Source organism: Pontibacter roseus DSM 17521, assembly GCF_000373265.1.
GTDB classification, from domain to species: domain Bacteria; phylum Bacteroidota; class Bacteroidia; order Cytophagales; family Hymenobacteraceae; genus Pontibacter; species Pontibacter roseus.
Window position 1 is genome coordinate 403,701 of the sequence record NZ_KB890765.1, and the last position, 223,203, is coordinate 626,903.

General features: G+C 53.5%; 206 protein-coding genes (1 of these 206 cut by a window edge). 101 read left to right on the plus strand and 105 right to left on the minus strand.

The window, feature by feature from the left end; genetic code table 11:
* On the minus strand, window positions 1-1,422 hold the 5' portion of the coding sequence (locus B051_RS0113250) for a S41 family peptidase (protein ID WP_018478690.1). Its footprint begins 1,857 nt before the window's first position; the window shows 1,422 of its 3,279 coding nt (coding positions 1-1,422); its start codon is at window positions 1,420-1,422; the stop codon falls past the left edge of the window.
* Between the two features lie 928 nt (window positions 1,423-2,350).
* Entirely contained in the window at window positions 2,351-3,661 is a 1,311-nt protein-coding gene (locus B051_RS0113255) for an NCS2 family permease (RefSeq protein ID WP_018478691.1), read from the minus strand.
* 355 nt (window positions 3,662-4,016) lie between these two features.
* Here B051_RS0113255 and B051_RS21300 point away from each other — a divergent pair, with 355 nt between their 5' ends.
* Both B051_RS21300 and B051_RS0113265 read left to right on the plus strand, forming a co-directional pair.
* Entirely contained in the window at window positions 4,017-6,494 is a 2,478-nt protein-coding gene (locus B051_RS21300) for an outer membrane beta-barrel family protein (RefSeq protein ID WP_071594887.1), read from the plus strand.
* A gap of 112 nt (window positions 6,495-6,606) precedes the next feature.
* Window positions 6,607-7,338 (plus strand): Mut7-C RNAse domain-containing protein, encoded by a 732-nt coding sequence (locus tag B051_RS0113265; RefSeq protein ID WP_018478693.1) that lies wholly within the window; start codon window positions 6,607-6,609, stop codon window positions 7,336-7,338.
* A 2-nt stretch (window positions 7,339-7,340) separates the two neighbouring features.
* Here B051_RS0113265 and B051_RS0113270 read toward each other — a convergent pair whose 3' ends face one another.
* Window positions 7,341-8,414 (minus strand): 3-oxoacyl-ACP synthase III family protein, encoded by a 1,074-nt coding sequence (locus tag B051_RS0113270; protein WP_018478694.1) that lies wholly within the window; start codon window positions 8,412-8,414, stop codon window positions 7,341-7,343.
* 319 nt (window positions 8,415-8,733) lie between these two features.
* A complete protein-coding gene (locus B051_RS0113275; protein ID WP_018478695.1) occupies window positions 8,734-9,384 on the minus strand; it encodes a CatA-like O-acetyltransferase in 651 nt (216 codons plus the stop codon).
* 271 nt (window positions 9,385-9,655) lie between these two features.
* Here B051_RS0113275 and B051_RS0113280 point away from each other — a divergent pair, with 271 nt between their 5' ends.
* A complete protein-coding gene (locus tag B051_RS0113280; RefSeq protein WP_018478696.1) occupies window positions 9,656-10,495 on the plus strand; it encodes an MBL fold metallo-hydrolase in 840 nt (279 codons plus the stop codon).
* Window positions 10,496-11,257: 762 nt separating this feature from the next.
* Here the strand turns inward: B051_RS0113280 and hflC are convergent.
* A complete protein-coding gene (gene hflC, locus B051_RS0113285; protein ID WP_018478697.1) occupies window positions 11,258-12,196 on the minus strand; it encodes a protease modulator HflC in 939 nt (312 codons plus the stop codon).
* A 2-nt stretch (window positions 12,197-12,198) separates the two neighbouring features.
* Window positions 12,199-13,170, minus strand: coding sequence for an FtsH protease activity modulator HflK (gene hflK, locus B051_RS0113290; RefSeq protein WP_018478698.1), 972 nt, complete (start codon window positions 13,168-13,170; stop codon window positions 12,199-12,201).
* 219 nt (window positions 13,171-13,389) lie between these two features.
* On the opposite strand from hflK, the gene B051_RS0113295 reads away from it, so the two are divergent.
* Window positions 13,390-14,004, plus strand: coding sequence for a hypothetical protein (locus tag B051_RS0113295; RefSeq protein WP_018478699.1), 615 nt, complete (start codon window positions 13,390-13,392; stop codon window positions 14,002-14,004).
* 96 nt (window positions 14,005-14,100) lie between these two features.
* Here the strand turns inward: B051_RS0113295 and B051_RS0113300 are convergent, their stop codons facing one another.
* The 3 genes from B051_RS0113300 to B051_RS0113310 form a co-directional block, all read right to left on the minus strand.
* Window positions 14,101-15,126: an LLM class flavin-dependent oxidoreductase gene (locus B051_RS0113300; RefSeq protein WP_018478700.1), complete on the minus strand. Its 1,026-nt coding sequence runs from the start codon at window positions 15,124-15,126 to the stop codon at window positions 14,101-14,103.
* A gap of 51 nt (window positions 15,127-15,177) precedes the next feature.
* Window positions 15,178-15,879, minus strand: a complete 702-nt coding sequence (locus tag B051_RS0113305) for a DsbA family oxidoreductase (RefSeq protein WP_018478701.1) — start codon at window positions 15,877-15,879, stop codon at window positions 15,178-15,180.
* Between the two features lie 79 nt (window positions 15,880-15,958).
* Window positions 15,959-16,588 carry a nitroreductase family protein gene (locus tag B051_RS0113310; RefSeq protein ID WP_018478702.1) on the minus strand — a complete coding sequence of 210 codons (630 nt, stop codon included), beginning with the start codon at window positions 16,586-16,588 and terminating at the stop codon, window positions 15,959-15,961.
* A 116-nt stretch (window positions 16,589-16,704) separates the two neighbouring features.
* Between B051_RS0113310 and B051_RS0113315 the strand changes: the two genes are divergently transcribed.
* Window positions 16,705-17,139, plus strand: coding sequence for a winged helix-turn-helix transcriptional regulator (locus tag B051_RS0113315; protein WP_026236389.1), 435 nt, complete (start codon window positions 16,705-16,707; stop codon window positions 17,137-17,139).
* A gap of 51 nt (window positions 17,140-17,190) precedes the next feature.
* On the opposite strand, the gene B051_RS0113320 is transcribed toward B051_RS0113315, so the two are convergent.
* The 5 genes from B051_RS0113320 to B051_RS0113340 all read right to left on the minus strand — a co-directional run bounded on the left by B051_RS0113320 (window position 17,191) and on the right by B051_RS0113340 (window position 22,353).
* Entirely contained in the window at window positions 17,191-17,664 is a 474-nt protein-coding gene (locus B051_RS0113320) for a 3'-5' exonuclease (RefSeq protein WP_018478704.1), read from the minus strand.
* 65 nt (window positions 17,665-17,729) lie between these two features.
* Complete coding sequence (locus tag B051_RS21305) at window positions 17,730-18,623, minus strand: phosphodiester glycosidase family protein (RefSeq protein WP_018478705.1); 894 nt, start codon at window positions 18,621-18,623, stop codon at window positions 17,730-17,732.
* 282 nt (window positions 18,624-18,905) lie between these two features.
* Window positions 18,906-19,820, minus strand: a complete 915-nt coding sequence (locus tag B051_RS0113330) for a universal stress protein (protein WP_018478706.1) — start codon at window positions 19,818-19,820, stop codon at window positions 18,906-18,908.
* 185 nt (window positions 19,821-20,005) lie between these two features.
* Complete coding sequence (locus B051_RS0113335; protein ID WP_018478707.1) at window positions 20,006-21,601, minus strand: M20/M25/M40 family metallo-hydrolase; 1,596 nt, start codon at window positions 21,599-21,601, stop codon at window positions 20,006-20,008.
* 149 nt (window positions 21,602-21,750) lie between these two features.
* Window positions 21,751-22,353 carry a pseudouridine synthase gene (locus tag B051_RS0113340; RefSeq protein ID WP_033316910.1) on the minus strand — a complete coding sequence of 201 codons (603 nt, stop codon included), beginning with the start codon at window positions 22,351-22,353 and terminating at the stop codon, window positions 21,751-21,753.
* A gap of 420 nt (window positions 22,354-22,773) precedes the next feature.
* On the opposite strand from B051_RS0113340, the gene B051_RS0113350 reads away from it, so the two are divergent.
* From B051_RS0113350 to B051_RS0113365, 4 genes are read left to right on the plus strand one after another with little or no spacing between them, the layout of a single operon-like run.
* Window positions 22,774-23,211 (plus strand): hypothetical protein, encoded by a 438-nt coding sequence (locus tag B051_RS0113350; RefSeq protein WP_033316872.1) that lies wholly within the window; start codon window positions 22,774-22,776, stop codon window positions 23,209-23,211.
* A gap of 10 nt (window positions 23,212-23,221) precedes the next feature.
* Window positions 23,222-24,310 carry a toxic anion resistance protein gene (locus B051_RS21310; RefSeq protein ID WP_018478711.1) on the plus strand — a complete coding sequence of 363 codons (1,089 nt, stop codon included), beginning with the start codon at window positions 23,222-23,224 and terminating at the stop codon, window positions 24,308-24,310.
* Window positions 24,310-24,489 carry a hypothetical protein gene (locus tag B051_RS0113360; protein ID WP_018478712.1) on the plus strand — a complete coding sequence of 60 codons (180 nt, stop codon included), beginning with the start codon at window positions 24,310-24,312 and terminating at the stop codon, window positions 24,487-24,489. The genes B051_RS21310 and B051_RS0113360 overlap by 1 nt, the downstream gene beginning before the upstream one ends.
* A complete protein-coding gene (locus B051_RS0113365) occupies window positions 24,486-25,454 on the plus strand; it encodes a hypothetical protein (protein ID WP_018478713.1) in 969 nt (322 codons plus the stop codon). Before B051_RS0113360 ends, B051_RS0113365 begins: the two co-directional genes overlap by 4 nt.
* Before the next feature lie 301 nt (window positions 25,455-25,755).
* Here B051_RS0113365 and B051_RS0113370 read toward each other — a convergent pair whose 3' ends face one another.
* Complete coding sequence (locus tag B051_RS0113370; protein WP_018478714.1) at window positions 25,756-27,312, minus strand: protein adenylyltransferase SelO; 1,557 nt, start codon at window positions 27,310-27,312, stop codon at window positions 25,756-25,758.
* 199 nt (window positions 27,313-27,511) lie between these two features.
* Between B051_RS0113370 and B051_RS0113375 the strand changes: the two genes are divergently transcribed.
* Window positions 27,512-28,441 (plus strand): 2-hydroxyacid dehydrogenase, encoded by a 930-nt coding sequence (locus tag B051_RS0113375; protein ID WP_018478715.1) that lies wholly within the window; start codon window positions 27,512-27,514, stop codon window positions 28,439-28,441.
* Between the two features lie 4 nt (window positions 28,442-28,445).
* Window positions 28,446-28,859, plus strand: coding sequence for a VOC family protein (locus B051_RS0113380; protein ID WP_018478716.1), 414 nt, complete (start codon window positions 28,446-28,448; stop codon window positions 28,857-28,859).
* A 504-nt stretch (window positions 28,860-29,363) separates the two neighbouring features.
* On the opposite strand, the gene B051_RS0113390 is transcribed toward B051_RS0113380, so the two are convergent.
* Entirely contained in the window at window positions 29,364-33,830 is a 4,467-nt protein-coding gene (locus B051_RS0113390) for a DUF7619 domain-containing protein (RefSeq protein WP_018478718.1), read from the minus strand.
* 186 nt (window positions 33,831-34,016) lie between these two features.
* On the opposite strand from B051_RS0113390, the gene B051_RS0113395 reads away from it, so the two are divergent.
* Entirely contained in the window at window positions 34,017-34,454 is a 438-nt protein-coding gene (locus B051_RS0113395; RefSeq protein WP_033316873.1) for an acyl-CoA thioesterase, read from the plus strand.
* A gap of 140 nt (window positions 34,455-34,594) precedes the next feature.
* On the opposite strand, the gene B051_RS0113400 is transcribed toward B051_RS0113395, so the two are convergent.
* The 5 genes from B051_RS0113400 to B051_RS0113420 form a co-directional block, all read right to left on the minus strand.
* On the minus strand, window positions 34,595-35,098 hold the full coding sequence (locus tag B051_RS0113400; RefSeq protein WP_018478720.1) for a GNAT family N-acetyltransferase: 504 nt from the start codon (window positions 35,096-35,098) through the stop codon (window positions 34,595-34,597).
* Between the two features lie 32 nt (window positions 35,099-35,130).
* The gene (locus tag B051_RS0113405) at window positions 35,131-35,703 is read right to left on the minus strand and encodes a hypothetical protein (RefSeq protein ID WP_018478721.1); all 573 of its coding nucleotides are present in this window, start codon (window positions 35,701-35,703) and stop codon (window positions 35,131-35,133) included.
* Between the two features lie 157 nt (window positions 35,704-35,860).
* The gene (locus tag B051_RS0113410) at window positions 35,861-36,406 is read right to left on the minus strand and encodes a hypothetical protein (protein WP_018478722.1); all 546 of its coding nucleotides are present in this window, start codon (window positions 36,404-36,406) and stop codon (window positions 35,861-35,863) included.
* A 293-nt stretch (window positions 36,407-36,699) separates the two neighbouring features.
* Window positions 36,700-38,055, minus strand: a complete 1,356-nt coding sequence (locus tag B051_RS0113415; RefSeq protein ID WP_018478723.1) for a sensor histidine kinase — start codon at window positions 38,053-38,055, stop codon at window positions 36,700-36,702.
* Complete coding sequence (locus tag B051_RS0113420; RefSeq protein WP_018478724.1) at window positions 38,045-39,403, minus strand: sigma-54-dependent transcriptional regulator; 1,359 nt, start codon at window positions 39,401-39,403, stop codon at window positions 38,045-38,047. Before B051_RS0113420 ends, B051_RS0113415 begins: the two co-directional genes overlap by 11 nt.
* A gap of 303 nt (window positions 39,404-39,706) precedes the next feature.
* Between B051_RS0113420 and B051_RS0113425 the strand changes: the two genes are divergently transcribed.
* From B051_RS0113425 to B051_RS0113455, 7 genes are all read left to right on the plus strand, one after another.
* Complete coding sequence (locus B051_RS0113425; protein WP_018478725.1) at window positions 39,707-42,133, plus strand: ABC transporter permease; 2,427 nt, start codon at window positions 39,707-39,709, stop codon at window positions 42,131-42,133.
* Between the two features lie 289 nt (window positions 42,134-42,422).
* Window positions 42,423-44,885 carry an outer membrane beta-barrel family protein gene (locus B051_RS0113430; RefSeq protein WP_018478726.1) on the plus strand — a complete coding sequence of 821 codons (2,463 nt, stop codon included), beginning with the start codon at window positions 42,423-42,425 and terminating at the stop codon, window positions 44,883-44,885.
* A 172-nt stretch (window positions 44,886-45,057) separates the two neighbouring features.
* Window positions 45,058-45,624 (plus strand): RNA polymerase sigma factor, encoded by a 567-nt coding sequence (locus B051_RS0113435; RefSeq protein ID WP_018478727.1) that lies wholly within the window; start codon window positions 45,058-45,060, stop codon window positions 45,622-45,624.
* On the plus strand, window positions 45,621-46,433 hold the full coding sequence (locus B051_RS22010) for a HEAT repeat domain-containing protein (protein ID WP_018478728.1): 813 nt from the start codon (window positions 45,621-45,623) through the stop codon (window positions 46,431-46,433). Before B051_RS0113435 ends, B051_RS22010 begins: the two co-directional genes overlap by 4 nt.
* Before the next feature lie 5 nt (window positions 46,434-46,438).
* Window positions 46,439-47,305, plus strand: coding sequence for a DUF4097 family beta strand repeat-containing protein (locus B051_RS0113445; protein ID WP_018478729.1), 867 nt, complete (start codon window positions 46,439-46,441; stop codon window positions 47,303-47,305).
* Between the two features lie 66 nt (window positions 47,306-47,371).
* The gene (locus tag B051_RS0113450; protein WP_018478730.1) at window positions 47,372-48,193 is read left to right on the plus strand and encodes a DUF4097 family beta strand repeat-containing protein; all 822 of its coding nucleotides are present in this window, start codon (window positions 47,372-47,374) and stop codon (window positions 48,191-48,193) included.
* A gap of 87 nt (window positions 48,194-48,280) precedes the next feature.
* Window positions 48,281-48,493 carry a hypothetical protein gene (locus B051_RS0113455; protein WP_018478731.1) on the plus strand — a complete coding sequence of 71 codons (213 nt, stop codon included), beginning with the start codon at window positions 48,281-48,283 and terminating at the stop codon, window positions 48,491-48,493.
* 197 nt (window positions 48,494-48,690) lie between these two features.
* Here the strand turns inward: B051_RS0113455 and B051_RS0113460 are convergent, their stop codons facing one another.
* Entirely contained in the window at window positions 48,691-49,119 is a 429-nt protein-coding gene (locus B051_RS0113460; RefSeq protein ID WP_018478732.1) for a hypothetical protein, read from the minus strand.
* A 173-nt stretch (window positions 49,120-49,292) separates the two neighbouring features.
* Between B051_RS0113460 and tcmP the strand changes: the two genes are divergently transcribed.
* The 4 genes from tcmP to dacB all read left to right on the plus strand — a co-directional run bounded on the left by tcmP (window position 49,293) and on the right by dacB (window position 54,136).
* Window positions 49,293-50,417 carry a three-Cys-motif partner protein TcmP gene (gene tcmP, locus B051_RS0113465; RefSeq protein WP_157578859.1) on the plus strand — a complete coding sequence of 375 codons (1,125 nt, stop codon included), beginning with the start codon at window positions 49,293-49,295 and terminating at the stop codon, window positions 50,415-50,417.
* A 741-nt stretch (window positions 50,418-51,158) separates the two neighbouring features.
* Window positions 51,159-51,737, plus strand: coding sequence for a DUF1543 domain-containing protein (locus B051_RS0113470; protein ID WP_018478734.1), 579 nt, complete (start codon window positions 51,159-51,161; stop codon window positions 51,735-51,737).
* Window positions 51,738-51,836: 99 nt separating this feature from the next.
* Window positions 51,837-52,541 (plus strand): hypothetical protein, encoded by a 705-nt coding sequence (locus B051_RS0113475; protein ID WP_018478735.1) that lies wholly within the window; start codon window positions 51,837-51,839, stop codon window positions 52,539-52,541.
* Window positions 52,542-52,741: 200 nt separating this feature from the next.
* On the plus strand, window positions 52,742-54,136 hold the full coding sequence (gene dacB, locus B051_RS0113480) for a D-alanyl-D-alanine carboxypeptidase/D-alanyl-D-alanine endopeptidase (protein ID WP_018478736.1): 1,395 nt from the start codon (window positions 52,742-52,744) through the stop codon (window positions 54,134-54,136).
* A gap of 83 nt (window positions 54,137-54,219) precedes the next feature.
* Here the strand turns inward: dacB and B051_RS0113485 are convergent, their stop codons facing one another.
* A complete protein-coding gene (locus tag B051_RS0113485; protein ID WP_018478737.1) occupies window positions 54,220-54,555 on the minus strand; it encodes a hypothetical protein in 336 nt (111 codons plus the stop codon).
* Between the two features lie 295 nt (window positions 54,556-54,850).
* Between B051_RS0113485 and B051_RS0113490 the strand changes: the two genes are divergently transcribed.
* The 4 genes from B051_RS0113490 (at window position 54,851) to msrB (ending at window position 60,335) form a co-directional block, all read left to right on the plus strand.
* Window positions 54,851-58,024, plus strand: coding sequence for an AsmA family protein (locus B051_RS0113490; protein WP_169336213.1), 3,174 nt, complete (start codon window positions 54,851-54,853; stop codon window positions 58,022-58,024).
* A gap of 208 nt (window positions 58,025-58,232) precedes the next feature.
* The gene (locus tag B051_RS0113495; protein ID WP_018478739.1) at window positions 58,233-58,658 is read left to right on the plus strand and encodes a DoxX family protein; all 426 of its coding nucleotides are present in this window, start codon (window positions 58,233-58,235) and stop codon (window positions 58,656-58,658) included.
* 189 nt (window positions 58,659-58,847) lie between these two features.
* Entirely contained in the window at window positions 58,848-59,717 is an 870-nt protein-coding gene (locus B051_RS0113500) for an aldo/keto reductase (RefSeq protein ID WP_018478740.1), read from the plus strand.
* A gap of 174 nt (window positions 59,718-59,891) precedes the next feature.
* A complete protein-coding gene (gene msrB / locus B051_RS0113505) occupies window positions 59,892-60,335 on the plus strand; it encodes a peptide-methionine (R)-S-oxide reductase MsrB (protein ID WP_018478741.1) in 444 nt (147 codons plus the stop codon).
* 100 nt (window positions 60,336-60,435) lie between these two features.
* Here msrB and B051_RS0113510 read toward each other — a convergent pair whose 3' ends face one another.
* Genes B051_RS0113510 through B051_RS0113520 form a run of 3 tightly spaced genes read right to left on the minus strand, consistent with a single transcriptional unit; the run spans window position 60,436 to window position 61,941 of the window.
* Window positions 60,436-60,897, minus strand: coding sequence for a VOC family protein (locus B051_RS0113510; protein WP_018478742.1), 462 nt, complete (start codon window positions 60,895-60,897; stop codon window positions 60,436-60,438).
* A gap of 27 nt (window positions 60,898-60,924) precedes the next feature.
* On the minus strand, window positions 60,925-61,452 hold the full coding sequence (locus B051_RS0113515) for an SRPBCC domain-containing protein (RefSeq protein ID WP_033316875.1): 528 nt from the start codon (window positions 61,450-61,452) through the stop codon (window positions 60,925-60,927).
* Between the two features lie 12 nt (window positions 61,453-61,464).
* A complete protein-coding gene (locus tag B051_RS0113520) occupies window positions 61,465-61,941 on the minus strand; it encodes an SRPBCC family protein (protein ID WP_018478744.1) in 477 nt (158 codons plus the stop codon).
* Between the two features lie 236 nt (window positions 61,942-62,177).
* Here B051_RS0113520 and B051_RS0113525 point away from each other — a divergent pair, with 236 nt between their 5' ends.
* From B051_RS0113525 to B051_RS0113535, 3 genes are all read left to right on the plus strand, one after another.
* Window positions 62,178-63,155, plus strand: coding sequence for a GlxA family transcriptional regulator (locus B051_RS0113525; RefSeq protein ID WP_026236394.1), 978 nt, complete (start codon window positions 62,178-62,180; stop codon window positions 63,153-63,155).
* Window positions 63,156-63,308: 153 nt separating this feature from the next.
* On the plus strand, window positions 63,309-63,677 hold the full coding sequence (locus B051_RS0113530) for a hypothetical protein (RefSeq protein ID WP_018478746.1): 369 nt from the start codon (window positions 63,309-63,311) through the stop codon (window positions 63,675-63,677).
* 135 nt (window positions 63,678-63,812) lie between these two features.
* Entirely contained in the window at window positions 63,813-64,511 is a 699-nt protein-coding gene (locus B051_RS0113535; RefSeq protein ID WP_018478747.1) for an alpha/beta hydrolase, read from the plus strand.
* A 47-nt stretch (window positions 64,512-64,558) separates the two neighbouring features.
* Here B051_RS0113535 and B051_RS0113540 read toward each other — a convergent pair whose 3' ends face one another.
* The 5 genes from B051_RS0113540 to B051_RS0113560 all read right to left on the minus strand — a co-directional run bounded on the left by B051_RS0113540 (window position 64,559) and on the right by B051_RS0113560 (window position 70,569).
* Window positions 64,559-65,020 (minus strand): tellurite resistance TerB family protein, encoded by a 462-nt coding sequence (locus B051_RS0113540; RefSeq protein ID WP_018478748.1) that lies wholly within the window; start codon window positions 65,018-65,020, stop codon window positions 64,559-64,561.
* A 51-nt stretch (window positions 65,021-65,071) separates the two neighbouring features.
* Window positions 65,072-66,178 (minus strand): AI-2E family transporter, encoded by a 1,107-nt coding sequence (locus B051_RS0113545; RefSeq protein ID WP_018478749.1) that lies wholly within the window; start codon window positions 66,176-66,178, stop codon window positions 65,072-65,074.
* Window positions 66,179-66,288: 110 nt separating this feature from the next.
* Complete coding sequence (locus tag B051_RS0113550; RefSeq protein ID WP_245539629.1) at window positions 66,289-67,107, minus strand: alpha/beta hydrolase; 819 nt, start codon at window positions 67,105-67,107, stop codon at window positions 66,289-66,291.
* Between the two features lie 23 nt (window positions 67,108-67,130).
* The gene (locus tag B051_RS0113555; RefSeq protein WP_018478751.1) at window positions 67,131-69,908 is read right to left on the minus strand and encodes a cation-transporting P-type ATPase; all 2,778 of its coding nucleotides are present in this window, start codon (window positions 69,906-69,908) and stop codon (window positions 67,131-67,133) included.
* Window positions 69,909-70,194: 286 nt separating this feature from the next.
* Complete coding sequence (locus tag B051_RS0113560) at window positions 70,195-70,569, minus strand: hypothetical protein (protein WP_157578861.1); 375 nt, start codon at window positions 70,567-70,569, stop codon at window positions 70,195-70,197.
* Window positions 70,570-70,897: 328 nt separating this feature from the next.
* Here B051_RS0113560 and B051_RS0113565 point away from each other — a divergent pair, with 328 nt between their 5' ends.
* From B051_RS0113565 to B051_RS0113585, 5 genes are all read left to right on the plus strand, one after another.
* Window positions 70,898-71,182, plus strand: coding sequence for a hypothetical protein (locus B051_RS0113565; protein WP_157578863.1), 285 nt, complete (start codon window positions 70,898-70,900; stop codon window positions 71,180-71,182).
* 147 nt (window positions 71,183-71,329) lie between these two features.
* Entirely contained in the window at window positions 71,330-71,896 is a 567-nt protein-coding gene (gene yjjX, locus B051_RS0113570) for an inosine/xanthosine triphosphatase (protein WP_018478754.1), read from the plus strand.
* 147 nt (window positions 71,897-72,043) lie between these two features.
* Window positions 72,044-73,126, plus strand: a complete 1,083-nt coding sequence (locus B051_RS0113575) for an efflux RND transporter periplasmic adaptor subunit (protein ID WP_026236395.1) — start codon at window positions 72,044-72,046, stop codon at window positions 73,124-73,126.
* Entirely contained in the window at window positions 73,123-74,382 is a 1,260-nt protein-coding gene (locus B051_RS0113580) for an ABC transporter permease (protein ID WP_018478756.1), read from the plus strand. Before B051_RS0113575 ends, B051_RS0113580 begins: the two co-directional genes overlap by 4 nt.
* A 1-nt stretch (window position 74,383) precedes the next feature.
* The gene (locus B051_RS0113585) at window positions 74,384-75,064 is read left to right on the plus strand and encodes an ABC transporter ATP-binding protein (protein WP_018478757.1); all 681 of its coding nucleotides are present in this window, start codon (window positions 74,384-74,386) and stop codon (window positions 75,062-75,064) included.
* A gap of 26 nt (window positions 75,065-75,090) precedes the next feature.
* Here the strand turns inward: B051_RS0113585 and B051_RS0113590 are convergent, their stop codons facing one another.
* Both B051_RS0113590 and B051_RS0113595 read right to left on the minus strand, forming a co-directional pair.
* Entirely contained in the window at window positions 75,091-76,008 is a 918-nt protein-coding gene (locus B051_RS0113590) for a gamma-glutamyl-gamma-aminobutyrate hydrolase family protein (RefSeq protein WP_018478758.1), read from the minus strand.
* A complete protein-coding gene (locus tag B051_RS0113595) occupies window positions 75,996-77,000 on the minus strand; it encodes an amidoligase family protein (RefSeq protein WP_018478759.1) in 1,005 nt (334 codons plus the stop codon). The genes B051_RS0113590 and B051_RS0113595 overlap by 13 nt, the downstream gene beginning before the upstream one ends.
* Window positions 77,001-77,246: 246 nt before the next feature.
* Here B051_RS0113595 and ggt point away from each other — a divergent pair, with 246 nt between their 5' ends.
* The 6 genes from ggt to B051_RS0113625 all read left to right on the plus strand — a co-directional run bounded on the left by ggt (window position 77,247) and on the right by B051_RS0113625 (window position 86,837).
* A complete protein-coding gene (gene ggt, locus B051_RS0113600) occupies window positions 77,247-78,938 on the plus strand; it encodes a gamma-glutamyltransferase (RefSeq protein ID WP_018478760.1) in 1,692 nt (563 codons plus the stop codon).
* A 251-nt stretch (window positions 78,939-79,189) separates the two neighbouring features.
* The gene (locus B051_RS0113605; RefSeq protein ID WP_018478761.1) at window positions 79,190-80,389 is read left to right on the plus strand and encodes an anhydro-N-acetylmuramic acid kinase; all 1,200 of its coding nucleotides are present in this window, start codon (window positions 79,190-79,192) and stop codon (window positions 80,387-80,389) included.
* Between the two features lie 50 nt (window positions 80,390-80,439).
* Window positions 80,440-83,448 (plus strand): SusC/RagA family TonB-linked outer membrane protein, encoded by a 3,009-nt coding sequence (locus B051_RS0113610; RefSeq protein WP_018478762.1) that lies wholly within the window; start codon window positions 80,440-80,442, stop codon window positions 83,446-83,448.
* 26 nt (window positions 83,449-83,474) lie between these two features.
* Entirely contained in the window at window positions 83,475-84,791 is a 1,317-nt protein-coding gene (locus B051_RS0113615; protein WP_026236396.1) for a RagB/SusD family nutrient uptake outer membrane protein, read from the plus strand.
* A gap of 369 nt (window positions 84,792-85,160) precedes the next feature.
* Window positions 85,161-86,315 (plus strand): zinc-dependent alcohol dehydrogenase, encoded by a 1,155-nt coding sequence (locus B051_RS0113620; RefSeq protein ID WP_026236397.1) that lies wholly within the window; start codon window positions 85,161-85,163, stop codon window positions 86,313-86,315.
* 12 nt (window positions 86,316-86,327) lie between these two features.
* Complete coding sequence (locus B051_RS0113625) at window positions 86,328-86,837, plus strand: hypothetical protein (protein ID WP_018478765.1); 510 nt, start codon at window positions 86,328-86,330, stop codon at window positions 86,835-86,837.
* A gap of 77 nt (window positions 86,838-86,914) precedes the next feature.
* Here B051_RS0113625 and B051_RS0113630 read toward each other — a convergent pair whose 3' ends face one another.
* The 6 genes from B051_RS0113630 to B051_RS0113655 form a co-directional block, all read right to left on the minus strand.
* A complete protein-coding gene (locus B051_RS0113630) occupies window positions 86,915-88,057 on the minus strand; it encodes an MFS transporter (RefSeq protein ID WP_018478766.1) in 1,143 nt (380 codons plus the stop codon).
* A 677-nt stretch (window positions 88,058-88,734) separates the two neighbouring features.
* Window positions 88,735-90,186 (minus strand): alanine/glycine:cation symporter family protein, encoded by a 1,452-nt coding sequence (locus tag B051_RS0113635; RefSeq protein ID WP_018478767.1) that lies wholly within the window; start codon window positions 90,184-90,186, stop codon window positions 88,735-88,737.
* A 196-nt stretch (window positions 90,187-90,382) separates the two neighbouring features.
* Window positions 90,383-91,099: an N-formylglutamate amidohydrolase gene (locus tag B051_RS0113640; RefSeq protein WP_018478768.1), complete on the minus strand. Its 717-nt coding sequence runs from the start codon at window positions 91,097-91,099 to the stop codon at window positions 90,383-90,385.
* Between the two features lie 41 nt (window positions 91,100-91,140).
* The gene (locus tag B051_RS0113645) at window positions 91,141-92,046 is read right to left on the minus strand and encodes a S66 peptidase family protein (protein WP_018478769.1); all 906 of its coding nucleotides are present in this window, start codon (window positions 92,044-92,046) and stop codon (window positions 91,141-91,143) included.
* A 118-nt stretch (window positions 92,047-92,164) separates the two neighbouring features.
* Window positions 92,165-92,524 carry a hypothetical protein gene (locus tag B051_RS0113650; RefSeq protein ID WP_018478770.1) on the minus strand — a complete coding sequence of 120 codons (360 nt, stop codon included), beginning with the start codon at window positions 92,522-92,524 and terminating at the stop codon, window positions 92,165-92,167.
* 72 nt (window positions 92,525-92,596) lie between these two features.
* Window positions 92,597-93,019 (minus strand): hypothetical protein, encoded by a 423-nt coding sequence (locus B051_RS0113655; RefSeq protein ID WP_018478771.1) that lies wholly within the window; start codon window positions 93,017-93,019, stop codon window positions 92,597-92,599.
* 177 nt (window positions 93,020-93,196) lie between these two features.
* Between B051_RS0113655 and B051_RS0113660 the strand changes: the two genes are divergently transcribed.
* Both B051_RS0113660 and B051_RS0113665 read left to right on the plus strand, forming a co-directional pair.
* A complete protein-coding gene (locus tag B051_RS0113660) occupies window positions 93,197-93,550 on the plus strand; it encodes a DUF6152 family protein (RefSeq protein ID WP_018478772.1) in 354 nt (117 codons plus the stop codon).
* A 2-nt stretch (window positions 93,551-93,552) separates the two neighbouring features.
* Entirely contained in the window at window positions 93,553-94,038 is a 486-nt protein-coding gene (locus tag B051_RS0113665) for a DUF6644 family protein (RefSeq protein WP_018478773.1), read from the plus strand.
* Window positions 94,039-94,063: 25 nt separating this feature from the next.
* Here the strand turns inward: B051_RS0113665 and B051_RS21320 are convergent, their stop codons facing one another.
* Entirely contained in the window at window positions 94,064-94,846 is a 783-nt protein-coding gene (locus tag B051_RS21320) for a hypothetical protein (RefSeq protein WP_018478774.1), read from the minus strand.
* A 233-nt stretch (window positions 94,847-95,079) separates the two neighbouring features.
* Here B051_RS21320 and B051_RS0113675 point away from each other — a divergent pair, with 233 nt between their 5' ends.
* The 3 genes from B051_RS0113675 to B051_RS0113685 all read left to right on the plus strand — a co-directional run bounded on the left by B051_RS0113675 (window position 95,080) and on the right by B051_RS0113685 (window position 97,297).
* On the plus strand, window positions 95,080-96,339 hold the full coding sequence (locus tag B051_RS0113675) for an AI-2E family transporter (protein ID WP_018478775.1): 1,260 nt from the start codon (window positions 95,080-95,082) through the stop codon (window positions 96,337-96,339).
* 82 nt (window positions 96,340-96,421) lie between these two features.
* Window positions 96,422-96,835, plus strand: coding sequence for an STAS/SEC14 domain-containing protein (locus tag B051_RS0113680; RefSeq protein WP_018478776.1), 414 nt, complete (start codon window positions 96,422-96,424; stop codon window positions 96,833-96,835).
* 30 nt (window positions 96,836-96,865) lie between these two features.
* Window positions 96,866-97,297, plus strand: coding sequence for a hypothetical protein (locus B051_RS0113685; RefSeq protein WP_018478777.1), 432 nt, complete (start codon window positions 96,866-96,868; stop codon window positions 97,295-97,297).
* 32 nt (window positions 97,298-97,329) lie between these two features.
* Here the strand turns inward: B051_RS0113685 and B051_RS0113690 are convergent, their stop codons facing one another.
* The gene (locus B051_RS0113690) at window positions 97,330-98,139 is read right to left on the minus strand and encodes a tRNA pseudouridine synthase A (protein ID WP_018478778.1); all 810 of its coding nucleotides are present in this window, start codon (window positions 98,137-98,139) and stop codon (window positions 97,330-97,332) included.
* Between the two features lie 110 nt (window positions 98,140-98,249).
* On the opposite strand from B051_RS0113690, the gene B051_RS0113695 reads away from it, so the two are divergent.
* Window positions 98,250-98,867, plus strand: a complete 618-nt coding sequence (locus tag B051_RS0113695; RefSeq protein ID WP_018478779.1) for a hypothetical protein — start codon at window positions 98,250-98,252, stop codon at window positions 98,865-98,867.
* Window positions 98,868-98,943: 76 nt separating this feature from the next.
* Here the strand turns inward: B051_RS0113695 and B051_RS0113700 are convergent, their stop codons facing one another.
* Window positions 98,944-99,960 carry a proline iminopeptidase-family hydrolase gene (locus B051_RS0113700; RefSeq protein ID WP_018478780.1) on the minus strand — a complete coding sequence of 339 codons (1,017 nt, stop codon included), beginning with the start codon at window positions 99,958-99,960 and terminating at the stop codon, window positions 98,944-98,946.
* A gap of 140 nt (window positions 99,961-100,100) precedes the next feature.
* On the opposite strand from B051_RS0113700, the gene B051_RS0113705 reads away from it, so the two are divergent.
* The 3 genes from B051_RS0113705 (at window position 100,101) to B051_RS0113715 (ending at window position 101,838) form a co-directional block, all read left to right on the plus strand.
* A complete protein-coding gene (locus tag B051_RS0113705) occupies window positions 100,101-100,376 on the plus strand; it encodes a hypothetical protein (protein WP_018478781.1) in 276 nt (91 codons plus the stop codon).
* Window positions 100,377-100,409: 33 nt separating this feature from the next.
* Window positions 100,410-101,069, plus strand: a complete 660-nt coding sequence (locus B051_RS0113710) for a hypothetical protein (RefSeq protein WP_018478782.1) — start codon at window positions 100,410-100,412, stop codon at window positions 101,067-101,069.
* Window positions 101,070-101,166: 97 nt separating this feature from the next.
* Complete coding sequence (locus tag B051_RS0113715; protein ID WP_018478783.1) at window positions 101,167-101,838, plus strand: hypothetical protein; 672 nt, start codon at window positions 101,167-101,169, stop codon at window positions 101,836-101,838.
* A gap of 101 nt (window positions 101,839-101,939) precedes the next feature.
* Here the strand turns inward: B051_RS0113715 and B051_RS0113720 are convergent, their stop codons facing one another.
* Window positions 101,940-102,353 (minus strand): hypothetical protein, encoded by a 414-nt coding sequence (locus B051_RS0113720; protein ID WP_018478784.1) that lies wholly within the window; start codon window positions 102,351-102,353, stop codon window positions 101,940-101,942.
* Between the two features lie 185 nt (window positions 102,354-102,538).
* On the opposite strand from B051_RS0113720, the gene B051_RS0113725 reads away from it, so the two are divergent.
* From B051_RS0113725 to B051_RS0113740, 4 genes are all read left to right on the plus strand, one after another.
* Window positions 102,539-102,763, plus strand: coding sequence for a hypothetical protein (locus tag B051_RS0113725; protein ID WP_018478785.1), 225 nt, complete (start codon window positions 102,539-102,541; stop codon window positions 102,761-102,763).
* A 60-nt stretch (window positions 102,764-102,823) separates the two neighbouring features.
* Window positions 102,824-102,955, plus strand: coding sequence for a hypothetical protein (locus tag B051_RS22950; protein ID WP_281163486.1), 132 nt, complete (start codon window positions 102,824-102,826; stop codon window positions 102,953-102,955).
* Between the two features lie 91 nt (window positions 102,956-103,046).
* Entirely contained in the window at window positions 103,047-104,795 is a 1,749-nt protein-coding gene (locus tag B051_RS0113735; RefSeq protein WP_018478787.1) for an ABC transporter ATP-binding protein, read from the plus strand.
* A 116-nt stretch (window positions 104,796-104,911) separates the two neighbouring features.
* A complete protein-coding gene (locus tag B051_RS0113740) occupies window positions 104,912-107,119 on the plus strand; it encodes an acylase (protein WP_018478788.1) in 2,208 nt (735 codons plus the stop codon).
* A 227-nt stretch (window positions 107,120-107,346) separates the two neighbouring features.
* Here the strand turns inward: B051_RS0113740 and B051_RS22590 are convergent, their stop codons facing one another.
* Together B051_RS22590 and B051_RS0113750 are read right to left on the minus strand one after the other, a co-directional pair.
* Window positions 107,347-107,523: a hypothetical protein gene (locus tag B051_RS22590; protein ID WP_018478789.1), complete on the minus strand. Its 177-nt coding sequence runs from the start codon at window positions 107,521-107,523 to the stop codon at window positions 107,347-107,349.
* Window positions 107,524-107,843: 320 nt separating this feature from the next.
* Window positions 107,844-108,632 (minus strand): bestrophin-like domain, encoded by a 789-nt coding sequence (locus B051_RS0113750; protein ID WP_157578865.1) that lies wholly within the window; start codon window positions 108,630-108,632, stop codon window positions 107,844-107,846.
* A 248-nt stretch (window positions 108,633-108,880) separates the two neighbouring features.
* On the opposite strand from B051_RS0113750, the gene B051_RS0113755 reads away from it, so the two are divergent.
* Both B051_RS0113755 and B051_RS0113760 read left to right on the plus strand, forming a co-directional pair.
* On the plus strand, window positions 108,881-109,573 hold the full coding sequence (locus tag B051_RS0113755) for a hypothetical protein (protein ID WP_018478791.1): 693 nt from the start codon (window positions 108,881-108,883) through the stop codon (window positions 109,571-109,573).
* Window positions 109,574-109,639: 66 nt separating this feature from the next.
* Window positions 109,640-110,446, plus strand: a complete 807-nt coding sequence (locus B051_RS0113760) for a hypothetical protein (RefSeq protein WP_018478792.1) — start codon at window positions 109,640-109,642, stop codon at window positions 110,444-110,446.
* 160 nt (window positions 110,447-110,606) lie between these two features.
* Here the strand turns inward: B051_RS0113760 and B051_RS0113770 are convergent, their stop codons facing one another.
* Window positions 110,607-111,740 carry a sensor histidine kinase gene (locus B051_RS0113770; protein ID WP_018478793.1) on the minus strand — a complete coding sequence of 378 codons (1,134 nt, stop codon included), beginning with the start codon at window positions 111,738-111,740 and terminating at the stop codon, window positions 110,607-110,609.
* 656 nt (window positions 111,741-112,396) lie between these two features.
* On the opposite strand from B051_RS0113770, the gene B051_RS0113775 reads away from it, so the two are divergent.
* The gene (locus B051_RS0113775; RefSeq protein ID WP_018478794.1) at window positions 112,397-112,930 is read left to right on the plus strand and encodes a hypothetical protein; all 534 of its coding nucleotides are present in this window, start codon (window positions 112,397-112,399) and stop codon (window positions 112,928-112,930) included.
* Window positions 112,931-112,996: 66 nt separating this feature from the next.
* Here the strand turns inward: B051_RS0113775 and B051_RS0113780 are convergent, their stop codons facing one another.
* Both B051_RS0113780 and B051_RS0113785 read right to left on the minus strand, forming a co-directional pair.
* Window positions 112,997-113,620 (minus strand): hypothetical protein, encoded by a 624-nt coding sequence (locus B051_RS0113780; protein ID WP_018478795.1) that lies wholly within the window; start codon window positions 113,618-113,620, stop codon window positions 112,997-112,999.
* Window positions 113,604-114,125: an RNA polymerase sigma factor gene (locus tag B051_RS0113785; protein WP_018478796.1), complete on the minus strand. Its 522-nt coding sequence runs from the start codon at window positions 114,123-114,125 to the stop codon at window positions 113,604-113,606. The genes B051_RS0113780 and B051_RS0113785 overlap by 17 nt, the downstream gene beginning before the upstream one ends.
* Window positions 114,126-114,552: 427 nt before the next feature.
* On the opposite strand from B051_RS0113785, the gene B051_RS0113790 reads away from it, so the two are divergent.
* From B051_RS0113790 to B051_RS0113800, 3 genes are all read left to right on the plus strand, one after another.
* Window positions 114,553-114,873, plus strand: coding sequence for an ArsR/SmtB family transcription factor (locus tag B051_RS0113790; protein ID WP_018478797.1), 321 nt, complete (start codon window positions 114,553-114,555; stop codon window positions 114,871-114,873).
* Window positions 114,870-115,379, plus strand: coding sequence for an SRPBCC family protein (locus B051_RS0113795; RefSeq protein ID WP_018478798.1), 510 nt, complete (start codon window positions 114,870-114,872; stop codon window positions 115,377-115,379). Before B051_RS0113790 ends, B051_RS0113795 begins: the two co-directional genes overlap by 4 nt.
* A gap of 580 nt (window positions 115,380-115,959) precedes the next feature.
* A complete protein-coding gene (locus B051_RS0113800) occupies window positions 115,960-117,048 on the plus strand; it encodes a DUF3616 domain-containing protein (RefSeq protein WP_018478799.1) in 1,089 nt (362 codons plus the stop codon).
* A 128-nt stretch (window positions 117,049-117,176) separates the two neighbouring features.
* Here the strand turns inward: B051_RS0113800 and B051_RS0113805 are convergent, their stop codons facing one another.
* Window positions 117,177-117,791, minus strand: coding sequence for a c-type cytochrome (locus tag B051_RS0113805; RefSeq protein WP_018478800.1), 615 nt, complete (start codon window positions 117,789-117,791; stop codon window positions 117,177-117,179).
* 353 nt (window positions 117,792-118,144) lie between these two features.
* Between B051_RS0113805 and B051_RS0113810 the strand changes: the two genes are divergently transcribed.
* Window positions 118,145-118,999 carry an alpha/beta fold hydrolase gene (locus B051_RS0113810; RefSeq protein WP_018478801.1) on the plus strand — a complete coding sequence of 285 codons (855 nt, stop codon included), beginning with the start codon at window positions 118,145-118,147 and terminating at the stop codon, window positions 118,997-118,999.
* Window positions 119,000-119,135: 136 nt separating this feature from the next.
* On the opposite strand, the gene B051_RS0113815 is transcribed toward B051_RS0113810, so the two are convergent.
* Together B051_RS0113815 and B051_RS21325 are read right to left on the minus strand one after the other, a co-directional pair.
* Entirely contained in the window at window positions 119,136-119,531 is a 396-nt protein-coding gene (locus B051_RS0113815) for an endonuclease domain-containing protein (protein ID WP_018478802.1), read from the minus strand.
* Between the two features lie 498 nt (window positions 119,532-120,029).
* Window positions 120,030-120,899, minus strand: coding sequence for a DUF5694 domain-containing protein (locus tag B051_RS21325; RefSeq protein WP_018478803.1), 870 nt, complete (start codon window positions 120,897-120,899; stop codon window positions 120,030-120,032).
* Between the two features lie 225 nt (window positions 120,900-121,124).
* On the opposite strand from B051_RS21325, the gene B051_RS21840 reads away from it, so the two are divergent.
* Window positions 121,125-121,397 (plus strand): SRPBCC family protein, encoded by a 273-nt coding sequence (locus tag B051_RS21840; protein WP_018478804.1) that lies wholly within the window; start codon window positions 121,125-121,127, stop codon window positions 121,395-121,397.
* 234 nt (window positions 121,398-121,631) lie between these two features.
* Here the strand turns inward: B051_RS21840 and B051_RS0113830 are convergent, their stop codons facing one another.
* Window positions 121,632-122,678: a hypothetical protein gene (locus tag B051_RS0113830; protein ID WP_211214340.1), complete on the minus strand. Its 1,047-nt coding sequence runs from the start codon at window positions 122,676-122,678 to the stop codon at window positions 121,632-121,634.
* Window positions 122,679-124,043 (minus strand): hypothetical protein, encoded by a 1,365-nt coding sequence (locus tag B051_RS0113835; protein ID WP_018478806.1) that lies wholly within the window; start codon window positions 124,041-124,043, stop codon window positions 122,679-122,681.
* Window positions 124,044-124,197: 154 nt separating this feature from the next.
* Here B051_RS0113835 and hrpB point away from each other — a divergent pair, with 154 nt between their 5' ends.
* Window positions 124,198-126,648, plus strand: a complete 2,451-nt coding sequence (gene hrpB, locus B051_RS0113840; protein WP_026236400.1) for an ATP-dependent helicase HrpB — start codon at window positions 124,198-124,200, stop codon at window positions 126,646-126,648.
* A 694-nt stretch (window positions 126,649-127,342) separates the two neighbouring features.
* Window positions 127,343-127,633 (plus strand): isoamylase early set domain-containing protein, encoded by a 291-nt coding sequence (locus B051_RS0113845; protein ID WP_018478808.1) that lies wholly within the window; start codon window positions 127,343-127,345, stop codon window positions 127,631-127,633.
* A 59-nt stretch (window positions 127,634-127,692) separates the two neighbouring features.
* Here the strand turns inward: B051_RS0113845 and B051_RS0113850 are convergent, their stop codons facing one another.
* The 5 genes from B051_RS0113850 to B051_RS0113875 form a co-directional block, all read right to left on the minus strand.
* Window positions 127,693-129,873, minus strand: a complete 2,181-nt coding sequence (locus B051_RS0113850; protein WP_018478809.1) for a glycoside hydrolase family 97 protein — start codon at window positions 129,871-129,873, stop codon at window positions 127,693-127,695.
* Window positions 129,874-130,084: 211 nt separating this feature from the next.
* A complete protein-coding gene (locus B051_RS0113855; RefSeq protein ID WP_018478810.1) occupies window positions 130,085-130,567 on the minus strand; it encodes a DinB family protein in 483 nt (160 codons plus the stop codon).
* A 102-nt stretch (window positions 130,568-130,669) separates the two neighbouring features.
* Window positions 130,670-132,487, minus strand: coding sequence for an AMP-dependent synthetase/ligase (locus B051_RS0113860; protein WP_322786349.1), 1,818 nt, complete (start codon window positions 132,485-132,487; stop codon window positions 130,670-130,672).
* A 284-nt stretch (window positions 132,488-132,771) separates the two neighbouring features.
* Window positions 132,772-133,236, minus strand: a complete 465-nt coding sequence (locus B051_RS0113870; protein ID WP_033316919.1) for a COG2426 family protein — start codon at window positions 133,234-133,236, stop codon at window positions 132,772-132,774.
* Window positions 133,237-133,556: 320 nt separating this feature from the next.
* On the minus strand, window positions 133,557-134,705 hold the full coding sequence (locus tag B051_RS0113875; protein ID WP_157578869.1) for an SDR family oxidoreductase: 1,149 nt from the start codon (window positions 134,703-134,705) through the stop codon (window positions 133,557-133,559).
* Window positions 134,706-135,002: 297 nt separating this feature from the next.
* Between B051_RS0113875 and B051_RS0113880 the strand changes: the two genes are divergently transcribed.
* On the plus strand, window positions 135,003-136,031 hold the full coding sequence (locus B051_RS0113880) for an alcohol dehydrogenase catalytic domain-containing protein (RefSeq protein ID WP_018478815.1): 1,029 nt from the start codon (window positions 135,003-135,005) through the stop codon (window positions 136,029-136,031).
* A gap of 32 nt (window positions 136,032-136,063) precedes the next feature.
* On the opposite strand, the gene B051_RS0113885 is transcribed toward B051_RS0113880, so the two are convergent.
* From B051_RS0113885 to B051_RS0113905, 5 genes are all read right to left on the minus strand, one after another.
* A complete protein-coding gene (locus tag B051_RS0113885) occupies window positions 136,064-136,903 on the minus strand; it encodes an anti-sigma factor (protein ID WP_018478816.1) in 840 nt (279 codons plus the stop codon).
* Window positions 136,896-137,447, minus strand: coding sequence for an RNA polymerase sigma factor (locus B051_RS0113890; protein ID WP_245539630.1), 552 nt, complete (start codon window positions 137,445-137,447; stop codon window positions 136,896-136,898). The genes B051_RS0113885 and B051_RS0113890 overlap by 8 nt, the downstream gene beginning before the upstream one ends.
* 289 nt (window positions 137,448-137,736) lie before the next feature.
* Window positions 137,737-138,537 (minus strand): ferritin-like domain-containing protein, encoded by an 801-nt coding sequence (locus B051_RS0113895; protein ID WP_018478818.1) that lies wholly within the window; start codon window positions 138,535-138,537, stop codon window positions 137,737-137,739.
* Between the two features lie 8 nt (window positions 138,538-138,545).
* A complete protein-coding gene (locus B051_RS0113900) occupies window positions 138,546-139,256 on the minus strand; it encodes a ferritin-like domain-containing protein (protein WP_026236403.1) in 711 nt (236 codons plus the stop codon).
* A 190-nt stretch (window positions 139,257-139,446) separates the two neighbouring features.
* A complete protein-coding gene (locus B051_RS0113905; RefSeq protein WP_018478820.1) occupies window positions 139,447-139,689 on the minus strand; it encodes a Sec-independent protein translocase subunit TatA/TatB in 243 nt (80 codons plus the stop codon).
* Window positions 139,690-139,897: 208 nt separating this feature from the next.
* Between B051_RS0113905 and B051_RS0113910 the strand changes: the two genes are divergently transcribed.
* From B051_RS0113910 to B051_RS21335, 3 genes are all read left to right on the plus strand, one after another.
* Window positions 139,898-140,482 (plus strand): Crp/Fnr family transcriptional regulator, encoded by a 585-nt coding sequence (locus tag B051_RS0113910; RefSeq protein ID WP_026236404.1) that lies wholly within the window; start codon window positions 139,898-139,900, stop codon window positions 140,480-140,482.
* Between the two features lie 74 nt (window positions 140,483-140,556).
* A complete protein-coding gene (locus B051_RS0113915; RefSeq protein ID WP_018478822.1) occupies window positions 140,557-141,024 on the plus strand; it encodes a DUF4345 domain-containing protein in 468 nt (155 codons plus the stop codon).
* Window positions 141,025-141,101: 77 nt separating this feature from the next.
* On the plus strand, window positions 141,102-141,764 hold the full coding sequence (locus B051_RS21335) for a YceI family protein (protein WP_071594888.1): 663 nt from the start codon (window positions 141,102-141,104) through the stop codon (window positions 141,762-141,764).
* Window positions 141,765-141,859: 95 nt separating this feature from the next.
* Here the strand turns inward: B051_RS21335 and B051_RS0113925 are convergent, their stop codons facing one another.
* Together B051_RS0113925 and B051_RS0113930 are read right to left on the minus strand one after the other, a co-directional pair.
* Window positions 141,860-142,507, minus strand: a complete 648-nt coding sequence (locus tag B051_RS0113925; RefSeq protein WP_018478824.1) for an SIMPL domain-containing protein — start codon at window positions 142,505-142,507, stop codon at window positions 141,860-141,862.
* 76 nt (window positions 142,508-142,583) lie between these two features.
* Complete coding sequence (locus tag B051_RS0113930; protein WP_018478825.1) at window positions 142,584-143,009, minus strand: hypothetical protein; 426 nt, start codon at window positions 143,007-143,009, stop codon at window positions 142,584-142,586.
* Window positions 143,010-143,292: 283 nt separating this feature from the next.
* Here B051_RS0113930 and B051_RS0113935 point away from each other — a divergent pair, with 283 nt between their 5' ends.
* Window positions 143,293-143,550 (plus strand): SemiSWEET transporter, encoded by a 258-nt coding sequence (locus tag B051_RS0113935; protein WP_018478826.1) that lies wholly within the window; start codon window positions 143,293-143,295, stop codon window positions 143,548-143,550.
* A 134-nt stretch (window positions 143,551-143,684) separates the two neighbouring features.
* On the opposite strand, the gene B051_RS22015 is transcribed toward B051_RS0113935, so the two are convergent.
* Together B051_RS22015 and B051_RS0113945 are read right to left on the minus strand one after the other, a co-directional pair.
* Window positions 143,685-144,629 (minus strand): DUF2382 domain-containing protein, encoded by a 945-nt coding sequence (locus tag B051_RS22015; protein WP_018478827.1) that lies wholly within the window; start codon window positions 144,627-144,629, stop codon window positions 143,685-143,687.
* A gap of 101 nt (window positions 144,630-144,730) precedes the next feature.
* The gene (locus B051_RS0113945) at window positions 144,731-145,279 is read right to left on the minus strand and encodes an OmpA family protein (protein ID WP_211214341.1); all 549 of its coding nucleotides are present in this window, start codon (window positions 145,277-145,279) and stop codon (window positions 144,731-144,733) included.
* A gap of 638 nt (window positions 145,280-145,917) precedes the next feature.
* Between B051_RS0113945 and B051_RS22595 the strand changes: the two genes are divergently transcribed.
* From B051_RS22595 to B051_RS0113965, 4 genes are all read left to right on the plus strand, one after another.
* Window positions 145,918-146,094: a hypothetical protein gene (locus B051_RS22595; RefSeq protein ID WP_169336216.1), complete on the plus strand. Its 177-nt coding sequence runs from the start codon at window positions 145,918-145,920 to the stop codon at window positions 146,092-146,094.
* A 200-nt stretch (window positions 146,095-146,294) separates the two neighbouring features.
* A complete protein-coding gene (locus B051_RS0113955) occupies window positions 146,295-147,041 on the plus strand; it encodes a DUF72 domain-containing protein (protein ID WP_018478830.1) in 747 nt (248 codons plus the stop codon).
* 159 nt (window positions 147,042-147,200) lie between these two features.
* Entirely contained in the window at window positions 147,201-148,106 is a 906-nt protein-coding gene (gene cysD / locus B051_RS0113960) for a sulfate adenylyltransferase subunit CysD (RefSeq protein ID WP_033316924.1), read from the plus strand.
* An 18-nt stretch (window positions 148,107-148,124) separates the two neighbouring features.
* Complete coding sequence (locus B051_RS0113965; RefSeq protein WP_018478832.1) at window positions 148,125-149,360, plus strand: sulfate adenylyltransferase subunit 1; 1,236 nt, start codon at window positions 148,125-148,127, stop codon at window positions 149,358-149,360.
* Between the two features lie 13 nt (window positions 149,361-149,373).
* Here the strand turns inward: B051_RS0113965 and cysQ are convergent, their stop codons facing one another.
* Both cysQ and cysC read right to left on the minus strand, forming a co-directional pair.
* On the minus strand, window positions 149,374-150,168 hold the full coding sequence (cysQ, locus tag B051_RS0113970; RefSeq protein WP_018478833.1) for a 3'(2'),5'-bisphosphate nucleotidase CysQ: 795 nt from the start codon (window positions 150,166-150,168) through the stop codon (window positions 149,374-149,376).
* 32 nt (window positions 150,169-150,200) lie between these two features.
* Window positions 150,201-150,821, minus strand: coding sequence for an adenylyl-sulfate kinase (gene cysC / locus B051_RS0113975; RefSeq protein WP_018478834.1), 621 nt, complete (start codon window positions 150,819-150,821; stop codon window positions 150,201-150,203).
* Window positions 150,822-150,978: 157 nt separating this feature from the next.
* Here cysC and B051_RS0113980 point away from each other — a divergent pair, with 157 nt between their 5' ends.
* A complete protein-coding gene (locus B051_RS0113980; protein ID WP_018478835.1) occupies window positions 150,979-151,875 on the plus strand; it encodes a sulfotransferase domain-containing protein in 897 nt (298 codons plus the stop codon).
* Window positions 151,876-151,878: 3 nt separating this feature from the next.
* On the opposite strand, the gene B051_RS0113985 is transcribed toward B051_RS0113980, so the two are convergent.
* Together B051_RS0113985 and B051_RS22955 are read right to left on the minus strand one after the other, a co-directional pair.
* On the minus strand, window positions 151,879-152,376 hold the full coding sequence (locus tag B051_RS0113985; protein WP_018478836.1) for a hypothetical protein: 498 nt from the start codon (window positions 152,374-152,376) through the stop codon (window positions 151,879-151,881).
* A 49-nt stretch (window positions 152,377-152,425) separates the two neighbouring features.
* Window positions 152,426-152,977 (minus strand): serine acetyltransferase, encoded by a 552-nt coding sequence (locus B051_RS22955; protein WP_018478837.1) that lies wholly within the window; start codon window positions 152,975-152,977, stop codon window positions 152,426-152,428.
* Window positions 152,978-153,243: 266 nt separating this feature from the next.
* Here B051_RS22955 and B051_RS0113995 point away from each other — a divergent pair, with 266 nt between their 5' ends.
* Window positions 153,244-154,200: a calcium/sodium antiporter gene (locus B051_RS0113995; RefSeq protein ID WP_018478838.1), complete on the plus strand. Its 957-nt coding sequence runs from the start codon at window positions 153,244-153,246 to the stop codon at window positions 154,198-154,200.
* A 156-nt stretch (window positions 154,201-154,356) separates the two neighbouring features.
* On the opposite strand, the gene B051_RS0114000 is transcribed toward B051_RS0113995, so the two are convergent.
* The 3 genes from B051_RS0114000 to B051_RS22480 form a co-directional block, all read right to left on the minus strand.
* Complete coding sequence (locus tag B051_RS0114000) at window positions 154,357-155,016, minus strand: DedA family protein (protein ID WP_018478839.1); 660 nt, start codon at window positions 155,014-155,016, stop codon at window positions 154,357-154,359.
* A 31-nt stretch (window positions 155,017-155,047) separates the two neighbouring features.
* Complete coding sequence (locus B051_RS0114005) at window positions 155,048-155,260, minus strand: Sec-independent protein translocase subunit TatA/TatB (RefSeq protein WP_018478840.1); 213 nt, start codon at window positions 155,258-155,260, stop codon at window positions 155,048-155,050.
* Between the two features lie 233 nt (window positions 155,261-155,493).
* Entirely contained in the window at window positions 155,494-155,862 is a 369-nt protein-coding gene (locus tag B051_RS22480; RefSeq protein ID WP_157578871.1) for a hypothetical protein, read from the minus strand.
* A 251-nt stretch (window positions 155,863-156,113) separates the two neighbouring features.
* On the opposite strand from B051_RS22480, the gene B051_RS0114010 reads away from it, so the two are divergent.
* The 5 genes from B051_RS0114010 to B051_RS0114030 all read left to right on the plus strand — a co-directional run bounded on the left by B051_RS0114010 (window position 156,114) and on the right by B051_RS0114030 (window position 165,006).
* Entirely contained in the window at window positions 156,114-157,943 is a 1,830-nt protein-coding gene (locus B051_RS0114010; RefSeq protein WP_211214342.1) for a mechanosensitive ion channel family protein, read from the plus strand.
* Between the two features lie 192 nt (window positions 157,944-158,135).
* Window positions 158,136-159,047, plus strand: coding sequence for an ABC transporter ATP-binding protein (locus tag B051_RS0114015; protein ID WP_018478842.1), 912 nt, complete (start codon window positions 158,136-158,138; stop codon window positions 159,045-159,047).
* A complete protein-coding gene (locus B051_RS0114020; protein WP_018478843.1) occupies window positions 159,044-162,691 on the plus strand; it encodes an ABC transporter permease/M1 family aminopeptidase in 3,648 nt (1,215 codons plus the stop codon). Before B051_RS0114015 ends, B051_RS0114020 begins: the two co-directional genes overlap by 4 nt.
* Window positions 162,692-162,774: 83 nt before the next feature.
* Window positions 162,775-164,283 (plus strand): sensor histidine kinase, encoded by a 1,509-nt coding sequence (locus B051_RS0114025; protein ID WP_245539631.1) that lies wholly within the window; start codon window positions 162,775-162,777, stop codon window positions 164,281-164,283.
* Window positions 164,284-164,322: 39 nt separating this feature from the next.
* Window positions 164,323-165,006 (plus strand): LytR/AlgR family response regulator transcription factor, encoded by a 684-nt coding sequence (locus tag B051_RS0114030; RefSeq protein ID WP_018478845.1) that lies wholly within the window; start codon window positions 164,323-164,325, stop codon window positions 165,004-165,006.
* A 7-nt stretch (window positions 165,007-165,013) separates the two neighbouring features.
* On the opposite strand, the gene B051_RS0114035 is transcribed toward B051_RS0114030, so the two are convergent.
* Complete coding sequence (locus B051_RS0114035) at window positions 165,014-166,177, minus strand: putative sensor domain DACNV-containing protein (RefSeq protein WP_018478846.1); 1,164 nt, start codon at window positions 166,175-166,177, stop codon at window positions 165,014-165,016.
* Window positions 166,178-166,388: 211 nt separating this feature from the next.
* Between B051_RS0114035 and B051_RS21345 the strand changes: the two genes are divergently transcribed.
* A complete protein-coding gene (locus B051_RS21345) occupies window positions 166,389-166,727 on the plus strand; it encodes a LytR/AlgR family response regulator transcription factor (RefSeq protein WP_245539632.1) in 339 nt (112 codons plus the stop codon).
* Window positions 166,728-166,793: 66 nt separating this feature from the next.
* On the opposite strand, the gene B051_RS0114045 is transcribed toward B051_RS21345, so the two are convergent.
* The 3 genes from B051_RS0114045 to B051_RS0114050 form a co-directional block, all read right to left on the minus strand.
* On the minus strand, window positions 166,794-168,029 hold the full coding sequence (locus B051_RS0114045; RefSeq protein WP_018478848.1) for an FISUMP domain-containing protein: 1,236 nt from the start codon (window positions 168,027-168,029) through the stop codon (window positions 166,794-166,796).
* Window positions 168,030-168,545: 516 nt separating this feature from the next.
* Window positions 168,546-168,794, minus strand: a complete 249-nt coding sequence (locus tag B051_RS22485; protein ID WP_157578873.1) for a hypothetical protein — start codon at window positions 168,792-168,794, stop codon at window positions 168,546-168,548.
* Between the two features lie 42 nt (window positions 168,795-168,836).
* The gene (locus B051_RS0114050) at window positions 168,837-169,715 is read right to left on the minus strand and encodes a helix-turn-helix domain-containing protein (RefSeq protein WP_018478849.1); all 879 of its coding nucleotides are present in this window, start codon (window positions 169,713-169,715) and stop codon (window positions 168,837-168,839) included.
* A gap of 159 nt (window positions 169,716-169,874) precedes the next feature.
* Here B051_RS0114050 and B051_RS0114055 point away from each other — a divergent pair, with 159 nt between their 5' ends.
* The 4 genes from B051_RS0114055 to B051_RS0114070 all read left to right on the plus strand — a co-directional run bounded on the left by B051_RS0114055 (window position 169,875) and on the right by B051_RS0114070 (window position 171,836).
* Entirely contained in the window at window positions 169,875-170,270 is a 396-nt protein-coding gene (locus B051_RS0114055) for a DUF983 domain-containing protein (protein WP_026236408.1), read from the plus strand.
* Between the two features lie 138 nt (window positions 170,271-170,408).
* On the plus strand, window positions 170,409-170,789 hold the full coding sequence (locus tag B051_RS0114060; protein ID WP_018478851.1) for a RidA family protein: 381 nt from the start codon (window positions 170,409-170,411) through the stop codon (window positions 170,787-170,789).
* A gap of 160 nt (window positions 170,790-170,949) precedes the next feature.
* Entirely contained in the window at window positions 170,950-171,498 is a 549-nt protein-coding gene (locus B051_RS0114065) for a DUF4142 domain-containing protein (RefSeq protein WP_026236409.1), read from the plus strand.
* On the plus strand, window positions 171,495-171,836 hold the full coding sequence (locus B051_RS0114070) for a plastocyanin/azurin family copper-binding protein (RefSeq protein WP_018478853.1): 342 nt from the start codon (window positions 171,495-171,497) through the stop codon (window positions 171,834-171,836). Before B051_RS0114065 ends, B051_RS0114070 begins: the two co-directional genes overlap by 4 nt.
* Window positions 171,837-172,042: 206 nt before the next feature.
* Here B051_RS0114070 and B051_RS0114075 read toward each other — a convergent pair whose 3' ends face one another.
* The 3 genes from B051_RS0114075 to B051_RS0114090 all read right to left on the minus strand — a co-directional run bounded on the left by B051_RS0114075 (window position 172,043) and on the right by B051_RS0114090 (window position 174,200).
* Window positions 172,043-172,795 (minus strand): cupin domain-containing protein, encoded by a 753-nt coding sequence (locus B051_RS0114075; protein WP_018478854.1) that lies wholly within the window; start codon window positions 172,793-172,795, stop codon window positions 172,043-172,045.
* A gap of 148 nt (window positions 172,796-172,943) precedes the next feature.
* Window positions 172,944-173,207, minus strand: a complete 264-nt coding sequence (locus B051_RS0114085) for a TFIIB-type zinc ribbon-containing protein (protein WP_018478856.1) — start codon at window positions 173,205-173,207, stop codon at window positions 172,944-172,946.
* 423 nt (window positions 173,208-173,630) lie between these two features.
* Window positions 173,631-174,200, minus strand: a complete 570-nt coding sequence (locus B051_RS0114090) for a GAF domain-containing protein (RefSeq protein WP_018478857.1) — start codon at window positions 174,198-174,200, stop codon at window positions 173,631-173,633.
* Window positions 174,201-174,437: 237 nt separating this feature from the next.
* Here B051_RS0114090 and B051_RS0114095 point away from each other — a divergent pair, with 237 nt between their 5' ends.
* Complete coding sequence (locus tag B051_RS0114095) at window positions 174,438-174,908, plus strand: hypothetical protein (protein ID WP_018478858.1); 471 nt, start codon at window positions 174,438-174,440, stop codon at window positions 174,906-174,908.
* 74 nt (window positions 174,909-174,982) lie between these two features.
* Here B051_RS0114095 and B051_RS0114100 read toward each other — a convergent pair whose 3' ends face one another.
* Window positions 174,983-175,906, minus strand: a complete 924-nt coding sequence (locus tag B051_RS0114100; protein WP_018478859.1) for a DUF808 domain-containing protein — start codon at window positions 175,904-175,906, stop codon at window positions 174,983-174,985.
* 566 nt (window positions 175,907-176,472) lie between these two features.
* Here B051_RS0114100 and B051_RS0114105 point away from each other — a divergent pair.
* Together B051_RS0114105 and B051_RS0114110 are read left to right on the plus strand one after the other, a co-directional pair.
* Window positions 176,473-178,281, plus strand: a complete 1,809-nt coding sequence (locus B051_RS0114105) for a glycoside hydrolase family 15 protein (protein ID WP_018478860.1) — start codon at window positions 176,473-176,475, stop codon at window positions 178,279-178,281.
* Window positions 178,282-178,288: 7 nt separating this feature from the next.
* The gene (locus B051_RS0114110; protein WP_018478861.1) at window positions 178,289-179,407 is read left to right on the plus strand and encodes a glucose 1-dehydrogenase; all 1,119 of its coding nucleotides are present in this window, start codon (window positions 178,289-178,291) and stop codon (window positions 179,405-179,407) included.
* A gap of 101 nt (window positions 179,408-179,508) precedes the next feature.
* Here B051_RS0114110 and B051_RS0114115 read toward each other — a convergent pair whose 3' ends face one another.
* From B051_RS0114115 to B051_RS0114130, 4 genes are all read right to left on the minus strand, one after another.
* Window positions 179,509-180,651, minus strand: coding sequence for a serine hydrolase domain-containing protein (locus B051_RS0114115; RefSeq protein WP_018478862.1), 1,143 nt, complete (start codon window positions 180,649-180,651; stop codon window positions 179,509-179,511).
* Between the two features lie 227 nt (window positions 180,652-180,878).
* Complete coding sequence (locus B051_RS0114120) at window positions 180,879-181,166, minus strand: circadian clock KaiB family protein (RefSeq protein ID WP_018478863.1); 288 nt, start codon at window positions 181,164-181,166, stop codon at window positions 180,879-180,881.
* A 63-nt stretch (window positions 181,167-181,229) separates the two neighbouring features.
* Window positions 181,230-182,693 (minus strand): circadian clock protein KaiC, encoded by a 1,464-nt coding sequence (gene kaiC / locus B051_RS0114125; RefSeq protein WP_026236412.1) that lies wholly within the window; start codon window positions 182,691-182,693, stop codon window positions 181,230-181,232.
* Window positions 182,694-182,983: 290 nt separating this feature from the next.
* The gene (locus B051_RS0114130; RefSeq protein WP_018478865.1) at window positions 182,984-183,550 is read right to left on the minus strand and encodes a helix-turn-helix domain-containing protein; all 567 of its coding nucleotides are present in this window, start codon (window positions 183,548-183,550) and stop codon (window positions 182,984-182,986) included.
* Window positions 183,551-184,145: 595 nt separating this feature from the next.
* Between B051_RS0114130 and B051_RS0114135 the strand changes: the two genes are divergently transcribed.
* On the plus strand, window positions 184,146-185,456 hold the full coding sequence (locus B051_RS0114135; protein ID WP_018478866.1) for a DUF5690 family protein: 1,311 nt from the start codon (window positions 184,146-184,148) through the stop codon (window positions 185,454-185,456).
* A 430-nt stretch (window positions 185,457-185,886) separates the two neighbouring features.
* The gene (locus B051_RS0114140) at window positions 185,887-187,137 is read left to right on the plus strand and encodes an OmpA family protein (protein WP_018478867.1); all 1,251 of its coding nucleotides are present in this window, start codon (window positions 185,887-185,889) and stop codon (window positions 187,135-187,137) included.
* A gap of 110 nt (window positions 187,138-187,247) precedes the next feature.
* On the opposite strand, the gene B051_RS0114145 is transcribed toward B051_RS0114140, so the two are convergent.
* On the minus strand, window positions 187,248-188,129 hold the full coding sequence (locus tag B051_RS0114145) for a DUF3078 domain-containing protein (protein WP_018478868.1): 882 nt from the start codon (window positions 188,127-188,129) through the stop codon (window positions 187,248-187,250).
* 313 nt (window positions 188,130-188,442) lie between these two features.
* On the opposite strand from B051_RS0114145, the gene B051_RS0114150 reads away from it, so the two are divergent.
* The gene (locus tag B051_RS0114150; RefSeq protein WP_018478869.1) at window positions 188,443-189,204 is read left to right on the plus strand and encodes an SDR family NAD(P)-dependent oxidoreductase; all 762 of its coding nucleotides are present in this window, start codon (window positions 188,443-188,445) and stop codon (window positions 189,202-189,204) included.
* A gap of 93 nt (window positions 189,205-189,297) precedes the next feature.
* Window positions 189,298-189,957 (plus strand): NADPH-dependent FMN reductase, encoded by a 660-nt coding sequence (locus B051_RS0114155; protein WP_018478870.1) that lies wholly within the window; start codon window positions 189,298-189,300, stop codon window positions 189,955-189,957.
* A 186-nt stretch (window positions 189,958-190,143) separates the two neighbouring features.
* Here B051_RS0114155 and B051_RS0114160 read toward each other — a convergent pair whose 3' ends face one another.
* Window positions 190,144-192,246, minus strand: coding sequence for a copper-translocating P-type ATPase (locus B051_RS0114160; protein WP_033316877.1), 2,103 nt, complete (start codon window positions 192,244-192,246; stop codon window positions 190,144-190,146).
* 198 nt (window positions 192,247-192,444) lie between these two features.
* On the opposite strand from B051_RS0114160, the gene B051_RS21350 reads away from it, so the two are divergent.
* Window positions 192,445-192,849 carry a hypothetical protein gene (locus B051_RS21350; RefSeq protein ID WP_018478872.1) on the plus strand — a complete coding sequence of 135 codons (405 nt, stop codon included), beginning with the start codon at window positions 192,445-192,447 and terminating at the stop codon, window positions 192,847-192,849.
* A gap of 290 nt (window positions 192,850-193,139) precedes the next feature.
* Here the strand turns inward: B051_RS21350 and B051_RS0114170 are convergent, their stop codons facing one another.
* From B051_RS0114170 to B051_RS0114185, 4 genes are all read right to left on the minus strand, one after another.
* Window positions 193,140-194,255: a lysylphosphatidylglycerol synthase transmembrane domain-containing protein gene (locus B051_RS0114170; RefSeq protein ID WP_018478873.1), complete on the minus strand. Its 1,116-nt coding sequence runs from the start codon at window positions 194,253-194,255 to the stop codon at window positions 193,140-193,142.
* Window positions 194,256-194,273: 18 nt separating this feature from the next.
* A complete protein-coding gene (locus tag B051_RS0114175) occupies window positions 194,274-196,211 on the minus strand; it encodes a KUP/HAK/KT family potassium transporter (RefSeq protein WP_026236413.1) in 1,938 nt (645 codons plus the stop codon).
* Between the two features lie 287 nt (window positions 196,212-196,498).
* Window positions 196,499-196,858 carry a hypothetical protein gene (locus tag B051_RS0114180; RefSeq protein ID WP_018478875.1) on the minus strand — a complete coding sequence of 120 codons (360 nt, stop codon included), beginning with the start codon at window positions 196,856-196,858 and terminating at the stop codon, window positions 196,499-196,501.
* A gap of 136 nt (window positions 196,859-196,994) precedes the next feature.
* Window positions 196,995-198,422, minus strand: a complete 1,428-nt coding sequence (locus B051_RS0114185) for an APC family permease (RefSeq protein ID WP_018478876.1) — start codon at window positions 198,420-198,422, stop codon at window positions 196,995-196,997.
* A gap of 423 nt (window positions 198,423-198,845) precedes the next feature.
* On the opposite strand from B051_RS0114185, the gene B051_RS22740 reads away from it, so the two are divergent.
* Window positions 198,846-198,995, plus strand: a complete 150-nt coding sequence (locus tag B051_RS22740; protein WP_211214343.1) for a hypothetical protein — start codon at window positions 198,846-198,848, stop codon at window positions 198,993-198,995.
* Window positions 198,996-199,353: 358 nt separating this feature from the next.
* Here B051_RS22740 and B051_RS0114200 read toward each other — a convergent pair whose 3' ends face one another.
* The 5 genes from B051_RS0114200 to B051_RS21355 all read right to left on the minus strand — a co-directional run bounded on the left by B051_RS0114200 (window position 199,354) and on the right by B051_RS21355 (window position 202,354).
* Window positions 199,354-199,794, minus strand: a complete 441-nt coding sequence (locus tag B051_RS0114200; RefSeq protein ID WP_018478879.1) for a hypothetical protein — start codon at window positions 199,792-199,794, stop codon at window positions 199,354-199,356.
* A 234-nt stretch (window positions 199,795-200,028) separates the two neighbouring features.
* Window positions 200,029-200,406 (minus strand): hydroxyisourate hydrolase, encoded by a 378-nt coding sequence (uraH, locus tag B051_RS0114205; RefSeq protein ID WP_245539633.1) that lies wholly within the window; start codon window positions 200,404-200,406, stop codon window positions 200,029-200,031.
* Window positions 200,407-200,451: 45 nt separating this feature from the next.
* Window positions 200,452-200,997 (minus strand): heme-binding protein, encoded by a 546-nt coding sequence (locus B051_RS0114210; RefSeq protein WP_018478881.1) that lies wholly within the window; start codon window positions 200,995-200,997, stop codon window positions 200,452-200,454.
* 63 nt (window positions 200,998-201,060) lie between these two features.
* Complete coding sequence (locus tag B051_RS0114215) at window positions 201,061-201,630, minus strand: Crp/Fnr family transcriptional regulator (protein WP_018478882.1); 570 nt, start codon at window positions 201,628-201,630, stop codon at window positions 201,061-201,063.
* 289 nt (window positions 201,631-201,919) lie between these two features.
* Window positions 201,920-202,354: a DUF3293 domain-containing protein gene (locus B051_RS21355; RefSeq protein WP_018478883.1), complete on the minus strand. Its 435-nt coding sequence runs from the start codon at window positions 202,352-202,354 to the stop codon at window positions 201,920-201,922.
* Window positions 202,355-202,646: 292 nt separating this feature from the next.
* Here B051_RS21355 and B051_RS0114225 point away from each other — a divergent pair, with 292 nt between their 5' ends.
* The gene (locus B051_RS0114225; protein WP_018478884.1) at window positions 202,647-203,483 is read left to right on the plus strand and encodes an SDR family NAD(P)-dependent oxidoreductase; all 837 of its coding nucleotides are present in this window, start codon (window positions 202,647-202,649) and stop codon (window positions 203,481-203,483) included.
* A gap of 45 nt (window positions 203,484-203,528) precedes the next feature.
* Window positions 203,529-204,188, plus strand: coding sequence for an NAD(P)H-binding protein (locus B051_RS0114230; RefSeq protein WP_018478885.1), 660 nt, complete (start codon window positions 203,529-203,531; stop codon window positions 204,186-204,188).
* 173 nt (window positions 204,189-204,361) lie between these two features.
* On the opposite strand, the gene B051_RS0114235 is transcribed toward B051_RS0114230, so the two are convergent.
* On the minus strand, window positions 204,362-205,090 hold the full coding sequence (locus B051_RS0114235; protein WP_018478886.1) for a LytR/AlgR family response regulator transcription factor: 729 nt from the start codon (window positions 205,088-205,090) through the stop codon (window positions 204,362-204,364).
* Entirely contained in the window at window positions 205,059-206,096 is a 1,038-nt protein-coding gene (locus B051_RS0114240) for a sensor histidine kinase (protein WP_018478887.1), read from the minus strand. The genes B051_RS0114235 and B051_RS0114240 overlap by 32 nt, the downstream gene beginning before the upstream one ends.
* Window positions 206,097-206,354: 258 nt before the next feature.
* Here B051_RS0114240 and B051_RS0114245 point away from each other — a divergent pair, with 258 nt between their 5' ends.
* Together B051_RS0114245 and B051_RS0114250 are read left to right on the plus strand one after the other, a co-directional pair.
* Window positions 206,355-207,278: an ABC transporter ATP-binding protein gene (locus B051_RS0114245; RefSeq protein ID WP_018478888.1), complete on the plus strand. Its 924-nt coding sequence runs from the start codon at window positions 206,355-206,357 to the stop codon at window positions 207,276-207,278.
* Window positions 207,275-210,877 (plus strand): ABC transporter permease/M1 family aminopeptidase, encoded by a 3,603-nt coding sequence (locus tag B051_RS0114250; RefSeq protein ID WP_018478889.1) that lies wholly within the window; start codon window positions 207,275-207,277, stop codon window positions 210,875-210,877. Before B051_RS0114245 ends, B051_RS0114250 begins: the two co-directional genes overlap by 4 nt.
* Window positions 210,878-212,159: 1,282 nt before the next feature.
* On the opposite strand, the gene B051_RS0114260 is transcribed toward B051_RS0114250, so the two are convergent.
* Together B051_RS0114260 and B051_RS0114265 are read right to left on the minus strand one after the other, a co-directional pair.
* Window positions 212,160-212,510: a DUF779 domain-containing protein gene (locus tag B051_RS0114260; RefSeq protein WP_018478891.1), complete on the minus strand. Its 351-nt coding sequence runs from the start codon at window positions 212,508-212,510 to the stop codon at window positions 212,160-212,162.
* 77 nt (window positions 212,511-212,587) lie between these two features.
* Complete coding sequence (locus B051_RS0114265; RefSeq protein ID WP_018478892.1) at window positions 212,588-214,147, minus strand: aldehyde dehydrogenase family protein; 1,560 nt, start codon at window positions 214,145-214,147, stop codon at window positions 212,588-212,590.
* Window positions 214,148-214,381: 234 nt separating this feature from the next.
* Here B051_RS0114265 and B051_RS0114270 point away from each other — a divergent pair, with 234 nt between their 5' ends.
* The 3 genes from B051_RS0114270 to B051_RS0114280 all read left to right on the plus strand — a co-directional run bounded on the left by B051_RS0114270 (window position 214,382) and on the right by B051_RS0114280 (window position 217,252).
* Complete coding sequence (locus B051_RS0114270) at window positions 214,382-215,215, plus strand: helix-turn-helix domain-containing protein (protein ID WP_018478893.1); 834 nt, start codon at window positions 214,382-214,384, stop codon at window positions 215,213-215,215.
* Window positions 215,216-215,614: 399 nt separating this feature from the next.
* Window positions 215,615-215,959, plus strand: coding sequence for a hypothetical protein (locus tag B051_RS21360; protein ID WP_071594900.1), 345 nt, complete (start codon window positions 215,615-215,617; stop codon window positions 215,957-215,959).
* 528 nt (window positions 215,960-216,487) lie between these two features.
* A complete protein-coding gene (locus tag B051_RS0114280; RefSeq protein ID WP_018478895.1) occupies window positions 216,488-217,252 on the plus strand; it encodes an SDR family NAD(P)-dependent oxidoreductase in 765 nt (254 codons plus the stop codon).
* 435 nt (window positions 217,253-217,687) lie between these two features.
* On the opposite strand, the gene B051_RS21365 is transcribed toward B051_RS0114280, so the two are convergent.
* The 4 genes from B051_RS21365 to B051_RS0114305 all read right to left on the minus strand — a co-directional run bounded on the left by B051_RS21365 (window position 217,688) and on the right by B051_RS0114305 (window position 222,864).
* Window positions 217,688-218,731 (minus strand): alpha/beta fold hydrolase, encoded by a 1,044-nt coding sequence (locus B051_RS21365; RefSeq protein ID WP_018478897.1) that lies wholly within the window; start codon window positions 218,729-218,731, stop codon window positions 217,688-217,690.
* Window positions 218,732-218,967: 236 nt separating this feature from the next.
* Window positions 218,968-220,209 carry an alpha/beta fold hydrolase gene (locus B051_RS21370; RefSeq protein ID WP_018478898.1) on the minus strand — a complete coding sequence of 414 codons (1,242 nt, stop codon included), beginning with the start codon at window positions 220,207-220,209 and terminating at the stop codon, window positions 218,968-218,970.
* Between the two features lie 840 nt (window positions 220,210-221,049).
* Window positions 221,050-221,883, minus strand: a complete 834-nt coding sequence (locus B051_RS0114300) for an MBL fold metallo-hydrolase (RefSeq protein ID WP_018477361.1) — start codon at window positions 221,881-221,883, stop codon at window positions 221,050-221,052.
* Between the two features lie 108 nt (window positions 221,884-221,991).
* Entirely contained in the window at window positions 221,992-222,864 is an 873-nt protein-coding gene (locus B051_RS0114305; RefSeq protein ID WP_026236226.1) for an AraC family transcriptional regulator, read from the minus strand.
* Window positions 222,865-223,203 lie beyond the last annotated feature (339 nt).

Sequence of the window (223,203 nt, forward strand, 5' to 3'; positions counted from 1 at the left end):
CAGCCACTTCCCATCCGGACTCCAGGTGAAATACTGGTCGTTGTCACGCATCGAGAAGAGCTCCTGTGTCGTGAGGAGGGTGCGCACCTGCTTGGTGGCCAGGTTGAGCACTTTCAAGGTCATGCGGTCCTCTAAGAAGGCAATCTCTTTGCCATCCGGAGAGTACTTCGGGTCGTAATTCTCTTTGCCGTTTTCGATAAGCGCTGTCTCCTTGAGCAGCGTGGAGGCATAGAAGTAAGGCTCTTCCTGGCGCACGATGTCGGTCTTGTAGATTTTCCAGCCCTTGCCGCGCTCGCTGGCGTAGAGCAGCGACTTGCCATCGGGGGAGAAGCTCACGTTGCGCTCCTGCTCCGGCGTGTTGGTGATACGCTTGGTCACAGAGCCTTCCACAGCACTCACAAACACCTCCCCGCGGTAAATGAAGGCCACTTCCTTGCCACTCGGCGATACGGCCAAATCGCGGACGCCATTGCCTACTGGCAAGATACTTTCGTTGTTCGTTTTGGCATCGGTGGCGATGCGGATATTCACTTTTTGGGCTTCGCCGTTCGCTTTCTTAGTATAGAGTTCACCGTTCTGGCTGAAGCAGAGTGTGCCGTCATGGGCAGCCGTCAGGAAGCGCACCGGATGCTTTTCAAACTTGGTCACCTGCTCGGGTTTGGCCGGACCTTGGGCTGCCATCCGGTACACATTGAACGTGCCGCTGGCCTCGCTCAGGAAATAGATGGTCTTGTCGTTATCAGCGAAAACAGGTGTGCGGTCCTCGCCTTCATAAGTCGTGAGTTTGGTGTGTTTGCCGCTCTTGGTGTCATACACCCAGATGTCGCGGGCCACTGAGGAGACGTGGTGCTTGCGCCAGGTATTCTCGCCGCCCTTCTTGTCCTGGTACAGCATTTTGCTGCCATCTCGGCTCAGCCTCACCTCCTCAGCCGGCGTGGTGAGCACCTGTGTTACGCGTCCGCCGGCCACGGCTACTTGGTATAGCTCCGGCTGCGACCCCGTAGGAAACTGCCGGTTGCTGGCAGCATCGAGGCGGTTAGAGCCAAAATACACTTTCTTGTTATCCGCTGTGAATTCATAAGGGAATTCATTGGCCGAGTGGTGGGTGATGCGTTGTGCGGCGCCACCTGTGGCTGGCATCACGAAGATGTCGAAGTTGCCGTAGCGGTCGCTGGCGAAGGCGAGCGATTTGCCGTCGTGGCTCCAAACAGGCATGAAGTCATGCGCCTCGTGCAGGGTGAGCGGCGTGGCCGTTCCACCCGTAGCCGGTACGGTATACAGGTCGCCTTTGTAGGTGAAGACGATGGTTTTACCATCGGGGGAAATAGCGGAGTACCGCAGCCAGGAAGGTGCCTCCTGGGCCGCAGCGGCAAACGCTGTGCCCGCAGCCAGTAGAGCTGATAAGGTGAGTTTCTTTATCATGTGTTTCGGAATGAAGGCCCTAAGATAAGAAGGTTGTTGGTAAGTAGGTAAAGGAGCGTACATTTCCTATTGCAGCTGCTGATTTGAGGCTGTTGTTATATTTAATCGGGTTTGTGTTTTGATAGCCGCTGCTGTCCCGATGCCCTTGCGCTTACAGCTGCGTTGCTGCTGTTCGAGCGCTCAAGCCGCGGGGCATCGTCCTTTGGCCTCGCGCTGTGTATCTTTCCTTTGCTCCTGCGTCGCAATGCCGCTCGCGCGGCACCGAAAACCAACAAGGCGCTCCACCCAAGGACTGGGTAGGTCACTTCTTGGCTGCGGCCGCTGGTGATGCCACCGTGCTATACCCACCCCTGCCCCTCCCAGGAGGAGACTCCCCTGCACGAATCCGGACAGTCAATGCTGTCATTCCGACGAAAGAGGGAATCTCACCCACTTCCGGCCGCACATCCAGCGCTAGCGCAGATGCGGCTTTTGTGAGGACGGCGAGGAACGGAGCAGAGGAAAATGCTTACATGCTAACTTCCGGCATGTCTCACCGCCGGTCCCCGCTGCGCTCGCACCGGCGGTGGCTATGGTAACAGATTCCTCCTTTCGTCGGAATGACAGAAACGGGTGGAGGGATGATAAGAGCAAGAGCAGGTATGCCAGGCTAAGGGCAATGGACAGTCATGCCTTCGGGAGCAGGTATAGCCGTCAGGTATAGCAAGACTTACTTACAACCGCTGCAACGGAGCAACTGCATCCGCCAGGTGCACTGTGACGATTTTTTGTTCGAGCGGTCAGCGAGTTCAAAAGCGTCTTGATTCTTTTGCTTACTTTTCTCATCAAGGAGAAAAGTGAGTGCCCGCCGCACAGGCGAGGCGATGAAACAAGTCAGCGAGCAAGCTGCAATAACAGCAGCTACGAAGCTGTAAAGCCTAAACCAATTCTAATGCGACTGCATCACCAGGGCTAGCACACAAAAAGCAATAATCACCCAAAGGGTAACGGAAATACTCTTAGCCTTACCAGTCGCTACTTTGAGCGCGGCCCAGCTGATGAAGCCCCAGATGATGCCCTGCGAGATAGAGTAGGTGAAGGGGATGAGCGTCATCGCCAGGAAGGCAGGTATAGCCTCATCCAGTTTAAGCCAGTTGATGCGCACGACGGGCCGCACCATAAAGGCACCCACTAGCACCAGAGCCGGTGCCGTGGCAATAGCCGGAATCATGGAAAGGAGCGGGGACAGGAACAGGAAGGGTAGAAAAAGCAATCCGCCTACCACAGCCGTCAGGCCTGTACGTCCACCGGCCTCTATACCTACCGCCGACTCTATGTACGCCGTGCCGGGACTGGAACCTACCAGTCCTGCCAGGGTGGTGGACACGGCATCAGCGGTCAGAGATTGCCGGATGTTTCGGGGTTCGCCGTGCTCATCGGTCAGGTTGGCGGCTTCGGCTAGCCCTACGAAGGTGGAAAGGCTGTCAAACAAATCGGTGAAGACGAAGGCGAAGATAACCGGGAAAATAGCAAACTGAAGCGAGTTGACCAGGTCCAGTTGGAAGAGGAGGCTGAAATCCGGAGCAGACACCATTCCCTGCCAACTGATGAGCGGGTCCATATCGGTTGCCCACCAGCGGCCCAAAGGGTAGGAGGCCAGCGTGATGAGCACAATGCCCAGCAGGATGGCCCCCGTCACGTTGCGCGTGATGAGGATGGCCATCAGCAGCAAGCCTCCCAGGAAAGTCACCAGCTTGGGCGTCAGCGCCGCCGTACCGATGATGGTCGCCTTGTCACCCACGATAAAACCCGCATTCGCAAAACCGATGAGCGTGATATACAGCCCTATACCTGCCGCAATGGCGTAACGCAGCGGCCGGGGTATAGCCCGCACAATCAGCGTACGGATGTTGAACACCGAGAGCATCAGAAAGATAATACCTGACCAGAAAACGGCGCCAAGGGCCACCTGCCAGCTGATGCCCATGCCCATCACCGCAGAGAAGGTGAAGAAGGCATTCAGCCCCATGCCTGGCGCCACAATAATCGGGTTGCGCGCATACACGCCCATGAGCACACTGCTGAAGAACGAGACAATGACTGTAGCCGTCAGGACACCGGAGAAAGGCATACCGGCCTGACTCAGGATAGAAGGATTGACGACGATGATGTAGGCTGTGGCCAAAAAGGAGGTAAGGCCGGCCAGTGCTTCGGTTTTTACAGTAGTGTTGTTCTTCTTCAGCTCGAAGTATGATTCCATTCCTGCTGGGGTTTGATGGTGGCCGCATGAAAGTAGGGAGTATACGCAACCGCTCCAAAGTTGACGAACTCCAAGGTGGCATGCAAGGCATGGCTGGCAGGCAGCGGCTAAAAAATTATGCACCTGCTATACCTGCGGCATGCAACCTCTGTCTCCTCCGCTCTCTCTTTTATACCACTCCCTGTTGTTCCGCTCCAGTGTCCGGTTTTACACACGACTGTCCAAAATCAGACATATTTTGACCAGTCAGGAGCAGACAATATCCTGCAAAGGGCTGAAACAGGGGGATTTATAGTAGTGGCATACATCTTGGTAATCTTAAATTAAACTATGGAAAACCTATAATCCCCACACCATGAATCTATCTCTAACGCAACACGGCCATACAGAAAGCAGCTGCCTGAGGTACCTGCTTTTGCCATTTCTGCTGTTCCTGTTCTCGGCAGCGCAGGCACAGCAAGCCACTATCGCCGGTAAAGTGCTGGAAGGCGAAAACAAACCGATGGGCTATGCCAACGTGCTGTTGCTTCAGGCCGCAGACTCCTCGCTGGTGAAAGGTACGCTGTCAGACGACACTGGCGCTTTTCTGTTTGAAGGCGTAGCGGTCGGGCGGTACAAGGTGGTGGCGAGCATGGTTGGGTATGGCAAGTCCAAAGGCATGGAGGCCGTGGTGGCAGCAGCAGACGAGTCCATCAAGTTGCAGCCTATCCTGCTGAGTCAGGCTTCCACCGCACTCAAAGAGGTGGTGATAGAGGGGCAGAAGCCGCTGATTGAGCAGCACCTGGACAAGACGGTGATGAACGTGGAGAACAGCATTGTGTTGGCGGGCAGCACGGCGCTGGAGGTGCTGGAGAAAGCACCCGGCGTGGTGGTGGACCAGAACGACAACATCAGCATGCGTGGCCGGCAGGGTGTGATTGTGATGATTGACGGAAAGCAGGTGCCGATGTCAGGAGCCGAGCTCGCCAACATGCTGCGCGGTATGTCGGCCAACAGCGTGGAGAAAATAGAGCTGATTACGAACCCATCGGCCAAGTATGATGCGGCCGGCAACTCCGGCATCATCGACATCCGATTGAAGCGCGACAAGAGCCTGGGAACCAACGGCACCATTTCTTCTTCCTTCGGCCAGGGACGCTACCTGAAGTCCAACCAGGGCTTGCAGCTCAACCACCGGGCCAAGAAATTCAACGTGTTCGGAAGCTACAACTACGTGTACCGCAAAGACTACAACGAGCTGGACATCTACCGTCGGTTCCTGGAGGGCGGCGCTTTCATCGGGGCTTACGACCAACAGAACGTCTTCGGTTTTGAGGCGAATAACCACAGTGCCCGCATCGGGGCAGATTACATCGTGTCACCCCGCACCATGGTAGGCGTGGTGGCCAATGGCTTTCACTTCAACATTGACAGAACGACAGCCAACCGTTCCGATGTCATCAACGCCCAGAACGTGCGGGAATCATCCTTCGTGACCGATGCGTTGGTGAACCACGGGCGCCGCAACCAAGGCATCAACCTCAACCTGAAACACACGCTCGACAGCCTGGGACGGGAAATCACCGCCGATGTGGACTACATTGCCTACCAGAATACCGATGTGCAGGATTTCACCACCAACTATTACAACCTGAGCGGCGAGCAGATTCAGGACCCCTACCTGCTGTATGGCACCCTGGATGGAGACCTAACTATTAAATCGGCGAAGGTGGATTACAAGCAGCCGCTGCGTGCCATTGGTGGCACCATGGAGGCTGGTTTGAAGAGCAGCCTGGTAAAGGCCGACAATGACCTGGAGTTTTTCGACCGCAGCAACGGCGGCAACGTGCCGGACATGGACAAGAGCAACCATTTCATCTATGAAGAAAATATCAACGCGGCCTACCTGAACGCGAACAAGAAATGGGAGAAAGCCAGTGTGCAACTGGGCCTGCGTCTGGAGAACACCATCGCCAACGGCCTGCAATTGACCGATGGACAGGAGTTCGACCGCAACTATACCCAACTGTTCCCGAGTGCTTTCCTGGGCTATACCCTGAGCAAGAAGCACGACCTGGGTGTGTCGCTGAGCCGCCGCATCAACCGGCCGTCTTACAACCAGCTCAACCCCTTCAAGAACTTCCTGGACCCCAGCACCTACTCAGCTGGCAATCCTTTCCTGAAGCCGGAGCTTTCCTACTCCTTTGAGCTGACCCACACCTTTGACCAGCGCATCGTGACCAAGCTGAGCTACAGCCATACCACCGATGTGATGCTGCAGGTACTATCACCAGCCGAAGAAGGGGAGAAACTGGTGGTGCAAACGTTCCGCAACCTGGCTGAGTTGGATTACTATGGCCTGACCATGACCGTGCCTTTCTCCATCGGCAACTGGTTCAACAGCGTGAACAACGGTACCTTCTACTACGGGCTGTACAAAGGATTTTTGGCAGAGACGGAGTTGCGTAACGGCATACCTACTTTCAACCTGAACTCCAACAATACCATCAAACTGCCAAATGACTGGTCTGCCGAACTGGTAGGCACATACCGCAGCAAAGAAGTGTATGGCTTCCTGGACGTAGACCCCATCTGGTTTGTGTCAGCAGGTGTGCAAAAGCAGTTCTGGGACAAAAAAGCCAGCGTGAAATTGAATGTGACAGATGCCTTCTATACCAACAAAGTCCGTGGCTATACCGAACTGGCCCGCTATACCGAGAATTTCTACCAGCGCCGCGACACCCAGGTGGCCACCGTCAGCTTCAATTACCGCTTCGGGCAGGCGCAGTCCGCGCCATCACGCCGCCGCACCGGTGGGGCTGAAGAGGAGAAGAACCGTGCCGGAGGCAACTGATTAAAGAATAGAGTAGTGTGTTTTGGTTTGTTGAGGAGAGGGTCCGCTCGAGCACTGGCTTGGGCGGGCCTTTTCTTTTGGCCGTATAAAGGGGCAAAATGACCAAACATGCATGTCGCACACCGCCAGCTTCCATTTTCACGGCTCCCTGAATGATTTTTTGCGCGCTCCGAGGCGGGACACTTCATTTGACTATACCTTCGCCGGGAGCCCAGCCGTGAAAGACACCATCGAAGCGATTGGGGTGCCGCACCTGGAGATTCGGGAGGTGCGGGCGAATGGGAACTCAGTGTCGCTCAGCTACAAGCTCCAAGACAAGGATGAGGTTCAGGTATACCCCTTTGATGGGAAGGAAGAAGAGCTGGCTGCAGGTATAGCCGCCTATCGGTTTGTGCTGGACGTGCACCTTGGGACCCTGGCCCGAAGCCTGCGCCTGCTCGGTTTTGACACCGTGTACCACAACAACCTGACAGATGCCGAAATTTCAGGTATAGCGGAAGAGGAGCGGCGCATCGTACTGACGCGGGACGTGAACCTGCTCAAGCACAAGGCTATACCTGCTGGTTACTGGCTCCGGTCGCAGCACACGGAGGAGCAGCTGGCGGAGGTGGTGAAGCGTTTCCGGTTGCTGAAGCAGTTGAAGCCTTTCAGCCGCTGCCTGGTCTGCAACGGGGAGATTCTGGAAGTGCCAAAAGTGGATGTGCTGGAGCAGCTGCCGCCCAAAACCAGGCTATACTTTGATGAATTCTTCCAATGCTCCACCTGCCGGCGCGTCTACTGGAAAGGCTCACATTATGAGCGGATGCAAGCGCTGGTGAGCAGGCTGGAGCAAGACCTCAAGTAGAGCTATACCCTATAACAGATAGCATTGATGTTCATACCGGCCCCCACGGAGGCGAACAGAATGACGTCCCCCGGATGGAGCTCGTGCTTCGCATCTTTCCCTCTGCGTACGATATCATAGAGCGTCGGCACGGTGGCGACGGAGCTGTTTCCCAGATAATGGATGCTCATCGGCATGATGTCTTCGGGTATCTCCCGCGTTCCGTACAGTTTGTACAAAGCCTGTATCATACCCTCATCCATTTTCTCGTTGGCCTGGTGGATGAACACCTTCTTCAGGTCTTTGATGTCGACGCCGCATTTGTCGAGGCAGTTCTTCATGGCTTCGGGTACCAGTTTGATGGCGTATTCATACACTTTCCGACCCTTCATCTTGATGTAGCGCACACGCGGGTCACCGTTGGGAAGGTAGGTTTTGCTCATGTTGATGAAGTATGCCTCGTCCAGGCTATGGCTGAGGGCACTACTGGCCAGGATGCCGCTCCCGTTTTCCGGCACTTCCTTATACTCTACGACCGAGGCGCCCGCGCCATCACTGAAAATCATGCTGTCCCGGTCGTACCTGTCAATCACGCGAGAGAGCGTCTCAGCCCCGATGACCAATGCTTTTTTGGCCATACCTGCCTTGAAGAAAGCATCCGCCTGAATCACGCCCTGCACCCAGCCCGGACACCCAAAGAGGATATCGTAAGCCACGCAGTTGGGGCTTTTGATTTTGAGGTTGTGCTTCACGCGGCTCGCCAGAGAGGGTACCGCATCGGATTGGACGGTGCCTTCCACCACATTGCCAAAGTTGTGCGCCACAATGAGCATGTCCAATGTCTCGGGGTCTATGCCGCTGTCCCGTATGGCCTGTTCCGCGGCTATGGTGGCAATGTCGGAGGTAGTCAGGTGCGCGGCCACGTAGCGACGCTCGGCTATGCCGGTTATTTTTTGGAACTTCTCTACGATTACCTTCGGACAGACAGTAATGGGTGCGTTGTCTTCTGTATAAAAGCTGTGGGCTGTGAAGTCCTGGTTGGTCTTGATTTCAGTCGGGATATAACTTCCCGTTCCTGTGATGACGGATTGCCACATGGTCGCCGTGTTTTAGAGTGTATGCTATTCGCTTGAGACAGAAAAGCCTGCATAGGAAAACCACACGTTCTGGAGAGTTACGGCAGAGATGGTAATGCACCGCTTCCCTCAACAAGACCCCACACCAGAGGCGGCACGGCTTGATTCCGGAGAACGCGATGTACTATGGCTAAAAGGCTAATCTATTGCTACACAATATATTTGTTGTGAATATATATCGCAAGCCAAATGCCGTATTTATGTTTGAACAAACCTAGGTGAGACTCTGACAGGGAGGTGAACGTTCGGCAAATAAACCGCCCAGAGGCGGCGCTACTCCCTACAGAGTATAGCGCTGGACCACCGCTTCCAGTTCCTGTAACAACAGGTGGATGTGATACCCATCGGCTAGCGCGTGGTGCAGGCCGATGCTGATGGGCAGTATCACCTGCTCGCCCCGCATCTCCAGTTTGCCATAGCCGATTTTGGGAACGCCCGGGTCCTCCGGATTGATGGAGAAAGCGTGTTCCATCCCTTTGAATTTGAACCAGGGTAGCGTGGTCATGTGGAGCAGCGCATTGCCCTGGTAGCCGTTGAACAGCTTTTTGCTCTGCTTCACCTCCGCTATAATAGCTGCGCCTGCGGTACAGAAATCTTCCAGTTCATCCAGGTATGGAAAATGGGTGAAGGCAATCTGGTTGTTCTCCCGAAGGATGGTGGTAGATAAGTCCAGCCCGCTATACCTGACTACCTGCCCGTGCTCGATGCGCAACAGAAAGTTCTCTTGTTTCCGGGCTGCCTGCACGGTCGCGTGCATGTAGGCTAGCGAGATGGACAGGCCATGCCGCTTGCTGTAGCGGTAGAGGGGGGTGATGTCAACTTCGGTGTGCACATTGAAATAAGGCTGGCTGAACGTGCTGAAAAAGTTGAAAGTCTCCTCGCGTTCCCATCCCGCAATGGGTATAATCTCTTTGCTATAACTTGTCTGCATATTTAAACGGGACGCTCTGCCAAGCGGAGCGCCCTAATTGGCTTATTGGAAACCGCAAAGATACGCGACTCCGGCGTTTTTCTTTAGAATAAGTGTACCACCAGTATACCTGCGGCAGGAATCTATTTCATTAAACTTCTAATAGCTCCCTGCTGCAGGTGGAACTTTAGTTGGAGCCTACGCTTTATGAATAGCCAAGGAATAATCAAAATACAATTTCCCACTGCCCTGGGTTGACTAATCACGAAATATGCCCGACCTTTGTACCTCTATGCGATTAACCATCACCTCCCTTAACTCAGGCAGCAACGGCAACTGCTATTACATTGGCAACGAGCAGGAAGCCGTGCTGGTAGATGCTGGCATTTCCTGCCGCGAGACAGAGACGCGCATGTACCGCCTGGGGCTATCCATGCGCAAGGTGAAGGCTATTTTTGTGTCGCATGAGCACTCTGACCACATCCGGGGCATACCGGTACTGGCACGAAAGTACAAACTGCCTGTCTACATCACGCCGGACACGCTCTTCCGTTCCCGCATGGATTTGGATAGGGTGGAGGTCTTGTCCTTCACCGGCTATAAGCCCGTGCACGTGGGCGGCCTGTCGGTGACGGCTTTCCCTAAATTCCACGATGCCGCTGACCCGCACAGCTTCGTGGTGGAAGGGAATGGTGTCAAAATAGGGGTGTTCACGGATATTGGTGCACCCTGCGACCATGTTATCCGCCATTTCCAGCAGTGCCACGCGGCTTTTCTGGAGACGAATTACGACGATGGCATGCTTGACCAGAGTTACTACCCTTACTACCTGAAACGGCGTATACGGGGCGGTCACGGACACTTATCCAACCGACAGGCGCTGGAACTGTTCATGGCCCACAAGCCGGCTTTTATGAGCCACGTGTTCCTGTCGCACCTTTCCAAAGACAACAATTGCCCCAAACTGGCGAAGAGCCTTTTTGAAACCTGCGCCGACGGTACCGAGGTCGTTGTCGCCTCCCGCTTCGAGGAAACCCCCGTCTACCACATCAGTTGCCAGGGAGACGCTTTCGCCCGCACCCTTACTTTGGAAGACATCACGCCAGCCGGCGAGCAACTTACCCTGTTCTAAGAAAGCTTGTTTTAATCAGAATTCTAAGATTTGAGGAATTCAACAGTTCCGTGTCCAGTGATTTCTTTTTGGTTACAAGTGTTCATGCCGACAGGATGAGAATCGGCCTAATTGTCAGGTATAGGCAGGTTTGCTATATTCTTGGGATGGGAGTACGAGTTGCAAGCTCGCACTAGCTGGGCTATCTCTTGGCTGCAGCCGTTAAGGATGCCCCTGTGCTATACCCACCCCAGCCCCTCCGAGGAGGGGGGTGTTTCTCCACCTGTCATTCCGACGAAAGGAGGAATCTCACACCCTGTTGGCTGCGAATCCAGCGCCATCGCAGATGCGGCTTTTGTGAGGGCAACAAGGGAACAGAGGGAACGCCAGGTGCAGACCGGGTGGCAGGCTTCACCGCCGGTCCCCGCTGCGCTTGCACCGTCGGTGGGTAGGGTAACAGATTCCTCCTTTCGTCGGAATGACAGAATGGGTAGGGGGATGACAGTGGAGCCATCCAGGCCTAGGAATAGCCGTTAGGTATAGCAAGACCTATTTACAACTGTAGCCACAGAGCAACGGCCGGAGCCAGGTGCACCTTTCGGCGCTCTACTGTCTTAGCGTTCAGCGAGTTTGGAGCGCCTTGATTCTTTTGCTTACTTTTTGTGTCAGGACAAAAAGTGAGGCCTGCCCGGCCAGGGCAAGCTATGAAAAAATTCAGCGGGCAAAGAGCAAGAACAGCTACTCAGAAGCACCAAACAAAAGACACTACATTAGCCTAAGTCCTTACTTCGCTCTCTTCAAGTATTGATGCAACTCCGAATCAGTAGAGAGCACAACAGTCGTCTTGCTATCGAAAGAATTCTCCAGTGCTTCCATGGAGCGGAGGAAACTGTATAGTTCCCGCGCCTGCGCGTTTCGGTTGTAGGCGGAAGCATAGATAGAAGTGGCCTGGGCATCGGCCTTACCGCGTATCTTCTCTGATTCACGGGTCGCCTCCGACTGAATCTGGGCCAGGTCGCGCTCTTTATTGCCCTGTATCTTGCGGGCTTCTCCTTGCCCCTCGGAGCGGAACTGGTCTGCAATCCTGTTACGCTCACTCTTCATTCGGTCGTATACCCGGTCCCGCACTTCGTCCACATAGTTCATGCGCTTGAAACGAAAATCCAAGATTCTGACGCCCAAGTCGGCAGTCCGTTCGTTTGCCCGCTTCAGGATGAGTGCCTCTATTTTGTCACGTCCCACGGAGATGTTGTCTAGGTTCTCGAGGTCCTCCATGATTTCATCTGACACCACAGGTTCGCGGTTGGTGGACCGCACGATGTCGAGCAGGTCGTGGCTGGCGATGGCGTTGCGCGTCTCGCCGTCCAGAATGTCGTCGAGCCGTGATTGGCCTGAGCGCTCGTCCCGCAGACGGATGAAGAACTGCAAGGGGTTAGTGATTTGCCAGCGGGCGTAGGTGTCCACGAAGATGAATTTCTTATCTTTGGTAGGGACCTGATTCGCATCGCCATCCCAGGCCAGGTAGCGCTTGTCGAAGAACTGCACTTTCTGGATGATGGGAATCTTGTAGTGCAGCCCCGGCTCGGTGCGTGGCTGCCCGACCGGCTTTCCGAATTGCGTGACGATGGCCTGCTGCGTCTCGTCGAGCACGAAGATGCTGGTGAACGCCAGCGTCAGGAGCAGGACGGCGGCCAGGAGCGAGAGTATGTTTCGGGTGTTCATGGCTACTTCTTTTCAGGCTGGTTCAGGTTTAACAAAGGGAGCACATTGTTCCCCCGCTCATCCACAATGACTTTGTCGCCGACTTTGGGCAGAATCCGTTCCATGGTTTCCAGGTATAGGCGCTTCTTGGTCACCTCCGGCGCTTTTACATACTCTTCAAAGAGAGAACTAAAGCGAGCCGCCTCACCCGTGGCCACATTGACGCGCGTCAGGGCATAAGCCTCGGCTAGCTGTATGGTCTCATCGGCCTCGCCGCGCGCACGCGGTATAATGCGGTTGTACTCAGACTCCGCCTGGTTGATGAGTGTTTCGCGTTCCTGCTGCGCCTGGTTCACGGCGTTGAAAGAAGGCTTGACAGGCTCGGGTGGGTTCACATCCTGCAGCACCACCTGGTCTATCCGGATGCCGTTCTCGTACTCGTCGCACATGCGCTGCAGCAGCACCTCCACACTGGTGGCCACTTCCTGGCGGCCCACGGTGAGCACCTCGTTCACAGTGCGGTCGCCCACCACCTTCCGAACCGCCGACTCCGACATATCGCGCAAAGCCTTCTCTGCGTCCCGTACCCGGAACAGGTAATTATAGGAGTCCACGATGCGGTACTGCACCACCCATTCCACGTTGGCCAGGTTCAGGTCGCCGGTCAGCATCAGCGACTCATCCACGAAGTTACTCTCCGAGTACTGTGTGTTGTCGCCAGAGGCCACAGTACGGAACCCAAACTCCTGTTTCAGTTGTCGCTGCACCGGAATCTTCTTCATCTCCTCTATGCCAAAAGGCAAGATGAAGCTAAGTCCGGGCTCTACGGTGCGGTCATAATGGCCCACGTATAGGACCACGCCTTCTTCTTCGGGGCCTACTGTTTTCACAGATGTGAGGAGAAGAATGAGCAGCACCAATCCAAGTAGGATTTTGCGGAAGTGCTTGCTGAACAGGAACATGTAGTATTGCAGGCGGTAGTTGGGTTCTGCCATGGGCGCGGGGCATAGTTTTTATACCTTCAATATAGTATAAAATTTTCAGAAATTATAACAAGGCCACCTGTGCACAGAGGGCCACATGTACTATGTCCCGGCTGCCGGAATGTCTTTTATTGTGTAATGCTCGTAAAGGGAAAATATTGTAACCCGCTGGCTGCTATGGCAGAGCGTGAATTGCGGGCAGAGATTCCATCACATCAAACCGACAGACCTATGAAATTCACATTTGCTCTTTTCGTACTGTTTCTTTGCGGGTACAACGCACAAGCACAGATAACCGTGCCTTCAACAGACCGGCAGATAAAAGGGGCCGTGCTGGCTGCTCCGGTTGACCAGCGGGCTGCGGCCACAGTGCTAGGCTATAACCAGAAAGGGGAGTTAGTGACTTTGCGCAAAGGCAGCAACGAGCTCGTTTGCCTGGCAGATGACCCTAGCCAAGAGGGCTTTTCCGTGTCCTGCTATCACCGCGATTTGGAGCCGTTCATGGCACGCGGGCGGGAGCTACGAAAGGCTGGGAAGAGCACCAAGGAGATATTTGACACCAGAGAAAAAGAAGCCAAGAGCGGTACCCTGAAAATGCCCAAGCAACCGACTTCCCTGTTTGTATATGCTGCCATGGATGAGGATGTGGACAAGGCAACAGGGGAAGTGAAAAACGGCTACCTGCGCTACGTAGTGTACATCCCTTACGCTACTGCCGAGAGCACAGGCCTGCCGCTAAAGCCGGACGAAGGTTCGGTGGCCATGCCTTGGTTGATGCACCCGGGCACCCATGGCGCCCACATCATGATCAGCCCGCCCCGTGAAAAGAAGGAGGGAGGAAAATAATAGAAAACGAAAAGCGCAGGAGCTATACCTGCGCTTTTCGTTTTCTATGTTATTTGGAATGCTGGCAATGGTAACCGAAGCAAATAATCTGACATGTTAGCTTTTCACGACTTCTTTGCAAGCTTCTGCCAGTAGTTCATAAGAGTATTGTCTAGCGGATGGGTCGTAGATGCCGGTGGTCACCATAATCTCGTCCACCTGGGTCTCATTCAGAAAGCCCTGCAATTCTGCCCGGATGGTTCTTTGGCTGCCGATGAATGAATAACGTAGCATCTGCTGCACCGCGAACTTCTCAGACCTATCCCATATCCCCTCCATGTCATCGACTGGGGGTTGCATGGGTAATGCTTTTCCTCTAATCACGTTCAGAAAAGAGTTGTATACCGTCGTGGCCAAACGCTCAGCTTCTTCGTCTGTGTCAGCCGCCACCACGTTCACGCAAGCCATGGCGTAGGGTTCTTTCAAGGTATCAGATGGGCGGAAGTTTTCACGGTATACCTTCAAGGCGACTTGAAGGGCGGCCGGAGCGAAGTGACTGGCGAAAGCGTAAGGCAAGCCCAGTATGGCAGCCAGCTGCGCCCCATAGGTGCTGGAGCCCAGCAGCCACACAGGTATGTCGAGGCCCTCGCCAGGTATGGCGCGCACGCGGGCGGTGCTGTTGGAGGCGCTCAGGTACTGCCGCAGCTCGGCCACATGGTTCGGGAAATCCTCCACGGAGCCTTGTAGGTCGCGGCGGAGCGCCATGGCCGTGACTTGGTCGGTCCCCGGCGCCCGCCCTAATCCTAGGTCGATGCGGCCTGGGTAGAGCGACTCCAAGGTGCCAAACTGCTCGGCCACGATGAGGGGCGCGTGGTTGGGTAGCATAATACCGCCTGAGCCAACGCGGATAGTCGAAGTGCCGCCGGCGATGTAGCCAATCAGCACGGCTGTGGCCGAACTAGCGATACCAGGCATGTTGTGGTGCTCAGCCATCCAGAAGCGGGTGTAGCCGAGCCGCTCCACGTGACGGGCCAGTTCCAGACTGTTGGCAAAGGAGTCGGCTATCGGTTTGCCATCCCGTATCGGCACCAGGTCGAGTACGGACAGTTTTATATCACTAAGCTTTTTTCTGTTGCTTTCCATAGGTTGCATTACGTTTGAAATAGGTACGAACAGGTATAGGAGAGGGCGAGATTAGCACACGCCATCCACGCTGCAGCTGTTACCCTCGATGTCCAGTTTCTCGATGGCCGGAGCAACCTGCTGGAACACCTGCAGGAACGTTTCGGATGGCTGCGCGCCACTTACCAGGTACTTGTCGTTGATGATGAAGGCCGGAACGCCCGTGATGCCGGCCGTCTGCGCAAAGGCTTCCATTTCGCGCACTTCCTTTTTGCCTACTTCGCCTTCAAAAAAGCCCTCTAGCTTCTCAGCAGGTATACCATGCGCTATACCTACCTGCTTGAGCAGTTCTGTATCGTTCATGTTGTTGCCCTCGGTAAAGTAGCTTTTGAACAGGGCATTGGATACCGCCTCCTGCACCCCGTACTGCTCGGCCAGCCAAATAAGGCGGTGCCCGTTGAAGGTGTTGTTCACCGTCATGTCGTCGCTGAAATGGAAGTCAATCCCTTCGGCAGCGCCTGTTTCGGTCATGCGGCTGTCCATGGTTGGAATCTGCGCCAGCATCTGTTCGCCGTAATTGCCTTTGAAGTAATCCAGTCGGGTCATGCCTTCCTGCGGGATGTTGGGGTTCAGCTCGAAAGCCTTGAAATGGACATCCACCTCATACTTGTCCTCTACCTTTTGCAAGGCGTTCTGCAGGCGCTTCTCACCGATGTAGCACCAGGGGCAGTTGATGTCTGAAAAAATGTCAATCTTTATTTTCTGCTTGCTCATGTCATGGGTATTTAAAATGGAAGCCGTCAGGCACCTGTTTGTTGGATGCTTGACGGCTGTAGCCTTGTATATCTTACGGTTATGCCTCCAGAAAGAGTTTTTCTTTCTGCCTTCTCACCTTGGGCAGCTTCGCCAGCCAGTCGTTGTCGGCATCGCGGTAGCCGAGCGGCATCAGGGTCACGCTGCGCAGCCCTTTTTCCTTCAGGTTCAGCAGTTCGTCCAAAACGGCTGCATCGAATCCTTCCATCGGGGTGGCGTCTACGTGCTCAGCGGCGGCGGCTACCAGGGCGGTGCCAAAGGCGATGTAGGCCTGGCGGGCGGCCCAGTTGAAGTTCTGCTCCTGCGTGCGGCCGGCGGCCATCTGCAGCAGACTGTTCTTGAAGTCGGCCAGGGCCTCTGCCGGCATATTACGCACCGAAGCCGTGTGCTGGATGAACTCCTCTATGTGCTCTGGTGTGACATTGTCCCAGGCGGCAAACACCAGCAGGTGCGAGCTTTCCTCAATCTGCGCCTGGTTCATGGCAATTGGCCTGATTTGCTTCTTCAGTTCCTCGTCCTTAATCACCAGCACCGAGTAGGGCTGCAGGCCCATGGAGGAAGGGGCGAGGCGGATGGCCTCCAGGATGGTTTCTACTTTATCGGATGGCACACGCTGGCCATTCATTCGTTTGGACGCGTAGCGCCATTTCAGTGAGTCTAGGATATTCATGTCTATACAACAGTTAAACTTCTAGTAACGTTTCATAACTAGGTTACTTTTAGTAACTCAAAATTACTGCGTATATTTGAGTCTGGCAAGAAGGCACTCACCTAACACTTGGTATCATGGCAGTAACTAATGTTGAGAATCAGCAGCTTAGGGTTCAGGAAAAGATAGCGGAAATTATGTGCGGCAAGGGGGAATCGGAGGAATGCTGCCCAGTGAAAGACATTTTAGCCCGTTTTGGCGACAAGTGGTCCATCTACACCATCCTGATGCTGGGCAAGCAGGAGAAGCTGCGTTTCAACGAGCTCAAAGCGCAAATCACGGGCGTATCCCAACGCATGCTCACAGTAACGCTCCGCTCTTTGGAGGAGGATGGCCTCGTGAGCAGAGCCGTATACCCTGAGATTCCGCCGCGGGTGGAATATAGTCTCACCCCATTGGGGAAGAGCCTGCTGCTACAGCTTCTGGCATTGGCGGACTGGGCCAAATTGAACATCAACCAGATACTGGAGGCCCGGGAAAGGTATAGCAAAAAAACGCAGCCAATCAGTTAGCCTGCTTCTTTCTATCCGGAGTCCCGGCCTTGCAGCATGCGCAGGGTTTTCTCAGTTCCGCAGGGCCCGCAGGTATAGCTCCGCGCAGGCCAGTGCATCGGATAGGGCATCGTGGTGGTTTAGTTGGATTTTGTGTTCCCGGCAGAGGCTGGCCAAATCTTTCTTGTAGATTTTGAGGGTGCACTGCTGCTCATAAGTAGGCTGCTCCACACGGTAGTACTCCAAGGTATGGCGGAGGCAGCTGAAGTCGAAGGAGCCGTTGTGCGCCACCACCGTCTGATGCTGGATGTAGGGCTTCAACTCGCTCCACACGGCATCAAAGGTAGGGGCATGGCAGGTGTCCTGCGGCCGGATGCCATGTATTTCGGTATTGCGGTAGAAGTAAAAGTTGTCCGGCGGGCAGACCAGCTTGTTGATTTTCTGTGTTATCTGTCCATTCTCAATGCGGACCAGGCCTACCTGGCAGATGCTCCAGCGCTTGCCTTGCGCTGTTTCGAAATCAATGGCGGTAAAGGTATGAGGCATAAAGGGGAATGCTGAATGGTGTTTTGGCAAAGGTACGATTTTAGCCTTTTCAGCATTACCGGATTTTAATCTCTTCCCTTCTTTAAGATGAGCACACTGTTGGCCACGGCGCGTTCACCTTCGTGGTCGTAAGCTTTGTTATCGCTGGGAAAGTTCACGATGCCGTTGGTGCCTCTGCCGTCAATCCATAGGGTGGTGGAGCCGCCGCCGTCCAGGTTGAGCGCCTCGGTGCAGCCGAGGGTCAGCATGAGTTGGGCCAGCTCCGCGTTCGTCATACCCTGTGCCTCTGCCGAGCGACCATCCACGGTGACCAGCAGGAGGTGGTTGTCTGAGGTGATGCCGATGGCCGTGCGCGGGTGCCGGTTGGTGTTAAACGCTTGAGGCACCATAGCCTCAACCTGGCCACCGAAGACCAGCAAGGGTCCCGATGACAGCAGTTCAGGTATAGCGGTGGTTTCCCAGCCTGCCTTCGGTTTCCGGATGATGGAGACTTTGCCTGCTACATCCACCGCGATGGCCGCGTTCTCCCGGTAGGCAGGAAGCTGTGGGGTAGAGGTCGCGTTGATTTGCCCGCCAGTCCGGAAGAAGTTCACAGAGCCTCCGTTCTTCACATCGAAGTAAGAGCCGTTTATGGCGGCCACAGCGCCCTGCTCCCTAGCGAAGTCGCTGGTTTTAATTCGTGTGGAGTCAGAATAGGCGAACCTTACCTGTATACCTGCTTTGCGCAGGTTGATATCTAGCATGTTGATGCTCTGGCGAGACGCGAACAACCCGTTGCCGTGGTAGTATTTCCAGCGCATGCCCCGCCCCACCTTTTCCGTCTGCCAATGTTTCTTCCTGAGCGCCTGTTCTATATTGGTCTCCTGCGCTATACCTGGTGATTGGGCAAGCACAGGTGTTGGTTGGGCGGCCGTTAGCAGCAGGTTGAAGAGAAAGGGGAGCAGGAACAGCTTTTTCATGACCAGAGTACTGTGTGCGGAGGTATAGGGTGAAGCTAATATAGAAAGAAGGAGCGGGTTATGAAACAGTACAGTTGTTACACTTCGAATCCAAAAGAACTTTAAAAAGTGATGGCTGCTGCCTATACCTATTACGGCCATCGAAAGACTGCAGGAGCCAGCCGCGCCTGGGGATGGAGCAAGGTCGCTGCAGACAGCAAGTTATTTACCTGCTGGAACACCTTTTAACTAAAGAATCCTTCTGCTGGGGAGAAGGATTCTGGGTATAGGTATAGCTAGCGTTTAGCCGGCCAGTACTTCCTGCTCCATAGCAGGAGCGACAGGCGGCAATGAGCCGAAGGGCAAAGCCAACAAGGGCACCAACGGGTGTGCCGTAATCCTGCCGGTTACGCTTCTATCCAGCAGCTTTTCGATGAAGTTATGTTTCTGCGGGAGCAGCACCAGCAGGTCGGCTGCCTTTTCCTGGATGAACTGCTGGATACCGGCAGCCACATCTTCCGCGACATCGAATGAGACCTTGTACGGAACGCCTTCCAGTTTCTCCGTGATGGTTTTTAACGCAGGACGAGCGTCGAATTTCACTTGCTGGCTATTGTTGCGGTATAGGTGCAGTAAGTGAAGTTTTGCTTCGCTGACCAGGAGAAATTCGCGCAGCAGGTGCAGGTCAACGGCCGCAGGCAATTTGTTTAGGTTAACGGCAAAGACAACCGACTTGACCGGCGTAAAGCTTACTCCCTTCGGAATGGCCAGCACCGGGACCAGGCTGGCCTGCATTACCGAGAGGGTCGTGCTCCCCAGCACCGCCTGGCTGATGGAACCGCCTCCTTGCATCCCCATAATCACCAGGTCCACCTTGTACTTATCAAGTGCTTTGAGGATTAGCTTAAACGGAGTGCCCATTTTGGCAACAGACCGGATGCTAACCTGGTCATATCCTACGGTTAAGTTCGTTGTAGCCGATTTTTCAATCAACTCCTGCACAGTTGTAGTGGCGAATGCTGCCAGGTCTTTTGTGCGGCCTTCTTCCAGTGCCAGCACCACATCGGCCACGTCGTAGGCGGCAGGAGGAGACGTGATTGGAAAGAAGGCGTGGAACAGAATGATTTCCGCACCTGTCAAACGGGCTGTCTCAAGAGCGAATGAAAGCGCGTTTTGCGAATCGCGGGAGTAATCGATGGGGACCAATATAGTTTTCATGGCGCTGGTCTTTTGTTGAGAGGTGACTGTGAAGGCGTTGCTTCTTCTCTAATTTCAAAGTTACGACTTCATTTCCGGGAAAAGAATGCTAGTTGTCACCTTGAAAGATGAGGTTTGTCAGCTTTGAACATAAAAGGCCGCCTGGTAAGGCGGCCTTTTATTGTTGCTGAAGGTATAGGCTAAGCTTAGTCCAAACCACCTTTGCGGGTGGCAGGCCTTGCTTGTGGCCAGGTCATCTGCTCGCCAGTGCGTGGGTTCAGAGGTAGTACGCTACGCTCACGGGAAGTCGTTTGTGGGTCTTCGCTTGCTTTGTAGGCCAGTATGGCTGCCAGAATCACGTTGCTGCGCACATCGTCAAACACCACCTTGTCGTAGGTGTCGCGGTTGGTGTGCCAGGTATAGTTGCCGTAAGACCAGCTCAGGGAGCTTAGCATGAAGGCAGGCGCGTCCAGGGCCACAAATGAGGCGTGGTCGGAGCCGCCGCCGCCCGGCATACCCGGGAAGGAGGTCTGGATGTCCTTAGTGATTTCACGCGGCACGGCGCTCAGCCAGCGGCCCATGTAGTCGTAGGCGTGCAGGAAGCCCTGGCCGGAGATGTTGGCCACACGTCCGGTGCCGTTGTCCTGGTTGAACAGGGCCTGCGTTTTCTTCACGATTTCCGGATGGTCCTCCACAAAAGCGCGTGAGCCGTTCAGGCCTTGCTCTTCGCTGCCCCAGTGACCCACCAGGATGGTGCGTTTCGGGTTCGGGTATACCTGCTTGAGGATGCGCATCACCTCCATCATCATGATGGTGCCGGTGCCATTATCGGTGGCGCCCGTTCCAGCATCCCAGGAGTCGAAGTGAGCCGACAGAATCACGTACTCATCCGGCTTCTCGGTGCCTTTGATTTCGGCGATGGTGTTGAAGGTCGGAACCGGCTTCTTCGCATGCTTCGACTCGGCTACCACCTTAATGCGTGGCTTGCCACCGTTCTCGGCCAGGCGGTAGAGCATGCCATAGTCTTCCAAAGCGATGTCGATGGTAGGGATTTTCTTGGTGTTCGCACCGAAGATTTTGTTCACGCCAAAGCCTTGCGACCAGTTCGACATCACGATGCCGGCTGCGCCTGCCTTCTCCAGGGCGACAGGCAGCGTACGGGCGTTTTTGCCGGTGGCGCTGATGCGCTTGCGCCAGGCCTCGTTCTGGGCATCGCGCTCTTTCTGCATTTTCTCCAGCGACTCCGGCGTGGCAAACTCTTTCCAGTTATACTCCGGGCGGCCGCTTGGCTGGTTCATGGATATCATCACCATTTTGCCTTTGGCATTGGGCAACCACTTCTGGAAGGCAAGTGAATCGGCGAACTCTGGCAGGACGATGACCTCAGCGGTCACGCCTTTGGATGGGGTCGCCGGGCTCCAGGCCAGCTGAATGGCTTCCAGTGTCTTCAGGCGCGGGTGCACCATGTCCACGTGCGTCACGCCGCGTTCCCAGCCGCGCCACTCGCCCCACTTCTCGTTGCGGGCCTCAATGCCCCAGCCTTTGTACTTGTTCACGGCCCAGTTGTGCGCCTGCTCCATCTGCGGCGTGCCTACCAGACGGGGACCGATGCCGTCCATCAGTTCGTGGCCCAGCTTTTCGAGTTGGGAGTCTTCGGTGGCCATCTTGATGATGTTTTGGATGACCGGGTCTTGTTTTTGTTGGGTCTGCTGTTGCTGCGGTTGTTGCGCGAAGGCGGTTCCGCCCACGCTGCCCGACAGCATCAGCGCCAGCGCCAGCATGTGAATAGGGTTTTTCTTCATGGTTAAGTTAAGGTATAGGTAAGGTATGTTTTGCTGTTTCGGGTGTTTTGCGTCTTGAATGTAGCCACAAAATCTGAGCGGGCATAGCGCGAAGGCTGTTTATACCTGATGCACAGACTATGGAGGGACGGGATGGTTTAAAATGCGAATCAAATATTCTGGGCAGCGGGTGACACCACCTGGCTATTGAGTACGCTTTCGTCCACCTCGATTACCGCCCCGGAAGGCATGTCGTGCAGGTGCAGGTTGCCGATGCGCACGCGCACCAGGCGCAGCGTCGGGAAACCCACGGCGGCTGTCATCTTGCGCACCTGCCGGTTCTTGCCCTCGGTCAGCGTGATGGAGACCCAACTGGTAGGGCCATGGCGGTCATCGCGTATCCGGCGGCTGCGCTCCGGGAAGTCGGGGGCTGCCTCTAGGCGGAAGGCGGTGCAGGGGCGGGTGCCGTATTGCTCGCCATACAGGCCAATGGCCACACCCTGTTGCAGTTGTTCAATAGCCTCCTCGGTTATCAGCCCGTCCACTTGGGCATAGTATTCCTTTTCGATGTGCTTGCTGCGCACCTGCTCGCTCATCTTGCCGTCGGTGGTCAGGAGTAGCAGGCCTTCGCTGGCTTCATCCAGCCTTCCGATGGCCATGGTGCCGGCCGGGAAGTCGTGCAGGTCGCCGAGCAGCTTCTTCTTTTTCTTGTCAGTCACGAACTGGCTGATGTAGCCGTAGGGCTTGTGGAGCATGAAATGCCGGTGTTGCATAAGGGTGTCTGTCAATCAGGCTGTGCCTGTGTCACAACCAAGGTATAGGTATAGCTACAAAAATAGGGAATTAACCCTTCAAAGCGAATTGCAGCTGGCAGGCCGCATCCTGACGCAGAACTGAGACTACAAGAGAGCCACTCCATAACTTTTTAGGATAATCCCAAGGCAGGCTTGGCTGCGCGGGCAACATACGGTAAATCGGTCCGTTATCCCCCTGACACTGAACAGCCCGCCCGGTTGGTTCCGCGTATAGAGATGAAACACAATGTGAAGGGCGTGAGCGGAACAGGACAGGCAAACATCGTGTTTCAAAGGTATAGACAAGGTATAGCAGGCGCCACAAGGTGGCTTGCATTTGATAACCTCGCTAATTTTTACTTCATTACATAACAGACTTTTTCATTAACTTCATTACCAATGGCAATATTTTGGACATTCCTTATAGCGGCTTTGCTGGGGTATATCGTGGGGCACTACATCATCCCGAACCGAAAACTGCGCAAGGCGCTGCAGGAGGTGAAGGAGAAGTGCACTATAGCGCTGGAGGAAGGAAACAAAGGCGTATACAAAACAGTCGTGACCGACAACAACAAGACCTCTGAACTGGTGGTGGAGGTGCGGGAACTGGCCGTCACCACGACCGGTCAGGTAAAGGTGGAGTACCTAAGCGCCTACTACAAAAACCCGGAGTTCCGGACCAAGAAAGGGGAGGCGCTGCTCAAGGAGGTGCACGGCCTGCTGGGCGAGTACCTGCCTCTGAGCGAGATTGAGTGGTACGAGACTACCGAGCGGCATGAGAACATCAAGAAATACCTCACATCCTTAGACGTTATACACCACAACCTACACAGGTAAATAAAACACGATGGAAAAAAACACCAACATCACGATTGCCGAGAACCAGGAGCTGATTAAGCAGAAAGCGCTGGCCATTTCCAAAACCATAGACCCTGCCAACCCGGATAGCCTCAGCAACTTCGGAGTGGAGACGCAGCGCAAGCTGGGCCACTACTCCAACGAGCTGCTCACGAAGGTGAAGGCCAAGGACTCAGGCGAGGCCGGCGAGGCCATCAACGAGCTGCTCAACCAGATTAACATGATTAAGATTGACGAGTCGGAGAAACCGGGCTTCTTTTCACGGCTGCCCTTCGTGAAGAAGTTCGCAGACAAGTCGAAGCAACTGGCCACGCAGTACAACACCGTGTCGGCCAACGTCGATGACGTGGTGGTGAAGCTGGAGCGCACGCGCCAGAGCGTGATGAAAGACTCGACCAGCCTGGAGGTGATGTTCAACCAGGCCGTGGAGTACATCCACGAAATCCGCTCGGTGATTGCTGCGGGCCGCCTCAAGATAGAGGAGATTGAGAACAACATCATTCCCAAGTTGCAAGAGGAAGTGGAGACCAGCGGGCAGGATGAACTGGCCGTGCAGCGCCTGAGTGACATGATTGCCTTCAAGGAGCGCCTCGAGAAGAAGGTGCACGACTTCACGCTGTCGCATACCATCGCCACGCAGTCCATGCCGCAGATACGCATGATTCAGACCACAAACGATGTGCTGGCGCAGAAAATCCAGAACTCCATCGTGACGGTGATTCCGGTATGGCGCCAGCAGGTGGCCATCGCGCTGGGACTGGAGAAACAACGCAAAGCCCTGGAGATACAGAAAAAGGTGACCGACACCACCAACGAGATGCTGCGCAAGAACTCGGAGCTGCTCAAGAAGAACGTGGTGATAGCGGCCCAGGAAAACGAGCGCGGCATCGTGGACGTGGAGACGCTCAAGAAAGTGAACAAGGATATGGTGGAAACGCTGGACCAGGTCATCAAAATATCGGAAGAGGGCAGTAAAAAGCGGGCCGAAGCCGTAAAGGAACTGGCGCAGGTGCAGGAGGAGCTCAATAGCAAAATCATCGGCACCTTCGGCAAATCAAAGCAGATTGAAATAGAATAATGGCAGAGAACGATAACAAGGAAGTGACCAAACAGCCTGGCATTCTGTCGCAGGAACAGGACGCTGTGCTGGACTTGTACATCCAGCACCTGGACGGCATTTTCGAGGAGATGAAGATGTCGGAGAAGCTGCAGGTGGAGATAGAGACGCAGCACCTGAAACGTATCCTGACAAAATGAGAAGATTCTTCCGCTCTCTTTTCGGTATGGAACAGGAGGGCACCCGCACCGTGCTGGTGAATCCCGGCGGTGCCGATGTGCAGGCGGTGCACTACATTCGCGCTTCCAACGCCCGGCTGAACGCACTGCATACCTTGTACGACCGTTACAAGGGGACACCGCATGCCGATAAGATTCTGTCTGTGTTCGAGAAGTCGAAGCAAATACACAACTACCTGGTTTCGAAGAAGCGGGCGCATGAACTGGAGCTGTTCCATGTGCGGAACACGGAGCATTTCCTGAACACCTTTACCACCATCATCAACGTGCACCAGCGGCATGTGGCCGATACCTTCGTGCCGGAGAAGGAGCAGAAGCGAGCTTCCCCAGTCGCGAAGCCTCTTGGGACTCCACCGCCACAGGTGCGTCCTCCACAGCCCCAAGTTCGGCCGCCACAACCTCAGGTGCGGCCACGGATGGAGCAGCCTGTCAACAACGACGGGCATTTCGAGTCAAAGGTGGAGAACGTGCTGAAGCGTATAGAAGCCGAAACAATCAAGGGCATCTATACCGCGCAGAAGGTGACGGAAATGGTGAAGCGGGTGGCCAACCAGGCACCCATCTACCAGCCGGACATGCTGCAGGCAAACACACCCGTGCTGACGGTTCCGGCCGTCGCGTTGGATACCTATTCGCGGGTGTACTATTCGGTGGAGACGGAGGGCGGAGGGACTCTGTCGCGTGAGATTTCCTATACCTCACCCGATACAGAAAAGTCCACATTCCTGCACCACATCTCTTCCCGCACAGGTATAGACCTGACGGAGTTGTCCTACATCGGCAACGCCATGCTGGCTATACCTGACAACAAGCCACCCAGCCCACCCAGGCACGTGCCCATCATACATTGGCGGGGTTACCCATACGCCCTCAGCCTGATGGATTACCGCATGTTCCCGGTGCGCATGCATAGAAAAAGCTTCTGATTGCTCAGAAGCTTTTTTGTTTTTTGGAAGATACTCTCAGCCTACCATGTGAGTGGCTGTTGCACTATTTCCACTTATCATCCAATGGTTTTCTGTATTGTCATTCCGACGAAAGGAGGAATCTCACGCCCTTCCGGCCGCACATCCAGCGCCAGCGCAGATGCAGGCTTTTGTGAGATTGATTTGTTGCCTAATCTCATAGCTCACCGCCGGTTCCCGCTGCGCTCGAATCGGCGGTGGCTGTGGTAACAGATTCCTCCTTTCGTCGGAATGACAAAGAAAGAATGACAGCAGCAGCTACCTACGAACTACAAGACAGCATGGAGCAGCCTGCCTTTTGAGTAGCCCAGCCTGGCCTGGTCTGGAAGAACTCATCGTACTTATCGGAGTATGGTTCCTTTATCGCTTCCTGCAGCTTTAGGAACAAAGTATTTTCGCCTTTCTCGAGCTCCTCAATAGCCTGGTGCAGCAGGTAGTTGCGCAGCACAAACCGCGGACTGGTTTTACACATACGCCTCTGCGAATCCTGCCGCCGGATGGTGTTGGTGTTCAGACGCGTCAGGTAATCTGTGGCAAAGGTATAGAGGGATTCTCTTTGGTCTGCAGTTAATTCCTCATACAGCGCTTCCCTGAAGTGCGCCTCTGCCTGCTCAGCGCTCTCCACCGACAGCGGCAGGTCGATGAGGAGCTGGAAAAAGATGGTCATATCAGGTTGAACGATATTGAGCATCTCTTCCAGCTTCTTGATGAGCGCTATGTCCTCCACCCGCAGTTCGTCCAGTCCCAGTTTGTTGCCCATCATGGTATAGTATTTCGTCCAGTAGATTTCCTGGTAACTCTCCAGGGTAGCCAGCAATTGGTCTTTTTCTACTAGAGGCAGGAGAGCGCCCGCCAAACAGCCCAGGTTCCAGTAGCCGATGGACGGCTGCTTGCCGAAGGCATACCTGCGGCCAGGCAAATCGGTTGTGTTGGGCGTAAAGTTCGGGTCGTAGTTGTCCACGAAGGAGTAGGGACCGTAGTCGATGGTAAGACCGAGAATGGACATGTTGTCGGTGTTCATCACGCCGTGCACAAAACCCACGCGCTGCCACTCCACCATCAGGCTGGCGGTGCGCTCCACCACTTCTTTGAACCAAGTAACCACTTTGTCCTCGCCGGTGATGTGTGGGTAATAGCGGCTGATGGTCCAGTCCACCAGCTGGCGCAGGCTGTCTACCTCTTTACGGGCGTTCAGCATCTCAAAATTGCCGAAACGCAGAAAGCTGGGCGCCACGCGCATCACAATAGCTCCCAGCTCATAGGCGGCGTTGCCGTTGTAGAACATGTCGCGGAGCACAGGCTCACCGGTGCTGACCAGGCTCAGGGCACGGGTGGTAGGTATGCCCAGGTAATGCATGGCCTCGCTCATGAGGTACTCGCGCACCGAAGAGCGCAGCACCGCACGGCCATCAGCGCGTCGGGAGTAGGCGGTTGGGCCTGCGCCTTTGAGTTGCAGTTCCCAGCTTTTGCCGTCCGGCGCTTCCCACTCGCCCAAGGTAATGGCGCGGCCATCGCCCAACTGCCCGGCCCAGTGCCCGAACTGGTGCCCGGCGTAGCAGGATGCGTAAGGGTACATGGTGTCCGTGACAAGGTTGCCGCCGAGTATGTCGATTTCCTGCTGGTCTGTTGGTTTCAGTATACCTAGTGCTTCGGCCAGCTCCTCTGACCAGGCCAAGAGCGTAGGTTTTTCGACGGGCGTAGGTATGGCTTTGCTGTACAGCATGCCCGGCGTCTGGCGGGGTTGCAGGCTGCCACTGTCATCACCCGGAAAGGTGCTGACGAATTCTTTTTTATATCTTTTTGAGCTTAGGCTCTCCATAGGTTTCCTTTTTCTGTGTATGTCTCTCAGCCAAAGCGCGGTACTATTTGTACTGCTTTGACGGCATCCTCTTTTAACAAGAATTAGACAAGATTAGTTAATTTTAACCGTAGATTTTCCGGGGAGATGCGTAAGCAGGCTTTTATACTTGCTAGGCCTCTCCCGAGACCAGCTTCTGATTCTGAAACCAGTACGCTCTATGCCCATTATCATTGTTAACCAAAGCCGTTACATCCGCCACTGGGTCGATACCCTGAAAGCGAAGCGACCCGACCTGGACGTGCGTGTATACCCGGATGCCGGGGCACCCGAGGAAATCGAGTTTGCTTTGGCCTGGAACCATCCATTGGGTGCCTTCCAGGAGTTCCCTAACCTGAAGTGCATCGCCTCCACCGGGGCAGGGGTAGACCATATACTCCGCGACCCGGACCTGCCTGCGCAGGTGCAGATTACGCGCATCGTGGATGAGAACCTGACCCACGACATGGCTACTTTCGTGACGGCACTGGTGCTGAACCATGTACGGGATTTGGATGGGTACAAAGAAGCGCAACGAGAGCGAACCTGGGCGCAGAAGCGGTACCTGCGCACCCAGGACCTCGGTATCGGGGTGATGGGGCTGGGGGTGCTGGGCAGCTATACGGCGCTTCAGTTGCGCAAACTCGGGTTCCGGGTGCAGGGCTGGGCCAAGTCCCCGAAGGTGCTGGAGGACATCGGCACGTACGCCGGTCCAGAGGAACTGGATGCCTTCCTGGCCTCCTCCAGGATACTCGTTTGCCTGCTCCCGCTGACGCCGGAGACCGCGAACATCCTGAATAAGGAAACTTTTCAAAAACTGCCAAAAGACGCTTTCATAATCAATGTGGCCCGTGGGGAGCACCTGGTGGAGCAAGACTTGATTGAGATGCTGGATGACGGGCACCTGTCGGGCGCCAGCCTGGATGTGTTCCGGGAAGAGCCGCTGCCGGAGAACCACCCGTTCTGGTCACATCCGCGCATCAACGTGACCCCACACATCGCCAGCGTCACCAATCCCGAATCGGCCGTCGAGCAGATTCTGGAGAACTACGACCGCCTCCAGAAAAAGGAGCCGCTTCTTAACGTTGTTTCACGAACCAAAGGATACTAATCATATGAACCCATTCCATTACGCTTTCAAGATAAAGGACATCCAATCCACCCGCCGTTTTTACGTGGACATACTGGGCTGCCAGGAGGGGAGGAGCACCGAGAACTGGATTGACTTCGACTTCTTCGGGCATCAGCTGTCGGCGCACGTGAGCTCCAACATACCAGAGCCGGACTACTGCGGCAAGGTGGCAGGCATCAGCGTGCCGGTGCCGCATTTCGGTTGCCTGCTGACCTATGAACAGTTTGACCAGGTGCGGGACCGACTCGTGCAACACCAGGTGCCTTTCGTGGTGGAGCCCTATACCCGGTATGAGGGAGAAGTGGGGGAGCAGCGCACCATGTTCATACTCGACCACAGCCAGAACCCACTCGAGTTCAAAGCCTTCAAGAATCCGGAGGAGGTGTTCGCTTCCTAGCAGAAACTTGGCGGTATGGCTAATAATTGAACTCAAAAATCAGTGACGTTAGGTAGTGGTAACATTTTGTTAAAGGCGTTTTACATAGCGTATAATATCCTATTCCAATGCTTTGGCTTCATAGCTTTAGCCTTTGCAGCAACCTATCTAAATGATTTTATTATTCCAGATAGTTTCAAATGGGAAGATGGTAGGTTGAGAGACGACCTGTCACTTTACTCAGCAATTGGGATGGGATTTATCGCAGCAGAAATCGCCCTGCTTTTGCTGGTAATGTATGGCGTTAATAAGGCATACCTAAAGAAAGTAATGAAGTCTGATAAACCAACTCATGTTGCTAATTGGACATTAGGGATAAATCTTCTAGTGACTTTACTAGCTGTATTCCTTATTATATTCCTTAGTTATAGGGATTGAGAATGGATACTAAACAACCAGGAAGTTAAAACACAGGCGCCGCTTAGCAGAAACTAAGCGGCGCCTGTGTTTGAGACCAGCACGGTGCTACAGTACCGTCAGTTTCTTGGTGATTGTGCCCCTGTCGGTTTGGATGCGGAGGGTATAGAGGCCAGATTTCGCTGAAGGTATGGCTATGTCCATCAGCTCAGGGCGCGGGCTCTGCACGTTGGTGGTGTGCACTAGCCTTCCTAGGGCATCGTATACCTCCACGGCCTGCACGTCAAAATCCGCGTGCCTCAGGTTGACGGTGAAGCGGCCGGAAGTAGGGTTCGGGTATACCTGGATGGCCTCGGCCGGTGCCAGCTCCTCCACCACGAAATCGGCGGTACTGTGGGCCACGCCACCGTATCCGGTGATGCTGATTTTGCCGGTTGCGGCCCCGCGCGGCACCTGAACCCTATACCTGTTGCCCGACGACGCCAGCACCAGCGCCGGCTCCCCGTTGAACGCGATGCGGTCCTGCTGCCCCATGATGCCAAAGTGAAGCCCGTCGATTTCGACTTCCGTGCCTACCGTTCCTCTGGCTGGCTTCATAGCTGCAAATTGCGGTCCCGGAATCAGTTCAAAGGGAGTCGGGCTGGTGGCTTTTCCGCCTGGTGTCTCCACCAGCACAGCGCCTGATTGGGCGCCCGCCGGCACCTGCACCGACAGCCACTCGTCAGTAGCCTCCACCACCTGGGCAGGCACCTGACCGAAGTACACCTTGTTGCGCTCCTTTGTCGAAGCGAAATTCTCTCCCTCTATGCGTATAGTAGCCCCTACAATGTCGGTTGACTTGCTGAGGCTGTGAATGCTGGGCTGGTGCCATACCACGTAGGAGGTAGCACTTGTAGCCTCGCCGCCTTTGGTCACAAGCTCGAACTTTCCGGTCTTCGCCTGGGCCGGCACCTTGACCGTCAACGTTTGGGCGGTGTTGCTGACAATCTCCAAGTCAAGTCCATTTAGCGTGAGGCGCTGAATCTGTTCTGGATGAAGTTGTGCGCCCTGGAGCGTGACGGCAGAGCCCGCTATACCTTCGGCCGGACTGAAGCTGCTGAGCACCGGCGGCTGGTATACCTCGAAATTTTTGGTAGTGCTGATGGCACCATCCGGCGTCACCACCTTCAAGGCACCCGTTGCAGCGCCTATTGGAACCCGTACTTTAAGCTCCGTGGCAGAGGCGCTCAGCACTGTGGCCGGTACGCCGTTCAGGTATACCTGGTTGTCGGTTGCCTTTGCCGAGAACTTCTCTCCGGTGATGGTCACTTCTGCATTATACTTACCGGCTGCCGGCGCGAAGGCCGTGATGCCGGGTGTGGCCAGCACTTCCTTTTTGTCCACTCGTACCTTCTCGCTGATTACCGGCGGCATGTCGTAGATGCGGTTCTGTGTCACGTTGGTGCGCACGGGCGAGTTGAAGTCGAAGAAGATATCGGCGAAGTTCTCCACCAAGGTCTTCTCCGGCAAATCGGCTTTGGGTTTGATGCTGAACTGGATGTAGCCGTGACTGCCCGGCTCATTGGCCGTGGAGTCAGGGAGCAGGATGTTGTCGAAGGTCCAGGTGAGTACCGGCCGGCCTTTGCCGCTGACCTCGTAGCGGTAGGTATGGGAGGCGGCACCCAGCTGTAAGGTACTAAGGTCCAGGTGCTCGGAGAGGGTGTCGACCACCACCACGCGGTAGGCCACATCGGTGCCCGTGTTCTGGAAGCGTATCTTGTACTTGAGCGCCGTGTTGGTGGGGGTATAGCGTTCCTTCGTGCGTCCCGCAGGGGTCACTAGTTTGTCATTGGGGTCGAAGGAGTCGGTAATCATCACGCATTCTTCCGCTACCTCGGCCTCCTCGTCGTCGGAGGGCAGCAGGTTCACCATGCCGGTACTGGCTGTCGTGTCGGCGCCCGAGCAGCCTTCAATGGTCACGCTTACCTGTTTGTTGTCGCCGTTGCCATCGGGCTGGTCCGCTTCCAGGCGCCAGGTATAGCCCATGGACGGCACCCAGAATACCATGCTGTCGCCGGCGGCCAGCCGGAACTGCTCAATGGAGGCCAGCTCGCCGTTGGCATACTTGCGGTACAACTCAGAGGTCTCCATTCCGGCGGTGCCGGTGTTGCGGATGACGAAGCGAATCATGCCCGTCTCGGGGTTGCAGCGGGCGGTGAGGGAGATGGTAGGCGTGGGCTTGGACGGCGCGTTGTTGGAAGGCGTTATCCAGGCGCGGGTGCAGACGGTGCGGCCGCGCACGCTCTCATCGCCGCAGGTCACGATGTCTTGTATGGTGATGGTGCCAGTTTGGTTCGCGCCTAAGGTACCCACCGCGAATTCATAGGTGCCGTCAGGCAGGCGGGTGTAGGGTTTGTCAGCGGAAAGCAGCGCTACTTCTTTGGGCAACTGCAGGTATACCTTGGCGTCAGGAGCAGCAGCGAAGCCAGTATTAGCGTAACGTACTTTGGTCACACTCTCGAAGCAGCGGCGCCGGCGGTCGGAGGAGACGCTGACGGAGAGGTGAGGGGAGAGGGTGACCTGGTTCGCAAAGTTGATATTGTTGACCTGTGACCTCTCTGAACTGATGATGGCCTGAAGCGGCTGGTCATCCGGTGGACAGGTTTGCCTGATGGCGAGGCCTTTCTGATTCGGCAGGATTTGCCTTAAACTGTATGTGCCAGGCTCTACGGCTATACTGTAAAAGCCGTTTTCATTTGTAATACCGTAGTAAGGTCCTGGCGTGGCCTCTACCACAATACCTGCTATACCTGCCTCTTCTGGTGACTGTTTGCAGTCCGAAATACTATCCTGAAATACGGTTCCCTCAATGTAATTTGTCGGGGTGTTGCCTTGTGCCAGGTAGATGGAGAATGGATTGCTGCCGTCCCCAAACAGGTAAAGTAGTCGGGTGCCTTTGCTGTTGATAGCCACCTTGCTTCCATATCTGCTAATTGAGTCCTGGATTTCGCCATGGATGTTGTATTGAAGCAGCGCCTGGCTATAGGAGGAGGTGAGGTAGGTGTTCCCGGCATCATCTACGTCAATACCGGCTCCTACGTCCCAAATATCATCTTCCGGTGAAAAAGGACCGAATTGTAAAAGGGCTTTCCCTGCAGGGTCAAATCTCTGCACCCGTTTTCCATTGATGTCTGCTACATACACAAAGCCATAAGCATCCACGGCGATGGAAAGAGGAGCATGTAATTCTCCCATATTGCGGCCCCAGGTACCAATTTTGTTGACGAAAGTGCCTGATGCATTAAGCTTTCTGACACAACCTCCATAGTAGTCGGTGATGTACATGTTGCCTGCATAGTCAATGTCCAGGTCCGTGAAGTTCAAATACCCTATATCCTCACCAAAATCTGTGAACCTCTCCAGGAACTGCCCGGATGCGCTGAATTTCTGAACGTGGGCGTTGTAGTTGCCCCAGCTGTCGAGCACATAGATGTTGCCATGCAAATCCAGTGAGATGGCAACAGGTGCCGCAAATTGGCCATGGTCATAACCCCATGACCCGAACCGCATAATTTCCTGGCCCTCGGCATTGAACTTTACGACCTGATAATGATGCATGTCCACAATGAAGGCATTACCTGACTCATCAAGGGCTACATCTTTGGCAGCGTAGGTGTCGCCGTGGGTGTTGAGTAGCTCCCCCTCCTTGCTGAATTCGTAGACGAGGCTTGCGCTATTGTGTCGCCTGTCTGTTGCCAGAATGTTGCCAGCCTTGTTCAGGGCCATGTAAGTAGCCGTACCAGTGAATGCTCCCCGGCCACTCTCCTTGCCCAGGTGCCGCAGGTACTGTCCTTGAGGGTTGAAAACGTGTATCCGATTCCTCTCCGTATCCGACACATAGATGTTGCCTTCTGCGTCCAGTATGATATCTGATGGAGCCCCGAAGCCCTGAGGGGTCTGGGCATTTGTACCGATTAGGGTAATCAGCCTGCCATCCGACCTGAACTTGCATACCTTTTTTGCTTGGGTGTCAATGGTATAGATGTTGCCATCCGCATCCAGCGCGATTCCAATCAAGAATTCACTGAGTCCGGAACCGGAACTGCTGTTGTTTATAGTCAACAGGAGCCGCCCGGTTGGGTCAAATTTCTGGATACGGTTGTTATAGCTGTCGGTCACGTAGATGTTGCCTGCTTTGTCTACCGCGATTCCGTTCGGGTGGCGGAACTCTCCAGGGTGTGTGCCATATCTGCCAAACTTGAGTACGGATTTGCCTTGCTTGTCAAATTTCTCTACAAAGGCACCGCTGTAGTTGAGCACGTAGTAGTTTTGGTCGCTATCGAATGTAAGCTTGAAGGTTCCGTACGATGTGTTATCAGTTCCTTCTAACTTGAAATGGTGATCCCTTATGCCATTCTTGTATTTGATAATATTAAAATCGGTCAGATATATGTTATCTTCTGCATCTACTGCTATGCCAAAGGGCATCCCTGTCTGTATCCCAATGACTTTGCTGAGCTCTAGCTTGCTATTTTGTGCGGCGAGAAAGGAGGGGAGGAAGAAGCTGATGAAAATGAATAGTAAAGTTGTCCTCATAGGCTGAAAAGGAATGTATAATCAACAAGTAAATATAAGAACTAATATATTATAACGAAGCTATACCTGAGCGTTTTATGAACCTGATGCCCCATCGGCAGCTTGTGTTATAGTGGAAGTGTTAACTTTGCACCCCGGGAGACGTTTATCTCTCCTGCTTGTCACCAAACCTTATATAAAAACAACATGCCCCATACCTATACCGGCAAAGTAATGTGGTCGCACCTGGATGCGAACATGCACATGCGCCACTCTGCCTACGCCGACTTCGCGGCACAGGCCCGCATCGAGGCCCTGGAACAACTGGGCCTCGACCTGAAGACCTTCCAGCGGCTGCACATCGGGCCTATCCTGTTCCGGGAAGAGACGACCTACCTGCGCGAGGTGGGTATCAACGAAGAGCTGAACGTGACCACAGAATTGATTAAAGGCCGCAGAGACGGCTCGCGCTGGTCCATCCGGCACGAAATCATCAAAGCCGATGGCGTGAAAGCCGCGGTGATAGTGGTAGAAGGCGCCTGGTTGGATGTGCTGAAAAGGAAACTCGCCGTGCTGCCCGACGAATTGGTGGAGCACTTCCAGCAACTGCCCCGCAGCACCGATTATGTGGAGCTGGAAGGATAGTCGTTAAGCACTGCTATACCTGACACTAACCACAAAGCCGCGGAGCTTATACCCTTCGCGGCTTTGTGGTTTAACCCATCCAGGTGGTAGGTTGTCCCTATACCTGCTATACCTGAACGGTTAGGTATAGCAGGTATAGCTCAGGCTTTTTTCCTGACCGCGTATATCAGTTCATCTTCATAAGCGCCGTTCTTGTAGAAGGTCTTTTCCAGCCGCGCCTCCAGCGTAAAGCCTGCCTTTTCCAGCGCTTTCTGGGAGCCAATGTTCCTGCCGAAAGGTCTGGCGAAAATGCGGCTGATGTCCCAGTGCTCAAACCCATAGGCCACCATCTGCACAATGGCTTTGGTGATGATGCCCTTGCCCCAGTACGGCTCCGCCAGCCAATAGCCCATCTCGGCGTTCTTGCGGTAAATATCCCCCTGCGGGTGCAAGCCTATTCCGCCAGCCGCCTCGCCATCCACCTCAATGCACAATATGTTTGGGGGCGTAGCGCTGCTGGCCATCTGGATGAAAGCCATACCTTTCTCCTGGGTATAGGGGTGCGGGAACACATCGGCCATGTTCTGGGCGATGTTCGGGTTGTTGCCATATTTCACCAGACTGTCTAGGTCGGCGGGTGTCCAGGGTCTGAGCTTGAAGTCCATTTCTCGGCTTTATGTTCCTATAGAAAACGTAATTATAGATTATGAGACTGGCTCTTGGCAGCCCTGATTTTATAAATCACAAAGTATACCAACAGAATCAGAAGACAGACGAAGTACACGGATGTGGCAGTACTCTTGATGACGGAAAAGATGCTGGTGGCTGCTGTGGCCGCCGTGTCTATATTCGGGTAGGACTTTATCAGATAGATAATGCCCACATTCTCCAGGTAGTCGAAAATCCCAGCCACAATCGGGAGGAAGGAAATATAGAAAAAGGGTGTAGCGGCTTTACCCATCCTCTTGAGAAGGTAAGCAAACAGGAGGCTATACGTGGTAGCAAACAATGCCGGGTACAGGAAATCGACAGGCAACTGAACCGTCAGATAATAGTGCCGGCCATCATTCCCCAATGCGTTCATCAGCCGTTGTACATACGCATGGCTATACCCAGTAGGCAGCATGTCCAGCGGCTGTAGTCCATTGGAGAACCTGATTAAATTCGGCAGCGTGACCGTCAGCATGAACGCATATACCGCCGTCGTAATTAGGAAGAACAACAGGACAATCCTTCCGCGGGAATATCTCAGGAGAAGCTCTTTCATCATGGGGAGGTGAGATTGGAGAATCTAACGTGCTGGTATAGCAGATTGCAAGGCGACAGCCGGAGCATAACTGCTATACTTTGTTGTAGGGTGGCTTTTTTTTCTCTTTTGAAAAGCTTAAATGTTGATTAATTTCTAAGTAAACAAAACTTCTACAGCTTCAAATTTTACCTGAACTTATACACTCTCCGAGTTCACCAGTCTCCGGGTCAAGTATTCTTTCTTCAAACCAATCTCGGTTATAAATAAATCTTACAGTTGTAGCTATTTCACCTTCCCTATTTTGCCTCCACCTAACTTGATCAAAGAAAACGCTGTCAGGTGTAAAAGATTCAGTAGGGATTTCTTTTAGATTTGATACAAGATGCCTTGATGCAAATTCTGGAGGGCTTAGAACTTTGTGCAGCATTCCATTTGCAGTATAGACAACAGCATTATTAGGCGACGGAAACTCTGAATCTTCAATAGAATAAATGGCTATTATGTAGTTGAGGTCTACAGAAGGATAGCCAAAGAAACACCTACTTTTAATTACTTCCTGATTACCTGACAACCACTTTATGCCTGAAGTCTTACCCTCTAAGTAATTTCTAATAATTACCCCGTCTTTCCTTATCTCCTTTATTGGAAAGATATCAGTATTATAACCTATTCCTATTAAAAGATCATTTCCTAGATCGTCAAAAAACTTTAATTGTGATATCATTAGGTTGTTTTCAATGTCTTCGAAGTGAACTTTGCTGTTGGCATTGAACAGTAGCTACATTTTTAAACTTTTTGCATGATAAGAAGTGCCCTACAACTACCGGCTAAACGGGAACATACGCTTATCTGCACTATATGTAGTATTGTTTCCGCTCACTACCACCTTTCCCTCCTCATCATTCACAAGTATAAGGTTAAAGCTATATTTACAGAAAAGCAACAGCCTGTCCCTGTATCTTTCAATCTGCAGCTATACTTAGGACTTCATAAATCTTCATCAGGTATAAGAACCGATTAAGCCCCAAACCGCAGCACAAAAGCCGTACCCTCGCCTTCCGCCGACTGTACCTGTATGGTGCCGCGGTGGAGCAGCACAATCTGCTTGCACAGGCTCAGACCGATGCCGCTGCCTTGCTTGCGGGTGCTGAAAAAAGGGATGAAGATTTTCTCCTGCACCTCCTTAGACATGCCTATGCCATTGTCGGCAATCCGGATGACTGTTTTGTTGTCGGTGGAGGTATAGGCGGAGAGGGTGATGCGGGACTCGGGCTGTTCTTTCACTGCTTCCATGGCATTGACCAGCAGGTTTATCAGCACTTGGTCCAGCAGGGTAGGGTCCACCCGTAGCGACAGTTCCTGCTCCGGTAGGCTGATGTCCAGCGCAATGCCTTTCTGGGCCAGAGTAGGCTGCATGAGCCGGTGCAGGTTCGTGAACAGCTCTTTCACGTATACCGTGTCCAGGTTCAGCTTCGTTATTTTGCTGAGGTTGCGGTAAGTCTCGGCAAAGCGTAGCAGGCCTTCGCTCCGGCGTTTGATGGTGCTCACGCCTACCTCCAGGTCCTCGATGTCGTCTGCCGTTACGCCGGTCACGGCCGTCTCATGCAGGCGGGTCTTCAGCGTATCGGCCAGCGAGGAGATGGGCGCCACGGAGTTCATGATTTCGTGCGTCATCACGTTCAGCAGCTTCTGCCAGGCTTTTGATTCCGTCTCGTCCAGGGCCTCGTTCACGTTTTGGAAAGATACCAGCTTATACCGGTTCCCCTCACTCTGAAAGGCCGTAGCCGACAGCAATACCTTGATGGCACTCTTCTCAAAGTGCGCCGTTTGGGCCGTCGCTATTTTGGTATGGCCTGGCTCCAGCGCCAGCACCTCCTCGTACAACTCCTGGTCGCGCTTGGCCAGGTAGTGCACTGTCTTCATGAAAGGCACGTGCAGCAGGTGCTTCAGCGATTCGTTCATCATCACCACTTCTCCGGTCGCCATGTCGTACGACAGAATCCCGGTGTCCACCAACTCCATCACCTTTTGCAGGTTGTGGTACTGGGTTTCCTTTTCCTTCGTGATAGTCTTGAAAGTGGAGTTGATTTCGTTGAAGCCTTTGCGCAGCGATTTCAGCTGGGTATAGGCATGCTGCTCGTTGAAATGCCGGGAGAAGTCGCGGTAATGGACCGACTCGATGAACTGGTTGAGTTCGTCCTGCGCCTGCCGCACGAATCGGATAAAATCCAGGACCTGAAAGATGACCAGCGGCAGCCAGAACACCAGCGCCTCGGCCCAGCCGTTCACAATCACAACGGCCGGTATACTCAAGCTTACAAGCAGGAGCACCACCCGCGCCACCAGCCGCCACTCAAAGTCCTTAGAGCCCATACTTGTTCATGCGTCGGTACAAAGCGGTGCGTGTAATTCCCAGCTCGCGGGCTGCCTTGGTCAGGTTGCCGCTGTGCAGCTGGAGCACCCGGTTGATGGTCACTTTCTCCAATTCCTCCAGGTTGCTTTCCTGCGCAGCATCCACCTCGACGGGCGCCGACTCAATAGGGGAAAAAAGCATATCCGCCGCTTCCAGCACCTCTCCATCCGCCATAATCACGGCGCGCTCGATGGCGTACTGCAACTCGCGCACGTTACCCGGGAAGTGGTAGTGCAGGAGTTTTTCCTTGGCCGATTTGCTCAGCCCCGGAACCGGCTTCATGTACTTGTGGGCGTATACCTGCATGAAATGGTCTGCCAGCAGAATCACGTCGTGGCCGCGTTTGCGGAGCGGTGGTATGGTGATTTCAACTGTGTTGATGCGGTAAATCAAGTCCTTGCGGAAACGGCTCTCGTTGGCGAGCTCCTGCAGCGGCACATTGGTAGCGCAGAGCAGGCGCACGTCTATGTCCACCGGCTCGTTGGCCCCCACGCGAATCACCTGCCGGTTCTGCAGCACGCTGAGCAGCTTGGACTGCTGCTGCAGCGAGATGTTACCTATCTCATCCAGGAAAATGGTACCGCCGTTAGCTGCTTCAAAGCGCCCGGCCCGGTCTTCACGGGCATCGGTGAAGGCGCCTTTCTTGTGCCCGAACAGCTCACTCTCGAACAGCGACTCGGTGAGGGCGCCTACGTCTACTTTGATGAAAGGCTTGCCTGCCCGCAGCGACTGCTCGTGTATGGCCTTCGCCACGAGCTCCTTGCCTGTGCCGTTTTCTCCCAATATCAGGATGTTGGCATCGGTGGGGGCAATCTTCTTTATTTTGAGCAGGATGTCCTGCATGGCCGGAGAGTCACCAATGAGCTCGGTGCCTGCTACAGGCGCCTTGGCACCCACCGAGGCCGCTTTGTGGCCATTGTCTTTCTTGCTGATGGCGTCGGTGATGGTGGTCAGCAGCTTTTCGTTGTGCCAGGGCTTCACCACAAAATCAAAGGCACCTTCCTTAAGCGAGCGGATGGCCAAATCAATGGCGCCATAGGCCGTTATCATAATGACCGCCGCGTCCGACTTGAGCTCTTTTATCTTCTGGAGCCAGTACAGCCCTTCGTTGCCGGTGTTGAGGGCACTCTTGAAGTTCATGTCCAGCAGGATGACATCGAAGGCCTGCTGGCGGAGCAGTACCGGGATGTTTTCGGGGTTCTTCTCCGTCACGATTTCCTTCACCTGTGTGCGCAACAGCAGGCGCACCGCCGTCAGCACATCTGTGTCATCGTCCACTACCAGTATAGAGGCTTTCTTGAGCTGCATGAATCTATGTATATAATACCGAAAGAAACTACAATTATGCCATTAATACAACAGGCTGAATGCGAGCTAGAAAGGCATAAAGCAGCAGCACGGAGCGTGCGAATTCGCACACCTCCTGCGCGATAATGCACATCGCTGTTCTGGTTTTTTGTGATAAGTTGTTTATTTTCAATAACATACATTTCTGGCACTTGCTCTGTACAGTTCTGTGCAGCGGCGGGGCCTTTGTTTGTTTTATTATGTACAGACGCTATACGCCCTGCAGGTATACAGAATCAGCGCGTAATCCTTAAATTCAGTCATATGTTCAGAAACTACTTCAAAACCGCTTACCGGAACCTGTTCAGGCACAAGGGATTCACCTTCATCAACATCGCGGGGCTGGCGCTGGGGCTGACGGCTTGTCTCCTCATCGGGCTGTTTGTGGTTGATGAGCTGAAGTACGACAAGTTTCTGCCGGAAGGGGAGCAGGTATACCGCGTCTACAACGACATGACAGCCTCCGAGGCAGCTGGAATCATACTTCCTGTGCCGCCCATGTATGCCACTACGCTGGAGCAGAACTTTCCGGAAGTGGAGTCAGTTGCCCGCATTTTGATGCTCCAGTTCGATGCCAACAACCTGGTGGAGGCAGGGGAGAAGCGGATTTATGAAAAGGGACGCTTCTTCGTGGACCCGACCTTCTTTGACGTCTTTCCGCTGCCATTTAAGTATGGTTCCCCTGAGAAGGCCCTGGCCGACCCCTCGTCCATCGTGGTGTCAGACGAGTTTGCAGCGCGTGTGTTCGGTGACAAGGACCCGGTGGGCCAGAAGGTGGCCGTAAACAAAGAGCCTTTCATCGTCAGGGGCGTTTTCAGCACCGAAGAGAAATTCCACATGCCCGTAAACTTCATTCTGCCCATGGAGGCCGCCCAATTGCCTCCCGAACGTATGAAGAAGTGGGGTTGGCAGCAGTTTTATACTTATGTTAAATTGAGAGAAAGCGCCAATCCTGATTTCGTGCAGTCCAAGTTTAGCGGCATCGTCCGAAAGCAGATTGACCCGGACAACAACAAACCTCTGGAGTATGTGCCGGTCTTTCAGCCGCTGGAGGAGGTATACCTGCATTCGGCTAGCTTCAAGTACAACCTGTTCCATGCGGGAAACATCACCTATGTGCGGGCACTCAGCATCATCGCAGTATTCATCCTGCTCATCGCCTGCTTTAACTTCGTGAACCTGGCCACGGCCAAGTCCATGCAGCGTGGCAAAGAGGTGGGCGTGCGCAAGGCGATAGGGGCCAGCCGAAGCCAGTTGGTGCTGCAGTTCATTGGCGAGACCATGCTGCTGACCCTCATCAGCGTCATCTTCGCGGCCGCCCTCACCTCCCTCATTTTACCGTCATTGAACGCCTTCACAGGCAAGGAAATGACCTTCCAGGTCTTCACCGAACCCTCCCTGTTGCTGCTGCTGTTGCTACTCACGCTGGTGGTAGGTATACTGGCGGGTTTCTATCCGGCCCTGGTGCTGTCTGGTTTCCAGCCGGTGAAAGTGCTCAAGAGCGCGGTGGTGGTTGACAGCAAAGTGGGCCGCATCCAATGGCTGCGTCACGGACTGATTGTGGTGCAGTTTTCCCTCTCCATTTTCCTGATAATATGTGCCTTCGTGGTGTACAAACAGGTGTCTTACCTGCATAACAAAGACCTGGGCTTTGATCGGGAGCAAATCATGTTTTTCCAGATGCGGGGCGATAACATGTTTGAGAACCACGAGACGTTCAAGAATGAATTGCGCAAAGCACCCGGCGTTAAGAACGTGTCCATCGGGTATGGCTTTCCGGGCGACGCCACGGCGGGTGACGGCATCAAGACCATCCAGAACGGGGAGCAGGTGGACCATTCGGTCACGCAGCTGATGGTGGACTTTGACTACATCCAAACATTGGATGTGAAGGTGCTGGCGGGTAGGGGCTTTTCGAGGAAGTATAGCACGGATGCCGACCATGCCTTCATGATAAACGAGACGGCCGTGCGAGAACTAGGCTTCGGCACGCCCGAGAAGGCGCTTGGGCAGACCCTGCGCTGGAATGTATGGAGCGACACCAATCCGGATTCTCTGAAAGAAGGAAAGATAATCGGCGTGGTGAAGGATTTTCACGTCAACAGCCTCTATGACAAAGTCAACCCGACGGTGCTCCAGATATTCCCGGATGCTAGCGTCAAAGTGGCGGTGAAGCTGGACGGGCAAGACATCCAGGGCACGATACAACATGTAAAAGAGGTATGGGACAAGTTCGCACCGGACTACCCGATTGAGTACATTTTCATGGATGATAATTTTGCCAAGATGTACAAGGCCGAGGACAAACTCAAAACACTGCTTTGGATATTCACAGGTATAGCCATCTTCGTAGCTTGTCTTGGTCTTTTTGGTCTGGCAGCCTATGCTGCGGAGCGCCGGAAAAAGGAGATAGGTATACGCAAGGTGCTGGGTGCTGAGAATGCCTCTATCGTGGCGCTGCTCTCCAAGGAATTCCTGGTGCTGGTGGTGGTGGCAGCGCTCATCGCCTTCCCACTGGCCTGGTACGCCATGCACCAGTGGCTGCAGGACTTTGCCTACCGCATTGAGGTGCCATTGTGGGTGTTTCTGATGGCAGGTATAGTCGCGGCGGCCGTGGCCTTTATCACCATCAGCTACCAAGCCATCAAAGCAGCATCGGCCAATCCTATTTCCAATCTCAGGTTCGACTAGCAGACCATGGTTGACCTTGAAAGAATACATGGGTTTGGGAAGGGCAGCGGAAAAATTTCCCTCCGGGTTTTCTGTAACCTTTCCCAAATCCGAAGTTTACCTCTTTGCGTGCGGGAGCAGCTCCTGCCAGTCGCAACTAATCCAAGTGGGCGGGTCTTTTTCAAACAAGTGTGGGCCTCGCAGCAAAATATTATTCTGGGTGGAGATGCAACCTTGCGTTTGTAGGTGTGTCTTTAGGCTATAGCAGAAACAGTCAAGCCAATCATTTATACTTTATAAGTCCTCCACTATGAAAAAAAGACTACCTTTTTTGCTGGGACAACTATGCCTTTTTCTCAGCCTTTCGCTTAGCGTTTGGGCGCAGGAGGCACCAAAAGGGAGCGGCACCATTCAGGGTGTGCTGGCCGACTCTGTCACCGGTAAACCAATCGAATACGCGACAGTCGCATTACTGCAAAAAGGCACCGCGCAGGCCGTGGGCGGTACCCTGACCGATAAGGCCGGCCGGTTCAGCTTCCAAGGTATAGCACAAGGGGAGTACGAGCTGGCTATCAGTTTCCTGGGCTACACCCGGAAAACGGTGCGCCAAGTAGCCATCACGGATGCCCAACCGGAGGCGAAAGTCGGAACGGTACGACTGAGCCCCGCCACTACCCAATTGAAAGAGGTGAAAGTGGAGGCGCTGCGGCCCACCATCACACAGGAGGCCGACCGCATGGTGGTGAGCATTGAGGGCACGGCGCTTGCCGCTGGCCGGACAGCCTACGATGTGCTGGCCACTGCCCCAGGTGTATTCATTGACCAGGAAGGCAACATCCAACTCAACGGCAGGCAGGGAGTGACCATCATGCTGGATGGCCGGCTCACCTACCTCTCGGCCCGCGACCTCCGCACCATGCTGGAGGGCATGTCCGCAGAGAACATCCGCAACATCGAAATCATTACCAACCCCTCCGCCAAGTACGATGCCGAAGGCTCCTCCGGTATCCTAAACATCAACCTGAAGAAAAACGAGATGGGCGGCATGAGCGGCAGCGTGTACGCTGGCTCTAACTATAACGGCAAGCAGTTCGGTTTCAGCACAGGCGGCACCATAAATTATAAGAAAGGCCCCTGGAATTCTTTCCTGACCCTGGACCTGGCACGCCGTGCGGGAGGCCGTGATGCGACCTTTTACCGGGTGTTCCAGGGCGAGCAGCGCAGTACGTATTTCGACCAGGTAGCCGATGGTAATTATGAAGTGCAGGGACCGCCGGCCGTTCGCCTGGGCACCGACTACAGCCTGAACGACAAGCACAGCATCGGCTTCATGGGCTACTACGCCACCAACGACCTGAAAGCGGACTTCCTGACGGAAACCTACATCGGCAATTCGCCTGGCCAGCCCAGCTTGTTTGTGGATGCGGACAACTTCAACACCAACACTTTCACCAACAGAACCGCTAACCTGCACTACCTGGGCAAGTTCGATACCTTAGGCACCCAGCTGACGGCCGATGTGGACTACGTTCGGATTACGAACGAAGGGGAGGCCAATTTCTATAATTACTACGATTCGCTGCAGGTGGACGGGCCTGTTATCCGGGATTTCCTCTACACCAGCACCCCGAACGAATTCGATATTTACGCTGCTAAGATAGACTTCACCAAGATGTTCTCCGGAGGCCGCAAGTTTGAACTAGGAGCCAAAGCCAGTCGGGTGCAATCAGACAACGACTCCCGTTTCTTCTTCAACAACAGCGAGGTGCCGGTGCTGGATCTGAGCCGCACCAACCACTTTGTGTATGACGAGAACATCTACGCCGCCTATGCCAACTGGAGCAGCAAACTCAGCGAGCGATTCAGCGTGCAGGCCGGCCTACGCGCGGAGCAGACGCAGTCACGGGGGGAGTCGCTGACGACAGGTCAGGTGACCAAACGCGACTACCTCGACCTCTTCCCGAGCCTTTTCCTGAAGCAGACGGTGAGCAAAGACTACGAGATAAACTACAGCTACAGCCGCCGGTTGCAGCGCCCCAACTACGGTATGCTGAACCCCTTTTTCGCTTACCGCGACCCCTATACCTATTGGCAGGGCAACCCCTACCTGCGGCCGCAGTACACGCATGCCATCGGCGTCACCCAGACTTTCAAGAAACACTACAGCCTGGCGCTCAACTACCAGCTGAACCAGGACGTGATTGCCGAACTGCCGGCCGTCATACCTGAGACGGCCACGACCATCTACTACATCGGCAACGTGGACAAATCCCAGAACCTGAGTGCGACGGCTATTGTGCCGGTGCGGTTCATGAAGAACTGGGACTCCAACAACACGTTGTTGGTTTCCTATACCGAGTACAACGTGGTGGTCAACTCGCAGTCAGTGATGAATGACCAGGTGTCGTACATGCTTCAAACTAATCACAACATCCTGCTGCCGCTCAAACTGAAGCTGGAAGTGAACGGCACCTACCAGGGGCCGGCGGCCTACGGACTCTACAACGTGGACCCACGCTGGTGGGTGAATCTGGGCTTGAAGAAAAGCTTCCTGGATGATAAGCTGGATTTGACGGTGAACGCCAATGACATTTTCCATACGCAGCACCTCATCATCTCCGCCAACGTGGGCGAGGGCAACGTCAGCGATTGGGACCAGTACTTCCGGCAGCAGAACATCGGGTTTACGCTGCGCTACAAGTTCAGCCGAGGCGAGAAACTGGAAGAGCGCAAGCGCAACAACCTGGAGGAGCTCAACCGCACGGGTAATTGATAAAGATTTAGAATGTTTGTTTAAGGTGAGTAGGATGGGGCTTTTTGAGCCCCATTTACTTTTTAGGGCGGCACCGATTCTGACCCCAATCTGAAAAAATAAGTGACGAAAAGCTGTAACTTTTACTGAAAGTGGAGTTTCCCTTTTTGAAGACCTCAAACATTCTGACCATTTGGAACTACTGACCGACAATGCTTTGATGCTCCAGGTAAAGTCTAGCGAACTGGACAGGCTGGGCCTGCTCTTCAAGCGGTATGGCAGAAGTCTGTATGGTTTCTACTTCCGCATCACGCGGGACGAGGCGCTGAGCGAGGACCTGGTGCAGGATGTGTTTGAGCGCGTGCTGAAGTACCGCCATACCTACCGGGGCGATGGCAAGTTTATCACCTGGCTGTTCCACCTGGCCCGCAATGTGCTGGCTGACCACCTGAAAAAGACGAAGAAGGCGGGCATCAGCACCGACATCGACAAAAAGCAGGACGTGCTGCCCGACCTGTCGGTGCCGGAGGAGGCGAGGCAGAAAGAGGAGCAGCTGCAACTGATGGAAAAGGCGCTGGACCACCTCCCGCTTGACAAGAAGGAGCTCCTGCTGCTCAGCAAGCTTCAGGGGGTGAAGTACAAAGACATCGCCGAGCTGCACCACTGCACCGAAGCCAACGTGAAAGTTCGGGTGTTCCGGGCGGTACAGGACCTGAAAGAAGTATTCATGAAGTTACAGGCGAAAAGCATCAACATATGAACGACGAGAGACACCAGGAAATGCTGCTGGACTACCTGCAGGGAAACCTGGACGAGGCGCAGCTACAGGAGTTCCAGACGCTGGTGGAGAGCGGCCAGATACGGGAAGAGGAGCTGCAGACACTGCAAGCGACTTATGCCGCCTTTGACCAGCTACCGGCGCCTGAGCCGGGGCCAGGTATGGAAGCGAAGTTCAGGCACATGCTGGCGGCGGCCCATAAAGAGCAGGCCGGTCTGGACAAGCCGCAGTATACCTGGGGAGGACTGTGGGAACATCTGCAGGCGCTGCTCAGCCCTCTCAAGGTCGCCTATACCTTGATAGTGTTTGGGCTGGGCTTTCTGGTGGCGTGGCTGGCATTTGTACCCGGTCAGCAGCAGTATGACACTGACGTGCAGGTGTTGGCGGCCGAGTTGGGCCAGGTGAAGCAGATGCTTTTCACCACACTGATAGAGCAACCCGCTGCGGTGGACCGGCTGAAGGCGGTGAACATCTCGCGGGAACTGCCCGAGGCCGACGAGAAGGTGATTGACGCGCTCTTCCACTCCCTCAACCAGGACCCGAACGTGAACGTGCGGCTGGCGGCCATCGAGGCGCTGAAGAAGCACACCGCTAAACCCGAGGTGCGCGAGCAGCTCATTCTCTCCATTAACGGGCAGGAGTCGCCGATGGTGCAGCTGGCGCTGGCGGACTTAATGCAGACGCTACAGGAAAAGAACGCGGTGCCGCAACTTAGGCAGCTGCTGCAGGACAAGAACACCAACGAAATGGTGAGAGACAGAATACAGGAAAGCATTAACATCTTAATCTGAAAACTATGGGAATCCTCAAATCACTCGTGCTGCTCCTATTTCTCCTGACCTGTTCAGGAGCGATTGCCCAGCAGCATACCCAGAAAATTGTGCGGGAGCTGAGCTTCAGTCGCAAGTCGCCGGCCAACGTGCTAATGGTGGAGAACATCGATGGCTTCGTGCATGTGGAGTCCTACAACGGGGACAAGGTGCTGATTGAAGTGGAGCGCATCATCCGGCCGAAAGCTGCGAACGGGCTGGAGAAAGCCAAGGAGCTGAGCCTGGAGTTTGAGGTGAGCGGCGACAGCATCATCAGCTACCTGAAAGCGCCCTACATCCAATCGCACAGAACCAACGCCAAGGGCAACCGCGGCGTCAACATTGACCGGGAACTGGAGTATGGCTTCACGCATAACTTTACCATCAAGGTGCCGCAGCATACCAACCTGTCTATGGTCACCATCAACAACGGCGACCTCCAGGTGCGGAACGTGACGGCAGATTACATCGAGGCCTCTAACATCAACGGTCCCATCCTGCTGGAGAACATCGCCGCCGAAGTGGATGCCAAGACCATCAATGGCAATGTGGTAGCTACATACCGCGAAAACCCAAAAAAGCAGGCGAGGCTGGAGACGCTGAATGGTAATGTGGAACTCCTCTACCAGAAGGCGCTTTCAGCCACCATCCACTTCAGCGCCTTCAACGGCGACTTCTATACCGACCTAGAAGACTTGCAGCAACTGTCACCTAAGGTGGAGAAAGTCAGCTCCTCCGACGGAACCACCACCTACAAGCTTGGCAAAGCCTCCACTTTCAAGACCGGGACGGGCGCCGCTACCCTCGATTTGAAGACCTTCAACGGGAAGGTGATAGTCAAGGCGAAAAGCTAATCCGGCGCAACCAGAAAAGGTTACTTCAAGGTGAGCCGCTATACCTATTTTAACGATACACAATCCATGAAACACAGCATCTTTATTCTGACACTACTGGTCCTGAACCTGCAAGCTTTTGCACAGGAAAACACGACCCAGGAAATACGGGTACCCCTCAGCAAGCCCAACGAAACCGGCATTCTGGAAGCAAGCCTCATCTCGGGAAGCATCACAGTAATAGGTTCCAATACCAAAGAAATCGTCATCAAGGCCAGCCTGGGCAAAAGCGATACAAAGCCAAGAGGCAAAGAGGAGGCAGGCGGCTTGAAATGGATTGCGAACAACAGCCTGGGCATCACTGTGGAGGAGCAGAACAACATGGTGGAGGTTTCTTCCGAGGCCATGAACCGGATTGTGAACCTGGAAATTCAGGTGCCCCAGAACTTCAGCCTCAAGCTGGGCACCGTCAACCACGGCAACCTGGTGGTGCGCAACGTGAACGGCAACTTCGAGCTGGACAATGTGAACGGCAGCATCACGCTGGAGAATGTGTCGGGCAACGCCGTCGCCAACACGACCAACGGTCCTGTGAAGGCTAACTTCCTGCGTTGGGACAACAAATCGCCCATGGCGTTCTCGACACTGAACGGTGATGTGGACATCACGTTGCCGGCCAATTCCAAGTTCAGCGCGAAACTCAACTCAGACATGGGAGAGATATACACTGATTTCGAGTTGGCGCAGGACACCCGGAAGGCACAGGCAAAGGCAGAAGGCCGCTCCGATGGCGGGGTATACCGGGTGAGTACCGCCGATTTCATCACCGGCAAAGTGAACGGAGGAGGCGCTGAAATCATGGTGAAGAACATGCATGGCAACATCTACCTCCGCAAGGCTAAGAAATAGACTGGTAGAAGGGAGGAGCCGCGAATTTCCGATATCCAAAGGGCAGGTATAGCCGTACTCGTAATAGACCTCAAAAAAAAGAAAGATATGAGAACGAATACAGACCAGTCGTCTTCCCCCCTGCAACACCTGATTAGCAACCCATCCGAGATTCTGAACGTGGTGAAGAACCCAGGCAGGTATGGGATGGACATCTACAAAGGATTGACCGTAAAGCAACAGCAGTACGTTTTGTTTGCCGCAGGAGCCGGCCTGATTGCATATGCGCTATACCTGGGCAGGGGCAAAAATCAGGGCTAAAAACCTAAACATCTAGTAGTTAGACCCGTATATACAAGTACAATAACAATGTTATCGTTCAGACGGGTGACAAGCCCGATTTAAAGCTTTTAGAAGCTTTCGGAATTAGCTTCCATGTTTGTACGAAGCATGAAAAGAAAGACCTGCCTCACGTATACCGTAAGGCAGGTCTTTCTGTGTCTAGGCATGCTTTACCTCTATCTTTTCTTCTTGCCCTTGTTGCTCATCCTGTCCTTATGGCTTGCTGTTTTGAGCTGTTTGAACTCCTCGTTTGATACGACAACAGTATATTCCACCGAGGAAAGGATGTGCTGCTGCTCCTCTTCATCGTACACCAGCAGCACGGATAGCAGCTTGTTCTCATTGAGCACATAATCATCGCCCTCCTTGTCGTACACCACAAAATCGTACTCGCCTTCCTGCAGGTGCTTGTCGGCCTTGCGGGCCAGGCAGTTGCCTGTAATGACGATTGGCGTCTCCAGGTCCTCCACCAGGTTGAAAGGTTGGTAGTACTTGCCGTCCTTCTTGTAGGTGACGTACTCCACTTTGTCTAGGGAGAGTGCTATACCTGCGTGGCGGTCTTCCCGCTTGCTTTTGATGTCCAGTATGTTGCCTGTCAGTTTCATGTCTCGCTGTGTTTTGGAGCCGGCTTGGCTCTTGCCCCCTGCGTTTGCCCCGGATAGTTAGCTGCAAAATTACGCTTAAATTTTAATGCCATCCCTTTAAAATACGGCTTAACTTTGTGTAGGAAAGGGAAGCGTGGCGCCTGTGGAGCAGGTGCCGCCAAATGAGCCGAAAAATGTCTACTGCTGATACAAACGATTTCTTCATACTGCAACGGAGCACCTCTGACATCAAATCGGAGCTGCTGAACGAGTATTTCCGGGCCTGGTGCGCCTCCTGGCTGCAGGGGCAGCGCTATAAGTCCAACCCTGCCCTGGCCTTCATTGACCTGTACGCCGGCGACGGCAGCAGCGAGGACGGGAAGCCGGCCACATCCATCCGGATTCTCAACAGCATATTCGGGGCTACCGACAAGTTCAACCTGAACAAAATCGTGCGTACCTTTTTCAATGACGAGAAGAAGTCCGTATCCACTAAGCTGAAAGACAAGCTGCAGCAGCTGCCTTACTATGCTGATTTGGTGCACAAACCCGTGTTCCTGCACGAGGAGGCGAACTTCAGTCTGCTCGCCAAGCTGCTCGGCAACGACACTCCCACGCTGCTATACCTGGACCCTTTCGGGTATGAGTTCTCGCAGCAGCTGCTGCTGCAGTCCATCCGCCGTTTTGGGTTGGATTTGTTCATGCTTTTCACGCCGGCCCGGCTGCGGGCGGCGGTGCAGGGGGCAACCGACGACAGCCTGGTGGCGGATATTTTCGGGCAGGAGAAACTGATTAGAATACGTGAGTTCTGTGAGCGCTACCCGGATGCTGGCCAGCGCGAGGATTTCATGGTGGATACCTTTGAAGAAGTATTTCGGGAGAAGGACTACAAGACTTTCCGTTTCAAGATAAGCCTTCCCAAGAAAAACCAGACGAGCCACTACCTGTTTTTCGTCTCGAAGACGGACGCCGCTTATATGAAAATGAAAGAGCTCCTGCTCATGTACAGCGATTACCAGGAAGACGGCGTGCCTTTGTTCGGTGCTAACATCAAGCATCAGCTCTCCCTTTTTCAGGAGCAGTACCGCTTCTCCATCAAGAACCTGGTGGCTGACCTGGCCACGAAGCGAAGCTATTATGACAACCTGCCGCTGGACAGTATATACCGCCACCACAACATCGGCACAAACTATATCCGGGGAAATTATCAGGAGGCGTTCGCACAGCTGAAGCAGCAGGGACTGGTAGAGGCCATTAACCCGGTCACACGGCAGCCTATGCGGAAAGTAGCGTTTACTTCGTTGATTGGGTATAGATAGGAGGTAAAGGTGGGTAAGCTTATCGATGCATCGATTGCTGCTGTATCTCTTGCTGCAACATCATCTGATGGGCCCGTTGAGTTATTTCATAGCTTCGCCTGTGCGGCGGGCACCTACTTTTCGTCTTGACACAAAAAGTAGGCAAAAAAGTCAAGACGCTCCAAACTCGCTGAACGCTCGGACAGTGGAGCGCTAAGTGGTGCACCTGGCTGTTGTCGCTGCTCCGTAGCAGCGGTGGAGTCTCTCCCCTTGAGGGGAGTCAGAGGGGTGTTAAGGCTATACCTGCCAGTGTTCTGTAACAGCTACTACAACGGCTATACCTGAAGAGCAGCTATGGCAGAAAGTCCCCCTTTGAAGGGGGCAGGTGGATGTAATCGTTCCAAATTCCCCTCCTTGGATAAGGACGGACCAAGGGTGGTTGGGCTTGGCTTTTGCCTATACCTATACCTGTGTCTCTACCTTTATTTCCTTCCTTTTTCTGTCATTCCGGCGAAAGGAGGAATCTGTTAACATTACTGCCGCCGGTGCGAGCGCAGCGGGACCGGGCGGTGAAAAATGGGAGCTGGTTACAGAAGGACTCACAAAAAGCCGCATCTGCGCTGGCGCTGGATTCGCGGCCGGTAGTTTATAAGTTTCCTCCTTCCGTCGGAATGACAATAACGACTGTCAGGAGTCGTGTAAGGCAGCGCATTCTTTGAGGAAATTGCCAGAACCAGTACCTGAAAATCTAGACAGATACATATGCAAAACCAAACCATGCAACACCCTAAACTCTTTATGCTCATGCTGGGCTGCAGGCCAAGTGGCCGCAACACAGAGCAGCACGACATGTTCTTCGGCATAGGCGAACAGGTGAAGGACCTGGTGCCAGCTATCAAGGCCTTCTGGCCAGAGGCGAAAGGCAACATCCATGTGGACGCCTGGCGGGAAGTGACACAGGTAAACGGGTACAGCATCGCCGTAGTGCCCAGGGAAGAAAGCGCAACGACAGAAAGCACTGGAAAACTCTTCTTCCTGAACCTGGGCGGGTACAAGCCCAACGAGTTTGACGAGTTCCACTACAAGATGCTGGCCGTGGCCACCGACCAGGCAGGAGCCGTGCAGCAGGCCAAACAGACCGCCTTCTACAAGCACACGGGATTCAAAGGAGCCACCTCACACGTGGACGACAAATTTGGGGTGGATGTAGACGAACTCCACGAGGTGAAGGATATTCTGCCCGAGGACGTGAAGCAGCATTACAGCCTTCTGGTCAAGCCCAGCGAAAGCAACGAAGAGGACGAGATGCGCCTGGGGTACTTCCAGCTGCACAAGTTATAAGAAACACCTTTGCCTGATGTTGTACCTGGCGGTAGAAGGGAACATGAGTAGCTTTGCTGCGTTATAAGTGGGAGTGGTTTAAATCTAAACATGAAAGCTATGAACAGAGACTTTGAAAATAACAATCAGCAGCGCAAAAACCATTACGCCGATTTTGACCAGCATGGCAACGCCCGCACCGGCAACACTAACAGCCTTTCCCGCTACAACCCCGACGATAGAAATGACAGTGACGATGGCCGCTACCATCCCGACAACAGACGTAGCCACAACCAGCGTCGGCACGAAGACTTTGGCCACCATGAGCGCAACAGGATGACTTCTGATGCCCGTGCCTATGGCGATTTCAGCGGAGGCACACGGTATGGCGAAGGAGGCAGCACCTATGGCGGCGGCTCCGCCTATGGGCCATCCAACTACGGGCTGTCGGGCGACCAGCGGCCGAGCCATCAGGGCGGTGACCGGAACTACTACGACCACAACGACCACAGCCGCCAGAACTACGGCCGCTCAGGCGGTAACAACTACAGCGGCAACATGGACCGTGACAGAGACTACCGGGGCACAGGCTATATGGACGACAACCGCGACCGCTCCGGCTACCGAAACGAAGGTAGGGACAACCGAGGCTATGACCGCAGCTTCGACAGCTTCCGAAATACGGGCTACGGCTCATCTGACTACAACAACCGCGACAGAGACCGCGAACGCAGCGCCTACAACAACCGCGGTTACGGCCACCAGGACAACAGGCCAAACCGCCAGAATGAGCGCAACAGAGACCGCGATGACCGCAACTGGTAGCCCTAGCAGGTATAGCAACCTGTGACAGGTATAGCCAAAGCCGGCCGTAGTTCCCATGGGGGCTGCGGCCGGCTTTTTTCATGTAGTTACTACGCTTGTTTCTCAGATTGCAGCCGTGACTCGGGCATTTTGTAACAGGTATAGCCACGTCAGGATAACAGTGTTGCCATTAACCGGGAGAAAGTGCTTATTTTAAGGGCATGAAACCCTATATCACCAAATTCACCCTATTGCTGGTATGCGCGTTGTTGCATACTGCCGCCTGGTCTCAGTCTGTCCCGGATAAGCTGGCAGCCGCTTTCAAAAAATTTGAGGAAGACCCACAACTGCGCAACGCCATCTCCTCGCTGTATGTGCTGGATGCAAAGACAGAGCGGGTCGTATTCGATAAAAACGGCCGGGTAGGCTTGGCGCCAGCTTCCACCATGAAAATCATCACCAGCATCAGTGCTTATGAACTGTTGGGCAAGGACTTCAGGTATGAGACGAAATTCGCGCTGCGCAACGGAAAATCCCAGCCGGCGCTGCTGATACTGCCGAGCGGCGACCCCACCCTGGGCAGCTGGCGCTGGCCCCTCACAAAGGAAAGTACAGTACTCCGCGGTCTCACGGAAGCCTTGCAGCGCACTGGTGTGAAGTCTGTCAGTGAGGTGGTGGTGGCCAACGAGGGATGGAACGAGGAGACCGTGCCGGATGGCTGGATGTGGCAGGACATTGCCAACTATTACGGGGCAGGCCCGGCCAAGCTCAACTGGCGCGAGAACCAGTATGACGTCCTTCTGAAGTCGGGCAAACAGCTTGGTGACCGGGTGGCCATCGTGAAGACGGTGCCCCGACTCTACGGGTACGAACTGCGCTCCGAGCTGACGTCAGCAGCGGCCGGCACCGGCGACAATGCCTTCATCTACTTCCCATTGGGCGCGGCTACGGCTGCCATCCGAGGAACTATACCTGTGAACGAAAGCAGCTTCAAGATATCAGGCGCCTTGCCATCGGCCGCTAACCAATTTGTCAGCACGCTATCTGATACACTGGCGTCGGTAGGTATACAGGGTCCTCAGCAGACCACCCTGCAGCATAGCCCAATCCCGCAGGAGAGCTATACCTTGTTCCATACCATTACCTCGCCGCCACTCGATAGCCTGGTGTACTGGTTCAACCGCAGGAGCATCAACTTGTACGGAGAGGCACTGCTCAAGACAATCGCCTACAAAAACTACGGCAGCAGCGATTCTGACAAGGGGCTGGAGAAATTACGCCAGCACTGGCTGCAGCTGGGGGTGCCCGAGACAGAACTGAGCCTGGTGGATGGATCAGGGCTTTCGCCGCTGAACAGGGTCACGACGCACGCGCAGGTGCGCCTGCTGCAGCACGCGCGCAAGCAGCATTGGTTCGATGGTTTCTACGCCTCGGTGCCGGTATTCAACAGCATGAAGATGAAGAGTGGCACCATACGGGGAGCAAAGGGCTTCAGCGGCTACCACAAAGGGAAAGACGGCCGCGAATATGTGTTCGCGTTCCTGGTCAACAACTACAATGGCTCTGCCTCGGCGCTGGTGCAGAAGATGTATAAAGTGCTGGATGAACTGAAATAGCGTTTAATTCTAAAAGCAAAAGCCCCGGAGAAATCCGGGGCTTTTGTATGAATGGGACTTACTGGCCCCTGTCGGTTTCAACTTTACTCTTTCTCGTTGCCAAGGCCTTCGTTGCTCTTGTGCCCCTTCAGGGTGCTAGCGTTCGGCTGGTTGTTTCGGAACTCCTTATCGGTGCTGTCTGCTCCGCGCGTGGTGGTGGTAGGGTTGGCGTTCGAGCCCTGTGGACTGTTGTTGTTCGGTGTGTCCTTGCCCTTCTTGGCGCCACCGCTGCTGCCTTCACGGCTCGGCTTGTTCTCGCCGCGGGTGTTGTCCGCGCCGCCGGCCACAGGTCCGGTTTGCTTGCCTTTTCCCAATCCGCTTACGCCTTCACCTTTTCTGGATTCATTATCCGGTTCGATATTTCTGTTGTTGCTGCTCATCACGTTATCCTTCTAGTTTGTAAAACATTCTAAACATCCCTGGGTTGCCCCTGGGTAGGTAATTTGTACGGAGGATATCAGGCTTTGGGTTAAAAAAGAGTGCAAAACGTACGGGCTTCCCTTTTTCTGCTGGGAAAAGGACTGGAGGCATTGAGAAGTCTATTGAATATAGCATAACACGATGTTTAGCAGGCTTTTCAGCGTGTTCAGGAGCTGCAAACTTTCTTTGGAAAAGCGAGTTAAAGGAAGTACGAACCGGGGGGATTTCTTCCGGAGAGGTTCCCATTCCTGGTTTATGAAAACGCACCCCTTTCTCAAATTCTTCCTGCTGATTTCGGGACTGATACTCTTATTGGTTCTGGGAGCTTTGCTGTTGCTGCCCTGGCTTTACCAGGAGAAGGCGCCAGCCTACCTGAGAGCAAAGGTCACCAGGGGTTCTGACATCGTTTTGGCGCCTTTCCAAACCGAGATTTCCAGCTGGAAGAACTTCCCCTACATCACGGTTTCCTTACACAATGTATCTTTGGTTGACACCACGCAGAATGCTCCATTCGAGGTGCTACGGGTAAAGCATGCGGAGGCGCTCGTTCCGGTGCTACAGCTGCCATTTGGACCTATCCGGATAAAAGAAGTGCGGCTGGAAGGCATCACTTTCCACCAGCGGGTGGACTCAGCCGGAAACAAAATAAGCCTCAATTTCAAGAATCAGGATAAGAAGGATAGCTCCAGTAATACTGCGCTCTCCATTGAGCGGATTAGCATTCAGAATATGCAAGTGCTCAGTGAAAACGAGTTCAAGGAAAGCGCCTTTTCCCTTCAGTTACTGGATTCTGATTTAGCCGCTGAGGTGAAGGATAACATGCTGCATCTGACAGGTGGGCTGAAGGGAAAAATCAACTACATCGCCAGCCGTGACCTACGGCTTTTTCAGGAAAGAGATTTTACAGCCGATGCCTCCTATACCTTTGATTTCATCAAAAAGCAGGGCAGTATACAGCAGTGCATAGCCATGTTGAATGGAAACGAAGTGATGATTTCCGGCACACACCAGAAGGCCGCTGCAGGCACCGGCTCCGTACTGGACCTTCACTTCAAAGGGAACCAGCCGTTTTTCTTTTTGCTGAACCAGATGTCATCCGTCCGGTCCATACCTTTGCTCAAGCAGGTGGAGAGCGAAGGCCGTGTGAAACTGCACTACCACATTGCCGGCCACTCCAGCCCCACGCAGCGCCCCCGGAACAGACTCTACTTCGATTTGCAGGATGGAAAACTCTACTGGCCTACTACGCGCATCGCTCTGACGCACCTGCAGGTGGCAGGCCAATTGGACAACGGTCCGCAGCACTCCCCTGAATCAAGTTCGTTCACGCTGAAGAACCTGTCAGCCCGCTCTGGAAACGACAGCGTGCAGCTACGCGCCACCATCACTGACTTCACGAAGCCTTTTGTGGATGCGCACATCAGCGGGCGCTATACCCTGGACAGCCTGGCTCAGGTACTGCCACCTGATTATATCTCGCTTCCGCAAGGCACGCTCGCCGGAGACGTGGCCATCAAAGGCAACCTGCATGCCGATGCGAGTCGTGCGAAGGGCGACGATTTGCAATGGCAGGGGGCGGTGAGCCTGCACAACGTGGCTTTTCAGCCGGCCAAGCTGACGGTAGCCTGCACCGAACTGAACGGCGAGGCGAAACTGGCGGGCAACGAGCTGCGGCTACAGCAGTTGCGGGGCAAAATAGGAGGGAAGGCTTTTGCCATGGATGGCTCTGTGAAAGATGTGATGAACTACCTGCTTGGTCAGCAGAAAACCGTGACCATAGCTGGCGCAGTCAGGCTGGAACAGGTAAATTCGGATTGGATAAAACTGGAGCCAGCTGCCAAAAACAGCGTCCATAAACAGTTGGCAGCTAGTCCGAAAGCTGTCTCCACCGCGATACTTCCAGGTTTCCTCCGGCTCAACATGCGTCTGGAGTGCGCGCAACTGGACCTTCCATCCACCTCAGTCCACAACCTGAAGGCCAGGATGCGGAGCAACGGCAAACAGTTGACGCTCTCCGACATCGGCTTGACGACACAAGGTATAGCCATCAACGGCAATGTCTCGGTTCCGAACGACAGCAGGCGATTGCAGGCGGCTAACATACAGCTATCCGCGCGGTTGGACTCCCTCGACCTGACCGACATGGAGCAGGTAAACTCCTACATGCATGCTACCGGCGGAGGCAAACCAGGCAAAGCGGCAGAGAACGATGGAATGGCATATTTCATGCCCCTGCAGACGGCAAAGTTGTCCATGCACGTCAGGCACATCAACCTGCCAGGCGAGGAAGACCTGGAAAACCTTTCGGTGCGGCTGCGGAAAGACAGGGGACACATCAAGATGCAGGACATGCGTTTCAACACCTCGAGAGGAGGTGCAGCCACAGCCTATGGCGGGTTCCATCTCATCAACTCAAAAATAAGCAGGCCCTACCTGGACGTGACCATGCAATATGGCTTTGTGGACCTGCAGGCATTCATGCAGAACCTGGCTGCACTCAAAACGCTGTTACCGCCTGCCGAGCCTGACTATGCGGCGGCAAAGGCGAACGGGATAGGGGAGAAGCTTCGGGAGAAAGTGTATGATTTAGGCCTTCACGTACAGGCGGAGGAACTGAAGTATGAGTACCTGACCGGGTCCAACCTGGCCATTGACGCGCGCATGGACAGGGAACAGGCCCAACTGGATAAGCTATACCTGAACGCCTTTGGAGGAGCGATTTACGCTCACGGCATCATGTATCTGAACGAGCCTTCTGATACGGTGCCGGTCAGGCTGCAGGCACAGGTGCAGGACATTGACCTAAAGAAAGTGTTTGCGTTTGCCGAGCAGATGGAGCTCGATGTGCTGGGAAGTCAGAATATTGAGGGAAAGGCAGACTGCAACCTGGCTGTCTTCACAAAACTGGATGGAACGTTTACACCGAGCTTTGACCGAACCGTGGCCTATTCGAGGGCGAACTTCCGGAGTATGGAGCTGATAGATGTGAAACCCATTCAGGAGGCGCTTGGCTTCATGCGAAAAGAGCGGACGGAGCACTTATACTTTGAGGATGTGGAAGCTGATTTTGTGCTCCACAAGAACAGATTCATTGCGCCTGGGTTTAGCCTGAACAACAACCTGTCCGCGTTCGATTTGCGGGGGTCCTATACCATGAAAGGGAGCGCCAGCCTGAGTCTGGACATCAACGTGCTGAACATCCTGTTCGGCAACAACGAGCGCCGCATAGAGCAGATACGGGAGGACTCCCTTTCCCTCAAAAACAACCCGAGCAGGCAGCACCTGTTGCTGGTGCGGGAGCAGGAAAAGTACAAAGTCAAACTCAGCAACCGCAAGGAAAGAGAAGACATTTCGCTGGTGCTCCGCAACGAGTTTCTGGATGTGCTGAAGCATTACCAGATTGACACCGCCTTCACGGACATCAAATAGATTACACCTCCTTTTTTAGGTATTTCTCAATTGCCCTTTAACAGAAAGGCGGGCTGTGATTCCGGTTTGCCGTGCCTGTACCATCAGAAGGAGGTAAGTAATTGGTTTTGATTAACTTAATCCATTCATCAGTCGTTTAGGGGTTTATATGAATATTCGTATAGCAATTGTTTATATAGTAACCACTCTCACTTCATAAGAACGAACTATGGAAAGATTTCTGGGACCTTATAGCCCGCAGCTGTACGCCATACTGCGCATCGTAGCTGGGTTGATGTTCGCCATGCACGGCACCCAAAAACTGTTTGGCTGGCCCGGCGACGGCAACACTGTGGAACTGGCCTCGCTGATGGGCTTCGCAGGCATCGTGGAACTGGTGACGGGGCTGATGATTGCCTTCGGCTTCCTGACGGGTTGGGCTGCCTTCCTCGCCAGTGGTCAGATGGCGGTAGCCTTCTTCATGGCGCACTTCCCTGAGCACTGGAACCCGCTTCTCAACAAAGGCGAGGTGGCGTTGCTGTACTGCTTCCTGTTCCTGTACATGGCTTCCCGCGGGGCCGGCATCTGGAGTGTGGACGCCGCCATGGGCCGGGGCCAACGGACCACTGCCGACGCGCACCCGCGCTATACCTGATTTCTTTTCAGTTCACATCTGCTTGCTTTGTAGTCCATGCCTGTGGAAGGCCTGAACCAGCAGCGCTTTTGTTTCTTCTAAAGCCGGATGCAGGTATAGGATAGTTCTATACCAGTGATGACTTGCCAACAAGCCGCACCTGAGACCGTACAACTAAGCTTTACTCCATTTCGAAAGCAAGAAACACGTATGGCAGAGACAACAGCATTCAATAAGACGTATACGATTGGCGGCGACCTGACCGTGAACAGGATGGGCTTCGGCGCGATGCGCATCACGGGCGAGGGCATTTGGGGACCTCCCAAAGACAGAGAAGAGGCCATCCGGGTGCTGCAGCGCACCGTAGAGCTGGGCATCAACTTCATCGACACGGCCGACAGCTACGGTCCCAACGTGTCAGAAGAGCTCATAGCCGAGGCACTGTACCCTTACCCCAAAGACCTAATCATCGCCACCAAGGGAGGGCTCACCCGCACCGGCCCGGGCGTATGGCCCATCAACGCGCACCCCGATTACCTGCAGCGGGCGCTGGAGGGAAGTCTGAAACGCCTGAAGCAGGACCGCATCGACCTCTACCAGTTGCACCGCATCGACCCGGATGTGCCCTATGAGAAAACACTGGAGTTCCTGCAGCGGGTGCAGGAGGAGGGACTGGTCAAACACATCGGCCTGTCGGAGGTGAACGTGGATCAAATCCAGAAGGCGCAGCAGTATTTCCCGGTGGTGACGGTGCAGAACAAATACAGTGTGGACTTCCGGACGAAATGGGAGGACGAGCTGACGTTCTGTGAGGAGCAAAACATCGGCTTCATCCCCTGGAATCCCATCAACGCGGGCAACGTGGGCGCCATCAGCAAATTGCAGGAGATAGGAAACAAGTACGGTGCCACGGCGCACCAAATCGCCCTGAGCTGGCTGCTCCACCGCAGCCCCAACATCCTGCTCATTCCGGGCACCTCCAAGGTGAAGCACCTGGAAGAGAACTATGCGGCGGCCTCCATCGCACTATCGAAGGAGGATTTGAACGAACTGGACAAGATAAAGCAGTCAGAGAAGTAAAACATCTGTTGCTGCAGAAACCTGTTTAGTATACAACTTTAAGAAAGAGCTGCTCTGGTCTGGTGACCGGGGCAGCTCTTATTGATGTACAATTTGATGTAAAATGACGAAGCAGCATCCGGGAGAACGGTATGCAGCGTTAGCAGGTATAGCAAAGGCTGCGTATACCTGCCTATGTTACGCTGGAAAGACATCGTGTACTACGCCAAGTACAGCAATCCGGAGCCTGACCGTAAGGTGGAGAAAACAGAGGAGGAGTGGCGGCAACAACTCACGCCGGCGCAATACCGAATCCTGCGCGAGAAGGCCACCGAGCCCCCGTATCGGAACACCTATTGCCGCTCCTATGAGCCCGGCAGCTATACCTGCGCTGGCTGTGGCAGCCTGCTGTTCAATGCCACCGAGAAGTACCACGCTATCTCCGGCTGGCCCAGCTTCACGCAGCCCGCCGCCCGGGGAGCCATCCGCTATACCTTCGACGACAGCCACCGCATGCAGCGGATAGAGGCCATCTGCAATGTGTGCGGCGGACACCTGGGCCACGTATTCCCCGACGGCCCGGAACCTGGCGGACTGCGCTACTGCATCAACTCCGAGAGCCTGAACCGGATAGCCTAAGGAACGGCCTTGCTATACCTGAACTTGACATTCTGATAAGGCAAGCCAGCAGGTATACGCCTTGCACCTATACCTGCTGGCTACCTTCGGATTCTCCCAATCAGGCGTTGTATATCGGCTCGGTGCCGGTCTGTTCTTCTGGTGTGTAGGTATAGCTGACCATCCACTGGATGCCGAACTTATCGGTCAGCATGCCAAAGTAGTCTCCCCAGAAAGCCTTCTGCAGCGGCATGGTCACCTTCCCACCTGCCGAAAGGCCCTGGAAGAGTTTGTCGGCCTCGGCCTCACTGTCGGCATTGATAGCCAGGGAGATGTTGTCGCCCTGGGTTAGTGTCTGCCCCATCGATTCCAGGGCGTCAGTTCCCATCAGCATATTGCCTTGGCCTATCGGCAGCGCCACGTGCATGATTTTCTCCTGGTCCTCCGATGAGAGCTTGTCGCCCTCCGGTGTGTCCTTGAACCGCTGCAGGGCCAGGAATTCCCCGCCGAACACGGATTTGTAAAATCGAAAGGCTTCTTCGGTGTTTCCCTTGAAGTTCAGGTAAGGATTCAATGTAGCCATAGTCTTATGATGGATTAGGGTTATAATTTATTTACTGCCGGAGGCCAGGTAGCTTTCCAATTGGTCAAGGGTGCCGGCCAGGCCCTGCTGCAGTGACCCGATATTCTCCTCGAACGTCTTCCGTTCTTCGGCGGTCGCATGCAGGGGTTTGCTGCGCTGGGTGAGGGTGGTTTTGCCGTCTTGCTCAGTAAAGGTGAGGGTGTTGTGTATCTCCAGCGGCCAGGCCTCGCTGAATGGCACCCGGCTTATACCTCCCGCCTCATCCGAAAAGGAGCTGATGTACACGATGCGCTCCGGCTCCACCAGGCTACTGAACACGAACCGGCCCCACATTTTCTGTCCATCCGGCAGGTGCAGGACGTAATGGAAAAGGCCGCCGGGGCGCAGGTCCAGCCGGGTCACGCCCAGCTTCAGGCCCTTTGGTCCCCACCATTGCTCCAGTCGTTGCTGTTCCGTCCAGGCCTTATACACCAGGTGGCGCGGCACATCGAACACACGGGTTATGACGAGCTCGCGTGTCACGGTTTCAGACATAGTTTTATTCATAGTTTCCATGGTATAGCGTGTTTAGTTAGTTGGTGTATCGGTTATGGCTGCTTCCTTTTTTTCAACGAGTTGGCGTATCTGCTGCAGGGCTTTCTCCCAGGCAAGGGACATCTGGTCAAAGTATTCCTCCGACATATCCGACTCAATTTCGAGCCGCGTGCGGCCATCCTTTTCAATCAGGTAATAGGTCTCGCGGCCGCCCTGCACCTGCCGGGCCTCTTCGCTCGCATAGTCCTCCACGCCGGCAATCACCATCCCTTCATATTCCACCTCAATCGCCTCGTAGGGTCTGCTGACCGCCACCCGGCCTATCATGCCGCTGTTGCTCTTGTCCTTGAACACGACCTTGCTGCCCTGCCTCCAGCCCGTCTCTGCATAAGAGCCTTCACTGAACTCGCCTAGCCACAGTCGGTTGAGGTCGTCGTTTACCAGTACTTCCCATACCTGCTGGCTGGGCGCTTGTATCTCAATTGATTTCTTGATTTTCAGCGTTTCCATCGTTTTGTTTTTTAATTTAATTTCCAACTAACAGGCTGTCCTTCAACCTGTGTCATGCAAACATACAGGGAAAGTGGCAGGAACAACGGGTGAAAATCCGGCAATGTAAGGGGTTGATTGCGACAGTATTTCTCTATACCTTGAGTACAGGGAGAAGGTATGAAAAATATTCTGAAAATACCGTAACAGGTTATCAAGGCAGAGCGGGCGCTACTAACCATTAGCAGATGAACGATATGAAACATATATCCATACTAGTGCCGAAAGGAGCCATCCTGGGCAGCGTAGAAGGTCCACGCCAGGTTTTCACGGAAGTGAACAAACTGCTGCGCAGCATGAACAGGCCGGCCTTGTTTGAGGTGCAACTGGTCGGTCTCACAGAGCAGGTCTCGGTGGCTGGCGGCATCTACACCGTCTATACCGATACTGTCACGCAGGACATCGCCAAAACCGACCTCATCATCATCCCGGCCCTGGACGGTGACCTGGCACAGTGCCTGGAGCATAACCGTGCCTTCGTACCCTGGATTACAGAGCAGCACCAGCAAGGGGCGGAGGTAGCGAGTCTGTGCGTCGGGGCTTTCCTGCTGGCCTCCACCGGCTTGGTGACGGGCAAGCAGTGCGCCACGCACTGGATGGCGGCCCATGAGTTCAGGAAGATGTTTCCGGAGGTGCACCTGGTGGAGGACAAAATCATCACAGATGAGCAGGGCATCTACTCCAGCGGCGGCGCCTTCTCCTACCTCAACCTGATTCTATACCTGATTGAGAAGTATGCGGGCCGCGAGGTGGCCGTGTTCATGTCCAAGGCCTTCCAGATTGAGATAGAGCGCCGCAGCCAGTCGCCGTTCATTATCTTCACAGGGCAGAAGGAGCACGGCGACGAGCAGGTGAAGACGGCCCAGGAATACATCGAGCAGAATTTCCAGGAGAAGATAACCGTGGACGAACTGGCAGACATGCTGGCATTGAGCCGCCGAAACCTGGAGCGCCGCTTCAAGAAGGCCACCGCCAATTCCATCGTGGAGTACATCCAACGTGTGAAAGTCGAGGCCGCCAAGATGAGCCTGGAAACCTCCCGCGAGAACGTGAACGAGGTGATGTACAACGTCGGCTATAGCGACCCCAAGGCTTTCCGGACCACCTTCAAGCGCTTCACAGGCCTCTCGCCCCTGCAGTACCGTAGCAAGTATAACCGCGAACTGGCGGTATAGCCACCTGCTCCCTTTAGGAAATCGTGCTCATCTCCGGGGTATAAAATTCATCTATATTGCTAATGTAATTAGTAACATAGATGAAAAATAGTATCTATTTTCAACTTTCGTTTCAGTATTGCGTAAAATATTAGCAAAGCAGAAACAAACGTTATGAAACTGAAGATAGATGAAAAGCCATTTCTGCCGGAGGGACGGCATGTGGTCAAAGTAACTGAAGTGGAGGAAGGCAAAAGCGAGAACAAGGAGATTCCGTTCATCAACTGCCGCCTCGAGAATGAAGATGGTTTCGTGAACCAGCGCTTCTACCTGAGCGAACCCGGGCAGCCGATTCTGGCCTCTTTCCTTAAGGCTTTAGGTATAGACAAGACCGAGGTCGACACGAAGGAATTGAAAGGCAAAACCCTGTCTGTGGAAGTGGAGGAACGCTCCTATGAAGATGCCGAGGGCAAGGAGAAGACCATCAAACAGGCCACGCACTTCAGGGAAATCGGCAAGGCCGACACCTCCGACAGATTCTGATAAACCCAGTTAAATCAAATATAGAAAAGGAGCCTCGTGCTCCTTTTTTGTTTCTGAAGGTGTAGCGGAGGCAAAGGATGAACCCGTTGTGCCGTATGGTAGGTGTAGGTATAGCAAATAGAAACCGGAGGAAGGATGACAGAAAGAGACAGGCATACGTCAGGCAGGCTGACGGTGCAAGCAGGCAAATCTTCAGGGGAGGAAGAAACGAAGACAGGGGTGCAGCGGCTCGGACTGGACTCGGAGCGTGACGGCTTCCTTTACATACCGCAGCACTATGCCAAAAGCAAACCCGCTGCCTTGGCGGTGATGCTCCACGGCGCGGGTGCCCCCGCCGAACAGGGCCTCTCCCTGCTCCGGAGTTTTGCCGATGACAGGAACATTATCCTGATAGCGCCTGCCGCTCGCACGTACTCCTGGGACATCATCGCCAGCAAAGCTTTCGGGCCGGATGTTATCTTCATCGAACAGGCGCTGGCGCATGTCTTTGGCAGGTATGCCATCGACCCGGAGCGCGTGGCCATCGGCGGCTTCTCGGATGGCGCTTCCTACGCCCTCAGCCTCGGCCTGACCAACGGCGACCTGTTCACCCATATCATCGCCTTCTCGCCGGGCTTCGCCTATACCTTGCATACGAACGGCAACCCCGCGGTATTCCTCTCGCATGGCATACGGGATGCGGTGCTGCCTATTGACCCCTGCGGCCGGCGCATCGTGCCGCAACTGCAGCATCAAGGTATAGAGGTGCGCTACACAGAGTTCGACGGCGGGCACGAGATTCCGGCGTCAATTTCCCGTCGGGCAGTGGATTGGTTTACCGGCACCGATGAATAAGCGAACACAGCCCACCGGTATACCTTGGCAGGCAAAAGCAGGAAATTTTACTTGCAGATGTTGCCCTTGTTCAGCAACAGGATGACCCGCACAATTTCATGGGCCTGCTGCGCGTCCAGGTCCAGGGCCGAGTAGAGGTACTGTATCAGCTCTTCTTCCTTCTCCTGCACCACGCAGTCGGCGAGCACCAGTTGCACGGTCTGGGCAAAGAGGGTGGGCTTGTTGTCCGGTGCTATCTTGTCCACGGAATTGTCAATCAGGACTTTGCTGCCGGCCTGGGTATGGGCGTAGAAAACCTTCCGGCTATACGCCATCACATCGTGGCCTTCAAACAGCTTTTTCTCGGCGAGCGCTTGCGCCAGCGTGTCCAGTTCAACGTCCGACACATCATCGTCCACGGCGATACAGGCATGCATGATGGCAATCCAGGCCTCCTGTTCGTTCTCGGGGGCGTAGGTATAGGCGGGTGATACATCGGTTCTTCCTGTGGTGTTGAAAACTCCTTCCATCCGTTCAAATTTTTGGCTCCTTTCTACATACTTGGTGTGGTACGCATTTGTTTAGTAGGAGCGGGGCCTGCCGTCGTCTTCCTGGGGCACCCAGTTGCTTTCCAGTACATCGTCTTCCTCCTTGCCCAGTATATAGCCATAGGGGTTGAGTTGCGGCACACGGTCGAAGATGATTTTGAGGCTGGCGAAAAGCGGCACGAAGAGAATCATGCCCGCTATACCCCACAGCAGGTTCCCCAGCAGGATGACCGCGATGGTGGCCAGGGGGTTGAGCTTGACCCGGGAACCCGTGATGTAGGGTGTAAGCAGGTTGGCCTCCAGTACCTGCATCACCATAAAAAAGACCAGCACCGCCACCGGATACCAAAATGAATCCTTGGTGAGCAAGGCGAACGCAATGGGGAAGGCGATGCCCAGGAAAGACCCGAAATAAGGCACGATGCGCAGCAGGGCCGTGATGATGGCAAACAATAGGGCATGCTCCAGGCCAATCGCCCAAAACCCCAGCGCATACGCCACGCCTAGTAGAGAAATGACGGTGAAAGTGCCCTGGAGGTAATCGTGGATGATGCGGGAGATGCGGGCAAGGGTGACGCGCGACTCCTTCCGGCTCTGGAACAGACGCAGCCGGACGAAGAAATTCTGTATCCGCTGCTGGTAAATGAGGAAAAAGAAGGTATAGGAGAGGATGATGAAGAGGAAAAGCAAAATGGAAAGCGCCTGTTTCACGAAATCCCGCACGCTTTTGAACACCGCCTTCGCAATGTCCGGCTTCTTCTCCTCAATGATTTCCTCCTGCTCGTAATGCGAGAGGTCGGTGGTCTGGTAGAGTATCCGCTGCAGCCTGTCTGCCTTTTCCGTCACCTTGCCCTCCAGCCGCGGCAAGTCCGTCTCCAGGCTCTTAAGTTGGTAGTAGATTATCAGGCTCAGGCCAACCAACACGGCCAGCAGGAGCAGGATGGAGAGGAGGGCCGCCACCGATTCCTTCACGCCATACCTGCGCAGCCGGTGCACCAGCGGGTAGAGGAGCATGGCGAAAAACGCAGCGATAGCCAGCGGCAGCAGGAAGGGCTTGCCCAGGTATAGCAGCACTGACACCAGCACGATGGAGAGCAGGTTCTTGTTGAGCCGACCCAGATTGATTTGTTTCGTGTTCATCCTTGCTGAAAGGTAAGCGCAAAAGCAGAAAGGATGTTAAACGTATTTCTAAGGGATTTATACGTGTTTGTCAGGCAACCACACCTTCAGGCGAGGCTTCGTAAAGCGGCTCACATTGCCACCTGTTCCACCTTCGCCAGCACCTGCGCCAGGGCCTTTTGGTAGTCCGGGTTTTCGTTCATGCCGTTGTGGCCTTGCCCCTTTAACAGAATCACCTGATCAGTGGGCTTCAGGTGCGCGCGCAGTTTCTCGGATGAACCGGGGTAAATGATTTCGTCCTGCTCGCCATGGAAAAGTGCGATGGGCGCTTGGGTCTGTTCCAAAAACCGGAAGGTATCGAACTTGTATTTGAGAAGAAAGCCAGGTATGATTGGGTATAGGCGCTGCGCGAGGTCGCCCAGGCTGTAGTAAGGGGCCTGCAGCAGCAGGAGCATCGGCATGTTTGTGGCAGCTAGCATCGCTGCGGCCCCGGTGCCGATGGAGTAGCCGGCTACCACGATACGCTCTTCGCTATACCTGTTTTTCAGGTGGTCGTAGGCAGTCTGTGCATCCTCGTAAAACTGCTTTTCACTGTTTATGCTCCCTTCGCTTTTGCCATAGCCCCGGTAGTCGAGCACAAACGTGTCGTATCCCAGGTCAGTATAGGCGGGCGCCGCATTCCCCCAGGAATCCACAGAGCCGGCGTTGCCGTGCAGGTAGAATACAAGGCCTTTGGGTTGCGGCACTGTGAAGAGCAGTCCGTGCAGCTTCATGCCATCCTGCGTCGGTATGTATACCTCCTCAAACGGCTGCCCAAACCGGAAAACGTGTTCCTGGGGCAGCTTATCAGGGAAGAAAATCAGGTTCTCCTGCTGGAACGACAATAGACTCATAAGCGACAGGTATAGGATGAACAGTACGGCTCCGATTTTAAGTAAAGTAGTGCGCAAAGTGGTCGGTTTAGGACATACAGTTAATCATGTTCATCCTGTACAGGCGCAACGGGCTTCTGGGAGGCCATCTGAGACCTGACGTACTTCTCGATGGAGATGATGACCAGCAGCACCACACCCGCACCTGCTATGCGCAGCAATTGCATGGCGTCCAGCGGGCTTGAACCAAACAGCGTGTGCATCACCGGCACGTAGATGAACAGTGCCTGGAACAGGAGCATAGCGGTAATGCCATAGTACACCCACATGTTGCTGAAGAAACCTATCTGGCTCATGGGCCGGATGAGCGAACGGCAGTTAAGCAGGTAGAAAGACTCCAGCACCACGAATACCGTCGTCGTGACGGTCTCTGCCTCGGCCCTGGTAGCCCCATTTTCTATCTCAAACAGGTATAGCCCGTACGCAGCCACTAATAGGAGCACGCCTACTAGCAAAGTGCGCATGACCAGGTCTTTGGTGAGAATGGGCTCCTTGGCAGGGCGGGGCGGCCGGTCCATGATGCCTGGTTCACGAGGTTCAAAGGCAAGCGTGAGCCCCAGCAGCACGGTAGTGGTCATGTTAATCCAGAGGAGCTGCACAGGCTTAATCGGCAGTTGTGAACCCAGGACAACCGCTGTCAGGATAACCAGCCCTTCCCCCAGGTTGGTAGGCAGCGTCCAGGCAATGAATTTGGTCAGGTTGTCGAACACCCCGCGCCCTTCTTCCACGGCTCCCTCAATGGAGGAGAAGTTGTCGTCGGTCAGTACCATGTCAGAAGCATCCTTGGCCACATCGGTGCCGGTTATACCCATGGCAATGCCGATGTTCGCCTGCTTGAGGGCGGGGCCATCATTCACGCCGTCGCCTGTCATGGCCACGATGCGGTCGCGGGCCTGCAGCGCCTTCACCAGCCGGAGCTTCTGGTCCGGGGCCACACGAGCAAACACGGAGGTCTGCAAGGCCACCTCCTCCAGTTCGCTGTCCGGAATCTGCTGCAGTTCCTTGCCTGTCAGGGCGACCAGCTTGCCGTTTTCACGACGGCCCTTCAAACCGATTTGGGTGGCGATGGCGGCTGCTGTCGCGGCGTGGTCACCGGTAATCATCTTCACGTCTATACCTGCCTGCTGGCACAGCTTCACGGCCTCCACCGCCTCTTTGCGGGGCGGGTCAATCATTCCCTGCAGCCCAAGGAACACAAGGCCGGACTCGGTGTCGGCATGCTCTATGTCGGTCATGCCGTCGGGCGCCTCCGCCATGGCGAAGGCCAGTACGCGCAGCCCTTCGTTGGCCATCTGCTCCACTTGCTGGTTGATGGCGTGTTTGTCCAGTTCTCCCGGCTCGCCGCTAGGCAGCATGGCCTGGTGGCAACGCTCCAGCACCGCTTCCACGGAGCCCTTCAGGTAGATGGCGCGGCGCTTGCCTCCGTGCAAAGTGGCCATGTACTGGTGCTCCGACTCGAATGGGATAGCGTCCAGGCGCGGCTGCTCCTCTTCCAGCTGTTTCCTGCTGAAGCCGGCCTTGCCAGCCGCCACCAGCAGCGAGCCTTCCGTAGGGTCTCCTTCGATGGTCCATTGACCTTTTTTCTCCTTTACTCCGCTGTCGTTGCAGAGCATACCGGCTATAAGACAATTCTCCAAAGCTTTATTCGAGCCCAAATCAACCGGCTGTTCGTTGTGCATAATCTGCCCGTCGGGGCGGTAACCTAGCCCTGTGACAGTATACAGCTGATTGCCTGCCACAAGTTGCTGCACCGTCATCTGGTTCTCGGTGAGGGTGCCCGTCTTGTCGGAGCAAATGACATTGGTGCTGCCCAGCGTCTCCACGGCCACCAGTTTGCGGATGATGGCCCTGCGGGCGGCCATTTTGGAAACCCCCAGCGCCAGCATGATGGTCACGGCCACCGGCAGGCCCTCGGGTATGGCGCCCACCGTCAATGCCACGGCTATCATAAAGGTGTCGCCCAAGTCTGAGCCCCGGAAGGCCTCCACGGCGAAAACGGCTACGGCGAGGCCCAGTATCACCCACATCAGCAGCTGGCTGAACTCCTTTATTTTTTTGGTGAGCGGCGTCTCCAGGTTCTGGGCACCGGCTATGGAGGTTTGTATCTTGCCCACTTCGGTGCTGTCGCCGGTGGCCACTACCACCCCTGTGCCTTGCCCGTAGGTGACAACCGTGGAGGAGAAGCCCATGCAGAAGCGGTCGCCCAGCACATCGTCCGCCGCGACTGGCGCCGTGCCTTTCTCCACGGCTACGGACTCTCCTGTTAAAGCCGACTCGTCTACTTTCAGGTCCCGTTGTTTCACCAGTCGCACATCCGCCGGAAACTTGTCGCCTGACTGCACCAGCACGACATCGCCGGGCACCAGCTCCTTGGCATCTATATCTTGCCTGCTTCCATTTCGGATGACGTGTGCCCGTGCCGACATGCTCTTAGACAAAGCATCAATGGCTTTCAGCGCCTTTGATTCCTGTAGGTAGCCGATGATGGCGTTGATGAACACCACTCCGAAAATAACGATGGCATCGGTATACTCTTTCAGAAAGATAGTGACTACCGTGGAGGCCAGCAGGATGTAGATGAGGGGTTGGTGGAACTGGAGCAGGAAGAGGACCAGGGCACTCTGCCGTTTCTTTGGGGTCATGACGTTGCGGCCATACTGTTCCTGTCGCCGCTGCACGTCCGCATCCGTTAGGCCTTTGGTAGGCGACACCTCCAGAACTTTGAGCACTGCGCCGGCCTCCGTACTGTGCCAGGAGTGGTTCTTGCTATCGGATAGGGAGCTGCTTCTGCCTGCTGTTTTTTGTTCCGTTATGCGCATGGGGAGTCGGTTCTAAGCATCAAACTTTCTTATAGTCTTACGGACTGTGCCGGTAACAAGCTACAGCCTGGTGCCTAGCATAAAGCCGTGGCCTGTGTGAAAATACGGCAAGAGTTTGTGTGTGCCAAATGATGAGGGTCACCCAGAGACGATGCGCCTGTCAGCAGATGGAACAGGCCTGAGCAAAATGCAAAAAGCTGCCTCCAGACGGGAGACAGCTTTTATACAACTATGAATAGACGCTACGGCTATAGAAACTCCTGATTGTTATGTACTGGTTGGAGAGCTATACCTTCCCATGCACGGCGGCAGGCGCTGTCCTTTTTTTGCCCCAGGTATACCTGCGGGGCTGCACATTTTTACCCACCACCATGATGAACTTTAAGGCACGGTCTTTTCTCTTTTCCAGGGTCGCCAAGGCTGTTTTCAGGCTCTCGGATGCATCTGCCGCTTTTTGCTCTTGAAGCTGGTAATTCCGGTAACTAGGCCCCACTTCTGTCTCCAATTCTCTGACAAACTCCCTGACTTCCAGTTCACGCATACAGGCCACTTCGTTCAGATAGGCCACTTTGTAGCCACGTGCACAGATTCTGTCTGCCGCAGAGAGGGCTGATTCAAAGTCTTCAAACCCTAACAGCACATACCCTGTCTTCAAATCCATGTATTCCATTTTTACTGAAAATTAACCTAAGCTTTCATTACTCACTTCCTAAACATTATACCCTATGTTGGGCAGATAGATGGGACAGGGGCGTGCAATTAGGTATTAATCGAATGAAATGAGGGTAAATACTCAACGAAGGGAAATTACTGTAGGCAATACGGTTCTAAGTGATTTGATAAGCATGAAGCTGCGGTTTGGTACCAGTTAACTGTGGAAATACGGAAACAAAATCAGTGTTTTTCTGTGAATGATTGGAACGTATTAAAAGTTAACTTTAAGTCTTGCAATGACTTAAGACTCCCCTGATTCTAGATAAACAAACTATATGATAGATACTGTTGCAGAAGTTATGAGAGAGTTTGAGGCGCTCGTCAAACGCGGTGAGATAAGCTCATTCTGGGTATCTGTCGGCAAGGGTGCACTTGTGATACAGGCTTCCAATGAGGCCAGGACGCATCGCCTGTTACTTTCAGAAGACATGTCTTCGTCGCTGAGCACGTTTTTCTATGACGTGGAAAAAATCACCTATAGGACGCACGATTACAGCAACCTGAAGTGCTTCATCAACGCCCGCCTGATGTTGGACAGAATGCTGCAAAAGGACAAGTAGTGTTTCCAGCTGGCCAACTGAAGCTGGCGTTCTGTGCGGTACAGGCAAATAAATGGGAGCAGGGCTTTCTCTTCCGGCCTCCCTTGCTTTTCTTTGCACCAAACCTACAGGCTATACCTGAACCGTAGCCGCTAACCCACTACACGCATGCACCCTGCCCACCAAACCGTAGTAGTCGCCTCCCAAAACCCTGTGAAAGTCGCGGCAGCCCTTCAGGGCATTCAGCGCATGTTTCCCAGCCATACCTTCCATGCCCTGCCGGTCTCGGTGCCATCGGGTGTGGCCGACCAGCCCATGACAGAACAGGAGACGCTGGCAGGCGCCGTGAACCGGGTGAACAAAGCGCAGGAGGCACATCCGGAGGCAGCCTTTTGGGTTGGGATTGAAGGCGGCGTGGAGGAGCATGCAGGAGAACTGGCGGCCTTTGCCTGGGTGGTGGTGCGGTCAGCCGCAGGTATAGGCAAGGCGCGCTCCGGCACATTTTACCTGCCGCCTGTGGTAGCCGAGCTGGTGGCGCAAGGTATGGAATTGGGCGAGGCCGACGACATGGTGTTCAACAAATCCAACTCCAAGCAGGACGCGGGCGCTATCGGGCTGCTGACAGACGGTGTGGTAGACCGGCTGCAGCTGTACGAGCAGGCGGTGGTGCTGGCCCTGGTGCGTTTCCGCAACGAGGCGCTATACCTGCCAGGGGAGCGGCAGGCCAAGGTATAGCGGACTTCGAGAACCAAACTTGTTCCGCGCTGCTGTGTTAATTCACCTGGGATGATATTTGTCATAGTATCCTCTGTTGAATCCACTACATTTGATTTGTAGTACATACACAGGCAACACCATACCTGGCACCCAACCATGAACCGCATGAAACGATACTGGCCCCTGGCCCTGCTGCTTTTGCTACTGGCCTCCTGCTCCGGCAACCAGGAAACGACAACACCCACCGTAGAGGACATCTCGGAATCGGTGTACGCATCGGGCGTGGTGAAGAGCAGGAACCAGTACCAGGTATACCCGACTGTGAGCGGCATCGTGCAGCAGATTCTGGTGACGGAGGGGGACACCGTGAAGAAAGGCGACCCCCTCATGAGGCTGGACAACGAGGAGGCCCGGCTGAGCACCGAGAACGCCCGCCTGGCCGCTGAGTACGCCCGCGTGGGTGCCAATGCCGAGAAACTGAACGAGCTTCGCGAGGCCATTGACCTGGCCCGGAGCAGGAAGCAGAACGACTCGCTGCTGCTAGCCCGGCAGCGCAACCTCTGGTCCAACCAGATTGGAACCCGTGTGGAACTGGAGCAGCGCGAGCTAAGCTACAAAAACGCCCAGACCGCCTACAACTCCGCCGTGCTCCGCTACAACGACCTCAAAAAGCAGCTCGATTTCCAGGCGCGGCAGGCGCAGAAAAATCTGCAAATCAGCCAGACCCGTGCGGCGGACTTCACCATCCGGAGCGAGACCAGCGGCAAGGTATACGACGTGCTTCGGGAGCAGGGTGAACTGGTAAGTCCGCAGACGCCGGTGGCCGTGGTGGGCGACGCCAATGAGTTCATCCTGGAGCTGCAGGTGGACGAGTACGACATCGCCCGCATCAAGCCCGGCCAGCAGGTGCTGCTGCGGCTCGACAGCTATAAAGGCGAGGTGTATGAGGCCAGGGTATACAAGGTGAATCCCGCCATGAATGAACGCACCCGCTCCTTTACCGTGGAAGCAAGCTTCGTGACAAAGCCACCGGCCTTATACCCCAACCTGACCACCGAAGCCAACATCGTCATTCAGGCCAAAGAGAACGCGCTCACCATCCCGCGCGAATACCTGGTGGACGGCAGTTTCGTGGTGACGGAGAACGAGGAACGGGTGCCTGTCAAGACCGGGCTCAAAGACTACCAGAAAGTGGAGATACTGGAGGGAATCACCAAAGAGGATGTGCTCATCAAACCAACCCAATGAACAGCAGACTCATAGTCGGTATAGCGAAGTCGCTGCTGCTGGCCCGCTGGCGGCAGACGCTGGTGGCGGCCGTGGGGGTGACTTTCAGCATCGCCATGTTCATCACGCTGCTGGGCTTCATGAACGGGCTGAACGACCTGCTGGACGGCCTTATCCTCAACCGCACGCCGCACGTGCGCCTCTACAACGAGATAAAACCTAGCGACAACCAGCCGGTCAATGCCAGTGCTCAGTTCAGTGACTCCTACAATTTCATCAGCTCGGTGAAGTCAGGTATAAGCCGCCAGGAAATCTACGACAGTGGCCCTATCCTGCAGGCGGTGAAGGCAGACGCGCGGGTACTGGGCGCCACGCCCAAGCTCACGGCGCAGGTCTTCTTCAACGAAGGCACCATCGAGATTACGGGCGTCATCAACGGCGTGGACGTGGAGGAGGAGAGCCGGCTCTTCAACTTCCAGGACTACGTGACGGCAGGCAATTACATCGATGCCAAAAACGTGGCCAACAGCATCATCCTGGGCAATGGCCTGGCAGAAATATTGGTAGCCGACATCGGCGATGTGGTGCAGGTGACAACCATACAGGGGGAGCGCTTCCCGCTGAAGGTAGTGGGCTATTTCCAATCGGGCATACAGGAAATTGACAAGGTGCAGAGCTATGCCTCCATCAGCACCACCCAAAAGCTGCTGGGCAAGCCCGCCAATTACATGACCGACATACAGGTGAAACTGCACGAACTGGATATGGCGCCTGCCGTGGCCAAAGAGTACGAGCAGATTTTCAACATCGATGCCGAGGACATCCAGACGGCCAATGCCCAGTTTGACACGGGCAGCAGCATCCGCTCGCTCATCTCCTATGCCGTGGGCATCACGCTCCTCATCGTGGCAGGATTCGGCATTTTCAACATCCTCAACATGATGATTTATGAGAAGATGGATTCCATCGCCATCCTCAAGGCCACGGGTTTCTCGGGCCGCGACGTAAACCTCATCTTCCTGCTGATTGCGCTGAGCATCGGCTTTTTCGGAGGCTTGGTTGGGCTCGTCATGGGTTTCGTCTTCTCCGTCATCATCGACAACATACCGTTCAACACGGCCGCGCTGCCCACTGTCAAAACATACCCTGTCAACTACAACCCGGTGTTCTACTTCATCGGTGGATTCTTTTCACTGATTACCACTTACCTGGCCGGTTTTTTCCCGGCGCGCAAGGCCAGCAGGGTGGACCCGGTCGAAATCATACGAGGCAAATAGCATGCAGGACATCATACTGGAGGCGAGGCACATCAACAAGCAGTTCCATGACCCGGTCACGGTGCAGGTGCTCACCGACATCACCTTCACGGTGAACAAAGGGGAGTTTGTGTCGGTCATCGGCAAGTCGGGTTGCGGCAAGTCCACGCTGCTCTACATCCTCTCCACCATGGACACTGACTACGACGGCGAGCTGCTGATTGACCAGGACCTGATGACGGGCAGGAGCGACACCGAGCTGGCCCGGGTGCGCAACGAAAAGATAGGTTTTGTGTTCCAGTTCCATTACCTGCTCAACGAGTTCACGGTGCTGCGGAACGTGATGCTGCCCGGCCTGAAGCTGGGCAGGTATAGCGAGCAGGAAGTGGAGCACCGGGCCCTGGAGCGGCTGAAAATGCTGGGCATCGAGCAATTGGCCAGCAAGCCTGCCTACCACATTTCGGGTGGCGAGAAGCAGCGGGTAGCCATTGCCCGCGCCCTCATCAACGACCCCCACATCATCATGGGCGACGAGCCCACAGGCAACCTCGACGTGAAGAACAGCAACCTGGTGTTTGACATATTCAAGGAACTGTCAGAGGTGCATAACCAGACCCTCCTCATCGTGACGCACGACCAGAGCTTCGCCGAAAACACCAGCCGCATCATCGAGATGGAGGACGGGCGCATCATCCGAGGCTGAGCAGGTATAGGTATAGCATTTAGCTACTACGGCTCGGCTCCGGCCTCCAGCTCCTGGAGCACTTCCGCTTTGGGGTGGGCCAGCGCCTCCTGCATGTCCGCTTCTTCAATCTGCTGCTGCACTTGCCGGGCCTGCTGCACCAGGGCCTGGAACAGGCGGCGGTGCTCTTTCAGCTGAATCAGGTACTCCGGGTGCCATTGCACACCAATCATGAAACTTTGGGCGGTGTGCTCAATTCCCTGCACCACTTGGTTGGGTTCCCGGGCCACGATGGCCATACCTTGGCCGGGTTCTTTCACCGCCTGGTTGTGGAGCGCGTTCACCTCCAACTCCTGCGTACCCAGCACCTGCTCCAATCGGCTGCCGGGCTGGATGCGTACGGTTTTGACGGGGAAGATGCTGGCTGGGTTGGGCGCTTCGGTATAGAAGTCGTGTAGGCGCTTGTAGAGCGTTCCGCGGAAGTAGACGTTCATCAGCTGGGCGCCGCGGCAGATGCCCATCACGGGCAGGTCTTTGCGCACCGCCTGGTCAATAAGCTGGAATTCCAGGTGGTCGCGTTCCCGGTCAAGGCCGAAGGTGAGCTTCCGGCTCAGCAGCTTCCGAACCAGAAACACGGTCGGGTAATACACCCAGCGCACGAAGCGGCCAATCCGTTTCAAAGATGATTTGCCGGGCTGCTGCAGCGTCTTCTGCAGGTACTCGTCCAGCACGTGCTCCTGTTCGTAGGTACTGGGGTCTACGTCGGCGCCTCCTCCAATAATCAGCCCCTGCAGGCCATCTGCGGTACGGGGCCTGGCAGGCGTGATGCGCACCGGCCGGCCCCCGGCCAGCCACACCGACAGCGCCGTGAAAAACCAGGCGGCCCCGCCACCCCGGTCAGGCCCGGTGATGCCGATGGTGGGCCTGTCGCGGTTTATTCTGTTTTTGTGACTCAGGAAACCCATGTGTTTATTCTGTCAATCCATTTTGTCTCAAATCCCAGGAAAGAGTCCTTTTTCAGGTATAGGTACTCCTGGCACATCTGCTCCAGCGTCGGCCTGTCGTGCGCCAGTTCCTCCACGGCCACCCAGTTGTTCCACTCTTTGGCCAGTGTCCAGTCCGGTAGCGCGATGGAGCTATTGGGTAGCCTGTAGTGGAAGGTGTCGCGGGCCTTCACCTTCCCCAGGTTGGTGTATGGCGACAGCGCTTCCTGGTCCAGCGCGGCAAAAAGCGGGTACATGTCCAGCGGCCGGTTGCGGTCGGGGTTGTGGGTATGGTAATCCTGTATGAAACGCTCCAGGTCCGGGCTATACCCGGTTTGCAGCACCAGCGCCGTGTAGGCGGCTGGGTAGGGGGCGATGAAGGGGCTCAGCCTGCGGGCCAGGTCGGTGTCGCCTACCCGGAGCAGCCAGGGGTATAGGAGCAGGAAAGCCCGCAGGTAGGCCAGCAGCGTGTCGGTGTCTTTGCTAGGAGTCTCCACATTGATATGGGTGCCAAAGGCATTGGTCGGGAACGACTCTGTTCCTTGCGCATGTTGCCGGTAGAGCGCCTCGCGCAGCTTTTCCAGTTGCTCCAACTGGGTGCAGGGGATGGGAGGGCAGGCAACTTCGTAAGGGAAGATTTTGCCGATGATGCGCTCCAGTGCCTCCTCTACTTCCGCCTCCAGCGTGCTTTCCCCCAGTTTCACCTCCTCCACGTGTATGTTGAAGGCCTCAAAAGCCTTCTTGTAGGATTTTTCGGTCAGCAGCGTCAGGTCGAACTCCACCGTGAAATCGCCCAACTCCGTGTCCTTCACCTGCAGCTTGAAACGGCTCTCCTGCTGCACCTCGCCTCCGTACAGCTCCTGAATCAATCGGGCAGACTCCTCAATCCCCACGTTCGAATACTCCAGCTCGAACCCCACCCGTCGCAGGCTTCCGGCTTCATTGTGCAATACAGGAGGTAACTTGAAGGCCATATAGTTTCTTTTGGTAACACTTAGAAAACGTCAAAGGAAGGATTCTGTTCTGAGGTACAGCTGTTTCTAAGAGAAAACGGGACTGAAAGAGCAGAGCAAAACGGAAAAGCAGCAAAGCGGTAGAAGCCCTCTGGGCTAGGTATGACGGAACCCAAAAGGGCCTGTGCGGGTAAAGACTAGCATTATCAAAAAAGGCCGGTGCAGGTATAATACGTTGGCCAGCCATCGGGTGAAACAGCAGAAACCGTGTATATCAGAATCGCTAGCTACCTTTTCATACTATTGGCAATCACGGCCTGTTCGGGCGGCGACATCCGCGAGAAGGGGCTCGTCACAGAGCAGGCCATGGTCGTGACAGCGCATCCGCTCGCCTCCGATGTGGGGAAAGCCGTGCTCCGCCGAGGCGGCAACGCAGTGGATGCGGCTGTGGCGGTGCAGTTCGCACTAGCCGTGGTATACCCCGATGCCGGCAACATCGGCGGGGGCGGGTTTCTGGTGCTGCGGCAGCAGGATGGCAGCGTGGACGCCTTGGATTACCGCGAGATGGCACCGGCGGCGGCACATCGCGACATGTACCTGGATGCGCAGGGGCAAGTGCTGACCGGCCTGAGCTTCAAGGGACACCTGTCCACCGGCGTGCCCGGAACGGTAGACGGCATGGTGGAGGCACATGCCAGGTATGGGAGCCTGCCTTGGCAGGACTTGCTGCAGCCCGCTGTCGACCTGGCCACCAGGGGTTTCCCGCTGACGGAGAAAGAGGCTGAGAAGCTCAACGAGCATCGGGAGGATTTTATACGGTATAGCACCACCCGCCCCGGGTTCATCTTAAAAGACCGCTGGCGCGAAGGGGACAAGCTGCGTTTGCCGGAACTGGCGCAGAGCCTGGCACGCATCCGGGACAAGGGGAGGGCCGGCTTTTACGAAGGTCCCACGGCCGACCTGCTGGCGGCAGAGATGGAGCGGGGCGGCGGTGTCATGACCAAAGAGGATTTGAAGAACTACAAATCCGTTTGGCGTCAGCCCATCACCCAGCAGGTGGGAGGCATCCACGTCATTTCCATGCCGCCGCCTTCCAGTGGCGGCATCGCGCTTATCCAACTGCTCGCTATGGCAGAGGCCTACCCGTTGAAGGAATGGGGCTGGAACACAGCCAGGTATGCCCACTTACTCATTGAAGCTGAGCGTCGGGTATATGCAGATCGGGCCACCCACCTGGGCGACCCGGACTTCTATGACGTGCCGGTGGAGGAACTGCTGGACACCGCCTACATCCGCAGCAGGAGGAAGGGCATCTCTCTGGACAGAGCCACCGACAGTGAGTATGTGTCGGCAGGTATGGCAGCGCCGGTGGAGAGCCACCACACCACTCACTACTCCATCGTGGACCCGCAGGGTAACGCCATTTCCGTCACCACGACGCTCAACAGCAGCTTCGGCTCCAAGGTGTATGTGGGCGGGGCCGGTTTCCTGCTGAACAACGAGATGGATGATTTCAGTGCCAAGCCCGGATATCCAAACGACTATGGGCTGGTGGGCGGTGAGGCCAACGCTATCGCACCAGGAAAACGGATGCTCAGTTCCATGGCACCCACCATACTGGAGAAAGAGGGGGAGTTATTCATGGTGGTGGGCAGCATGGGAGGCTCCACCATCATCACCACGGTTTTCCAGATTATCCTCAATGTGACCACGCACGGCATGCCTATGCAGGGCGCGATAAACGCAGGCAGGTTCCACCACCAATGGAAGCCAGATTGGGTACTCTCGGAGTGGGGGAGCCTCGGCTTCTGGGACGGCTTGCGGCTGTGGCTGAAAGGGCATAAGGTTCTCCCGAAGCCGGGCGGCATCGGGCGGGCGGCTGGCATCCTGGTGCTGCCCGATGGCAGACTGGAAGGAGGCGCCGACCCCCGGGGCGACGATGCCTCGGCAGGTTTTTAAGTATAGCCTATACCTGTGCAGAGCGCTTGATTAAATTCTACAGGCTTCAGTAAACTCTCTTACAGTAACGAGCAGCAGGAGATGCATTTTTACTAAATTCCATGTTATAAATAATTTACGAATAGATTAGACAAAATCTACTTTAATACGTTTAGCTATAAGATTAGAATTCTGTATCACAATAAGTGCTATGGTTTCTTCTGCAGTGCTGGTTTTTCATCTCCTGTTTTACCCTCCTTGCTACAGATTGTATGAATAAAGGCCTTGGGCACCTGTTCGATATAGCCAACAAAGAGAAAAGGACCATTATCGGTCTGATGTCCGGCACCTCACTGGACGGTCTCGATATTGCCCTCTGCGAGTTTTCAGGACACGGCACCCAAACCCAACTGCACCTCCGCCAATTCACCACCATGCCGTATGACGCGGCCTTCAAGCAGGAGGTAAAAGCGATTTTCTCGAAGTGGCAGGTAGACTTGGAGAAGGTATGCCTGCTGCACGCCTACATCGGTAGCTTCCATGCCGAACTCATCAACCAAAGCCTGCAGCAGTGGGGTATAACGCCAGCCGAGGTGGACGTGATTGCCAGCCACGGCCAAACCATTTACCATGCGCCGGCCTCGCTGCACGGGATAGCAGGTATGCCGAACGCTACGCTGCAGATAGGGGACGGGGACCACATCTCAGTGAAGACCGGCATCATCACCTTAAGCGATTTCAGGCAGAAGCACATTGCGGCCGGCGGAGAGGGCGCTCCCTTGGCGGTATACGGCGATTACCTGCTCTTCTCGAAGCTGGGACAGAACCGCATCATGCTCAACATAGGGGGTATTGCCAACTTCACCTTCCTGCCCGGCGACCTCGATACCACCCGCATTTTCTCTACGGATGTAGGGCCTGGCAACACTCTGATGGATGCCTATGTGCAGGCGCATTTCCCGGGCACCTACTACGATGCTGATTCTAAAATCGCGGCACGTGGCAGGTATAGCCCCGCCTTGGTGGACGCGCTGCTGGACCACCCTTTCTTTGAGCAAGGCTTCCCGAAAACCACAGGGCCCGAACTCTTCAATCTGCTATACCTGGAAGAGGCGCAGCGGAAGTCCGGAACAACCGGCTTGGCTCCTGAGGATGTCATGGCCAGCCTGAACCGCTTCTCGGCCAGTGGCATCTGCCAGGCCTTGGATAGAACGCTGCAGGGGGAGGAGTTTGAGATATACCTGAGTGGGGGCGGCATGCACAACCCGCTGCTGCTACAGAACATAAACGAGCTGCTTGGCAAAGTGGAGGTGCGGGACACAGCCGAATTGGGGGTGCCTCCGGATGCTAAGGAAGCGGTGCTGTTTGCCACGCTGGCCAACGAATGCCTGGTAGGGGAACGGATAGACTTTGGTCCGGGGCAGATGCGGGTGCCGTCTGTGCTCATGGGCAAAATCAGCCTGCCAGCCTAATTGAAATCAACTTATAAACCAGAATATGTACAGTACTAATTGAAATCGCTATGAGAGAATTTTACTTGAGTGGGTGGCTTACCATCAAGGCAACCCTGCTGTGTACGCTCTTGCTGCTGAGTCAGGTGGCAGTCGCGCAAAACACACCCTTCGTCGTATCGGGTACCGTGACGGATGCCCGCACCAAAGCCCCTCTGCCAGGCGTCGTCGTCCGGTTTCAGAACAACAACGTCGCCACGGCCACCGATGCCAGCGGGCAGTACAACCTGTCCGCCAACCTGCCAGCCGGCACTTACCAGCTGATTTTCTCCTTTGTCGGGTTCAAGCCGGAGACACGCCAGGTGGTGCTGGGTAATGCGCCCACCGTCAGCCTGGATGCCCAACTGAGCGAGGATATTGTAGGGCTGGAGGAAGTGGTGGTAACGGGTACTTCGGTGGCTACGAGCAAGAAACAGCTGGGCAATGCCATCTCCACCGTCTCGGCCGCTGCACTCGAAAACAGTGTGGCCACCTCCGTGGACCAGGCCCTGGCCGGCAAGGTGGCCGGTGCCCAGATTTCACAGAACTCCGGCAACCCCGCCGGTGGTATCAGCGTGCGCCTGCGGGGCACGAGCACGGTGGTAGGCTCAGGTGACCCGCTCTACATCGTGGATGGCGTCATCATCAACAACGGCTCCCCTGAACTCATTGACCTGGGAGGCTATGCGCAGAACCGATTGGTGGACATCAACCCGAACGACATCGACCGCATCGAGATTATCAAAGGGGCGGCGGCGGCGGCTATCTATGGCTCGCGGGCCAGCAACGGCGTGGTGCAGATATTCACGAAACGCGGCAAGGAAGGAAAGCCACAGGTGGCTGTCTCGACGCAGTTCAGGGTGAGTGAAGTACGCAAGACGCTGGAGTATAACGACTATCCCTTCCGCTTCGTCAACACGCTGGCCGCAGACCTGACGCAGGAGCCGGTGCAGCGCTACGATTACCAGGACAAGATTTTCCGCACTGCCTACGGCACGGAGAACAACCTTTCTGTTTCGGGGGGCAGTGCCAAGACGCAGTACTTCATGAGCGGCAACTACCTGCGCAACCAGGGCATCATCGATAACACACAGTTCACGCGGGGTGGTGCCAGGGTGCGTATCGACCAGACGCTGAATGACTGGATATCCGTGTCGCTGGGAGCCAACTACGTGCTCAGCACCAGCCAGGAGATTCCGAACGGAGGGCTGCTGGAGACATATGGTGCATTGACCGGCTTCATCTTCAGCAACAACTTCATCAATCCCAATCCAGACCCTGTGACAGGGGTCTTTCCTTCCACTGCCCCGACGGCCATTTTGCGGCGCACCAACCCACTGGAGGCTATTGAGCGGTTCGACTTTGAGCAGCGTACCAACCGTTTCATCGGGGACTTCCAGCTGAGCCTGACGCCCATCAACAACCTGAACATCAATTATGTGCTGGGCTACGACAACTCCACCCAGATTGCGACCGGTTTTATACCGGCAGGTAACACCACGCCTTCTTACAACACGGGCTACTCCCGCCGCGCCGACAGGACCTCTTACCTGCTCAACAACGACCTGAACGTCTCCTACCGCACATTTTTGTCGGATTGGCTGGAGTCAACTTCGGGTATAGGCGCCACGGCGCAACTGGAGAAATATTACACCACCGGCATCAGCGCCACGCAGCTTGGCCCCATCGCCGAGATTGCCACGGGAGCCACCGTGGTGTCAGGGGAGGAAAGGGGCGACATCAACATACTCGGTTTCTTCGCCCAGCAGACCTTTGGCATCGGGGACCGTCTGTTTCTGACGGGTGCTGGCCGCTACGATGTGTCGTCTGTGTTTGGGGAGGAGGAGAGGTGGCAGTTCTACCCGAAGCTGAGCGGAAGCTACCTGATTTCTAATGAAGGGTTCTGGCAGAATATGGCGACTGTGATACCTATACTCAAGCTGAGGGCTTCCTACGGGCAGGCTGGTAACCTGACGGCCATTCGGGCATTTGACAGGTATACGAGCTATAACCCTGTTTCTCTGCCAGGTCTGCCGGGCGTTGCCTCTGCTCCTCTGCTAGGGAACCCCGGCATCAAACCGGAACGGCAAATCGAGAAGGAAGTGGGTGTGGACATGAGTCTGCTTAATGGCAGACTCGGACTGGAATTCTCCTACTACAAGAAAGATGTGGAGGACCTGCTGCTGTTCATCAACCTCAATCCAAGCATCGGTTTTCTGAACCAGTATGCCAATGTGGGTACCATGACCAACAAGGGGATTGAGCTGATGCTGACCGGTGTCCCGCTACAGTCGGAAAGAATGCGTTGGACCTCCACCCTGATATACTCCAGAAACAAGAATGAACTGAATGATATACCGGGAGGCGTGGTGACGTTCCCAGGTGGTTTCGGGCAGGTGGCGGCCGTGAACGGATACCCTATAGGGGCCTTCTACAGCACCTACTTTGCCCGTAACGAGGATGGGTCGCTGCTGCTCACCCCGTCAGGCCTGCCGCAGCCGGAGCGCATAGGCCGCAACCCGGAAACAGGGCAGCCGACGGGCGCTACCCGACCGAAAGTGATTGGTGACCCGAACCCGGACTGGACAGGTTCCTGGGTGAATGAGCTGACGGTAGGCAACAGCTTGTCCTTCCGCACGCAGTTTGATGCGGCCTATGGGTTTGATGTGTTCAACTTCACCCGCCGCGTAGGAGAACGCGACCTGTACGGTGGCCTGGCTGGCTATGAGCCGGAGCTGAGAGGAGAGGTGCCCAAAGGCACTTCGGCTGCCTTGTTCGGCATCTTTGAGAACTACATCGAAGACGGGTCCTACATCAAGCTGCGGGAGGTGTCGGTTGCCTATGATTTCAAGCCGCCCTTCCTGGGGGGCAGCAATGTGCGACTCAGCCTGGCAGGACGCAACCTGTTCTCTATTGACGACTACAGCGGCTACGACCCAGAGGTGAACGCGGCCGGCCAGACCAACGCGGTGCGTGGCTTTGACTTTGTGGAGGTGCCCATCCCGAGGACCTATGCGCTTGGAATCAACGTGTCGTTCTAGTCTACTTCAACCTAAATAGATATACCATGAGAAATATAGTTTCATACTTAAAGATAGGGGTACTGTCTGGTTGCCTGTTGCTCATGAGCGGCTGTGATTTGGACATTCCCAACCCCAACGCAGCCAGCGATGTGGAGGTGTTGCCAACACGGGAAGGCATGATTGCCCTGAGTGTGGGGGTGCGGCAATTCTATTCCACCTCCGGCCTGGAAGCCGCTTTGCTATACCCGGGTGTGACTGGCCGCGAAATGAAGGGCGTGGCCACCTTCACCAATGTGCTGGAGTTGGAGGCAGGCGGCACGGCCCTCCCGACCTTCAACGGCAACATCCTGGGCCTATGGTCCCGCATGCAGCGGGTCATGCTCATGAGCGAACAGATTCTGGAGAATGCCCCCAATATCCCCACCTTGTCGGGAGGCACACTGAGCGGTATCCTGGCGCAGGCGCACCTTTTCAAGGCCACAGCCCTCGGTACCCTGGCCACCTCGTTCGAGCAGGCGAACACCGAGACAAGCAGAACAGATAAGCCGACCTTCCGCCCAAGGGACGAAGTGTTGGCCGAGGCGATTTCGCACCTGAACCAGGGGATTGCTTTGCTTGACGCCACTCCGGTTTCACAGGAGTTCGTCACGCTGGTGACAGGGCCAAACTTTGACTTGAAGAACACTCTCTACGCTTACAACGCCCGGTATAACCTGTATGCGGGAAACTATGCAGAGGCCATCGCCAATGCAGACAAGGTGAATCTGTCTGTGCGGTCTGAGTTTGTGTACAGCACCCTGAGTCCGAACCCAGTTTACAACACGGTTTTCATCTTAGCCTATTTCAGACCGCGGGACAGATTCGGGTTGCCGGCAGAGCTGTTTGAGGCAGGTGACAGACGCTTTGAATTTTACATGACGGGAGCAACTGACCAGGTAGCTGGAGACCCTGTGAGGACCCTGGCCGGCTTTTTCGGCTCCCAGACTACCCCCATACCTGCCTACCTGCCCGATGAGATGAAGCTGATCAAGGCAGAAGCCATTCTGCGTAGCGGTGGCTCCACGGCGGAGGCGCTGGCGCTGATTAACGAGGTGCGGACACAGACGTCCGGTGACCCGTTTGGCGTGCATGCTGGGCTGCCGGCTTACAGTGGCCCCGTCACCACGGAGGCTCTGTTGCTGGAGGTATACAAGCAGCGTTCGGCAGAGCTATACCTGAGCGGGCAGAAGTGGGAGGACAGCCGCCGGTTCAATCGTCCGGCACCACCCGAAAACACAGCAGAGCGGAATCGCAATTTCTATCCATACCCGGACCAGGAGCGACTGAACAACCCGAACACACCTAACGACCCGGTCATCTGATTTCACATATACCTACCATAGGTATAGCCTGTTTATGAGAGTCCCTCCCGCTGATGAAGGTATGACAGCTGGAGGGACTTTTCTTGTAGGGTATGGCAACATGGCTAGGGTATGGCAACATGGCCTACTGTAGCGAGCGCACTTTGAAGTGCAAATTTATATAACTGGTTAAATATCTGTGATTGAATCCTAACCCATGGATGCAGCTATTTTCCTGTTTAAATAGCTGCATTGTAATATAGCGCTATCTTATATTAATACAATTTTTGCAACCTGTCAGGTATAGATAAGTATGTATCTAAACGCTAAAGGCAAAGCCTTGAGGGCTCGCTGGTTGACGAACACTAACTTAAAACTGAAAACAAACTTATGCTAGCAATGAACTATCGGGGGCCCAAGCGGGTCCGCATCGACCATAAACCCATGCCAGAGATACTGCATCCCGAGGATGCCATCGTGCGGGTGACCCGCTCCTGTATCTGTGGCTCCGACTTGCACCTGTACAACGGCAATGTACCGGATACGCGCGTGGGCACAACCTTCGGGCACGAGTTCACCGGTGAGGTGGTGGAAATTGGCTCTGAGGTGACTAAGGTGAAGGTGGGCGACAACGTGCTTGTGCCTTTTAACATCGCCTGTGGCAAGTGCGCCTTCTGCCGGCAGGAGCTGTACGGCAACTGCCACGAATCGAACTCCCAGGCCACGGCTGTGGGCGCCATCTTCGGCTACTCCCACACAGCGGGTGGCTACGACGGCGGACAAGCGGAGTATGTGCGCGTGCCTTACGCCAACGTGGGGCCAACCGTGATTCCGGAAGGGATGGACCTGGACGATGCCGTACTGCTGACGGATGTGGTGCCGACTGGCTACCAGGCCGCTGAGATGGCAGGCATACAGCCCGGCGATACCGTGATGGTGTTCGGGGCTGGTCCGGTGGGTATCATGGCGGCTAAGTGCGCCTGGCTGTTCGGGGCGGGCCGCGTGATGATTATCGACCACATAGACTACCGTCTGGAATTCGCCAAAAACTACGCGCAATGCGAGGCCTATAACTTTGAAGAGATAGGGGACTTGGCGGTGTTTGCCAAAAAGCAGACCGATTCACTGGGAGCGGACGTGTGCATCGATGCAGTAGGGGCGGAAGCGGCCGGCAACGCCATGCAGACCATCACGGGCAGGAAACTTCTGCTGCAGGCAGGTTCCGCGACGGCTTTGCACTGGGCCATCAACTGCGTCAAGAAAGGCGGCATCGTTTCCATTGTTGGGGTATATGGACCTACCGACAACCTGGTGCCTATCGGCAATGTCCTGAACAAGGGGCTTACCATCCGGGCAAATCAAGCCTCGGTAAAACGTCTGCTGCCCCGTCTGATTGAGCACGTACAGAACGGCATCCTCAATCCGAAGGAACTCATCACGCACCGGATTCCGCTGGAAGAGGTGGCGGAAGGCTACCGACTTTTCTCGGCTAAGCTGGACAATTGCATCAAGCCGGTTCTAATTCCACCATCAGTCAAATCTTAAATCGACGAAACCATGGAAAATACTGATTTCATAAATAAACGAGGGGCGGACTATAAGCATATCAAAGGCTGGGGGATAGACGCGGACCCGAAGAACGACCCGACCTACCCCATGAAGCGGCGCACTAACGAGGAGCACAAGGGCTATACCTGGGAGCGACCTACGCAGCAAGCCCAAACCGTTGAGATTCTGCACTCGATAGAGCGTCCTAACCTGACGGCCGTGTTCGGAACATCTGTCCCGCCCAGCGGGCTGAGTGGCATGATTCGTCGGATGGCCTTCAAGAAGAGTGAGAATGAGTACGGCCACTGGCTGCCGCTGATTCTGGCGGACCGTGTGAACGTGGTGGAAGGCGTCATCGATGATTTCATGCACGGCACCTTCCCCAACATTTTTGTGGAGAAAGGCTATGTGGCCCAGTGGCGACACGACAAACCCGGCCTGTTCGCCAAGCTGGCTGTGGTGGCCGCCATCACCGCAGGAGCCGTCTTTCTGATGACCCGCAAAAACGACGACGACTAAATCATATGTAAGACAGGCCAAACCAAAGGCAGCTACCATCCCGTAGCTGCCTTTGTTGTTTTGGATAGATGCCTTATTTAGTGCGTGGCCTTCTCCAACTTGAAGAACAGCTGCGAAATGGGAATCAGCATGATGCCGGCCAAGGCAAAGGCGATGAACGAAATCTGCAGGTTGAAGGCGTGGGCCAGGTAGCCAATTAGGGGCGGACCAATGAGCATGCCCACAATGCCGAACGTGGCGATGAGGGAGATGGCTATACCTGGAGAATACTTCTGTGAGGCACCTGCCAGGGTATAGGTCATGGGGATGACGGCGGCCGTCCCAAAACCCACCAACGAGAAGCCCACCATGGCTGGCCAGAAACTAGGGAACAGGATGGACAGCCCAATGCCGACGAAGATGAGCAGCGCACTCAGCATATACGTGGTAGCCATACCTATCTTATTGATGATGCGGTCCGACACGAACCGCGATAGCGCCATGAACGACATGAAAACCAGGTAGCCGGCGGTGAACACGTCCTCCTTCACCACTTGTTGAAAATAGATGCCGCTCCAGTCGAACATACCTCCTTCGCAGACGGCGGCAAAGAACACCAGCAGGCCCAGGTATAGGATGTAAGGGTCCGGTTTCCCGAAGGCCAGCCGGTTGCCCGTCGTAGACCTGTCGTTGCGCAGCAGGAAACGGTAGAAGTATAGCGCCGCCAGCACCGACAGCACCGCCACAGAGGCCAGGTGCATCACCATGGGCACGTTGAACGCCACCAGCAGCGTGGTATAGCCTACCCCCACAATGCCCCCCGTGCTCCACAGACCATGGAACGAGCCATTTATCTTGCGGTCGTATTGCTTCTGCAGCGTGATGGCCTGCGTGTTCACCGCAATGTTGAAAATGCGCATCGTCAGCGAAAACAGGAACAAGGCAAGGATGAGCGTGAAAGCCGTATTGGCCAGGCCAATGCCAATGAGGCAAAGGGAGTTGAGCAGGAAGGCGACAGTCAGGGGTATGCGCGTCTCCAGCTTCGCCACCAGCCAACCAGAAAGCGGTAGCCCTATGAGTGAGCTGACAGGCATGGAGAGCAGTATGGTGCCCAGTTCTGCCTCGTTCAGGCTCAGATGTTCTTTTATGGTAGGAATGCGGGAAGCCCAGCTGGAAAAGTTAAAACCAGACAGGAAGAAGAACAGGCTAAGCGATAGTCGCTGTTTTTGGATAAGTTGCATGAAAAAATTCTAAAGGCGCAAATTGCGCAAAAAATAACAGTATTACAGGTACAGGCTGCGCCTATACCTGTTCTCTGGTACAAAATCGGTATCAAAGAGCCCATCAACCAAGTCTGGTAACTGCTTTTGTAGAGTATTGCCAGGCTGTGAGACGCCTGAAGTTTACTGCCTGAGCAGCAGCTAAGTTGTGTGATTCTGCAAGAACCGGAAAAGAAGCTAACGGTTCCTGAAACGGTGCAACTCGAGGACTTCCATCAGGTATGGGAGCTTTGGAGGGGAAAGCAGATTGGAGGGTGGAGTGGTTGTGTCGATTAGGGGGAGGGGCGGTAGCTAGCTGTATCGGGTTCAAACGCCCCTACCGCCAGGAGGGGAGCCCTGCTGTTACTGCTCTTTATTGTCATTCCGACAAAAGGAGGAATCTTGTACTGCTTCTGTCGCAAGTTCAGCGCCAGAGCGAACGTGACTTTATTGCGAGTTCCTTCCCAAGGCCGGTTCTCGCTTTTCACCGCCGGTTCCCGCTCCACTCGCACCGGCGGCAGGTAGCGTAAAAGATTCCTCCTTTCGTCGGAATCACTGGGATGGACGGAATGCTAAAATAGGTAGGGAGCAGGTATAGCCGGCACGCATAGCAGACATACCAAGGAGAAAAGTAGAGTGTGTTAATCAGACAAAACCAATTACGCCACCACCTCTTGCCGCTGCTCCTGCTTGTCCCATTCCGGTGCGTTCACGATGCCTAGCTTTTTAGCGCTGAAAACAGGGTCGAGACCGGCTTTCCGCTGTGCCTGGTAGTCTTTGAGTGCGCGGAGGGCGGGTTTACGGAGTAGCAGGATGGCTACCACGTTCAACCAGGCCATGATGCCCACGCCAATGTCGCCCAGTGCCCAGGCCGATTCAGCCGTTTTGATGGAGCCGTAGAACGTAGAGGCCAGAATGACACCACGCAGCGCCCACAGCATCCATGTCTGGTTGCCGTTGCGGGCCAGGTAGCTGACGTTGGTCTCCGCGATGTAGTAATAGGCCATGATGGTGGTGAAGGCGAAGAAGAGCAGCGAGATGGCCACAAAGCCACTGCCCAGCGAAGGGAAGTACGTATTGACCGCCTGCTGCGTAAACTCCGGCCCAATGGCCACACCCGGCAGATTCTCCACAATAAAGCCACCCTCCGGGTTCACTACGTTGTACTGCCCCGTGAACAGAATCATGAAAGCGGTGGCGGTACAGACGAAGAGCGTATCCACATATACCGAGAAGGCCTGCACCAGTCCCTGCTTGGCGGGGTGGCTGACCTCCGCAGCGGCGGCGGCATGTGGTGCCGTACCCTGTCCGGCCTCGTTGGAGTAGATGCCCCGCTTCACACCCCAAGAGATGGCCATGCCGAACACGCCTGCGAAGGCGGGCTCCAGGTCAAAAGCTGAGCCCACGATGAGGCTAAGGACGGCTGGCACCTCCGTAATGTTCAACCCGATGATGACGAAGGACATCAGAATATAGGCACCGGCCATAAAAGGAACCACGAACTGCGCTACCTGGCCAATCCGCTTCACACCCCCGATGATGATAAGCGCCAGCAAACAGGTGATGGCGCCACCCGTGACTGCCACAGGAACCTCAAAGGCAGTACTGATGCCGGAGGCGATGCTGTTGCTCTGCACACCTGGCAGGAACAGGGCCATACTGATGATGGTGGCGATGGCAAACACCACCGCATACCATTTCACGCCAAGTCCCTTTTCAATGTAGTAGGCAGGGCCACCGCGGTATTCGCCGTTTCTCACCTCCTTGTAAATCTGGCCCAGCGTGGCCTCCACGTAGGCCGAGGCGCTTCCCAGGAACGCAATCATCCACATCCAGAACACGGCCCCTGGGCCTCCCATCGCGATGGCTGTCGCCACACCGGCTATGTTGCCCGTGCCCACACGCCCGGCAATGGCCAAGGAGAAGGCCTGGAAGGAACTCACGCCTTTGTCTGATGACTTCCCTTGGAAGAGCAGCCGAATCATCTCGCCCAGGTGGCGTACCTGCAGAAAACGGGTGACGATAGAGAAATAAATGCCGGCTCCCAGGCACAGTACGATGAGGGCGTCGCTCCAGACGATGTTGTTGATGGCGCTGATGGTTTCTTCCATACGGTCTCAGTAGGCGGGGTAAAGAGGTAGACAAATAGGCACCAAAAGCGCCTCAGCCGACTAAGATAGCATAATTTTCAAAAGCGCGCACAACAAGGAGGGGACGGGAATGGTGAAGCCACTTACTAAATGGGGCAAGGGCAGGCAAAAACGCAGTGGTGGAAAGAACTCTTGTACAGGGAATTGAATCAGTGCATCAGGTATGGTGGAACGCAAAGGTGACAGACTGAACCGTCGAGGTGATTTCTTTCATTATTTTTTCCCAAACCGCAGGTTCCCCGTTCAGGAAGTATTTTTGGTTGACCTCCAGCTCAAATCCAGTGTAGTGGTCCGGCCCGAATTTAGTCCGCAGGTAGGTGGGCAGTCCGTCATCGGTGCCGGGGTAGGGGGAGTTGAAGAGCACTTTCCGTTCCGGGTTGGAAGCCTGCAGCGCGTCCTGAAGTTGTTGCGCAAAAGCCGCTTCTAATGGGCGCTCCGGGTCGAAGAGGATACCGATGTCAGCCGGGCGTACCTCCCCATCCAGAACAGGCGTGAAGGTATGGATGGCCAGATGGATTACCTTCTCCCCGGATGCGAGGGCCTGCTCTATCTTTTTCTCCACCTGCCTCCTGTGCGGGTAATAGTGCTTTCCCAACACAATCTGCCTTTCCTTCTCCGACAGCTTCCGGCTATACTCTGAGAACAGCTCCTCATTGTCCAGCGACCGGTTCGCCTCCACCAGCAGGCGGGAGGTGGTGGTCAGGTATAGGGGGAAATCTGTCTCTGCTGCCAGGTACCGGGCAAGCCGTAGGGCGCCAAAGTCAATGGCCTGGTGGGTATAGAGTACTTCTTCTTTGCCCTTGAACAGGTGTGCGTACTCCTTCGGAACCTCGTTTCCGGCGTGTTCGCATGTCAGGATGTAGGTATAGGACATGGGTGTTTTCAGCTTAGTTAGGGAATGAGCCTGCTGCGGTTTCAGCTATCAAAAGAAAGGGTGGCGCCTTTGTCTGACACGGTCAGGCGGACGTCGGCACCGAAAATCAGGGCGCTGTTCACGCCGCTGTGGCCAGCAGGAAATCCGAAGCAAACCGGGAAGTCAAACTCCTTCACCGCGTCCAGCACGATTTCCTCCGGCGTTTTCCCAAAGGGTGGGTCGTCTTCTTTGATATCGGTGAGGCGGCCCACCACCAGCCCTTTCACGTACTCAAACTTGCCGGCGTGCTTGAGAGACATGAGGTAGCTGTCGAGCCGGAAATACTGTTCCCCCACCTCCTCCAGAAACAGCACTTTGCCGTTCGTGTTCGCCTCTGACATGGTGCCTTTGGCGTTGCACAGGATGCTGAGCGTACCGCCCACCAATGTAGCCTCCGCTGTGCCGTTGCGGTTCAGCGGGTGGGCCTTCACCTTGTATTCCAGCTTCTCCCCGAACAGGGCCTTCCGCAGGCTTTCCCAGGATGTTACCTTGTAGCCGCCTTCCAGGTCGCTGGCCATGGTGCCTTGTATGGAGGCAGTGCCTAGCATGCTCTGCACATGGCTGTGCAGGAAAGTGGTGTCGCTGTAGCCTACGAGCCACTTGGGATTGTACTTGAACTTGTTGAAGTCTATCTGGTCAATCACCCGAAGGATACCATACCCGCCCATGGTCTCCAGCACCGCCTTGATTTCATCGTTATCCAGCATCTGCTGCAGGTCTTTTCTCCGGAGCTCGTCCGAACCGGCGAAGCTGCCCTCCCGCGGCCCTATCGTCTTTCCCAGCACGGGTTCCAGCCGCCATTCTTTCAGGATGTCGAGCAGCCCGTCGATGTATTCCTGCTCAGTGTAGTTGCTGGTGCTCAGCACGCCCACCTTGTCGCCAGCCTTGAGGAAAGGAGGTAGAATCATGGTTTCGTTTTTTCACCCCGAACGGCGGAAGGATAGATGAAGTTGGGCCCCTTGACGAGATTGGGTAGTTCAGCCACTGCCTGCTGCGTACTTCTACCCAGGTATAGACAGAGAGGCGTCAGCCTGTAACCGGAAGCTGGACCTGCCCGAGCGCTTCGATGATTTTTTCCGCTTTGCCGCCGTACTGGCTGCGGATGCGGTCTTCCTGTATCACAAAACTGGGCGCGGCCGGGTCGGCGTCAATGGTATACATATGCTGCTTGTTTAAGGTGTCTGACTCCTGGGTAGCTATACCTTGCAGCAGCGCCTGGGCACGGTGGTCCAGTGCCGTCCAGATGAAGCGCTCTGCGTTGGGGCCTTTCGTGAAGCTGTCGGGGAAGCGGCGTTGCGCCTCTTCCGTTATTGTCTGCGGGTCCAGCTCGTTCACCTCACATACCTGCTGAAACACGGCCAGGTCTCTCTCCAAATTGTTTTCCATAGTGTTGCGTTTTGGTTGAGTCTAATACGGAATTACAAGCGTTTGGTCACAGGTATAGCCGTTGCCGTAAGCCTAGTTGGAGATGCCGGAAATATAATTGGCTATTTCCTCTTCCTTTGCCTGCAGCGCGCTGTAGCCGTACTTGGCTACCACATCGCCGGCCATGGGGGAGAGCACCCCGAAAATTCTGGCTTGGCTGATGACTTCTTTGTTCCAGGCCGATGCCACGACCATAATCGTGTAGCCATTGTAGGAGCTGAGGTCCATGAGGTCGGCGGTGGAGCCAGGGGAGGGCCATTTGCCGGCGGCCAGGCTGTAACTGCCCTGTTCCCACCGGGGCGGGGTGTTGGCTTTGTCGGGTATGGGTTGGAAGTAGCCGTCTTCCACAGGGCCCATGAACACGGCGTTCACTTCCTGCAGGGCGTCTGGTACGAGTACTTTCGGGTCGGGCAATACTTTCCCGGATTCCTCAAGGGTTTCTTCTGGTGTATTCATGAGGTGCTTTGTTGGTTAATCGTTATTTATACGTACTTCCAGCCATCAGAATAGTACTTCCGCATTTGGATTAATGCCCCGTGTACGCTCCGCCAGAGGCTTTCGCACTGTGAGCCATACCTTTCTGTTGCCGAGATTCGTTTTATATAAGTTGTTGTACCTGAAATATTTAAGCCTATGCTGTTGCCTGTCAATCTATCCGTATACCTGCTTTTCCCATTGGCCATGGTGCTGTCGGTGCTGCACCACGGTTGGGCCAACTACGACCAGACCAAGGAACTGGACTACACCGGGCAAGTGCAGGAAATCACCTTTGAAAACCCGCACGGCATGCTGCAGCTGCAGCACGAGGACGAGGTTTGGACGGTGGTGCTGGCGCCTCCCAGCCGCATGGAGGCCCGTGGCCTGAGCAAGAAAATGGTTCAGCCGAACGATGAGGTGCGGGTAGTGGGCTATCCGCATAAGGATGGCAGCCAGGAGATGCGGGCCGAACGGATTTTCGTGGGGGATAAGAAAGTAGAGTTGCGCTAGCCGTGTCCGGTACAGCGGGCGGCCTGCTGGCGGCACTGGAGAATTCTGCGGTGGCGGCAGCCATTCGAGAATCTTCCTGGCTATACCCTGCTTTGGAGATAGCCCACATCCTGGGCATCGTGTGGTTGGTGGGCGGTGCCTTTCTGTTCGACCTGCGTTTGCTGGGGCTATCCCGCGCTATACCTGCCCCGGCACTGGCGCAGCACCTGCTGCCCTGGTCACGGCGGGGGCTATACCTGCTGGTGCCGTCGGGCCTGCTGCTCTTCAGTACCAATGCCGTCACGCTGGCAGCGGATACCGTTTTCCACCTCAAAATGCTGCTGCTGTTGGTGGGCGGACTCAATGCCGGGTTGTTCCACCGCTTTCTTTCCCCGTCTTCAGAAGCCTGGCAACACACGGGTATACCTGTTGCCGCCAAAGCCGTGGCTATTTGCTCTATGCTTGTTTGGCTGCTGGTGATTGCCTGCGGCAGGCTGCTGGCCTACTGAAGTTACGTACCCCGGAAAGCTCTCCTCAATCCCACTCACCCGGCTCTTCCTCCTCTTCCTCATACAAGTCATCTGCTTCGTCAAACTCCGCCTCTTCTTCCATATACCACTCGCCAGGGGCCTCTTCTTCCCGCCAATCCAGGTTTTGCAGCAGATTGTCCACCAGGGGCTGCTGCGCCGGTTCGTAAATCAGTTCGCCGCGCAGCAGAAAGCGGTTGGTGTCCAATAGCACCTCATAGATGGGCGTGTGGATGTGCCTCGGAATCCGGAACAGGCGCGGGTCGTGCTTGTGAAAGGGCGTAGCGACTTTGGAGTTGTACAGGTAGGGGAGGAGCGTCTTGGAGCAGCTGATGGCAATGCGGTGCACCTCGTGTTCCTCAAAATACTCCTGCAGCCGGCCGTTGATGTTCTCAAAGAACTCCAGCGTCTCGCCCAGCCGCACCCGCGAGCCCGCCCGGGATTTGCCTTTCGTCTTGAGGTACTTTATCTGGCTCTTGCCTTGCTTCTTGCGCACCATGTAGGAGCGGAACACCTTGTGGTCGAGGTTGAAGCCGTTCTCAAAATAACCCAGCGCGCAGTTGCCCGATTGAATCAGCACCACCACATAATTCACCTGTGTAGCTCCTGCCACTAGCCCCGGTGCAGGGGCCGGAAGCGTGATGGGCAGGCGGAAGTATACCTGCTCGTTACCGGAGTCGTCGAGTAGCGCCAACCGATGCTTTTCGGGGTCATAGGACGTCTGGATGGAAGAAGCCTGCAGCACCCGGAGCAGTTCAGCGGATTTGTCTTGCGGTAAAAAGCGGTTCATAGGCGGCAGCGGCGCATAAGGTGAAAACGGAGGGGACGTAACGGCAGGCAAGTTCGCAAAAGCCGCAGACAAATAATAGCCTGCGGATGTCTCAGGTGGCTTCCGCCGTGCCCGCCACATCATACCTACGCCCGCAGCCGTAGAGATGATTTCAGTGCCGGCAGGTCCGTTTCGTGGTCTGCCGGGCTGCTGGTCACTGGAATGTTAGCGGTTCTAGACTTATATAAAGACATATGAACAACCGAGCGAAGACCATTTTGCTTTACGGCACACTCATCGTGGTGGGGTCGTATTTCCTGTTCTGGGGACTGGTGCAGGCCAAGAGCTTTCTGGCACCGTTGACGGTGGCCGCTCTGTTGGCCATGGTACTGCTGCCCATGGCCCGGTGGCTCGAAAAAAAGGGCTTGCAGCGGGGATGGTCTGCTTTCCTCTCGGTTTTACTGATTCTGCTCTTTTTTGCAGGTATGGCCTGGGTGATGGCGCTGCAGCTGAAAAGCCTGAGCGAGGATTGGCCCAAGCTGCAGAAGAGGCTAGAACCCAAGCTGATGCAACTGCAGGATTTCATCGAGGAGAAGACAGGTATAGCGGTTCAGGAACAGGGGATTCTGAACAAGCTCCCTCTGGGTGATTCTGGTAGTCAGGAGCAAAGCCAGAGCGCTAGCCAGGAGCCGCAACAAGCGCAGCAACAACCACAACCGCAGCAGCAATCACAGCAACCACAAGAACAGCAAGCTTCCTCGCAAGGAGGCGGCGGGATTATTGGGTCTGTCTTGTCAACGGCGGGGAGTTTCCTGATGCAGTTCTTCGGCATGATGGGCACCTTCCTGCTCACGCTCATCTACGTCTTTTTCTTCCTGCTGTACCGAAGCAAGTTCAAGAAGTCTATCCTGAAGTTCGTGCCGGACGACGAGCGGGACGCGGCGCGCGACATCATCAATAAATCCACCGATGTCTCAAAAGACTACCTCCTGGGCAGGCTGATTCTGATTGCGTTCCTGGCAGTGCTGTATTCCATCGGTCTCTCACTGTCGGGTGTGCAGCAGGCTATTCTCATTTCTGTTCTGGCTGCCGTGCTCACCCTGATTCCGTACATCGGCAACATCATTGGCTACGCTCTGGCGGTAGGTATAGCGGTCTTCTCCGGAGGTGGCCTCACGGGTGCCGTAGGGGTGACCATCACCTTCTCCGTCGCTCAGTTCGTGGAGAGCTACATCCTGGAGCCTTATGTCGTAGGCGAGAAAGTGAACATCAATCCGGTATTCACTATCATTGTGGTGGTGCTGGGAGGAGCCGTGTGGGGCATCATCGGCATGCTCATCGCCATACCGGTGCTAGGTATAGCCAAGGTGGTGTTCGACCACATCCCGGTGCTGCAACCCCTGGGGTATCTGTTTGGGCAGGAGGGCATGGGGAATGACGACAGCGGCGACGGCTTCTTTGACAAGCTGAAGCGGTGGGCGATGAATAAGTCCGGCACCAAGAAGAGCGCCTGAGGCTTCGACTGCGCAAATTGCAACCCAAAAAATATAGAACTCCCGAAACCTTGATTTTTAGTATGCAGTTTACAACGCAGTAATGAGGCAAGAACTTAAAAATGCTTTTGGGAAGGAATTCATCACCGTCTCCGTTGACAAGGAGAACCGGTGGGTGCATGTCATCTGGAAAGGCTACCTGACGAAGGAGAATGTCAAGGCTGGAGCCCTGGCCTATACCGCTGCGGTGAAAGAGGCAGGCTATACCTGCGTCCTCAACGACACGCGGCAGATATTGGGTGGCTGGGACCATTCCCTGGACTGGGTGGTAAACGATTGGGGACCCCAGGCGGCCCAGGCGGGCATCCAACATTTTGCCATGATAGCCAACCCAGCATCCTTTGGGGAGTCCACGGCCGCTGCTTTTTACGCCACCTTCAAGGCGTTTGAGGTAAAGGTGTTCGACAACATGCCCAGCGCCGAGGACTGGCTGCGGCAATATTCCCTGAAGAATTAAACGGCTGGAGGGGTAGCCACAAGGAAGCTTATGAACGGGGTAGTTATGGAAGTGCAGGTAGAACTCAAAAAGATATTTGGCGATGTGTATTTCAGAGCCAACAGGATGCCTGACAACGCATTTCTGTATTCGCAGTGGTATGGGGTGCAGTCGGTGGAGACGGTGCAGGCAGGTGGCTACAAGCTGCTGGAGATGATGCGGGAAAGACCCTGCCTAAGCCTGCTGAACAGCAACAAGCACGTCATAGGCTCCTGGGACATGGCCCTGGAATGGGCCGAGAACGAATGGGCTCCCAGCATGCGGGCCTTGGGGCTGAAGTATCTGGCACAGGTGGTACCCTCCAGCATCTATGCCTCCATGACCATCGAAAGTCTCATCCAGCACATTGACGATACGTTCGAAATCAGGACGTTTGAGGAAGACGAGGCCGCCAAGGCCTGGCTCCTGTCTGTCCAGGTATAGCACCCTCACATTTCTAATTGCATCCAGCCTATTCACACCGCCTGCCAAAGACCTTCCGGCTGCTCCTGCGGCAAACCCATGAACGAACTGCGCGAAGGCAGATCCAGGAAAGGGTACGTCACTTTAGACAGGTATAGCCCCTGCGGATAAGCTGGGTTTAGCGCCTTCGGGGCATTGTCCGTGGCCAGGTAACTTTCAAACTCATCTATTGTCAAGGCGCCCGTACCTACCAGCAGCAGCTTGCCCACCACAATCCGAATCATCCGGCTCAGGAACCTGTTCGCCGAAATCTGGAAGCGCAGCCTGTCGCCGTTCCGGTCTGTGTACCACCGGGCCGTTGTTACTTTACAAATGGTGCTCTCGTGGTCTGCCGGGGTGAGGCAGAACGAGCGGTAATCCTGGTAGAGGGGGAGCAGGGCGGCGGCGGCCTTCATGGCGGGCAAATCCAAATGGGGCAGGAGGTAGAGCGAGCTGGTCTCGTCCAGGAAGGGGTCTTTGTAGGTATGGAGGAAGTAGTCGTAGCTCCTGTGGGTGGCATCGAAGCGGGCATGGGGCAAACCCTCCATGGGCAGTATGTCGAACACGGCGATGTCCGGGGGCAGCACCTTGTTCAGCCGGAACAGCATATCAAACTCCCAGGGCCTGTCCACATCCAGGTGGAAAAAGAACTGGGCCGCATGCACTTGTGCATCCGTCCGCCCACAGCCCACTATCGCCACCGGCACCTTCAGTATTTTGCCCAGGCTTTCCTCGAGCACCTGCTGCACCCCCATACCATAGGGGTGGCGCTGCCAGCCATTGTAGCGGGTGCCCTTGTAGCCTATATGGAAAAAATAGCGCATGCCTCTCAGATGATGTCAGTCGCTTAAGTTTTAATTGAACAGGTGAAGTTAAGATTCTTTCACTTGAGAGAATAGTTTTTTACATTGCATAGTAATATAACTATACTTCTATGTACAAGCTTAAATTTCTGCTCCTCTGGTGCTTCATGCTGGGTGCCATCGTTTCATGTGGCGACAAGGAAGACGACCCTGAGCCGGATGCCACGTTCTCGCTGGACTATCTGCCTACCACCAAAGGCAACACCTGGAACTACGGAGGCATACGGCCTTACTCCTTCACGGCCACGGGCGGCACCAAGGATTTTGATGGGCAGACCTACCACGAACTGGAAACCAAGGCAGGCAATGAGACCGCCAAATCCTATCTGCACAAAGACAAGGGCGTGTATACCACCATCGGCTTCGTGCCCAACTCAGGCAGTGTCAAGATTGTCGTGCTGAAGGAAGAATCGGCCATTGGCAAGCCATGGGAGCAGACCAACACCATCAACGGCGTGCAAACCAAAATGAGCAGCACCATCGAGGCCAAAGGCATCACCAAAACGGTGGAAGGAAAGACCTACAAAGATGTCATCCATGTGAAGATGGTGACGACCTACAGCTTCATGGGCATCGACTTTGACCAGAAAATCACGTCCCACTACTTCTTCGCCAAAGGTGTGGGCCTCATCCTAAGCGATATCGAAGACTACGGTCAGGTGCCACTGCTCTCCTACACGGTGAAATAACCCCACTCAACATGTAAAACAGAAATGGCAGGTCGTAAGGCCTGCCATTTCTGTTTTAGCACCAATCCAATCACGGTTACAAAGCCCCTCGGTCCACGTCTTTCATGAATCGCACCAGCCACTCGAAATAGGTTTTCTGGTCGTCGTACATGGCCATGTGGCTCCCCTCGGGGCAGTGGAGGGAACGGCCCCTCGGGAACTGCCCGGCCATCCAGCGCATGTGCTCCGGGTCCATGGTGTCGTGCTGGCCGCCGATGCTGAGGGCCGGTACGTTCAGCTGCGACAGGTCACCGGAGCGGTCCCAGTTCTTCAGGGAAGCGTTGCCGCGTATGCCGAACTCGCTGGGCCCCTGCATCTGCACGTATACCGTGTGGTTCATGTGGTGGAACATGCGGTTGACCGGGTCGGGCCATTCCTCCACAGGCAGGCGCAGGGCATGCTGGGTATAGAAGTGGGGCAGCAGCAGTTCCATGTACCGGGGGTTCTCAAAATCATTGGTCGCTTCAATCTGCTTCAGTTCATCCAGCACCTCCGGCGGCAGCTGCGGCCCCAGCACCTCATCGGCATAGCGGTTGTAGGCCGGCACACTCGACATCATGTTGGAGATAATCAGGCCCTTCAGGTTGTGCTGGTATTTGAGTGCATACTCGATGGCCAGGATGCCGCCCCAGGAGTGCCCTAGCAAAAAGAAATTGTGCTTGTCAAGGCCGAGCGCCTGGCGCACCTGCTCTACCTCTTCCACAAAGCGGTCAATCTCCCAGAGGCTGTTGTCCTCGGGCTGTTCGCTGTAGTGGGAGCCCAACTGGTCGTAATAATAATACTCGATGCCAGCCTTGGGCAGGAAACTGTCAAAGCACTCGAAGCACTCGTGGGTGCCACCGGGGCCGCCGTGCAGCAGCAGGAGTTTCAGGCGGGGGTTGTTTCCCACGCGCTTCGTCCATACCTTGAAGGGGCCTTTTGGCGTCAGGATTTCAATCTGGCGGGCGCCGCCGCTGAACTCTTCCGGAGTGCCGGAATAGTCGAAGTAGTCAGACAGCGATAGGTCGCCGGAAGCATCGGCAGTAGGGGACAGGTTTCGGATAGATGTGGGCATAGCGTTTTCAGGTATGGTAAGCGTTGGACAATCACAGATGAAGGTATGAATATAGCGATTCTACGACTGGAATCGAGCGTGCGTTTACCCTTCGTCCTGCTGCTCCACAGCGTATAACATAAAAGAAACAAAAGAAAAGAATGGCCACCGCCTATAAACCCATAGACCCTGCCTTCCGCGAGGAACTGCAGGCGCTCGCATCCCGAAGAGCGGCCGCCCGGCTGCAGTTCTACTCGGACATCGGGGAGTTCCTCACCCTGCACGCTACGCTGAAGGAGCTGGCCACGAAAGGAGAGGAGGAATTTTTGTTGCTCACAACTGGGGAGGCAATCCGCCTGGACAGGATTGCCCGGATAAATGACAAGCCTGCGCCGGGTTACGACGAGGCTTTCTTTCAGTGCGATATGGGCAGGTAATCTCTCGTTATTTTGGTCCGGCTATACCTCGGTTTGGGTTATACCAACATGCTATACCTGTGGCTCAACCCGCCGCTGGTGAAAGGCATGAACTTCGGTGCGCTAATCCCGTTAATGGGGTGTTGCTGCTTCCTAACCATGAGATGGACATTCTGCCTCCTGCTGCTCCTGCTGTCCTCCTGCGCCACCCAACGGCAGGCTGAAAAATACTTCGACGCAAACCCCGATGAACTGGCCGCCTACGTGGACCAGCAGGAAACCTATACCCAGCGGCACGGCAGCGCTTACGCAGCCAAGCACTTTCCCTCCAAACATTATCCGCCCGCCCTTTACCCCAGGCCTGCCCTGGTGCCCGAACGGCCGACGCTCCTCCCCATGCTGGAACGAAGAAAAGGTATAGCCGCCGCAGCCACCGCCGCTATACCAGGCCGATGCCCCGATTGCCCCGTCACCGTCCAGACCAGAACGGTATACCTGCCCGACACGGTACAAAGAGATTCGCTGCAGCGGGAGCTCAAAATAGAGCGCCTCGCCAACACCGCCATCAGCCGGAAACTCAAGCGCACGGAAGCTGAGCGGGACTTCTGGCAGGACAAGAACGAGAAGAAGTTTTGGACCCTGATTGCCATGGCTATTTTCGGCTTCCTCTACATCCTGTTTCGGGTGCTGGCCGAAAGGGTGCGGGAAACCTGACCACTGCACGACGGGGCAGCAAAAGGGCTGTTGCTAAACCGTGCGGCCTGTGCCTCGTTTATAAGGTGAGTATATGTTTGACCAAACCTAAAAAGCTATGAACAGACAAAACAGAGATCGTTACGACTACGATGCAGATTACAACCAGGGCGCAGGCTACAGCCGCGAGGATGACCATTACCACAGCGCCCGGAACCTGACCAATGAGTTTGAGCAGCGGTACCGGGGCGACCACGGCCGCCACGACAATGACCGCAGCAGCTCCCGCCCCTACCAGAGCTACCACGAAGGCAATGACATTGAGAACACCTATCCAAGTCGCCGACGCGATGAGGACAGCTTCCGCGACCGCAGCGACTACAACCGGAATGACTGGGGCAACGACCGAAATGCCTACGGTAGCTCCAACTTTGACCGCAGCGGCTACGGCAGCTTCCAGCAGGATGACGACCGGAACTGGGGCACGTCCCGCAACCGGGATTACAGTGATAGACAGCAGCGCTACGGCGCATCGAACAGGTATAGCCCTTCCTTCAACAGAGAGGGTGACAACAGGGAAAGGCCTACTTTCATGCCTGATTCGGGAGACGAGTATGGCAGTTCGCGCTACGGTGGCAACAGCTCCGGTGGCACAGGCTATGCCGGCAGCTACGGCACTTTCGGAGGCGGTATGCGCGGCCGCGACCGCAGCGACAACTGGAACAGTGCGGACGATTTAAGGGACGAGGATACCTACTGGGACCGTAACCGGGACAGGTTCAGAGGCTAAACCGAACTGAACAGATAAACAGAAGAGCCGTTGCTACAGGGCAACGGCTCTTTTTTTGTTCGTAGTATCCGCACAGGTATAGCCTGGCCATGTCAGCAGACTCAATAAGAAGGTTCCTCCAGCCACAGTTTCCGGGCTACCCCCATACCTACAAAGTTTCCTCGTCCGCCGCCTCTCAGCAGAATCGCGACGTGTTGCCCCTGTCGCAGCTCGCTTACACTGATGGGGTTACCCTCGGTGTCCAGCATCTGGGCGGTTGGCAGCACGAGCACATAGGCGCGGTTGTAGCGGGAGTCCGGTGAGGTGCCAAAAGCCTCCACCTCCAGCACGACCTGCCCCTCATTGTACTGGCTCCGGATGATGCTTCCCCGGATATCCACGCGTTGGGGCGCCAGGCTCTTGCGGGTGCTTGTTTCAGTTCTGGCAGGTGCTGTGCTGGTCTGGCAACCTGTGAGCCAAACGGCGAAGAGGAAGGCCAGAATACCGTACCGTGTCCGTTTCTTTCGCATTTTCATAGTTTTTTCTACTTGTAACGGCGGCAGGGGGCTTCGGGATGTCAAAGAAACTTGGTCCTCGGGAAGCGCTGTCTTTCTACGTACAGGGTGCATTTAGTAGGGTATACACTTTAGGTTATTAATCACTATAGTTAAATTAAAACGTAATATAAGACAATAAAGGTGATTCGTAGTTTCCATTTTGTATGGAGGAACCAAATTTTGAGGTCGCTTGGGAAAAGGAGTATGTCACGATACGCCACAGTCCGGATGTGCGATTGATATGGAATGAGTGGCGAGGCATTATCCCTACGGAACCCCTGCGCGTAGCCATGATGAAAGCCAGTCAATTCATTGTCGACAATCAGGTGGAACTGATACTGGCCGACTACACCAACATGGGCGCCCCTTCCATGGAAGACCAGGTATGAATTGCGAACCACACAGGAGAGTTACTCCGCTACAGTAAGCTCAGACGGGTGGCCAACCTCATGGCTCAAGACCTGTTCCAGCAAATCGCCATTCAGACCATCTATGAAATCGCCTCGAAATTATCGATGCCCTGCGAGTCCCGCGACTTCGTATCGCGGGAGGAAGCCTTAGAATGGCTGTTCTCGGAATAAAGCCCGCCCCAGCGCGAGAGGGCGCCGTGACAGAAAGAGGCGTGCCTCTCATCAGGTATTTTTCGTAATTTCAGGGTTCACAAAGCGATAGATGCCTACATCCAAGAAATTACAGAACGTCACCATAGCCGAGGTTTTCAAAACCATCATCTGGCCCCGAAAAAAATACCTCGCCGTGGGTCTGGTGCTCATCATCATCAGCCGGGTGGCAGGGCTGGTGCTGCCGGGCGCAAGCAAGTACCTCATCGATGATGTGATTCCGAACGGCGACTCCACCACCCTGAAATGGTTGATTGGGGCGGTGGTGGCAGCCATCACGGTGCAGTCCATCACTTCCTTTGCGCTCACGCAAATCCTGAGCGTGGAGGCGCAGCACCTCATCTCGCAGTTGCGGGCCAAGGTGCAGCGGCACATCATCCAGCTGCCTATCCGCTTTTTCGACAACACCAAGACCGGCGAGCTGGTCTCCCGCATCATGACGGACGTGGAAGGCGTCCGGAACCTGGTGGGAACCGGTTTTGCCCAGATGGTGGGTGGCCTGCTGACTTCGCTCATCTGCCTCGTGCTGCTCATCTACATCAGCCCGCTCATGACGGGTTTCGCCTTGATTCCGGTGACTATTTTCGGTCTGATTTCAATGAAGGCCTTCGGGAAGATACGCCCCATTTTCCGGGAGCGCGGGGTAATCAATGCCGAGGTGACGGGCCGCCTGACCGAGACGCTGGGTGGCGTGCGCGTCATCAAAGGGTTCAATGCCGAGGAGCAGGAAATTAAGACGTTTGAGGCGGGGGTCACGAGACTCTTCCTAAACGTGAAAGAAAGTCTGGTCACCACCAGTATGGTGACTTCTGCGGCCACGCTTTTGCTGGGCCTGGCCTCAGCGGGCATCATGGGCATCGGCGGTTACCTGATTATGAAAGGCGAGCTGACTTTTGGCGATTTCCTGGCCTTCACGCTATACCTGGGTTTTATGATTGCGCCCATCCTGCAGATGAGCAACATCGGGAGCCAGTTCACCGAAGCCTTCGCCGGCCTTGACCGTACGCAGGAAATCCTCAACACACCCCTCGAAGACGCCACCGGGCATCGCACCTTGCATCTAGATAACATCCATGGCGACATCGTCTTTAACCACGTGTCGTTCGCCTATGAATCAGGCAAGGACGTGGTGAAGGAAGTCAGTTTCAGGGCGCCTGCCGGTACGGTTACGGCCCTGGTAGGCACCTCCGGCTCTGGTAAAACCACCATTGCGGGCCTGGCCGCTTCCTTCCTCAACCCCGAGAGCGGCACCATCACTGTCGACGGCCACGACTTGCAAAGCATCAGCCTGCGGAGCTACCGCAGCCAGCTGGGCGTGGTGCTGCAGGACGATTTTCTCTTTGAGGGCAGCATCCGCCAGAACATCCTTTTCCCGCGCCCCAACGCCACTGAGGCGCAACTGATGCAGGCCGTGCAGGCGGCCCACGTGCAGGAGTTCACCAACCGCTTCCCGGAGGGGCTGGACACGCTGATAGGAGAGCGGGGCGTGAAGCTTTCGGGTGGGCAACGGCAACGCATTGCCATCGCCCGGGCCATACTCGCCGACCCGCGCATCCTGATTCTGGACGAAGCCACTTCCAACCTCGACACCGAGAGCGAGAGTCTGATACAGGCCAGCCTTAAAACCCTGATGCAGGGTCGCACCACCTTCGTCATCGCCCACCGCCTCAGCACCATCCGCCAGGCCGACCAGATTCTGGTGATTGAACAGGGCCACATCGTGGAGCAGGGCCGCCACGAGGAACTTTTGGAAAAGCAGGGCAGATACTACCAACTCTATACCTACCAGGCCAGGATTTAGAAACGGGCAGCACATGGCACTCGCTACAGTCTTGCTCCAGCAGGGGCATGCCGCCTGAGTTTACCGAAATTATCCTTACATTGGTGCATCGTTTTTCTTCATAACCGAATTGCACCATGCGATACTTTCTCAGACCCCAGCTGCTCCTGCTGCTGTTATTCCTCAACTTTTCTTCCTGCGCTGTAAAAGAGCAGACCGCCTCCAAAACGGAGGTAGCGAAATGGGAGGAACAGGCGGCCCGCGTGACGATTATGCGGGATGATTTCGGTGTGCCGCACGTGTATGGCAAAACCGATGCCGACGCTGTTTTTGGATTGCTGTATGCTCAATGCGAAGATGATTTCAACCGGGTGGAGCGCAACTACCTCTGGGCCATCGGCCGATTAGCGGAGGTGGAAGGAGAGGAGCAACTCTACAGCGATTTGCGCGCCCGTCTGTACATGACAGAGGCCGAGGCCAAGGCTGAGTACGAGAGGAGCCCGGAGTGGCTGAAGCAGCTTTGCCAGGCCTTTGCCGACGGCATCAATTACTACCTGCACACGCACCCCGAGGTGAAACCCAAACTGCTCACTCGCTTTGAACCCTGGATGCCGATGTACTTCAGCGAGGGCTCCATCGGCGGCGACATCGAGAGCGTTTCTACCAAGGGCATCAAGACATTTTATGAAGAGAACAAATCGCTGGGGTTGAACAGCCAGGGGCACGGCCTGGTGCAGCCGGCCCTGCTGGAAGAGCCAAAGGGCTCTAACGGGTTCGCCATTTCAGGCAAGCACACCGCCTCCGGCGACGCCATGCTGCTCATCAACCCGCATACCTCCTTCTTCTTTCGGGGCGAGGTGCACGCCGTGAGCGAAGAGGGTCTCAACGCCTACGGGGCCGTCACCTGGGGACAGTTTTTCATTTACCAGGGCTTCAACGAGAAAACCGGTTGGATGCATACCTCCGCCTACGCCGACGTAGTGGACGAGTTTGAAGAGACGATTGTGAAGCAGGACGGCAAGCTGTACTACAGGTATGGCGAGGAGCTGCGCCCGGTAGCGGCAGCAGACGTGACCCTGGCCTACAAAGACGGCGATGCGCTGAAGCAGAAAACCTTCACCACCTATCGCACGCATCACGGCCCCATCACGCACCAGAACGGAGACAAATGGGTGGCCACATCCCTGATGTGGAAGCCTGTGGATGCGCTCATCCAATCCTATACCCGCACCAAGAAAAGCAACCTGAAGGAGTTTAATGAAATGATGCAAATGCGCACCAACTCCTCCAACGCCACCGTGTACGCCGATGCCGATGGCAACATCGCTTACTACCACGGCAACTTTTTCCCAAAGCGCGATACCTCTTTTGACTACTCCAAACCTGTGGACGGCAGCAACCCTAAAACCGACTGGAACGGCCTGCACCCGCTCGAGGAGACCATTCGCCTAGTGAACCCGCCAAACGGCTGGATTCAGAACTGCAACTCCACGCCCTTCACGGCTGCCGCCGAGTTCAGCCCGAAGAAGGAAGACTACCCGGTATACATGGCGCCATCGGCTGAAAACTTCCGGGGTGTACACGCCATCCGCCTGCTCAAAAAAGCAGACAACCTGACGCTCGATAAACTGATAGACCTGGCATACGACCCATACCTGCCAGGATTCGAGGTGCTGATACCGGGACTCGTGAAAGCCTATGACAGCCAGAAGCCAAATGATCCGAAGCTGAAAGATGCCATTGAGATGATGCGTAACTGGGACTATGCCGTGTCGAAAGAATCGGTGGCGATGTCGCTGGCGCATTTCTACGCGACTAACCTGCTGCGCGACGGCTCTGCGCCAAAAGGCCACATCATGGAGCGCTTCGACTACTATGCCAACACAGCACCTGAGGCCGAGCGTCTGGAGATTTTCCGTAAGACCATTGCCCAGCTAGAGCAGGACTTCGGGAAATGGAACACGCCTTGGGGCGAAATCAACCGCTTCCAGCGCCTGACCGGCGACATCAAGCAGCCATTCAATGACGCGGCCCCGAGCATACCCATAGGTATGGCATCGGGCAACTGGGGAGCGTTGGCCTCTTATGGTGCTAACAGCTACGATACCAAGCGCCTCTACGGCACCTCCGGCAACAGCTTTGTGGCGGTGGTGGAGTTTGGCGACAAGGTAAAAGCCAAGACCATTCTGGCCGGCGGACAGAGCGGCGACCCTAAGTCACCGCACTTCAACGACCAGGCACAGCGCTACGCCGATGTCGAGTTCAAAGATGTAGCCTACTACCGCGAAGACGTGGAGAAAAGAGCCAAAGCCACGTACAAGCCGGGGCAGAAAAGAAATAAGTAGAAGGTATAATTAGATGCTAAAACAAAGGTCCGGGCTCTTCAGCCTGGACCTTTGTTTTAGCATTGCTTCAATAGCGTGAGTTGGTAGCTCCTGCTTTACCATGGCAAGTGCTACAGCTATGAGGAGGAAAGGCACGAGCTAATAGCTCGCGCCGGCAGAAGATAGCCAGCCGAAAAGTAAAATTCTGCACCCATTAAAAAGCCCCTGTTTTGCAGGGGCTTTTTGATTTATTTGACCGGTACAGGTATCAGCTCACGCTCAAAGTAGACCAGGTCCTTCTGCGAAGGATTACCGTTTACCGTGCAGTAGTAGATGCGCTTCAGGTATTGTCTGATAGTTAATTTTAAATCCGGATTCACTTTTGCGAACACTTCAGATCCAATAGGAAATAGGTTTTCTAACATACCCTAAGGTACGCAGTTTAATCCGTAATCAACGGGTTATTCCGTTGTATTTTCAGAAAGGTGCCAAGGGGCCGAATCAGCCTTGTTTATTGTTCTCACTGTTACACGTGCTTCAGGTATAGCTGTGTGGAAAAGCATGAGCTACAAGCTCGCGCCATCGGTGGTTGTGTCATTTGCCATCCCTGGATGAACGCAGCTTCCTCTGTCATCAACAGGTAGTTACGATACGTTTTCAGGAGGGTGCCTCAGGATAAAAATCAGCAAGCTGACAGGTATAGGTCGATGAAATTTATACCCTCTATTTAGTTATCAGGCCTTGGCTACGGACGCTTATCCGACTTCAGCTGCTCCATGCTGCGCTGGTCCACTTTGATGATGCCACGGTTCGGCCGGTCCAGGTCGATGATGATGAAGACAACCAGGCAAATCAGGAAACTCATGAGCGCCGAGGGCAGCAGCGTCCGTCTGTTGCCCAGCCCACTGCCATACCCAATCAGGGCGCCTGACATAATGAACACGGTGAACAGCAGGAACAGAATCACCTCGGGTACGTGCGCAGCCAGTAAGGCGTTCCGTTCGCTGTGGGCGATTACCATGTTGTTGAGCGAGGTGATGAAGAAGCCGGTGGTAACAGGGTTTGGGTCTGCCTGAGCCGCCTTCACGGCCTGCTGCCAGATGTCGCGCTGCAGGTCCCTGGTTTCCTTGTCAAGTGCCACCTGCTCTGTCACCATGGCGTATTCTGTGTTGCTGATGGCCAGCCGTAGGTCGATGTACTGCTGCAGCAGCATGTGGCTAATCGAATCGTGCGGGGCGGGAAGCAGGTGCGTGCGCATAAGGGTGGTACCGATGGCGTTGGCCTCGTTGATGACGGCTTCGCTGCGGCTGTCGTAACGTTGCAGGGACATGTTGAATGTGAAACCGAGTATGAGCGCCAGCAAACCCAGCGTGCCCGCCTGTATGGTATTGGTCTGTACTTTTACGTCTTCGTCTGTGTTGCGCTGCTGATGCCGGCCAATTCGGAAGCCCGCTTCCACAGCTACCAGAATCAGCACAAACAATACCGCCACAATCAGGATGCTGTTATGGTCGTACATAATTTCAGTTGTCATACCTTCTATACTGCTCTGGAACCTGTAACAGCCCGCCGCAGGCACCTTCAAGGCGGCTAAGCCCTATACGTAATTTCCGCAATCGAGAAGACAGGTAGTGAAAAGGTACCCCTAAACAAGCGCATCTAAGGTTTTAGGTTTGCTGTATGGCAGACTTCTACGCCACTTTTACGGGCAAGAAAAATATAGCTATACCTGAATATTTTTGTAGGGAGAATGATATATTTGTTTGCCTTATACCTGTTCACATGAAAACACGCTTCGCCCTTCTGCTCTCCCTCATTTTCCTGAGCGCCTGTACCAAAGACTCGGAGGGACCGGACCTGGATTACCCCGCTTCCTTCCATCTCAAGCGGTTCGACCAGGTGCAGCCCGTCCGGATGTTCACCCGCAGCGGCGAGGTGAAAGACGCAGCTTTTGTCAAAGGGCATGCCTTGACTCAGAGGATGCAGACGCTCTACGATTTGGGAGCCACGGAACCCGAAGGTGAACCGGGCACCAAAATCACCTTGCTCTCCCGCTCAGAAGCCGAAAGGGATAACGGACGCGTGACCAGGTATGACGTGCAAAAGCAGGGGGATGCCTTGGTGCTCACCTCTCAGCAAGAGCACTCATCAGGGTATAGCCGCAACGAGGAGTTCTACCTCAATCTGATGATTGGCCTGAGCAAGTACAAGCCTCTCATTTACGACAAACAACCACTGCCTCCCGCCTTGAACACCGGCATGGACTATACCTATAAAACGAAAGAACAACTGGCTGTGTCCCTGAAAGGGCAGGAGCTGCTCGTACACCGCCTGGCCTATGCCCACCAAACCCAGTACAGCGGGCGCAGCATGGTCATCAACAACCAGTTCGACCCCACCGGCATTTCCCTACTCCGCGAAGGCGATACGCTGGTGGTACAGGAGTTTGCCATAGTGGGCGTACCTGTACAATAAGCCGCAGACGCTTCTCGACCGGTGTAAGCCCTCATCTGTATGGATTTATTTTACTAGATAGCTGTCATGAAAATAAGCTTTCTTTTCCCCTTGTTTCTGTTGCTTTGGGGCTGCTCCGAGCGCGATGAGCCGGCAGCGGTGGTGGTACCGGAATGCTTGCTGGTAGAACAAACCACTGCGCTCACCTACGACCCCGTTTTATCACCCGACAACCCCAACAAGCCACAGACAATCACAACCCGTTTAGAGTACACCGAGCAGCAGGCACTTGCCACTATTTTCCAGACAGATTACACAGGTACCTACTTCGACAGAACTGATGTAAAGTATAACAAGAAAGGCCAGGTAACAGAGGTCGTACAGCAGTATAACCGGTATGTGAACGAGTACAATGGGCAGGGGAAGCTGGCGAAGCAGACCCGGTTCAACAAGCGCACCGGCGACTACAAGGAAGAGGAACTGGGATACTATACCTTAACCTATGACAGCCAGCAGGACCTGGCGGAAGCACTTTATGTCAGCATGGCTTCCGGCAGGCCGGTGCCGGAACTAATGTGGCGGTATACCTATATCGGCGGTAATCCTGTGACGGTAGAACAACTGGTGCCGGGAGGGGAGAGCTACTACCAGGTAAAGCTGGCTTACGATGACAGAAACCAGCCGAGCACATCACTCGCCCATACCTATTTTGAGCCGCTGCGCCCACCGGCCGCCCACAACCTGGTAAGCTATACTGTACAAGACGACAACCCGATTTTCCCCAGCCATACCACCGCCTATACCTACAACGCACAAGGCTTCCCAATTACGGCCACAACCCGCTTTACCGATGGGAGGGTAGAGGAAGTGAGCTATACCTACCGATGCAGGTAAAGACGGAGGAGATGTTGCAAAAAATGGCACAAACTGCAAGTTCTCGCCAGCGAAAGGCAGAAAAGGTATAGCTGGCGACAAGTGAAGACAAATCTCCTTAAGAGGGAAGGGGGATGTGAATCATTCCTGATTCTTCAGCCAGCTGCAGCTGGAAGAGACCTTAAACGGCTGCCGGAAAATAGAGCTTGAACTCTGTCCCTACGCCTTCTTCGCTTTCGACCTCTATTTTACCTCCGGCGTTCTCCAGAATGCGCTTGACCATGTACAGCCCCACGCCGGTGCCTTCCACGTGGTCGTGGAACCGCTTGAACATCGTGAACAGGTCCTGTTGCTGACGGCTGTTGATGCCTAGGCCGTTGTCTTTTACGCTCAGCACGACGTATGGCTCTTCTAGCCGCGAGGCGATGGTGACAAGACAATCCCGGTCCGGTGACTGGAACTTGATGGCGTTGCTGATGAGGTTGTACAGGATACTCCGGAAGTTCTTGCGCGAGAATTTGAGCTGGTATACCTGCAGGTCAGTATGGATAAAGCAGTTTTTCAGGCTGAAGGGTTTGTTTAGGTCGGCTATGATGTCGTCGTAGACCTCCTTCATGTTAATCATTTCGTCCGATGGGTTTTCGCTGAAGCCTTTCTGCATCCGGCTGATTTCGGTCAAGTCGGCAATGGTCCGTTTGAAACGGTTGACGGAGTCCACCACCCGCAGCACGATTTCCTCTGTCGTGTCGTTCAGCGCATTGGCGGTATCCAGCTCCTCTTTCAGAATGGACATCAGCCCTTCGATGTTGAGGATGGGGGACCGCAAATCGTGGGAGGCCGTGTAGATAAAGGTGTCCAGGTCGAGGTTGATGCGCTGCAGTTCGGTATTCTTGTGTTCGAGCGCACTTTGCTGCCGTGCGGCCAGCTGGTCCTGCAGCTTTTTCTGCTCGGTATTGTCACCGGTTATTTTTGTGAAACCAATGTGTTTTCCATCCGCGTAGATGGCCGTCAGTTTAATGTTGGCCCAGAACAGAGAGCCGTCTTTTCTCCTGCGCCAGTCCTTGGCCTCATACACGTCATTTTCAAAAGCGACCTTCAGCTCATTCTCGGGCTTGCCCGCCTGCTGGTATTCCTCCGGAAACAGCATCCCATAGAACTGACCTATAAACTCCTCTTCTTTGTACCCTTTCAGCTGCTCCACGCCCTGGTTCCAGGTCGTTATGATACCCTCGGTATCCATCGCGAATATGGCATAGTCTTTAATTTGCTCAATAAAGTAAGAGTTGATTTCTTCCGAGGTGTGCTTTGGGTTCATGCAGAGTAGGAGGTCTTTTTAGCTATTTACTCTTTTAACAGGGCGCAGGTTATAAGGTTTTCCCGGAAAAATAGTCCAATATATCTGCACGATTCACCTGCTGGTGTAAGCTGTCAGCTACAGCTTTTGCTGAAGCTATGGTTGCCTGGAAAGGAATAAGCACGAGTTACAGGCTCGTGCCAGCATAACAGCAGATTGAAGGTGAGGTGTGTAATATAACTATGGAAAAACAGCCTAGCAGCAGGTTAAATGTATCATTGGAAAGGCAAATTTATTGATGAGGCACGAGCAGTGCTGGCTATTTTTTATACCCCAATACTTTGCCTAAATGCCATATTTTGTAATATGTAAATAATAAATTAAATTTTTGTAATTCTATACCGTATACAACTAAATGCTCTGTCTCCTCCTTTCCGTGGTCTTCCAATAGATTGCAGATAAACCAGCCCATCGGCGAGCACTTCGCAGTTACCTTGGCCCTCCTCCAATGTTAGTCTTTATCTGCTTATTATCTCCCTATAGTCTATAGCACAGCTATACGCATAGCTGCTATAGTATTTGCTCGTGTCTCTTCCCCTGGCATCTTGCTTCAGAGCCCCACACACATGTTTCACTTGATGTCAGGTTACCAAAACAAACGTTCTATTTTTTCATGTATGAAGAGATTTATCAATTTCACTTGGCTGCTATGTGTAGCCCTAGGCTTCTTGGCCTTGCCTTCCTGCTCCACAGAAGATGAGTTGGATGCCATCACTCTTTCTGCCTCCGACAGCACGGAAGCCAATTCCAAAATGCGTCCGTTGAAAGGCACCTTTGAGCTGTATCATCAGGTATTGCCCGGGTCTGTATTCCCTGTGCAAAACATCCGGATTGAAGGATTCGGACAGCTATCTCACCTGGGTAAAACCTCCTTCGTGAATCTGAGCACACTCGTACTCACACCACCTGCTCCCTTTATCTCTACCGGAACATCTGTTATGACGGCTGCTAACGGAGACCAGCTGTTCACCAGCTTCAGAAGTGTGCACACGCCGCAACCAGATGGAAGTACCTATGTGGTGATAACCCATACCGTGACAGGGGGTACCGGTCGGTTCCTTGATGCCAGCGGCGGGTACACCGGCATCACCTATGCCATACCTGGGGTGGTACCTGGTATACTCGAAGTCACAGGTGAAATTGCTTATTAGGTACGCTAGTGAAATGGAGAGCCAGTCGTTTGGCGTATGCTTGAATGGGCAGGTAAGCCTGTGACATCACCCTTCGTTCTTAAAATCCTCGAGAATAGTCTGCAGCTCGTGGAGCGGCCGGGTAAAGTAGCGTTGGTTTTCGTTGCGGATGGCCAGTAGGCAGGCCAGGGCGGCCAGTGCGAAAGTCACCAGCGCCGCTACCGGGTAAGCCATCACGCCGCCCGGAATGTAGAGGGTAAACACCAGCACCACGCCGATGGCCGTAATCAGCGGTATCAGGACCAGTTCATAACGTTTTTTAAAGGTATAGAACCCGGCCAGCAAATCACGCTGCCGACTGATGTAGGCATGGATGGAGGCCGCACTGTCTTGGTTCGCTCTCGTAACGGCCAGTTGTTTGTAGCGCCACAGCATGACGGCCGTGAAAGGTACCGTTACCCCGAAGCCGAGCAGGCCCAGGAGCAGGATATTTGCATCAGCGCCATACCGAATCAGGACGTGGCTCAGCAGGGCATATACCACCAGGTGAAAGGTGAAGGTAGCCCAGAAGTAGCGAAAGATGGTGTTGTTCTGTTTTTTCATTCTTGCTTGTATTATGTGGTTAAACGTCGTGGCATCGTAGGGGGCAGCGGCCTCGAAAGCAGGCTGCTCCACGTTCCACTTTTGCTTCAGGTCATCTAGGGTTGGCATGGGGGTAGGGGTTTTCTTGTTTCTTCAGCTTCGTCTCCAGTTCTTTCTTTATCCTCACCAGACGCACGCTTACGTTGCTCTTGGTCAGGCCGGTAATCTGCGCAATCTCCTCATAGCGCAGGTCCTCCAGGTATAGCAGCACCAGGGCCTTGTTCAGCGGCGACAAGGTAGCAATGGCCTCATGGAGCAGCTGCAGGCTCTCTTCCTGGTGGCCGACCGGTTCCTCGGCTATCTGGTGGTGGCTCGGCGAAAGCGGCTGGCTTTTATGCCTGCTTTCCTTCCGCCGGTAGGTCAGCGCGGTGTTCAGGCAGACGCTGTACATCCAGGTAGAGAATTTGGAACGTCCGTCGAAACCGGGGTACGACCGCCAGAGCTGGTAGAGCATTTCCTGCACCACATCCTGCTTCTCCTCCGCATCGGTGAAATAGAGGCCACACACCTTATGCGCTATACCCAGGTGCTGGTTCAGCTGCTGCATAAAGGTCTCGTCTACGTGCTGGGCCATTGTGCTTTCGGTTTACATTCGATATACTATTAGTTGCAGAAGTTAAGGGAAAACTACAAGATGGGAGATATTTTTTTGATGGAAAGGTAGGGGTTGAATCCTCATGACAACCGGGGTATTTGCTGGTGCGAGTCAACAGCTCGTACTTCTAATCGTGCAGGTATAGGTATAGCTGCGCAAAAGGTATAGGCACGAGCTACAACCTCGCCTGCGGGGAAAACCCTATAAAGCCCTATTATGAAAGAACCCATCCGTTATTCCACATGACCTTCGATAAGATGATTTGAATCAGAAACATTCAATGATGTTCACTCTCTACTGACTCTATTCCAGTGCATTAACTTAAAAATATTTTAAAAATAATTTGCGCAACCGATTAATTGCACGTATATTAGCAAACAAACGGTTGCATATTTTAATCAGAGAAATGAGAAGAGATGTTTTTCAGGCGATAGCAGACCCCACCCGAAGGGCCATTATCGGTTTGATTGCCTTGCAGGCCATGACCCCGAATGCGATAGCCGAACATTTTGACACCAGCAGACAGGCTGTTTCAAAGCACTTGCAAATCCTGACAGAGTGCCAGCTTGTAAAACAGGAACAGCAGGGGCGCGAGATTTACTATCAGTTGGAAGTAGCTAAGATGAAAGAAATCGACAAATGGCTGGAACAGTTCAGGAAAATCTGGGAAGACCGTTTCAGCGAATTGGACAACGTATTATCAAACCTTAAATCTAATAAGCCATGAAAAAAGACCTCGAATTCGAGTTTTCCGTGAACAAGGAAAACAAAACAATCACCGTTAAAAGAGAGTTTGCAGCAGAGCTTCCGCTTGTGTGGGATGCGTACACAAAAAGTGAAATCTTGGACCAATGGTGGGCACCTAAACCCTGGAAATCACGCACCAAAACAATGGATTTCAGAGAAGGTGGCTACTGGCACTATGCCATGGTGGGTCCGGAAGGGGAAGAGCACTGGGCGTTGGCCAACTACAAAACCATTGAACCCAAAAAGCGCTTCACCGCACTGGATGGTTTTGCAAATGCCGATGGCGTGGTGAACACAGAAATGCCGCAGTCGAAGTGGGAGGTAAGCTTTACACCCAAAGAGGAAGTGACCCTGGTAGAGAACCGCATCGTATTCGATGACCTGGCGCAACTCGAAACCACCATCCAGATGGGCTTTAAAGAAGGCCTGACCATGGCCATGGAAGGCCTTGATGCCCTATTGGCTGCTCAGAAACAGGAGGCCTAAGATTTGCGGGCTGCAGAGAAGAAATCATAGGGTAGAACATAAGTAAAAGCGGGGCTGGGACAAAACCTTAAAGCTCCGCTTTTATAGTTTACGGCACGCATGCATTGTGTGCGAGTGCGGGCTTGTAGCGGGTGCTGTTACGCATGCTGCAGGTATAGCTGCGTAGAAAGGTATAGGCACGAGCTGCAAGCCTTATCCTGTTCCATAAATTTCTGGATATGGGCCTTGGTTCTTAGGAACTGTCCCCTTGAGGGGACCACAGGGGTGTAAAGCTACGAAGCGGCCGGCATGTGTGCGCCAATGCTGGTAAATCCATAGGAGTAGACACCCCTAGGACCTATGGTCGCAAGTTTCGGCTCTTGTCTCACTTGTCCTCAAGGGGATACTTTTGGCCTGCTATTGGTATTCTTTAGCATGAAAAGGCCGAGCCTGAAAAAGATATGGGACAGGATAAGGCTGCAAACTCGCGCCAGCGGAGGGCATACAATTTGTCATTTGGTTCGTTCTATAGCCACAGTCAGAGTCGATGCCCCTGCGTATTTACACCTGAACAGGTGAGACCTAAACCGATACACACCCCATGAGCGATAAAATTAAGCTTTTCTTTTCCCCCGATTTGAGCCTGAATGCCAAAGGCAAGCATGTGCGCGATGGCCTCTCTACGGCCTTGCTCCTGGGCGATAACCTCTGGCTGAGCTGCGACGAGCGCACCACCGTGGAGCGCCTCACCCGACTGCCCGACGGCTCTTTTGGAGAACACCTCTCCTTTGATATCCATGATTACCTCGACCTCCCGGCAAAGGATTTCAGCGAGATAGACATTGAGGGAATGGGCATGGCCGACCACTACCTCTGGCTGATTGGCTCCCATAGCCTCAAGCGAAAGAAGCCAAAGCGGCCCGACTCCATCAAAAAACAGATAAAGCGCCTGGCTCAAATCAAGACGGACCCGAACCGCTACCTGCTGGCACGTATCCCGATGCTGCAGGATAGTAAAACCGGGCAGTATACCCTGCACAAAGAAGTGGCGCATCCGGACCAGCCCGGCAAAACGCTGCGGGCGGGGCAGTTACGGGGCGACAAAAGCAGCAATTTGCTGACCGAACTGATGGAACAGGACGAGCACATAGCGCCTTTCATGAGCATCCCCGGCAAAGACAACGGCTTCGATATAGAAGGACTGGCCATACACGGCAACCGCATTTTCATAGGCCTGCGCGGGCCGGTGCTTCGTGGCTGGGCCATGGTGCTGGAAGTAGAGCCCGAGGAAGACGAAACCGGAATCCTGCACCTGAAGCAGCTGACTAAAGAGAAGCCCTACCGGAAACACTTCCTCAACCTGCGGGGCAAGGGCATCCGGGAGCTGCGCATCCACGGGAACGACATGTACCTGCTGGCCGGACCCACCATGGATTTGGACGGCGTCATCGCCATCTACCGCTGGCGCGACGCCGTGGACAAGGACTCAGAGCAACTGCTGCACCACAACGAGCTGGAGCGGCTCTGCGAGGTACCGCACGGCACCGGCGAGAACACCGGGAAAGACAAAGCCGAAGGGCTGGCCATACTGGACGACCAGCGGGTGCTGGTGGTGTTCGACAGCCCGACCGATGCCCGTACGGTCGGAGAGCATGCAGTGCAGGCCGATGTGCTGCGGGTAGTGGACTAGGTTTGCCACCACGATGGCATCATCATAAGGCTGTGCTGAAGGTATAGCTGCATGAAAGAATCGGCTCAAGCTGCAAAATCGTGGCATCGGGGATTTTGCTGTGTTGTGTAACGCAACCAGGACTGCTCTTATTTGCCAGGTGCGGCGGTTACCGGAGGCGCAGGGGCGGGAACCACGTTTTTGATGGGCTTTATGGATTTGAGATAAGCGAATACTGCCCGCAGCTCTTCGTCCGTCATGTTCCGGTACATGTCCCAGGGCATGGGCGGCAGCAACATGCGGGAAGTTTCCAGCCCTTTGTGCCTGCCTTGTCGAATGGCGGTAAAGAAATGCTTTTCGGTCCAGGTGCCGATGCCGGTGGCATCCGATGTTAGATTGGCCGCATAGGATATGCCCCAGGGACCGACCCAGGATGTCAGCGTCTGTGTGACTGCCAGGCCTTTCTTTTCTATTTCTGCCCGGTCTATATCAGGTGGCGGCAGGTTGGCCGGATGGCCGGATAAGGCTCTGCCGAAGTCCATCTCTGGACCTTTGGCTCCCATCTTTTTGGGGGTATGGCAATCGTGGCAGGCGGAAATCAGGACCAGGTGCTCTCCGAGTTTAATCTGCTCCTGGTCTTGCAGCAGTGCAGTCACTGTAGCGACTGTCTTTGTGTTTTTAGCAGGACTTTCTTTCAAAACCGGTGTCGAAAGTACTAGGATGGAGAAGAGAAGCAGGGAGGAAATAAATAGATAAATTTTCATAGTGGTAAGGTTTTAAGGTGGAAAAGAGCGTGTAAACTACCCTACCTAATTTACCCATAATCCATAACTTCCGGAACAACTCCTCCGATTACCGTGTGAACGAACAGGCGTTTGATGTTAAGGTTATTATTCCTGTAATAAATGTTTTTACTGCTTTCCCAATGCAGTCAGAATCCCACAGTGGAGACACGTGCTGGCTTTCGCTGGTGCGAGCCTGTAACGCGTGCTGTTACGCTTGCAGGAGGTATAGCTGCGGGGGTATAAAAAGGTACCAGCCGCCAACTCGCGTTCGGGCAGGTATAACTATTTGGCCTGCCGGTGGTAGAAACAGGAAAACAAGAAGGAGGGAATCAATGGACCTGGAGCATACCTTTTACCACTTGCCCGATGTAAGCCTGCATGCCGCCACCGCCGGCGACAAAGGCGGCGAGGTGCTGCTGTTTCTGCACGGCTTCCCGGAATTCTGGTATGGCTGGCGCATGCAGCTTTCGTTTTTTGCCGAGAAGGGCTATCACGTTGTGGCGCCCGACCAGCGGGGATACAACCGCAGCAGCAAGCCTTCCGGCGTAAAGGCCTATACCCTGGAAAAACTGACTGCCGACATTGTGGCACTCATCGGGCAGCTGGGCAAAGAGAAGGTGGTACTCGTGGGGCACGACTGGGGCGGCGCAGTGGCCTGGGCCCTCGCCATTCACTTCCCGCACCTGCTGCACAAGCTGGTCATCCTGAACATGCCGCACCCGGGCGTGATGCTGAAGCACCTGCGCCAAAACCCACAGCAGATGCTCCGGAGCTGGTACGCCGCCGCTTTCCAGATTCCGGTGCTACCCGAGCAGGCCCTGCAGGCGCTGGACTACAAACTACTGAAGCAAGTCCTAACCGGCACGGCGCAGCCCCATACCTTCACCGAAGAAGACCTGGCGGCTTACCGGGAAGCCTGGCGACAAGCCGATGCTCTGAAAAGCATGCTCCACTGGTACAGGGCTTTCAAGCACACGCAGCTCCATTTAAGCAAAGGGGTGGAAGTACCCACGCTCCTAATCTGGGGCAAAAAAGACACAGCCCTTGGTGCTGAAATGGCCGAACCCAGTATAGCCAAATGCCCCAACGGGAAACTGGTCTTTCTGGAAGAGGCCACCCACTGGCTGCACCACGAGCAACCGGAAAAAGTGAACCAAGCGATACTTTCTTTTCTGAGTGAAGCCTAGTAGGGTAGGGAGGACTCAAGGGAACAGTCCGGCTATGGATGGTTTGCATCGCAGTTGTTCCAGGACGACGATTAGGTAACAGTTGCTATAAGCTGCACCTCTCCCGGTAGTAGGAAACACTATCCCCTTGAGAGTACTATAGGGGTGTATCTTCCTTTACAAAATTCCCGGAATCAAAAATGTAAGCCTCCAGTGACCGCAAAACGTTTGGCATGTTCTGTTTCACCTCCAGGTCATCCAAACGCAGGAATTGAACACCATACTGCTCAAGTTCGGTTTGCCTCTGCGTGTCGTATGCATGGGTATAGTTGTGACTATCTCCATCAATCTCAATAGCCAGCTTCAGTTCATGGCAATAGAAATCAACTATGAAATCGAGCATGGGCACCTGGCGGTGAAACTGGTAGCCCAGCAGTTTACGCTCCTTTATCTCTTGCCAAAGCAGAATCTCAGAAAGTGTGCTGTTCTTGCGGAGCTCTCTCGCTTTTGCCTTCAGGTCCTCTCTGTAAGGAATGATGCTGTTCTTGCGCATGAAGTATGGCGGGGTTGGTAGATAATTCTGCTAGTGTAAGCTCAACAAAAGTAACACCTCTTGACATACGGTCGCAAGTTTCGAACTCCCGTTCTCACTTGTCCTCAAGGGGACAGTTTTTCTGTTAGTGTAAGCCCAACAAAAGTAACACCCCTATGGTCCTCTTAAGGGGACAGTTTTTTTCTTACTATTATCAAAGGCATTTCGTGTAGCAACTTCTGACAAGTGTTAGCAACGAAGCAACTAACCCCTGAACCACCAAAAGCAGAAACTGTCCCCTTGAGGGGACCATAGGGGTGTTAAGGGGTGTTATAACGGCAACTATAGAACTACAAACTAAAATTACTACAAAAGCAGCAGTGTCCCCTTGAGGGGACTATAGGGGTGTTAGAGCAGGGGCTATGAAACAATAAATAAACCAAAGCTATAGCTGAAGTGTCCCCTTGAGGGGACCACAGGGGTGTAATCATGCACTATAAAACCCCACCATACAAACCCCTACTTAAAATACTTATACGCCGGCACCAACTCATGCGAAGGCGAACTCTCCACCGCCTGCTGCAACAGCGCCAAATGCCCAGCACCGTAAATAACCAGAATGCGGTCGGATGGGCTCTCGGTGATGCGCTGGATGTTGCGGAAAATGCGCAGGTTGCGGTTAAACCAAGTGGCACTGTACCAGTCTACGCCGGTGTAGTCGTGTTCCTGCTCTTCATACTGAAATGCCTCCCGGAAATAGTGTTCATGGCTTTTGCGGATGGCTTCGGGCTGGTTCATAGACTGTATGGTTTTGTAAAGCGAGCGTGGCGTATCGCCAGCCTGTTTCTTTGCGGCTTCGGCGCGTGCCAGGGAGGTGCTTTGCATGTAGGTCCAGAACTTCTCCATCCGCTCTTTCAGCTCGTCGCGCACTTCAAACTCGGTGGTGCCAGGTTTTTGGTAGGCATCCAGGTTGCCCCACGTATCGATGGCGTACACACGCGTATGCCCCAGCTGTTTGGCCAGCCTGAAACCCAACTGGTATTCTTCGTTCACACCCAACTCGTAGCGGCCCTGCAGGTAAGCCTGGTACAGCGAGTCCAGTTTAGTTTGCTTCCCTGCCATTACTTCTACGGCAATTTTGGTTGGCTTATACTTTGCCATCTGGCTCGTGATGCGTGCTATGTCGCGCTGGCTTTCGGGAGAAGTTATATCCAGCTGGTCGGTTTTCTCAGTTTTGACCACATCCAGGTTAGGGTACGCGAAGTGGAAAGTACCCAACAGCATGACCTGTGCCCGGTCTTCTTTGCCGCCGGTTTTACCTTGTTGCGCCCGTACAGGAGAAAGGCAAGTACCTGCCAGAAGCAGTACGGCGAGTAATAGTTTTTTCATAGTTCATAGGGTTCGCTTTTACAATAGATGGAAGGGAGGGGAGCGAGGTTGCCTGGAAGGTAAGAGTTTATGAACAAGGGTGATACTTAAGCTCGTACTGTTACTTTTGCTGAAGGTACGGCTGCGTGGAAAGTAGAAGGCACGAGCTATAAGCTTGCACCTTCGGGAGAAGGTGGCTACTGGCACTATGCCACGGTTGGCCCCGAAGGAGAAGAGCATTAGGCATTGGCTAATTACAAAACTATTGATCCTAAAAAGAGCTTTACCGCGCTGGATGGTTTTGCAGATGCCGAAGGAGTGGTAAATACAGAAATGCCGCAATCGAAGTGGGAGGTAAGCTTTACACCCAAAGAGGAGGTTACCTTAGTAGAGAACCTGATCACATTCGATGACCTGGCACAGCTCGAAACTACCATCCAGATGGGCTTTAAAGAAGGCCTGACAAGTGCAATGGAAGGCCTTGATGCCTTACTGGCTGCTCAGAAACAGGAGGCTTAAGGTCTGTAAGCTGCAGAAAAGAGATCATATTTAATAACTTACTATAAAAGCGGGGCTGGTGCATAACCTTAGAGCTCCGCTTTTATAGTTTACAGTACTGATTCATCGTCTGCTAGTGCTTGCTTGTAGCTCGTACTGTTACTCTTGCTGAAGGTTTAGCTGCGTGGAAAAGAAAAGGCACGAGCTAAAAGCTCGCGGCAGCGTGGGGAGAGATATTTAATTTATTAGTTACTGCTATTTCCATCTTTTGGAGATATTCTCAACCGCTATTTGGCACCTAGTGAAGAAATCCATTTCTGTTGTATCCCCACTAGTTAAAGTTGATAACTCAGTAACTAAAAGAAACTGGCATTCATGAAAAGGCTTTCCAATTAAATTTACAAGTTGCTCTATTTGCTTATCAATGACATTGTTAGCAAGTAACTTTATAAATGGCTCTTTTGCTCTATTCCATTGCTTTACAGTGAGTACAGACACTTTAATTGTCTGACTCCCAGAATTCATACACTCATAAAATGGAGTAGCAACCGCTGGATCATCAACAGAATGTAGAAAAACTATAAATTCGTATATAAAATACACGTTGGGATTATCTAAGAAATCTACTGTGAATGTTGCATTACCTTCATTAGGTTCAAATGACTCGGCAGTAGCAAGAGCAAATCCATATTTATTTAATATATCATTTACTAGATCAGAATTCTCATTGTATAAGTAACTATAGATTAAGAAACGGAAGTCCTCCATCTCTTCTTCTTTAAGAGAATATTTTTTGTGCTCTTCATCATAGAGTAATGCAATTCTCCAGACTACAGAATAAATAAATACTAAAAAGTCAGTTCTATTGATGTTTAGTGTCTCTAAAAATCTAATACCACTTTTTGAAGTTTTCTCTACAAATTGATTTCTATACTTTACATCCTGAACTTTTTCTGTTAAAAAAGGTATCACTTTGCTTTCTAAGTCACCTAATTTGCTCTCACAACTTGGACAAAAGTAAAAGTCTCTTGCATGTATATCTTGCTTTAATTCTTCAGAGGTGTTTTTTAAGTTTTCTCTTCCAAAATAGCTGTAGGTAGTTCCTGATGATCCATCAATTCTATATGCTTCTTCCTTATTTCTTTTCCCAACACTCTTCTTTAACAATCCTGCTGGAATAATATGAGAATTTTTTTTTGTTGCTTTTTTTTTGTGACAGATTAAACAATTATCGTGAGAAGACCTTTTCATAATATTTTTGGAACGAGAATTTGGAGGCTTGTTATTAATGATGAAATACAACTATCTATTGTTAAGATTTAAAAAATATGCAAAAGTGTTTTCATATTGCTTTTTCTTGCTGTCTCTTAATTTATCAGAAAGTTGAATCAAAGCCTCTGAAAATAGTGGACTAGTCCCTCCTAATAGAGCTATCAAGGTAGGAGATAAACCTTGGATTGTACCTATGTAACTAGATACTGCTCCTACAGAAAAGTTTATACCCCATTTTGCTACTTTATTTTGTAAAATGCTATTCTGTGCATTTTGATATTTCTGAAAGTCAGGAATAAGTTTGCTATATAAAAATTTACCCATTTCTCTATCAAAGTACATTCCATGCTGGGTCATAATGATTTCATTTAAATCATCAACTAAGTTTTTTCTGAGCTTGTAAAGTTCATCTAAACATCTTTCTCTATAAGAGACTATCTCAGGTATAGTGAGTCTTTTTAGAACATAATCTGGAATATGTATATCAGAAGCCTTTATCAAAATTTGACTTAGGTTAAATAAAGGTATATTACTCGTATTCTGCCATTCTCTAATTACACCTTCTTCTTTATTATTTCGTGATTTCTCAACTTTATAATTAAAAAAATTATATATGTGTTGATTTATAAAAACTGGAATCAAGTTAAAGTCACCAGCTAGAGCTAACTTCTTGTTGACTTTAGCTACAATCGAAAATAGCTGTCTATCATAGTCGTAGAGTTTATTATTATTCTCTGGGAAAATGCTGTTGTATTTAACTCCAGGAAATAATTTAGTATCATACATTTCTACAAAGGGAGGACTAGGAATAAACATTTTAATTTGTTCTCTCTTCTTTTTAACTAGTAGTGGTGCCAAAAGGAAGGCAGATCGCTTATCAACAGCATCATTATCATATGCAATCTTCAATGCAATGCTGTTTCTTTTGTAGAAATCTGTCGCTTTATAATCTAAAACTTTGATAAATTCCTTCTTCAGGGCGTACTCAAATCTATCAATCAATTTTTCCTCCTCACTTTCATTAATTTTATTGTTAAAAAGAGGTAAAATGTCAGACATTACAATAGCTTGATAAGCCCCTGTCTGTGATTTATCTCTACCACCATAGGAAAGTATATTTGCAGTAAGTAGGCTGTCTTCAGGAATAGTGGGAGTGGTTACATCAGCATATTGTTGTAACATTTCAAATCCGTTAAGACTATAAATTGCTACTCCTAAATTATCAGGATGATAAGAGTAACATATTGCTCCTTTTTCTAGGAAGTGAATATTATCACTTGGAGGGGTAAAGTATACTTCATCAAAAGTTAGTAGAAGTCTTTTTAGCTGAATTTCTGTTAGAGGTTGGTGATGAACAGCAAGGCACTTTAAGCCTCTTTCTAAATCTAATATCATACTTATAACAATTCATAATATGAATATAGCACTTTTATTCGAAGCTTAAATGCGCTGTTTGTGCTTTTTCGATATTATTCAAACCATAATTACTTGCTACTTTTGTATTACTGCAATAACAACTTTTACTCACAATAAACTAAAAATTTACCCCTTGCCCTTCAATCCATTTACAGTAGACTTACCCGTTCGGGAAATTATACCTGCCGTCAGAGAGCATCTTTTGGCGCAAAATACGCTGATCGTAAACGCTCCTCCGGGAGCCGGTAAAAGCACCCTGCTGCCGCTGGCTATACTCGAAGAGCCCTGGCTCGAGGGTCAGAAGATTATTATGCTGGAGCCGCGGCGCCTGGCGGCCAAAACCATTGCCGAGCGCCTGGCGCAGCTGGTGGGCGAGGAGGTAGGCCAGACCGTCGGCTACCGCATCCGTTTCGAGACACGCATCTCCGAGAAGACCCGTATTGAGGTGGTGACCGAAGGCATCCTCACCCGCATGATTCACAGCGACCGCTCCCTGACAGGTATAGGCATCGTGATTTTTGACGAGTTCCATGAGCGTAGCATCCATGCCGATGTGGCCATGGCCCTGAGCCGGGAGGCGCAGCTCGCACTTCGCCCGGACCTGCGCATCATGGTGATGTCGGCCACCCTGGATATGCCCCAGCTCACGAGCCTGCTCAAAGCACCGGTGGCGCAGAGTATGGGGCGGCAATACCCCGTCGAGACCATCTATACCGGCGACGCCGACGACCGCATGCTACCCGAAATGACGGCTAAGGTGGTGCAGCAGGCAGCGCAGGAGCGGGAAGGGGATATCCTTGTGTTCCTGCCCGGCGAAAACGACATCCGGAAAGTGGAAGAGCTCTTGCGTCGGCAGATGCGCGGCGTCATGATACACCCGCTGTTCGGGATGCTGCCCTTCGGTAAGCAGTACGCCGCTATCATGCCCGACCGCAACGGCAAACGCAAAGTGGTGCTAGCCACCAGCATCGCCGAGACCAGCCTCACCATAGAAGGCGTGTCGGTGGTGGTGGATACAGGCTTCGGCAAGACCTCCCGCTTCGACCCCAAGTCCGGTTTGTCGCGCCTCGAAACGGTGCGCATCTCCAAAGACGCCGCCGACCAGCGCGCCGGTCGCGCCGGTCGTTTGGGCCCCGGCACCGCCTACCGCATGTGGAGCAAAACCACCCAGGAGCGCATGGCCCCGCACCGCACCCCCGAGATTCTGGAAGCCGACCTGGCCTCGCTGGTGCTCGACATGGCGCAGTGGGGCATTACCGATATCCGTGGCCTGACCTGGCTGAATCCGCCGCCGCGCGCTGCCCTGCAATCGGCCACCGAGATGCTGCACCAGCTGCAGGCGCTGGAGCACGGCCGCATCACGGCGCATGGCAAGAAAATGCACGCGCTGCCCTGCCACCCCCGCATCGCGCACATGCTGCTTAAAGCCGAGGAAACCGACCAGGTGGCGCTGGCCAGTGATATAGCCGCCATCCTGGAAGAACGCGACCCGCTGGACCGCAACGCCGGCATTGACATCAATTTAAGAATAGAAGCCCTCCGCAGGTATAGGAAGGAGCAGGGGCAGGGCAAGCGTTTTGGCAAGATTGAGAAGGTCGCCCGCTCGTACCGCTCGATGTTCAGCATAGAGCCGGAGAACGGCACCTTTGACGATTATGAAACCGGGGTGCTGCTCACGCATTGCTACCCCGAGCGCATCGCCTACGCCCGCCCGGGCAACAACGCACAGTTCCAGCTGGCGAGCGGCCAGTATGCCTCCGCCGGTCACCGCGACGACCTCGCGCACGAGCCCTGGCTGGCCATTGCGCACCTGCACGCTGGCACCGGCGACAATCCCGGCCGCATCTTCCTGGCCTCGCCGCTCAACCCCCGCGACCTGGCTCCGCTTGTGAAGCAACAGGAAAGTTACCATTGGGACCTGAACGACGGCGAGCTCACCGCCTCCATGGACACGCGCATCGGCAGCATTGTGCTTCAAAGTAAACCGCTGCCACCCCCCGATGAGAAGCACCGCGTACCGGCCATCTCCGAAGCCATCAAACTGGAAGGCGAGCACCTGCTGGACTTCAACCACGAGCTCACGCAATGGCAGAACCGCGTACTGAGCCTCCGCAAATGGCGCCCCTCCGAGTTCTGGCCTGATGTGAGCACGGCCACCTTGCTGCTGACCAACTGGGACTGGCTGAAGCCCCACCTCTTCGACATCGAGCACCCGGATGACCTGATGGAAATGGAACTCCTGCCGATTCTCGAAGCCAAGTACCTGAACGAAGAACAGCGGGCGCGGCTAGAAGTATTGGCTCCTGCTTTTTTGATGTTACCGGATGGTTCTTCCATGGAATTAGCGTACAAACCGAATGGCGAACAGCCGAAGCTGGAAATCCGCCTGCAGGACGTGCTGAGCTGGGAGGAAAGCCCTTCCGTAGACGAAGGCGAGATGACCGTGGAGCTGGCCTTGCTCTCCCCGGAGTTGAAGCCCATCACGACTGTCTCTGATTTAGCCAGCTTCTGGAAAGGCAATTACCGCGTAATTAAACGCCAGTTGGAAGTGGTGTTCCCGGAGGTAGAGTGGGAGAGGAAGTAGGGAGTTAGTGAGTTTAGGAGTTAGAGAGTTGTCCCAGACCTCGCAGCGTGCGCAGCTCCTGCGAGCGTCTGGTGTTGGCTACGTAGCATACAGTGTCTGAGACCGGACTTACAGGGTATTGGAACCTATAAAACAGAAGTATACCTGTGCACGATTAACATCCCCCTGTCCCCTTCGAAGGGGGACTTTTCTGCACCGTCTGTCATTCCGACAGAAGGAGGAATCTCACGCCCTTCCGGCCGCTTATCTAGCGCCAGCGCAGATGCGGCTTTTCTGTAGAAAGTTAGGGGCAGAGGAAACCACCAAGTGCAATATACCTAGCATGTCTCACCGCCCGTTCCCGCTGCGCTCGCACCGGCGGCAGTGATGGTAATAGATTCCTCCTTCTGTCGGAATGACAGTGACGCACTTATCACTCCGATTATTTCTCCCGTCATTTCAACTACTCTTGAGGGGTGAGCTGAAGAGTACTGGCGCAGGTGAGGTAAGGCCCCTCGATGCGGGAAATCTGTCACGGGTTGGAGAAGTATACAGTACTGACAAAGGAGCAATTCTTGCTTTCGTTATAGCACTCCTGCTGAAAAGCTAACAAAAAGGGGAGCATTCAAGTAAAGGTAAAGCGGGCAGGCTGTGCCTGTCGCAATCTGTTACTGTGCATGAGCAGTTAGAGACATAGAGCTAAAACGAAAGAACGATGATTCAGAAGACCTACATGAAGACCAAAGACCAGTGCAAGGTGAAGTTCGCAGTCAGCATAGAAGGGGCGGATCGGGTGGAGATACTGGGCCTCAACGACGATTGGCAGAACCCCATTGCGATGAGCCGAAAAAAGAACGGCACCTTTGAGTGCGTGCAGACAATCCCCAAAAACAGTACACACGAATTCAAGTACCTGGTGGATGGCACCGACTGGCGCAACGAACCCGACGCCGACGGGGAGGCTCCGAATGAGTATGGCGGCACCAACAGCCTGCTGGTGGTGTAGGGAATCAAACCCCGCTAAAACAACAAAGGGTGAAGCTGCCTTCACCCTTTGTTGCCTGTCTAGATTTTCTTCAATCCTTTTAACTCACTTCTGCTGGCTTCCTTGATACTGATGGCGACCCCGCCACCCGGCGCCAGGGCCTGCTTCAGCACGCTCTTAGGCGTCACCTCCACCTGGCGAATGCTATACTTCTGCGGGTTCTTGTTCCAACTGGCGTCCTTTGCATCGGCATAAATGGTGGCCACGTAGCGCTTGCCCTTCGGCAGGTAGCTGAAAGGTATAGTGGCGGTGCGGCCTTTCTCATCGGTGATGCCGCCCACATACCACTCGTTTTTGCCTTTGGCCTTGCGGGCAATCGTCACGTAGTCGCCGGGTTCCGCTTCCTGCACATAAGTGTCATCCCAATCCAGGGCCACATCTTTGATGAATTGGAAAGCATCCGGGAAGCGCTCGTAGTTCTCGGGCAGGTCAGCCGCCATTTGCAGCGGGCTGTAGATGGTGACGTAATAGGCCAGCTGTTTTACCAGGGTAGTATTAGCGCGCTGGGTACCGCCATAAACCGACATATCCGTCTGGAAGATACCAGGCGTATAGTCCATCGGGCCACCCATCAGGCGGGTGAACGGCAGGATGGTGGTATGGTCCGGGGCCAGGCCGCCCATGGCTTCGAATTCCGTGCCGCGGGCAGACTCCTGTGCAATCCAGTTCGGGAAGGTACGGTGCAAGCCAGTTGGGCGCACTGCTTCGTGGCTGTTGACCATGATTTTGTACTTCGCAGCCGTTTCCGCTACATGAATGTAGTGGTTCACCATCCACTGGCCGTCGTGCTGCTCGCCGCGCGGAATGATTTTGCCTACGTATCCGGTTTTCACGGCATTGTAGCCGAACTTGTTCATGAACTGGAAAGCGGTATCGAGTCGGCGCTCATAGTTGGATACAGAAGAGGCGGTTTCGTGGTGCATCATCAGTTTCACCCCTTTCGAGCTTGCATACTCATTCAGCGCTTTTACATCAAAGTCCGGATAAGGTGTCACAAAATCAAACACCTCTTCTTTCCAGTTGCCGAACCAGTCTTCCCAGCCAATGTTCCAGCCTTCTACCAGCACGGCATCAAAACCGTGTTTAGAGGCAAAATCAATGTAGCGGCGCACATTTTCGTTGGTAGCGCCGTGGCGTCCGTTCGGCTTGAACTTGGTGAAATCGTCGGTCAGTTTCACGTTGTTTTCGGTGCTGTAGGCCCAAGAGCTTTTGCCATGCACAAAGTACTCCCACCAAACGCCTATATACTTGGTCGGCTTTATCCAGGACACGTCTTCATACCTGGTGGGCTCGTTCAGATTCAGAATCAGGCGCGAGGCCAGGATGTCGGTTGCCTTGTCGCTCACCACAATAGTCCGCCACGGCGTCTGGGTTTCGGTTTGCATGTAACCTTTGTTACCCACAGCATCCGGGGTCAGGTGCGAGCTCATCCTGAAATTTTTCGGGTCCACGTTCAGGTGCATGGCCGGGTAATTTATAAGTGCAGCCTCGTGTATGTTGATGTAAAGGCCGTCTGCCGTCTTCATCATAGAAGGCGTCTGTACCGATAAGGTATCAATCGGGACCTGGGCATGCACGTCAATGGTCGCTTTCTCGATTAGCTTCGGAATCTCTGAGATTTGCGAAGTGGTATAGGCATACTCATTGGTGTTGTAGTCGCCCCGTATCCAGAAAATTTTGTGGTCGCCGGTCAGGTTAAACTCGGTGTGCTCCTCTGCTATGATAAAGTAATTCAGGTTTTCCTGCTGCGGAAACTCATACCGGAAACCCAGGCCGTCGTTGAACAGGCGGAAGCGGATGTTGATGCGTCGGTCTTTCTGGGCTTTCTGCGTGAGGGTCACCAGCAGCTCGTTGTACTGGTTGCGGATGGTCTTCTGCTCCCCCCATACCGGCTCCCAGGTATCGTTCACGGCCTTCTGCTCCGTCTTGGCTACCGCAAAGCCGTTCATGAAAGAGGGCACGTCCTTGGTTTCCAGACCCAGCCGGCTCTGGCGTATGACGGGCTTCTTCTTGTAGGTGAGTTCGTAGGCAGGCTCGCCATTGGCTCTTAACTCAAACTTGAGCGTGAGGTTTTTGTCGGGGGAGGTGATGACCTGCGCCCTGACCAGGATGGAGATGGTGCAGAGGGAGATAATCAGGGTGACGCGTCGCATCTGCCGGTGGTAGAAGGTCGCTTTTTTGACTGCCAGTGTAAACATCATGTCGGTTTTGCTCTTGGGTTAATGAAGGATGCAGCAGCGCCTGTGTGCAGGGGCTGTAAGGGTATAGTTGCTGTTTTAGGGCAAGGTACGTAAAAGCGGAATTTTAGTGGCGAAAAGAGAAGGAGTTGGGGCCGCTGGCTGGATTTATGAAGCAACTAGGCCGAATTTTAGCGCCTTGGCCAAACAAGTAGCTGCTAAGCTATACCTATGCCTACTCCCAATTCCCCAGCAGGCGGCGGAGCACCACAATCTCACCGAGGTGGTAGGCGTTGTGCTCGGCGATGAGCATGGCCTCGCGGAGGAGGTTTTGTCCGTCGCCGTGTGCGAAAGGGGTGAACAGGTCCTGAGTGGTGTCCTGTACCCGTTGCACCATCTGCTCTATACCTTCCTGTATGGCCTGTAGGCTGGCTTCCAGCTTGGCCTGGTCGGCAGGAGCGGTTTCGGATACCCAGTAATCGTCGGGCCAGGCGGGGGCTGTGTAGGCAGGATTGCGGCTGAACTCCAGGATGTCGTACAGCGCGAAGCGCAGGTGCTCCATGAGTTGCCAGATGGTATAAGGCAGCTGTTGCACCGTTTGGCCTGCCTCTGCGGCCGTTATACCTTGCAGTACCTCCTCAACGGGGCGGAAGGCCTCTCCGCCGCGCAGGAGTTGCGTCAGTTGCTTGCGTAGTGCTTTGTCCTGGTCCATATCCATTTTGTTGCTTTTCCCTTAGCTAACGTAAAAATGCTATCAATGGCGAGGGGGATGAAGTTTCAGCATGCAGCTTTAAAATTTCGGCAGACGCAGGTATAGCTCCTAGGTATAGATGGAGCTTATCTGGTCTTTGTACTTCTCATGTATCACCTTGCGCTTGAGTTTGAGCGTGGGGGTGAGTTCGCCGCCTTCAATCGTCCACTCGGCAGGAATGAGCGCAAACCGTTTCACCTGCTCCACCTGGTTAAAGTTCCGGTTGTACTGGTTGATGGACTCTTTGATGAGCGTCAGCGTTGCCTTGTCTTCGAGCACGGCGTGGTTGCCGGGGTAGGTTTTGCCTTGGTTGTCGTACCACTCTTTGAGCTTGTGGAAGGCCGGCACGATGAGGGCACCCACGTATTTCTGCATCTCGCCCACCACCATAATCTGCTCTATCCAGCTGCTCTCCACCATCTTGTTTTCGATGGGCTGCGGCGCCACGTACTTGCCCCCACTCGTTTTGAAGAGCTCCTTTTTGCGGTCTGTGATTTTGAGGAACTTGCCGTCCACCATCGTGCCGATGTCGCCGGTATGCAGCCAGCCTTCCGCATCGATGACCTCGGCCGTCAGGTCGGGGCGTTTGTAATAGCCCAGCATGACATTGGGGCCTTTGCACAGAATCTCCCCATCCGGAGCGATGCGCACCTCCACACCCTCCAGCAGCGGACCCACAGTGCCAAACATTCGGTTTTCTTCGCTGTAGCGGTTGCCGCTGATGATGGGCGATGCCTCGGTGAGGCCGTAGCCTTCCTGAATGACGATTTTGGCGGCCGTGAAAATCCGGAGCAGGCGCACCTGGCAGGCGGCAGCCCCCGTGATGATGGCCTTGACCTCGGTGCCCAGCGCGTGCCGCCATTTGCTGAAGACCAGGCGGTCGGCCAGGGCCAGTTGCAGCTTGTAGCTGAGCGGCATGGGTTTGTTGATTTCAAACTGCTCAGCCAGCTTCAGCGCCCAGAAGAAGATGCGCTTCTTGTTGCCCTCCAACTGCGAGCCCTTGGCCACAATGCCTTCGTAGATTTTCTCGAGCAGGCGCGGCACCGTCGTGAAGATGGTGGGCTGCACCTCCCGCAGGTTGGCCGCGATGCTCTCCATACCTTCGGCATAATAGATGGATACCCCGCAATAGAAATAGCAGTAGGTGGCCATGCGCTCAAAGGCGTGGTTGAGGGGCAGGAAGCTGATGGCTTTTTTCCGGAACACGCCTACTTCCTGTATGATGAGCGCGCTGCTGAATGTGTTGCTGAGGATGTTGCGGTGGGAGAGCATCACACCCTTCGGGATGCCGGTGGTGCCGGAGGTATACAGGATGGTGGCCAGGTCCTGCTCCTGCACCCTGTCGCGGCTCGCAGCGACCTGCGCGGCTAGACCGGGTGTCAGGTCAGGGAGCAACTCCTTCCAATGTGGGGCCTCCTCCACAGGGTGGAAGGTATAGACGGCCTGTAACTGGGGAAGCGCCTCGCGCATATCCTGAATGCGCCGGTAGAGGGCCTTGTTGCCTACAAACACCATTTTCACGGCGGCATCCTGGAGGATGAACTGCAACTCGCCATCGTTGATGGTGGGGTATACGGGCACCGAAATGGCGCCAGTCTGTTGTATGGCCATATCCACCAGCATCCATTCCGGGCAGTTGGGGCTCAGGATAGCGATTTTGTCCCGCCCCTCGGGAGTGCCATCGCCTCGGGTGATACCGAGTTGCAGCAGCGCCCCGGTCATCTGGTCTACCTTGTCGCGTACCTCGGAGGTGCTGTACTTGCGCCAGGCGCCGTCCTCTTTGGCAGCCAGCATGTCCTCGAGTGGGGAGTTTTCCAGTTGCCAGGCAATGCAGTCGAACAGGCGCTTGGGTTTTGGCTGCGCCCCCATGTTTTCTCTTTTTTCCACAGAATTCAAACCTTCTAGCTATTCACCCGGACACAGATGCAGGCAGCCGCCGTACCGGAACTAATCGTCTGCCTTGAAATTGATTATAGAGATTTACTGTTTTTTGGCCTCCTGTGTTTTCAAAGGAGGCAGACAAGGCTTGTTTCCATCAGGGATTCCATTCTGGGTAAGGTACAGGTATAGCAGGCCGTACCAGTCACCGCTCAAGAAGGGAACCCGTGGCTTTGGCTAGCGCTAAGCATCAGGGTAGGCTGAAATCAACTGTCGAGGGGTTAGAAAACCTGTTACAGGGAGCTCAGGCCGAGGTGGCCCAGGTAGGTAGCGCCCACCATGAAGAGAGAGGAGATGATGACGCCCAGCGTGATGGCCGTAAACGCACGTCTCCGCTCAATCTGGAAGATATTCGCGGCGATGGTCCCCATATAGGCCCCGGTACCCGGGAGCGGAATCATCACGAACACCATCAGGCCCCAGAACCCGTGCTTCTGCACGTTGCCCCCGGCTATTTTCTTGGCACGCTTGCACAGGAAAACAACCCCCTTTTTGTAGGCTTTGAAAGGCCAGAACTTTTGGCTAAAGGAGTCGATGAGCCACATGAACAGCGGGTATACCAGGATATTGCCCACTGTACCGATGAGGAAGGCCCAGATGAAATGCACATTGTTCAGGATTGCAAAAGGTATACCGGCACGCGCCTCTCCAAACGGAGAGATGCTTAAAAGGAAGGTATATAAAAGGGTCTCAAACATAAAAAGTGCATCAAAAAAACAAACCTGCTGCAAAGCCGCGCAAATATACATGCTAAACCGCCAGGTATATGCTGTGGTTGGCCTGTTTATTCGGGAATTTTAATTTCCTATGGGACGCAACCTGACCTGTCACTGCAGCAGCAGGTCATGCGTCCTTAACAGGCCGTGCTCCATAATGATTCAACGCCTCTTGCCGATTTCCTGGTATACCTCCCGCTGGTGTTTCGCATAAGCTTATGTTTGCTGCTGACTTAATAAAGAAATGGGGGGAGCCGCGCCTACGCGACTCCCCCCATTTCTGTCAATGTACCAGGTATGGCTTATAAAGGATGGGCCGGCGGTGGCGCTATTCTGCCAGGGTAGTCCCTGTCGCTGTTCCGGTCCTGTGGTGGGTTTCCGGGAACGGTCTCGACTATACCTACGGCCTCTACCACCTCTACACGGCGAACGTTCCTGTCCTTTGCCTGCTTGTTCCGGTTTTTGTTGGCCAAAGCTAACGCGGCGGCACCGGCTGCGGCCACCACGGCCCCCGTAATCATCGGGTTGGTCACGGCGCGGGTATACAGGCTGGTTTTCATGGTGTCTTTGATGCGCCCATGGATGCGTCCGCCCTCGCCTGGCCGGTGCAGGGCTCCTTCGTGGTGCTGGGCCGGCTCATCGAGCAGTTGTTGGTCGGTCATGAAAGTTTCGTTGGCCACGTCCATCAGGCCCGGAGCCAGCTTTTGGGTGAGGCTCATGAGTTTGCCGCCTCCGCCTACCATGATGTCGCGCTTATGGTGCGTGGCGGCATACAAAATGGCCTTGGCCACTTCCTCCGGCTCATACACCGGTGGTGGCAGTGTCAGTTTGTGGCCTGTGTAATTCTTGGCGTGATCTGGGTAGGGCGTGTTGATGCCCGCCGGTTTGATGAGTGTCACCGAGATAGGAGCGCCTTCCTCTTCCAGTTCTATCCGCAGCGAATCGGTGAAGCCCTTTACGGCGTGCTTGCTGGCGGCGTACATGCCCTGCATGGGTATGCCTAAGTCAGAGAGTTCGCTGCCTATGTTGATGATGGCACCGCCCCGCTGGCGCATGTGCATGGCGGCTACCAGAGAGCCATACACCACCCCCCAGAAATTCGTGTCGAACAGGCGGCGGTTGTCTTCGTCGGTCACCTCATCCAAACGGCCGTAGATGGAGACGCCGGCATCGTTCACCCAGGTATCGAAGCCGCCGTAGTAGGAGAGGGCGGCATCGGCGATGCGCTGCACGTCCTGCTGAAAGCCCACGTCGGCCGCCACATAAATGGCCTGCCCGCCGTTGTTGTTTATCTCTTCCGTGATGTCGCGCAGCGCGTTCTCATTGCGGGCCGCCAGTACTAACCGGGCCCCTTTTTCAGCCGCCGCGAAGGCTGTGGCCAGTCCGATGCCGCTTGAGGCACCCGTAATGACCATCACCTGCTGGTTGAGTGGTTTTAGTTTCATTGCCATACTTTCTTAAGTTTGTTTTGATGGAATAAATTGGTTCTCACTCCTATAGCGTACGGTAGGAGGGGCTGGGTAGTTAATGGCGCTCGGCCGATTTTCCCAAAACGGGGCGTGTATGGAAGGAAGAATGCCTGGCTAATGGCTAGCCTGGAGCAGTAGTTATGAAGACACACCAAAGCTATACCTGGTCATAAAAAGCGGGAGGCGGAATCCACCTGCAGGGTATAGGCGGGCGAACCTATCGGGCACAGGTACGTTCTGCTGAAAAAGAAAACACAGCCATACCTTACCGAAACGCCTATGCTCCAACGCCAGGTATACCGCATGCCCCGGGCAGGCTCCATCCAGCAACTGCAACGCGTGACCGAGGAACTGGGACCACCCCAGCCACAGGAGGTGTGTGTGCAGGTGCGGGCCATCGGCCTCAACTTCGCCGACGTCTTTGCCATGCAGGGCCTGTACAGCGCCACTCCGAAAGGCACATTTATACCTGGTTTAGAGTATGCGGGAGAGATAGTAGCTGTGGGGGAGCAGGTGCAGGAGTGGAAAGTGGGCGACCGGGTGATGGGCGTCACGAAGTTTGGCGGCTATGTATCGCACATCAACAGCCACCACCGCTACGTGATTCCGCTGCCAGATGAGTGGAGCTTTGAGGAAGGGGCCGGCTTCCTGGTGCAGGGGCTCACGGCCTACTACGCGCTCACCGAGCTGGGCAACCTACAGGAGGGGATGACGGTGCTCATCCACAGTGCGGCGGGCGGAGTGGGTATTCTGGCAAACCGCATCTGCAAAAAGTATGGCGCCTATACCATCGGCACGGTGGGGCGGGCCGGCAAAGTGGATTTCCTTCGGCAGGAAGAGGCCTACGATGCGGTCATTCTACGGGACAGCCACTTCCCTGCCAGGCTGCAGGAGGCTCTGGGTGGTCGTCCGCTATACCTGATTATGGAGTGCATTGGGGGCAAGGTGTTGGAGCAGGGGTGGCAGGCGATGGCCCCCATGGGGCGGATGGTGGTGTATGGCAACGCGAGCTTCACCACCCACGGCGACAGGCCCCATTACCCGCGGCTCATCTGGCGGTGGCTGCGCCGCCCCAAAATAGACCCGTTGCGCCTGCCCACCGAAAACAAATCGCTTATGGGCTTCAACCTCATCTACCTCTACGAGCAGACCGACATGATGCACCGCTTGCTTGGTGAACTGCAGGCCCTGCAACTGCGGCCCCAGCACATTGGCCATGTATATGGTTTTGAAGAGATGCACGCCGCCATCAAGTTGTTCCAGCAGGGGAAGACAGTAGGGAAGGTGGTGGTGCGGGTAGAGGGCTAAGCCTTGGTTAGCCTACGGCCTTACTTTGACTCTCAAAACTCGATTTTTCCCATGACCGTGAGCTGTTCCAGCGTTGGCACCTTACTGCCACCTGTAGGCTCAAGCGTCACGGCGAAGGCCTGAGCAGCGGCGATGGCTTTCATCTGCTGCAGTCCTGCCTGGGCGTCAGAATACTCAATCATACCTGCGTCAACAGGTACGCCGTCTGCCAGCGCCCACAACTGGTACTGCTTGCCTGGAGGCGGTGCCGGAAGGGCAACCTGATCGATGTAGACCTGCTGCTGGCTTGGGTTCCAGTACACTGTCATGCCAGCCTCCGGATGGGCCTCTACGCCCTGCAGCCGCACCGGCTGAAACGCTGGGTTCCGCAAGATGGCGAGCGTCTCTTCCTGGCTTTGTAACCGGAGTGATGTGTTTTGATAGTTCTGGGCGAGCAGTTGCTCTGAGGCGATTACGCCTGCCAGCCTTTCCTCTGCCTGCTGCCACTTGTTGTAGAAGTGGAAGCTCAGCAAACCGGACAACAGAAACAGCGCGATGCTGGCCGCAAGCATCCATTTGTAGGCAGAAGGTTCGCTGGCACCTGCTGAATGGAGCGAGCGTACTGGAGCCCCTTCCGTTTCGGCGGAGGCCACGTCTTCAGGCTGGGCCGGGTGCCCAATCTGCAGCATGATTCTGTCTTTGAGCGCTGGCCTGGGGCGTACTGCGTACATGCCGGCATACGACTCCATGGCTGCGCAGGCTTCGTCGAGGGCCTGTCGGATTTGGGGTGAGGACGCGGCACGGCGTTCCACTTCCTCCCGTTCAGGCGCTGTCAAGCCACCGGCTGCATAAAGCTCCAGTATTCCGGATGCTATATAGTCTTCGTTATGCACGGCCTTTGAATATCCTTGTTAATAGTTTTACGGCACTGCGCGCCCTGGTTTTCACGGTGCCCAGCGGAATGTTGTAGGTATCGGCAATCTCGCTCTGCGTCAGTCCCTCAAAATACATGAGGTCTATCACCTGCTTCTGCTCCGGGTTGAGGTTGTCCATCATGTCCCGTACCCCGATGTGCTCCGGCTTGAATTCGTCGGATGAGAAGTGGAAGCTGGCGGTAATGTCTTCTGATGTATTACTTACGCGGTGCTGCTTCGAGCGGATTGTGTCGATGGCCAGATTGCGGCATATATTAATCATCCAGGTGAAGAGCCGTCCTTTTGAGGCGTCATACTTATCAAACGACTTCCATATTTTGACGAAAGCCTCCTGTAGCACGTCCTCGGCCACTTCCTCCACCTTCACAATCTGCAACACAACACCATACAGGGTGGCACTGTACATGTCGTACAGCACAGACATGGCTGCGGTATCGCCGGTACGCAGGCGTGCCACCAGTTCCTCTTCACTAAGCTTAGGTATGGGATATCGATCAGCCAATTGTTTTGCCTTTATTACCAGATGACCTATAAAGGCACGCACTAAAGATAGTAAATATCTAATACATGGTGCCTACCGGGCCGCCCTTACGGAATCTTTTGTGCAAACTGTTACCTGCGCAGAAGGTTTTGAGAAAATCCACAGAAAAACCTATGGTATGACACAGATGTCAGGTTTGCCCTGGGTGACACACATCATCCCCTAGCAAAAGAGCCACCAACGGCAGCTCTTTTGCTAGGGGATGAAATGGGAAATTCGTAAAATACTAACAGCTATGGCTGCCGTGAGTTTATTCAAACAAAGAAACAACTTGTACCACCTGCTCCTTGGTGAGTGGCTCATCGAACGCACCGGTGGCAATATCGGCGGAGTAGCCGCTGCCAAGCGTCTTGATGTCGTTGATGCCTCCCTGTGCCACGTTGTCCTCACTGGCATACACAGGCTGTGCACCGGCAGGCACGTTGCTGTTGGCGCCGGCCCCTACTATCCAGCCGGCGTTGTTGCGCATGCGCCGGATGTGGGCTGCGTGGCGCGCCTCCACCGAATGAATCTGTAAAGCAGCCGTCAGTACCGCGTCATTGCTTATTAGGTTAGGTGCCTGTCCTTTGTAGGCGCGCACGCCTGTATCCTCGAAGGCCTGGGCCAGCGTCAGGAACGTCTGGTAGTTGGTGTTCCAGTCCGGGAAGTTTTTGCCGAAGTTGAAGGTTGGCTCACTGATAGGGGTAGCGCTCAAACTGCGGATGGTGGCGATGAGCAGGTCCACGTGTGCGGCCTCGTGCATCTGGATTTTCTGGATGGCGGCTCTGGCGGCTCCATCCGCTATCAGTCCGTTCGCGGCCAGCGCCTGGGTATAAAAGTTGCGCTCTAGGTACTCCAGCTTGAGGGCGAAGTTCAACACCTCCACGACAGTGTTGGTGCTTTGCCCGTAGGCTTTCTGGAACACAGAGCCCAGAGCCAGAGGTATGGCGGCCAGGGCGGCTTTCTTGCTGAGGCTTCCCATGTGTTTGAAGGCGCTGCGGCGGGAGTCCAACCTGTTGTATACCTCCGGGTCGGCTTTCTCAATGTCTTCTATTATGCTGAATATGTTCATAGCGGCTCTTATTTAGGTAAGTTGTTGGCTGATATTTTAGTGGTGATGAAGGGAGCGGCTGCGGCCAGCACATCGGCAGGCATCATGGCCGGGTCCAGACCCATATTATTGGCCGAATCGGAGAAGGTGCCGTTCGAAATCATGTCGCGGATGACGGCGGCGTGGCGCGCCTCTACCGATACGATTTTGCCGGCAAGCGTCAGGAAGCCGGCGTTTTCCAGGAGCCTTCCGGCACCGTTGTAGGCCGCCACACCCAGGTCCTCGAAGGTGCTGGCCGTGGTCAGGATGCTGTTCTTGTCGTTGAAGTTGATGGCGCTGAAGTTCACCTCCAGGTCAGGTATGGAGGAGGTTCCCAACGCCGCCTTCAGGAAGTCGCGGTGGATGCCTTCGTGCCCTTTCAGGTCCTGCATGATTTGCTGTTCCGCCTGGCTGAACATACCCAGCGATTTGGCGACTACCTCGGTGTAGAACGCAGCCTCCAGTTGCTCCAGGGCATAGGCGTAGTTCAGTACACCCACATCACCCGAGCCCAAATCGACTGCCATCGGGTCCAGGTCTGTGTCGTCATCGTCGTCGCAGGAGGTGGTGGCGAAAAGCAGCGTGGTGACGGCTGCGGTTGCACCTGCGTAGCGCATGAACATGCGGCGCTGCATAGGAGTAACCAACGCTCTTTGTAAGCCGTCATCTTTCCCGGCAGGTTTGTCTTGTAGTTGTTTCATGGTTTTAAGCTTAAAGTGAAGAAGGTTTGAATCAGCTACAGGCCAAAGCGTCTGCCCTGTAGCATTGCGAGACCTACGGCCCAGCTTACTGCACTGGATTTAGGCGGATGAAAAAAGCTGCAAAAAAACTAAAGGCACAGACCGTGGGAGGGATAGGAGAGGTATAGCCAGGGCAGCGGCACTTGTCAGGTCAGGCGCTGAGCCTGTTTTCCTGCTCTGCTGGTTGGGTCTCTTCTTTGGCAGCGGCTGCGCTCTCGAAATCATGCTTGATTTCTTTGGAGGCATCCTTGAATTCCCGGATACCGCGCCCCAGCCCCTTTGCCAGTTCGGGAATCTTTTTTGCGCCAAACAGTAAAAGAACAGCAACCAGAATCAGTACAACCTCTGTACCGCCGAGGCCGCCTATGAATAATAAAATGCCAGTCATTTCCATAATCTCAGGTGTTAAGGTGGACGGTACATACGAGCGTCCTCCTGCATCCGGATTTAGGGGATATCGCCTTTTCTAGGATTTCTTCCGACATTCTGCCATTTGCGGCAGCGTGGTGTCGCTGCTGACTGCTATACCTGCCAACTTGATTGTCATCGGAAAATCGGGCAAAGGGCTTATATTAGGACCTCCAAAACAAAGGGTTCAAGGTATGCCGGATGCGCTTCAGGGATTAAGACAAGTGGTAAATGCCATCCGCCCGCTGACGGAGGCCGATTGGGAGGCTTTTGCGTCCATCTGGAAGCCTCTTTCAGCCAGGCGGAAGGAGCCGCTGACGAGCATGGGGGTGCGGGAGCACTACCTGTACTTCGTGCTAGAGGGGGTGCAGCGCGTGTATTATTTTGATGAGCATAGCCGGGAGGCCACACTGGTCTTCACCTATGCCCCCTCGTTTGGCGGCGTGCTGGATTCGTTCATGCTGCAGCAGCCTTCCCGTTATTACTATGAAACGCTTACACCCTCCGTATTCCTGCGGGCCTCCTTCACCGATTTGCAACACGTCATGGAAGCACGGCCTGCCGTGGAGTCCATGATTCGCGAAGGCATCACCCACAGCCTCTCCGGCCTGTTGGAGCGCCTGGTCGAACTGCAGTGCTATACCTCAGAGGAACGGTTCCGGATTCTGCTCCGGCGCAGCCCGCACCTCCTGCAACTGGTGCCGCACAAGTACCTGGCCAATTACCTCGGCATCGACGCCACCAACTTCAGTAAACTCCTCAACAAAGTGCGCATCTGAAATCTTGGTATTTACCAAGAATAACCTTTCCGGGACACCCCATCTTTGTGACGTTCAACTAAATGTAACACGTTATGAAGATTCAGAAAGTAATTCGATTGGCCTCCAAAGGCCTCATCCTGCTGTCGGCGCTCAGCCTCCTGTCTGTGAGCGCGATGGCCTTCGCTGACCCACAGGCCGTGATGGACTTGGTGCAGGTGCAGCTCTCCAACACCGATGCCTTCAGCTCCATCCGGGGCGTGTACGGCGGTGTGGGCCTCACGCTTTTTATCAGCCTCCTCTACCTCATGCTGCGCGATACCCGCAAAGGGCTGGCCTTGCTGTGCCTGCTCTGGGGTTTCTACGCCTTGTCCCGCATTCTCACCATCTTCATGGAAGGCGCCCTGGGAGACTTCGGGACGCAGTGGCTGCTCACGGAGTCGGTGCTGTTTGTGTTGGCGGCGAGCCTCCTGACGGTGTACCCAAAACCGGCAGCACCTCAGAAGCAAACGGAGGCAAAGGCAACCTTACATACGCAAGTGGCAGGCCTGTCCAGCCGCTGATCAGCATCCAGTTTTCCAGTTTTTTAATACATACCCAAAAACTTATCAGATTTCAAAAAACACAACAGACCAAAACCATGAAAAGAATGACTGTAGTACTCGCTCTCTTTGCTGGCCTCCTGCTCACTAGCTGCGAAAAATCAGAAGACATCGCGCTGACAGGCGCGGCATCCGCAACTGCTGTTGTAGAGCCTCCCGTCCAACACAGCTATACCTTGAACACCGAGCAGTCGGTGGTGGAGTGGAAGGGGGCTGGCCCGGCTGCTGCCCATACCGGCTCCTTCGCCATGAACGGCACCAACCTGGAGGTGGTGAACGGCAAGCTGAAGTCCGGCACCTTCGTCATCCCCATCGCCTCTATCCAGAACTTCGATTTGCCCGACGAGGTGAAACCCATCCTATTGGACCACCTCAAGAGCCCCGACTTCTTTCACATGGCGCTATACCCGGAGGCCGTGTTCACGATACAGCGCGTGACGCCGCTTACCCGTGAAGTGGCAGGAGCCGTGGCTGGGGCCAACAAATGGGTGACCGGAGACTTTATGATGCTGGGCCAGACGCATCAAATTTCCTTCCCGGCCCGAATCGATTTGCGAGGAAACAATCTATCGGCAGAGGCGACCTTCAAGCTGGACCGCACCCGGTGGGGTATGACCTACGCTGCGGACCCTGCCTTGGGAGAACACCACATCTACCCCGAAATAGAAATCCATCTGAGGCTGTCCGGGAATAGGAGATAAGTCTGTATGGAACCCCAAAAGCCGCTCTGTCTGATGATAGAGCGGCTTTTGGGTATAGGTATAGGTATAGGTATAGGTATAGGTATAGGTATAGCCTATCCTATCCGCCAGGTGATGGTGATGGTTTCGGTCACGTCAATGTCATCGGGCTCGAAATCGGGCGTCGCGTCATAGGTCATCATGGCATCGGATTCGTAGAGGGGGTAGTCGTGGCGGCGCGACCGTATGGTCAGCTCCCGGAAGGAATAGTCGATGTCGAGGATTTCCAGCAGCTCCACGCCGGTGGCGCCGGCAATGAGCGTGGCGTTTTCCTTGGCTCTAGCGATGGCCTGCAGAATGAGCTGCTGCTGGTGGTGGCTGACATCCCTCACCCCAAAGGCGATATGGAAGTCCAGGTTGTCGAGCTTCCTGGCAATCTGGCCCAGCAGGGTGTTGATGAGCGCCTTGTCCAGGGGGAGTTCTAGTTCCAAACTGTGGGAGGCCTTGAAGCCGTTGAACTCATACTGGTCTGTCTTCTTGTTGCGGATGGTCTCTTTCCGGATGCTGAAATCCTTTGTCTTGAGGTTGTGCCGCGCTATACCTGCCTGTTCCAAAATGCTGCGCAATTCCTCCACTTTGGCATTGAGGGCGTTGATGGTCTTCTCATACTCCCATTCCTGCGCCGATGCGTCGAAAGAGAGGAGCAGTATATCGGGAGCAATGGAGAGTTTGCCCTTGCCTGTAATCTGTAGTTTCCGTTCCATGGCTGTTCATCTACCTATAGGTTGACCAATATATAGATAAATGTAGACTATTCCAGCTTTTAAGTAAAAAGCGGCTTCATTCGCTCAACCAGTCGGCGGCTTCGCGGTAGGTCTTGAATTGCTGAATCTGTATATCAGAGTTGAGTTGGACCTGCAGGCTGCTGGCCAGTTGCATGAAGGCGGCCAGGTTGGTATCGTCGGGCGTGATGCGGGCCAGCTTTTTGAGAGAGGAGGAAGCTATGAGTGGTACCGTTTCCTGTAGCACCACCTTGAAGTCTTCGGGCGTGACTTCTCCTAAGCGTTCTGTGTCCTGAAGCCAGTAATAGATGTCCCCTTCCCGGATGTACCGGGCAATGATGCCGATGGACTCGCGGTACTCGAGGCTGCTTGGTTTGCGCACCCACTCAGAGTACAGCAGGTGCGCCTCTTCATCCATAATCAGGTGAAGGTAGCTGTTGCTGTACTCGTGCATGCCCTTTGGCAGAGTCTTGATGGTATCCATGCAGCTATGAACCAATGAGGTACCTTAGTATGTACGGTAAATATAAACTTTTCAAGAGACTGAAAATAAAAATATTGAATAGAATTTCGTCAAAGTGCGCACCGCCTTCCCCTGTCTTCCTCCGCAGTAGGAATGCTTTGTTCGCCTCCTGCAGGCAGGCAGGAAATTTGCCCGATAACGCGCTTATCCCCAGTTGCTCGACTTTAAACTTATCCGTAGACAGGCGAACTAAATTCAGCGTTTTCCCGCTATTTTAGCAGGAAGTTTCAGCAGACGTTAAAGCATGATGAATTGGATTGAGGTATTGGGTGTGGTGGCGGCCTGCTGTACCACCGTCTCTTTTTTGCCGCAGGCAATCAAGACCATTCGGGAAAAGGACACGTCGGCCATTTCGGCGGCCATGTATACCTTGTTCACTACGGGTACGCTACTGTGGTTCCTGTATGGCGTGTTTGTGCAGAATTTTCCTATCATGCTGGCCAATGCTGTCACCTGTCTCCTGGCAAGCATCATCCTGTTCTACAAATTCAGGTATAAGTGAGCGGTGTGGTTTACGACGCGACTTCAGAAACGAAACGGAAGGTATACGATACAAACGTCCTGACACAGAAAAGGGCTCTTTCATGAAAGAGCCCTTTTCTGTGTCAGGACGTTTGCTGTCTCAATGTTGGCTTGTTAATCCAACTTTCTACCCGCGTCATCTGAACCCAGGTTCCTTCTGCGAGGGTCGTTGGGGTCTAGTTTGTCTATGTCTACCTCCGTATTCCGAACGCTGCCGCGGATGGTCTCGTCGTGTTCTTCTACGTCCTTTCTAATATTCACCTCTTCTACTACCCGCGTTTCTTTGTCTACTACCGGCTCCTCGGCACGTTCCGTTATCTTCATTTCTCCTTCTTTTGCGCGAGCCATGTCAGCGTCAGTTGCAGGCCGGTCGACTGGTGTGCGTGTTACATCCACATGTTCTTCCCGCAGGCGGACGCGTTCCTCTACCGGCCGCTCCACGATGCGGGTTCGGATGTTGGCGCCTCCTGTTTCCACTTCCCTTTTGCCAACCTGCATATTCTCTTCTATGATAGGGATGGTTCTGTCACCTTCGGGGGCATTGGTTGGAGGAGGGGTAGGACGGTTGCGGTAGAACTTATCCTCGTTGTAGTACTCATGATTGTAATAATCGTCTGGCGCGTCACTGGTGCTGCCAGCCATCGCGGCGCCTGTGGCTGCTCCGGCAGCGCCCAGGCCAGCCAGCGCATTTCGGATAGAATTCTCCGTTTCACGGGTCAGGTTATCTCTATCGTATACGGGGAGCGCCTGGAACTGCGCCGCAGTGATGTTTGGCAGGATGACGTCATCATCTGCTTCATGCAATTCAGCCAAGCCAATGGGAATAAGCACGTTGCGTGGTTCCAGGTCCAGCACATTGCCTTCCAGGTCCAGCACGATGTAGCGCACCTTACGCGACTGCGGGTCAAAAAGCAATTCGTCTACTTCCCCGATGGTGCGTCCCTGTGGGTCCTTTACAGTCCAGCCCTTGATGTTGGGCTCTCCTTCTGCAATCTTGAAGTCACTGCCGCCAAGCTCTTGCAGGCGGTTGTTCTCATTATAATTATCGTTTGAGTTCATAGTCGTAATTCTTTAATGGCTAAATAATTAGCTGGTTTTTAATTTGTTATACGCGAGGCGATTCAGTCTGTATGAACCGCTGGAAGATTCAGGGCATTGTCCTATTCCTGACTCCCCCGGCGAGCCACGATCTCCACGCGGCGGTTCTGCTGACGGCCTTGCGCGGTTTCATTCGATGCCACGGGTTGTGCCTCACCTACCGGGTGTATGGAGATCCTGTCTTCTGCGATGTTCCCGTTTTGCACGAGCCAGTTACGGACAGCCTCAGCTCGCTCTTCGGCCAGTTGCTCGTTGTAATTCGGGCTGCCTTGTGCATCTGTGAAGCCATACACACGGATTTGCCCTTGCGCGTAACGTTGCTCCAGGGAGGCGGCGACCTGTTGTAATTTCTGAGTGCCCGCAGGGCGTATTTCCTTTGAATCAGTATCGAAGAGAATGTTCTCGTCCAAGCTGTAGATAGCGTATTCATCATTCCCCCTTACGGTCACGTCTTTATCGGTGATTTCCTGATATGTGGCAGCGGGTAAATTTCTGTCTATGCCATCCCAATCTCCGTCGGCAGTTGTGTCTTCGCTGGTGGTTGCGGCGCCCGTAGTGGTTGTGGTGGTATCAGTGTCTCTCGTGACATCGTTATCGTCACAACCACGCATCAAAAATATTATTATTGCTATAGCGATAAGGGCTAGCAATAGCCAAAGCCACCAGGGGCGGTTGCTTTTCGGTTCTACGTTTAATTCAGCCATTGTTCAGTTTTTTTAGTTGGTTCCAAATAAGTATAATGGGTTGATATATATAAATTTCATATAATTGAAATTGAAGTGATGTACGCATTGGATTAAAAGTAAGTTGTAATTGAGCTTTTTGGCGATTGTTAGCTGGCTTCACCTCAGGCCACAGGTATGGCGGATAAGAGTAATCTTTCAGGCTTTGGTTGTAAATGTTATTGTTCTAGTGCAATTTTAAGACTTGTTGCAGATGGTATTCTTGGTCGCAAAGTATTTTTGAATTAAATAAAGATGCTGGGAAGGAGCCAAGTCTGGACCTATACCTAACGGGAAGAGGCTTGACCAATGGGAATTGCCATCCAAATTAGGCGATGCAATAGGAATGGCAGGCACAGGTATAGAGTATTTGTCACCGTGCATTCTAAAAGCATAGAACCCAATGGCCGGCTGATGCTACCCGCTCTTTCTTGGTTGAATCAGTCTGCGCCCAGATACTGGTACCTGAACTTTTATATCCACCATGGGGGTTGGAGAAATGGGTGGAAGCCCGAAGCAAAACAGAGATGACAGAAGAAGAATTCGATACAAACTATACCGAGGCACTGGACGCTGTGCTGGCCGCTATGGCCGAGGAACCGGAAATCAACCCGGACAAATTCTACAGCATGGTCTGCCTGTTGGAGAACCTGCGCTTTTTCAGTCCGGTGCTCTACAGCGCCATCCGGAAGAAAAACCCTTAAGCGACAAAGCATACCTGCCGACAAACGAGTAGAAAAAAGCGCCTTTCAGTGTAAGCTGAAAGGCGCTTTTGCTGTTAGACCCGCACGTAGAATCAAGCCTATACCTGTTGTGGAGGTATAGCCACGTGTTTAAAGATAAAGATACTTGCCTGCAACCAGCCGGAATCGCTGAAGTATACCTGTCTGTTTAACTTGACAGCATGACAGATACCCCACACTTGCACATAGGTACCTCGGGCTGGAGCTACCGCTGGCAGGAAGTGCTCTACCCACCGGAGCTCAAGTCAGCCGACTTTCTCAGCCACTACGCCAACCGCTTCAACTGCACCGAAATCAACAGCAGTTTCTATCACTTCACCATGGCCAAGACGATTGAGAAATGGCTGGCGCAGACGCCGCCCCATTTCCATTTCGCCCCGAAGCTGAACCAGGAGATAACGCACAAACGCAACTTCCAGGACGTTGAAGAGCCGCTGCAGAAATTCATGTCGCGTTACCTGCTCATGGGGGAGCGCCTGGGGCCCGTGCTGGTGCAGATAGCCGGCAGCTTCCGGTATGACCGACTGGTGGCTGAGAACTTCTACGGGACTTTGCGGGAGCTATACCCTGACCAGATTTTCGCGCTGGAGGCCCGGCATGTTTCCTGGTTCACGGAGGAGTCGCTGGACCTGCTGCGCGAATACGATATCACCACCGTGATTGCCAGCGCCGGCAAGCGTTTCCCCGGCACAGAGGCCACCACCTCCAACACCGCTTACCTCCGCCTGCACGGCGACGAAAAGCTCTACTCCTCCGCCTACCCTGACGAGAAACTAGAGCGCTACGCCTACATGGTGAAAGACTGGCTCGAGGACGGGAAAGAGGTATGGGTGTTCTTCAACAACACCATCCTGGGCAATGCCGTGCTGGATGCCGACAGGCTCCGGGAGATGGTGCATACCTTGTAAATTTTAATTTCATTTTTCAGCGACAGTCGAGTGCTTCATGTGCTTGACAGAGTCGCCTGTTATACCTTAACAAGACTTATTAAAACCGCTTGTACCGGCAAGCGTACGTATGCTGAAATGAGGCTGCAGGGGTGGCTTCTGAAACAAAAAGGCAGGAACATGGGCACCCATACACTGGATTACCTGGAGGAACTGGAGTCGGAGGCGATACACATCCTGCGGGAGGTGGCCGGGCAGTGTGAGCGGCCGGCGCTGTTGTTCTCCGGTGGCAAAGACTCCATTGTGCTGGTGCACCTGGCGCTCAAAGCCTTCCGGCCGGGCACCTTTCCGTTCCCGCTGCTGCACATCGATACTGGCCATAACTTTCAGGAGACGCTCGATTTTCGGGACCAACTGGTGGAGCGGATAGGGGAGCGACTTATCGTGCGCCACGTGGAAGACACCATCCAAGCTAAGGCCCTGACGGAACCTTCCGGCAGGTTCGCCAGCCGGAACACCTTGCAAATCCATACCTTGCTCGATGCCATTCAGGAGTTCTCTCTTGATGCCTGCATAGGCGGCGCGCGACGGGACGAGGAGAAGGCCCGCGCCAAGGAACGTGTGTTTTCGGTACGGGATGCCGCCGGACAATGGAACCCCAACCTGCAACGGCCTGAGCTCTGGAGCACCTACAACGGTCGGGTACAGAAAGGCCAGCACGTACGGGTTTTCCCCATCAGCAACTGGACGGAATTGGACGTGTGGGAGTACATACAGCGGGAAGGAATCGAAGTGCCGGCGCTTTACTTTGCACACGAGCGGGAGGTGGTGGAGCAGCAGGGGCAGCTGATGGCGACGTCCGGACTGTTCCCGCAAGGAGCGGCAGCTGCCATACGCAGGCGCGTGCGTTACCGCACCATCGGCGACATGACCTGCACAGCGGCTGTTCCCTCTGAGGCGGCCACGGTAGCGGCGGTAATACAGGAGCTCTTGGCCACCCGCGTCAGCGAGCGTGGCGCCACCCGCCTTGACGACCAGCTGTCGGAGGCGGCGATGGAGGACCGCAAACTGAAAGGCTATTTCTAAGATTTCACGGAACCACACATGGATATACTTCGACTCATCATAGCAGGCAGCGTGGACAACGGCAAGAGCACCCTGATGGGCCGTCTGTTGTATGACAGCAAATCAGTGATGCAGGACCAGTTGGAGGCGATGGAGAAGCACAGCAGGAGCCAAGCTGCCGGCTGTCCCGACTTGGCTTTGCTCACCGACGGGCTCCGCGCCGAACGCGAGCAAGGCATCACCATCGATGTGGCCTACAAGTATTTCTCGACTACCCGGCGCAAGTTCATCCTGGCCGACGCCCCCGGGCATGTGCAGTATACCCGCAACATGGTTACCGGCTGCTCCAACTCCGATTTAGCCGTCATTATGGTGGATGCACGGCACGGCCTGGTGGAGCAGACCAACCGCCATACGCTCATCGCCTCCATGCTCGGCGTGCCGCACCTGGTAGTGGCCATCAACAAGATGGACTTAGTAGACTACGCACAGGAACGGTTCGAGCAAATCACCTCTGAATTCAGCAAACTGACCCAAGGCTATACCTTCCAAACACTCACCTTCATCCCAATGTGCGCGCTGCAGGGCGACAATGTGGTACAGCCTTCCACACACATGCCTTGGTACCAGGGCCCGACGCTGCTGCGCTTCCTGGAGCAGGTGGAGGTGCGGCGCCATACGAACCTGAGCGAAGCCCGTTTCCCGGTGCAATATGTAATCCGCCAGCAAACTTCACCTGATTACCGGGGGTATGCCGGCAAAATCATCAGCGGCAGCTACCGCAAGGGTGATGTGGTGCGGGTGCTGCCAGTTGGAATGGAAAGTGTCATCTCTGCCGTGGAAGTAGGCGGGCAGAAGGTGGAGGAAGCCTGTGCCCCAAGAAGTGTGGTGCTGCGCCTGGCCGACTCCGTGGAGGTGAAGCGGGGCGATGTCATTGTGAAGCCGGACAGCCTACCTACCACGACGCAGGAGCTGGAAGTGATGCTGTGCTGGCTGGACAACAAGCCGCTGTTATCCGGCAACAACTATCTGCTGCAACTCAACAGCAGCGTCGTGCAGGCCAGGGTGGGGCAGGTGGCCTACCGGGTAAATGTGACCACGCTGCGGCAGGAGCCTGCGCCGGAGCATGTGGCGCAAAACGATGTGGTGAAGACAACGCTTCATACGGATTCTCCGCTGCCGCACGATGCCTATACCTGCCTACGGGAAAACGGCGGTGCCATCCTCATCGACAAAACTAACCTGGCTACAGTGGGCGCCTGCATGATACAATAGGTTGGCAGTCGGGTCAGAAAGCGATGAAGGACGGGTTGAGCAAATCCGCCTTGTTGTAGACCAGTTCCGACTTCAAATTCGTCTGATAAATGCCCCGATTGACGGCCCGCAAAATGGCATGGGCAGCGGCGGTGTCCCATTCGGCGGTAGGAGCGAAACGCGGGTATAGGTCGGCTATACCTTCGGCCAGCAGCATGAATTTCAGCGAACTGCCCATGGTGGAAAGCTGTGTGTCTTTAAACTGTTGGATGAATAGCTCCGTCTCCGCGGTCAGGTGAGTTCTGGAGGCAACCACAGTCAGGCCAGGCGTTTGCAGCAGTTTCTCCAGCGTTGCCTTCTCCGGCAGGGGCTGGAGTTGGGTCGTCTCTCCCTTCATTTCCTTCCAGGCTCCTGTTTCCTTCGAGCCCCAGTACAAAGTTTCCTGGACAGGCACATAGATGACGCCGGCGACAGGTATAGCATGGTGCATCAGGGCAATGTTCACCGTAAATTCCCCGTTCCGCTTCAGAAACTCCTTCGTGCCATCCAGCGGGTCCACCAGCCAGTACCATTCCCAGTTCTTTCGCTCCGCATACGGCAGGTGGCTGCCTTCTTCCGAGAGAATGGGGAATCCGGTGACGAGCAGGTGTCTGGTAATGATGTCATGCGCTGCCTGGTCGGCGCGGGTAAGGGGAGAGGCGTCGGCTTTCAGGCTTTCGCCCATGTCGCCGGACTGGTATACTTCCAGGATGGACGCACCGGCTTCCAGAGCGGCAGTTCGTGCGGTCTTGAGTAAATCATCCAGGGAGATGGGAGCAGGTATAGCCATAAGTCAAAATGGGTTTAAAACGAAACGGACGTTTACACCGAAGCCACTACCCTGGGTGCGTCCTTCAACTCCAGCAAAGGCACGACATGCTGTACGATTTCCTGCAAAGATTCCTCTATAGACGCTGTGTCCGTCCTGACTGCCACATCCGGTGCCGCCGGTGCCTCGTAGGGGGCGCTGATGCCGGTGAAGTTCGATATGAGTCCGCGGCGGGCTTTGGCATACAGGCCTTTGGTGTCGCGCTCCTCGCATACCTGTACGGGGCAGTCCACGAACACTTCGGTGAACCGGTCGAACCCCACGGTGTTGCGCACAAACGTACGCTCGGCGGCATAGGGCGAGATGAAGGCGCAAAGCACCACCAGCCCCGCATCCAGCATCATGGCCGCCACTTCGCCTACGCGCCGGATGTTCTCGTGCCGGTCCTGCGCCGAGAAGCCCAGGTCGCTGTTGAGGCCATGGCGGACGTTGTCGCCGTCGAGCAGGTATACCTTGTAGCCCTGCTGGAACAGGTGGCTTTCCAGGCGCATGGCCAGCGTGCTTTTGCCGGAACCGGAAAGACCGGTAAACCAGACCAGCCGCGGCTCCTGTCGCATCAGGTGCTTGCGTTGCCCAGGGCTTACGCGGGACTCGAAAGGGAAGATATTTTGCATGGCGTGTCGTGTTGGTGCTTCCACAGGTTGAAAGGTATAGCAATCTTGCCTGCCTCCTTCTACCGGTTTTGCGGCAGGCATGTTTCCGAAACAGGTCTACCCAATTGCCCTCTCGGCACGTATAGGGGCCAAACCGAAAGGCAGACCAGCTATACCTATGAAACTACTACAGGGCGGGGCACCGAAATGCGGCAACTTCTGGCTTTACCAAATCCTGCAGCAGATGCTCCAAAAAGCGGGTGTCGACACGACAAGTTTCATACAGAAGCAACCTATTTATGAACTCGCCAAAACTTGGGACCTGAACTACCCGAGCCAGGCCAGCATCGATGTGCTGGACGTGACCGATTTGCAGTACAGCTACCGCATCAGCAGCATTTTCCGGATGCCGGTGGAGGACATCGCGCAGTACGTGGCGCAGACGAACCACGTGTGGACGCACTCGCCCATCTGCAAAAGGAGCCCAGAATTGTTTAGTCTGTTCGACAAGAAAGTGTACATACTGCGCGACCCACGGGACCGGGCCATCTCAGCAGCCAGGTACTATACCTCCGACTATATGCTCAAATATTATCCGCAGGAGGAAAAGGATGCGGCGCGCTACCTACAGCGGCACTTCGATGATTTGATGCTGGAGTGGGTGTGGCATGTGTACGACCACCTGCGCCTGAGCCGGAAGCAGGGCATCCACATCGCGTATTATGAAGGCTTCCTGCTCGACTTCCAACAGGAGCTGAACCGCCTGTTGGACTACCTGGGTATAGCCTTAAGCGATTCTGAAAGAGCGGAGCTGGAGGAGGCCATGCATTTTTCCACGCTAAAGAAGAGCAACCCCAAGCATCTCAAAAAAGGGCAATCAGGCTACTGGATGGACCAGCTCACCGCGGAGCAAGTGGAAAGGGCGGAGGTCATAGCCGGTCCCTTGATTCGCTTTCTCGGTTACCCTTCCGAGCCGGGCCAGCCCATGACGTATAGCCCCATGCCGCCTCACCAGGATTTCGAGTTACTGAAGCAGGAAGTCATTGCTTCGCAGCAGCCCCTGTACCAGGTATAGTCCTTACCATACGCCGAGCTGCCGCCCTACGGTTTTGAGTTGCCCGATGTGGTAGCCGGTATGGTGCAGCGTGGTCATGGCCGCCCAGGCCAGCGTCTTGCCGTTTGGTTGCACCTGGAACAAATCACTGGCCTGGTCCTGCACCAGCTGTATCATCTCTATCAAGTCGCGTTCGTAGGCAGCAATGGCGTTGTTCCATTCCTGCTGGCTGGCCGGCTGGTGGTTGTCGGGCCAGGGGGCTTCGGGCCATACGTCCGGGTTGTTCTCGGGGTCCTGCATGTAGCGGAGCAGCGTGAGGTGGCGCCCCCGGATGTGCCCCAGCAGCACCCAGGCCGAGAAATGCAGTCCGTCGAGTACAATGCCCGCTTTCTTATAATCGAACTCCCGCAGCAGGATGACGTTCGGGGCGAAGCCGCCGGTGAGGAGCTCTACCAGGTGCTCCCGTAGGAGGGTATCAGTGCTTTGGTGCGTGTTTGTGGGCATACCTGTTTCTGTGTTCACAATCGCCTGCTGAAACGGTGTCAGGCAGAATTGGTTTTGAGCAATTAGCCTAGGCCTGCATCACGGCAGCCAGCGTTGGGTCGGCCTGTACGTGGGCCGCCGCTGGCTCCAGGGTTTTGATGACACGGGCGGGATTGCCCACTGCAATGGAGTTGTCCGGTATGTCTTTCACGACCACCGAGCCGGCGCCAATGCGCACGTTGTTGCCTATGCGCACTTCCCCGATGATGCACACATTGGAACCCAACTCCACATTGTTGCCAATCACCGGCGAGCCGGAGTAGGAACCGTCTGCGTTGCGGATGTTGCCGATGGTGGTGGAGTGCCTGAAAAAGCAGTTGTCGCCTATCACGGCGCAGCCGTTCACCACCAGGGCCTGACCATGGCCCAGGAAGAAGTTCTTGCCCACCGTGGTCCAGTGGGGCAGCTCAATGCCCAATATCCATTCCACGAACACCTTGTAGAAGGCCAGGTAGGGCAGGTAAAGAATACGGAAGAATTTATTTTTGGAGGCCGGATGGGCGAACCGGAACAGCAGCATGACGAGTCTGCCTTTGAGGTTTCCCTTGTTGGCATCCCAGTCCTGGAAGAGGTATGACATAGTACACGTGTTGTTATGTTGTGCTCCGCTTTACGTGAGTTGCAGGACGGGCGTTACGCTTTGCCGACAGGTAGGGAACCGCAGGCTTCAGACAGATGCTGCATTACCTCCTTTCAGAGGCGTCGCAAAGTTCTCGAGCCTAAAGTCGCGTGTGAAGGGATAGCGTTATTTGCCTTAATTTCGAGTCTTTTTCAATCAACTTTACCTGCTTTCAGGTATAAGGCTATACTATTGGAATTGATACGTGTGATATAAGAACCCAGCCAATGTTAGATATAGTGCTTTTGCTTACAGGATTCGTGGTCCTGATTCTGGGTGCCGATAAACTGGTAGATGGCGCCTCGAGCCTGGCCGCCCGGTTGGGCATACCCAACATCGTCATCGGACTGACCATTGTGGCCTTTGGCACCTCGGCCCCCGAGCTGGTGGTGAACGTGTTCGCCTCGCTGGAGGGAAGCACAGAGATGGTGCTGGGCAACGTGATGGGCAGTAACATCTTCAACGTGATGGGCATCCTGGGGGTCTGTGCCCTCATCTACCCGCTCACGGTCAAGTCGAACACCACCTGGCTGGAGATTCCGCTGAGCCTGCTGGCGGCGGTTGTGGTGCTGGTGGTGGCCAACGATGTGCTGCTGGACAACACGGCCGCTGACCTCATCTCCCGGACCGATGGCGTTATTCTGCTCTTGTTCTTCACCATTTTTCTGGTTTACAACATGACAGTAGCGCTGAGCAGCCCGGCGGAAGAGGAGCAAGAGACCAGTCACTATACCTACCTGAAATCTGCGCTCTTTATTGTGCTGGGGCTGGCCGGGCTCATTTTGGGTGGCCGCTTGATTGTAACGAGCGCTGTGAGCCTTGCGCAGGCTTTCGGGCTCTCAGAACGCATCATTGCCTTGACTGTGGTGTCCATCGGCACATCGTTACCGGAACTGGCCACCTCTGTGGTGGCCGTACGCAAAAGGAACGTAGACATTGCCATCGGCAACGTGGTGGGCTCCAACATCTTCAACATCTTCCTGATTCTAGGCATCTCGGCGGTGGTGACGCCGCTGCAAATCAACCCGAACTCCCTCTTTGATATTGCCGTCAACATCGCCGCCTCCATGCTGCTCTTCGTGTTCGTTTTCACCGGAAGAGGCCGTGTGATTTCCAGGATGGAAGGAGGCGTGTTCCTGCTTTGCTATGTGGTGTACGTCACCATGTTGATTCTGCAGGAATAGGTATAAAAACCACAGTCCCTTGTCTGAGGCAGGTATAGTTGCTTCAGACAAGGGACTGTTCATTGATTAACGGTTTACACGCCTAACGATGAGTCCGCTATACCTGTCCAGGAAAGACGATAGGTATAGCGGATTCAACGCCTCAGAGGGCAGGGCTTAGTTCATCGCTTCCTTTCTTTTGGAGAACCAGCCTCTGACGGCGGCAACCAGGGGAGGGGTCACGGACAGTACGATGATAGCCAGAATCAGGAGCGAGAAATGCCGCTTCACTGCCGGAATGTTCCCGAACACGTAACCGGCCACCATGAAGAACACCACCCATACCACGGCACCAATCACGTTGAAGCTGAGGAAGCGCTTGTAGTCCATTTTGCCCACACCGGCCACAAAGGGGGCAAACGTGCGCACAATCGGTACGAAACGGGCATAGATGATGGTGCGGCCGCCGTATTTCTCATAAAAACGCTGCGTCTGGTCGATGTGGGAGCGCCTCAGGAACCAGAAATTACGCAGGTAGATGCGGCTGCCCAGCTTGCTGCCCGTGTAGTAGTTGAAGGAGTCCCCGAGGATGGCCGCCGTGATGAGCAGGGCCATGAGTAGGAACAGATTCAACCCCGATGCCGGTATGGCGGCCAACGCCCCCAGCGCAAACAAAAGGGAGTCGCCCGGCAGGAACGGCGTGACCACCAGCCCCGTCTCGCAGAACACGATGATAAAGAGAATCAGGTAAATCCAGCTTTCGTATTCCCGCACCAGCTCCACCAGGTGCTGGTCGATGTGCAGGATGAAGTCAATGAGGTAGGAGATGAGTTCCATCAATGGGCGTGTCTTTAGCTTATGGGATTGGTTATTTTTTGTCTCCTTTGTCGTTCACAGATTTCTCTAAATCGTCTTTGATTTCATTGGTAGCATCCTTGAACTCCCGTATGCCGCGGCCCAACCCACGGGCAAGCTCAGGAATGCGTTTTGCCCCGAAGAAGAGCAGGATAACGAAGAGAATCAGGGCCACCTCGGTGCCTCCCAACCCTCCTATAAAAGTGAAAATGGCAAAATGTTGCATATTGGTAAAATATTATATTGTTCTTGATAATATGGTGATTACTGGTTCCAAAAGGTGTAGGCTCCTCCTGACGCTACACGCCGAGCCTAGGGTGTTCGGCTAACACATTGCTTCGTGCCACCTGCTTCCGACCCATACGCGCAGGCTGGCCGCCCCACAAATCGAAATGAAGATACAGCAGGCAGGATGCCAGCTGTTAACGTTGCGCTAATCTGTTCTGGAAGGGCAGTTACTTAAGGGGCGTTGGGTTGTATGCAGGATGGGAAAAACTTGCCCAGAAATCCTGTGCCCGGAGTTGCAGACTTAGGACGCGATGTGCCATTGCTGGCTGCATTGGCACGATAGGCCCGGGCCAGGGGGTAGCCAACCGGCTGTAGGTTGAAAGAAACGACCGACGGCGTGGCAGCTTCTGACAAGTAGAGTGTCTCCTGTCCTAAATTCTGGGTGGCGTGCGCGTGCGGGGTATGTTCTGAATCACGGCTGATTCGTTGTTCCGCTTTGACAGTCGAACTGTAGCTGTCAGAGGCAAGGCCTGAATGGCTGAGAAACAAACATGCCCACACCAGGGCAAATGGCAGAACCAGGTGCCTCAGAGAGTTCATATAATAAGCGGCTCGCTTCATCAGTAGCTACAAATGTAAGCCATATTTGGATATTTCCGGCAATAATCCATCTTGCTTGCACCATTGCCTGTAAAAATCAGGGACGCAGCCTCTGCGGCCAGTCCGATTCCACCCAGCCCAGACGCCCGCCGTAACCAGCCAGAACCGCTCACGTTACAGTACAGATTACGAACACAGATTGACGACCCCGGTCCCATACCGCATCCGGTTGACTGGCTTAGGAAACACCCATGGATTTCAGAAAGCTTACACCTCTATACCTTACCACTTTACACGCTTCTTCACGCCGCCTGACTTTAAGCCTGGTGTACGGACTCTTGCTGCTCTGCTGGCTTATGCCTGGACAGGCGCAAGCGCAGGACACTGAAGCCGACACCACGGCGGCTGCGCAGGAAGAACAGGCGCCCAATTGGCCGGAAGACTCGCTGGGCAGGCGCACCCCCAGAGGCGCAGTGTACGGGTTCATCAAATCCGTGGCTGCACAGGACTACGATAGAGCCGCCCTATACCTGAAGCTCGACACCACCCTGCAGCAAAACCGGGATGGGGCTACTATGGCCAGGTCACTTCAACGGCTGCTGGACCAGAGCGGACAGATTTTACCTTACGCCTGGCTCAGCGACAACCCCGAAGGGCGCGATGACGATGACCTGGGACCGAACCTGGACCGCGTAGGCGAAGCCGAGTTGGAAGGCAGCAGCTTCGATTTGTTTGTCGAAAAAACCGAAGGGGAAGGAGGGGCGCCCGTCTGGCTTTTCTCGTCCCAGACCGTGCAGCGCATCCCCGTTCCCCTGGACGATGCCGCCACTACCCCGTTGGTGGACAAAGTATCGCCTGACATCATAGAAGAAAATAGTTGGGGAGGCGTCCCCATCAGCCATTGGCTGGCCATTGTCCTGGTGGCCATTGTGTCCTACCTGGTTGCACGGGCCATCGTGGCATTGATTCTATTGGCCATCCCTTTCGTCTGGACCAAGGCCCGCGACGAAGACACGGCGGGCATCATAGGAGCCTTCGGGTTGCCGGTGCGGCTATACCTGGCCGTGTGGCTTTTCGTGTTCGCCAGCGAAGCGGTGGGCATCTCCATCATCGTGCGCCTGCGCCTGAGCGAGATTACGCTGGTGGTGGGCCTGGTTGCCTTTCTGATTCTGCTGTGGCGCCTCATCGACTTTGTATCAAACCTGATACAGCGGCGGCTGGCCCGGCACAACAACCAGGCGGGCATCTCGGCCATCCTTTTTCTGCGGCGCGGGGTGAAAATAGGCATCGTCGTGCTGGGCATCATCATGGCGCTCGATACCTTCGGTTTTGACGTCACAACTGGTCTGGCCGCCCTGGGTATAGGCGGTATCGCCCTGGCCTTAGGCGCCCAGAAGACCGTAGAGAACTTCGTGGGAAGTGTGATGCTCATTGCCGATCAGCCCGTTCGGGTAGGGGATTTCTGCAAGGTGGGCAGCATCACCGGCACGGTAGAGCAGATAGGCATGCGCTCCACGCGGCTCCGTACCGGCGAGCGTACCGTCGTCACCATACCCAATGGCGAGTTCTCTTCACAATCCATCGAAAACTTTGCCCACCGTGACCGCTTTCTGTTCCAGACCACCTTGGGCGTGCGCTACGAAACCACACCTGACCAGCTCCGGTATCTGCTCGTCGAGTTGCGGACCATCCTGTACGCGCACCCCAAAGTGAGTGAAACCACGGCGCGCGTCCGCTTCATCGAGCTCGGCAAAGACTCGCTGAACCTGGAGATATTCACCTACATCCTGGCCAAGAGCTTTGATGAGTTTCTGGAGGTGAAAGAAGACCTGCTCCTCCGCATCATGGACACAGTAGCAGACAGCGGCACCGATTTCGCATTTACTTCCCAAACCCTATACCTGTCACGCGACAAGGGTGTGTCAGAGGAGAAAGCGCAGGAGGTGCAGGAGAAGGTGCGTCAGTGGAAGGAGGCAGGAGAGCTGCAGCTTCCGAGTTTTGACGAGGCGCGTATCCGGGAGCTGCGGGGTTCCATACCTTACCCTCCGGAGGGCTCGGTACAGCATTCGCCTGCAAAGTAACACATCGCTATACCTGCGTACCATCTCTATCAGAGCCTCACGCTTTGGTGCTGCCTCTGGTTTATCACAAATTTCAGGTGTTTCATCACTTTAAGTTGAATTCCTGTTGGAGCTTGTCTAACCTTACTCCTGTCTAGCCCACCATCCATTCCGGCGGGCGAACGACAGGAGAAGAAATGACAAGGTAAGACTATGGAATTGACTATCAGAAACATCTCGAAAACCTACCCGAACGGAGTGCAGGCCCTCAAGAACGCAAGCCTGACCATTCCGCCGGGTATGTATGGTCTGCTGGGGCCCAATGGCGCCGGCAAGTCCACCCTTATGCGCATATTGGCCACCCTGCAGGAGCCTGACGAAGGGCAGATTCATTTCGGGAGCCTGGATGTGGTCCGGCAGAAAGACAAGGTGCGGGAGACGCTGGGCTACCTGCCACAGGAGTTCGGGGTGTACCGCAACGTGAGTGCCGAGCGCCTGCTCGACCACTTCGCCATACTGAAGGGCATCACCAACCGCGCTGCCCGCACCGAAGCCGTGCAGGGCCTGCTCCGGCAGACTAACCTGTGGGAGGTACGCCAGCAGAAGCTGGGCGGCTACTCGGGAGGTATGCGGCAGCGGTTCGGGGTGGCGCTGGCGCTGCTCGGCAACCCAAAACTGCTGATAGTGGACGAACCCACGGCCGGGCTGGACCCATCGGAACGGGTACGTTTCCTGAACCTGCTCTGTGAGCTCGGCGAAAACGCGGTGGTCATCCTGTCTACGCACATTGTGGAGGATGTCTCGGAGCTGTGCACGCACATGGCCATCATCGACAAAGGCGAAATTCTGCTGGAGGCGGAGCCGCTCCTGGCCACTGAGGCGCTGCAGGGGCGGGTGTGGCGGAAAATCATTGACAAAGACCAGCTGCCGCTGATGCAACGGGAACTGGCGGTCATCTCTACCAGGCTGCAGGCCGGGAAGTTCGTTGTCCGGGTGTACAGCGAAAGGGCACCGGGCATGGGCTTTGAGGGGACGGAGGCCAATCTGGAGGACGTGTACTTCAGCACGATGGCAGGGCACTTCGGGCAGCGGCGGGCGCAGGCAGCGAAGGAGGTGGCGCTATGAAACTGTGGGAGATTTTTCGCTTCGAGCTAGGTAGCCAGTTGCGCCGGGTTTCTACCTGGCTCTACTTCCTGATTTTCCTGGGAATCACCTTTGCCATGGTGGCAAGCTTCACCGACAACGTGCGCAGCGGCGACTACCTGCTTAACGCCCCGGTCGTGACGGCCGCCATCACAAGTATCGCCAGTCTGTTGGTTTTGCTGGTGGTAGCGGCCGTGGCCGGCGATGCGGCCACTCACGACCTACAGGACCGCATCGAGCCGCTCCTCTATACCTCGCCCATCAGTAAATTCACTTACCTGGGCGGTCGGTTCCTGGGTGCCCTGGCCATCACGACGCTAGTGCTGCTGGCACTGCCGCTGGGGTTGATGCTGGCGGTTTTCATTCCAGGTATAGACGCCTCGCTTTTCGGCCCGTTCCGGCTCGTTCCTTACCTCAGCGCCTTCTTCCTGATTGCGTTGCCTAACCTGTTTGTAGCTACGGCCATACTGTTTTCGGTGGCTTTGCTCAGCCGCCACGCCCTCACAAGCTTTCTGGTGGGAGGGGTGCTGTTTATCATGGCCATGGTGAGCAAAGAGGTGCTGGCGGACCACATGGGGCTCTGGAGCCTGAGCAAGCAACTGGACCTGTCGGGCTTCACGCTGGTGAGCCATTTCCACAAAACCCTCACGCCCCTTCAGGTGAACACGGAACTGGTTCCGGTGGACGGCTGGCTGGTCTGGAACCGTGTTTTGTGGGTGCTGGTGGCTTTGGGCATGCTAACGCTTGCCCACTACCGCTTCCGTTTTGCGCACTACGCAGGGGTGAGCTGGTGGAGCCGACTGACCAGGCGGAGGCAATTAGTGACTTCCAATGACTGGACAGCTCCCATCTCGCTGCAGCCGGTCCACAAGACATTCAATGTGAATACCCAGCTATACCAGTTGAGTGCACTCACATTTCAGTCTTTTCGGGAGAACCTGCTGGGCTGGGGCTGGATGTGCCTGGTGTTCCTGGCGGGTATGCTGTTGATGCTCGTGCCGGAATGGCTGGAAGGTTCATTGGGCGTACCCACTCTGGCTACCACCGGGCGAATTGTTCAGACCTACGACCTGCTCCTCTTCCGGCTGACCGTCGTCGCTGTGCTGGTAGTGTACATGGGGCAGCTGGTCTGGCGGGAGCGCGATGCCCGCATGCAGGACATTGCGGATGCGGCGCCGGTGGCCGATGGGGTGTCGCTGCTCGCCAAACTGCTCAGCGCCCTGCTGATGCTGCTGGCCGTGCAGACGGTTTTCCTGTTGGCAGGTTTAGCCATACAGTTGGGGCTGGGGCATCCGGATGTGGAACTAGGGCTATACCTACGCGTGCTGTTCGGACTGCAGCTGGCTGACTACCTGCTGTTTGCGGTGCTGGCGCTGGCGGTGCACCTACTAGTGAACCAGAAATACATGGGGCACATCCTCTTCTTTCTCACCTTCTTGTTTTCTGTTTTCGCGGCCGAATTGGGCGTGGGGCAGAAGCTGCTGGTCTACAACGCCGACTCAGGCTGGTCCTATTCCGATTTCAGTGGGTTTGGGCTGTCGCTGGCTCCCTGGTTCTGGTTCAAGCTGTACTGGGTAGGCTGGGCGGTGCTGTTGGCGCTGGTCGCGCGCCTGTTTTGGGTACGGGGCCACGAGACAGGTATAGCCTGGCGACTGCGGCAGGCTGTGGCGCGGCCAAAAGTATCGTATCTGCTGCTGGCTGCAGGTGGAGGAATTTTGATTTTCACGCTGGGGGCCTTTGTGTTCTACAACACGAATGTGCTGCAGGAGAATCTGTCCAAACAGGAGCTGGCCGAGCGGCGGGCGACCTATGAGCGCCTGTACAGCCAATATGGGAATACGCCACAGCCGCAGCTCACCGCCACCAAACTGCATGTAGAGCTATACCCTGACCAAAGCGAGGCCCTGGTGCGCGGCGTGTATGTGCTCCAAAACAAAAGTAAAGTAGCCATTGACACCATACACCTGTCCACGGCCTCCGAAGTGGAGACACGCCAGGTGACATTTAATCGGAATGCAAAAGCCGCTTTGGAAGACAGGGAGCATCGCCACGCTATCTATACCCTGGGGCAGCCGCTTCAGCCCGGCGACTCGCTGCAGCTGACGTTTGAAGTGCAGTACAAGCCGAAGGGATTCACCGGCCAGGGTATGCCGCAGGCGGTGGCGGACAACGGTACGTTTTTCATGAATCAGGAGTGGCTGCCGGCCATCGGTTACCAACCTAGCCGAGAACTGGCGGAAGCAGGCGAACGCAAAGCGCACAATTTGCCTCCCAAACCTACAGTGGCTCCGCTGTACGATGAGGCGGCACGCCTGAACACAGCCAGGGTAGAACGCATCCGCTTTGAGGCAGTGGTGGGTACGGCAGCAGACCAGGCAGCCATCACGACCGGCGAACTGCGCCGCACTTGGACCGAGAAGGGCCGACGCTACTTCCATTACGTCGCTGATGCTCCCATTCGTAACCTCTTTGCCTTTTTCTCTGCCCGGTATGCGGTGCGGGAGGCCAGCTGGCAGGGTGTTCAAATCCAGGTGCTGTACCATCCGAAGCACGCCCACAACGTGGACCAGTTGATACAAAGCACCCAAGCCTCATTGGACTACTATACCCGAAACTTCGGGCCTTACCCGCACCGGCAGGTCCGGTTGGTGGAGTACCCTGGGGCCGGCAACGGCGCTTCGGCTTACCCGGCCACCATCGCGCTGACCGAGAACTTCTCCATGATGAATCCGAAAGAAGACAAGCGCGGGTTTGACCTGTCCTTCGCGGTGGCGGCGCACGAAATGGCCCATCAGTGGTGGGCGCACCAACTGGTACCGGCTGCCGTGGAGGGGGCTGCGCTGCTTTCCGAAAGCCTGGCCTGGTACAGTGCCCTGGGCGTGGTGGAGGCGGCACACGGACCGGAGCATTTGCAGCATCTCCTTTGGATTATGCGCGAGTCCTACCTGACGCCCCGCTCCAAAGCCGATGTGCCCCTGCTGCTGGCAACTGACGCTTTCCAGGCCTACCGCAAAGGTCCGTTCGCCATGTATGCCCTGAAAGAATACCTGGGCGAGGGCCGCGTCAACAGTGCTCTCCAAAATCTGCTGGCAAAACATGGCACCGGTGAGCCGCCCCTGCCCACCTCGCTCGATTTATACCGGGAGCTCAGCATGGTCACGCCAGACTCGCTGCAGTACCTGCTCTCCGATTTGTTCGAGAAGAACACCTTTTGGGACCTGCAGGCCAAAGCCGTGGAGGCGGAGGAAGTAGGTAACGGGCAATGGCGTGTGGCGCTGGATGTGCGGGCTCAGAAAGCAGAGGTGGATACGGAAGGAGTGGAAACACCCGTGCCGCTGGATGACATGGTTGAAGTGGGCGTATACGGGGCCGGAAAAGACGGAAGCGCAGGGGAATTGCTGTACCTGGAGCTGCACCGGATTCGTGCCGGGGAGCAGCGAATCTACGTGACGGTGCCCGGCAAACCGACACAGGCAGGTATAGACCCGCGCAACCTACTCATTGATTTGGACATGATGGATAACGTCCGGGAGGTGATTCTGAAGAAACCGGCGGCCCCTGCGCAGGCGCTCCACATCCGGCAGCCGGAGCAACTGCTTCATTTCATGCTGGATGTCATGTTCTGAGCCGTCCGTCACAAAATCAGCCGCTTTCATCACATTTTTTGTTTTTCCTCTTAGCTTTAAGATAACATTGTCTTATGAATGACATGACCTTAGAATCCCCTATAGAAAAGCCGCTCCAGCATAACAAAGTGGAGTTTTGGGCCGCTACCACCATTTTTGTGTTTGCGCTGTTTTCCCTTTCCACCTCCAACTGGCCCGACAGGGAATTGTTTGAGGAGGCAGGTGTAGGGGGCCGCTACTACGAGCATTATTTCTGGCCGCAGCTCATCCGCTATACCTTGCTTTACCTGGCGTTTCTGTTTCTCAACTTCAAGGTGGTTCCCAAACTGCTGAACAAGGAGCGGCTGGTGCTCCAGATAGGCCTCATCGTGCTCCTATACCTGGTAGTGGGTTTTGTGACCGGCATCCTGGACACTTATACGAAAGGCTACCTGCTGGTGGACAAAGATACCGAACAGCAGACGTACGACTTCATTTTCCAGGAGAGCTTCCGCAATGCGCTGGGGCTTGTGGTGCTGTTCTGTCTCTATACCTTCATCAAGTACAGCGGGCTGTACCTGCTGTCGAATTCAACTGTCATCCAGTCCCGGTACCGGATGCTGACCCGCGATACGCTCACGGCCTTCATCGTCTGGATGGTGTCGGTGTTTCTGCTGCTCGCCTTGCGGGTGGGGTCCGAAATCACGGTGGTGTGGGCGTTTATTTCGCTGAGTGCTATACTGTTGTACTGCTTTGGGTTTTATTTCCTGATTCCCCGGTCGCTCAAATCAAAGCACCCGTTCAAGAAATACATGCTGTTGGTATTCGGTATTATGGCGCTAGCTTACCTGCCGGTGGCTTTCCTGATGATGCTGCTGCTCAACGACGAGGACACAGCTTTCGGCGCCAGCATGTTCAACTCTGTATTCCAACTCGTGGTGATGGCGCCTGCCATCTGGTTTCTGTTCAAACGGCAGATGAAGGGCAACGAGGAACTGTACGTGCTGAAGCAGGAGCTGGGCACGACGAGCGCCAACCTCGATTTCCTCCGCTCGCAAATCAACCCGCACTTCCTCTTCAACGCGCTCAACACCCTGTATGGCACGGCGCTGCAGGAGAACAGCGAGCGCACCGCACAGGGCATACAGATGCTGGGCGACATGATGCGCTTCATGCTGCACGAGAACCATCAGCAGAAAATCCTCATCTCCCGCGAAATAGAATACATGCGCAACTACATCGACCTGCAGCTGCTGCGCACTTCCTCCTCGCCGGACATGGTGATTGAAACCAAAATTGAGGACGTGCTGGAGCGGAAATACATCGCCCCGATGCTGCTGATACCCTTCGTGGAGAACGCCTTCAAGCACGGCATCAGCCTCAAACGCAAGTCCTGGATACGAATCAGCCTGCACTGCGACCAGGACAAACTCTACTTTGACGTATACAACAGTACCCATACCCGGTCGGAGCAAGACCCGGAGAAGGATAAGTCGGGCATTGGTCTGGCCAATGTGCGGCAGCGGCTGAGTCTGCTGTACCCCGAGCGTCACGAGCTCATCATCCGGGAGACGCCGGAAGAATATTTCGTGCACCTGACGCTTCAACTTTAAATTTGCATACCTTGGCAAGAGGTATAGCCTGAAGGAATTATGAGAGCAATTGCGATAGACGACGAGCCCATGGCACTGGAGGTGGTGCGGTCGCTGGCGGCCAAGGTGCCTTTCCTGGAGCTGACGGCCTGCTTCACCGATGCCTTCAAAGCGCTGGAGTACCTGCAAAGCGAGCCCATCGATTTGCTGTTCCTGGACATCAAGATGCCGGACATATCGGGTCTGGAGTTCGTGACGAGCCTGCAGAAAAGGCCCCTGGTGATTTTCACGACGGCCTATACGGAACACGCGGTGACCAGCTTTGAGCTGGATGCCGTGGACTACCTGCTCAAGCCCTTCTCACTGCCCCGGTTCATCAAAGCCTGTAATAAGGCACAGGAACTGCACCAGTTGAGAGGCAACACCGCAGCCCCCGCACCCGCCAAGGACTACCTCTTCCTGAAGACGGGCTATGAGCAGGTGAAGGTGCTGTTCGACGAGATTCTGTACATGGAGGCGGCTGGTAATTACGTGACCTTCGTGCTGGAGGACAAGAAGCTGCTCTCGCGCATGACCATCAACGAGCTGAGCGAGCTGCTGCCGGCTGACAGGTTCATCCGGGTGCACCGTTCCTACATCGTGGCCAAAGACCGGATTGACAAAATCGAGCGCCACCAGGTATGCGTGAAAGGAAACGAGGTACCTGTCGGGGCTTCGTACATGCAGCAGTTGCAGAAGGTATAGCACAGGTTCACAGCAGCAAGGTATCAATCTGGTGGGCGTGCACCATTCCCTCGCAAGGAGACCAGGCAAATGCGGTGAAGCGGCCATCCTGTGATGCTACCAGAGCGATGGTGTCTTTTTGGTCGAAAACGAATTGTGCTGCTGACAAGTGCCGGGTACCGCCATTGCTGGCCGGGTGCACGAGCTTTCCTTCGGAGCCCAGGACCGGTTCGGTCACCAGCATCTTCTCCACCGGATTTCCTCTAACTGTGCGCTTAATCTTTGCTCCAAAGGCTATCAATTCGAACTCATCACTGATAATGGTCGCACCGTCCACGGCTGTAAAGCAGGCGATGCTGTCAATCGCATCATTTAGGGCCAGTTGCCATTTGCTATTGCCCCGCTCTTTTTTATCCTGCTTCATCAACTCCGAAAGGCCATAGAAGGGTGGCTCAATCAGGTGCATGATGGGGTGAACGATGGAGTCACGCCATGTGTCGGAGTGGGCGGGCACTATCAAAAGCGCACCACCGTGCCGATGGGCCCGCATAGACAGGGCCAGGTGCACCAGCGGATTGATGGAGTCGTTCCAGTCAGAAGAGGAGCCCAGGCCAAGGAGGGAGGTGAGCAGCGTGGGGCATTCCGGCAGGTGCGCCCTCCCTTCGTCTATCACCTTTACCAGTTCCCCAGTCAGCACGGCCATGTTCTTGAAGTGCAAAAGCCCACCGGTACGCCTGTGCTTGACCACCAACAGACCAGGGTCCGTCACGTCCACCACAAAGCAAAAGTTGGGCAGTTGGCGCGTGGTTCCCCACACATAAAGCTCATCTTTCTCATACCATACCCCTAGGTATATACCGGTGCGCTCCACGCCAGGGGCGAGTTTTGTAAGGGTGTCTGTGGTGAGCATGAGCCGCTGCCCGAAGAGCAGAGGCTGCCCGGACTGCTCGGGCGGGAGGAAGGCAATTGATATCTTTGGGGAAAGCCCCTCTTCGCGGCGGAGGCTTGTCCAGAAGGCGGTGTCGATTATTGCTTCAATGGCCTGCGCATGGGGCTGGATGGCCAGTCCCTGCTCCCCATGCCTACGCGTGCTGACGACATGACGTGAGTAGTGCTTCTGTACCGTTTCGACAAGCGTCAAAGCTGCCTGGTACTTGGAGATATGGGTAGTTTGTACATGTTCGTTATTCATGGCGGAGCTGTAAGAGAGTTGGGCGCTCACGGCATAGAGGAAGGGGCACCTAGGCATAAGGAGGGTATGCCAACTGATTTCATACGTTTACACCTAACGTAGTATCCGTCAAAGAATATACTAGAGTAAACCTATTATTTTATACGTGACTGCCATATACCTGTTTCCTATATGGGAAAGTTGCAATGACTACAGCAGAGCCATTTCGAACATGTTTCAAGACAATGAATCAAATGACTGCATTCTCCTAAAATCGGGGTATGAGCAGGTGAAGGTGCTGTTCGACGAGATTCTGTACATGGAGGCGGCTGGTAATTACGTGACCTTCGTGCTGGAGGACAAGAAGCTGCTCTCGCGCATGACCATCAACGAGCTGAGCGAGCTGCTGCCGGCTGACAGGTTCATCCGGGTGCACCGTTCCTACATCGTGGCCAAAGACCGGATTGACAAAATCGAGCGCCACCAGGTATGGGTGAAAGGAAACGATGTACTCGTTGTGGCATCGAACATGCAGCAGTTACAGAAGGTAGAGCACTTCCGTACAAACTAAAAGCAAAACGCCGCTTCCCCAAAAGAGAAGCGGCGTTTCTGTGCAGGTATACCTGGTAAGTACGGCCTATTTGTTTCGAACGAGCCGCACGGGGATGTGTGCCGGATTGAAACCAACCGGGTATGCGCTGAAGGAAGAATAGGTATCGCTGGGCAGCTGGATGATTTTGAACACGACCGGGTTTTCCTCAGCGTCCAGGGTGGAGGTCCAGAGCAGGCAGTTGGTGCCTTCGCCGTGCGGGTTGCCGTTGGTCACCTGCAGGTTGGCCGGCACGGCATTGAAGCCCGACTTGTTGTTAGCGAAGCCGTCCTGCTTGAGCCAACCGGTGGTGGACATGAGCTGTCCCAGCAGCTTCTTAGACTGCAAATCAGCGCCATCGGTGCTTTCCCATACCTCGTCGAACCTGATACCCTGCGACTTGAGCAAGGCCAGGTAATCCTGCTTGGTAGGTATGCGCCAGCCTGTGGGAATCTGTATATCATCCAAATCAGCATACTTGAAATAGGTGCCGTACTGGGGCTTGGAAGAGTCCTTTATACCTCCGACGCCTGCATAGTTCACCGACATCCACTCCAGGTTGCCTATGGTGACGGTGGGGTAGTATTGGTTGCCAATCTGAAGGTAAGTACCAGCGCTGGGCGGTGCGCTGTAAGGGTCAGACGGATTGGGGTTGCCTCCGCCCGGCGTGGTGGAGCTTCCGGCCTTGATGTATTTCACAGTCAGCTGGGTAGCACCGTCCACACGTTTGGCGTTCAGGTAGTTGGTGGAAGTGGAGAAGGTAGTGGCCTCTGGGTTCACCAGGATGCTCTCGTAGTTATCCACGTCCTTCTGGATGATGTCGTGCTCCTTGTAGCCGGTGTACTTGTTGCTGAATATCCGCATCTTACCGGACTGGGCATGGAACGTGAGTTGGGCGGGGTTGCTCTTGTACTCCAGCGTGCCAGTCATCTTGTAGAAGTACTGTTTTGTCTCATCGCCTAAGGTAATCACATCAGAAGAATACTCCACGGCATTCTTGCCGTTTTTGGTGAACACCATGGTCCTGAACTCGATGAAGCCTACTTCACCCTGGAAGGAGCCTTGGTCCCAGTTGACGTTCATGGGACCGTCGTTGCGGTCGCCATACCAGGTACCCACCAGTTCATCGGGTATTTCGGTGAAAGGAGTTTCCCGGGGAGGAGTAGTGGGAGCATTGGGGTCCACCACGGCAGGAGAGGTGTCTTCTTTTTCACAGCTGCACATAGCTATCACGACAAGTGCGCTGAGCATCAATTTTGAGAATACGTTTTGAATGGCTTTCATTTTTTCAATCGGTTTTATTTTGTGATTGGATGGGGTGGTAGTAGGACGGGAGCAGGTGATGGTGTAAGCATAGGCATCTTGGTTTTAATGTTATTGAATAGTACTAATCCATTATTGCCAAGAAGTATGCCAAGAGAAAAAGCCCCTTATCTCAGCGTATGACGAAGCAGCACTTCATTGCAGTGTCCGTAACTGTACAGGGGTGTCCGGGAGTGTACAGCGTAGAGGGCGGGTGAGGCAGCGCAACAGATTCCTCCTTTCGTCGGAATAACAGTAGCGGGAAGGCAATAACGGTAGTGACACAGGTATAGGTATAGACATAAGTCTGGTCCAACCACCCCTGTCCCTCCTTGTCTAAGTAGAGGAGCCGGCCGCTGCTGGTGGCCAGGTATAAGTGATGTAGTAGCTGCTACTGAGGGTCGGTATAGGTATAGTATAGACTTAACACCCCTCTGACTCCCCTCAAGGGGAGAGCTTCCACAGCAGCTACAGAGCAGTGCCTTGAGCCAGGTGCACCTAATGGCGCTCCACTGTTTGAGCGGTCAGCGAGTTTGGAGCGTCTTGACCTTTTTGCTTACTTTTTGTGTCAAGACAAAAAGTGAGGCCTGCCCGGCCATGGCAAGCTACAGAGCAATTCAGCGAGCGAACTGCAAGACCCGCAGCCCCGCAGCAACGAAGCAAGGTATAGGTATAGGTATAGGTATAGGTATAGGTATAGGTATAGGTATAGGTATAGGTATAGGTATAGGTATAGGTATAGGCCATCCAAAGGAGGGGGGTGCGGCGGCCTGTCGGCGGCAGGAGATATTATCTATTCGCTGCCCGGAACTGCTCCGGTGTGCAGCCCACCTGCTTTTTGAAAAAGCGGAAAAAGTACGTGTTGTCGAAGTAGCCTAGTTCGGCGGCAATCTGGGAGCTGGTCAGGTCGGCGTGCACCAGCAGCCGTTGTGCCTCCAGCAGGACGCGGTGCTGCAGCAGTTCCTTGGTGGTTCTGCCCAGAGCGCCTTTGCAGATTTCATTCAGGTGCTTGGGCGTTACGTGCAGGTTGTCGGCATAAAAAGCCACGGGCTTGTGCTCCTTGTAGTGTGCATCCAGGAGCCTGTACAGGTTTTGCAGTAGCGCCCTGTCTTTCCCAACAGTTTCTGATGCGCCTTCCGCAGGCCGGTACAGCCTGGTCAGTTCGATGAGCAGCACGTCGAGCAGCCTGCTGAGCATGACATGGCGCAGGGGCTTTGTCTGGCCGAATTCCTGTCTGAGCAAGTGCAGGACGGGCAGGAGCGAGACATCCTCTCCATCTGATAGACGCAGTACCGGGCTATCTGAAATGGCATGGAAGAAAGGGAAATTGAACAGCGATTTATCCGGGTATTCCCGGGTATAGAACTCCTGTGTAAAGAACACAACGAACCCATCGGCGTCGTCTGAGAGTCGCCAGCTGTGCACCTGGCCGGGGGAAAGGAAAAATACCATACCCGGTTGCAGGTCGTACTCCCTGAAATCGATGGTATGGATGCCGCTGCCCTGGGTAACGAGCAGGATGATGTAGAAATCGTGTTTGTGGGGCTCGCGGGTGAACAAATGCTCTTGCAGATGCGCCGAGAAGGTGCTGAAGTAGAAGTACTGCTCCTTCCGGGCCTGGGCCTCAAAATCCTGTATCTGGTAGATGGGGAGGTGTTCTTTCTGCATACGGCTCTTTTACGCAGCGCAAGGTACAAAGGAACCGTAAAATGAGGACGAATCAAGCACGTTGGCTGCGGGCGAAAAGTGCAGTATTATGTCATTTTTGTGCCGCCAGAATCTTCTGCTTAAGTGTTACCTTTACATGGTGATAAACAGAGAGACAAAATGAGCCAAAAAAATTCTTTTCTATACAGTGTAGCGGCGGCGAAATGCCCGCGGTGCCGGGAAGGGAACATGTTCCCGAAAGGCACCCTTTACTCGACCCGCTTCGCTGACATGAATCCGAACTGCCCGTGCTGCGGGCAGACCTTTGAGCCAGAGCCAGGCTATTACTACGGTGCCATGTACGTGAGCTTCGGCTTCAACGTGGGCATCTTCCTGATAGCCCTCGTTATCCTATACCAGTTTGTGGAAGAAGTGACCATGGCCATGATGATAGGTCTGGTGGCGGTTGTGGTCGTTGCCTTTCTGCCCATCATCTTCCGCTTGTCCAGGGCCATCTGGATCAACATCTTTATCCGGTACGAGGGGCCCTGCAGCCAGATACCCAAGCGAGCCTAAACAGGAGCGGGTATACCTGTTACTGAATTTGCATAGCTGATTCAAAGCTTTGGTATTCAATTGAACAAACCTTTCGCGTGGCTTTCAGGTATGGCTGACAATGGGTATATTTCAGCTCATGGTTTAAAGAAACAGACGATGCCAAGAAAGGTATACAACGCGGAAGGGGCGGTTGCGGTCGGGCCCTATTCCCATGCGGTAGAATCGGGCAACCTCCTTTTCCTGTCCGGGCAGACCCCGCTCGACGCCACAACCGGCAAACTGGTGCAAGGAGACATCAGCGCCCAAACCAGGCAGTGCCTGGAGAACCTGTTCCAGGTGCTGGCGGCGGCCGGCCTGGGTCCGGACGATGTCGTGAAGGTGAATGTGTTCCTGACCGACATGGCTAACTTCAGTGCGATGAACGCGGTATACGCTTCCATGTTCTCATCGCCCTTCCCGGCCCGCACCACCATTGGTGTGGCAGCGCTCCCGCTTGGGGCGCAGGTGGAAATAGAACTGGTAGCGCAGCAAAAGTAGCGGAACCAAGCCTGATGCCAATGGCCTGACTGTTGGCATCAAGTCAGGTTTCGCCTTGGCGAGGTATAGGTTCTGCCTAGCCAAAGTAATTAGCGTCTTTTTTGTAACCGATTGCTGCTTCCTGACTCTAATAGGAAATCAACGGTTAAAGACAGACGCTATGAAAAAGTACTCATCAATTCTTTCGTGGGCAGCAGGTATGGCCTACTTCCTGCTCCTGCTCGCCTTTCCTGCCCTGGCGCAAGACAACCCCAAACTATCGGATGCAGAGGTGGCGCACACCGCTGTGACAGCCAACCAGATTGACATTGACTACGCGGCCATTGCCAAAGAGAAATCCAAGAATGCCGAGGTGCGGAAATTCGCGGAAACGATGGCCAGCGACCACCAAGCTGTGATAGACCAGGCGGTAGCCCTTGTTGGGAAACTGAACGTTACCCCCGAAGACAATGCCGTGAGCCAACAGCTGCTAGCCGATGCCAAGAAGACCCAGGCAAAACTCCGGGCAATGTCAGGCAGCGCGTTTGACCGGGCGTACATCGACAACGAAGTGGCCTACCACAAAGCCGTTATCTCGGCGGTAGAGGGGCTGCTTATCCCGGAATCGGAGAACGCGGAACTGAAGGGCCTGCTGCAGGATATCATGCCGGCGCTCAACGCCCACCTCGAACATGCTCAGATGGTGCAGAAGCAACTGAAGGGGAAATGAGCCTCGTACAAACGGTTCTGCGGAATTGCCTCTACCTGCCAGGCGCGGTCCTGCTGCTGAGCGGGCCCCTGCAACGCGCTATACCTCCCAGTCCGCAGAAGCACACTGTTGAAATCATCCAGATGAAGTTCCGCCCGGCGGAACTGCTGGTGCGGAAAGGCGACACGGTGGTTTTCCTGAACAAAGACAGGGTGACGCACGACGTAACGGAAGCAGAGAAGGATTGGCAGTCGCCGCCGCTGGCGCCGGGTGAGTCCTGGCAGCGGGTCATGGCGCAGCCTGCTACGTACTTCTGCAGCTTTCACCCGGTTATGAAAGGCAGCATTAAGCTTAAGTAGATAGAATGTAAAGCCTTGATTGGGGGCCAAAGGAGGCGGGTGGCCCGTGGGGATTTTTAGGTCTAGGGGAGCTGTGTCTTTTTGGCCAGATTCTCCTGTAACGCATAAAGAACGTGCCCTTCAGACCGGCACCACCCTGGGTTCACCCGCTTCCGCTACCCGTTCAGGCGCTTGGTGTTAGGTATAGGTATAGCCTGAATACCAGATTACGGATTCTGTTTTGTCGGCTTGGCAGGTATGGCGAGCGTCAGCAGGAAAACGGATTCTTCTGCGGCAAACACACTATGCGGGATACCAGCATGGAGCGCAAGCATCTGGCCCTCGCCGAGCTCGGAGGTCTGGTCCGCTGTCGTGAAGCGGATTTTTCCATCCAGCACCTGCACACTGATGATACCGGGAGCGGTGTGCGTTTTCATCTCGGCGCCTTGGTGCAGGCCAATCAACACGAGACGCATACCGCCTGTCTTGAAAATGGTGATGGCGTTGCGGTCGCTGCTCTGCCAGGCCTCCTCTGTCTTTATCTGCCTTCTGAACTGATTAAGGTCCATCTCCACCAACTGGGCGTCCAGTGTGCGTTCTCCTTCTGGTCGCTGTGGCGTGGCTTCGTTGAATTTCTCCTTCTGGACGGATTCGGCTGTCTCGGCAGGAAGGGCAGCGGTTTTATCGCGCAGCGCCTGAATGAGTTCATTCGTCATCTCGTCGCTGTAAATCCCGTAGCCGTCCACCAGCGTCCCTTTGATTTGGTGTTTGTCGGAGGAGATGGCGTATACCACGGCCTCATCGCCCGGGTCAGACATGCCTTCAAAGCGGTAGTGCCTGTCCACCACAAATTCGTCGGGGTATACCTGCAGCGAGTTTCCGTGGCAAACCAGGCAGTTGTCACTCAGGTTAAAGTCTACGGTATAGCCTTCGGACTTCAGGTTGTCCAGTACTTCTGAAACGGTGGTCATGGGAATCATAGTCGGTTTTTTTAAGGGGAACATGTTCCTTTCTTAAACCCGTGCAGGCGGACCCGGGTTACAAGGGAGCGCCCGGCAGGGTTGGCCTGAAAAGGAAAGTCCGCCTGCATGGCTGGTTGGCAATACAGGCGGATTTAATGGGTATAACTTAGTCGAAGAGCTCGCTCAGGAAGGATTTCTTCTTTTTGTGAGGGTGTTTCTGGTTGTAATCGTTCCCGTACTCGCCGTAGCCGTAGCGCTTGTAATCCGACTCGTAGTTCTCTTTTTTGGAGTAGTGGTCAGCGGAGCGCTCAATTATCTTCTCCAGCTCGCCGCGGTCGAGCCAGATGCCCCGGCAGTTCGGGCAGTAGTCAATCTCTATTCCTTTCTTGTCACTCATCAGGAGCGTCTCGTTGCAGGATGGGCATTTCATAGGCGTGCTGTTTTGTTGGTTTTAGATGAACAGATGTGTGGATAGCTTTGGCTTCCGAGGCATCTGAATTAACAGGTTCTCTTAAAGGCAACGACCCAGCGGCCGGAAAGGTATAGCCCGGGGTGAATAAATCCAAAACGAGATGCTGGGTAACCCAGAACAGACTCAAAGGCTCCTGGCCCTTTTGAAGTGGTGACGAATAGGTAGAGCCTTTTGCTAAATCCTTCAGGTAATGGTATAGCTATTTGCGGGTATGCCAAGGCGCATCTACATGTTCTCTCACATCCTAAAACAGTAAAGGCTCCATGCGGAGCCTCTTTCTTAGGTATATCAGTCAGGTTTTACTGTACAGCGAATGGGGTTGATTCGTCCTGTTCTTTCTTTACATGACAGGACGTGTACAGTTTTAAGTAGTTGGCTATATTAGCTGCTCAGGCGGCCTCTCAATGCTTCGTTTTCTCTTTTGAGTTCCGAAATCTGCTTCTCACTATTTTCGATGGCGGTACGCGCCGCCAGCCTCAGTTCCATCTCGTCCATGACAATGGCTGCCATTTCCTGGAGCATCTCCATTTGCTCTCTGTTGATGTAGCGCTGGTTTCTGTCGATGATGCACAGGGTGCCGAGGTTGTGGCCATCGTGCGTTTGGAGCGGAGCGGCGGCATAGAAGCGCAATCCGAAGTCGCTGCTGATCAAAGGGTTGGCAAGTGTGCGAGGGTCTTCCAGGGCATTCTCCACCAGGTATACCTCCTTCGAGAAGATGGCCGAGGCGCAGAGCCCGGGGACCCGGTCAATCTGCTCCACGCCTTCCAGGCCGCTCTTCGACTTGAACCAGATTCTGTCATGGTCGACCAGCGTGATGAGCGCGATAGGCATATTGAACATTTTGCTAGCCAGGGCTGTGATGCGGTCAAAGCTGCCGTCGGCCGGGGTGTCAAGAATATCATATCGCTGCAGGGCCTTCATTCTCGCATTCTCAATCACCATCGTGCTCATATTCTTCCGGAATTAGTCCTTTTTTCGAGACAGCCCTTTTGGCTGTCTCTGCTAAGGTACGCTTTTAATCGCCGAATGACCAATAACTGGTGAAAATGAGGCAGCAATATAACGTTACCAAGCCACGGAGTTGCCGCCTGGACAGGTATAGCAACCGGAGCGTTCAAGTTTGTTGGCTACATTTTTGCGGTACATTACACGTAAGTATCCTACAGAACTTATTAAGATGTGGCACCTATGAAAAGAACCCCGCTTCCGTTGTTGTTCGTTTTGCTGCTAGTTATAATAGTATCCGCGTGCTCCACCACCCGCTACCCGGGTGGAGGCTATCCTGATGACAGAGAGTATCCGTACCCGAGGAGCGAGGAAGAGCGCAAGCAACGCGAGAAAGACAGGGAGAAGCGAGACAAAGACTGGGAGAGAGGTGACAGGGACTGGGAAGAACGAGGCCGGGAGGGCCGCAGCTACCCGTTCAGCGCATTACGTATACCCAAAGGGCACCTGCCGCCTCCAGGGGAGTGCAAGGTATGGCTACCAGGCAAACCACCCGGACACCAGCCGCCGCCGCAGTCCTGCGCTTCGGCCATACGCAGCGCCCCGTTAGGAGCCTGGGTGATAACGCACGAAGGCAGTCGCTACAGGGTCAGCATATTCAGCAGGGACAGGCGCAACATCATCGACGAAACACGCTATTACCTAACACAATAAATGTGGTTATTCGCACAAAAAAAGAGCGGCCTGCTTAACGTAGGCCGCTCTTTTTTATATGCAGAATGGAGATTTTAGCGCTTAAAAAGCCTGCGTACCAGCACCACGATGCGTTCAATCAGGAATCCTAAAATCAGGCCACCCACAGCGCTTACTAGCACTTTGGCCAGCCAACCCAGGACAGGCACATCGGCCAGCGAGTGCTCCAGGTTGTCCAGCGCATGGCTGGTGAAGGGGATACCGTGTGCAATGATTTCGGCGCCCACCCACAGCATAGCCGCCGTCCCGACGTAGCTCAGGATTTTCAGAAACTTGGGCATGAACTTCACAATGCCGCGCCCTAATTTCTGCACCTGCGGGTGGAACCTGTCTTTGGCCATGTGTACGCCAATGTCATCGGCTTTCACAATCAGGCCCACGAAACCGTAAACCGCCACTGTGATGAAGATACCCACGGCCAGCATCACCACAATCTGGTTCAACAACGGCGTGTCGGCCACGGTGGCATACGTAATCGCCACAATCTCCGCCGATAGAATCAAGTCGGTGCGGACGGCGCCGGTCACCCGTTGCTTTTCCAGTTCCTCAGGCGTTATCACTTCCATTCCCTCTCCGGTGGTCTCGCCGGCATCTGCATGCGACTTGCTGAACATGGAGTGGACTTTCTCATAGCCCTCGAAGCACAGGAAGGCACCACCCAGCATCAGGATAGGGGGGATGGCCCAAGGGGCGAAGAACCCAAGAATCAAGGCTGCCGGGCTGAGCAGGAGCAGTTTGTTGAGCAGAGACTTTTTGGCGATTTGGTAAATGATGGAAAGTTCGCGCTTCGGGTCCAGTCCTACCACATACTTGGGCGTCACGGCGGTGTCGTCAATCACGATGCCGGACACTTTGCTTGTCGTCTTCGCCACCTGGGTAGGGACATCGTCCAGGCTTGCCGCACTCACTTTCACAAGGGCAGACACATCATCTAATAAAGCAAGTAATCCTGAAGCCATTCGTTTTTTCTTTTTTGAGCGTTGGTGTGCGTCCTGCAGGAAAGGTTTTAGCCATTGCTACTACCCTGTAACGGAGCAGGCATTTTTCGATTGGTAAATAACGTGAAATTGCAGATACCTATGCAAATCGAATAAGGTTTTCGCTTCGATAAATATACCCGCACCGCTCACAGCTTCCACGCTGCCCAAAAAAGGCTCCGAAATGAATCGGGAATCGCTGCCTCAGAACTGCAACCGTTGCCTCCTATACCTTGTCCACCGTATTTGCTGTCGCATAGCGGAGAGGAGTTGGTGGGCTGCGCAGTTTAAACGAAGAACTGTATCGCTGCAGCCGTGGTGTGGGCACCCCAAAGTATAGTCCTCACCGGCCATTTGTGCGCGTCGGGCCGCTCAGGTATAGAACACATCTGGCTATAAGCCAGTATCTAAGGGAAGAGTTTGGTTGCAGGGGCAATGAAGCGACTCCACAGTTACCAGTGGTTGTTGAATGGGCGGCTCGGCTGAGGCCGCTACCCGACACGGCGTATGCCTAGAAAAAGAAAGCGAGCAGCATCCTTAGAATTACTATGAAAGAATACCTACCCATCGAAGATTACGGCATCATTGGAGACCTCAACTCGGTTGCTCTCGTCAGCCTGAAAGGCTCCATTGACTTCATGTGCTTCCCTGATTTTGATTCGCCCACCGTCTTTGCCGCGATGCTTGACATCAACATGGGAGGACACTTCAGCATACACCCGCTGCTGGAGGACGTCCACCACAAGCAACTCTACCTGCCGGAGACCAATGTGCTGCTCACGCGTTTTCTTTCTAAGGAAGGCGTAGCGGAGATAACGGATTTCATGCCCGAGGAAGAGGCATACAGGGGAAAGGAGATTATCCGCAGGGTTTCCTGTGTAAAAGGGAAGATGCGCTTCAAGCTGGAATGCTGCCCCCGTTTTGACTATGCCCGGGCCAGCCATACCGTCACGCAGGTGAGCGAGCACGAGCTTATTTTCCGATGCGAAAAAGGGGGACCTGAACTGCGGCTGATGGGCAGCGTGCCGCTGCAATATACAGATGAGGACGTCTACACGGAGTTCACCCTGGAGAAAGGGCAGATAGCCGATTTCATATTGGAGCAGGCCGACCAGTATTGCCCTTCGCACCAGGACCTGAGCGCCTTTGTGGAGAAAAGCCTCTACGACACCATCCACTACTGGAAGCGGTGGGCAGCCAAGTGCAACTACCGCGGGCGCTGGATGGAGATGGTGCATCGCTCGGCCTTGGTGCTGAAACTGATGGTTTCTTACCGCCATGGCTCCATTGTGGCGGCACCCACCTTCGGCCTTCCGGAAGAGATTGGCGGGGTACGCAACTGGGACTACCGCTATACCTGGATTCGGGACGCGTCCTTCACGATTTACGCCCTCATAAAGCTGGGTTACCGGAAAGAGGCCACCGCCTTCATGCAGTGGGTGGAGAAACAGTGCATCGACATAGGGGATGCAGGGCATTTGCGGCTGATGTATACCCTAGATGGCGGCAAAGACCTGAAGGAGATAGAACTGAACCACCTGGAGGGCTACAAGAAATCCCAGCCCGTGCGCATTGGGAACGGGGCCTATGACCAGATTCAACTCGACATTTACGGGGAGTTGCTGGACTCTGTATACCTGTATGATAAACACGTAGAGCCGATTTCCTATAGCTTCTGGCAAAACCTGTCGCGCCAGGTGGAGTGGGTCTGCGACAACTGGCAACTGGCAGATGAGGGCATTTGGGAAGTGCGGGGTGGAAAGCGCCAGTTTCTGTACTCCCGGCTGCTGTGCTGGGTGGCCGTAGACAGGGCCATGAAGATAGCGGCGCACCATTCCTTTCCCTTGCCACCCCGCTGGCAGGAAGTGCGCGATGCCATCTTCTTCTCCATTCACCAGGAGTTCTGGAACGAGGAGCTGCAGACTTTCGTGCAGTACAAAGGCTCCAGGACCGTAGATGCCTCCGCCCTGTTGATGCCCCTGCTGCGCTTCATCAGTCCCACCGACCCGCAGTGGCTCTCCACTCTCAGGCGCATCGAGGAGGAGCTGGTCTCTGATTCCATGGTCTACCGCTACCGTCCGGATGAGGAGGTGGAAGGGTTGACGGGCGGTGAAGGCACTTTCTCGATGTGCACCTTCTGGTACGTGGAGTGCCTGGCCCTGTCCGGGCAGGTAGACAAGGCGACGCTCTACTTCGAGAAGATGCTGGGGTATGCCAACCACCTGGGACTATATGCTGAGCAATTGGGTATGAAAGGCGAGCACCTGGGGAATTTTCCGCAGGCCTTCACCCACCTGGGTCTCATCAGCGCCGCCCTCAGCCTGAACCATACGATTGAAAAACAAGCCACCAAATAATACGACCATGAAAGCCATTTCCTTACTGAACGAGACACGGCAGGTACAGCTCATCGACGTGCCGGAGCCAGAGATTGAACGACCAAACCAGCTGAAGCTACGGATACTGGAAATAGGTATCTGCGGCACCGACCGCGAACAGGTGGAGGCAGGGTATGGAGAAGCGCCCGCAGGTACCGACCACCTCGTTATCGGGCATGAGATGCTGGGGGAAGTGGTAGAGGTAGGGAAGGAGGTGAAAAGCTTCCGGAAAGGGGACTATGCCGTGTTGACCGTGCGAAGGGGCTGCGGGCAGTGCGCCGCCTGCCAGAGCAACCGGAGCGATATGTGTATGACCGGCCTGTTCACGGAGCGCGGCATCAAGGGCCGCCACGGCTTTGAGACGGAGTATGTGGTGGACGAGCAGCAGTATGCGGTCAAAGTGCCTGCGGAGTTGGTGCAGGTGGGGGTGCTGACCGAGCCCATGTCTGTGGTGGAGAAAGCCATTGAGGAGGCGGTGGCGCTACAGGCTGCCCGAATTCCGCAGGCCAAAGCGGCCACCTGGCTGATTGGCAAACGCACGTTGGTCGCTGGACTGGGACCTATCGGGCTGCTGGCTGCCATCGCGCTCCTGTTGCGGGGCGCCGAAGTCATCGGTCTGGACATCGTGGACGAGGGAAGCAAACGGCCCGACATCCTCAGGCGGTTGGGCGGCACTTACCTGGATGGGCGGAAAGTAGATACGGCTACTCTGGATGCCCGCCTCGGCCAGGTGGACTTTATTTTGGAGGCTACCGGTGTCGCTGAACTCGGCTTTCAGTTGATAGATGCCCTGGGAGTGAACGGCATTTACGTCATGACAGGTATACCGCATGGCGACCGGCCGGTTTGCATCACGGGTGCCGAAATGATGCAGCAAATAGTGTTGAAGAACCAACTCATCATGGGCAGTGTGAATGCCAGCACCCTGCATTATGCGCAAGCCATTGAAGACATGCAAAAGGCCAAAGCGAAATGGGGAGACCTGCTGAATGAAATCATCACGACCCGGCTGCCTTTCCAGCAGTACCGCGAGGCGCTGGACCTGCGCTCCGAGAACGACATCAAAACCGTGCTGCTATGGGATAAACCGAGTGAGCAGGTATAGCCGCAGCCACGGCTATACCTGCGCTGGCAGGTCTTCAGAAGAGACAGTCAACTCAGGAAGAAGTCAAACGCCACCTGTTTAACCAGCAGCCAAAGGAAATTCTATTTGACCAGGTGTTGGTACAGGCTGTTGGTGGCGGCCACTATCACCTTATTCAGTTCTTCCGTCTCGGGTTCGCTGCATCCGTTCGTAATCACGACGATGCCGAACTGCTCCTTCGGGTGGAAGAACATGGAGCTGTAGAGGCCATACGCTGTGCCGGTGTGGCCCACCATGGTTTTGCCCGGTATCAATTCTTTTTCGGTGGTCAGGGCCAGGGCGTAGCCGTTATCCGCGACAGGCTTTTGCATCCGTTTGGCGCTTTTGCGGGAGATGATGCGGGTGTCCTGGTACTCGCCCAATTGCATGTGCATGGTCATGTATTTGGCCAAATCCGGTACGGAGATTTTCATACCACCAGTCGGGGAGAAAATAGGCGTGCTGTAGCCCATGACGTAGTTCCGGATTTCCTCGCTGCGGGGGTTGTAGGCGGAGTAGGAGGGGGTGAACTTGGCCGAGTCGGTGTCATAGGCGTAGAGGGTGGCGAAACGGCTCGCATCCAGGGAATCCACGCAATAGCCGCCGTACAAATCCAGTGGGTCCAGGATGTGCTTTTTCACATACTGGTCGAATCGCTCTCCTGTCTTCTTCTCGATAATGGTTCCGACCATGTTGAAATTCAGGTTGCAGTACTCATAGCCTTTGCCCGGTTCATAAGCGTTGTAGCACTTGGCCCAGTCGGGGTTTTTGGCGGGGTTGATGGCATCGAGCGTGAAATAGCCCTGGCTGTCGTTGATGCTAGAGGTATGGGAAAGCACCATTTTTAAGGTGATGACTGTGTTGGGGTATTTTGGGTTTCGTACTTTGAACCCTACCAAATCACTGAAATCATCGTTCAGGGACAGCTTGCCAGCTTCCACCAACTGCATGATGGCCGTGGCCGAAAAAGACTTGGAGATGGACGCAATCCGGAAGATATCGTCTAGGGCGAGCGGCGTCTGGGTTTCCCTGTTCTTCAAACCGAAAGCCTTGCTGTAAACAATCTCTCCTTTTTTTACGACGGCAACCGACAGGCCCACCACATCATACTCCTGCATTATCGTTTGAATCTCCTTTTCGGCTTGCGCTGTCTGGGCATACCCCTTGCTGGTCAGGGCTAGTAGGAAAAGAACGGCGAGGAAAACTTTCTGGATGGCTGGTTTCATCAGGTATAGAAGAGAGTGAAGACAAATGAAACCAATTGTCGTGAAAGTTAAAAATCAAATCTTTCGCCCGGCTAGTGCGGGGGCAAAGACAACGGCTTTCTGATTATGTATAGGCTATACCTCCTACACAGAAGAGGAGCACTAAATGGCGGGGTTGATGTACGCTATACCTAAATTTGGTTTAAGAGTGATAGTACGCATTCGAAAAGCGATTTTCTCGTGCCAAGTTATACCTGCACGTGCATACTTGAAATGCCCAGCGCGGCCAACACGCGGCTCCTTACATTCAAAGCGCCGATGATGCGGCTGACAGGCACTGGCTTCATCCGGATAAGGGTAGGTATGGCAATGATGCCCGCCTCCTCTGCCTTGTCAGGGTCTTTCTGAATGTCGATTATTTCGAGCTGATAGTTTCCATTTAAGTTTTCCCTGCAGATTTTAACGATTGTGTCCACGGCCTCGATTGAAGTGAGGCTGTGGCCATTGATGTAGAGCTGAAATACATGCTTGCTCATTATTTGGTTTTGGCTAAAAGTGTTGGTTACTGCCGGCGAGTAAGGTATGCCGTGAACAAGGCTCTACTCGAGCTTGATGAGCATGGGGTTGCCCGTCAGGATGCCGCTGATGCCCTCGAAGTGTCTCCCTATGTTTGCCCCCTGGTCTGTGATGGAGAATTTCCGGATAGAAGAATCGTGCCTGGAGCCCCGCATTTTGAGTACAGCGATGCTGCGTTGCATCTCGCCCGACATCTCTACATAGCGCAGTAGGATGATGGTGTCCGTGATGGGAGAGATGTTCCCCTCTGTATCGGAGGTGCCGCCCGCCAGCAATGGGGTGTTGGACGTGAACATGCCGGTGATTTCCTGATGCTTGAGGTAAGAGGTAAAGGCAATGATAAACTCTCGGAAGCCTTTGTCGCCGGAAGTGCGCGACAGAGCGGAAAGACTGTCGATGGCGATTCGGTCCGGTTTGAAGTTTTTCACTACTTCCTGTATGTTGATGAAGTGGTCTTCCAAAGAGGAAATCTCCGGGTAGATGCAAATCACTTTCAGCAGTCCTTCTTCCTCTAGCTGGTTGAAATCGATGCCCCAGCCGGCTGCGTTCCGGTATAGTTGCTCGCAGCTTTCCTCAAAAGCCATGAGTAGGCAGCGTTCTTTATTCGCGCGTATCCCGTTGATGAAGTTGGCTACCAGCAAGGTTTTGCCGGCCCCGATTGCCCCGGAGACCAGGTTGATGGAGCCTTTGTAAAACCCGCCGTTTATCATCTCATCCAGTGCAGGTATGCCAGAGGTGATTCGCTCGTTAGATGAGACGTGCTTCAGGTTCATGGCCGAAAGCGGGATGATGACGATGGCCTTCTCCGGGTTGATGGAAAACGGGTTCTCCCCTTTTTCGTGGTTGCTCCCCCTGAACTTCAGGATTTCGATGGTTCGTCTGCGCTTCTCGTTATGCAGCACATTGCGGAGGATAACCACGTTGTCTGTCAAAAACTCTTCCACCCCGAAGCGTGTGATTTTCCCGTATTCCTCCAGCCGTTCGGCCGTAATGATGGACGTGGCACCCAAACGCGACAAGGTCAGGGCCACCTGTATCAACTCCCGCCGTATGGTATGCATCTCTTCGTGAAACTGCGTGAAAATGCTGCCTATGGAATCGATGACCACCCGCTGTGCCTTGCATTTCCGTACGGCGCTCTCCAGCCGGATGCGGAAGGCGCTCAGGTCAAAATCGCCGACAGCGATTATCACCTCTTCCTTGGGGGCGGCATCCACAAAAATCCACTTCCCTTCTTTCTCCCAGGTGTCTATATCCCAGTTAAAGCTTTTTAGGTTTTTCCGGATATCATCTACCTGTTCTTCAAACGTGACGAAAACACCTGGCTGGTTGAACAACTGAATTCCTAACGCCAGGAATTGTGCTCCAAAGAGCGTTTTGGCGCTGCCAGAACTTCCCGCTACGAGGGTGGTGCGGCCAATGGGCAATCCGCCATGGGAGATATGATCGAAGGAAGCGTTTCCTGTTTCTAGTTTTTGAAGGTTCATAGGCAAACGTAAGCGGTTGTGGAAGTGGAGGTATGGTGTGAACATACAGGTCTAGGTGTTACCATGATAGGTAGTTATAATGGGCTTTAAGGTAAAGTACAGCGAACCTCTCTGTGTCTGTCCACGTCCGAGAACATCTATACCCGTGTTAAGGGAGTGGCTACCGGTTTGAATCAGTCACATGCAGCTGCATGAATCCCCGAGTCTGACATAACCGACAAAGGGATGTACAAAGGTGTGAGGTATAGGAGGGGAATACTTTACATACTTGTTCCAGTATGTATCAAATGTTACAGGTTTTCGAGCACGCTCTCCCGTTTGTCTTTGATGTGCCTGTAAAACGTGGGAGAAAGGCCCGTCACTTTCTTGAACTGGGCGGACAGGTGGGCGACACTGCTGTAATGCAGGCGATGGGCGATTTCGGTAAGGGTGAGTTCATCATAAAACAGCAGCTCCTTTGCTTTCTCTATCTTGTGGATGATGATGAATTGCTGAATGGTGATGCCTTTGACCTCTGAGAATATATTAGCCAGGTAGTTGTAGTTGTAGCCCAGCTTCTCGCTGATGTAGACGGAGTAATTCACGTTCGGCTGTTCTTCCGAGGAATGAATGAGGTCCGTTATCAGCGTCTTGATTTTATCTATCAGTTTGCTTTTGCTGTCGTCCAGCAGTTCCAAACCGGTTTTGCTCAGGTTTTCCTTTAGCTGTTCCAGCTGGATGTCAGTGATGTCTTTGTGAATTTCAACCACGCCCAGGTCAACCACCACATACTCTGATTGCAAACCCAGGTTTAGGAGCTCTTTCTGCACCAGCGCTTTGCAGCGGTTACTGACCATGTACTTGATGTATAGCTTCATTGATTTTTGTAAAGTGCATGCTCGCGTCCGGGAGCATGGTACGGTGGCGTCGCTGGAAGATGAGTCAAAACCTGGCGCGACGCAGAAGACAATGAGAGCGGGAATTTACCAGATACTGTCAAACAGTCCTGATGTTCGTACCTATGACGTTTACACAGCTACATTAATTCATTAACCAATAAAGTATTCCGAAAACATCCAGTAGCATGAAAAGATAAGATATCCTTTAGCTGCTTCTGTCAACCAGAATGCCCTATACCTGCAATCTACAAAGGTTTAAGCCGAAACCTGGCATTCCAATGATTTATATTTAGCGGCCTCTACACGCACGTGTCAGGTATAGCAGTCCGAGGATTGTATTGAAAATCCTCCTAGGATGCTTCAGCAGGTATAGCAGGGGAGGACTTATCATTTTCACATCAACATGTAGCCAAGAGTTGTGCATGGTCTTGCGTCTGGCCAAAAGGGAATACATCTTGTGGATTGTACTTTCTCTGAAAACCGCCACATTTCGCACCGTCCCCAAAGGAAATTTCGAAGCGAATAAGTACATTGACAGGAGAAAACAAAATCCATCCCCCTATACCTGAGGTCAATGGCAGAAACAAAGCATCAAAACAGAAGCCAGATAAAAGTAGGGCTATATGCCGCCGTGGTGGTTTTTCTTGCCTACACCATGATTTTCGGGTTCCGGAAGTCTTTCACGGTGGCCACCTTCGATGGGATTGAAATAGCCGGCTATAGCTACAAGACGATTCTGGTCATTAGCCAGGTACTGGGCTACCTGCTCGCCAAGTTCTACGGCATCAAGTACATCTCGGAACTCAAGCGGACGGGCCGGGGGAGCGTGATTTTGCTCCTCACAGGTATAGCCTGGGCCAGCTGGTTACTTTTTGCGTTGGTGCCGGTGCCGTACAACATCGTGTTTCTGTTCATCAACGGCTTTCCGCTGGGCATGCTGTGGGGAGTGGTGTTCTCGTACGTGGAGGGCCGACGGAGCACTGACTTCATTGGGGCGACACTGGCGGTGAGCTTCATCTTCGCCTCCGGCTTTGTCAAGTCTGTGGGAGCCTGGCTGATGGTGGAGTTTGGCGTGTCGGAGTTCTGGGTGCCGTTCTATACCGGTCTGGTTTTCGCGCTGCCGCTCCTGCTCTTCGTTTTCCTGATGGAGCGGATTCCACCTCCCAGCGAAGAGGACATCCGGCATCGGACAGAGCGCGTAGCCATGACCGAGGCCGACCGCAAAGGCTTCGTGAAAGAGTTCTTTGCAGGTATAGTAGCCTGCGTGCTCATTTACTGCTTTGCGACCATCTTCCGGGACATCCGCGATAACTTCGGGGCTGAGATGTGGAAGGAGCTGGGGTACTTCAACCAACCGGCCATTTTCTCCCAAACGGAAACGCCCATCACGCTGATTATCCTGGTGTTGATTGGCAGCATGGTGCTCATCAAAAACAACTACAAAGCCCTGCAGACGGCACATGTTTTCATCCTGATTGGCTTCACGATTGCCGGGATTTCCACCTTGCTTTTTACCGTTCAATCCATAGCGCCCATCTGGTGGATGATGCTCGTCGGGCTGGGCCTGTACATGGTCTACATTCCGTTCAACGCCGTGTTCTTCGACCGGCTCATCTCCACGTTCAGGTACACCGGCAACGTGGGCTTCCTGATTTACCTGGCTGATTCGTTTGGGTACGTGGGCAGCGTGGGGGTGCTGTTCAGCAAAGAGATTTTCAAGGTGCAGCTGAACTGGGTCACCTTCTTCTCCAACAGCGTGATAGGCCTCTCGGCCATCGGCATACTGCTCACGGCCTTTTCCATGGTGTATTTTGGGAGGAAGTATAAGCGACTTATGCATAAAGAATTCAACGAGCTAAAGCCTGTGGAGACGTTGCAGGTATGAGTACTGCGTTTTGTATGTAAGGTATAGATTCCTGCTAACGCGATTTGATATATTCCTTACCAGCTGTAAGCATCAGCGTTAATTCTTCTCGCAAGTAGTACTGCTGATTGCCTGTAACCAGTCATCCGCTGTGCTCCACACAGAAAAAGACCTCTGCAGATTTCAGTCAATGTAACTTACATATAGTTCCTCAAGAGTGGCTAGCACTGTATTTTGCTGAGACTTGCAATTGATGTTGCCATAGACTTACCTGTTAAGTTGGATAGGAGGTGAAATATGATAATATTCTAAGTAGTGGGAGCGCTGTTCTTCTTTTAAAGTATAGGTTTTTAATGCGTTAATGTATATGCTATTTGTATTATACCAAAACTAAATAATATGGATATAGTATATAAATTACTGAACTTTTCAAACTTTAATTTGAAATAATATGGCAAACTTACTCGAGTCATTACAGGGATTCATAAACCCGGAGCTCATATCAAGAACCAGCAGCGAGTTAGGCGAGAGTGAGCCTGCAACAGCTAAGGCTTTTGGCGGGATATTGCCTGCCGTCTTAGGCGGCTTGGTCAGTCGTACGTCTGAGCCGGGTGCCATGGGGTCTATTTTTAACCTGATTCGGCAGAACGGCGAAAGCACGTTGTCAAACCTGAGTAACACTGTTCCGGGTGCTCCCGGAAGTACTGCACCTGCCGGAAACCAGTTCCTATCCGAGATTTTCGGCAACAACCTAAATGGCGTAAGCAATGCGCTCAGCAATTTCGCGGGCATAAAATCCACATCCGTTGCGGCCATCCTTGGCTACATAGCACCCTTGGTATTAGGTTTCTTGGGGAGGAAGACCCAAGAGGATAACCTGGACGAAGCTGGGCTAAGCAGCTACCTGAGCAGTCAGAAGTCAAGCATCATGAGTGCCCTTCCTGCCGGGCTCGGCAGCGTTCTGGGCTTGGGAGGTTTGACTGGCGCAAACACTGCAGCTAGTGCCGCCGCTCCACATGTTGAGCGACCACACCACGTTGCCACTGCCGAAAGAGTCCACCATACCTCAGAGCCTGAGAAAAAAACAAACTGGCTATGGCCTGTGCTGCTTGGCCTCGCAGCCCTCCTGTTGCTTGTATTCGGATTGCGTTCCTGTGACGAAGACACAGATACGGATACAGCCGCAGTGACTACGGAGCCTGTCAGAACAGAAGAGGAGAGAATGGAGCCAAGGGAATCAGGTGTAGCTCTTACTGAAAGGGAGATTCCAGGAGGTGTTGTGCTCAACATTCCGCCAGATGGTATAGAAAGCAGACTGGTAGCGTTTATTGAGGACGATAACAAAGTGCCCGATAAAACCAGCTGGTTCAGTTTTGACCGCCTGCACTTTGAAACCGGTAGCGCCCGAATACAACCTCAATCGCAGGAACAGATTGACAATATTGTCAAGATACTAAAGGCCTACCCACAGGTGAATATCAAAATTGGCGGCTATACCGATAACGTTGGACAGCCTGCTGCCAATCTCAAGCTTTCCCAAAGCAGGGCCGAAGCTGTGAAAGAGGCTATTCAGCAGCAAGGTATAGACGCCTCCCGATTGGAGGCGGAAGGGTATGGCGAACAACACCCCGTTGCTGACAACACAACTGAGGAGGGCCGTACCCAAAACCGGCGTATCGATGTCTTGGTAACCAAAAAGTAACAGTTATCGGGTTTTCATCCAGAAGTAGATACCTAAATAAAAAAGGCAGGAGAGACGGATTCGTCTCTCCTGCCTGCTTTTATTTAGGCATAGTTGCGCTGAAACAGCCGTTACCTTACCGTGAAACCCTGCATGGTGTATAGTATACCAAGACCTAGAGATTGATTATACTGGACACCAGTATCCTGGTCATGGTCATAGATTAAGTTGCCCATCAGGTTCACATTGATGTAGCGGTTGACTTTGGCCGTTAGTACGGCATTGAACATGTGGTCGATTTGCTTTCCGGAAAGTTCCTGGTAGTTAATGTAGGCCATGTAGTTCAGCCTGAGATTCACGTTGGTGAGTACATCCCGATTGTAAGTGGCCTGTATCATGGCAGCCAACCATTCCGTTCGCACGCTTTTACCTTCCGGCACGCCATAGCGCTCGTTTGCTGCCACCGCGTCATCCGCTAAAAAAGTAAAGCGGGGAGCAAATGGGCTCAGGCGCAGCGAGAAATACGGATTGGGTTTATACTCTGCACCTAGCGCAAAAGTAAGGAAGCCAGGGGATAGGAAGTTGGAAATCAGCCGGTCATTTCCGTCGGCGTCTATGTCATACTCATAGCCCTTCGCAAACTGAGAAAGGAAATTAGCAGAAACAAACGCATTCCAGTCAGAAGAGATGGCATAGCCATACTTGGAATCCAGGTATAGGCGGTCGATGCTTTTGCGCTTTTCTTCTCCTTTGTTTTTGAGCAATCCGTACTGCATTTGCACCGCATTGTCCCACGATATTTTGCCACTGACATAATCAGCTCGGGCATCCAGATTTGCATTGAATGCAATGGAGCTGATACCGCCTGCTTTCCAGTTGTCGCTGAACGCAGCCTGGTTTAAGTTTATACCTGCTGCGAAGGTTCTTCTCCAGGTTGTGTCGGCTTCTGTCTGGGCAAATACCATGGCAGAGTTTACCAATAGGATAAACAGTAACAGTATAGATTTTTTCATGTGAATGGGTATAAAGTTTTGAAATTGAAATGTGTCTTATTCAAGGTGGTTGTCTGTATTCCCCTCTGTGCATGTCCAAGGGTAGTATGTAAGTATTTTATAAACTTCTCTAGCTCAGAAGATGCTTAATCGATTGTTTCATGCTTAAATCAGTAGTCCTGTTAGTTCATTGCTGCAAAGCTAGTATAGGCGGGAAAGGCGCTTCGGATTTGGTATAACTACGTGTATAAATAAGTATAAAGTACTTACTAAAATATACTAATACAGTTACGAGAAGACATTGTTTCATTACACACTTGCATGCCATACAGCTATGAAGAAATTAGAAAACAAAGTAGCCATCATCACAGGAGGTGCCGGCAGTATTGGCCAAATCACAGCCCAGCTTTTTCTAGAGGAAGGGGCCAGGGTCATGCTGGTCGACCTGAACGAGGACGCCTTGCAACAGGCTGTCAGGGAACTAGGCGGCGAAAACGTGAAGTACAGCGCTGCCGATGTATCGAAGTCAGAAGACGTGCGGCGCTACGTGGATGCCACTGTCAAGGCCTTCGGTAAGATTGATATGTTCTTCAACAACGCCGGCATTGAGGGGGTGGTGAAACCAATCACAGAGTACCCGGAGGATATGTTCGACAAAGTAATTGCGGTCAATGTGAAGGGCGCCTGGCTGGGTATAAAGCATGTGTTGCCGCAGATGAACAATGGAGGCAGCATCATCAACTCCTCTTCGATAGCAGGCATCAACGGCAGCCCCAATGTGAGCGCCTACATCACGAGCAAGCACGCCGTGGTCGGTATCATGCGGGCGGCAGCGGTGGAGGCCGCGCCCAGGAAAATCAGGGTGAACTCCGTGCATCCTTCGCCGGTGGACAACCAAATGATGCGGTCTCTGGAGGAAGGCTTTGCCCCGGGCCAGGCCGAGGCAGCCAAGAAAGAATTGGAGAACACTATTCCGCTGGGCAGGTATGCCGAACCGGAGGAGATTGCGCAACTGGTCCTGTTTCTGGCCAGCGACGACAGCCGTTTTATCACCGGTACCACCCAGGTGATTGATGGTGGGTTGAGTGTCCAGTAAGGATTGACCTAATCGTATGCGACCCCGCTGCAGCCGAATCCGTAGATGTGACAGAGGCGGACATGCTGCCCGATACTATACCCGATAGACCCGATGGAACAGCAACAGAATAAATACGATGAGCCCATGCGCTTCCTGGTTTTTTCAGCTTCGCTACGAGACGATTCGCTGAATACACGACTAGCGCGGTTGGCCCAACAAGTGATTGAGGAAAAAGGAGGGAAAGTTGATTTCGCCGATATGAGTGAGTTTGATGTCCCTTCCTATAACCAGGATGAGGAATCAAACAGCGGACACCCGACAGGAGCGGAGGAACTCTGCAGGCGGCTGCTGGCAAACGACGCCTTCATCATCTCGTCGCCGGAGTATAACGGCTCTATGCCTGGGCTGCTGAAAAATGCGATTGACTGGGTTTCCAGGTTCCGGCCGCAGCCGTTCAACGAGCGGCATGCCTTGCTCATGTCTGCTTCCCCCTCTATGGGCGGTGGCAACAAAGGACTTTGGGCATTAAGGATGCCCTTGGAACATCTGGGGGCACGGGTTTTCCCGGATATGTTTTCGTTGGCCACTGCGCACAAAGCGTTCACAGAAGATGGCACCATTGCCGATGCGACACTCACCAAGCGGTTCGAAGACAACCTGGTCGCCTTCATGAACCTGGTGGAAGCCGCCAAGCATTACCCTTGCATGAAAAAGGCGTGGGTGGAGTTTTTAGGTGAGTACCCTGACCCGGCAGTTGAGCGGGTGGAATAAAAAGCATTTCGCTTAATGGTAAACACGACGTTACCACAGACTTTAGAGACTCTGACAGGTATGGATAGTGCTATACCTAACAAGTTTTATAGGCCTTTAAGGTATAGGGCGTGTTTTGATATGCGCTTGTCTTTTCTGCGTGATAGAGGGTGGTTGTGGAAGGCCAGATGCAGATGCTGTATAAATTTACCTGATTTCACGGCGCAAGAGTTGCGCGTTTATGGCCACAATCACGGTGCTTAGACTCATGAGGGCAGCCCCCACCGCCGGCGACACCATAACGCCCTGGTTGTAGAGCACGCCCGCTGCCAGGGGCAAGGCAATTACGTTATAGCCGGTGGCCCAAATCAGGTTCTGAATCATTTTGCGGTAGGTGGCTTTGCCGAACAGTATCAGCGAAGCGATGTCCTGCGGATTGCTGTTCACCAGGATGATGTCAGCTGTCTCGGCGGCTACGTCGGTGCCCGAACCAACAGCAATTCCCACATCGGCCTGCGCCAGGGCAGGAGCGTCATTCACGCCGTCGCCGGTCATAGCCACGAACTCACCTTGAGCCTGCAGCTCCTTCACTTTCTCCTGTTTCTGGTGCGGCAGTACGTTGGCCAGGAAGCCATCCATCTGCAGCTTGTCGCTCACACTCCTGGCTACGCGCTCGTTGTCGCCGGTCAGCAGCAGGTTCTTGATGCCGTTCTGTCTGAGCACCCGTATGGCTTCGGCTGACTCCTCCCGAATCTGGTCGCGCATGGCGATATACCCAACCGGCTTATTTTCCAACAGAACATACACTACTGTTTCCACGCCTTCCTCCGCCTGGCTGGCAGGCACGGGGATATTGAATTCATGGATGTAGTTCGGGCCCACTACTTTCACCTCTTTCCCTTCCACTATACCTTCCAAACCTTTTCCGGGTAAGTAGTTAAAAGCCTGTGCGGGAGGCACGGGTATACCTTCCTCTTTTGCCCGGCGCAGTATGCTTTGCGCGATGAAGTGCTCCGAGTTCTGCTCCACGCCAGCCGCCAGGCGCAGCATTTCGCGCTCCTCCATCGCCTTATCAAAAACCACGACAGACGCAATTTCATGCGAGCCCTGTGTCAGCGTGCCGGTCTTGTCGAAGATGACGGTGGTAATCTTGCGGGAGTTCTCAAACGCGGTGCGGTTGCGGATGAGCAGGCCGTTATTGGCCGACACAGCCGTGGAGATAGCCACCACCAGCGGCACGGCCAGCCCCAGCGCGTGCGGGCAGGAGATGACCATTACGGTCACCATCCGCTCCAGCGCAAAAGCCAAATCATGACCAAGTAAGAGCCACACAGTAAAGGTGCCGAAGCCGGCGGTCAGCGCCACGTAGGTCAGCCATCTGGCGGCCCGGTCGGCCAGGCGCTGCGTTTCAGATTTGGTTTTCTGTGCCTCCTGCACCAGGTGAATCACCTTGTTGAGGTAGCTTTCCTTGCCCGTATGCTCTACCCGCACCTGCAGCGCTCCGTTGCCGTTGACGGAACCTCCAATCACCTTCCCGCCCCTGGTCTTCTTTACCGGCTTGCTCTCACCGGTCAGCATGCTCTCGTTCAGGTGGCTCTCGCCGTCTTCCACCACGCCATCGGCAGGCATCTTTTCGCCCGGCTTCACCAGAATCAAATCACCTTTCTGCAGCTCCTCGATGCGTACTTTCAGGGCCTCGCCATCCCGAAGCAGCATGGCCTCGGCAGGCATCATGCTCACCAGCAGTTCCAGCGCCTTGGAGGCCCCCAGGACCGACTTCATCTCAATCCAGTGACCGAGCAGCATGATGACTATCAGCGTGGCCAGTTCCCAGAAGAAGTCCATGCCTTCCAGCCCAAACACGATAGCCGAGCTGTAGAGGTAAGCCACTGTGATGGCCACCCCAATGAGCGTCATCATGCCCGGAGCGCCTTTTTTCACCTCTTCCACCAAGCCGGTCAGGAAAGGCCAACCGCCGTAAAAATAGATGATGGAGGAGAGTACAAAGGCGATGTACAGGCTATAAGGGATATCCAGGGAGAAACCCAGGATGTGCTGCACCATCGGACTGAGGATGATAACAGGTATAGACAGCACCAAAGATACCCAGAACCGCTTTTTGAAGTCGTCTATCATCATGCGGTGGTGGTCGTGCCCATGTCCGCCGTGGGGCGGGTGACCGGTGGTGTCCTGGTGCATGGCGTGTTCATGGCCGTGCAGCGCCTTTTCCGTGAGCCGCTCGGTTGCATCGGTTTTAGACACCTTGGCCTGGTGGGAGTGGTTATGCCCGTGGTGATGTTCGTTGTTCATATTTTTGAAAGGCAACTGACCAATTGTATAATGCTCTCGCCCTAGTTTCCATGCTAAGTCAGGCATTATAGTATCAGCGTATGCGCCATACGCATCTTTCAACACGCCTTTGACTCCTTTGCCATAGGCAGTTCGTGCAACAACGGAATGTTCCTGCTTCCGTTAGGGTAGTTGTACGACGAATATCGAATAAGAGAAATGATTTCAGTTTCAAACAACGCCTATTACGAATTGACTTACGACCGTGTAAAGAACCGGGTATACCTTCGGATTAACAATTACTGGAAATCACCTGAGGTTGTGCCCAACTACCTCAGCGATTGGGATAAAGTCATTCAGGTGGCTAAGCCTGGCTATACCTTGCTGGCCGACTTTCGCAACATGATTACGCACCCCACTGCTGTGAAAGCGATGCACGAGGCCGTTGTCAAGCGGCTGGCCGAGTCAAAAATCTCTTATATAGCCGAAGTATCCCCTACAGACAGGATAGCCGTGCTACAGGTAACTGGCGTGTTTCAACAAATAGGTATGGGGAGCATCAAGGTGGCTGATATCCTGCTGGGCGAAAACATCCTGGACCAGCTTTCCAAGTCCGAGCTCTGATTAGTAGCCTAGTCTTCGCCACCCGGCGTGATGTATCCATAACATATGAGACAAATCATCTGCTAAGCCGGCTTCTTTCACGCATTATCAAAGCTCATGAAATAGTTGTACGCAGTTGAGGCGTATGTACAGAGTTCTACTATACCGCCATTATCTGTATAGTTGGATTAAATATTGAGCTGCCTATTGATTCAACCTGCCACTGTTAATCAATATTTTGTCATGGGAGCCATAGTCTTCCAGCAGCGCCGTCGCGCTTTTGCGGCGGGTAAGGTTCTTCGCGAAATTTCTCATTTTACGGGTTGGGTGTCAGTAGTGGAGGTGGTCAAGTTCTTGTTCTGGGCTGGTACAGGTATAGCGCTGCTTTCCTCCTTGCCAAACACCTGGGTGACCCAGCGCGGGAACACAATCACGCCGATTACCAGGTATAGGTAGTAAGTCAGCAGGCGGTACAGCAGCACGATGATGGTGGTAAACCCGCCCAGGAAAGCGCCGAAGAAGGCCGGAAAAGCTATCTCGGCAAAACCAGCCCCGCCAGGCGTGACAGACAGGAGCAGCACCACCTTGTAGATGAGGTTGCGGGCGAACACCAGGAAATGGTCTGCCGCTTCCAGGTGCGTGAAGGCCGCAATCAGGCAGCCGATGATGGCATAGCGTGCCGTCCAGACGAATATGGTGGAGATGCTCCCGTGCAGCCAGTAGGCGTAGTCCTTGGTGCGCAGGTGCCTGGAGGCGATTAGCAGCTCGTTCGCATGCCGCAGCAGGGCTGGGCGCCACTTGCGGAGCAGCCTGAAACTTCCTATGCGCAGCAAAAGGCGCTTGACGGCCTTCGGGTTCATGAACAGGGCATAAAACATCGTGAAGGCATACAAGGCAATCAGCAAGTAGGAGATGCCAAACGTGATGACCAGGCTCAGCCGGAACGTCTCACTCATGGTGTCGAAGGTGGGAATCAGCTGACCACCCGTGAACAGCACCACCAGTGGCACCGCCAGAACAAAGTACAGGTTATCCAGCATGGCCGTCACCATCACCTGGGCAATCGACTTGCCTAGCGGAATCTTCTCCTTGAACAGGATGTAGGCGGCAATGGTAGAGCCACCCACCACCGAGGGCAAGGCGCAGGAGGCAAACTCCCAGAGCATAATCACCCGGAAACTCTGCCTCCAGCTCAGGGCTTTGTATGTGATGTAGCGGATACGGTACATGTAGCCCAAATCCCTGACCAGGAGCACCAGCAGGGTGATTCCGAGCCAGAGCGGGCTTGCCTGCAGGAGCGTCTGGAGCTGCCCGGGTTCGTAGTTCTTATGCAGCATGTAGCCTACCACGCCCAGTCCCAGCAACATGGGCAGGATGAGCCTGCGGGTCGAGAATTTCTTCTGGAGTTCTTCTTTCGTCAGTGCCATGGCGGTGTTTCTTTGTACTTATACCTTCACCCTTCTTAAATGAGGCAGTTTCACGGGCATGATGACCAGTGGCACCTTCTCTACTTTTACGGAGCTGGTATCCAGACCGAACCACTTACTTTCAGACGTGGCAAACTGCTTGAGGTTGAAATACCACTCCATTATCAGCCGTTTCCGGAATGGCAGGTCGTTCTCGTAAGATAAGAATTTCTCCAGCACCACAAACCGGAAGTCGCCGATAAGGTGCTGCCTGCTCAGGGAAGAGTACCGGCTCGTGATATCTACCTCCCCGTTGTCCACGAGTTCCTCCACCACTTTCCGGAAGAACAAGTTGATGCGCTGCTCCACCCGGAAGCCCAGTTTGAAGTCAATCCGGATTATATCGTCGTCTGTAATTCGGCTTACTTTGTATTCGCTGGTATAAGGTTCATCGGTGGTCTCCACATGTACAAACCAGTAGATGTCGGCCCGCTTGGGGCGCTTCTGAAAAATGGAGTAGATGATTTTCGACTCTATATCCCTCGGGCTGGAGACACTCGTCATGAACACCAGGTGCGTCGTGTACTTGGGCACCGACTCGTCGGCACTGAGTTCTCTCAGGGCGGGCAGGTAGTCCTTCAGGCGCACGTAGTCGGTAAAGCTGCGCTTGATGTAGAAGGCGTTTATCCAGGTATACATCACCGCCAGCAGCAGGCCTGCGATAAGCAGCGACACCCAGCCACCATGCGGAAACTTGCTCAGGTTGGCCACCAGGAACGAGAGTTCAATAGCCAGATAGAGGACCAAAAACGAGACCACCAGTATCCTGGACCTGGACTTGACATAGAGGTAGTACGTCATCAGGATGGTGGTCGAGAGCATGGCCATGGTAATGGCCAGGCCGTAGGCAGCCTCCATTTGCGCCGATTCGCGGAAGTACAAAACCACACCCACGCAGCCCGCCCACAGGAGCCAGTTCACGCTAGGCACGTATAGCTGTCCCTTCAGGTTGGTGGGATAAACCAGTTTCACTTTCGGCCAGAGGTTCAGCCGAATCGCCTCGCTGATGAGCGTAAACGAACCCGACAACAGCGCCTGGCTCGCAATGATGGCGGCGATGGTCGCGATGGTAATACCGATGAGCAGGAACCAATCCGGCATGAGGCTATAGAAAGGATTGCCTACCAGTTGCTTGCCCTGCTGGGTCATCAGCCAGGCACCCTGCCCCAGGTAGTTGAGCACCAAAGAGACTTTCACGAAGGCCCAGCTCAGGCGAATGTTAGGACAGCCGCAGTGGCCCAAATCGGAGTATATGGCTTCCGCGCCCGTGGTACAGAGGAACACGGCCCCCAACAGCCAGAACCCGTTGGGGTAGTTCACCAGCAGGTTGTAGGCGTAGTAGGGGTGGAGCGCCTTCAGAATCTCCGGATGGTGCAGCAAGGAAACTGCGCCCAATGAGCCCAGCATCGTGAACCACAGCAGCATGATAGGCCCGAACGCCTTCCCGACTACCTGGGTGCCAAAACTCTGCATCAGGAACAAACCGGTGAGAATGGCCAGCACAATGGGCACAGTCGGTATACCTGGGTAGAGCAGCCGCAGGCCTTCAATGGCGGAGGAAACAGAAATGGGCGGCGTGATGATGCCATCGGCCAGGAGGGCAGCACCGCCCACCATGGCCGGCACAATAAGCCAGGGGCTCCTGCGCCTGATGAGGGTATAGAGGGAAAAGATGCCACCCTCCCCGTTGTTGTCTGCCTGCAGGGTGAGCACTACGTACTTTAGAGTGGTCTGCAAGGCCAGCGTCCAGAAAACGCAGGAGATGCCGCCATAGACCAGTGTTTCCGAGATAGGAGCCTCCCCCAAGATGGCCTTCATCACGTAAAGCGGCGACGTGCCGATGTCACCGTAAATGATGCCGAGTGAAATCAATACCCCGGCAGTAGAGACAGCATTCGATTTATACTGAATACTCATAGAAAAGAAAAAATAGACGGGTACTAACGCTGCCGGAATAGCAGCAGGTGAAGTGTCTTATTTTGCACCAATGGCAAAGCGCGAGTGCCTTTCGCAGGTATAGCCACCAGCATCCTTTTCGTCAGCCGAACCAGATGAAGGTCTTCCAGCTATTATGCTAAAGAGCCGAAAGAGGCTCCTGCAGGCACTATGACAGGGAAAACAGAAACAGACGTGCAGCCGCCAATTTCGCGGTCTAACTTGTGTTGCGCTCCTGTAGGAGAAGCACATGGAGAAAGAAGAGAGCTCTAAGGACCCTTTGTGAAGATGGTATGAAGGCCGCAATCGCCTCTAGAGGCAGGATAGGAGTTGGGTGCAGTCGCAGTGCCCGGGCCTCCAGCGTATAGCTTTTGGAGCAGCGAGTAAAACAAAGGGAGCAACAGGGACTTGTCGAGTTGAAGGATGCCTTCTTCTCCTGAGGTACACTTGCCTGCTAATAGGACCAGCGGAGCCTCATCAGCAGTATTTAGCCTCTTCTGAATAACCGACTCCTCCGGATGGGCTGCTGCCTGAGCGGCAACAGGCAGGGCATAAGCCAGCACACTGCATAGCAGAACCGCCAGCAGTACATTCAGCTTAGTAAGGACCTGTCTCCCTGTGGGTTTCATGGCTGCAAAGGAATAGGGTTGTGCTGATTAAAGCAACAGCGTAGGGCACATATATTTTGTGCCCCTCCAGAACGAGTTTCTTTATACGGGCAAGGTATAGCAGTAAGCGCTTATCTAGTATGACCTTGCAATGGTATCAATGCAGAACCTTGTTCTCCGATGGTACCTGTGGCTCCTTCTGTTGGTTTTTGCGGAACCACCAGTACATGGGTATACCTGTCAATATCAGCGCCATGCCGATGGCTGCCTCCCGGGGCCGGACAACAATCGTGTTCAGAAAAAGGGCGGCACAGAAAAGAACCATGATGGCGGGCACCACAGGGTAACCCCATACCTTGTACGGTCTCGGAGCGTTGGGCATTTTCCTCCTCAGGATGAACACACCCAACGTGGTGGAACCATAGAAGATGAATACAGCGAAAATAATCATGTCCGTGAGCTGGTCGAAGGTGCCTGAAAGCACGAGCAGGCAAGCCCATACACACTGGTACCGAAGGGAGGCGGCAGGTGCCTGCGCCTTGTTGAGCACCGCTGCCTTCTGAAAGAACAGGCCTTCACGCGCCATGGCAAAATAGGTGCGGCAACTGGCCAGAATGGTGGCGTTGGTGCAACCAAGCGTGGTGATTAGAATGAGAACCGAGATAAACACGGCCCCGGCGTATCCCCAGAAACTTCGCACCGCCTCCACGGCCGCAATCCTGTTGCCTGCCTCGTGCACCTGCTCCATCACCGATACAGGCAGCAGGGACAGGTAGGTCATGTTCACCAGCAGGTATAGGGCTATGACCGTCAGTACCCCGATGGCTATACCTTTGGGGATGTTCTGCTTGGCATTTTTGATTTCGCCGCCTACAAATCCGACGGCCGCCCAGCCCTGGTAGGCCCAGAACGCCGAAAGCATGGCCGTGAAGACAGCGCTGAAAGTGACAGGTGCAGCCGAAACCGAGGAAGGCGTGAAGCTGCTCCCTATATCAGACTGCTTGCTGCCAAGGCCGAAAATCACGATGACACTGATGCCAGCAAACACGAGCAGCAGGATGGCGGTACTAAGCCATGCACCTGTCTTTACCCCCTTGGTGTTCACCCAAGTGAGGAGGACAATCAGGAGAATAGCGACGAGCTTTACATTGAAATCAGCGAAAGGGTAAAAAATGCCGCTAATCGTGAAGCCAGACAAACCCTCCAGTATAGGAGGCAGGGAAACGATGCTGTGGAGAGACTGAGCGAAAACGTAGGCCAAGGACGAAATTGCTGCCGTCTGTATAACCGTGAACAGGGACCACCCGAAGATGAAGGCAAAGAAGCGGTTGTAGATTTTTTTATAGTACGCATATTCGCCACCCGTATCGGCCAACAGCCCGGCTACCTCCGCGTTGCTCAAGGCACCGAACAGGGAGATAACGCCAGCCAGCAGCCAGCAGATAAGCACCCACTCCGCCGAGTGCAGCTCTGCGGCCATCGGGGCCACTTTCTTGTACACGCCAGACCCAATGATGTTCCCTATCACGACTACGATGACCAGGCGCAAGCCCAGCGACCGGTCCAGTTCGGTTTGTTTCCCCATACGAAGTGTCTACTGCTGGTGCTTTGATGATTCAGATTTAGAGGTTACCAATGTATGATATATAAAATTGATTTCATACAAGTCCAACGAGAAGAAACAACCACATAACTGCCCAGGCACAGAATGCAGATACTAGCTAAATTGTCGCCTTGAAACAAATTATATCTCTGAAGTAAGCACAGGCTTGTGCTCGAAGGTTGCCAAGGTATGGCTGCTATACCGTTGTCTGAATAAAGAACAGGGATTCCTGAATACTAAATAGGTTTAGAGGTTATCTGCATCCCTACTGGTACAAAAATACCAGAAGGGATGAGCCCTTTTGTAGGTTAGCAAAGCCTGTTTACTTTCAAACAAATTTTGCGAATAAAGAATTGTCTACTATCACATCAAAACACCCTAGAGGTCTCTACTACCTTTTCTGAAGTGAGGGAGCGGTTTGGCTTTTATCTGATGTTGGCCATCTTCTTCCTCTACATGATTGATGCGCAAAGCAGAAGCTTTGGGATTTCCAAGGAAAGCGCAACTGAATTGTCAGGCGTGCTGGCAAGCATGTGGGACAAGTATGACCGCTAGGCTTGGTTCTTCGTGGTAAACTGCATTGGCTCCTTGCTGGCTGCGTTGGCCATTTTCCTGATGCTCAAGTGGCTGCGCGAGATTGTAAAGATGCACACGGGCAAACAGTAAGTCTATACCTTTGCTTCTATTAAACAGAAAACCTGCCTAAGCACAAGCTCGGACAGGTTTTCTGTTTAATAGAAAAACTAATTACTTGGTCGACTCGGCCAGCACAATGAGTTAGGTATAGCGTCCTGTTGCATTTTCAGATTGTGCTGACAGAAAACTATGATTTACTCTTTATGATTAGCGTTGAGCTGCTCTTTACACATAGTGTCAAGCAATTGCAAGGACTGCAGTTCGTGAGTGTATTAGGCTATCGTTCCAGCACGACTTCTTCGGTTTTCGTCACCTTCTGGCCGTCTTCTTTGCCATCTTCCACTTTCACCAATGTCGCTTTGTTCTCGGAGAAGGTCACTGTGTAGGGCTGTTTATTCGGGTGGTCCTGGCCGATGAAGAGCTTTGCGCCATCCATCCACACGGGTAGCGTTGTCTGGCTCCGCCCGTTGCCATCGACGATGATGAGTTTATTGTTGTCTGTGAACTCGTAGGTCTTCTCGCCCTTGGAATACTGGTCCTGTTCCCTCTCAATCTCCTGGCCTTCAATTTTCTCCGTGTCCGTTTTCGAAATCACAATCCACTTGCCCAGCAGCCTGCTGTCGAGGGGGTTCTGCCCAGATTCGTTTTTGTCCTTGCAGGATACAAATACCAGGGACAGGAAAAGGAGCAATACGAGCGAAATTTTCTTTGTCAGCATATGTGGTTCTTTAGCGTTAAGCATTAGGAATGATAGAGATGGGATTATAAGATAGGTTAAATGCTGCCCGTAGCTGTGCTGAAGATTGCAACACGAACTACAGGGGAAAAGCAAGCCACTGCCTTACTTCCCGAAGGAAGGAAGCGCAACTGTGCATCGGGAAGGCTACTGGAAAACCTGACCTATACCTAGGACTGTAGCGGTGTCCGTTCAGTATACCTACTTGGAATAGTATTAATTTCCTCTGTAAGTGGCGTAACCGTAAGGTGACAAGGTGATGGGAACGTGGTAATGGTCGTTGTCTCTAATCTGGAAAACCACCTCGATAAATGGGTAAAAGCTTTCTGTTCTTTTACTTTTGAAATAGTCTGCTACCAGGAAGCGGAGCCTGTAAACGCCTTTGTTTGCAGTATTAGCTGCCAGAAAGTCTTTGATGCGTCCGTTTTCATCGGTCATCTTCTCGTCCACCTGCTTCCATAGCCGCGTCTTCTCATCCATCTTCTCCAGCTGAACCGGAACTCCTTTGGCCGGCATACCTGTAGAGACATCCAGAATATGACTCGATAACTGGTAGGTAGTAGTTTGTGCGTAAGCAAAACTAGTTGCCAGCATAAGCAATACTATAAGTGCTAGATTCTTCATTGTGTACATATTGATTTAGTGTATAAGTATGGCTGCGTCTTCTATGGCCGCAGATTTTGCGATGGTATCGTCGTTTTCGGGTCCTCCGCCTCCGGCTACGCCAATGCCTCCAATCACTTGTCCTTTGTGCCAGATGGGGTAGCCACCGCCCAGCAACAGCAGCTCCGGTAGGTTGGCCAGATTTTGGGTGTCGGCATTTGCCCTGGCATTGCGCGCCAATTGCAGGCTAGGCGTTTTGGTGGAGAGCGAGGTATAGGCTTTTCTTCGGGCGGCTTCAGTGTTGTGCGGCCCCACGCCGTTGCCCCGCGTCAGCAAAATATCCTGCCCTGATGCATCCAGAATAGCGATGCTCACCTCCTTGTTCAGGGATTTGGCAGTTGCTCGGGCCCGACTTGTCAGCTGCAAAGCTGCCTCCAATGTGAGTTGGTGCGTCTCAATGGCATATGGTGTTTGCACCTGGTAATCAGTACCAATTTGTTTCTTGCTCTCATGCTTTCTGGCCTGCGCCAAAGAAAGCGTCGGGATGAGCAGAAGTAAGAGCAGCGGCAGTTTGTAGAACATAAGATTTGTTTTTACAAAGCTACCGGGGCTCCTCTTGGAAAGCATTGCCCTAAGTCAACGTTTTCAAAGCCTGGCTTTTATTCTGCTTAGGGTGGAGGGGGAGAGGCCTAGGTAAGAGGCGGCCATTTTATTTGAAACTCGGAGCAAAAAATCAGGCTGGTGCTGAATGACCCATTTTACTTTTTCCAACGCATCAAACCCCTGGAAACCGTAAATACGCTTTTGTGCGGTGATGAAACCCAACTCCAGAATCTGCCTGTAGATGAATGAGAATTGCGGTATTGTATCGACCAAGTGGTAAAAGTCCGCCCTGGAGATTCTGAGCAGTTCGGATTTTTCGATGGTTTGCATGTATTCGAAGGCAGGCGCCTGTTCAATCAGGCTGGGCAGCGCCGTTCCGAACCCGCCTTCAAAGGCAAAGAACCTTGTCGTCTCAATTCCTTCTTTGTTGATTGTATAAAGCCGGATGCAGCCTTTGTTCACAAAATAATAATGCCGGCATACCTCGCTGTAATTCAATAAGAGCTCGTTCCGTTTGGTTTTTATCGGCTCAAATTTCGAGCAAATCAATTCCAGGGAGGCTTCGTCTATACTTTTTCTGCTTTGGATAAAATCCTTTAAAAGGCTGTACATGATGTTGGTTAGAGCACTTCTTCAGAACACAGCAGGTAGCTGTGTTATACCTACTTTCTTTATTTGCTGGATAACCGTTGAAAAGCCTCAAAGTTTAATTTCTTTGAGTAATGGGACTAAAAGTCAGCTTGTTTACATATATGCAGACCCTAAGCGGTAGGAGCAATGTATGCACCTTTGAAGGGCGCTGACCTGCAGTTTTAGCGGCTGCTCTGTTTCTTGCTCTTTATTGAAGATTTGTCTTAGGAAGAGATTGCCCAAATCACAGGAATGCGGTAGAAGCTGCACCTTACAACATCGGCGGACAGGAAAGCAACTCGGCTTCTCCGTTTGCGCCACTCACCAAAATGGCATACTGCCCGAAGTCTCTGCCCAGGAACTCGGCCTCGTCCCGTGTGATGCCCGCCACGAATACACCTTGCTCAACCGGCCACAGACCTGCACGGTCCCTGCCTTCGCCCGGACAGACTTGATACGCCGTCAGCCGCTCCAGCAGCTCTTTATGCTGTTCATTGTTGAACGCCTCCGTCTGCTCGTTGAAGTAAGGGTTGAAAGCGGTTAGGTACGCCCATTCCGTGATTAGCTCCCGTTCCAGGTATGCCGCCAAGTCCTGATTTGGCCCGTCCAAGCATATGGCAATTGTCTTGTCGCCGGCTGTAAAGCTGAAATCAGTGGTCTGGTAGGCGGCCAGGATGTCTTCGTGCAGGGTGTGGGGTGTGTTCATAAACAGAAGAAATCTGATAAGGGTTGATGAATTCAGTAGGGTATTTGTGTTTCTAAATATACAATATGAGGAATTCTTTCCTGCATTTATCTTCTGAAATCTAAGCTGCTGCTTTTTTTACCCGCTTTTTCTGTTGTGCATAGCCTGTCGCATATGTAACCAAATACCTGCGAAACCTTGAGGTAGAGTTTCTGTTTAAGATTCTGACAATGAATCCTCTGCTTCTGCCGTATAACAGCCCATTGGTTTTGGTATACCGCTGCGTGTGGCAAAAAGAAAAACAAGCGATAGAATGACAGACCTTACCAGCAAAACAATTGTGATAACGGGCGGAAGCTCAGGTATAGGGGCGGCGGCTGCCCGGAAGCTGCGCCAGCAGGGGGCCCGGGTCCTAATTACAGGGCGTTCTGAGGAGACAAAGCGGCTGGCTGAGGAAGTAGGCTGTGACTATTACTTGGTGGACTATACCCGTTTTGCAGAGGTGAGGCAACTGGCGAGCCACCTGCTGGTGCATTATCCCCGCATCGATGTGCTGGTGAACAACGTGGGCGGCATTATCTCGGAAAGGCGCCTGACAGCAGACGGGCACGAAATGACCCTGCAAATCAATCACCTGTCCGGTTTTCTGCTTACCCGCCTGCTGCAGGAGCGGCTGGAGGCATCCAAGGCCGTGGTCATCAACACTTCCAGTGCGGCCAACATACTCGGCCGCATCGATTTCGATGACTTGGAAAATCAGAAGAAGTACAAAAGCATGGGAGTCTACGGCGCTGCCAAGTTGATGAACATCCTGCACGCCATGGAAATAAGCAGGCGCTTCAAAGGTGTGTGGGCCGCTTCCTTTCATCCGGGTGTGGTTGAGACCGGCTTTGCTCGTGAAGGCAGCGGCCTGATTAGGTGGTTCTATGAGGGCCCGCTGGGGCGCTACTTCATGCTCTCTCCCGAAAAGGGAGCCGACACGTTACTCTGGCTTATCAGCACCGTTCCGGGCAAAGACTGGCAGGACGGGGAATACTATTATAAGCGCAGGCCAGGCAGAAAGAACCCGCAGGCACGCCCTGACGTGGCCCAGAAGCTCTGGGATGTGTCAGAGGAAGTGACAAAGCCTGGTCAGCCGCCGCAGGTATAGACCTGTTTTGAAAAGATGAACCTAGATTCAAAAACCAAATAGCATATGAAAACAGCACTCGTAATTGGCGCTACAGGTATGGTGGGAAAACAGTTGGTCAGGCTGCTGCTGGCAGATGACCGCTTCAGCAAGGTGATGGTGTTTGGCAGGCGCACGCTAGGTATAGCCAACTCCAAACTGGAGGAACATCTTATCAACTTTGATGCGCCGGACGAATGGCAGCACCTGGTGAAGGGGGACGTGTTTTTCTCTACTCTGGGCACTACCCTGAAGCAGGCCGGTGGGCAGGACCAGCAGTTCAAGGTGGATTATTACTACCAGTACAAGTTCGCGGAAGTCGCTTCACAAAACGGTGTGCCAACTTATGTGCTTGTCTCCTCGTCAGGGGCCAGTCCGGATTCTCTGTTCTTCTACCCCCGCATGAAAGGCAGGCTGGAGCAGGAGGTGAAAAAGCTGGGCTTCAAAAGCCTGCAAATCATCCAGCCGGGCCTGCTGCACGGCGAGCGTGAAGAAAGCCGTTTCGGCGAAGAGGCTGCCTACCAGGTGCTGCACCTGCTGGACAAAGTGGGGCTGGCAGGCAAGTTCAGGCCCTATGAAGACAAAGTGGTGGCGCAGGCCATGGTCAACGCAGGTATAGCCGCGCAACCGGGCGAGCATACCTATACCTTGAACCAGGTGTTTGAATTGGCAGAGGGAAAGGCCTAGGAAAGAAAGAGCCCTTTGCAGGATAGGAATTGACTAGAAGGTGTCCAGTTGGTGGATTTTAAGGAAATGGGCAAAACGATAAAAGCCTCCCAGGAGCAACTGGGAGGCTTCTATGTAGTCCGAGGGGTGGAATTAGAGGACTTGATTCACAAGGATACAGTAGCATGAGTGTATTAAATCAGGCCTCTCAATTTTTTATAAAAGCTATCGCTATACGTATCGCTGATTGGGATAATCTGATTTGCGATTCTGATTCTGTTCTTTTCGATGTGGTCTATCTTATCAATGGCTACCATAAAGGACCGGTGCACGCGGGCAAAGTCCTGAGAGGGCAGTAGCTCTTCCAGTTTCGCAAAACTCAGCAATGTCATGATTTTTTCTTTCGCCGTGTGAATCCGCAAGTAATCCTTCATGCCCTCTACGAAAAGGATATCGCGTGTCGCAATTTTCTGGATACGATGGCCCACCTTTAGGAAAATATACTCATGCTCCTGTTTTGGTTCTGCGATAGTTTCCTTCTTTTCCGGTAGCTGCCGTTTGCCTTGTTCTTGGTAGAGGCGCAGTACACCTTTATAAAACCTTTCAAAGGAAAATGGTTTTAGTAAGTAGTCTTTCACTTCCAGTTCAAAGGCTTTCAGGGCATACTGGTCATAAGCAGTCGTCAGGATGATGATGGGCTTAGGGTTCAGCATGGGGATGAAACTGAGTCCATCCAGGTCAGGCATGTTAATGTCCAGGAAAAGCAGGTCGGGCTTATCTTCATCCATTTGGGCGGCTGCTTCAAGAGGGCTCATAAAGGTGCCTTTCAGCTCCAGGAAGGGGACTTTTGCTACATACTCTTCCAGTATTTCCTGGGCCAGGTGCTCGTCATCAATTATATAGCAGGTGAGCTTCTCTTTCATGAACCTGTAAATGAAGATTGTGAATCTTTAAAGTAACTGTGAATGTCTCGCCCATGTTGTTTACTTCCAGTTGATGCTGGTCCGGATACAGTAACGCCAGCCTTTTCTGAACATTCGGCAGTCCGATACCGCCCGGTTCTTCCAGCTTATTTCCCTGGTGTTTTCCAATTGGGTTCTGGATACTGAAGGTAAGCGTATTTTCTTTTATCGCTACGCTCACTTTCACATCACCAGGTTCCAGTCGTGCAGGACTGTGTTTGTAGGCATTCTCCAGAAGGTGTATGAACAGCAACGGAGCAATATGGCAGGAAGCTGTGTCTCCTTCTATTTCTAAATTTACAACCGGGCTCTTTTTATACCTGAGTTGCTGCAAATTCATATAATCCTGCAGGTAGTTCATCTCCCTTGAAAGCGGAACCGTAGTGGCATTGGATTCATAAATCATGTACCGCATCAACGAGGCCAGGCGCATGACGGCTTCCGGTGCTGCCGGAGCCTGTTTGTATACCAGGGTATGAATGTTATTGAGGGTATTGAACAGAAAGTGCGGGTTAATCTGGGATTTCAGGTAATACAGTTCTGCCTCCACAGCCTGCTTCTCTAACTGTTCTTTTTTAATAGTATTAATGACAAGATTCTCGGTGACCCTGGCCAGCCAACTAAGAAAGACAAAAACGGGCACACTGGTTACCAGCGTCATGATATAGTGCTCAATTAAAGGATTCCAGGCATCCAAATTCCTGTAATGAAACATCAAAAAAGGAAATGGCCCGGTGAGCATAATGACTGCCAACTTGCCGAAATATGCTTTCTTCTGGTTCTTACCCAGATACTGGGTCAGGAGAATGAAATGGCTGTAAAAAACATACAGGCAGGTTAAGAGAAACCCCAAGGTCATGGTGCGCCAATGCCCATTTTCCTGACTGAGCTGAAGCGCCACCAACAGGCCGAACAGCACCCAGAGACCTATGTGGATGAGCCTGAATACATTTTTGATTCGATTCATAAAACAAAGGTATTATTTCCGGTCACCCACTCACCACCTTCTCGACCAGCCTCCCTTCCCAATCTACCAAATCCTGACTTCAGTCCGCAAGCGCTTTCGCGGCAGCAAAACCGCTGTTCGTCGATTACTTTACCGTGGCAGCATATCGGTTTTTGCTTTCTGTTCTGGTACAGGTTCCTTTATTCTGAATAAGAGCTGGGAAGAATTGTAAATCCTGTCCCTCTTCAAGTAATGAAACCAACTGAAAGAACGAACACTATGGAAAGTCAAAAAATCAGCTTATCCATCCGCAATGTATCTAAAACCTACGCCAACGGAGTGCAGGCGCTGAGCAATATCAACCTGGACATTCCGCCGGGCATGTACGGCTTGCTGGGCCCCAACGGCGCCGGAAAATCTACCCTCATGCGCACGCTGGCTACCTTGCAGGAACCCAATGAAGGAAGCATCCACTTAGGTGACATAGATGTATTGCGCCAGAAGGAAGAGGTGCGCCAGACGCTGGGGTACCTGCCCCAAGAGTTTGGCGTGTATCCAAAAGTGAGTGCCGAAGAAATGCTGGATTACTTTGCCGTTCTCAAAGGCATCACCCAGCGCGCCTCCCGCAAAGAAGTGACCGAAGGCCTGCTCAAACAAACCAACCTCTGGGATAGACGCAAACAGAAGCTGGGTGGCTTTTCAGGCGGGATGAAGCAACGCTTTGGCGTGGCCGTGGCGCTGTTAGGGAACCCCAAGCTATTGATTGTGGACGAGCCGACGGCCGGACTGGACCCGGCTGAGCGCGTGCGTTTCCTGAACCTTTTAAGCGAAGTAGCGGAGAACAGCGTGGTGCTCCTGTCTACCCACATCGTGGAAGATGTATCCGAACTCTGCACCAACATGGCCATCATCAACAAGGGGCAGATACTGCTTCAGGCAAATACCCAACAAGCTGTAGCAAATCTGGAAGGTAAAATCTGGCGCAAGCTAACGGATAAAAACACCCTACCTGCATTGGAGCAGGAACATCAGGTCATTTCCGCCAAACTCCTGAGCGGGCGCACCATGGTCCACATCCACAGTGGGGAAAACCCCGGCAACAGATTTGAACTGGTGGAGCCGGACTTGGAGGATGTGTACTTCGCTACCATGACAGGCTGTTATGGGCAATCACAGAAAGTGAAGGAGGTGGTACAGCTATGAAGTTCCAGAAGATTTTTCACCTGGAGTTTACCTACGGGTTGCGCAATGTCACTACCTGGCTGTATTTCCTGGTTCAACTGGTTCTTGCCTTTCTGTGGATGATAGGCAATTATATCCATGACGCGCGGGACGGCTATTTCATGGTCAATGCGCCCATCGTGATTGGGGCGGTTACCGTGCTATGCATGGTGGTGTGGCTATTAATAGGCGCATCGGTGGCGGGGGATGCGGCTGCCCGCGATGTAGAGACGCGCATGTACTCGCTCACCTACACCGCCCCCGCCAGCAAAGCAGAATATTTGGGAGGCAGATTCTTAGGGGCTTTGGGCCTCAATTTTATTATCCTGCTCGGCATTCCGCTGGGCCTTCTGATTAGCCTCTATTTTACGGGTATAGAACCTGAAATTATGGGTCCATTTAGGTTGGGCGCTTACTCGACTACTTTCTTCTATCTCATTTTGCCCAACATGTTCATTGTGACGGCTATCCAGTTCTCGCTGTCGGCCCTCACTAAACGTTCCATGGCCAGCTACCTGGGCGGGGCCATCCTCTTTGTGGCGGCGTTCATTCTTGGTCAAGTTCTGCAAAACAAGGGCATATGGGGAAATTTGATAGACCCAGTAGGTTTCACCCCTATCCAGAGCCAGTTGTCCAATGAATGGAGCCCGCTAGAAAAGAACACGCGCTTGCTCGCGCTGGAAGGCACCTTGCTTCTCAACCGCCTCCTATGGCTTGCCATCGCATTAGGAATGCTGGCGCTTACCTATTTCCGTTTTGGATTCACTTTACCGGAAACAGGCCAAAAACGGAAACAATCCATTCAACCAGAAACACCGGCAACAAGCTTGACTAGGGGCAACGGGGGACTGGGAAAAGCTTTACCGCAATTAAAGGGAATGTTCAGTTTGGCTACGCACCTGCGCCAGTTGCGCCTCCTCACTTGGAAAGGCTTTCTGCAGATAGGCAAAAGTTTTACAGGGCTTCCGCTTTTAGCGGCCATCGCGGTAATGGCATCCTTTGCTTTGGAGGGAAACCTTAAGGCCAAAGGCGTTCCACTACTACCCAAAACCGACCATCTCCTAAATCTCCTGACGGCCTCTATCACAGAGATTGATTTCTTTTACATGGTCATTGCCCTACTGACGGTTTACTACGCCGGGGAATTGGTCTGGCGGGAACGGGAATCAGGCCTGAGCGAGATTGCCCATGCCACCCCGGTGCCGGAGTGGGTGCTTTTTATGAGCAAGCTCTTGGCGCTTGGATTGGTAATGGTGGGGTGGCTGGCATTCCTGATGTCGGCTGGAATCGTGGCGCAGTTGGTTAGGGGTGGCAGTCCAGGGATAAGGCTTTACCTGCAAGGCTTTTTTGGATTACAGTTGGTAGATTGCCTTTTGTTTGCATTACTGGCTCTCTTTGTGCACGTGCTGGTCAATCAGAAATTCGTGGCCCATTTGGTGGCTCTGCTGGTGTATGGATTTATCCTATTTGCCCCAAGTCTGGGCGTAGAGCACAAGCTTCTCGTCTATGGCGCCAGCCCAAAATGGTCGTACACAGACATGGTGGGCTATGGCATTTCCCTGGTGCCATGGCTGTGGTTCAAGTTGTATTGGGTGGCATGGGCGCTACTGGTCGGCGTAGCCGCGAAACTGCTTTGGGTACGGAGCCGGGAAGGTAGTGTAAAGTCACGTTTCCACCTGGCCGGCCGCCGCTTTACCCGTTCCACCGCCTCGGTTACTTTCGTCTCGGCTGGGCTTGTCCTTACCTTGGGTAGCTTTATTTTCTATAACACCAACGTACTCAATGACTATACCTCTGCCTCTGAGAGTCTAGAGGAACGGGCGGAATATGAAAAGCGCTACCGGCAGTATAAACATCGGCCTCAACCGCTCTTAACCAATACTAGACTTCACGTAGAGATTTATCCCGAGCAACGGCAAGTGGATATTCGCGCCATTTACTTTTTGGTGAACAGTACAAAGTCTACGATTGACACCATTCATCTGGCTACTACCCCGGGCGTTCAAACTACCAAGGTAACCTTTGACCGGCCAGCTACCAAGCTGTTAGCCGACGAAAGATTAAGACATCAAATGTATGCATTATCCGCACCGCTCCGGCCGGGTGACTCGTTGCAACTACACTTTGAGGCGCATTACAAAACGCAAGGCTTTACTAACAGCGGAGCAGATGTATCGGTGATGGCTAATAGCACCAACTTCCGGAACTATGAATGGTTGCCTTCCATTGGGTATCAGGATTACCGGGAGTTGGATGATGCTGGTTCTAGAAAAGAGTATGGGCTTTCGCCTCGGCCCATAACTGCTTCTCTTTATGATGAAAAGGCGCGCCTAACTGCCCCCTTTGCTGAGCGCGTCTCTGTTGACGCAGTGGTAGGCACCAATGGTAACCAGACCGTGGTAGGACCGGGGGAGTTGCGCCGTACCTGGACCAAAGGGAACCGGAAATACTTCCATTATGTGACGGACGCTCCTATCCGGAACGAATACAACTTCTTTTCAGCTAAGTATGCGGTGCATGAAAAGCGTTGGGAGGATGTAGTCATTCAGATTTACTATGACCCAGGTCAAAAGGAGAATCTGGAGCGCATGATGAAAAGTGTACAGGCCTCATTGGAGTATTATACCCACCAGTTCGGTCCATACCCGCACCGTCAGATTCGGTTTGTGTCATACCCTGGGTATGGTTTTGGTAATCATGCTGCCCCCATCAATATTACCGCGCAGGAAGGATTTTTTATTCTGAACCCCGAAAAGGACGAACGGGGCTTCGATTTGATAACTGCGGTGGTGGCCCATGAAGTAGCGCACCAATGGTGGGGTAATCAGGTGGACCCAGCCTTGGTGGAGGGCTCAGGATTGCTTTCTGAGAGTTTGGCTTGGTATTCTGCCATGGGAGTTCTGGAGAAGCATTACGGCCCCGCGCATTTACAGAAACTCCTGAGCTTTTTGCGGGAAGAGTATAAAGTTCCAAAAACCAAGGCATCAGTACCTCTGCTCCAAGCTACCGACTGGTACCACAACTACCGCAAAGGCCCTATGGTGCTGTATGCTTTGAGCCGTTACATGGGCAAGGACCGCGTGAACGGCGCGCTACGGAGCCTACTCAAAAAGCATGCTTTAGGTAAGCCGCCCTTCCCTACCTCTCTTGACCTTTACCGTGAGCTCAAGACAGCCGCGCCAGACTCGCTCCAGCCTCTGCTTCATGATTTTTTTGAGAAGAATACTTTCTGGGAACTTAAGACAGAACAGGCAACGGCGAGACAGGTGGAATCCGGCAAATGGCAGGTGACCCTTGACGTACAGGCACGGAAGTTTATCGTGGACAGTGTAGGCGTAGAGACTGTATTACAGATGAATGACTGGGTGGAAATTGGAGTTTTAGGACCTTCGGAAGAAGGGCAGGAGTCAGGCAGAGTGCTTTACCAACAGAAACATCTTATAAATTCAGCTAAGCAGAGAATCATAGTCGAAGTGCCTGGAAAACCGGCCCGTACCGACATAGACCCCAACAACCTGCTCATCGATTGGGACATGAAGGACAATATTGGGGAGGTAAAGTTAGAGAAGAGGGCGCAGTAAAGCGCTAAATCTTGTTTGGTAGAAGGACATAAATAGATACAACAAAACAGCCACTCCATTTGACATGGAGTGGCTGTTTTGTTGTATAAAGTAAAATTGATTTATCGAATTTTCCCCATAGGGCAGAGATATGGAAAGCCAAATCACCCCGACTACTTTTGATTTTGGTACGAAGAGCGTAGAAGAGTTAGCCCGAATACTGCACATATTCAGAGCGGCCTCTTACAGTTAACTGTTGCATACTGTTCCTCTAGTTAGGCTTGTAGATAATCTACTGTTGGGTTAAACTTTGAATGCTGGCGGAAAAATCGGCCAGTTTCTGCTGTACAGAATCGGGGGTGTTTCGGTTGTTCTTTCAGATAGCACATAAACGCAATATTTAATACCATAGCTAGTGCCAAGTATAGGTTTCTGAAGGGAATGACTCCACCTGTGCCCTCTTATGGCATTCCTGCATTAGAAATACTGGAATTGTAACATCACTGGAATTCAATAGATTGAAAACTTTGCTTCATAGCAATCAATTGTTTATCTTTATATAACTCAGCATAAAGGGCTGCATCTCTATTTTTGTTTATGTAATTTGATTAAATCATGAATTGCATTTATAAACTTTCAGAATCTTTTTCATACCTCTCGAAGGAGATTTGTGCCCTGAGTTTTAACATCTTCAGTGTTAAAGCTTCCTATCTGATTTTTAGAAGGAAAATCATCTTCCTCAATTTGTAAGCACCCGCGAGTGTGCTTTAAGTGCTTGTCGGCTTCATTCATCTTTTACTACTACTCGCAGAATAGGCCTTTACATACAAGCCATCCATCTCATAGTTGTATAATTAAGAATTATTTAATCGCAATCGATAGCCATCTTTAGATTGGCTATTCCTGCTATTATTAAAATATGTAATATCATGGCAAATGCAAAAAGCCTTAAGGCACCTACAAAGGATTTAAAGGAATTGAAACAACAGAAAATTCAAAAAAAGCTGGAGGATAAAATGCAAAAACGAAAAGGTAGAAGATAACAAGTGATTGTAAAAACCATTTGTTTTTGAAAAAGTAAAGCCGAAGACTTGTCTTCGGCTTTACTTTTTTATTGGTATCCTACAGGCTCAACAAAGACTACAGAAAAGGATGCAATCATTATCATTCATGCAGATACAATCTGGAAAAACTTACTTTATATGCCGGCAGCAGCTTCATGGTAAATTCTGTTGGTAACTGTACCAAAGGCAAGTGGCTGCGTAATACTATTTATCGGTTAAGTATAGGCACAAAGGGCTGGCTATAAAACTTCTACTTCTTCCTTCGCGATAAGCGCATGCGTTGTTATACTAAACGCCATACCTAGCACACTTTCCAGCGAGAAGCCACCGCCCATACCGGGGGTCGCATCCAACAGTAGTTGGGAGTACTCGTAGTATTTGTTCTGCTCTTCTGACAGGTAGAACTCACAGCCTTCCACCTCACCGATTAGCACGTCGCGGGAGCACGGTTTATATTCGCCTTTCTCGTAGCACATGGGCTGTGAACCTTCGCAGCAGCCGCCACTCATGTAAAACATCAGCTCTCCGTAGCGCTCTTTCAGTTGGCTAATCACTTCTTCTGCTTTTTCAGTTTTTAATATCTTTTCCATGACTCTCCATTTAAGTATTTATAAAAAAATCACCTGAGGAAGCCCCAGGTGATTTCAAGTTTATGACAGACTTTAGTTTAAAAGAATCCCTGCTTCTTCTTGTCGTAGGATATCAGCATGTTCTTGGTCTGGCGATAATGGTCGAGCATCATCTTGTGGTTCTCTCTACCGTAGCCCGACTGCTTGTAGCCGCCAAACGGAGCGTGCGCCGGATAGGTATGGTACTGGTTCACCCAGACACGGCCGGCCTGTATGGCTCTTGGCACCTGGTACATTTCATGCGCGTCGCGGGTCCAGACGCCGGCACCCAGTCCGTAAATCGTGTCGTTGGCAATCTCAATGGCTTCTTCGGTCGTTTTAAAAGTAGTCAGTGCGACCACCGGACCAAAGATTTCTTCCTGGAACACACGCATTTTGTTGTGGCCCTTCAGGATGGTAGGCTGGATGTAGTAGCCATCAGCCAATTCTCCCTCAAGCTTCTGCGGTTCGCCACCCAGCAGTACTTCGGCTCCCTCTTCTTTACCAATCTTGATGTAGTTCAGGATTTTGTCGTACTGTGGCTTCGATACCTGCGCTCCAATCATGGTCTCACCGTCCAGCGGATTGCCGGCTTTAATGGCTTTCACACGTTCTATCACCCGTGCCGTAAAGGCGTCGGCTATACTTTCATGCACCAGAATTCGGGTTGGTGCGCTGCAAATCTCTCCTTGGTTCAGGGCAAAGAACGCTGCTCCTTCCAGTGCTTTGTCGAAGAATTCGTCGTCGGCTTCCATCACAGACGGGAAGAAGATGTTCGGAGATTTACCCCCCAGTTCCATGGTAGAAGGAATGATGTTTTCGGAGGCGTACTGCATAATCAGTTTACCTGTTGCCGTGGAGCCGGTAAACGCAAGCTTGCTAATCCTTGGGGAAGTACCCAGTGCTTTACCAACCTCTGCTCCAAAACCGTTCACCACGTTCAGCACGCCGCTTGGTAAAATTTCACCAATAAGCTCCATCAGGGCTAGGATACTCGTTGGTGTCTGCTCGGCCGGTTTCAGGACAATCGTGTTGCCGGCAGCCAGGGCCGGGGCAATTTTCCAGGCAGCCATCAGCAGCGGGAAGTTCCAGGGAATGATTTGCCCTACTACTCCAATCGGCTCGTGCAATACGATACTCACTGTGTCGGCGTCGTGCTCTGAAATACCACCTTCCTCTGCGCGGATTACGCCTGCGAAATATCGGAAGTGGTCGACCACGAGCGGAAGGTCTGCCGCGCGCGTCTCACGGATTGGCTTGCCGTTGTCGATCGTATCGACTGTTGCCAGGTACTCCAGATTGTCTTCAATGGTCTGGGCCACACGAAGCAGTGTGTTACTACGGTCTTTGGCAGATGTCTTGCTCCATTTAAGGAAAGCTTCGTGCGCTGCGTCCAAGGCCAGTTCCACGTCTTCTTTGGTAGAGCGGGCTGCCTGCGCAAAAACTTTCCCGTTGATGGGTGAGATGTTATCGAAATACTCTCCCTTCACTGGTGGGACAAATTGCCCACCGATATAGTTGTCACGTGGTAGCTCTTTGCCTTTGAGCTGTGGGAATTTATATAATTTCTTCTCGGCTTTTCCGTTTCTTATAATGGGTTCTAATACTGTTGTGCTCATTATTTTATATCTTTAAATGCGTTAAAATATATTTAAGTGCGGCATGCCATTGTCTTTGCAACTGTTACAAATTTACTACAATACCGGGCGCGAGGGGTAGTACAGAGTACCCTTAAGATAGGACAAAAGGGAAATCATTCAGATATACTCAGGTATAGTTAGGGAACAGGTATAAGAGGTAGAGCCAGCAGGAGTAGGGCTGACATGAAATTTCTGCTTAACAATCAATAGCCTATGAATCCGGAAAAGAAGTTGTTTCTGATTAGCTCTCTCGATGACCCCTTACAGATATATTTCGAAAGCCCCGCTCGGGAAGACTACTTTGAGATTGCCTGGCTAAAGGATGAGGAGCCCATTCATTTTATAAAAGAGGATGCGCCTCGCATCAAAGGAGACTGGCTATACCTGATACCGGCCAACCGCTCTCCCCGTCCCCGTAAAACCGGCAAGAAAGGGACACTGATAGCCTTTCATAAATCAGTGCTGGACTATGAGATTAAAGAATTCACTCTGGATGTAATCAGGCTTTTTCTGGGCAAAGGCGCCGGTAGCTTCTCTACCATCCTACTGGAGGAGGACATGGCTGTTACACTGGAAAGCTTCCTTCATATTATGGAAGAGGAGTATGAACAGCAAGGGAAAAACTTTCTGGTGCTCAAGGCTTTGTTAAAGGCGTTCTTACTGAAACTGATGCAGTATAAGACACAGACCATAACCCGCCAGGGGCTGAATGAAAAGCGGGTGTATCATTTTCTGCTGCTGCTGGAGCACCATTTCAGAGAAGAGAAATCGGTGACATTTTACGCCGATAAACTGAATATTACAGCCAAGCGCCTAAACCAGATACTGAAGCAAAAGACCGGTAAAACAATCACGCAGCTATTGCAGGAGCGTACCGTAGTAGCGGCCAAGCAGCAACTCGTTGCTAGCGCAAATACTATTCAGGAAGTGGGCTACAGCCTTGGGTTTGAAGACAGGTCCTACTTCAGCAGGTTCTTCAAAAAAATGACCGGGCAGACGCCGGAGCAATTTCAGAAGGAAGCAAAAGATAGAGTTTTCCCAGTTTAGCGTGGCAGTTAACACGGCAGTTCACTATCCATACCCTATCCTAACGACATACATGTTCTCACCAATCGTTCAGACTTGTTGCCTGCAGAAGGTCGCTAAGTATGGTGTCGATGGTGGTTGTAGACATTAATCAGTATTAATTACCATTCCAAAGGGGAACCCGTATACAAATAAGTATCAGATAGTTTCAAGAAAATGGTGTTCTACACGCTGGAATAAAGTAATCTGCAATTAACTCAATCCTAAATTGTAACAGGATATGACTGTGCTTAACGATTTGTCTCGATAGATTTGTATCAAGCCGCCTTGTAGGAATTACAGCTTTATCTTAAGCACTTACACTTACTAGTATTAAATTATTTGAAGCGGATTATTAAAGGAGCATTTAAACAGACAATCATGAATGAGAAATTTAGATATGCGAGTGCATCAGAAGCCATTGCGCAACTAAGAGCGGCAGGATTTGATAAAGACCTTTCCTTGAAAGACGGCTTCGTGTGGTCGGGTTCTGAAAAATTTGGAGCCGAAGATATAAGAATTGCTTCTTTGAGCCGGTATGAAGGAAACTCAGACCCTGGGGATGAAGCGACTGTCTACGGACTGGAAATGAGAAACGGTTTAAAAGGAATACTAGTAACAGGCGATGGAATCTACTCGGACTCTAATACGGTTGCCCTTCTTCAAAAATTACATCGTGCCAAACTGGACAAGTACCTCAGCAGCGCCGCCGACCAAAAACCCTAACATTACTTTGTCTTATCGTAAAACAAAGAAAAGGTATATTTGAATAGTAGTACCACAACTATATGTTGCGGCATAGCCCTTTATTGATAAGCTAGGTATAGACATTAGTCAAGAAGCAGGGCAAATAGTAAGTGGGGGCGCTATGCGTCGAACCCACCAGCCTTGCCCATTATACCTGCCCTACCATCCTGGCATGCAGAAGCTTGAGCACGGACACACAGTGGTGTAGGCCAAGGTTTATGAGGCAGGCGACTTTGTTTTTGTGACGGACGAATATGGCTCTCACTAACCTACTCATTTCCATAAATCCCTGGAGTACCTGCACCTCGAACGGGACTGCTAATCGCGGCTGACTCAATGGGTAAGGGAGATTATTCAGCGAGCGCAAGGTTAAGCAGAAGGGAACTTCAGAATTTGTTTCCAGACAGGGTGAGTAGTCATTCAGCCCTGTTTTTTTGTCACTAACTCCAGGAATTTGAAATCCCCGATAGACTATTCAACAATTAATCACGATAAAAATTTAGTACTATGAAAAAGCTTGAAAACAAAGTCGCAATCATTACCGGTGGTGCGCAGGGTATGGGCGCAGTAACGGCTGAGCTTTTTGCAAAAGAGGGGGCGAAAGTGGTCATTGCTGATTTTAATGTAGAAAAAGGACAGGAGCAGACGAATAAAATAAAAGCTGCAGGCGGCGAATGTTCATTTGTAAAGACAGATGTCTCAAAATCAGAGGACGTTCAGCAGATGGTGAAATTTACGGTGGAGACTTATGGAAGACTCGATATTGCCCTAAATAATGCAGCTATTACTCCAGATGACAAGCCGATTGCCGATTTTGATGAAGCGTACTGGGACCGGTTAATGTCAATTGATTTGAAAGGTGTTGCGCTGTGTCTTAAATATGAAGTGCGGCAAATGATGGCTCAAGGCGCCGGAGGTTCCATTATTTGCACTTCTTCTGTTAGTGGTATTCGTCCACAGCCTGGAACCCCAGCCTATATTGCTGCCAAACACGCTGTGATTGGGTTGACAAAGAGTGCGGCAATGGACTATTCTCCTCACGGCATCCGTATTAACTCTGTAGCGCCCGGCGCGATTGACACGCCAATGCTGAGAGGAGCGTTAGAACAGTTTGGGTTAAATGCAGAAGAGTATGCCAAACAACTAAGTATGCTAGGACGTTTTGCAAAGGCTGAAGAAGTAGCCCAGGCAAATTTATGGCTGGCTTCAGATGATTCTTCTTTTGTGACAGGTGCGGTATATGCTGTTGATGGTGGCTATACCGCTATGTGATATTTTGAAAAACAACCAGATAAGAAAATGGGAAAATTCAATTTCACTATAAATCAAGTAAAAATAATGACAATAAAAAATTAATCAAAATACCGTTTTAGTAGTCAGCCTTCTCCAAAAGTCCTACAATCTGACAACACGGGAAGCGCTCAGTATCCTTGCCCTGGAATAAATGTCTCTTAAAATAGTGAGTACCGCTAACCTTCATGTTCAATGGAAATCTGGTAGTTACACCACCTAATGAATTCAGGTTTGCTTTCGGTTTGCAATCCGTTTGCTTTTGGGTTGGCTGTCCCGGAAATAGAGGGTTTGATGAGACGAAAGGATGACCCTCAGAAGATAATCAACGATTTGGACTACAACCATACTTATAAGGTATTTTGCTACCTTATAAGTATGGTTGTAGGTAATTTATAATAACTTGACTACAATTTTCTAGCGAAGGCTTAAGGCCTTTTTTACAGCTTTATACTGCGCATCTACTACAGCCTGGTTATGGCCGTGGGCTGCACCGGGCACAAGCATGAACTCTTTCTTAGGAGCTCTCACTTTATCGAAATACGCTTTGGTAAGTTCTGGAGCGGTTAAGATATCTTCCTCGCCCTGAATGAAGTACACAGGGGTCTTATAGCGCAGACCATCCTTCATGAAATTTACCCCAGCTTGTATTGGCTTGATTCCCATTTGTTTGTGACCGGCAAAGTATAGGAAAGAATACTCATCCCCGTTATACCTGTCATTGGCATCTTTCTCATTATCATATTCGCTCGTCACCTTCCACCAATTGGCCGGAGCAGGTATTGAATTCTCCCGCTCATACTTTTTAATGATGCGCATGAGTTGGCCTGATTTTCTGGCATCCTCATAAGGTGGAGGGCCTAAGGTTGCTAATTTGTCTAAAGATTCCTGGTCTTTGGCAGCCAGAGCAAGTTTGGACACTTTATTAAACGCATTCAGGAACCCTTCTTCCCCATTGACTATTTGTGAATGGCTTATGTAGGCAGTGAAAAGATTTGGACGCCTTAAGGCCATGTTGGCTCCCAGTACCGACCCCCAGGAGGTTCCAACAAGAGTTATTTTCCGTTTCCCGAGGTGTTTAATCAGGTACTCAGAAAGTTCAATCCCGTCGGCGGTCATGCGCTCTACGGTCAGTGGGTTCTCAATCCAGTAGTCTTCAGTTACATTTTCAGGGGCATTGCGGCCAAAGGTTCTTCCTGCTCCCCGCTGGTCCCAATACACCAGCACGAATTCTTTTTCCCAATGTCCATAGATAGCGTCATCGTACTGACTCATGGTGCTGCCAGGCCCTCCATGCAGAAACAGGATAACAGGGTTAGAACTGTCATCGCCGCTAATGGTTACCCACTGCTCTATACCACCAATGGAAATAAATTTTGCCTCGTTGATAGGCTTTGCTTGTGCGGCTAGCTGGCCTGATACTAAAGTGAAAAGTAGAATCAATAGAAATCTATACTTCATGTTGTGTTAGGTTTCGAAATGGATAATTATGAACGATGGGTAATTCTTGATATAAAGTTGCTACAGCGGATTTTATTTATGATAGCTACTCAAGATTGTTCATTCTATATTACTAAAGGAGTTACACCTTTTTGAAGGTGCTTTGATTCAAATACTCCCCCAATATAAAAGTAGAAAGCAAACTCTGTCCTCTTATTCTATAAGATACAGCAGCCGGGTGGCTTATACCCCTTCAGTTATTTCCCCTTCTTCATCTGACTGAGCTTCTCCAGATTACTCCGGCTGTTTTTAAGCGTTGATGCGTCGTTAGCGGCAGTAGCCAGTTCAATGGCTTTGTTAAACTGCTGTTCTGCCAGCTTTGTTTTTCCCTGCTGCATCAGTGCTTCTCCGTAGCTATCAAAAGCGTTCGCAGACCCGGCATATTGAAGGGTGTTGAACTTGAAGATAAGAACTGCCACAGCTATACTCTGTGGGTTACCGAGCTGCAGGTAGGCAATGGTGTTTATCGTTCGCTCATCAAACCCTGAGCTTTTCAAGGCGTCAGATACAAGCGCTTCGGCCTTCTGCTCTTTTCGCTTATCGAGTAAGGCCGAAGCCTGGTTCAGTTTTTCACTCAGCGCTGTAATTTTTGCTTCGTGTTCCTGACGTGCCCTTTCCTTAGTGGCTAATTGCACTACCTGCTTTATTGCATTGATGACCAGTTCGGGCTCTTCGCGGTGTATGTTATGCCCGCTATTGGCTGTCACCACATGGGCGCCGCTGGTAAACTGGCTAAAGAACTCGTTGTGCAGGTTTCGCCATACTTCAACACCCTTCTGCTCGTGCAGAAACAGCTCTGGATTCGTTCGCTTCTGTACCGAAGTCAGCACCACGGCCGGTACCTGTGGCAGCTTCCCAAAATCAGGCAGCTGGGCTTTCTCGAATATTTTGTTGATGGCGTCATTTTCCTGTTTGAACTTGGCAGGCACTAAGCTGTTCTGCATTTCGATGTCTTTTACCGCTTTGGCAGAATCAACCATCTTCAGTTCCTGCATCATTACTTCATGTGCCGGGTCAACAAATACCAAACCCTTCACTCTATCCGGATGCTTCGATGCGTAGGCGCGGATGATGAAGGCTCCATACGAATGGCCCACTAAAATAAAAGGTGCTTTCAGGCTGGACTTTTCGATAAGGGATTCCAGGTCCTTCACAGCCTGCTCCAGGGTATGCAGATTCGGATTTGCTTCTGAATTGCCTGTTCCGGCTCTTGAGTACAGCATCACCTGGTTTGTTTGCATCACTTCAGATGCTACGTTACCCCATACTTTATAGGATGTTCCGAAGCCCGATTCGAAGATAACAGTATACTCGCCTGTCCCGGCCTGAATCATCTCCAAGGAGTGGTCCCCGACGTTGATCATTTTAGTTTGTTGGGCAGTCGCCAACATCATGTTCCCGAAGAAAAACAGCAGCAGTAAGATTTTTTTGATTGTCATAGTTTTAGTTGTTTATAAGAGAAAATGGAGATTAACCAGGGCTGTCATAGAAAGCAGGAGCTGTTACTGACTCTGAATATTCTATGAACAATGACTACTATGTTGGCACGAGGTAATGTAGCAGTCTAGTAGTACAAAGTTATATACAGTACTTTGTAATACAAGGTACCTTTTGTATATTTTTCATTTTTTAGACGAACTGGTGTGTTCTGTCTCTGAACACCGCAGGGCTCCGGTTGAGAGAGACTGGATTGGGCAGCGTAAGCTGCTAACATGTACATGGACCTCTAAGATAGTCTGGGTATAGAAATTCTATAAACAAGGGAAGATGTAAAACGTAACGCTGCTGAGGCCTTAAGGGCCATACGTGCTGCACTAGTTGTGTCTAGCCCTGAAATTGTAGTCCCATAAAACGGCCATTTTATGAGTCTCAGACTTGCTTCTAAGCTAGGGGTGAGCCTGGAGTCCTGTTTTGCCGTCTCATGAATCAAAGGAGATATTTGTTTTAAGAGATGGGTAAGTGAGACACAATACTGAAGGTACATCGTTGCATAGTCTCCTAAGCCTTTCAGTCGAGCTCAAATCTGACATAACAAGCAAAAGGCAGATGTGGGGCGAAGGGCTTACCTGTGGATTGCTCCCGGATGCCACAGCAGCTTAGACTTCTAGAGGCTCAGTAGTAGGGGAGAGGCTGCTTTGGTGTCCGAAGTGCATAAAAAAAGCCCCTCAGCGTTAGCTGAGAGGCTTTTGAGTAGCCCGTATGATTGAATTATCGAACTTTATCCACAGGGATTTAGTAGATTTAAGGGAGTTTTTGAAGCAATAGTCAAATATTCAGATTTATAACTTCACTACCTCGCCATCCTGCGGAATAATCAGTTTATCTACTCCGATATTCAAACTTTCTGCTTTTTGACGAAGTGACTCTCTTGTGGTGCGACAATGGTCCAGCGCATTCATATGCACTGCGATGACCTTTGCCTTTCCACTTTCCTTTACCAACGCCATCGTTTGGTCCTCATCCATCAGGATAGGGGTCTTCTCAAAGCCAGGCACAACTGCACCCCCGGAGTTGACGATGATATAGTCAGGCTTATATTCCTTGATGGTCTTTTTGATTTCCTCTGTCCAGATAGCATCCCCGACGATGTAGATAGTAGGCTGGTTTTTGGCCTTGAGCACAAAACCCGAGGTCTTGCCCATCATCTTCAGTACCTCGCCGGTTCCATGCTGTGCCTCTACCCGGTGAACGCTTATATCATTCCATACCCTGCTGTTATCCAGGGTTTCTGCGTTGATGAACCCTTCCTTCTTGAAAAAATCTCTGTCAGCAGGCTGGTTTATCAGTTGTACAGATTTATCCAGGGTCTTGCTTGCGGCCTCATCGAAGTGATCGGGATGGCTATGCGTCACCATGACCAAATCAAGGCCCTTGGTGATTTCACTTACCGGCATCTTCAATTCGACCGTAGGGTTCCGCTCGATTCCAGCGAAAGACTGAAAGCCTCCCTTTGGAGAAAGCATCGGGTCAACTAAAATTTTCTGCCCGGCATACTCTATAATCAAAGTGGCGTTTCTGACTAGCTGAAGACTAGCCTTCGTGTCTGCTTTGCCTTGTGCAAAAGAAAAGGTAGCAGATAAAGTTAACGCTACCAGTAAAAATACTCTTTTCATAATCGTTCTGTTTTGTTATGGTCCGTGTTTCATCCCTTACAACATTTGTGAAGTAATGAACCCGACGCAAAGGTCGGAATAGCGGAATGCTTGCAGCCTACCAAAGCCTTATGCTATGCTACCATTTTGATAATCGGCAAGGAAGACGGTGGTAGTCTGGCCGGTTTGCGCCTTGAAAAACCGCATCAAGTGGTTAGGCTCCGAGAAGTGGAGTTCGTGCGCTATCTCGGCTACAGTCAGACCAGAATGGATCAGGTAGTTCTTGATTTCAAAGAGCAGCCTTTGTTTAAGTAAATGGGTGGCCGTCACGTTGAATTGGGCCTGTACCGCTTTGTTCAGCGTGATTCTACTGATGCCTAAAAGCTCCGCGTACTCTCCAATCCGCTGCTTTTCCTTGATGTGTAGCTCAAGTAACCTTTTAAACTGATAGGCATAGTTGTTCTCCGGCTTATCGAGTGGCAGGTTGTTTTGCTGGGCATAATCCCTGTTGAGTTTCAACAGCAAATAATAGAGAAGGGAGCGGATAAGATGTTCGCTGTCTGGTTTCGTCTCCTTCAGTTCGGTGTGAATTTCAGTGAGTGTGCTGCAGGCTTTCTGGATATACCCCGCTGTGACTCTCATGTTCAGCGGGTAATCCAGCTGGTAAAAATAAAGAAGCCGGTAGGTGAACAGCTTGTCGGAAAAGAAGTCGTTGAGGAAGCCTTCCTGGAAAATAAGGAAAGTGAAGTCCAGGTGGTTTGGGTCCAATTTCCATTGCCTCTTCTGAAATGGAGAAATGTAGACAATGGTATTGTCGACCAAGTCGATCTTTCGCTGGTTCAGTTCGAGATGCCCTTTCGCTTTTCTGAAAATCAGGATCTCAAAATAGTCGGTATTGTACACCTCTGTATTGGTATACGCTTCTTTTATTTCATCTCCTGATCCCACCCTTAGCAAGACCTCTACACCGCACTTGGTTTTATCGAATTTTATGGTTCTCAATTTCTGCGCTTGCTGTATTAGCTTTCAGTTATCAGGTAATACGACGTGTAGGCACTATCAGCCCTGATGCACTCCAAACATAACGGATAAACTGTTCTTCTTAAGTGCAGGTAAGCAGTTAGCAGCATTGGGCGAGAGGTACGTTTTTGGCTTTCGTATGGGAAAGGTGAGACCTAGGTCGGAGCCTTTTTTAGCAAAATACTCACCTGGCACACTCCTTAGCTGTAGTGTAGAAGTAGAATTTTGAGGCGAGCAACCTCAGAATCAACCGAAGGGGGGAAATTATCGAACCAAAAAAGCCGCCCTAATATACGTGGAGCGGCTTTTTTGCTGTAGTAG

Bases quoted from the DNA above. Each gene is read 5' to 3' on its own strand.
- B051_RS0113255 (WP_018478691.1), bottom strand. From the start codon at position 3,661: ATGGAATCATACTTCGAGCTGAAGAAGAACAACACTACTGTAAAAACC.
- B051_RS21300 (WP_071594887.1), top strand. From the start codon at position 4,017: ATGAATCTATCTCTAACGCAACACGGCCATACAGAAAGCAGCTGCCTG.
- B051_RS0113265 (WP_018478693.1), top strand. From the start codon at position 6,607: ATGTCGCACACCGCCAGCTTCCATTTTCACGGCTCCCTGAATGATTTT.
- B051_RS0113270 (WP_018478694.1), bottom strand. From the start codon at position 8,414: ATGTGGCAATCCGTCATCACAGGAACGGGAAGTTATATCCCGACTGAA.
- B051_RS0113275 (WP_018478695.1), bottom strand. From the start codon at position 9,384: ATGCAGACAAGTTATAGCAAAGAGATTATACCCATTGCGGGATGGGAA.
- B051_RS0113280 (WP_018478696.1), top strand. From the start codon at position 9,656: ATGCGATTAACCATCACCTCCCTTAACTCAGGCAGCAACGGCAACTGC.
- hflC (WP_018478697.1), bottom strand. From the start codon at position 12,196: ATGAACACCCGAAACATACTCTCGCTCCTGGCCGCCGTCCTGCTCCTG.
- hflK (WP_018478698.1), bottom strand. From the start codon at position 13,170: ATGGCAGAACCCAACTACCGCCTGCAATACTACATGTTCCTGTTCAGC.
- B051_RS0113295 (WP_018478699.1), top strand. From the start codon at position 13,390: ATGAAATTCACATTTGCTCTTTTCGTACTGTTTCTTTGCGGGTACAAC.
- B051_RS0113300 (WP_018478700.1), bottom strand. From the start codon at position 15,126: ATGGAAAGCAACAGAAAAAAGCTTAGTGATATAAAACTGTCCGTACTC.
- B051_RS0113305 (WP_018478701.1), bottom strand. From the start codon at position 15,879: ATGAGCAAGCAGAAAATAAAGATTGACATTTTTTCAGACATCAACTGC.
- B051_RS0113310 (WP_018478702.1), bottom strand. From the start codon at position 16,588: ATGAATATCCTAGACTCACTGAAATGGCGCTACGCGTCCAAACGAATG.
- B051_RS0113315 (WP_026236389.1), top strand. From the start codon at position 16,705: ATGGCAGTAACTAATGTTGAGAATCAGCAGCTTAGGGTTCAGGAAAAG.
- B051_RS0113320 (WP_018478704.1), bottom strand. From the start codon at position 17,664: ATGCCTCATACCTTTACCGCCATTGATTTCGAAACAGCGCAAGGCAAG.
- B051_RS21305 (WP_018478705.1), bottom strand. From the start codon at position 18,623: ATGAAAAAGCTGTTCCTGCTCCCCTTTCTCTTCAACCTGCTGCTAACG.
- B051_RS0113330 (WP_018478706.1), bottom strand. From the start codon at position 19,820: ATGAAAACTATATTGGTCCCCATCGATTACTCCCGCGATTCGCAAAAC.
- B051_RS0113335 (WP_018478707.1), bottom strand. From the start codon at position 21,601: ATGAAGAAAAACCCTATTCACATGCTGGCGCTGGCGCTGATGCTGTCG.
- B051_RS0113340 (WP_033316910.1), bottom strand. From the start codon at position 22,353: ATGCAACACCGGCATTTCATGCTCCACAAGCCCTACGGCTACATCAGC.
- B051_RS0113350 (WP_033316872.1), top strand. From the start codon at position 22,774: ATGGCAATATTTTGGACATTCCTTATAGCGGCTTTGCTGGGGTATATC.
- B051_RS21310 (WP_018478711.1), top strand. From the start codon at position 23,222: ATGGAAAAAAACACCAACATCACGATTGCCGAGAACCAGGAGCTGATT.
- B051_RS0113360 (WP_018478712.1), top strand. From the start codon at position 24,310: ATGGCAGAGAACGATAACAAGGAAGTGACCAAACAGCCTGGCATTCTG.
- B051_RS0113365 (WP_018478713.1), top strand. From the start codon at position 24,486: ATGAGAAGATTCTTCCGCTCTCTTTTCGGTATGGAACAGGAGGGCACC.
- B051_RS0113370 (WP_018478714.1), bottom strand. From the start codon at position 27,312: ATGGAGAGCCTAAGCTCAAAAAGATATAAAAAAGAATTCGTCAGCACC.
- B051_RS0113375 (WP_018478715.1), top strand. From the start codon at position 27,512: ATGCCCATTATCATTGTTAACCAAAGCCGTTACATCCGCCACTGGGTC.
- B051_RS0113380 (WP_018478716.1), top strand. From the start codon at position 28,446: ATGAACCCATTCCATTACGCTTTCAAGATAAAGGACATCCAATCCACC.
- B051_RS0113390 (WP_018478718.1), bottom strand. From the start codon at position 33,830: ATGAGGACAACTTTACTATTCATTTTCATCAGCTTCTTCCTCCCCTCC.
- B051_RS0113395 (WP_033316873.1), top strand. From the start codon at position 34,017: ATGCCCCATACCTATACCGGCAAAGTAATGTGGTCGCACCTGGATGCG.
- B051_RS0113400 (WP_018478720.1), bottom strand. From the start codon at position 35,098: ATGGACTTCAAGCTCAGACCCTGGACACCCGCCGACCTAGACAGTCTG.
- B051_RS0113405 (WP_018478721.1), bottom strand. From the start codon at position 35,703: ATGATGAAAGAGCTTCTCCTGAGATATTCCCGCGGAAGGATTGTCCTG.
- B051_RS0113410 (WP_018478722.1), bottom strand. From the start codon at position 36,406: ATGATATCACAATTAAAGTTTTTTGACGATCTAGGAAATGATCTTTTA.
- B051_RS0113415 (WP_018478723.1), bottom strand. From the start codon at position 38,055: ATGGGCTCTAAGGACTTTGAGTGGCGGCTGGTGGCGCGGGTGGTGCTC.
- B051_RS0113420 (WP_018478724.1), bottom strand. From the start codon at position 39,403: ATGCAGCTCAAGAAAGCCTCTATACTGGTAGTGGACGATGACACAGAT.
- B051_RS0113425 (WP_018478725.1), top strand. From the start codon at position 39,707: ATGTTCAGAAACTACTTCAAAACCGCTTACCGGAACCTGTTCAGGCAC.
- B051_RS0113430 (WP_018478726.1), top strand. From the start codon at position 42,423: ATGAAAAAAAGACTACCTTTTTTGCTGGGACAACTATGCCTTTTTCTC.
- B051_RS22010 (WP_018478728.1), top strand. From the start codon at position 45,621: ATGAACGACGAGAGACACCAGGAAATGCTGCTGGACTACCTGCAGGGA.
- B051_RS0113445 (WP_018478729.1), top strand. From the start codon at position 46,439: ATGGGAATCCTCAAATCACTCGTGCTGCTCCTATTTCTCCTGACCTGT.
- B051_RS0113450 (WP_018478730.1), top strand. From the start codon at position 47,372: ATGAAACACAGCATCTTTATTCTGACACTACTGGTCCTGAACCTGCAA.
- B051_RS0113455 (WP_018478731.1), top strand. From the start codon at position 48,281: ATGAGAACGAATACAGACCAGTCGTCTTCCCCCCTGCAACACCTGATT.
- B051_RS0113460 (WP_018478732.1), bottom strand. From the start codon at position 49,119: ATGAAACTGACAGGCAACATACTGGACATCAAAAGCAAGCGGGAAGAC.
- tcmP (WP_157578859.1), top strand. From the start codon at position 49,293: ATGTCTACTGCTGATACAAACGATTTCTTCATACTGCAACGGAGCACC.
- B051_RS0113470 (WP_018478734.1), top strand. From the start codon at position 51,159: ATGCAAAACCAAACCATGCAACACCCTAAACTCTTTATGCTCATGCTG.
- B051_RS0113475 (WP_018478735.1), top strand. From the start codon at position 51,837: ATGAACAGAGACTTTGAAAATAACAATCAGCAGCGCAAAAACCATTAC.
- dacB (WP_018478736.1), top strand. From the start codon at position 52,742: ATGAAACCCTATATCACCAAATTCACCCTATTGCTGGTATGCGCGTTG.
- B051_RS0113485 (WP_018478737.1), bottom strand. From the start codon at position 54,555: ATGAGCAGCAACAACAGAAATATCGAACCGGATAATGAATCCAGAAAA.
- B051_RS0113490 (WP_169336213.1), top strand. From the start codon at position 54,851: ATGAAAACGCACCCCTTTCTCAAATTCTTCCTGCTGATTTCGGGACTG.
- B051_RS0113495 (WP_018478739.1), top strand. From the start codon at position 58,233: ATGGAAAGATTTCTGGGACCTTATAGCCCGCAGCTGTACGCCATACTG.
- B051_RS0113500 (WP_018478740.1), top strand. From the start codon at position 58,848: ATGGCAGAGACAACAGCATTCAATAAGACGTATACGATTGGCGGCGAC.
- msrB (WP_018478741.1), top strand. From the start codon at position 59,892: ATGTTACGCTGGAAAGACATCGTGTACTACGCCAAGTACAGCAATCCG.
- B051_RS0113510 (WP_018478742.1), bottom strand. From the start codon at position 60,897: ATGGCTACATTGAATCCTTACCTGAACTTCAAGGGAAACACCGAAGAA.
- B051_RS0113515 (WP_033316875.1), bottom strand. From the start codon at position 61,452: ATGGAAACTATGAATAAAACTATGTCTGAAACCGTGACACGCGAGCTC.
- B051_RS0113520 (WP_018478744.1), bottom strand. From the start codon at position 61,941: ATGGAAACGCTGAAAATCAAGAAATCAATTGAGATACAAGCGCCCAGC.
- B051_RS0113525 (WP_026236394.1), top strand. From the start codon at position 62,178: ATGAAACATATATCCATACTAGTGCCGAAAGGAGCCATCCTGGGCAGC.
- B051_RS0113530 (WP_018478746.1), top strand. From the start codon at position 63,309: ATGAAACTGAAGATAGATGAAAAGCCATTTCTGCCGGAGGGACGGCAT.
- B051_RS0113535 (WP_018478747.1), top strand. From the start codon at position 63,813: ATGACAGAAAGAGACAGGCATACGTCAGGCAGGCTGACGGTGCAAGCA.
- B051_RS0113540 (WP_018478748.1), bottom strand. From the start codon at position 65,020: ATGGAAGGAGTTTTCAACACCACAGGAAGAACCGATGTATCACCCGCC.
- B051_RS0113545 (WP_018478749.1), bottom strand. From the start codon at position 66,178: ATGAACACGAAACAAATCAATCTGGGTCGGCTCAACAAGAACCTGCTC.
- B051_RS0113555 (WP_018478751.1), bottom strand. From the start codon at position 69,908: ATGCGCATAACGGAACAAAAAACAGCAGGCAGAAGCAGCTCCCTATCC.
- B051_RS0113560 (WP_157578861.1), bottom strand. From the start codon at position 70,569: ATGGATTTGAAGACAGGGTATGTGCTGTTAGGGTTTGAAGACTTTGAA.
- B051_RS0113565 (WP_157578863.1), top strand. From the start codon at position 70,898: ATGATAGATACTGTTGCAGAAGTTATGAGAGAGTTTGAGGCGCTCGTC.
- yjjX (WP_018478754.1), top strand. From the start codon at position 71,330: ATGCACCCTGCCCACCAAACCGTAGTAGTCGCCTCCCAAAACCCTGTG.
- B051_RS0113575 (WP_026236395.1), top strand. From the start codon at position 72,044: ATGAAACGATACTGGCCCCTGGCCCTGCTGCTTTTGCTACTGGCCTCC.
- B051_RS0113580 (WP_018478756.1), top strand. From the start codon at position 73,123: ATGAACAGCAGACTCATAGTCGGTATAGCGAAGTCGCTGCTGCTGGCC.
- B051_RS0113585 (WP_018478757.1), top strand. From the start codon at position 74,384: ATGCAGGACATCATACTGGAGGCGAGGCACATCAACAAGCAGTTCCAT.
- B051_RS0113590 (WP_018478758.1), bottom strand. From the start codon at position 76,008: ATGGGTTTCCTGAGTCACAAAAACAGAATAAACCGCGACAGGCCCACC.
- B051_RS0113595 (WP_018478759.1), bottom strand. From the start codon at position 77,000: ATGGCCTTCAAGTTACCTCCTGTATTGCACAATGAAGCCGGAAGCCTG.
- B051_RS0113605 (WP_018478761.1), top strand. From the start codon at position 79,190: ATGAATAAAGGCCTTGGGCACCTGTTCGATATAGCCAACAAAGAGAAA.
- B051_RS0113610 (WP_018478762.1), top strand. From the start codon at position 80,440: ATGAGAGAATTTTACTTGAGTGGGTGGCTTACCATCAAGGCAACCCTG.
- B051_RS0113615 (WP_026236396.1), top strand. From the start codon at position 83,475: ATGAGAAATATAGTTTCATACTTAAAGATAGGGGTACTGTCTGGTTGC.
- B051_RS0113620 (WP_026236397.1), top strand. From the start codon at position 85,161: ATGCTAGCAATGAACTATCGGGGGCCCAAGCGGGTCCGCATCGACCAT.
- B051_RS0113625 (WP_018478765.1), top strand. From the start codon at position 86,328: ATGGAAAATACTGATTTCATAAATAAACGAGGGGCGGACTATAAGCAT.
- B051_RS0113630 (WP_018478766.1), bottom strand. From the start codon at position 88,057: ATGCAACTTATCCAAAAACAGCGACTATCGCTTAGCCTGTTCTTCTTC.
- B051_RS0113635 (WP_018478767.1), bottom strand. From the start codon at position 90,186: ATGGAAGAAACCATCAGCGCCATCAACAACATCGTCTGGAGCGACGCC.
- B051_RS0113640 (WP_018478768.1), bottom strand. From the start codon at position 91,099: ATGTCCTATACCTACATCCTGACATGCGAACACGCCGGAAACGAGGTT.
- B051_RS0113645 (WP_018478769.1), bottom strand. From the start codon at position 92,046: ATGATTCTACCTCCTTTCCTCAAGGCTGGCGACAAGGTGGGCGTGCTG.
- B051_RS0113650 (WP_018478770.1), bottom strand. From the start codon at position 92,524: ATGGAAAACAATTTGGAGAGAGACCTGGCCGTGTTTCAGCAGGTATGT.
- B051_RS0113655 (WP_018478771.1), bottom strand. From the start codon at position 93,019: ATGAATACACCAGAAGAAACCCTTGAGGAATCCGGGAAAGTATTGCCC.
- B051_RS0113660 (WP_018478772.1), top strand. From the start codon at position 93,197: ATGCTGTTGCCTGTCAATCTATCCGTATACCTGCTTTTCCCATTGGCC.
- B051_RS21320 (WP_018478774.1), bottom strand. From the start codon at position 94,846: ATGAACCGCTTTTTACCGCAAGACAAATCCGCTGAACTGCTCCGGGTG.
- B051_RS0113675 (WP_018478775.1), top strand. From the start codon at position 95,080: ATGAACAACCGAGCGAAGACCATTTTGCTTTACGGCACACTCATCGTG.
- B051_RS0113680 (WP_018478776.1), top strand. From the start codon at position 96,422: ATGAGGCAAGAACTTAAAAATGCTTTTGGGAAGGAATTCATCACCGTC.
- B051_RS0113685 (WP_018478777.1), top strand. From the start codon at position 96,866: ATGAACGGGGTAGTTATGGAAGTGCAGGTAGAACTCAAAAAGATATTT.
- B051_RS0113690 (WP_018478778.1), bottom strand. From the start codon at position 98,139: ATGCGCTATTTTTTCCATATAGGCTACAAGGGCACCCGCTACAATGGC.
- B051_RS0113695 (WP_018478779.1), top strand. From the start codon at position 98,250: ATGTACAAGCTTAAATTTCTGCTCCTCTGGTGCTTCATGCTGGGTGCC.
- B051_RS0113700 (WP_018478780.1), bottom strand. From the start codon at position 99,960: ATGCCCACATCTATCCGAAACCTGTCCCCTACTGCCGATGCTTCCGGC.
- B051_RS0113705 (WP_018478781.1), top strand. From the start codon at position 100,101: ATGGCCACCGCCTATAAACCCATAGACCCTGCCTTCCGCGAGGAACTG.
- B051_RS0113715 (WP_018478783.1), top strand. From the start codon at position 101,167: ATGAACAGACAAAACAGAGATCGTTACGACTACGATGCAGATTACAAC.
- B051_RS0113720 (WP_018478784.1), bottom strand. From the start codon at position 102,353: ATGAAAATGCGAAAGAAACGGACACGGTACGGTATTCTGGCCTTCCTC.
- B051_RS0113725 (WP_018478785.1), top strand. From the start codon at position 102,539: ATGGAGGAACCAAATTTTGAGGTCGCTTGGGAAAAGGAGTATGTCACG.
- B051_RS22950 (WP_281163486.1), top strand. From the start codon at position 102,824: ATGGCTCAAGACCTGTTCCAGCAAATCGCCATTCAGACCATCTATGAA.
- B051_RS0113735 (WP_018478787.1), top strand. From the start codon at position 103,047: ATGCCTACATCCAAGAAATTACAGAACGTCACCATAGCCGAGGTTTTC.
- B051_RS0113740 (WP_018478788.1), top strand. From the start codon at position 104,912: ATGCGATACTTTCTCAGACCCCAGCTGCTCCTGCTGCTGTTATTCCTC.
- B051_RS22590 (WP_018478789.1), bottom strand. From the start codon at position 107,523: ATGTTAGAAAACCTATTTCCTATTGGATCTGAAGTGTTCGCAAAAGTG.
- B051_RS0113750 (WP_157578865.1), bottom strand. From the start codon at position 108,632: ATGACAACTGAAATTATGTACGACCATAACAGCATCCTGATTGTGGCG.
- B051_RS0113755 (WP_018478791.1), top strand. From the start codon at position 108,881: ATGAAAACACGCTTCGCCCTTCTGCTCTCCCTCATTTTCCTGAGCGCC.
- B051_RS0113760 (WP_018478792.1), top strand. From the start codon at position 109,640: ATGAAAATAAGCTTTCTTTTCCCCTTGTTTCTGTTGCTTTGGGGCTGC.
- B051_RS0113770 (WP_018478793.1), bottom strand. From the start codon at position 111,740: ATGAACCCAAAGCACACCTCGGAAGAAATCAACTCTTACTTTATTGAG.
- B051_RS0113775 (WP_018478794.1), top strand. From the start codon at position 112,397: ATGAAGAGATTTATCAATTTCACTTGGCTGCTATGTGTAGCCCTAGGC.
- B051_RS0113780 (WP_018478795.1), bottom strand. From the start codon at position 113,620: ATGCCAACCCTAGATGACCTGAAGCAAAAGTGGAACGTGGAGCAGCCT.
- B051_RS0113785 (WP_018478796.1), bottom strand. From the start codon at position 114,125: ATGGCCCAGCACGTAGACGAGACCTTTATGCAGCAGCTGAACCAGCAC.
- B051_RS0113790 (WP_018478797.1), top strand. From the start codon at position 114,553: ATGAGAAGAGATGTTTTTCAGGCGATAGCAGACCCCACCCGAAGGGCC.
- B051_RS0113795 (WP_018478798.1), top strand. From the start codon at position 114,870: ATGAAAAAAGACCTCGAATTCGAGTTTTCCGTGAACAAGGAAAACAAA.
- B051_RS0113800 (WP_018478799.1), top strand. From the start codon at position 115,960: ATGAGCGATAAAATTAAGCTTTTCTTTTCCCCCGATTTGAGCCTGAAT.
- B051_RS0113805 (WP_018478800.1), bottom strand. From the start codon at position 117,791: ATGAAAATTTATCTATTTATTTCCTCCCTGCTTCTCTTCTCCATCCTA.
- B051_RS0113810 (WP_018478801.1), top strand. From the start codon at position 118,145: ATGGACCTGGAGCATACCTTTTACCACTTGCCCGATGTAAGCCTGCAT.
- B051_RS0113815 (WP_018478802.1), bottom strand. From the start codon at position 119,531: ATGCGCAAGAACAGCATCATTCCTTACAGAGAGGACCTGAAGGCAAAA.
- B051_RS21325 (WP_018478803.1), bottom strand. From the start codon at position 120,899: ATGAAAAAACTATTACTCGCCGTACTGCTTCTGGCAGGTACTTGCCTT.
- B051_RS0113835 (WP_018478806.1), bottom strand. From the start codon at position 124,043: ATGATATTAGATTTAGAAAGAGGCTTAAAGTGCCTTGCTGTTCATCAC.
- B051_RS0113845 (WP_018478808.1), top strand. From the start codon at position 127,343: ATGATTCAGAAGACCTACATGAAGACCAAAGACCAGTGCAAGGTGAAG.
- B051_RS0113850 (WP_018478809.1), bottom strand. From the start codon at position 129,873: ATGATGTTTACACTGGCAGTCAAAAAAGCGACCTTCTACCACCGGCAG.
- B051_RS0113855 (WP_018478810.1), bottom strand. From the start codon at position 130,567: ATGGATATGGACCAGGACAAAGCACTACGCAAGCAACTGACGCAACTC.
- B051_RS0113870 (WP_033316919.1), bottom strand. From the start codon at position 133,236: ATGTTTGAGACCCTTTTATATACCTTCCTTTTAAGCATCTCTCCGTTT.
- B051_RS0113875 (WP_157578869.1), bottom strand. From the start codon at position 134,705: ATGGCAATGAAACTAAAACCACTCAACCAGCAGGTGATGGTCATTACG.
- B051_RS0113880 (WP_018478815.1), top strand. From the start codon at position 135,003: ATGCTCCAACGCCAGGTATACCGCATGCCCCGGGCAGGCTCCATCCAG.
- B051_RS0113895 (WP_018478818.1), bottom strand. From the start codon at position 138,537: ATGAACATATTCAGCATAATAGAAGACATTGAGAAAGCCGACCCGGAG.
- B051_RS0113900 (WP_026236403.1), bottom strand. From the start codon at position 139,256: ATGAAACAACTACAAGACAAACCTGCCGGGAAAGATGACGGCTTACAA.
- B051_RS0113905 (WP_018478820.1), bottom strand. From the start codon at position 139,689: ATGGAAATGACTGGCATTTTATTATTCATAGGCGGCCTCGGCGGTACA.
- B051_RS0113910 (WP_026236404.1), top strand. From the start codon at position 139,898: ATGCCGGATGCGCTTCAGGGATTAAGACAAGTGGTAAATGCCATCCGC.
- B051_RS0113915 (WP_018478822.1), top strand. From the start codon at position 140,557: ATGAAGATTCAGAAAGTAATTCGATTGGCCTCCAAAGGCCTCATCCTG.
- B051_RS21335 (WP_071594888.1), top strand. From the start codon at position 141,102: ATGAAAAGAATGACTGTAGTACTCGCTCTCTTTGCTGGCCTCCTGCTC.
- B051_RS0113925 (WP_018478824.1), bottom strand. From the start codon at position 142,507: ATGGAACGGAAACTACAGATTACAGGCAAGGGCAAACTCTCCATTGCT.
- B051_RS0113930 (WP_018478825.1), bottom strand. From the start codon at position 143,009: ATGGATACCATCAAGACTCTGCCAAAGGGCATGCACGAGTACAGCAAC.
- B051_RS0113935 (WP_018478826.1), top strand. From the start codon at position 143,293: ATGATGAATTGGATTGAGGTATTGGGTGTGGTGGCGGCCTGCTGTACC.
- B051_RS22015 (WP_018478827.1), bottom strand. From the start codon at position 144,629: ATGAACTCAAACGATAATTATAATGAGAACAACCGCCTGCAAGAGCTT.
- B051_RS0113945 (WP_211214341.1), bottom strand. From the start codon at position 145,279: ATGCGTGGTTGTGACGATAACGATGTCACGAGAGACACTGATACCACC.
- B051_RS22595 (WP_169336216.1), top strand. From the start codon at position 145,918: ATGACAGAAGAAGAATTCGATACAAACTATACCGAGGCACTGGACGCT.
- B051_RS0113955 (WP_018478830.1), top strand. From the start codon at position 146,295: ATGACAGATACCCCACACTTGCACATAGGTACCTCGGGCTGGAGCTAC.
- cysD (WP_033316924.1), top strand. From the start codon at position 147,201: ATGGGCACCCATACACTGGATTACCTGGAGGAACTGGAGTCGGAGGCG.
- B051_RS0113965 (WP_018478832.1), top strand. From the start codon at position 148,125: ATGGATATACTTCGACTCATCATAGCAGGCAGCGTGGACAACGGCAAG.
- cysQ (WP_018478833.1), bottom strand. From the start codon at position 150,168: ATGGCTATACCTGCTCCCATCTCCCTGGATGATTTACTCAAGACCGCA.
- cysC (WP_018478834.1), bottom strand. From the start codon at position 150,821: ATGCAAAATATCTTCCCTTTCGAGTCCCGCGTAAGCCCTGGGCAACGC.
- B051_RS0113980 (WP_018478835.1), top strand. From the start codon at position 150,979: ATGAAACTACTACAGGGCGGGGCACCGAAATGCGGCAACTTCTGGCTT.
- B051_RS22955 (WP_018478837.1), bottom strand. From the start codon at position 152,977: ATGTCATACCTCTTCCAGGACTGGGATGCCAACAAGGGAAACCTCAAA.
- B051_RS0113995 (WP_018478838.1), top strand. From the start codon at position 153,244: ATGTTAGATATAGTGCTTTTGCTTACAGGATTCGTGGTCCTGATTCTG.
- B051_RS0114000 (WP_018478839.1), bottom strand. From the start codon at position 155,016: ATGGAACTCATCTCCTACCTCATTGACTTCATCCTGCACATCGACCAG.
- B051_RS0114005 (WP_018478840.1), bottom strand. From the start codon at position 155,260: ATGCAACATTTTGCCATTTTCACTTTTATAGGAGGGTTGGGAGGCACC.
- B051_RS22480 (WP_157578871.1), bottom strand. From the start codon at position 155,862: ATGAACTCTCTGAGGCACCTGGTTCTGCCATTTGCCCTGGTGTGGGCA.
- B051_RS0114010 (WP_211214342.1), top strand. From the start codon at position 156,114: ATGGATTTCAGAAAGCTTACACCTCTATACCTTACCACTTTACACGCT.
- B051_RS0114015 (WP_018478842.1), top strand. From the start codon at position 158,136: ATGGAATTGACTATCAGAAACATCTCGAAAACCTACCCGAACGGAGTG.
- B051_RS0114020 (WP_018478843.1), top strand. From the start codon at position 159,044: ATGAAACTGTGGGAGATTTTTCGCTTCGAGCTAGGTAGCCAGTTGCGC.
- B051_RS0114025 (WP_245539631.1), top strand. From the start codon at position 162,775: ATGACCTTAGAATCCCCTATAGAAAAGCCGCTCCAGCATAACAAAGTG.
- B051_RS0114030 (WP_018478845.1), top strand. From the start codon at position 164,323: ATGAGAGCAATTGCGATAGACGACGAGCCCATGGCACTGGAGGTGGTG.
- B051_RS0114035 (WP_018478846.1), bottom strand. From the start codon at position 166,177: ATGAATAACGAACATGTACAAACTACCCATATCTCCAAGTACCAGGCA.
- B051_RS21345 (WP_245539632.1), top strand. From the start codon at position 166,389: ATGTTTCAAGACAATGAATCAAATGACTGCATTCTCCTAAAATCGGGG.
- B051_RS0114045 (WP_018478848.1), bottom strand. From the start codon at position 168,029: ATGAAAGCCATTCAAAACGTATTCTCAAAATTGATGCTCAGCGCACTT.
- B051_RS22485 (WP_157578873.1), bottom strand. From the start codon at position 168,794: ATGGCCTATACCTATACCTATACCTATACCTATACCTATACCTATACC.
- B051_RS0114050 (WP_018478849.1), bottom strand. From the start codon at position 169,715: ATGCAGAAAGAACACCTCCCCATCTACCAGATACAGGATTTTGAGGCC.
- B051_RS0114055 (WP_026236408.1), top strand. From the start codon at position 169,875: ATGAGCCAAAAAAATTCTTTTCTATACAGTGTAGCGGCGGCGAAATGC.
- B051_RS0114060 (WP_018478851.1), top strand. From the start codon at position 170,409: ATGCCAAGAAAGGTATACAACGCGGAAGGGGCGGTTGCGGTCGGGCCC.
- B051_RS0114065 (WP_026236409.1), top strand. From the start codon at position 170,950: ATGAAAAAGTACTCATCAATTCTTTCGTGGGCAGCAGGTATGGCCTAC.
- B051_RS0114070 (WP_018478853.1), top strand. From the start codon at position 171,495: ATGAGCCTCGTACAAACGGTTCTGCGGAATTGCCTCTACCTGCCAGGC.
- B051_RS0114075 (WP_018478854.1), bottom strand. From the start codon at position 172,795: ATGATTCCCATGACCACCGTTTCAGAAGTACTGGACAACCTGAAGTCC.
- B051_RS0114085 (WP_018478856.1), bottom strand. From the start codon at position 173,207: ATGAAATGCCCATCCTGCAACGAGACGCTCCTGATGAGTGACAAGAAA.
- B051_RS0114090 (WP_018478857.1), bottom strand. From the start codon at position 174,200: ATGAGCACGATGGTGATTGAGAATGCGAGAATGAAGGCCCTGCAGCGA.
- B051_RS0114095 (WP_018478858.1), top strand. From the start codon at position 174,438: ATGAAAAGAACCCCGCTTCCGTTGTTGTTCGTTTTGCTGCTAGTTATA.
- B051_RS0114100 (WP_018478859.1), bottom strand. From the start codon at position 175,906: ATGGCTTCAGGATTACTTGCTTTATTAGATGATGTGTCTGCCCTTGTG.
- B051_RS0114105 (WP_018478860.1), top strand. From the start codon at position 176,473: ATGAAAGAATACCTACCCATCGAAGATTACGGCATCATTGGAGACCTC.
- B051_RS0114110 (WP_018478861.1), top strand. From the start codon at position 178,289: ATGAAAGCCATTTCCTTACTGAACGAGACACGGCAGGTACAGCTCATC.
- B051_RS0114115 (WP_018478862.1), bottom strand. From the start codon at position 180,651: ATGAAACCAGCCATCCAGAAAGTTTTCCTCGCCGTTCTTTTCCTACTA.
- B051_RS0114120 (WP_018478863.1), bottom strand. From the start codon at position 181,166: ATGAGCAAGCATGTATTTCAGCTCTACATCAATGGCCACAGCCTCACT.
- kaiC (WP_026236412.1), bottom strand. From the start codon at position 182,693: ATGAACCTTCAAAAACTAGAAACAGGAAACGCTTCCTTCGATCATATC.
- B051_RS0114130 (WP_018478865.1), bottom strand. From the start codon at position 183,550: ATGAAGCTATACATCAAGTACATGGTCAGTAACCGCTGCAAAGCGCTG.
- B051_RS0114135 (WP_018478866.1), top strand. From the start codon at position 184,146: ATGGCAGAAACAAAGCATCAAAACAGAAGCCAGATAAAAGTAGGGCTA.
- B051_RS0114140 (WP_018478867.1), top strand. From the start codon at position 185,887: ATGGCAAACTTACTCGAGTCATTACAGGGATTCATAAACCCGGAGCTC.
- B051_RS0114145 (WP_018478868.1), bottom strand. From the start codon at position 188,129: ATGAAAAAATCTATACTGTTACTGTTTATCCTATTGGTAAACTCTGCC.
- B051_RS0114150 (WP_018478869.1), top strand. From the start codon at position 188,443: ATGAAGAAATTAGAAAACAAAGTAGCCATCATCACAGGAGGTGCCGGC.
- B051_RS0114155 (WP_018478870.1), top strand. From the start codon at position 189,298: ATGGAACAGCAACAGAATAAATACGATGAGCCCATGCGCTTCCTGGTT.
- B051_RS0114160 (WP_033316877.1), bottom strand. From the start codon at position 192,246: ATGAACAACGAACATCACCACGGGCATAACCACTCCCACCAGGCCAAG.
- B051_RS21350 (WP_018478872.1), top strand. From the start codon at position 192,445: ATGATTTCAGTTTCAAACAACGCCTATTACGAATTGACTTACGACCGT.
- B051_RS0114170 (WP_018478873.1), bottom strand. From the start codon at position 194,255: ATGGCACTGACGAAAGAAGAACTCCAGAAGAAATTCTCGACCCGCAGG.
- B051_RS0114175 (WP_026236413.1), bottom strand. From the start codon at position 196,211: ATGAGTATTCAGTATAAATCGAATGCTGTCTCTACTGCCGGGGTATTG.
- B051_RS0114180 (WP_018478875.1), bottom strand. From the start codon at position 196,858: ATGAAACCCACAGGGAGACAGGTCCTTACTAAGCTGAATGTACTGCTG.
- B051_RS0114185 (WP_018478876.1), bottom strand. From the start codon at position 198,422: ATGGGGAAACAAACCGAACTGGACCGGTCGCTGGGCTTGCGCCTGGTC.
- B051_RS0114200 (WP_018478879.1), bottom strand. From the start codon at position 199,794: ATGCTGACAAAGAAAATTTCGCTCGTATTGCTCCTTTTCCTGTCCCTG.
- uraH (WP_245539633.1), bottom strand. From the start codon at position 200,406: ATGCTGGCAACTAGTTTTGCTTACGCACAAACTACTACCTACCAGTTA.
- B051_RS0114210 (WP_018478881.1), bottom strand. From the start codon at position 200,997: ATGTTCTACAAACTGCCGCTGCTCTTACTTCTGCTCATCCCGACGCTT.
- B051_RS0114215 (WP_018478882.1), bottom strand. From the start codon at position 201,630: ATGTACAGCCTTTTAAAGGATTTTATCCAAAGCAGAAAAAGTATAGAC.
- B051_RS21355 (WP_018478883.1), bottom strand. From the start codon at position 202,354: ATGAACACACCCCACACCCTGCACGAAGACATCCTGGCCGCCTACCAG.
- B051_RS0114225 (WP_018478884.1), top strand. From the start codon at position 202,647: ATGACAGACCTTACCAGCAAAACAATTGTGATAACGGGCGGAAGCTCA.
- B051_RS0114230 (WP_018478885.1), top strand. From the start codon at position 203,529: ATGAAAACAGCACTCGTAATTGGCGCTACAGGTATGGTGGGAAAACAG.
- B051_RS0114235 (WP_018478886.1), bottom strand. From the start codon at position 205,090: ATGAAAGAGAAGCTCACCTGCTATATAATTGATGACGAGCACCTGGCC.
- B051_RS0114240 (WP_018478887.1), bottom strand. From the start codon at position 206,096: ATGAATCGAATCAAAAATGTATTCAGGCTCATCCACATAGGTCTCTGG.
- B051_RS0114245 (WP_018478888.1), top strand. From the start codon at position 206,355: ATGGAAAGTCAAAAAATCAGCTTATCCATCCGCAATGTATCTAAAACC.
- B051_RS0114250 (WP_018478889.1), top strand. From the start codon at position 207,275: ATGAAGTTCCAGAAGATTTTTCACCTGGAGTTTACCTACGGGTTGCGC.
- B051_RS0114260 (WP_018478891.1), bottom strand. From the start codon at position 212,510: ATGGAAAAGATATTAAAAACTGAAAAAGCAGAAGAAGTGATTAGCCAA.
- B051_RS0114265 (WP_018478892.1), bottom strand. From the start codon at position 214,147: ATGAGCACAACAGTATTAGAACCCATTATAAGAAACGGAAAAGCCGAG.
- B051_RS0114270 (WP_018478893.1), top strand. From the start codon at position 214,382: ATGAATCCGGAAAAGAAGTTGTTTCTGATTAGCTCTCTCGATGACCCC.
- B051_RS21360 (WP_071594900.1), top strand. From the start codon at position 215,615: ATGAATGAGAAATTTAGATATGCGAGTGCATCAGAAGCCATTGCGCAA.
- B051_RS0114280 (WP_018478895.1), top strand. From the start codon at position 216,488: ATGAAAAAGCTTGAAAACAAAGTCGCAATCATTACCGGTGGTGCGCAG.
- B051_RS21365 (WP_018478897.1), bottom strand. From the start codon at position 218,731: ATGAAGTATAGATTTCTATTGATTCTACTTTTCACTTTAGTATCAGGC.
- B051_RS21370 (WP_018478898.1), bottom strand. From the start codon at position 220,209: ATGACAATCAAAAAAATCTTACTGCTGCTGTTTTTCTTCGGGAACATG.
- B051_RS0114300 (WP_018477361.1), bottom strand. From the start codon at position 221,883: ATGAAAAGAGTATTTTTACTGGTAGCGTTAACTTTATCTGCTACCTTT.